At 73.3% G+C, this 229,526-nt stretch carries 202 protein-coding genes, 1 tRNA gene, 6 pseudogenes and 1 riboswitch (2 of these 210 running past the window's edge); of the genes and pseudogenes, 122 read left to right on the top strand and 87 right to left on the bottom strand.

Annotated elements, in window-relative coordinates:
• On the bottom strand, positions 1-120 hold the 5' portion of the coding sequence (locus tag CUT44_RS32985; RefSeq protein ID WP_158239573.1) for a hypothetical protein. It extends 42 nt beyond the left edge of the window; 120 of the gene's 162 nt are visible here — the first part of the coding sequence; the start codon lies at positions 118-120; its stop codon lies beyond the left edge, outside the window.
• A gap of 292 nt (positions 121-412) precedes the next feature.
• Here CUT44_RS32985 and CUT44_RS07360 point away from each other — a divergent pair, with 292 nt between their 5' ends.
• From CUT44_RS07360 to CUT44_RS07345, 5 genes and pseudogenes are all read left to right on the top strand, one after another.
• Positions 413-1,717, top strand: a complete 1,305-nt coding sequence (locus tag CUT44_RS07360) for an NYN domain-containing protein (RefSeq protein ID WP_100201347.1) — start codon at positions 413-415, stop codon at positions 1,715-1,717.
• Positions 1,718-1,945: 228 nt separating this feature from the next.
• Positions 1,946-2,308: pseudogene (locus CUT44_RS34825) on the top strand (ATP-binding cassette domain-containing protein); the annotation flags it as partial.
• Positions 2,309-2,311: 3 nt separating this feature from the next.
• A complete protein-coding gene (locus CUT44_RS34820; RefSeq protein WP_408646722.1) occupies positions 2,312-2,821 on the top strand; it encodes an ATP-binding cassette domain-containing protein in 510 nt (169 codons plus the stop codon).
• Entirely contained in the window at positions 2,818-3,669 is an 852-nt protein-coding gene (locus tag CUT44_RS07350) for an ABC transporter permease (RefSeq protein ID WP_100201346.1), read from the top strand. Before CUT44_RS34820 ends, CUT44_RS07350 begins: the two co-directional genes overlap by 4 nt.
• A 79-nt stretch (positions 3,670-3,748) precedes the next feature.
• On the top strand, positions 3,749-4,486 hold the full coding sequence (locus CUT44_RS07345; RefSeq protein ID WP_100201345.1) for a hypothetical protein: 738 nt from the start codon (positions 3,749-3,751) through the stop codon (positions 4,484-4,486).
• A 15-nt stretch (positions 4,487-4,501) separates the two neighbouring features.
• Here the strand turns inward: CUT44_RS07345 and ybaK are convergent, their stop codons facing one another.
• The 3 genes from ybaK to CUT44_RS07330 all read right to left on the bottom strand — a co-directional run bounded on the left by ybaK (position 4,502) and on the right by CUT44_RS07330 (position 7,565).
• On the bottom strand, positions 4,502-5,002 hold the full coding sequence (gene ybaK, locus CUT44_RS07340; RefSeq protein ID WP_100201344.1) for a Cys-tRNA(Pro) deacylase: 501 nt from the start codon (positions 5,000-5,002) through the stop codon (positions 4,502-4,504).
• 49 nt (positions 5,003-5,051) lie between these two features.
• Positions 5,052-5,807 (bottom strand): LON peptidase substrate-binding domain-containing protein, encoded by a 756-nt coding sequence (locus CUT44_RS07335; RefSeq protein ID WP_100201343.1) that lies wholly within the window; start codon positions 5,805-5,807, stop codon positions 5,052-5,054.
• A 138-nt stretch (positions 5,808-5,945) separates the two neighbouring features.
• Positions 5,946-7,565 carry an oxidoreductase gene (locus CUT44_RS07330; protein ID WP_100201342.1) on the bottom strand — a complete coding sequence of 540 codons (1,620 nt, stop codon included), beginning with the start codon at positions 7,563-7,565 and terminating at the stop codon, positions 5,946-5,948.
• Between the two features lie 158 nt (positions 7,566-7,723).
• Here CUT44_RS07330 and hisD point away from each other — a divergent pair, with 158 nt between their 5' ends.
• From hisD to hisF, 8 genes are all read left to right on the top strand, one after another.
• Positions 7,724-9,061 (top strand): histidinol dehydrogenase, encoded by a 1,338-nt coding sequence (hisD, locus tag CUT44_RS07325; RefSeq protein WP_408646719.1) that lies wholly within the window; start codon positions 7,724-7,726, stop codon positions 9,059-9,061.
• A complete protein-coding gene (locus CUT44_RS07320) occupies positions 9,058-10,173 on the top strand; it encodes a histidinol-phosphate transaminase (RefSeq protein WP_100201341.1) in 1,116 nt (371 codons plus the stop codon). The genes hisD and CUT44_RS07320 overlap by 4 nt, the downstream gene beginning before the upstream one ends.
• On the top strand, positions 10,170-10,760 hold the full coding sequence (hisB, locus tag CUT44_RS07315; RefSeq protein ID WP_100201340.1) for an imidazoleglycerol-phosphate dehydratase HisB: 591 nt from the start codon (positions 10,170-10,172) through the stop codon (positions 10,758-10,760). Before CUT44_RS07320 ends, hisB begins: the two co-directional genes overlap by 4 nt.
• Positions 10,757-10,921 carry a hypothetical protein gene (locus tag CUT44_RS33430; RefSeq protein ID WP_199185640.1) on the top strand — a complete coding sequence of 55 codons (165 nt, stop codon included), beginning with the start codon at positions 10,757-10,759 and terminating at the stop codon, positions 10,919-10,921. The genes hisB and CUT44_RS33430 overlap by 4 nt, the downstream gene beginning before the upstream one ends.
• Positions 10,922-11,021: 100 nt before the next feature.
• Positions 11,022-11,666 carry an imidazole glycerol phosphate synthase subunit HisH gene (gene hisH / locus CUT44_RS07310; RefSeq protein WP_100201339.1) on the top strand — a complete coding sequence of 215 codons (645 nt, stop codon included), beginning with the start codon at positions 11,022-11,024 and terminating at the stop codon, positions 11,664-11,666.
• Positions 11,667-11,779: 113 nt separating this feature from the next.
• Complete coding sequence (gene priA / locus CUT44_RS07305; RefSeq protein WP_100201338.1) at positions 11,780-12,511, top strand: bifunctional 1-(5-phosphoribosyl)-5-((5-phosphoribosylamino)methylideneamino)imidazole-4-carboxamide isomerase/phosphoribosylanthranilate isomerase PriA; 732 nt, start codon at positions 11,780-11,782, stop codon at positions 12,509-12,511.
• Positions 12,508-12,966 (top strand): Rid family hydrolase, encoded by a 459-nt coding sequence (locus tag CUT44_RS07300; RefSeq protein ID WP_100201337.1) that lies wholly within the window; start codon positions 12,508-12,510, stop codon positions 12,964-12,966. The genes priA and CUT44_RS07300 overlap by 4 nt, the downstream gene beginning before the upstream one ends.
• A gap of 1 nt (position 12,967) precedes the next feature.
• Positions 12,968-13,738 carry an imidazole glycerol phosphate synthase subunit HisF gene (gene hisF / locus CUT44_RS07295; protein WP_100201336.1) on the top strand — a complete coding sequence of 257 codons (771 nt, stop codon included), beginning with the start codon at positions 12,968-12,970 and terminating at the stop codon, positions 13,736-13,738.
• A gap of 51 nt (positions 13,739-13,789) precedes the next feature.
• On the opposite strand, the pseudogene CUT44_RS07290 reads toward hisF, so the two are convergent.
• Positions 13,790-14,507 (bottom strand): annotated as a pseudogene (locus CUT44_RS07290) (MBL fold metallo-hydrolase).
• Between the two features lie 72 nt (positions 14,508-14,579).
• Positions 14,580-15,707, bottom strand: a complete 1,128-nt coding sequence (locus tag CUT44_RS07285) for an inositol-3-phosphate synthase (protein ID WP_233221278.1) — start codon at positions 15,705-15,707, stop codon at positions 14,580-14,582.
• Between the two features lie 1,057 nt (positions 15,708-16,764).
• Between CUT44_RS07285 and CUT44_RS07280 the strand changes: the two genes are divergently transcribed.
• The gene (locus CUT44_RS07280) at positions 16,765-17,427 is read left to right on the top strand and encodes a response regulator (RefSeq protein WP_199185639.1); all 663 of its coding nucleotides are present in this window, start codon (positions 16,765-16,767) and stop codon (positions 17,425-17,427) included.
• Positions 17,428-17,505: 78 nt separating this feature from the next.
• Here the strand turns inward: CUT44_RS07280 and CUT44_RS07275 are convergent, their stop codons facing one another.
• Complete coding sequence (locus tag CUT44_RS07275; protein WP_100201334.1) at positions 17,506-18,138, bottom strand: TIGR03085 family metal-binding protein; 633 nt, start codon at positions 18,136-18,138, stop codon at positions 17,506-17,508.
• A gap of 48 nt (positions 18,139-18,186) precedes the next feature.
• A complete protein-coding gene (locus CUT44_RS33425) occupies positions 18,187-19,053 on the bottom strand; it encodes a hypothetical protein (protein WP_199185638.1) in 867 nt (288 codons plus the stop codon).
• A 158-nt stretch (positions 19,054-19,211) separates the two neighbouring features.
• On the opposite strand from CUT44_RS33425, the gene hisI reads away from it, so the two are divergent.
• From hisI to trpA, 8 genes are all read left to right on the top strand, one after another.
• Positions 19,212-19,628 (top strand): phosphoribosyl-AMP cyclohydrolase, encoded by a 417-nt coding sequence (gene hisI, locus CUT44_RS07265; protein ID WP_199185637.1) that lies wholly within the window; start codon positions 19,212-19,214, stop codon positions 19,626-19,628.
• On the top strand, positions 19,625-21,172 hold the full coding sequence (locus CUT44_RS07260) for an anthranilate synthase component I (RefSeq protein ID WP_100201332.1): 1,548 nt from the start codon (positions 19,625-19,627) through the stop codon (positions 21,170-21,172). The genes hisI and CUT44_RS07260 overlap by 4 nt, the downstream gene beginning before the upstream one ends.
• Positions 21,169-21,891, top strand: a complete 723-nt coding sequence (locus CUT44_RS07255; RefSeq protein WP_100201331.1) for a TIGR02234 family membrane protein — start codon at positions 21,169-21,171, stop codon at positions 21,889-21,891. The genes CUT44_RS07260 and CUT44_RS07255 overlap by 4 nt, the downstream gene beginning before the upstream one ends.
• Before the next feature lie 47 nt (positions 21,892-21,938).
• Positions 21,939-22,178 (top strand): HGxxPAAW family protein, encoded by a 240-nt coding sequence (locus tag CUT44_RS07250; protein WP_100201330.1) that lies wholly within the window; start codon positions 21,939-21,941, stop codon positions 22,176-22,178.
• A gap of 364 nt (positions 22,179-22,542) precedes the next feature.
• On the top strand, positions 22,543-23,349 hold the full coding sequence (gene trpC, locus CUT44_RS07245) for an indole-3-glycerol phosphate synthase TrpC (protein WP_100201329.1): 807 nt from the start codon (positions 22,543-22,545) through the stop codon (positions 23,347-23,349).
• 4 nt (positions 23,350-23,353) lie between these two features.
• Positions 23,354-23,560, top strand: coding sequence for a tryptophan biosynthesis modulator TrpM (trpM, locus tag CUT44_RS33875; RefSeq protein ID WP_100201328.1), 207 nt, complete (start codon positions 23,354-23,356; stop codon positions 23,558-23,560).
• Positions 23,561-23,833: 273 nt separating this feature from the next.
• Positions 23,834-25,093 (top strand): tryptophan synthase subunit beta, encoded by a 1,260-nt coding sequence (gene trpB, locus CUT44_RS07235; protein ID WP_100201327.1) that lies wholly within the window; start codon positions 23,834-23,836, stop codon positions 25,091-25,093.
• Positions 25,093-25,911, top strand: a complete 819-nt coding sequence (gene trpA, locus CUT44_RS07230; protein WP_100201326.1) for a tryptophan synthase subunit alpha — start codon at positions 25,093-25,095, stop codon at positions 25,909-25,911. The genes trpB and trpA overlap by 1 nt, the downstream gene beginning before the upstream one ends.
• A gap of 137 nt (positions 25,912-26,048) precedes the next feature.
• On the opposite strand, the gene CUT44_RS07225 is transcribed toward trpA, so the two are convergent.
• The 6 genes from CUT44_RS07225 to CUT44_RS07200 form a co-directional block, all read right to left on the bottom strand.
• Complete coding sequence (locus tag CUT44_RS07225) at positions 26,049-27,521, bottom strand: sodium/solute symporter (protein WP_100201325.1); 1,473 nt, start codon at positions 27,519-27,521, stop codon at positions 26,049-26,051.
• On the bottom strand, positions 27,518-27,922 hold the full coding sequence (locus CUT44_RS07220; RefSeq protein ID WP_199185636.1) for a hypothetical protein: 405 nt from the start codon (positions 27,920-27,922) through the stop codon (positions 27,518-27,520). Before CUT44_RS07220 ends, CUT44_RS07225 begins: the two co-directional genes overlap by 4 nt.
• On the bottom strand, positions 27,919-28,704 hold the full coding sequence (locus CUT44_RS07215; protein ID WP_100201324.1) for a LytR/AlgR family response regulator transcription factor: 786 nt from the start codon (positions 28,702-28,704) through the stop codon (positions 27,919-27,921). Before CUT44_RS07215 ends, CUT44_RS07220 begins: the two co-directional genes overlap by 4 nt.
• Positions 28,701-29,759 (bottom strand): sensor histidine kinase, encoded by a 1,059-nt coding sequence (locus CUT44_RS07210; protein WP_199185635.1) that lies wholly within the window; start codon positions 29,757-29,759, stop codon positions 28,701-28,703. The genes CUT44_RS07215 and CUT44_RS07210 overlap by 4 nt, the downstream gene beginning before the upstream one ends.
• Before the next feature lie 232 nt (positions 29,760-29,991).
• The gene (locus tag CUT44_RS07205) at positions 29,992-31,689 is read right to left on the bottom strand and encodes a solute symporter family protein (protein WP_408646718.1); all 1,698 of its coding nucleotides are present in this window, start codon (positions 31,687-31,689) and stop codon (positions 29,992-29,994) included.
• Positions 31,686-32,069, bottom strand: coding sequence for a DUF485 domain-containing protein (locus CUT44_RS07200; protein WP_408646717.1), 384 nt, complete (start codon positions 32,067-32,069; stop codon positions 31,686-31,688). Before CUT44_RS07200 ends, CUT44_RS07205 begins: the two co-directional genes overlap by 4 nt.
• A gap of 376 nt (positions 32,070-32,445) precedes the next feature.
• Here CUT44_RS07200 and lgt point away from each other — a divergent pair, with 376 nt between their 5' ends.
• The 4 genes from lgt to CUT44_RS07180 all read left to right on the top strand — a co-directional run bounded on the left by lgt (position 32,446) and on the right by CUT44_RS07180 (position 40,775).
• Positions 32,446-33,489: a prolipoprotein diacylglyceryl transferase gene (gene lgt, locus CUT44_RS07195; RefSeq protein WP_100201323.1), complete on the top strand. Its 1,044-nt coding sequence runs from the start codon at positions 32,446-32,448 to the stop codon at positions 33,487-33,489.
• 149 nt (positions 33,490-33,638) lie between these two features.
• Entirely contained in the window at positions 33,639-34,394 is a 756-nt protein-coding gene (locus CUT44_RS07190; RefSeq protein ID WP_100201322.1) for a VIT1/CCC1 transporter family protein, read from the top strand.
• 365 nt (positions 34,395-34,759) lie between these two features.
• A complete protein-coding gene (gene gltB / locus CUT44_RS07185; protein ID WP_100201321.1) occupies positions 34,760-39,319 on the top strand; it encodes a glutamate synthase large subunit in 4,560 nt (1,519 codons plus the stop codon).
• Positions 39,312-40,775: a glutamate synthase subunit beta gene (locus tag CUT44_RS07180; protein ID WP_100201320.1), complete on the top strand. Its 1,464-nt coding sequence runs from the start codon at positions 39,312-39,314 to the stop codon at positions 40,773-40,775. Before gltB ends, CUT44_RS07180 begins: the two co-directional genes overlap by 8 nt.
• 166 nt (positions 40,776-40,941) lie before the next feature.
• Here the strand turns inward: CUT44_RS07180 and CUT44_RS07175 are convergent, their stop codons facing one another.
• The gene (locus CUT44_RS07175; protein WP_100201319.1) at positions 40,942-41,412 is read right to left on the bottom strand and encodes a PPOX class F420-dependent oxidoreductase; all 471 of its coding nucleotides are present in this window, start codon (positions 41,410-41,412) and stop codon (positions 40,942-40,944) included.
• Between the two features lie 201 nt (positions 41,413-41,613).
• Positions 41,614-42,543, bottom strand: a complete 930-nt coding sequence (locus CUT44_RS07170; RefSeq protein ID WP_100201318.1) for a hypothetical protein — start codon at positions 42,541-42,543, stop codon at positions 41,614-41,616.
• Between the two features lie 126 nt (positions 42,544-42,669).
• Between CUT44_RS07170 and CUT44_RS07165 the strand changes: the two genes are divergently transcribed.
• Together CUT44_RS07165 and pepN are read left to right on the top strand one after the other, a co-directional pair.
• Entirely contained in the window at positions 42,670-42,975 is a 306-nt protein-coding gene (locus tag CUT44_RS07165; RefSeq protein WP_100201317.1) for a chorismate mutase, read from the top strand.
• Between the two features lie 86 nt (positions 42,976-43,061).
• Positions 43,062-45,569 (top strand): aminopeptidase N, encoded by a 2,508-nt coding sequence (pepN, locus tag CUT44_RS07160; protein ID WP_100201431.1) that lies wholly within the window; start codon positions 43,062-43,064, stop codon positions 45,567-45,569.
• 48 nt (positions 45,570-45,617) lie between these two features.
• Here pepN and CUT44_RS07155 read toward each other — a convergent pair whose 3' ends face one another.
• From CUT44_RS07155 to CUT44_RS07145, 3 genes are all read right to left on the bottom strand, one after another.
• On the bottom strand, positions 45,618-46,112 hold the full coding sequence (locus tag CUT44_RS07155) for a hypothetical protein (protein WP_146252179.1): 495 nt from the start codon (positions 46,110-46,112) through the stop codon (positions 45,618-45,620).
• Between the two features lie 38 nt (positions 46,113-46,150).
• Positions 46,151-48,364 (bottom strand): DUF6571 family protein, encoded by a 2,214-nt coding sequence (locus tag CUT44_RS07150; RefSeq protein ID WP_100201315.1) that lies wholly within the window; start codon positions 48,362-48,364, stop codon positions 46,151-46,153.
• A gap of 103 nt (positions 48,365-48,467) precedes the next feature.
• Positions 48,468-48,917, bottom strand: coding sequence for a hypothetical protein (locus CUT44_RS07145; RefSeq protein ID WP_100201314.1), 450 nt, complete (start codon positions 48,915-48,917; stop codon positions 48,468-48,470).
• Positions 48,918-49,303: 386 nt separating this feature from the next.
• On the opposite strand from CUT44_RS07145, the gene pyk reads away from it, so the two are divergent.
• Positions 49,304-50,737 (top strand): pyruvate kinase, encoded by a 1,434-nt coding sequence (pyk, locus tag CUT44_RS07140; RefSeq protein WP_100201313.1) that lies wholly within the window; start codon positions 49,304-49,306, stop codon positions 50,735-50,737.
• A gap of 131 nt (positions 50,738-50,868) precedes the next feature.
• On the opposite strand, the pseudogene CUT44_RS07135 reads toward pyk, so the two are convergent.
• Both CUT44_RS07135 and CUT44_RS07130 read right to left on the bottom strand, forming a co-directional pair.
• A pseudogene (locus CUT44_RS07135) lies at positions 50,869-51,652 on the bottom strand (transcriptional regulator).
• A gap of 108 nt (positions 51,653-51,760) precedes the next feature.
• A tRNA-Leu gene (locus CUT44_RS07130) sits at positions 51,761-51,833 on the bottom strand.
• Positions 51,834-51,932: 99 nt separating this feature from the next.
• On the opposite strand from CUT44_RS07130, the gene CUT44_RS07125 reads away from it, so the two are divergent.
• The 6 genes from CUT44_RS07125 to CUT44_RS07100 all read left to right on the top strand — a co-directional run bounded on the left by CUT44_RS07125 (position 51,933) and on the right by CUT44_RS07100 (position 58,627).
• Positions 51,933-52,634, top strand: coding sequence for an ANTAR domain-containing response regulator (locus CUT44_RS07125; RefSeq protein ID WP_100201312.1), 702 nt, complete (start codon positions 51,933-51,935; stop codon positions 52,632-52,634).
• Between the two features lie 584 nt (positions 52,635-53,218).
• Complete coding sequence (locus tag CUT44_RS07120) at positions 53,219-54,379, top strand: branched-chain amino acid ABC transporter substrate-binding protein (protein ID WP_100201311.1); 1,161 nt, start codon at positions 53,219-53,221, stop codon at positions 54,377-54,379.
• A gap of 222 nt (positions 54,380-54,601) precedes the next feature.
• Positions 54,602-55,525, top strand: a complete 924-nt coding sequence (locus CUT44_RS07115; protein ID WP_100201310.1) for a branched-chain amino acid ABC transporter permease — start codon at positions 54,602-54,604, stop codon at positions 55,523-55,525.
• On the top strand, positions 55,522-56,901 hold the full coding sequence (locus tag CUT44_RS07110; protein ID WP_332888256.1) for a branched-chain amino acid ABC transporter permease: 1,380 nt from the start codon (positions 55,522-55,524) through the stop codon (positions 56,899-56,901). The genes CUT44_RS07115 and CUT44_RS07110 overlap by 4 nt, the downstream gene beginning before the upstream one ends.
• A complete protein-coding gene (locus CUT44_RS07105; RefSeq protein ID WP_100201308.1) occupies positions 56,898-57,863 on the top strand; it encodes an ABC transporter ATP-binding protein in 966 nt (321 codons plus the stop codon). The genes CUT44_RS07110 and CUT44_RS07105 overlap by 4 nt, the downstream gene beginning before the upstream one ends.
• Positions 57,860-58,627: an ABC transporter ATP-binding protein gene (locus CUT44_RS07100; protein WP_100201307.1), complete on the top strand. Its 768-nt coding sequence runs from the start codon at positions 57,860-57,862 to the stop codon at positions 58,625-58,627. The genes CUT44_RS07105 and CUT44_RS07100 overlap by 4 nt, the downstream gene beginning before the upstream one ends.
• Before the next feature lie 76 nt (positions 58,628-58,703).
• Here the strand turns inward: CUT44_RS07100 and CUT44_RS07095 are convergent, their stop codons facing one another.
• Both CUT44_RS07095 and CUT44_RS07090 read right to left on the bottom strand, forming a co-directional pair.
• Complete coding sequence (locus CUT44_RS07095; protein ID WP_100201306.1) at positions 58,704-59,177, bottom strand: PaaI family thioesterase; 474 nt, start codon at positions 59,175-59,177, stop codon at positions 58,704-58,706.
• A 49-nt stretch (positions 59,178-59,226) separates the two neighbouring features.
• Positions 59,227-61,548, bottom strand: coding sequence for an FdhF/YdeP family oxidoreductase (locus CUT44_RS07090; RefSeq protein WP_100201305.1), 2,322 nt, complete (start codon positions 61,546-61,548; stop codon positions 59,227-59,229).
• Between the two features lie 174 nt (positions 61,549-61,722).
• Between CUT44_RS07090 and polA the strand changes: the two genes are divergently transcribed.
• Both polA and CUT44_RS07080 read left to right on the top strand, forming a co-directional pair.
• The gene (gene polA / locus CUT44_RS07085) at positions 61,723-64,461 is read left to right on the top strand and encodes a DNA polymerase I (protein WP_100201304.1); all 2,739 of its coding nucleotides are present in this window, start codon (positions 61,723-61,725) and stop codon (positions 64,459-64,461) included.
• A 350-nt stretch (positions 64,462-64,811) separates the two neighbouring features.
• Positions 64,812-66,188: a lytic murein transglycosylase gene (locus tag CUT44_RS07080; RefSeq protein WP_332888255.1), complete on the top strand. Its 1,377-nt coding sequence runs from the start codon at positions 64,812-64,814 to the stop codon at positions 66,186-66,188.
• 24 nt (positions 66,189-66,212) lie between these two features.
• On the opposite strand, the gene hrpB is transcribed toward CUT44_RS07080, so the two are convergent.
• Positions 66,213-68,825, bottom strand: a complete 2,613-nt coding sequence (gene hrpB, locus CUT44_RS07075) for an ATP-dependent helicase HrpB (RefSeq protein WP_100201303.1) — start codon at positions 68,823-68,825, stop codon at positions 66,213-66,215.
• Positions 68,826-68,898: 73 nt separating this feature from the next.
• Positions 68,899-69,723 carry a class I SAM-dependent methyltransferase gene (locus tag CUT44_RS07070; RefSeq protein ID WP_100201302.1) on the bottom strand — a complete coding sequence of 275 codons (825 nt, stop codon included), beginning with the start codon at positions 69,721-69,723 and terminating at the stop codon, positions 68,899-68,901.
• Between the two features lie 423 nt (positions 69,724-70,146).
• Between CUT44_RS07070 and rpsA the strand changes: the two genes are divergently transcribed.
• From rpsA to CUT44_RS07050, 4 genes are all read left to right on the top strand, one after another.
• Positions 70,147-71,673 carry a 30S ribosomal protein S1 gene (gene rpsA / locus CUT44_RS07065; protein ID WP_100201301.1) on the top strand — a complete coding sequence of 509 codons (1,527 nt, stop codon included), beginning with the start codon at positions 70,147-70,149 and terminating at the stop codon, positions 71,671-71,673.
• 299 nt (positions 71,674-71,972) lie between these two features.
• Complete coding sequence (locus CUT44_RS07060; RefSeq protein ID WP_100201300.1) at positions 71,973-72,965, top strand: PAC2 family protein; 993 nt, start codon at positions 71,973-71,975, stop codon at positions 72,963-72,965.
• Between the two features lie 146 nt (positions 72,966-73,111).
• Positions 73,112-73,720, top strand: a complete 609-nt coding sequence (coaE, locus tag CUT44_RS07055) for a dephospho-CoA kinase (RefSeq protein ID WP_100201299.1) — start codon at positions 73,112-73,114, stop codon at positions 73,718-73,720.
• A gap of 216 nt (positions 73,721-73,936) precedes the next feature.
• Entirely contained in the window at positions 73,937-74,308 is a 372-nt protein-coding gene (locus tag CUT44_RS07050) for a tetratricopeptide repeat protein (protein ID WP_100201298.1), read from the top strand.
• A gap of 77 nt (positions 74,309-74,385) precedes the next feature.
• Here CUT44_RS07050 and CUT44_RS07045 read toward each other — a convergent pair whose 3' ends face one another.
• Positions 74,386-75,162 (bottom strand): hypothetical protein, encoded by a 777-nt coding sequence (locus CUT44_RS07045; RefSeq protein WP_100201297.1) that lies wholly within the window; start codon positions 75,160-75,162, stop codon positions 74,386-74,388.
• 160 nt (positions 75,163-75,322) lie between these two features.
• On the opposite strand from CUT44_RS07045, the gene CUT44_RS07040 reads away from it, so the two are divergent.
• Entirely contained in the window at positions 75,323-76,090 is a 768-nt protein-coding gene (locus CUT44_RS07040) for an HNH endonuclease family protein (RefSeq protein WP_408646721.1), read from the top strand.
• A gap of 885 nt (positions 76,091-76,975) precedes the next feature.
• Here CUT44_RS07040 and CUT44_RS07035 read toward each other — a convergent pair.
• A complete protein-coding gene (locus CUT44_RS07035) occupies positions 76,976-77,653 on the bottom strand; it encodes an AIM24 family protein (RefSeq protein WP_100201296.1) in 678 nt (225 codons plus the stop codon).
• 187 nt (positions 77,654-77,840) lie between these two features.
• On the opposite strand from CUT44_RS07035, the gene CUT44_RS07030 reads away from it, so the two are divergent.
• Together CUT44_RS07030 and CUT44_RS07025 are read left to right on the top strand one after the other, a co-directional pair.
• Positions 77,841-78,272 (top strand): type II toxin-antitoxin system PemK/MazF family toxin, encoded by a 432-nt coding sequence (locus CUT44_RS07030; protein ID WP_100201295.1) that lies wholly within the window; start codon positions 77,841-77,843, stop codon positions 78,270-78,272.
• 68 nt (positions 78,273-78,340) lie between these two features.
• The gene (locus tag CUT44_RS07025) at positions 78,341-79,078 is read left to right on the top strand and encodes a PIG-L deacetylase family protein (protein WP_100201294.1); all 738 of its coding nucleotides are present in this window, start codon (positions 78,341-78,343) and stop codon (positions 79,076-79,078) included.
• 160 nt (positions 79,079-79,238) lie between these two features.
• On the opposite strand, the gene CUT44_RS07020 is transcribed toward CUT44_RS07025, so the two are convergent.
• The 3 genes from CUT44_RS07020 to CUT44_RS07010 all read right to left on the bottom strand — a co-directional run bounded on the left by CUT44_RS07020 (position 79,239) and on the right by CUT44_RS07010 (position 82,360).
• A complete protein-coding gene (locus CUT44_RS07020) occupies positions 79,239-80,498 on the bottom strand; it encodes an MFS transporter (RefSeq protein WP_233221291.1) in 1,260 nt (419 codons plus the stop codon).
• 198 nt (positions 80,499-80,696) lie between these two features.
• A complete protein-coding gene (locus CUT44_RS07015; protein WP_100201293.1) occupies positions 80,697-81,296 on the bottom strand; it encodes a methylated-DNA--[protein]-cysteine S-methyltransferase in 600 nt (199 codons plus the stop codon).
• A gap of 65 nt (positions 81,297-81,361) precedes the next feature.
• The gene (locus CUT44_RS07010) at positions 81,362-82,360 is read right to left on the bottom strand and encodes a glycerophosphodiester phosphodiesterase (RefSeq protein ID WP_100201292.1); all 999 of its coding nucleotides are present in this window, start codon (positions 82,358-82,360) and stop codon (positions 81,362-81,364) included.
• Positions 82,361-82,583: 223 nt separating this feature from the next.
• On the opposite strand from CUT44_RS07010, the gene uvrB reads away from it, so the two are divergent.
• From uvrB to CUT44_RS06990, 4 genes are all read left to right on the top strand, one after another.
• Positions 82,584-84,719, top strand: a complete 2,136-nt coding sequence (gene uvrB, locus CUT44_RS07005; protein ID WP_100201291.1) for an excinuclease ABC subunit UvrB — start codon at positions 82,584-82,586, stop codon at positions 84,717-84,719.
• A 132-nt stretch (positions 84,720-84,851) separates the two neighbouring features.
• Positions 84,852-85,430: a TerD family protein gene (locus tag CUT44_RS07000; RefSeq protein ID WP_100201290.1), complete on the top strand. Its 579-nt coding sequence runs from the start codon at positions 84,852-84,854 to the stop codon at positions 85,428-85,430.
• Between the two features lie 191 nt (positions 85,431-85,621).
• Positions 85,622-87,580, top strand: a complete 1,959-nt coding sequence (locus CUT44_RS06995; RefSeq protein ID WP_100201289.1) for a TerD family protein — start codon at positions 85,622-85,624, stop codon at positions 87,578-87,580.
• A gap of 272 nt (positions 87,581-87,852) precedes the next feature.
• Positions 87,853-88,854, top strand: a complete 1,002-nt coding sequence (locus CUT44_RS06990) for a TerC family protein (RefSeq protein ID WP_100201288.1) — start codon at positions 87,853-87,855, stop codon at positions 88,852-88,854.
• A 112-nt stretch (positions 88,855-88,966) separates the two neighbouring features.
• Here the strand turns inward: CUT44_RS06990 and CUT44_RS06985 are convergent, their stop codons facing one another.
• The 3 genes from CUT44_RS06985 to uvrA all read right to left on the bottom strand — a co-directional run bounded on the left by CUT44_RS06985 (position 88,967) and on the right by uvrA (position 95,997).
• Positions 88,967-92,380: a phosphodiester glycosidase family protein gene (locus tag CUT44_RS06985; protein ID WP_100201287.1), complete on the bottom strand. Its 3,414-nt coding sequence runs from the start codon at positions 92,378-92,380 to the stop codon at positions 88,967-88,969.
• A gap of 270 nt (positions 92,381-92,650) precedes the next feature.
• On the bottom strand, positions 92,651-93,076 hold the full coding sequence (locus tag CUT44_RS06980; RefSeq protein ID WP_100201286.1) for a Rieske (2Fe-2S) protein: 426 nt from the start codon (positions 93,074-93,076) through the stop codon (positions 92,651-92,653).
• A 74-nt stretch (positions 93,077-93,150) separates the two neighbouring features.
• Complete coding sequence (gene uvrA / locus CUT44_RS06975; protein WP_100201285.1) at positions 93,151-95,997, bottom strand: excinuclease ABC subunit UvrA; 2,847 nt, start codon at positions 95,995-95,997, stop codon at positions 93,151-93,153.
• A gap of 173 nt (positions 95,998-96,170) precedes the next feature.
• On the opposite strand from uvrA, the gene CUT44_RS06970 reads away from it, so the two are divergent.
• From CUT44_RS06970 to pgi, 12 genes are all read left to right on the top strand, one after another.
• Entirely contained in the window at positions 96,171-96,911 is a 741-nt protein-coding gene (locus CUT44_RS06970) for a maleylpyruvate isomerase family mycothiol-dependent enzyme (protein ID WP_100201284.1), read from the top strand.
• A gap of 66 nt (positions 96,912-96,977) precedes the next feature.
• On the top strand, positions 96,978-97,637 hold the full coding sequence (locus tag CUT44_RS06965; RefSeq protein ID WP_100201283.1) for an MBL fold metallo-hydrolase: 660 nt from the start codon (positions 96,978-96,980) through the stop codon (positions 97,635-97,637).
• 98 nt (positions 97,638-97,735) lie between these two features.
• Positions 97,736-99,823: an excinuclease ABC subunit UvrC gene (gene uvrC / locus CUT44_RS06960; protein ID WP_100201282.1), complete on the top strand. Its 2,088-nt coding sequence runs from the start codon at positions 97,736-97,738 to the stop codon at positions 99,821-99,823.
• Positions 99,824-99,895: 72 nt separating this feature from the next.
• Positions 99,896-100,882 carry an RNase adapter RapZ gene (rapZ, locus tag CUT44_RS06955; RefSeq protein WP_100201281.1) on the top strand — a complete coding sequence of 329 codons (987 nt, stop codon included), beginning with the start codon at positions 99,896-99,898 and terminating at the stop codon, positions 100,880-100,882.
• The gene (locus tag CUT44_RS06950) at positions 100,879-101,898 is read left to right on the top strand and encodes a gluconeogenesis factor YvcK family protein (RefSeq protein ID WP_100201280.1); all 1,020 of its coding nucleotides are present in this window, start codon (positions 100,879-100,881) and stop codon (positions 101,896-101,898) included. The genes rapZ and CUT44_RS06950 overlap by 4 nt, the downstream gene beginning before the upstream one ends.
• Positions 101,889-102,866 carry a DNA-binding protein WhiA gene (gene whiA, locus CUT44_RS06945; RefSeq protein ID WP_100201279.1) on the top strand — a complete coding sequence of 326 codons (978 nt, stop codon included), beginning with the start codon at positions 101,889-101,891 and terminating at the stop codon, positions 102,864-102,866. Before CUT44_RS06950 ends, whiA begins: the two co-directional genes overlap by 10 nt.
• Before the next feature lie 172 nt (positions 102,867-103,038).
• Positions 103,039-104,043 carry a type I glyceraldehyde-3-phosphate dehydrogenase gene (gap, locus tag CUT44_RS06940; RefSeq protein WP_100201278.1) on the top strand — a complete coding sequence of 335 codons (1,005 nt, stop codon included), beginning with the start codon at positions 103,039-103,041 and terminating at the stop codon, positions 104,041-104,043.
• A 114-nt stretch (positions 104,044-104,157) separates the two neighbouring features.
• Positions 104,158-105,360, top strand: a complete 1,203-nt coding sequence (locus tag CUT44_RS33870; protein WP_100201277.1) for a phosphoglycerate kinase — start codon at positions 104,158-104,160, stop codon at positions 105,358-105,360.
• A gap of 6 nt (positions 105,361-105,366) precedes the next feature.
• The gene (gene tpiA, locus CUT44_RS33865) at positions 105,367-106,143 is read left to right on the top strand and encodes a triose-phosphate isomerase (RefSeq protein ID WP_100201276.1); all 777 of its coding nucleotides are present in this window, start codon (positions 105,367-105,369) and stop codon (positions 106,141-106,143) included.
• A 160-nt stretch (positions 106,144-106,303) separates the two neighbouring features.
• Positions 106,304-106,534 (top strand): preprotein translocase subunit SecG, encoded by a 231-nt coding sequence (secG, locus tag CUT44_RS06925; RefSeq protein WP_199185634.1) that lies wholly within the window; start codon positions 106,304-106,306, stop codon positions 106,532-106,534.
• 162 nt (positions 106,535-106,696) lie between these two features.
• Positions 106,697-107,032 (top strand): RNA polymerase-binding protein RbpA, encoded by a 336-nt coding sequence (locus CUT44_RS06920; protein ID WP_100201274.1) that lies wholly within the window; start codon positions 106,697-106,699, stop codon positions 107,030-107,032.
• Between the two features lie 173 nt (positions 107,033-107,205).
• Positions 107,206-108,861, top strand: a complete 1,656-nt coding sequence (pgi, locus tag CUT44_RS06915) for a glucose-6-phosphate isomerase (RefSeq protein ID WP_100201273.1) — start codon at positions 107,206-107,208, stop codon at positions 108,859-108,861.
• A 99-nt stretch (positions 108,862-108,960) separates the two neighbouring features.
• Here the strand turns inward: pgi and pgl are convergent, their stop codons facing one another.
• From pgl to tkt, 5 genes and pseudogenes are all read right to left on the bottom strand, one after another.
• The gene (gene pgl, locus CUT44_RS33860; RefSeq protein ID WP_233221287.1) at positions 108,961-109,743 is read right to left on the bottom strand and encodes a 6-phosphogluconolactonase; all 783 of its coding nucleotides are present in this window, start codon (positions 109,741-109,743) and stop codon (positions 108,961-108,963) included.
• A 164-nt stretch (positions 109,744-109,907) separates the two neighbouring features.
• Positions 109,908-110,805: pseudogene (gene opcA, locus CUT44_RS33855) on the bottom strand (glucose-6-phosphate dehydrogenase assembly protein OpcA); the annotation flags it as partial.
• Complete coding sequence (gene zwf, locus CUT44_RS06905; RefSeq protein ID WP_100201271.1) at positions 110,802-112,328, bottom strand: glucose-6-phosphate dehydrogenase; 1,527 nt, start codon at positions 112,326-112,328, stop codon at positions 110,802-110,804. The gene zwf and the pseudogene opcA, both read right to left, overlap by 4 nt.
• A 5-nt stretch (positions 112,329-112,333) precedes the next feature.
• Positions 112,334-113,452, bottom strand: a complete 1,119-nt coding sequence (tal, locus tag CUT44_RS06900) for a transaldolase (protein WP_100201270.1) — start codon at positions 113,450-113,452, stop codon at positions 112,334-112,336.
• Between the two features lie 57 nt (positions 113,453-113,509).
• Positions 113,510-115,603: a transketolase gene (gene tkt, locus CUT44_RS06895; RefSeq protein WP_100201269.1), complete on the bottom strand. Its 2,094-nt coding sequence runs from the start codon at positions 115,601-115,603 to the stop codon at positions 113,510-113,512.
• 444 nt (positions 115,604-116,047) lie between these two features.
• Here tkt and CUT44_RS06890 point away from each other — a divergent pair, with 444 nt between their 5' ends.
• The 3 genes from CUT44_RS06890 to CUT44_RS06880 all read left to right on the top strand — a co-directional run bounded on the left by CUT44_RS06890 (position 116,048) and on the right by CUT44_RS06880 (position 117,736).
• A complete protein-coding gene (locus tag CUT44_RS06890) occupies positions 116,048-116,989 on the top strand; it encodes a heme o synthase (RefSeq protein WP_100201268.1) in 942 nt (313 codons plus the stop codon).
• Positions 116,990-117,083: 94 nt separating this feature from the next.
• Positions 117,084-117,440 carry a hypothetical protein gene (locus tag CUT44_RS06885; RefSeq protein WP_100201267.1) on the top strand — a complete coding sequence of 119 codons (357 nt, stop codon included), beginning with the start codon at positions 117,084-117,086 and terminating at the stop codon, positions 117,438-117,440.
• Positions 117,441-117,541: 101 nt separating this feature from the next.
• The gene (locus CUT44_RS06880; protein WP_100201266.1) at positions 117,542-117,736 is read left to right on the top strand and encodes a hypothetical protein; all 195 of its coding nucleotides are present in this window, start codon (positions 117,542-117,544) and stop codon (positions 117,734-117,736) included.
• Here the strand turns inward: CUT44_RS06880 and CUT44_RS06875 are convergent.
• The 3 genes from CUT44_RS06875 to CUT44_RS06865 form a co-directional block, all read right to left on the bottom strand.
• The gene (locus CUT44_RS06875; protein WP_100201265.1) at positions 117,688-118,719 is read right to left on the bottom strand and encodes a COX15/CtaA family protein; all 1,032 of its coding nucleotides are present in this window, start codon (positions 118,717-118,719) and stop codon (positions 117,688-117,690) included. The two genes, CUT44_RS06880 and CUT44_RS06875, sit on opposite strands and share 49 nt — an antisense overlap.
• Positions 118,720-118,912: 193 nt before the next feature.
• Positions 118,913-119,716, bottom strand: a complete 804-nt coding sequence (locus CUT44_RS06870; RefSeq protein ID WP_100201264.1) for an ABC transporter permease — start codon at positions 119,714-119,716, stop codon at positions 118,913-118,915.
• A gap of 112 nt (positions 119,717-119,828) precedes the next feature.
• Positions 119,829-120,755 carry an ABC transporter ATP-binding protein gene (locus CUT44_RS06865; protein WP_100201263.1) on the bottom strand — a complete coding sequence of 309 codons (927 nt, stop codon included), beginning with the start codon at positions 120,753-120,755 and terminating at the stop codon, positions 119,829-119,831.
• 253 nt (positions 120,756-121,008) lie between these two features.
• Here CUT44_RS06865 and CUT44_RS06860 point away from each other — a divergent pair, with 253 nt between their 5' ends.
• From CUT44_RS06860 to CUT44_RS06795, 13 genes are all read left to right on the top strand, one after another.
• Positions 121,009-121,800 (top strand): helix-turn-helix transcriptional regulator, encoded by a 792-nt coding sequence (locus CUT44_RS06860; RefSeq protein WP_100201262.1) that lies wholly within the window; start codon positions 121,009-121,011, stop codon positions 121,798-121,800.
• Positions 121,797-123,218: a Fe-S cluster assembly protein SufB gene (sufB, locus tag CUT44_RS06855; protein WP_100201261.1), complete on the top strand. Its 1,422-nt coding sequence runs from the start codon at positions 121,797-121,799 to the stop codon at positions 123,216-123,218. The genes CUT44_RS06860 and sufB overlap by 4 nt, the downstream gene beginning before the upstream one ends.
• A gap of 180 nt (positions 123,219-123,398) precedes the next feature.
• Positions 123,399-124,580: a Fe-S cluster assembly protein SufD gene (sufD, locus tag CUT44_RS06850; protein ID WP_100201260.1), complete on the top strand. Its 1,182-nt coding sequence runs from the start codon at positions 123,399-123,401 to the stop codon at positions 124,578-124,580.
• A complete protein-coding gene (locus CUT44_RS06845) occupies positions 124,577-124,918 on the top strand; it encodes a non-heme iron oxygenase ferredoxin subunit (protein WP_100201259.1) in 342 nt (113 codons plus the stop codon). Before sufD ends, CUT44_RS06845 begins: the two co-directional genes overlap by 4 nt.
• Positions 124,919-124,924: 6 nt before the next feature.
• A complete protein-coding gene (gene sufC, locus CUT44_RS06840) occupies positions 124,925-125,689 on the top strand; it encodes a Fe-S cluster assembly ATPase SufC (RefSeq protein WP_100201258.1) in 765 nt (254 codons plus the stop codon).
• A gap of 97 nt (positions 125,690-125,786) precedes the next feature.
• Positions 125,787-127,043: a cysteine desulfurase gene (locus CUT44_RS06835; RefSeq protein WP_100201257.1), complete on the top strand. Its 1,257-nt coding sequence runs from the start codon at positions 125,787-125,789 to the stop codon at positions 127,041-127,043.
• Positions 127,044-127,102: 59 nt separating this feature from the next.
• A complete protein-coding gene (sufU, locus tag CUT44_RS06830) occupies positions 127,103-127,582 on the top strand; it encodes a Fe-S cluster assembly sulfur transfer protein SufU (protein WP_100201256.1) in 480 nt (159 codons plus the stop codon).
• Entirely contained in the window at positions 127,579-127,914 is a 336-nt protein-coding gene (locus CUT44_RS06825) for a metal-sulfur cluster assembly factor (RefSeq protein ID WP_100201255.1), read from the top strand. Before sufU ends, CUT44_RS06825 begins: the two co-directional genes overlap by 4 nt.
• 144 nt (positions 127,915-128,058) lie before the next feature.
• Positions 128,059-128,379 carry a DMT family transporter gene (locus tag CUT44_RS06820; RefSeq protein WP_100201254.1) on the top strand — a complete coding sequence of 107 codons (321 nt, stop codon included), beginning with the start codon at positions 128,059-128,061 and terminating at the stop codon, positions 128,377-128,379.
• A gap of 88 nt (positions 128,380-128,467) precedes the next feature.
• Entirely contained in the window at positions 128,468-129,082 is a 615-nt protein-coding gene (locus CUT44_RS06815; RefSeq protein ID WP_408646716.1) for an RNA polymerase sigma factor, read from the top strand.
• Positions 129,075-130,085 carry a CU044_5270 family protein gene (locus CUT44_RS06810; protein ID WP_146252178.1) on the top strand — a complete coding sequence of 337 codons (1,011 nt, stop codon included), beginning with the start codon at positions 129,075-129,077 and terminating at the stop codon, positions 130,083-130,085. The genes CUT44_RS06815 and CUT44_RS06810 overlap by 8 nt, the downstream gene beginning before the upstream one ends.
• 130 nt (positions 130,086-130,215) lie before the next feature.
• Positions 130,216-131,250, top strand: coding sequence for a 2,3,4,5-tetrahydropyridine-2,6-dicarboxylate N-succinyltransferase (gene dapD / locus CUT44_RS06805; RefSeq protein WP_100201251.1), 1,035 nt, complete (start codon positions 130,216-130,218; stop codon positions 131,248-131,250).
• Between the two features lie 130 nt (positions 131,251-131,380).
• Positions 131,381-132,217, top strand: coding sequence for an EI24 domain-containing protein (locus tag CUT44_RS06795; protein WP_100201250.1), 837 nt, complete (start codon positions 131,381-131,383; stop codon positions 132,215-132,217).
• Here the strand turns inward: CUT44_RS06795 and dapA are convergent.
• The 3 genes from dapA to CUT44_RS06780 all read right to left on the bottom strand — a co-directional run bounded on the left by dapA (position 132,214) and on the right by CUT44_RS06780 (position 135,749).
• A complete protein-coding gene (dapA, locus tag CUT44_RS06790; protein WP_100201249.1) occupies positions 132,214-133,104 on the bottom strand; it encodes a 4-hydroxy-tetrahydrodipicolinate synthase in 891 nt (296 codons plus the stop codon). The genes CUT44_RS06795 and dapA overlap by 4 nt on opposite strands.
• A gap of 46 nt (positions 133,105-133,150) precedes the next feature.
• On the bottom strand, positions 133,151-133,774 hold the full coding sequence (locus CUT44_RS06785) for a Uma2 family endonuclease (RefSeq protein ID WP_100201248.1): 624 nt from the start codon (positions 133,772-133,774) through the stop codon (positions 133,151-133,153).
• A gap of 136 nt (positions 133,775-133,910) precedes the next feature.
• The gene (locus CUT44_RS06780) at positions 133,911-135,749 is read right to left on the bottom strand and encodes an endonuclease/exonuclease/phosphatase family protein (protein ID WP_100201247.1); all 1,839 of its coding nucleotides are present in this window, start codon (positions 135,747-135,749) and stop codon (positions 133,911-133,913) included.
• A gap of 304 nt (positions 135,750-136,053) precedes the next feature.
• On the opposite strand from CUT44_RS06780, the gene CUT44_RS06775 reads away from it, so the two are divergent.
• Both CUT44_RS06775 and CUT44_RS06770 read left to right on the top strand, forming a co-directional pair.
• A complete protein-coding gene (locus CUT44_RS06775; protein ID WP_100201246.1) occupies positions 136,054-137,487 on the top strand; it encodes a hypothetical protein in 1,434 nt (477 codons plus the stop codon).
• Positions 137,488-137,581: 94 nt separating this feature from the next.
• Positions 137,582-139,081, top strand: a complete 1,500-nt coding sequence (locus CUT44_RS06770; RefSeq protein ID WP_100201245.1) for an alkaline phosphatase PhoX — start codon at positions 137,582-137,584, stop codon at positions 139,079-139,081.
• A 32-nt stretch (positions 139,082-139,113) separates the two neighbouring features.
• On the opposite strand, the gene CUT44_RS06765 is transcribed toward CUT44_RS06770, so the two are convergent.
• From CUT44_RS06765 to CUT44_RS06755, 3 genes are all read right to left on the bottom strand, one after another.
• Positions 139,114-139,305, bottom strand: a complete 192-nt coding sequence (locus CUT44_RS06765; protein WP_100201244.1) for a hypothetical protein — start codon at positions 139,303-139,305, stop codon at positions 139,114-139,116.
• A gap of 204 nt (positions 139,306-139,509) precedes the next feature.
• Positions 139,510-140,670, bottom strand: coding sequence for a TerD family protein (locus CUT44_RS06760; RefSeq protein ID WP_100201243.1), 1,161 nt, complete (start codon positions 140,668-140,670; stop codon positions 139,510-139,512).
• A gap of 121 nt (positions 140,671-140,791) precedes the next feature.
• Entirely contained in the window at positions 140,792-141,607 is an 816-nt protein-coding gene (locus CUT44_RS06755; protein WP_100201242.1) for an NAD-dependent epimerase/dehydratase family protein, read from the bottom strand.
• Positions 141,608-141,866: 259 nt separating this feature from the next.
• On the opposite strand from CUT44_RS06755, the gene CUT44_RS06750 reads away from it, so the two are divergent.
• The 11 genes from CUT44_RS06750 (at position 141,867) to CUT44_RS06700 (ending at position 154,693) form a co-directional block, all read left to right on the top strand.
• Positions 141,867-143,090 (top strand): hypothetical protein, encoded by a 1,224-nt coding sequence (locus tag CUT44_RS06750; RefSeq protein WP_100201241.1) that lies wholly within the window; start codon positions 141,867-141,869, stop codon positions 143,088-143,090.
• A gap of 335 nt (positions 143,091-143,425) precedes the next feature.
• Complete coding sequence (locus CUT44_RS06745) at positions 143,426-144,106, top strand: GntR family transcriptional regulator (protein WP_100201240.1); 681 nt, start codon at positions 143,426-143,428, stop codon at positions 144,104-144,106.
• Complete coding sequence (locus CUT44_RS06740; protein ID WP_100201239.1) at positions 144,103-145,011, top strand: dihydrodipicolinate synthase family protein; 909 nt, start codon at positions 144,103-144,105, stop codon at positions 145,009-145,011. The genes CUT44_RS06745 and CUT44_RS06740 overlap by 4 nt, the downstream gene beginning before the upstream one ends.
• Positions 145,008-146,762, top strand: a complete 1,755-nt coding sequence (gene araD, locus CUT44_RS06735) for an L-arabinonate dehydratase (RefSeq protein ID WP_100201428.1) — start codon at positions 145,008-145,010, stop codon at positions 146,760-146,762. The genes CUT44_RS06740 and araD overlap by 4 nt, the downstream gene beginning before the upstream one ends.
• A 143-nt stretch (positions 146,763-146,905) precedes the next feature.
• Positions 146,906-147,853: a carbohydrate ABC transporter permease gene (locus CUT44_RS06730; protein ID WP_100201238.1), complete on the top strand. Its 948-nt coding sequence runs from the start codon at positions 146,906-146,908 to the stop codon at positions 147,851-147,853.
• Positions 147,850-148,758: a carbohydrate ABC transporter permease gene (locus CUT44_RS06725; protein ID WP_100201237.1), complete on the top strand. Its 909-nt coding sequence runs from the start codon at positions 147,850-147,852 to the stop codon at positions 148,756-148,758. The genes CUT44_RS06730 and CUT44_RS06725 overlap by 4 nt, the downstream gene beginning before the upstream one ends.
• Positions 148,758-150,059 (top strand): Gfo/Idh/MocA family protein, encoded by a 1,302-nt coding sequence (locus CUT44_RS06720; RefSeq protein ID WP_100201236.1) that lies wholly within the window; start codon positions 148,758-148,760, stop codon positions 150,057-150,059. The genes CUT44_RS06725 and CUT44_RS06720 overlap by 1 nt, the downstream gene beginning before the upstream one ends.
• Complete coding sequence (locus tag CUT44_RS06715) at positions 150,056-150,925, top strand: DUF6807 domain-containing protein (protein ID WP_100201235.1); 870 nt, start codon at positions 150,056-150,058, stop codon at positions 150,923-150,925. The genes CUT44_RS06720 and CUT44_RS06715 overlap by 4 nt, the downstream gene beginning before the upstream one ends.
• A gap of 120 nt (positions 150,926-151,045) precedes the next feature.
• The gene (locus CUT44_RS06710) at positions 151,046-152,389 is read left to right on the top strand and encodes an ABC transporter substrate-binding protein (RefSeq protein WP_100201427.1); all 1,344 of its coding nucleotides are present in this window, start codon (positions 151,046-151,048) and stop codon (positions 152,387-152,389) included.
• 178 nt (positions 152,390-152,567) lie between these two features.
• Positions 152,568-153,935 (top strand): pectate lyase family protein, encoded by a 1,368-nt coding sequence (locus CUT44_RS06705; RefSeq protein ID WP_100201234.1) that lies wholly within the window; start codon positions 152,568-152,570, stop codon positions 153,933-153,935.
• A 131-nt stretch (positions 153,936-154,066) separates the two neighbouring features.
• Positions 154,067-154,693, top strand: a complete 627-nt coding sequence (locus CUT44_RS06700; RefSeq protein ID WP_107488047.1) for a carboxymuconolactone decarboxylase family protein — start codon at positions 154,067-154,069, stop codon at positions 154,691-154,693.
• 276 nt (positions 154,694-154,969) lie between these two features.
• Here the strand turns inward: CUT44_RS06700 and CUT44_RS06695 are convergent, their stop codons facing one another.
• Positions 154,970-155,767 carry an IclR family transcriptional regulator gene (locus CUT44_RS06695; RefSeq protein ID WP_100201233.1) on the bottom strand — a complete coding sequence of 266 codons (798 nt, stop codon included), beginning with the start codon at positions 155,765-155,767 and terminating at the stop codon, positions 154,970-154,972.
• A gap of 173 nt (positions 155,768-155,940) precedes the next feature.
• Here CUT44_RS06695 and CUT44_RS06690 point away from each other — a divergent pair, with 173 nt between their 5' ends.
• Both CUT44_RS06690 and CUT44_RS06685 read left to right on the top strand, forming a co-directional pair.
• Complete coding sequence (locus CUT44_RS06690) at positions 155,941-157,500, top strand: aldehyde dehydrogenase (NADP(+)) (protein WP_233221277.1); 1,560 nt, start codon at positions 155,941-155,943, stop codon at positions 157,498-157,500.
• A gap of 116 nt (positions 157,501-157,616) precedes the next feature.
• A complete protein-coding gene (locus CUT44_RS06685; RefSeq protein ID WP_233221276.1) occupies positions 157,617-158,702 on the top strand; it encodes an aminotransferase class V-fold PLP-dependent enzyme in 1,086 nt (361 codons plus the stop codon).
• A 109-nt stretch (positions 158,703-158,811) separates the two neighbouring features.
• On the opposite strand, the gene thpD is transcribed toward CUT44_RS06685, so the two are convergent.
• From thpD to CUT44_RS06655, 6 genes are all read right to left on the bottom strand, one after another.
• Entirely contained in the window at positions 158,812-159,711 is a 900-nt protein-coding gene (thpD, locus tag CUT44_RS06680; RefSeq protein ID WP_100201230.1) for an ectoine hydroxylase, read from the bottom strand.
• Between the two features lie 179 nt (positions 159,712-159,890).
• Complete coding sequence (locus CUT44_RS06675) at positions 159,891-160,295, bottom strand: ectoine synthase (protein ID WP_100201229.1); 405 nt, start codon at positions 160,293-160,295, stop codon at positions 159,891-159,893.
• Between the two features lie 120 nt (positions 160,296-160,415).
• On the bottom strand, positions 160,416-161,684 hold the full coding sequence (gene ectB / locus CUT44_RS06670; RefSeq protein WP_100201228.1) for a diaminobutyrate--2-oxoglutarate transaminase: 1,269 nt from the start codon (positions 161,682-161,684) through the stop codon (positions 160,416-160,418).
• 76 nt (positions 161,685-161,760) lie between these two features.
• Entirely contained in the window at positions 161,761-162,282 is a 522-nt protein-coding gene (gene ectA, locus CUT44_RS06665; RefSeq protein WP_100201227.1) for a diaminobutyrate acetyltransferase, read from the bottom strand.
• Between the two features lie 379 nt (positions 162,283-162,661).
• The gene (locus CUT44_RS06660) at positions 162,662-163,459 is read right to left on the bottom strand and encodes a hypothetical protein (RefSeq protein ID WP_233221275.1); all 798 of its coding nucleotides are present in this window, start codon (positions 163,457-163,459) and stop codon (positions 162,662-162,664) included.
• Positions 163,456-164,028 (bottom strand): SigE family RNA polymerase sigma factor, encoded by a 573-nt coding sequence (locus CUT44_RS06655; protein ID WP_100201226.1) that lies wholly within the window; start codon positions 164,026-164,028, stop codon positions 163,456-163,458. The genes CUT44_RS06660 and CUT44_RS06655 overlap by 4 nt, the downstream gene beginning before the upstream one ends.
• Before the next feature lie 92 nt (positions 164,029-164,120).
• Between CUT44_RS06655 and CUT44_RS06650 the strand changes: the two genes are divergently transcribed.
• Both CUT44_RS06650 and CUT44_RS06645 read left to right on the top strand, forming a co-directional pair.
• On the top strand, positions 164,121-165,221 hold the full coding sequence (locus CUT44_RS06650; protein ID WP_100201225.1) for an amidohydrolase family protein: 1,101 nt from the start codon (positions 164,121-164,123) through the stop codon (positions 165,219-165,221).
• 191 nt (positions 165,222-165,412) lie between these two features.
• Positions 165,413-166,534, top strand: a complete 1,122-nt coding sequence (locus CUT44_RS06645; protein ID WP_233221274.1) for an SCO1860 family LAETG-anchored protein — start codon at positions 165,413-165,415, stop codon at positions 166,532-166,534.
• Positions 166,535-166,676: 142 nt separating this feature from the next.
• Here CUT44_RS06645 and cobC read toward each other — a convergent pair whose 3' ends face one another.
• From cobC to CUT44_RS06560, 17 genes are all read right to left on the bottom strand, one after another.
• On the bottom strand, positions 166,677-167,795 hold the full coding sequence (gene cobC, locus CUT44_RS06640) for an Rv2231c family pyridoxal phosphate-dependent protein CobC (RefSeq protein ID WP_100201224.1): 1,119 nt from the start codon (positions 167,793-167,795) through the stop codon (positions 166,677-166,679).
• Complete coding sequence (locus tag CUT44_RS06635) at positions 167,785-168,699, bottom strand: sirohydrochlorin chelatase (RefSeq protein WP_100201223.1); 915 nt, start codon at positions 168,697-168,699, stop codon at positions 167,785-167,787. The genes cobC and CUT44_RS06635 overlap by 11 nt, the downstream gene beginning before the upstream one ends.
• On the bottom strand, positions 168,696-169,355 hold the full coding sequence (locus tag CUT44_RS06630) for a precorrin-8X methylmutase (RefSeq protein WP_233221273.1): 660 nt from the start codon (positions 169,353-169,355) through the stop codon (positions 168,696-168,698). Before CUT44_RS06630 ends, CUT44_RS06635 begins: the two co-directional genes overlap by 4 nt.
• On the bottom strand, positions 169,352-169,645 hold the full coding sequence (locus CUT44_RS06625; protein WP_100201222.1) for a DUF362 domain-containing protein: 294 nt from the start codon (positions 169,643-169,645) through the stop codon (positions 169,352-169,354). The genes CUT44_RS06630 and CUT44_RS06625 overlap by 4 nt, the downstream gene beginning before the upstream one ends.
• Positions 169,642-171,474 carry a precorrin-3B C(17)-methyltransferase gene (gene cobJ / locus CUT44_RS06620; protein WP_233221272.1) on the bottom strand — a complete coding sequence of 611 codons (1,833 nt, stop codon included), beginning with the start codon at positions 171,472-171,474 and terminating at the stop codon, positions 169,642-169,644. Before cobJ ends, CUT44_RS06625 begins: the two co-directional genes overlap by 4 nt.
• Positions 171,471-172,778, bottom strand: coding sequence for a precorrin-6y C5,15-methyltransferase (decarboxylating) subunit CbiE (gene cbiE, locus CUT44_RS06615; protein WP_408646720.1), 1,308 nt, complete (start codon positions 172,776-172,778; stop codon positions 171,471-171,473). The genes cobJ and cbiE overlap by 4 nt, the downstream gene beginning before the upstream one ends.
• A 5-nt stretch (positions 172,779-172,783) precedes the next feature.
• Positions 172,784-173,938, bottom strand: coding sequence for a cobalt-precorrin-5B (C(1))-methyltransferase (locus tag CUT44_RS06610; RefSeq protein ID WP_233221271.1), 1,155 nt, complete (start codon positions 173,936-173,938; stop codon positions 172,784-172,786).
• A 61-nt stretch (positions 173,939-173,999) separates the two neighbouring features.
• The gene (gene cobM / locus CUT44_RS06605; protein ID WP_100201219.1) at positions 174,000-174,872 is read right to left on the bottom strand and encodes a precorrin-4 C(11)-methyltransferase; all 873 of its coding nucleotides are present in this window, start codon (positions 174,870-174,872) and stop codon (positions 174,000-174,002) included.
• On the bottom strand, positions 174,869-175,654 hold the full coding sequence (gene cobI, locus CUT44_RS06600) for a precorrin-2 C(20)-methyltransferase (RefSeq protein WP_100201218.1): 786 nt from the start codon (positions 175,652-175,654) through the stop codon (positions 174,869-174,871). Before cobI ends, cobM begins: the two co-directional genes overlap by 4 nt.
• Positions 175,651-177,060: a cobyrinate a,c-diamide synthase gene (locus CUT44_RS06595; RefSeq protein WP_100201217.1), complete on the bottom strand. Its 1,410-nt coding sequence runs from the start codon at positions 177,058-177,060 to the stop codon at positions 175,651-175,653. Before CUT44_RS06595 ends, cobI begins: the two co-directional genes overlap by 4 nt.
• A gap of 18 nt (positions 177,061-177,078) precedes the next feature.
• Complete coding sequence (cobO, locus tag CUT44_RS06590) at positions 177,079-177,675, bottom strand: cob(I)yrinic acid a,c-diamide adenosyltransferase (protein ID WP_100201216.1); 597 nt, start codon at positions 177,673-177,675, stop codon at positions 177,079-177,081.
• A complete protein-coding gene (locus CUT44_RS06585) occupies positions 177,675-179,741 on the bottom strand; it encodes a putative cobaltochelatase (RefSeq protein ID WP_100201215.1) in 2,067 nt (688 codons plus the stop codon). Before CUT44_RS06585 ends, cobO begins: the two co-directional genes overlap by 1 nt.
• Before the next feature lie 172 nt (positions 179,742-179,913).
• Positions 179,914-183,798: a cobaltochelatase subunit CobN gene (gene cobN, locus CUT44_RS06580; protein WP_100201214.1), complete on the bottom strand. Its 3,885-nt coding sequence runs from the start codon at positions 183,796-183,798 to the stop codon at positions 179,914-179,916.
• Between the two features lie 83 nt (positions 183,799-183,881).
• Positions 183,882-185,393, bottom strand: a complete 1,512-nt coding sequence (locus CUT44_RS06575; RefSeq protein ID WP_100201213.1) for a cobyric acid synthase — start codon at positions 185,391-185,393, stop codon at positions 183,882-183,884.
• Positions 185,390-186,439: a cobalamin biosynthesis protein gene (locus tag CUT44_RS06570; protein ID WP_100201212.1), complete on the bottom strand. Its 1,050-nt coding sequence runs from the start codon at positions 186,437-186,439 to the stop codon at positions 185,390-185,392. Before CUT44_RS06570 ends, CUT44_RS06575 begins: the two co-directional genes overlap by 4 nt.
• A 137-nt stretch (positions 186,440-186,576) precedes the next feature.
• A riboswitch (cobalamin riboswitch) is annotated at positions 186,577-186,702 on the bottom strand.
• A 224-nt stretch (positions 186,703-186,926) separates the two neighbouring features.
• Positions 186,927-187,142 carry a hypothetical protein gene (locus CUT44_RS06565; RefSeq protein WP_100201211.1) on the bottom strand — a complete coding sequence of 72 codons (216 nt, stop codon included), beginning with the start codon at positions 187,140-187,142 and terminating at the stop codon, positions 186,927-186,929.
• A 251-nt stretch (positions 187,143-187,393) separates the two neighbouring features.
• Positions 187,394-188,623, bottom strand: a complete 1,230-nt coding sequence (locus CUT44_RS06560; RefSeq protein ID WP_100201210.1) for an inorganic phosphate transporter — start codon at positions 188,621-188,623, stop codon at positions 187,394-187,396.
• A gap of 221 nt (positions 188,624-188,844) precedes the next feature.
• Between CUT44_RS06560 and CUT44_RS06555 the strand changes: the two are divergent.
• The 6 genes and pseudogenes from CUT44_RS06555 to CUT44_RS06530 all read left to right on the top strand — a co-directional run.
• Positions 188,845-189,507, top strand: a pseudogene (locus CUT44_RS06555) (class II aldolase/adducin family protein); the annotation flags it as partial.
• Between the two features lie 170 nt (positions 189,508-189,677).
• Positions 189,678-190,811: an alpha/beta hydrolase gene (locus CUT44_RS06550; RefSeq protein ID WP_100201208.1), complete on the top strand. Its 1,134-nt coding sequence runs from the start codon at positions 189,678-189,680 to the stop codon at positions 190,809-190,811.
• Positions 190,812-190,901: 90 nt separating this feature from the next.
• Positions 190,902-192,404, top strand: a complete 1,503-nt coding sequence (locus CUT44_RS06545) for a hypothetical protein (RefSeq protein ID WP_100201422.1) — start codon at positions 190,902-190,904, stop codon at positions 192,402-192,404.
• A 217-nt stretch (positions 192,405-192,621) separates the two neighbouring features.
• On the top strand, positions 192,622-194,220 hold the full coding sequence (locus CUT44_RS06540) for an ABC-F family ATP-binding cassette domain-containing protein (RefSeq protein WP_100201207.1): 1,599 nt from the start codon (positions 192,622-192,624) through the stop codon (positions 194,218-194,220).
• A 354-nt stretch (positions 194,221-194,574) separates the two neighbouring features.
• Complete coding sequence (locus tag CUT44_RS06535; RefSeq protein WP_199185633.1) at positions 194,575-194,799, top strand: helix-turn-helix domain-containing protein; 225 nt, start codon at positions 194,575-194,577, stop codon at positions 194,797-194,799.
• 99 nt (positions 194,800-194,898) lie between these two features.
• Positions 194,899-195,678, top strand: coding sequence for an enoyl-CoA hydratase/isomerase family protein (locus tag CUT44_RS06530; protein WP_100201205.1), 780 nt, complete (start codon positions 194,899-194,901; stop codon positions 195,676-195,678).
• A 16-nt stretch (positions 195,679-195,694) separates the two neighbouring features.
• Here CUT44_RS06530 and CUT44_RS06525 read toward each other — a convergent pair whose 3' ends face one another.
• Positions 195,695-196,561 (bottom strand): nucleopolyhedrovirus P10 family protein, encoded by an 867-nt coding sequence (locus tag CUT44_RS06525; RefSeq protein WP_233221270.1) that lies wholly within the window; start codon positions 196,559-196,561, stop codon positions 195,695-195,697.
• A 279-nt stretch (positions 196,562-196,840) separates the two neighbouring features.
• Here CUT44_RS06525 and CUT44_RS06520 point away from each other — a divergent pair, with 279 nt between their 5' ends.
• The 5 genes from CUT44_RS06520 to amaP are packed head-to-tail and all read left to right on the top strand — an operon-like array spanning position 196,841 to position 199,356.
• A complete protein-coding gene (locus CUT44_RS06520) occupies positions 196,841-197,347 on the top strand; it encodes an Asp23/Gls24 family envelope stress response protein (RefSeq protein ID WP_100201204.1) in 507 nt (168 codons plus the stop codon).
• Positions 197,348-197,395: 48 nt separating this feature from the next.
• A complete protein-coding gene (locus CUT44_RS06515) occupies positions 197,396-197,587 on the top strand; it encodes a hypothetical protein (protein ID WP_100201203.1) in 192 nt (63 codons plus the stop codon).
• A gap of 3 nt (positions 197,588-197,590) precedes the next feature.
• Positions 197,591-198,004, top strand: coding sequence for a hypothetical protein (locus tag CUT44_RS06510; RefSeq protein ID WP_233221269.1), 414 nt, complete (start codon positions 197,591-197,593; stop codon positions 198,002-198,004).
• A gap of 7 nt (positions 198,005-198,011) precedes the next feature.
• Positions 198,012-198,734 carry a DUF6286 domain-containing protein gene (locus CUT44_RS06505; protein WP_199185632.1) on the top strand — a complete coding sequence of 241 codons (723 nt, stop codon included), beginning with the start codon at positions 198,012-198,014 and terminating at the stop codon, positions 198,732-198,734.
• 22 nt (positions 198,735-198,756) lie between these two features.
• Positions 198,757-199,356 carry an alkaline shock response membrane anchor protein AmaP gene (gene amaP, locus CUT44_RS06500; RefSeq protein ID WP_100201420.1) on the top strand — a complete coding sequence of 200 codons (600 nt, stop codon included), beginning with the start codon at positions 198,757-198,759 and terminating at the stop codon, positions 199,354-199,356.
• Between the two features lie 92 nt (positions 199,357-199,448).
• Here the strand turns inward: amaP and CUT44_RS06495 are convergent, their stop codons facing one another.
• The 4 genes from CUT44_RS06495 to CUT44_RS06480 form a co-directional block, all read right to left on the bottom strand.
• Positions 199,449-200,204 carry an SDR family oxidoreductase gene (locus CUT44_RS06495; RefSeq protein ID WP_100201202.1) on the bottom strand — a complete coding sequence of 252 codons (756 nt, stop codon included), beginning with the start codon at positions 200,202-200,204 and terminating at the stop codon, positions 199,449-199,451.
• A 5-nt stretch (positions 200,205-200,209) separates the two neighbouring features.
• Complete coding sequence (locus CUT44_RS06490; RefSeq protein WP_233221285.1) at positions 200,210-201,109, bottom strand: SURF1 family cytochrome oxidase biogenesis protein; 900 nt, start codon at positions 201,107-201,109, stop codon at positions 200,210-200,212.
• A 118-nt stretch (positions 201,110-201,227) separates the two neighbouring features.
• On the bottom strand, positions 201,228-202,271 hold the full coding sequence (locus tag CUT44_RS06485; RefSeq protein WP_100201200.1) for a DEDDh family exonuclease: 1,044 nt from the start codon (positions 202,269-202,271) through the stop codon (positions 201,228-201,230).
• A 154-nt stretch (positions 202,272-202,425) separates the two neighbouring features.
• A complete protein-coding gene (locus CUT44_RS06480) occupies positions 202,426-203,961 on the bottom strand; it encodes a S8 family peptidase (protein ID WP_100201199.1) in 1,536 nt (511 codons plus the stop codon).
• Positions 203,962-204,261: 300 nt separating this feature from the next.
• Here CUT44_RS06480 and moaA point away from each other — a divergent pair, with 300 nt between their 5' ends.
• The gene (gene moaA / locus CUT44_RS06475; protein ID WP_100201198.1) at positions 204,262-205,251 is read left to right on the top strand and encodes a GTP 3',8-cyclase MoaA; all 990 of its coding nucleotides are present in this window, start codon (positions 204,262-204,264) and stop codon (positions 205,249-205,251) included.
• On the opposite strand, the gene CUT44_RS06470 is transcribed toward moaA, so the two are convergent.
• Together CUT44_RS06470 and CUT44_RS06465 are read right to left on the bottom strand one after the other, a co-directional pair.
• The gene (locus tag CUT44_RS06470) at positions 205,234-205,521 is read right to left on the bottom strand and encodes a hypothetical protein (protein WP_100201419.1); all 288 of its coding nucleotides are present in this window, start codon (positions 205,519-205,521) and stop codon (positions 205,234-205,236) included. The two genes, moaA and CUT44_RS06470, sit on opposite strands and share 18 nt — an antisense overlap.
• Before the next feature lie 232 nt (positions 205,522-205,753).
• Entirely contained in the window at positions 205,754-206,191 is a 438-nt protein-coding gene (locus CUT44_RS06465; RefSeq protein ID WP_100201197.1) for a DUF3099 domain-containing protein, read from the bottom strand.
• Positions 206,192-206,425: 234 nt separating this feature from the next.
• On the opposite strand from CUT44_RS06465, the gene CUT44_RS06460 reads away from it, so the two are divergent.
• Positions 206,426-206,704, top strand: a complete 279-nt coding sequence (locus tag CUT44_RS06460) for a GlsB/YeaQ/YmgE family stress response membrane protein (RefSeq protein WP_100201196.1) — start codon at positions 206,426-206,428, stop codon at positions 206,702-206,704.
• 121 nt (positions 206,705-206,825) lie between these two features.
• Here the strand turns inward: CUT44_RS06460 and CUT44_RS06455 are convergent, their stop codons facing one another.
• Both CUT44_RS06455 and CUT44_RS06450 read right to left on the bottom strand, forming a co-directional pair.
• Entirely contained in the window at positions 206,826-208,244 is a 1,419-nt protein-coding gene (locus CUT44_RS06455) for a metallopeptidase TldD-related protein (RefSeq protein WP_100201195.1), read from the bottom strand.
• Positions 208,241-209,761: a TldD/PmbA family protein gene (locus CUT44_RS06450; protein WP_100201194.1), complete on the bottom strand. Its 1,521-nt coding sequence runs from the start codon at positions 209,759-209,761 to the stop codon at positions 208,241-208,243. Before CUT44_RS06450 ends, CUT44_RS06455 begins: the two co-directional genes overlap by 4 nt.
• 163 nt (positions 209,762-209,924) lie before the next feature.
• Between CUT44_RS06450 and CUT44_RS06445 the strand changes: the two genes are divergently transcribed.
• A complete protein-coding gene (locus CUT44_RS06445; RefSeq protein WP_100201193.1) occupies positions 209,925-210,473 on the top strand; it encodes a DUF1648 domain-containing protein in 549 nt (182 codons plus the stop codon).
• A gap of 91 nt (positions 210,474-210,564) precedes the next feature.
• Positions 210,565-210,777 (top strand): hypothetical protein, encoded by a 213-nt coding sequence (locus tag CUT44_RS06440; protein ID WP_100201192.1) that lies wholly within the window; start codon positions 210,565-210,567, stop codon positions 210,775-210,777.
• A 24-nt stretch (positions 210,778-210,801) separates the two neighbouring features.
• Here CUT44_RS06440 and CUT44_RS06435 read toward each other — a convergent pair whose 3' ends face one another.
• Positions 210,802-211,425, bottom strand: coding sequence for a Uma2 family endonuclease (locus CUT44_RS06435; RefSeq protein ID WP_332888254.1), 624 nt, complete (start codon positions 211,423-211,425; stop codon positions 210,802-210,804).
• Between the two features lie 252 nt (positions 211,426-211,677).
• Between CUT44_RS06435 and fabG the strand changes: the two genes are divergently transcribed.
• Together fabG and fabI are read left to right on the top strand one after the other, a co-directional pair.
• Positions 211,678-212,382, top strand: coding sequence for a 3-oxoacyl-[acyl-carrier-protein] reductase (gene fabG, locus CUT44_RS06430; RefSeq protein WP_100201190.1), 705 nt, complete (start codon positions 211,678-211,680; stop codon positions 212,380-212,382).
• 5 nt (positions 212,383-212,387) lie between these two features.
• Positions 212,388-213,167: an enoyl-ACP reductase FabI gene (fabI, locus tag CUT44_RS06425; protein WP_100201189.1), complete on the top strand. Its 780-nt coding sequence runs from the start codon at positions 212,388-212,390 to the stop codon at positions 213,165-213,167.
• Positions 213,168-213,242: 75 nt separating this feature from the next.
• Here the strand turns inward: fabI and CUT44_RS06420 are convergent, their stop codons facing one another.
• A complete protein-coding gene (locus CUT44_RS06420) occupies positions 213,243-213,590 on the bottom strand; it encodes an SH3 domain-containing protein (RefSeq protein ID WP_233221268.1) in 348 nt (115 codons plus the stop codon).
• A gap of 257 nt (positions 213,591-213,847) precedes the next feature.
• Between CUT44_RS06420 and CUT44_RS06415 the strand changes: the two genes are divergently transcribed.
• The 4 genes from CUT44_RS06415 (at position 213,848) to CUT44_RS06400 (ending at position 216,331) form a co-directional block, all read left to right on the top strand.
• Entirely contained in the window at positions 213,848-215,170 is a 1,323-nt protein-coding gene (locus CUT44_RS06415) for a CynX/NimT family MFS transporter (protein WP_233221267.1), read from the top strand.
• 16 nt (positions 215,171-215,186) lie between these two features.
• Positions 215,187-215,303: an SGM_5486 family transporter-associated protein gene (locus CUT44_RS34465; protein ID WP_100201187.1), complete on the top strand. Its 117-nt coding sequence runs from the start codon at positions 215,187-215,189 to the stop codon at positions 215,301-215,303.
• A 173-nt stretch (positions 215,304-215,476) separates the two neighbouring features.
• A complete protein-coding gene (locus tag CUT44_RS06405) occupies positions 215,477-215,689 on the top strand; it encodes a hypothetical protein (RefSeq protein ID WP_100201186.1) in 213 nt (70 codons plus the stop codon).
• A gap of 123 nt (positions 215,690-215,812) precedes the next feature.
• Positions 215,813-216,331 carry a SixA phosphatase family protein gene (locus CUT44_RS06400; RefSeq protein WP_100201185.1) on the top strand — a complete coding sequence of 173 codons (519 nt, stop codon included), beginning with the start codon at positions 215,813-215,815 and terminating at the stop codon, positions 216,329-216,331.
• Between the two features lie 84 nt (positions 216,332-216,415).
• Here CUT44_RS06400 and serB read toward each other — a convergent pair whose 3' ends face one another.
• Positions 216,416-217,648, bottom strand: coding sequence for a phosphoserine phosphatase SerB (gene serB, locus CUT44_RS06395; protein WP_100201184.1), 1,233 nt, complete (start codon positions 217,646-217,648; stop codon positions 216,416-216,418).
• A gap of 340 nt (positions 217,649-217,988) precedes the next feature.
• Between serB and CUT44_RS06390 the strand changes: the two genes are divergently transcribed.
• The 3 genes and pseudogenes from CUT44_RS06390 to CUT44_RS06380 form a co-directional block, all read left to right on the top strand.
• A complete protein-coding gene (locus tag CUT44_RS06390; protein WP_233221266.1) occupies positions 217,989-220,514 on the top strand; it encodes an ABC transporter ATP-binding protein/permease in 2,526 nt (841 codons plus the stop codon).
• A gap of 205 nt (positions 220,515-220,719) precedes the next feature.
• Entirely contained in the window at positions 220,720-222,252 is a 1,533-nt protein-coding gene (locus tag CUT44_RS06385; RefSeq protein WP_100201183.1) for an outer membrane protein assembly factor BamB family protein, read from the top strand.
• 97 nt (positions 222,253-222,349) lie between these two features.
• Positions 222,350-222,646: pseudogene (locus CUT44_RS06380) on the top strand (diguanylate cyclase); the annotation flags it as partial.
• A 48-nt stretch (positions 222,647-222,694) separates the two neighbouring features.
• Here CUT44_RS06380 and CUT44_RS06375 read toward each other — a convergent pair.
• Positions 222,695-223,477, bottom strand: coding sequence for a hypothetical protein (locus tag CUT44_RS06375; RefSeq protein ID WP_100201182.1), 783 nt, complete (start codon positions 223,475-223,477; stop codon positions 222,695-222,697).
• A gap of 114 nt (positions 223,478-223,591) precedes the next feature.
• Between CUT44_RS06375 and CUT44_RS06370 the strand changes: the two genes are divergently transcribed.
• From CUT44_RS06370 to CUT44_RS06355, 4 genes are all read left to right on the top strand, one after another.
• A complete protein-coding gene (locus tag CUT44_RS06370; protein ID WP_100201416.1) occupies positions 223,592-224,383 on the top strand; it encodes an ABC transporter ATP-binding protein in 792 nt (263 codons plus the stop codon).
• Positions 224,384-224,461: 78 nt separating this feature from the next.
• A complete protein-coding gene (locus CUT44_RS06365; RefSeq protein ID WP_158239576.1) occupies positions 224,462-224,821 on the top strand; it encodes an NfeD family protein in 360 nt (119 codons plus the stop codon).
• Positions 224,822-224,918: 97 nt separating this feature from the next.
• The gene (locus tag CUT44_RS06360; protein ID WP_100201180.1) at positions 224,919-225,869 is read left to right on the top strand and encodes an SPFH domain-containing protein; all 951 of its coding nucleotides are present in this window, start codon (positions 224,919-224,921) and stop codon (positions 225,867-225,869) included.
• Between the two features lie 126 nt (positions 225,870-225,995).
• Positions 225,996-226,766, top strand: a complete 771-nt coding sequence (locus CUT44_RS06355) for a sulfite exporter TauE/SafE family protein (protein WP_100201179.1) — start codon at positions 225,996-225,998, stop codon at positions 226,764-226,766.
• Between the two features lie 12 nt (positions 226,767-226,778).
• On the opposite strand, the gene CUT44_RS06350 is transcribed toward CUT44_RS06355, so the two are convergent.
• From CUT44_RS06350 to CUT44_RS06340, 3 genes are all read right to left on the bottom strand, one after another.
• Entirely contained in the window at positions 226,779-227,324 is a 546-nt protein-coding gene (locus tag CUT44_RS06350; protein ID WP_100201178.1) for an HNH endonuclease, read from the bottom strand.
• Between the two features lie 379 nt (positions 227,325-227,703).
• Positions 227,704-228,243, bottom strand: a complete 540-nt coding sequence (locus CUT44_RS06345) for a YbhB/YbcL family Raf kinase inhibitor-like protein (RefSeq protein WP_100201177.1) — start codon at positions 228,241-228,243, stop codon at positions 227,704-227,706.
• 234 nt (positions 228,244-228,477) lie between these two features.
• Positions 228,478-229,260: a sporulation protein gene (locus CUT44_RS06340; protein WP_100201176.1), complete on the bottom strand. Its 783-nt coding sequence runs from the start codon at positions 229,258-229,260 to the stop codon at positions 228,478-228,480.
• A gap of 132 nt (positions 229,261-229,392) precedes the next feature.
• On the opposite strand from CUT44_RS06340, the gene CUT44_RS06335 reads away from it, so the two are divergent.
• Positions 229,393-229,526: the beginning of a DNA-3-methyladenine glycosylase gene (locus tag CUT44_RS06335; protein ID WP_100201415.1), read on the top strand. The gene runs 538 nt beyond the window's last position; the window shows 134 of its 672 coding nt (coding positions 1-134); its start codon is at positions 229,393-229,395; the stop codon falls past the right edge of the window.

Here is a 229,526-nt window from a genome sequence, read left to right as displayed (position 1 = left end):
CCCGGAACCGCCCCGCGGGGACACCGTCTCCCCGGCCGTGTCCGGTGGCCGCTCCCTCGTCTGCTCGGTGCTCCCGTGTCCGCGCCGCCGGTCGCGGTCGTCCTTCCTGCGCTTGCCCATGATCTCCTCCTGTGCGGACCTTTGAACGATGGGCCGCGATCAGCCTCGCACGCACCCGCGGAGTTCGCATTCCGGGCAATTGCCCTGATCGGCCGGTCTTCTTGCCCGGGCGGCCCTCCCGTACGGTGGACATCGGTGTCCCGCCGCGCCGAAGATCGAGTCCGAGCCGCCGAGCCTGTACGGTCGGGCAGACTCCAGACAGATCCGAGACAAGCGCACAAGGCCGGGCGGGAAGCCGCCGGCCGCGGTGGCCGTACCGGTCCGTGCGGGTCGTACCGAGAGTGGGTGGAGCGTGGACCGCTGCGTCGTCCTGGTGGACGCCGGATATCTCCTGGGCGCCGCCGCGAGCCTCCTGGCGGGCGAGCCCGCACGCTCCCGGATCACCGTGGACCACTCCGTGCTCATCCACGGACTGCGCGAGCGCGCCGAGGAGGACACCGGCTGCCGTCTGCTGCGGATCTACTGGTTCGACGGTGCGCCCGACCGGGTGCCCCAGCCCGAGCACCGGCGGCTGCGGGTGATGCCTCGGGTGACCGTACGGCTCGGCGCCCTCACCCGGAGCGAGGGACGGTGGGCGCAGAAGGGCGTGGACGCGGCCATGCACGCCGAGCTGACCGAGCTGGCCCGCAACCGGGCCTGCTCCGACATCGTGCTGGTCACCGGCGACGGCGATCTGCTGCCCGGGCTGATGTCCGCCAAGGAGCACGGTGTCGCCGTGCACCTGTGGGCCGTCCAGGCCGCCGACGGCGACTACAACCAGTCCGAGGACCTGGTCGCCGAGGCCGACGAGCGGCGGGTGCTGGACCGCGACTGGATCACCCGCGCGGTCCGGGCCAAGGACCTCACCGGGATCTGCTCGCCCCGCCCCGACACCCGGCCCGAGATCACCGCGATCCTCTCCGCACCGCTGCCCGACCGCCCCCCTCCCTCCGGCGGGGGGAGCACCGCCGCCCCCGCGGAGGGCGCCCCCGCCGCCGACGGCGGCGGGGCTCCTCGGCCGGACACCGCCGGCGCCGTTGCCGACGGGGGCCCTGCCGATCCCGGCAGCAACGGAGCCCAGGCCCCCGCCGCCGACGGACACGCCGGGGAACCCGGGCCGGTCAGGGGCGTACCCACCCCCAAGGACCTGGCCGGACTCGGCCGCCCCGCCGTGCCGCCCAACCCCTCCGCCTCCCCCGGCGCCACCCTGCGCTGGTCCTCCGACCGGGGCTGGGTCGACCGCGGTACGCCCGGTGAGTCACCCGACGCCGCCGGGCTGCCCACCCTCGCCCAGCTCACCACCGCCGAGCAGCGCTGGGCGGACCGGGAGGAGGACATCACCACGGTCAGCGGCGACCCCTTCGAGGTCGGCCAGGTCTTCGCCCGCCGCTGGATCGCGCGGCTGGCCGTCCCCGCCCATCTGCGGATCCTCTCCGCGGAGTACCCCCGCGTCCCGCACCGCATCGACGGTGAGCTGCTGCGCTACGCCGCCCGCTTCGGTCTGCTGGCGCACAAGGACGACCAGATCGACGAGCACGACCGCTACGCGATCCGGGCGGGCTTCTGGCGCGAGGTGGACGCCCGTACGGTGAACGAACACGCACCCACCGGCGATTGATCCCGGCGGGGACGCGTACCCTCGTAGCTCGTGAGGACGGGCACTCGGCAGGCGGTGGACGGCACGGTGGGTGACACGGCGGGCAGCGTCGTGGGCGCCGCGGCGGACGGCGCGCGGATGCCGGCGGAGGCCGTCGTGCGCGTCCGCGAGCTGGTCAAGACCTACCCCGCCCGGCGCGGGCGCCGCGGCGCCCCGGGCACCCCCGCCGTACGTGCCAGCGACGGTGTCAGCCTCACCGTGCGGCACGGCGAGATCTTCGGCCTGCTCGGCCCGAACGGCGCGGGGAAGTCCACCCTGGTGCGGCAGCTCACCGGACTGCTCCGGCCCGACGCCGGGGGCATCGACGTCCTGGGCCACGACCTGGTCCGCCACCCGAGGCGGGCGGCCCGGCTGCTGGCCTACCTCGGGCAGGAGTCCACCGCGCTGGACGAGCTGACCGTGACGCTGGCGGCCGAGACCACCGGGCGGCTGCGCGGTCTGGCCGCCGCCGCCGCGCGCCGCGAGTGCGACACCGTCCTGGACGAGCTGAACCTGGGACCGCTGGCGGACCGTCCGCTGAGGCGGCTCTCCGGCGGTCAGCGGCGGCTGGCCTGCGTGGCGGCGGCGCTGGTGGGGGAGCGCCCCCTGCTGGTGCTGGACGAACCGACGACCGGTATGGACCCCGTGGCACGGCGCGCGGTGTGGTCAGCGATCGACCGGCGGCGCGCCGAGCACGGCGCCACGGTGGTCCTGGTGACCCACAACGTCATCGAGGCCGAACTCGTCCTGGACCGGGTCGCGGTGCTGGACCGCGGCCGGGTGATCGCCTGCGACACCCCGGCCGGCCTGAAGGCGGTGGTCGGCGAGGACGTGCGGCTGGAACTGGTGTGGCGGGACCGCCCGCCGCTGGAGCTGCCCGAGGTGGCGGCCCTGCACCGGTCCGCCGTGACGGCCGGCCGCCGCTGGACGCTGCGGCTGTCCCAGCAGGACGCCCGGGCGGCGGTCGCCGCCGTCACCGGCGGCCCGGCGTTCGCCGCGCTGGACGACTTCACACTGGCCACCCCGAGCCTGGAGGACGTCTACCTGGCGCTCGGCGGACACACGGAGGGACTGGTGAAGGCGTGAGCACGTCCGCTGCGCGGACCGCGCCGCCCGGCGGGACGGCCGGGGAGGAGCCGGGGGAGGAGTCCCGGGAGGGAGGCGGGCCGGCCGCCGCCCCGCTCGCCGACGGCGCGGGCCTGTGGTCCGGCCTGGTGGCCGTCTACCGGGCGCAGCTCTCCCGGGCGCGGGTGGCCCGTATCCCCCTGCTGTTCGTGGCCACCTTCCAGTCGATCGGGATCATGGTCCTGATGCGGGGCGTCGTGGACGCCGGCCCCGGCGACGAGGCGCGGGCCGTGGTGGCGGGCTCCAGCGTGCTGGTGGTCGCCTTCGTCGCGCTCAACCTGCTGGCCCAGTACTTCGGCCGGCTGCGCGCCTCCGGCGGCCTGGACCACTACGCCACCCTGCCGGTGCCGCCCGCGGCGGTGGTGCTGGGAACGGCGGGCGCGTACGCCTCCTTCACCCTGCCCGGCACGGCGGTCACCGCCGTGACCGGCGCGCTGCTCTACGGTCTCCCGCTGGACGGGCTGTGGCTGCTGGTGGCGGTGGTGCCGCTGGTCGGCGCGGCGCTCGCCGGGCTCGGCGCGGCCCTGGGGCTGCTCGCGCCCCGTCAGGAGATCGCCACGCTCTGCGGGCAACTGGGCATGTCCGCCGCGCTGCTGCTGGGCGTCCTGCCGGCCTCGGGACTGCCGGAACCGGTGCGCGTACTGCGGGACCTGCTGCCCTCCACCTACGGTGTGGAGGCGCTGGCGGCCGTTCTCGGGCCCCGGCCGCACTGGCCCTCCGTGATCGCCGATCTCGGGGTGTGCGCCGCGGTCGGGGCCGTGACCCTGGCCGCCGCCACCTGGGCGTACCGGCGCGCGGCGGTGCGCTGACCCGCGGCCGCGCCGTCCCGGCGGGCCACTCGTACGGCCTGCCCGTCGAACCGGTGACCGAACCTGGCACGATGGCAGGGTGACCGCACCGACGCCTCCTCCCTCCCACCACGGCCCCTCCCGGGACTACGACCCGTGGACGTCCCCGCCGCCCGGCGCCGCGGCATCCGGCGAACCCGGCGACACGGGCGGGTCCGGCCCGGACGGGGAGGCCGCCGGACTCCGCCGGCCCGGTGCGGAGCCCGGCGGTGTCGAGGTCCGGCGGGAGGTGCGCGACGCCGCGCTGGTGGCGGTCGCGGTGGCCGTCACCGGAGTGGCGCTCGGTCTGCTGTGGCTGTGGCTCGCCCCGCGGATCCCGCTGATCTCCGACGGCACGGCCGTCTACCTCCGCGAGTCCGAGGGGGAGGAGACGGTCGGCGCCGACGGCACGTTCGTGCTGCTGGCCCTGGGCGCCGGGGCGCTGACCGGGGCCGCGGTCTTCCTCGCCAGGCGCCGGGGCGGCATCGGCACGGTGATCGGGCTGACGCTCGGCGCGGTGCTCGGCTCGGTGCTGGCCTGGCGGCTGGGCGTCCAGCTCGGACCGGAGCAGGACGTGGTGGCCCGGGCCGGGGAGGTGGGCAGGGGGGAGGTCTTCGACGCCCCGCTGGAGCTGAAGGCCAAGGGCGCCCTGCTGGCCTGGCCGTTCGCCGCGCTGGTGGTGCACCTGGGACTCACGGCCCTGTTCGGGCCCCGCGACCCCGACCCCGAGCCGTTTACCCACCCGGGGTGGGGGCCGCGGCCCTCCTCGCCCGGCGACGGGGCACCCGGCAAGGGATAGCGCCGGCCGGCGGGCCTACCCGCGGGCGACCGGTGCCGTCACCGCGCCGGTGAGCCGGACCAGGTCGGCGGGCGCCAGCTCGATCTCCAGGCCCCGGCGCCCGGCCGAGACGCAGACCGTCCCGTACCGCTCGGCGGAGGTGTCCACGACGGTCGGCAGCGCCCTGCGCTGGCCCAGGGGGGAGATCCCGCCGCGTACGTAGCCGGTGGTGCGCTCGGCGGCGGCCGGGTCCGCCATCGAGGCCCGCTTGCCGCCGACGGCCGAGGCCAGCGCCTTGAGGTCCAGCGAGCCGGAGACGGGGACGACCGCGACGGTCAGCGTGCCGTCGACCTCCGCGACCAGGGTCTTGAAGATCCGCTCCGGACCGATTCCGAGCGCCTCGGCGGCCTCCTCGCCGTAGGAGGGGCTCGCCGGGTCGTGCTCGTAGGAGTGGAGGGTGAAGGCCACCCCCGCCTTCGTGGCGGCCACGGTGGCGGGGGTGCCGCCGGAGCCGGTGCGCTGCTTCTTCCTGGCCAATGTCGTCTCGCTGTGTCTCGGGCCGGCGGGCACCGGTGCGGCCCGGCGCTCAGTTCGGGCTGGTCGGCAGGCGGGTGAGCTCCGCCGCCGGAACCGAGGGGAGCCTACCGATCAGCGCCGTCTCGCGCCGCAGAATTCTCAGCTCCTCCGCCAGCCGCGTGGCGGTGTCCGGGGCCTGCAGGAGCCGCTGCTTGGTCGGGGTGTCCAGCACGGTCGCGGCGGCGACCAGATAGGACACCACCGCCGGCTCGTCCGGCAGCTCCTGGCCGCCGGCCAGGGTCCGCTCCCGGGCACCGGCGAGCTGCTTCTGGTAGGCGCGGAACGCCCGCAGCACCCCGGAGGCGAGCGCGCCCGCGCCCTCCCCGACCTCCTCCGTCAGCTCCTCGACCTCGGCGACCAGATACGGCCCCGAGGCGTCGACGGACCGCAGCCGGAAGCGGGTGGTGCCGGTGGCGAGCACCTCGTAGCCGTCGCCCTTCCCGTCCTCCTCGGGGCGCTCGCGGATCGTCGAGGCGTCGGCGACGCAGCCCACGGAGTGGAAGGCCCGTATCGGATCCGGCCCGAAGCCCGCTGCCGGGCCGGCCCCGGAGAGGGCCGTGGGGTCCGGCATCCCGGTCGCGGTCGGCGCGACCTCCCGGCCGTCCCGGATGGCGACCACCCCGAAGCGGCGCGGCTCGTCCTCCGGAATCCGGAGCAGCTCGCGCATCAGCGCGCGGTAGCGCTGCTCGAACACGTTCAGCGGCAGTACCAGCCCGGGGAACAGCACGGTGTTGAGAGGAAACAGCGGTAGGCGAGTGGTGGTCACAGTCCGCAGCCTAAGGCCCATGGAGACGGGTTCGGTGGTCGGCCGGTCCGGCGGACGTCCCGGCGGGGGCTCCGGCGGAGGCGCGCGGCGGCCGGGCGGCGGGCGGGCGGCTCACCGCCGCCCGCCCGCCGCCCGGCCTCACTGCCGCCGCAGCAGCCTGGTCGCCCCGGCGGCGACCGTGGTGGCCAGCACCCAGCCCAGCAGGATCAGCGCCGTGGCCGTCCACTGGGCGGCGCCGGCGGTCTTCCACTGGCCGGACTGGCCGAGGTCTATCACCGGCAGCAGCAGGTCCAGCACGTACAGGGGAGCGCTCCAGTACGGCGACTCCCCCGGTCTGAGCGGCTCCGGCGGGCGCCGGGCGAAGTACAGCGTCCCCGAGGCCCACACCACCGCCATCCACAGTGCGGCCTGCCCCGGCCGGTAGCCGTACGCCACCGTCCAGTCCTGCAGGTAGCCCCACAGCTTCGCGGCCGGCGGGAGCGTCTCGCGGCGGCGGCGCTGCTTCTCCAGCAGGACGGCGCGCGCGTCGGCGTCCTCCCCGCTGTTGCGCATCACCGTCGCCAGCTGCTCGTACGGCTCCGGCGCGTACTCGGGAGTCGCCGTCGCCAGCCACTGGATGCGCTGGGCGAGGGTGAACCTCCCGCGCGGGATCAGGTTCTGGTAGGTGAACCCGGCCATCCACAGCCCGTCCTCCACCGGCCAGCTCTCCACCCTGTCCACCAGGTTGTCCACCGACGCCCCCGCCAGCACCACCCGGCCGTCGGCGGGCCGCTCGGGGGTGAAGCACAGCTCCGGGGTCTGGACGCGGCGCAGTGACAGCTCCTGATCGTGCGACAGGTGGAAACGGGCCTCGTCCAGCACGAGCGAGTCCCCGAACTTCCCGTCGTCCAGTTTCATCCCGCCGGTGCACTCGAAGGGCTTGACGCGCCGCACCGCGTGGCTGTGCCCGTCCGGCGGCGGCCAGGCGGTGCCGTCGGGCGGGGTGGCGCCGTGGACGACCGGCAGCTCACGCGGGCCGGAGGAGGCGAAGTGCGCGAAGTGCTCCACCCGCATCTGCGGGGCGTACAGCGCGTACTGCCCGCTGCCGCGGCGCAGCACGCTGCCGTACATGAACAGTGAGCCGCCTATCTCCGCCCCCCGCAGGCCCACCTCGCCGGTCGCCAGCACGAGGCTGGCCTGCAGATCCTGCGCGACCTGGATGCCGTCGGCGGAGAACGACCGCATGCGGTGCCCGCTGCCGACCGTCATCTCGTTCAGCAGCAGGTCCGTGCCGATGGACGCGTCGGTGAGCCGCACACCCCCGGGAACGGTGCAGCGCGGCAGGTGGAGATCACCCTCGGTGCTCATCCGGGCGGCCTCCAGCCGGGGTATGTGGCAGTCGACCAGCCGGGCCGTCACCAGCCGGCACTCGTGCAGCAGCACCTCGTCCTCGAAACGGCACTGCTTGAACTCGACGTACGGCTCGACCGTGCCCCCGGACAGGTCCAGCCTCCCGGTGATGTACGCGCCGGTCAGCTGCAGCGAGGCGACCCGGCCGAGCAGCGGCGACGGCCCGTGCAGCAGTAACAGGGCGACGACCCGGGCCCGCACCGTCCGCCGCGGCCCCCACTCGTGGTCGCCGTTGGGATCGTCCAGCTCCGGGGTGCCCGAGCGCAGGTCATGCTCGCTGCCGTTGCGGAAGGCCTGCCACATGCCCCACTCCGCGGTGGTCAACCGCAGTCCGGCGGGCGGATCCCCGCTGTCCAGAGGCTCGCTCACAACCGCTCTCCCCTCGTCTCCCCCCGGCCACCTGCGTCACTGGGTGACTGCTTGGACGCTACCGGTCAGCACTGACAGGATTCCCCCTCCCGGCTCGTCCGTATCACGCACTGATACGGCGGGCCGGGCACCTGATCCGGTCTGAGACACTGGGACACGTGCTTCGATCCGTATCCCTGACCCGACTCGACCTGCGCGGACGCGACCTCGCCGCGGACGGGGTCGACCGGGGGCTGCTGCCCCGAGCCGAACTCGACGTCGAGGCCGCCCTGGAGAAGGTGCGGCCGATCTGCGAGGCCGTGCACCATCGCGGCACGGCGGCGGTGATCGAGTACAACGAGCGCTTCGACGGCGTGCGCCTGGAGCGCGTACGGGTCCCGGCCGAGGCGATCGGGAAGGCCCTGGGAGAGCTGGACCCGGCGGTGCGCGAGGCGCTTCAGGAGTCGATCCGCCGCGCCCGGACCGTCCACCGCGGCCAGCGGCGCACCGACTCCACCGTCCGCGTCGTCCCCGGCGGCACCGTGACCGAGCGGTGGGTGCCGGTCGAGCGGGTGGGTCTGTACGTGCCCGGCGGGCAGGCCGTCTACCCCTCGTCCGTGGTGATGAACGTCGTGCCCGCGCAGGAGGCCGAGGTCGGTTCGCTGGCCGTCGCCTCGCCCCCGCAGAAGGAGTTCGGGGGGCTGCCGCACCCCACGATCCTGGCCGCCTGCGCCCTGCTGGGCGTCGAGGAGGTGTACGCCGCCGGCGGCGCCCAGGCGATCGCCATGTTCGCCTACGGCACCGAGGAGTGCGCTCCCGCACAGCTGGTCACCGGCCCCGGCAACATCTGGGTCGCCGCCGCCAAGCGCCTGCTCAAGGGCCGCATCGGCATCGACTCCGAGGCCGGTCCGACCGAGATCGCGATCCTCGCCGACGACACCGCCGACCCCCGCCACGTCGCCGCCGACCTGATCAGCCAGGCCGAGCACGACACCCTGGCCGCCGCCGTCCTGGTCACCCCCTCCGAGGCGCTGGCCGACGCCGTCGACTCCGAGCTGGCCTCCCAGGTGGCCGCCACCAAGCACGCCGAGCGCATCGCCGAGGCGCTGGCCGGGCGGCAGTCCGGCACCATCCTGGTGGACGACCTGGACCAGGGCCTGGCCGTGGTGGACGCCTACGCCGCCGAGCACCTGGAGATCCAGACCGAGGACGCCGCCGAGGTCGCCGCCCGGGTCCGCAACGCGGGCGCGGTCTTCGTCGGCCCCTGGGCCCCGGTCTCCCTCGGCGACTACTGCGCCGGTTCCAACCACGTGCTGCCCACCGGGGGCTGCGCCTGCCACTCCTCCGGGCTGTCCGTGCAGTCCTTCCTGCGCGGCATCCACGTCGTGGACTACACCCGCGACGCGCTGGCCGACGTGGCCCGCCACGTGGTCGTCCTGGCGGAGGCCGAGGACCTGCCCGCGCACGGGGCGGCCCTGAAGGCCCGGTTCGACTGGAAGGTGCCCCAGGGGAAGTGACCGGCATCGACGACCTGCCCATCCGGGACGAACTGCGCGGCAAGTCCCCCTACGGGGCGCCCCAGCTGGACGTGCCCGTACGGCTGAACACCAACGAGAACCCCCACCCGCTGCCCGAGGCGCTGGTGGCCCGCATCGCCGAGCGCGTCACCGAGGCAGCCCGGCACCTCAACCGCTACCCCGACCGGGACGCGGTGGAGCTCCGCACCGAACTGGCCCGCTATCTCACCCGCACCGCCGGGTACGGGGTGGCGGCGGAGAACGTCTGGGCCGCCAACGGCTCCAACGAGGTCCTCCAGCAGCTCCTCCAGGCCTTCGGCGGCCCGGGCCGCACCGCGCTCGGCTTCGAGCCCTCGTACTCGATGCACGCCCTGATCGCCCGGGGCACCGGCACCGGCTGGCTCTCCGGGCCGCGCGAGGCGGACTTCCGCATCGACGTGGCGGCGGCGCGGGCGGTCATCGCCGAGCGCCGGCCGCACGTGGTCTTCGTCTGCTCGCCCAACAACCCCACCGGCACGGCCGTCGGGGCCGACACCGTGCTGGCCCTGTACGAGGCGGCGCAGGCGGCCCGGCCCTCGCTGGTGGTCGTCGACGAGGCGTACGGCGAGTTCAGCCACCGGCCCTCGCTGCTGCCGCTGCTCGACGGCCGTCCGAACCTGGTGGTCTCGCGCACCATGTCCAAGGCGTTCGGCGCCGCCGGACTGCGGCTGGGCTACCTCGCCGCCGCCCCGGCCGTCGTCGACGCCGTCCAGCTGGTGCGCCTGCCGTACCACCTGTCCGCCGTCACCCAGGCCACCGCCCTGGCCGCCCTGGAACACACCGGCACCCTGCTCGGTTACGTGGAGCAGCTGAAGGCCGAACGGGACCGGCTGGTGACCGAGCTGCGCGCGATGGGCTGCGAGGTCACCGACTCCGACGCCAACTTCGTGCAGTTCGGTCGGTTCGACGGCCCCGGCGGCGCCCACGCCGTCTGGCAGGCCCTGCTGGAGCGGGGCGTCCTGGTCCGGGACAACGGGGTACCGGGCCGGCTGCGGGTCACCGCGGGCACCCCGGCCGAGAACGACGCGTTCCTCGACGCGGTGCGCGCAGTACTGAAGGAGAGCAACCGATGAGCCGTGTGGGACGCGTCGAGCGCACCACCAAGGAAACCTCCGTCCTCGTCGAGATCGGCCTCGACGGCACCGGAAAGGTCGACGTGTCGACCGGGGTCGGCTTCTACGACCACATGCTCGACCAGCTCGGCCGCCACGGGCTGTTCGACCTCACGGTCAAGACCGAGGGCGACCTGCACATCGACAGCCACCACACCATCGAGGACAGCGCGCTGGCCCTGGGCGCCGCCTTCCGGCAGGCCCTCGGCGACAAGCGCGGCATCGTCCGCTTCGCCAACGCCTCGGTACCGCTGGACGAGTCCCTCGCCCAGGTGACCGTGGACCTGTCGGGGCGCCCCTACCTGGTGCACTCCGAGCCGGAGAACATGGCGCCGATGATCGGCTCCTACGACACCACGATGACCCGGCACATCCTGGAGTCGTTCGTGGCCCAGGCCCAGATCGCCCTGCACGTCCACGTCCCCTACGGGCGCAACGCGCACCACATCGTGGAGTGCCAGTTCAAGGCGCTCGCCCGGGCGCTGCGCTACGCGAGCGAGCCCGACCCGCGCCAGAAGGAGATCCCCTCCACCAAGGGCGCGCTGTGAACGGCCTCTCCACCCTGCTGATCTTCGTGGGGCTCTTCCTGCTCGGCGGTGCCGTCTCCTTCTGGAAACAGCAGATGCCCAGGGGGGTCGTCGCCCTGCTCGGCATCGGAGCGGCCCTGTCCCTGCTCGCCGGAGTCCTGCGTCTGGAGGTGTGGTCGTGACACGGAGGCAGAAGCCCCCCACCGGGGTGACCGTTCTGCTGGGCATCGTCGCCGCCGTGGTCCTGGTGGCGGCGGTCGTGAACGTGGCGGGAGCGCGATGATGGCGGAGAGGAACAAACGGGTCGTCGTCTTCGACTACGGCTTCGGCAACATCCGCTCGGCCGAGCGCGCCCTGGCGCGGGCCGGCGCGGAGGTGGAGGTCACCCGCGACTACGACGCCGCGATGAACGCCGACGGGCTGCTCGTCCCCGGTGTCGGCGCGTTCGCGGCCTGCATGGCCGGGCTCCGCCGGGCCCGCGGTGACTGGGTGGTGGATCGCCGGCTGGCCGGCGGACGCCCGGTGCTGGGCATCTGCGTCGGCATGCAGATTCTCTTCGGCCGGGGCATCGAGCACGGGGTGGAGGCCGAGGGCCTGGCCGAGTGGCCCGGCACGGTCGGTCCGCTCAAGGCGGACGTCGTGCCGCACATGGGCTGGAACACCGTCGAGGCCCCCGCGGACTCGGAGCTCTTCGCGGGCCTGCCCGCCGACGCCCGCTACTACTTCGTGCACTCCTACGCCGTGCGCGAGTGGGAGCTGACGGTCACCAACCCGGCCATGCCCGCCCCGAAGGTCACCTGGGCCACCCACGGGGAGCGCTTCGTCGCCGCCGTGGAGAACGGCCCGCTGTGGGCCACCCAGTTCCACCCCGAGAAGTCCGGCGACGCGGGCGCGCGGCTGCTGGCCAACTGGATCGACACCCTCTAGCCTCCGGCAGGCACCGACAGCCCCCCGACAGCGCCCCCGGCAGGAGCCGGCGGCCCCGGCCGCTCACGCGGACCGCTCCAGCAGACCGACCCCAGGACCGAGGACCACCCCTGATGAGTACCCACCGTCTCGAACTCCTCCCCGCCGTCGACGTCCGGGCCGGACAGGCCGTCCGGCTCGTCCACGGCGAGTCCGGCACCGAGACCTCCTACGGAGATCCGCTGGCCGCCGCCCTGGCCTGGCAGCGGGCCGGCGCCGAGTGGCTGCACCTGGTGGACCTCGACGCGGCCTTCGGCACCGGGGACAACCGCGAGCGGATCGCCGAGGTCGTCCGTGCCATGGACCTCAGGGTCGAGCTCTCCGGCGGCATCCGTGACGACGACTCGCTGGCCGCCGCGCTGGCCACCGGCTGCACCCGGGTGAACCTGGGCACCGCCGCCCTGGAGAGCCCCGAGTGGGTCGCCAAGGTGATCGCCGAGCACGGCGAGAAGATCGCCGTCGGGCTGGACGTGCGCGGCACCACCCTGCGCGGCCGCGGCTGGACCAGGGACGGCGGCGACCTCTACGAGACACTGGAGAGGCTCGACGCCGAGGGCTGCGCCCGCTACGTCGTCACCGACATCGCCAAGGACGGCACCCTCCAGGGGCCCAACCTGGAACTGCTGGAGAACGTCTGCGCCGCCACCGACCGCCCGGTCGTCGCCTCCGGCGGCGTCTCCTCCCTCGACGACCTCGGAGCGATCGCCTCCCTGGTACCGCGGGGGGTCGAGGGGGCCATCGTGGGCAAGGCCCTGTACGCCGGGGCGTTCACGCTGGAGGAGGCACTGGAGGTGGTCTCCCGATGACGGGCCCGGCGAGAGAGCCCGCACCGGTGGAGCGCGTCCGCTCCGACAGCCCCTGGGAGGACGAGATCGGCTCCGCGCGGGCCGTCGCGGCCGGTGACCGGGTCCTCGTCGCGGGCACGCGGCCCGTGGCCGGCGGCGTGGTGCACGGCGAGGGCGACCCGTACCTCCAGACGAGGACGGCGTTCAGCAACGCCCTGGCCGCACTGGAGCGGTTCGGGCTGGGCGCCGACTCCGTCGTCCGCACCCGTATGTACATAACCCACGCGCGCGACGTGGAGGACGTGGGCCGCGCCCACCGGGAGATCTTCGGTTCCGTCCGCCCCGTCGCGACGCTCGTGGTGGTCTCCGGCTTCGTCGACTCGCGGGTACTGGTCGAGGTGGAGATCGAGGCGTTCCGGCCGGTGGGTCCGGCGGACCCGGTGAACCCGGCGGACCCGGTGAAGGAGAGTGACTGAGGTGTCCCTGGCCGTACGAGTCATCCCCTGCCTGGACGTGGACGGCGGCCGGGTCGTCAAGGGGGTCAACTTCCAGAACCTGCGCGACGCGGGCGACCCGGTCGAGATGGCGAAGGTGTACGACGCCGAGGGCGCCGACGAGCTGACCTTCCTCGACATCACCGCCTCCTCCGGGGACCGCGAGACCACCTACGACGTGGTGCGCCGCACCGCCGAGCAGGTCTTCATCCCGCTGACGGTGGGCGGCGGCGTGCGCAGCACCGAGGACGTGGACCGGCTGCTGCGGGCCGGCGCGGACAAGGTGGGCGTCAACACCGCCGCCATCGCCCGCCCGGAGCTGATCCGGGAGATCGCCGAGCGCTTCGGCAGCCAGGTGCTGGTGCTGTCGGTCGACGCCCGCCGCTGCCCCGAGGGCACGGTGACGCCCTCCGGCTTCGAGGTCACCACCCACGGCGGCCGGCGCGGTACGGGCATCGACGCGGTGGAGTGGGCGCACCGGGCGGCCGGGCTGGGCGCCGGGGAGATCTTGCTCAACTCCATGGACGCCGACGGCACCAGGGACGGCTACGACATGGCCATGATCGGCGCGGTCCGCGAGCACGTCACCATCCCGGTGATCGCCTCCGGCGGCGCCGGACGGCTGGCCGACTTTCCTCCGGCGGTGTCGGCCGGCGCGGACGCGGTGCTCGCCGCGAGCGTCTTCCACTTCGGCGACCTGCGCATCGGCCAGGTCAAGGACACCCTGCGGGAGGCCGGTCACCCGGTGCGCTGAGGCGGCTCGCCCGGGTGTCCGGGGCTCCGGACGCCCGGAGGAGCACCGGTGTCAGGCCCCCGGAAGACCGGCCGCCGCCCTCCGCAGGGCCGCCCCGGCACCGCGGAGGATCGGATCCCCGTGCCCGAAGCAGGCGGTCTCCGTCTCCAGGGCGGCCAGCCGGCGGAACGACGCCGACAGGCGGGCACGGTCCAGGTTGAACACCCCGGGCATGGTGTCGCCCGCGACGTTGGCGGCGGTGTCCCCGGTGAACAGCACACCACCGCCCGCGGGCAGATGGAGTGCGAGACTGCCGTCGGTGTGGCCGGGAACGGCCACCACCCGGGCGCCGCCGCCGAAGTCCAGCACATCGGTCCGCCAGCTCGCGGTCGACACGGCAGGGCGGGGCCGGGGGCAGCGCGGGCAGGTTCTCGAACAACTCGCGCTCCCAGCCGGGCGCGCCGGCCAGGTCCGGCGGCGGACCGGGCACCTCGCCACGGATCACGGGAGCCTCCAGCCGGTGCGCCAGGACCGTCGCCCCGGTGCTCTCCGCGAGCCAGGCGGCGCCCCCGGTGTGGTCCTCGTGGAAGTGGGTCAGGACCACGCGGTCCAGTTCCTCCGGCGCGTGGCCCAGCTCCCGTACGGCGTCGAGGACGGCCGGCCCGGAACCGGCGGTGCCCGTGTCGACCAGGGTCAGCGAGCCGGGCTCGTGCCACAGGTACGCCTGGCCGACGGTGAAGACCAGCATGTGCAGCCCGGGCAGCACCCGGGTGATCTCGGTGAGCTCCATGCCGGAGAGTCTGTGCGCGGCGCCCCGCGCGCGCCTCGCCGTCCGCCACCGGCGTAACCGGTGCCGCCGGGCTCAGACGGGTACGCGCAGCCCGGCGGCCCACTCGACCAGCGTCGCGTACTGCTCGGCCGGTGCGGGCCCCTCCCCGGCGGAGGGGCCACCGGGGAGGGGATCGCTGAAGAAGAACGCCAGCTGGGGCACCGGCCCCTGGACACCCGCCCGTTCGGCCAGCGCCATGAGCCGGGCCAGATCGAGGACCAGCGGGGCGACCAGGGCGGGTTCGCAGCCCTGCCAGGCCAGCCGCAGGGTCATCTGGGTGCCCAGGAAACCCTCGAAGAGCACCTGGTCCGCCTGATCTGCCCGGTCCGCCTGATCTGCCCGGCCCGCCTGATCTGCCCGGTCCGGCGGGCCGCCGACCGCACCGTCCCCGTCGTCCGGGCGGGTGCCGGACCAGGACCGGACGGACAGCGCCCGCTGGGCGAACATCGGGGCCAGCACCGACCGCAGCAGGGTCTCGCCCGTCCTGGCCGCGCTGCCCGCGTACGGCAGTCCCCGCTCGGCGGCCAGCTCCCGCAGGGCCGGGAGCCGCAGGCCCGCCGACGCGGTGAGGTCCACGTAGGAGCAGTCCGCCCGCAGCGCGGCGCAGGCGTACAGCGAACTGTCCGGCAGGACGTTCTCCCCGGCCGCCAGCGCCCGCCGCAGCGCGGGCAGCGAGAGGTGCGCCGGATACCGCGCCGCGGCCGGGGCGGCGGAGGAGACATCGAGCACGACGACGTGTTCCAGGCTCCACCGGCGCCGGAAGGACACCAGGTCGTCGGTGAGCCCGCGGACCGCCTCCCGCTGGTCGAACGGGCCGCCCTCCCCGGTCACCCCGGGCCGGATCTCCTTCTCGGCGGCCAGCAGCTCCTCGCGCACCAGACGGGGCAGGCCCGGCGGCATGACGCCGTCCCCGGCCAGCCGTTCCGCCCGCTCCGGCAGACCGGTCCGGGCGATGTCGTGCCCGCCGAAGACCAGATCGTCGAAGCGCGGAAGATCCAGGGAGGCGAACTCGCGCCGTGCGGTGACGCACCCCGTGGGACGTACCAGGCCCGCGCTCAGCGCCGCCGCACCCGCGATCGCGGTGGCCGCCACCGCGCCGCGCGCGCCCACCAGCCAGACACCGGTGGCGCCTCGCCCGCCGTACGCCTGCCAGGCCGTCACCGCGACTGCTCCACCCGGTGGGTCCGGAGCCGGCCGGCGTTGCGGTTGCCATGCCGGGCAAAACATTTGCGAAAACACCGCCGAATCGAGTCCGGGTGCTCCGGCTCCCCGCCCGGACGCCGGTGGACGCGGCGATTGACCGGCACGTTCCCGGCCTCGGAGGGACCGTGTCCGCCGGGCATTACGGAGAGCGGGTGGAGAGGGGTGGCAGGCCTGGTGTCCGCCGGCCAATCCATGAGCCCGGCACCTGTCCGTGGAACATGACTCCGGGCGGCAGCGCACACCATGTGTTTTCCCTTCGGGGTGGGAACGGCTCGGAGGGCGGCGCCGCCGGGAGGGTTCCGGAACCCGTCGGTCCAGCGGCCTCCGGGCGTGCCGGACATCTTCAACGTAGGAGGTCCGTTGTCCCGGTTTCGTGGGAGCCAGGTCCCATGAAGTCCCGGGTGGGACGGCCGTACGGTGCGGATCGGCCGCGGAAGCGGCGGACGGCGGACCCTCCGCCGATGCCTTACGGGTAACCATCGTTTCCCGCCACTCCCGGCGAGGTGGCGGACGGCCGTCACGGCTTGCTTCCGCATGTGGACCCGGCGTGACGCCGTAAGGAAATACCTGATCAGCCGTGTCGGCGGGTGGCCGGATCCATGCCTCCGGAAAGTGCTTTGACTGTATTAGTGTTCGAGGATCATCGGGAATTGGGGGGAAATCGCATGGCGACTCCGGAGGGTAACGGGGCCGGGCGGCCCGGACGCGGGGAAGTGGCGCGGGGGAGTGAGTCGCCGGGCCGGAACGCGCGACCCGAATCGTTCAACGAAAAAGCAGTGAGACCGTCATCGATGGCCGGTGAGGTGATGAGATCCGACCGGGGAGGGCTCGAAATCCGTGCCCGGTCACTCCCTCGCAGCGAATACCGGATTTCCGGGAGGGAAGAGAAGTGTGAGGAGCGGCACCGCCCCCGGGGCCGTGCTCCGCGCGGTACGTCCGTGCCCGTCACCGCGGGCGTGCCGGTCCGCCCGCCGCTTTCCCGCGGCGGGCGGACCGTACGGTCCCGGGAGCGGCCGTGACCATCAGGGTCTTCCTCGTCGACGACCATCCGATGTTCCGGGCGGGGGCCCGCCACGCAGTCGAGGGCGCGGCCGACATGGACGTCGTGGGGGAGGCGGCCACCGGGGAGGAGGCGATCCGCGCCCTGCGCGGGGGAGAGGTGACCGCGGACGTCGTCCTGATGGATCTCGGCCTGCCCGACCGCTCGGGAGCCGAGGTCACCCGGCTGCTCACCTCCGCCCCGCAGGGTGGGGGACCGGCGCCCCGGGTGCTGATGCTGTCGGCGCTGGAGGAGGACGACGCGGTGATATCGGCGCTCCGTGCCGGGGCGCGCGGCTATGTGGTCAAGGACGCGCCCCGCGAGGAGCTGCTGAGGGCGGTGCGCACGGTCGCCGGCGGCGGGGCGGTGTTCAGCCCGTTCGTCGCGGACCGGCTGGGCGACTACTTCGCCGCGGTCCACGACATGCCCGGCCGGGTGGCCTTCCCCCAGCTCACCAACCGTGAGCGGCAGGTTCTCGACCTGCTCGCCCGGGGCTACGGCAACCGGCGGATCGCCCGGGAACTGGTCCTGTCGGACAAGACCGTCCGCAACCACATCTCCCACATCTTCGCCAAGCTCCAGGTGACCGACCGGATGGCCGCCGCCGCCCGGGCCCGCGAGGCGGGGCTGGGCGGCTGAACCCCGGCGGGCGCGAGTGGCCCCGAGGCGGGCGGCGGGGGGAGGCGTGGAACGTACCGCCCTCCCGGGCGGCCGTGCTCACATGTCCGTTCTCGCCTCGCGGGCGCGCGCGACGGCCGCCTCGTCGCCGGCCGTCTCCACCCGTGCCGAGTCCTGGCGTCCGGAGACGAAGAGGAGCAGCTCACCGGGCTCGCCCGTGACGGTCACGACCGGGGTGCCCTTGCGGGCCACCACCACCTGGCCGTTGGGCCGCCGCAGGACCAGGCCGACCGGGGACCGGCGCCCGTAGAGCCGGGCGGTGGTCTCCAGCTGCTTCCACAGGGCGTCGGCGAAGACCGGATCGATCTCGCGCGGCGTCCAGTCCGGCTGGGCACGGCGGACGTCCTCGCCGTGGATGAAGAACTCGACGGTGTTGGCCGCCTCGTCGACCTGCTTGAGGTTGAAGGGCGACACCCGCGGCGGACCGGTGCGGATGAGCTGGATCAGCTCCTCGTAGGGCTTGGCCGCGAACTCCTCCAGCACCCGTTCCCTCCGGGGCCGGAGGGCTTTGAGGACCAGCGCGCCGGCCGCGTCCGGGCGCCGCTCGCGCACCACGGCGTGGGCGGCCAGCTCACGAGTCCGCCACCCCTCGCACAGGGTGGGCGCCTCGGGGCCCGCGCTCTCCAACAGATCGGCAAGCAGAAGGCGTTCGCGCCTGGCGTGGGTCGACATACGGCCAGCCTACGGCCGGGCGCCGACCCACGCCAGGCGCCGCACCGGTCACTTGGGCAGCGGCGCGGTCAGCTTCGGGCCGTCCAGCTTGTTGCTGAGCGTCAGCGAGCAGGAGATCTGGTCCTCCCCGCGGATCTGGTAGGTGGCCAGCGCCGGGTAGATCGCGTAGTAGTAGTAGGTCCTGCCGTCCGGCGGCATCTTCCGCAGCCGCTTCTCGGCGTCCGCCTTGCACAGCTCCAGGACCTTCGCCTGCAGCTGCGTCTCACTGGCGAAGGTGCCGGAGAGGGTCTCGTTGGCGATCACCTCGCCGTTGTGCGGCTTGTCGCAGGACCGCTTCTCGACCTCCGTGACCCCGCTGCTCAGCGACGGGTGGTCGAAACAGGTGCCCGGTTCGAGCACGACGTACGGGACCAGGTCGCTGGGCCTGGTGTTCGGCGAGAAGCTCGGCGAGGGTATCTCCACGTCGAGGCTCGGCAGGGCAGTCGGGTCGCTGCCGGGGTCCGCCGAGGGGTCGGCGGTGTCGGCCGAGGCGCTGGGCGAGCCCGACGGCTTCGCCTCGTTGCCCTTCCCGTCGTCCCCGCTGGTGGACACCAGGACGCCCCCGACGATCAGACCGGCCACGACCACCGCGGCGATGATGATCGCGGCGACCTTCCCCCCGTTGCCCCCGCCGCCTCCGCCCGGCGGGGGTGGGAAGGGGCCGCCCGGACCACCGGGGCCGCCGGGGCCGTAGCCGCCGGGCTGACCGGGGCCGCCCGGCGGACCGGGATAGCCGTAACCGTCGGGCGGGCCCGGGTAGCCGTAGCCGCCCGCCGGCGGGCCGGGCTGTTCGGGCGGACCGAAGCCCTGAGGCGGACCGAAACCGCCACCTGGGCCGGGATTGTGCGCGCTGTTGGGCGGCGGTGGATAGCTCATGGCCGACAGAATGCCGTACGCTGCCGGGCCGCGAGGCCCCGGGTGCGTCACAACACTGACACAGCCCGGCAACCGCGGGCACGGCCCCGGCGCCCGGAACGTCCGGGCCGGTCACCGGGCTGTCGCGGGGCACCGCGCGGGGGCGGCACAATGGCTCCATGTCCCGATCCATGCCCCGATCCCCGCTCGACCCGGCCGTGGCCGCCCGCCTCAGGCGCAACCCGGACGGTCTGGTCCCCGCCGTCGCCCAGCAGTACGACACCGGAGAGGTGCTGATGCTGGGCTGGATGGACGACGAGGCGCTGCACCGCACCCTCACCACCGGCCGCTGCACGTACTGGAGCCGCAGCCGGGGCGAGTACTGGGTCAAGGGAGACACCTCGGGACACGTGCAGCATGTGAAGTCCGTGTCCCTGGACTGCGACGGGGACACCGTACTGGTCCGGGTCGACCAGGTGGGGGCCGCCTGCCACACCGGTGACCGGACCTGCTTCGACGCCGGTGAACTGCCGCTGCGGGGCCCGGTGGACCGCGGCCGGGAACAGGACCGGGAACAGGAGAGCCGCCCCGTATGACCATCCCCGGCACCGACTCCGGTACCGCGCCCGGCGCCACTCCGGACCTCGAGACCTTCCGCACCCTGGCCAAGGACCGCCGTGTCATCCCCGTCGTCCGGCGCCTGCTGGCGGACGGGGACACTCCCGTCGGGCTCTACCGCAAGCTCGCCGCCGGCCGTCCCGGCACCTTCCTGCTGGAGTCCGCGGAGAACGGGCGCACCTGGTCGCGCTACTCCTTCGTGGGGGTGCGGACCTCGGCGGCCCTCACCGTCCGCGACGGGCAGGCCCACTGGCTGGGCACCCCGCCGGTCGGCGTCCCCACCGGCGGCGACCCCCTGGCGGCGCTGCGCGCCACCGTCGAGGCCCTGCACACCCCGCGGGACCTGCACCGCGGTACCGAGCTGCCGCCCTTCACCGGCGGCCTGGTCGGCTATCTCGGCTACGACGTCGTGCGGCGCCTGGAGCGCGTCGGCGACAGCACCCGTGACGATCTGGGGCTGCCCGAGCTGACCATGATGCTCACCTCCGACCTGGCGGTCCTCGACCACCGCGACGGGACGGTGCTGCTGATCGCCAACGCCATCAACCACAACGACCTGGACACCGGAGTGGACGAGGCGCACGCCGACGCGGTGCGGCGGCTGGACGCCATGGCCGCCGACCTGGAGCGGCCCGTGCCCGGCGGCGCCGCCCCGCTGCCGCCCGCCGAGCTGCCCGGGTACACGGCGCGCTGGGGCGGCGCGGCCTACCGGACGGCCGTCGAGGACATCAAGGAGCGCATCCGCGCGGGCGAGGCGTTCCAGGTGGTGCCCTCCCAGCGGTTCGAGGCGCCCTGCCCGGCCGACGCGCTCGACGTCTACCGGGTCCTGCGCGCCACCAACCCCAGCCCGTACATGTACCTGCTGCGCTTCGACGGCTTCGACGTCGTCGGCTCCAGCCCCGAGGCCCTGGTCAAGGTCGAGGACGGGCGCGCCATGATGCACCCCATCGCCGGGACCCGCCCGCGCGGCGCCACCCCGGTCGAGGACGCCGCGCTCGCCGAGGAACTGCTGGCCGACCCCAAGGAGCGCGCCGAGCACCTGATGCTCGTCGACCTGGGCCGCAACGACCTGGGCCGGGTCTGCGAGCCCGGCAGCGTCGAGGTGGTCGACTTCATGTCCGTCGAGCGCTACAGCCATGTCATGCACATCGTCTCCACGGTGACCGGGCGGCTGGCGAAGGACCGCACCGCCTTCGACGCGCTCACCGCCTGCTTCCCGGCCGGTACGCTCTCGGGCGCGCCCAAGCCGCGTGCCCTGCAGATCATCGAGGAGCTGGAGCCGACCCGGCGCGGCCTGTACGGCGGCTGCGTCGGCTACCTCGACTTCGCGGGCGACGCCGACACCGCCATCGCCATCCGCACCGCCCTGCTGCGCGACGGTACGGCCTACGTCCAGGCGGGCGCCGGAGTGGTCGCCGACTCCGACCCGGCGGCGGAGGACACCGAGTGCCGCAACAAGGCGGCGGCGGTGCTCAGGGCGGTGCACACCGCCGGACGGCTCGGCGGTAGCGTGGGGGAGTGACTTCCCGGCCCTCTTCCCGCGGCTCCCGCGGCTCCCGCTCCTCCGGCGAGCCCGCCGCGGACGCCGCGCCCGCCGCCCGCCGGGCGCTCGCCGCCGCGACGGCCTGCGGAGCGCTCGGCGCCGCCGCGGTCCTGGTGGCCTCGGGACGGGTCTGGGCCGAGGGCACCGCCACCCTTGCCCAGGGCGAGATCCCCGTGCGGGTCACCGGCGGCGAGGTGACCGCGCTGCCCAGTGCCCTGGCCCTGGTCGGGCTGGCCGCGCTGGTCGCCGTCTTCGCCGTCCGGCGCACCGGCCGGACGGTCGTCGCCGCCCTGCTGGCCCTGTGCGGCGCGGGCACCGCCACCGCCGCGCTCGTCCCCGCCGTCTCCGCCGGCGGCCGCGAGGCCCTGGAGGCGGAGGCGGCCGAGGCCACCGGGCTGGCCCGGGGGACGGTCGAGGCCGTGTCCTTCGGCGGGTGGCCCTTCGCCGCGGCCTTCGGCGGGCTCCTGCTGCTGGCGGCCGGGGTGCTGGCGCTGCGCCACGGCCGCTCCTGGCCCGCGATGTCCGGCCGTCACGAGCGGACGGCGGGCGCGTCCCCGGCAGCCGGAGGGACTGCCCGGCCGGGCGGGAGGGCCGCGGCCGGCCGGCCCGGCCCCGGCCCGGAGCGGCCCGAGGAGCTGTGGAAGGCCCTGGACAGGGGAGAGGACCCCACCGCCGGGGACGGCGCCGACCGCCCCTGACACAATGGCCGGTGAGCCACCCGGACAGTACCTGTGAGGAGCACTCAATGGCGGGCAACAACCACGGACACACTCCTGCCGCCTGGACCGGCGTCACCATCGCGTTCATCGGCTTCTGCGTCGCCTCGGCCTTCACCGTGCTGGCCGAGCCGGTCGGTTTCTGGATCGGGGTCGCCCTCACTCTCCTCGGGGCCGTCGCCGGACTGGTGCTGCGCTCGATGGGGATGGGCCAGCCGGAGCCGGAGCAGGGCCGGCAGACCGAGCCGAAGGACCGGGTGGACGCGTAGGCGCCGGCCGCCGGGAGGCGGTATCCCGGCGGCCGGGTGCGGCCCGGTGCGGCCAGGGCGCGGTGCGGACGGCGCACCGCGCCCTGGCCGCACCGGGCCGCCGCACTTCTTGCCGGGTCTCACCGGGTCTCGCCGGATTCCTCCCGGCCCGTCCCCGGCGATGCCCACGCCGCTCCCGGCGGTCGCGGAAGGCCGGCCCGGCACGGCCCGGTACTGCCCGGTATGTGGGACCGCGGCCGCCCGGATGCGGGGCCCGGGCCCGGAGCCGGATACCATCGCAGTGCGTGACAGCGGGACCGAACGTGCCCAGACCAGCCCCGCGCCCGGCGCGGGGACCGAGCCAGCCAGGAAGGGGGCCGCTCGCGTGAGCGTGCTCGACGAGATCATCGACGGGGTCCGCGCCGACCTCGCCGAGCGGCAGGCGCGCGTCGGCCTTGACGAGCTCAAGGAGCGTGCGGCCGGTGCGCCGCGGGTGCGCGACGGTCTGGCCGCCCTGCGGGGCGAGGGCGTCAAGGTGATCTGCGAGGTCAAGCGGTCCAGCCCGTCCAAGGGAGCGCTGGCGGCCATCGCCGACCCGGCCGGGCTCGCCGCCGACTACGAGGCGGGCGGCGCGGCGGTCATCTCGGTGCTGACCGAGCAGCGGCGGTTCGGCGGGTCGCTGGCCGACCTGGAGGCCGTACGCGCCCGGGTGGAGGTGCCCGTCCTGCGCAAGGACTTCGTCGTCACCTCCTACCAGCTGTGGGAGGCGCGGGCGTACGGGGCGGACCTCGTCCTGCTGATCGTCGCCGCGCTCGAGCAGGAGGCGCTGGTGTCGCTGGTGGAGCGGGCCGAGTCGATCGGGCTGACCCCGCTGGTGGAGGTGCACGACGAGGACGAGGTCGAGCGGGCCGTGGCCGCCGGGGCGAAGGTCATCGGCGTCAACGCCCGCAACCTGAAGACCCTGGAGGTGGACCGGGGCACCTTCACCCGGGTGGCCCCCGAGATCCCCGAGGGCATCGTCAGGATCGCCGAGTCGGGGGTGCGGGGCCCGCACGATCTGATCGCGTACGCCAACGAGGGCGCGGACGCGGTGCTGGTGGGGGAGTCCCTGGTCACCGGCAAGGACCCGAAGGCCGCCGTCGCCGACCTGGTCGCGGCCGGCGCCCACCCCGCCCTGCGGCACGGGAACTGAGACGGTGGCGGGCGCGACGGCCCTGTGCGTACGGCTGGCCCGCGGCTGCCGTCCGCGTGGCTGCCGCGCGCCCGCCCGCCGGGTGCTGGGCCGGCGGGTGCGGTACCACATCGGCTGCGAGCCGGGGCAGATCAACGGAAAGCGATGGCGCCGCGGCGGCGGCGCGCGCGGCCGGAGCCCGGTGCGACACCGGGCGGGAGCCGCCCGGTAGCCACCGGGCCTCCCGTGCCGGGATCCCCCGGCGAAGGCGGGTGACGGAAGCCCCCGGGCCCGCCGGGGCCGGGGAGGAGCACCGGGTGCCGCCGCGCGGGCCCGTCCCGCCCCGCGCCGGGCACCGCCGCCCGCCCGGGCGGTCCGTGACGCTGCGCGCCGGGCACCGCCGTCCTGTCCCGTCCGGCCGCACCGCGGCGCGGCGGCGTACCGTTCCCACCCGACCACATCGCCGGGGCCCAGGGCCTCGGCGTCCCCGCAAGGAGCATGTCGGATGTCCACCGACTTCTTCATCCCCGACCCCGAGGGCCGGGTGCCGACCGCCGAGGGGTACTTCGGCGCGTTCGGCGGCAAGTTCATCCCGGAGGCCCTGGTGGCCGCCGTCGACGAGGTGGCGGCCGAGTACGAGAAGGCCAAGGCCGACCCGGCGTTCGCCGCCGAGCTGGAGGACCTGCTCGTCCACTACACCGGTCGGCCCAGCCCGCTGACCGAGGTGCGGCGCTTCGCCGAGCACGCGGGCGGCGCCCGGGTCTTCCTCAAGCGCGAGGACCTCAACCACACCGGCTCGCACAAGATCAACAACGTACTGGGGCAGGCACTGCTGACCCGGCGCATGGGCAAGACGCGGGTCATCGCCGAGACCGGCGCGGGCCAGCACGGCGTCGCCACGGCCACCGCCTGCGCCCTGTTCGGCCTGGAGTGCACCGTCTACATGGGTGAGATCGACACCCAGCGCCAGGCGCTGAACGTCGCCCGGATGCGGATGCTGGGCGCCGAGGTGATCCCGGTGACCTCCGGCAGCCGGACCCTGAAGGACGCCATCAACGAGGCGTTCCGCGACTGGGTCGCCAACGTCGACCACACCCACTACCTCTTCGGCACCGTCGCCGGACCCCACCCCTTCCCGGCGCTGGTGCGCGACTTCCACCGGGTCATCGGCGTCGAGGCCAGGCGGCAGATCCTGCAGCGCGCCGAGCGGCTGCCGGACGCGGTGCTCGCCTGCGTCGGCGGCGGTTCCAACGCGATCGGCCTGTTCCACGCCTTCATCCCCGACACCGGTGTCCGGCTGGTGGGCCTGGAGGCGGCCGGGCACGGCGTGGACTCCGGCGAGCACGCGGCGACGCTGACCGCCGGGGAACCGGGCATCCTGCACGGTTCGCGCTCCTACGTCCTCCAGGACGACGAGGGGCAGATCACCGAGCCGTACTCCATCTCGGCCGGTCTGGACTACCCCGGCATCGGTCCCGAGCACTCCTACCTCAAGGACACCGGGCGCGGCGAGTACCGTCCGGTCACCGACGACGAGGCGATGCGGGCCCTGCGCCTGCTGTCGGAGACCGAGGGCATCATCCCGGCCATCGAGAGCGCGCACGCCCTCGCCGGCGCCCTGGACCTGGGCCGCGAGCTGGGCCCGGACGCGCTGCTGCTGGTCAACCTCTCCGGGCGCGGCGACAAGGACATGGACACCGCCGCCCGCTACTTCGGGCTGTACGACGGCCCCGGCGCCGCCGGGGCCGGGCAGGGGGGCGAGTGATGACCGGACAGGCCGAACTGCTCGGGCGCGTCCTGGCCCGGGCGAAGGACGAGGACCGGGCCGCGCTGGTGGGCTACCTGCCCGCCGGATTCCCCACCGTGGACGGCTCCATCGCGGCCTGCACCGCCCTGCTGGCGGGCGGCTGCGACATCGTCGAGGTGGGGCTGCCGCACAGCGACCCGGTGCTGGACGGGCCGGTCATCCAGACCGCCGACGACATCGCCCTGCGCGGCGGGGTGCGGATCGCCGACGTCATGCGGACCGTGCGCGAGACGCACGCCGCCACCGGCGCGCCGGTGCTGTGCATGACCTACTGGAACCCGGTGGACCGCTACGGCCCCGAGCGCTTCGCCGCCGAACTGGCCGCGGCGGGCGGCGCGGGCTGCATCCTGCCGGACCTGCCGGTGGAGGAGTCCGAGGCCTGGCGCAAGGCGGCCGAGCAGCACTCGCTGGCGACCGTCTTCGTGGTGGCGCCCAGCAGCCGTGACGAGCGGCTGGCGAAGATCACCGCGGCGGGCAGCGGCTTCGTCTACGCGGCCTCCCTGATGGGCGTCACCGGCACCCGCGCGTCGGTGGGCCGCGAGGCGGAGGAACTGGTCCGCCGCACCCGTGCCACCACCGACCTGCCGGTCTGCGTGGGCCTGGGCGTCTCCAACGCGGACCAGGCCGCCGAGGTGGCCTCCTTCGCGGACGGTGTGATCGTCGGCTCGGCGTTCGTCAAGCGGCTGCTGGACCACTCCGGTGACCCGGCCGGGGGGCTGGCGGCGGTCCGCGAACTCGCCGGCGAGCTGGCCGAGGGCGTACGGCGCCGGGGCTGAGCGCCGGGGTCGGGGCCGGGTGGCGGGAGCGGGCCTTCCGGCACCCGGCCGCCGGCGGACGCGGGGTGTCGCGGGCGCGCCGCACACCCCGCGTCCTCGCGTGAGTCCGGCGGCCGCCGCGCGGCCGCCGCCCCGGCTCAGGGGGCGTGCAGCCGCAGGACGGCCCGCTCGGACCAGTCGGCCGGGGTGCCGCGCAGCGACACGACGATCATGGTGAGGAAGGCCAGCGGCACCGTCCAGGCGGCCGGCTGGGCCAGCAGCACGGTCAGCCAGGGGAACGGCGGCCGGGTGGTGGCGGACAGCACCGCCGCCCCCGTGGCGGTGACCACTCCCACGGCCAGTCCGCTCGCCGCGCCCGCGACCGTCAGCCGGGTCCACCAGATGCCCAGCACCAGCAGCGGGCAGAACGTGGACGCCGCCACCGCGAACGCCCAGCCGACCACGACGTTGATGTCCAGGTGCGCGGCGGGCAGCGACAGCAGCACCGCCACCAGGGCCCCCGCCGCCACCGCCTGCCGCAGCTTGGCCAGCCCGCCGCCGAACAGGTCGTGGGAGAGTCCGCCGGCCAGGGCCAGCAGCAGCCCCGAGGAGGTGGACAGGAACGCCGCGAAGGCGCCGGCGGCCACCAGGGCGGTCAGCACGCTGCCCAGCGCGCCCGGCACGGCGGTCCCGGGCAGGACGACGGAGACGGTGTCGGTGGCGTTGCTGTGCACCAGGTGCGGGGTCAGGACCCGGCCCAGCAGTCCGTAGACCGCCGGGAACAGGTAGAACACGCTCAGCAGCCCGATCACGATGACGGCCACCCGGCGGGCGGTGCGGGCCGTGGGACTGCTGTGGAAGCGCATGATCACATGGGGCAGCCCGATCGCGCCCAGCGTGGTGGCCAGCAGCACCGACCAGGTGGACAGCAGCGGCAGCCCCGCCCCCTCCAGATCGATCAGCGGGCGGCTCCAGTCCCCGGAGGTGACGTCCCCCACCCGCACCGGGCGCAGCGCCTCCGCCCGGGTCTGCGCGCCGACGTGCACCACCAGGTAGATCGCCGGTACGGCGATGAACAGCAGCTTGACGAGGTAGTGGAACGCCTGGACGTAGGTGGCCGACCGCATGCCGCCCACCGCGATCGAGGCGCTCACCACCAGCCCGGCCAGGACCACGCCCACCCAGTAGGGAGTGCCGCTGACCAGGTGGAGGACCACCCCGGCGCCCTTGAACTGCGGCACCAGGTAGAGCCACATGATCACCAGGACGATCAGCCCGCACAGCCTGCGGATCGTGGGCGAACCCAGCCGGTACTCCGCGAAGTCCGGTACGGTGAACGCTCCCGAGCGCCGCATGGGCCCGGCCACCAGCGCGACCACGGCGACATATCCGGCGGTGAACCCGACGGCGTACCACATCGCCCCGATGCCGTCCTTGAGCATCAGCCCGGCCAGCCCGAGCACCGAGGCCGCCGAGACGTACTCGCCGGCGATCGCCATGGCGTTCCAGCCGGGGGCGATCCGGCGGGAGGCCACCAGGAAGTCCGGGCTGGTGCGGGCCGCGTGGACCCCGTACAGACCGATGGCCAGACTGGCGACCAGTACCAGGCCGATCGCCGTCACGCCCGTCATCCGCCGCCCCCCGGGGAGGGGCCGTCCCGCTTGCCGCCGGCCCGGTCCTCCACCCGCTCGGTCCGGCGCACATGGTCCATGGCGAGCAGCAGCAGCACCGGGTAGGTGGCCACGGCCAGCACCAGCCAGGACAGCGGGAACCCCCACAGCGTCATCCGGTCCAGCACGGGCAGGGCCGCGATCGCCCCGCTCGTCCCGAACAGCACCGCGCCCAGCAGTGCCAGCGTGCGCAGGGCCACCCGGCGCTGCGCCGCGAACACCGCGCGGGCGGCCTCGGCGTCGGCGGGCGCGGGCAGCGGCAGCAGTTGCGGGTGGCGGCGATGGCCGCGGGCCAGGGCGATCCGGGTCTGCGGGCTGGTGATCTTGGCGCGGCGGGAGCCGCTCAGCTGGCCGCCCTTCACCGGGCCGCCCTGCCCAGCTGGCCGCTGCGCGCCGCCTCCAGCAACTGCTCCTTCAGTCCCCGGGCATGGCGGCGGCTGACCGGCACATCGCCCGCCGGAGTGCACGCCACCAGCCCCGACGAGCTGGTGACCCGCAGGTCGTGGACCCAGTCGATGGCCACCAGATAGCCGCGGTGCACCCGTACGAAGCCCGCGGGGGCCCAGATCTCCTCCAGATAGGACAGCGACAGCCGCAGCAGATGGGTGCCCTGGGCGGTGTGCAGCCGGATGTAGTCGCCGTGCGCCTCCACGAACTGCACGTCGTCGCGGCGCACGAACACGGTCCGGCGGCCGTGGTCGATCTGGACGACCGCCAGCTCGTCCCGGGGCCCGTCCTCCTCGCCCCCGCCCGCACCGGCCCGGCGCAGGGCGCCGATCCGGGCGACCGAGTCGGCCAGCCGCTCGGGCCGGACGGGCTTGAGCAGATAGTCCACCGCCCCGATGCCGAACGCCTCGATGGCGTGGGACTCCGAGGCGGTGATGAAGACGATGGAGGGCGGCGCCGAGAGCTGGCTGATCACCCGGGCCACGTCCATCCCGTTCAGACCGGGCATGGAGATGTCCAGGAAGACGGCGTCGAAGGCGTTCGCCCCCAGCAGCTGCACCGCCCGGGCACCGCTCTCGGCCGCGTACACGTCGCCGATCTCGGGGATGTCCGTGAGGAGGTCGGCGAGCTCCTCACGGGTGGACGCCTCGTCCTCGACGACGAGGACCTGGAGGGTCCGCAGTGAGCTGCCCGTCATTCCGTAACCACCCCTCGCATGAAACGCGGCACCCGGATCGTCACCTTGGTGCCGTTGCCGGGCGCGGTCTCGATGACGAGGCCGTACTCCGGTCCGTACACGGTGCGCAACCGCCGGTCCACGTTGGCCAGACCGACGCCCTTGGCGGGGGGACCGACGCCGGCGAGGATCGCCCGGGCGAGTCCCGGCTCCATGCCCGTCCCGTCGTCCTCGATCTCGATGACGCACAGCGGGCCCTCGCCGAACCCCGAGACGCTGATGTGCCCGGGTTCGGCCTTCTTCTCCAGTCCGTGACGCACGGCATTTTCCACTATGGGCTGGACCACCAGGAAGGGGATGGCCACGGGAAGAATTTCCGGCGCCATCCGCACGGTGATCTCCATGCGGTCGTCGAAGCGGGCGCGCTGGAGCTCCAGATACGTCTGGGTGGCCTGGAGCTCGGCGGCGACCGTGACGTAGTCGCCCGCCGTGGAGAAGCTGTAGCGCAGGTAGTCCGCGAAGTCGGTGAGCAGCTGGCGGGCGCGGCCGGGGTCGGTGCGGATGTGCGCGGCGATGACGGCCAGCGAGTTGTGCACGAAGTGCGGCGAGATCTGGGCGCGCAGGGTCCGCAGGTCGGCGGCGGCGATCCGGGCGCGGGCGCTGCGCAGCTCGGTGTGGTCCAGCGACTGCGACACCAGCTCGGCGACCTCGGCCAGCTCGCGCTCGTCCAGTGCCCGGTCACCGGGGGCGACGCCGACGACCAGGCAGCCGGTCAGCTCGTCCGCCACCAGCAGCGGGGCGGCGCACAGCGGGGGCTTGCGGAAGGCGGCGCCGTGCTCGTAGACCTGGGCGAGCACCGCGTCCAGGTCGGTGTCCGCGGGCAGCGCGCCGTGCCGGGCGACGGGTCCGTCGAGGTCGGCGAGGACGACGGCGTCGGCCGCCAGCAGCCGGCGGATGCGGCGGGCGGCCGAGGCGGCCCGGCCGCCGTGCAGCCCGTCCTGGAGATCCGCGCCGATCAGCCGCACCTCGCGCAGCACGCCGACGGCGGCGCGCGGATCGGTTCCGGCCGGACTCACCCGGCCTGTCCGTCCGCGGCGCCGGATACCGCTCCACGAACTTCTGGCCACGGGGTGACCGTAACGCACAAAAGCGCCAGGGGAGCCCTTCGGGCTCCGAACCCGAAGAACTCCCCCGGAACCCGGTGACGGGACCGGCGCCGGGCGTGGGGGGTCGCGCCGGAGAGAAGAACCCGCCACCGGGAGCCCGGTGGCCCGCCGGGCCCCTCTCAGAGGCCCGGCGGAACCGGTGTCAGTGCTGTGCGGCGCCCTCAGCACCGGCCCCGGTCAGGGCCCGCACCTGGAGTTCGGAGAAGCGCCGCGGGTTGCTCTCACCCGAGGACAGCGTGCCGACGACCGCGCACAGCAGGCCGAGCGGGATGGACACCAGACCCGGGTTCGACAGCGGGAACCAGGAGATGTCGATGCCCGGGATGAGGGCCTTCTCGGTGCCCGAGAACACCGGCGAGAAGATCACCAGGCCGACCGCGCTGCCCAGACCGCCGTAGATGCCGGCGAGCGCGCCCCGGGTGTTGAAGCGCTTCCAGAACAGGCTGAGGAGCAGGGTCGGCAGGTTGGCCGAGGCGGCGATGGCGAACGCCAGGCCGACCAGGAAGGCCACGTTGAGCTGCTGGGCGAAGATCGCCAGGAGGATCGACGCGGCACCGATGCCGAAGGCCGACATCCGGGCGACCTTGATCTCCTCGTGCTCCGACGCCTGCCCCTTGCGCAGCACGCTGTTGTAGAAGTCGTGCGCCAGGGACGAGGAGGAGGCGATGACCAGGCCGGCCACCGTGGAGAGGATCGCCGCGAAGGCGACGGCCGCGATGATGGCCAGCATCACCGAGCCGAAGAAGTCGCCGCCGAAGTGCTCGCCGACCTCCCGGGCCAGCTGCGGCGCCGCGGTGTTGCCCGCCGCGTCCTGGGCGACGATGGCCTCCCTGCCCACCAGGGCCGCCGCGCCGAAGCCCAGGATCAGGGTCATCAGGTAGAAGGAGCCGATCAGGCCGATGCCCCAGTTGACGGACTTACGGGCCGCCCTGGAGTCCGGGACGGTGTAGAAACGGATCAGGATGTGCGGCAGACCCGCGGTGCCCAGCACCAGGGCCAGGCCCAGGCTGATCAGGTCCAGCTTGTTCCACAGCGTCTGCAGGGCGTCGTCCGGAACTTCCACACCGAACCGCAGACCCGGCTCCAGGAAGGACTGCCCGGCGCCGCTGGCGTTCGCGGCGTCGCTCATCAGTTCGCCGAAGTTGAAGCCGTAGATGGCCATGACCAGCGTGGCGAGCAGGATCGTGCCGCCCATCAGCATGGCGGCCTTGATGATCTGCACCCAGGTGGTGCCCTTCATACCGCCGAAGGTGACGTAGAGGGTCATCAGGATGCCGACGATGACGATGCCTGCGATCTTGGCGGTGTCCGCGTCCATGCCCAGGTACGTCTCGCCCGGCCGGATGCCCAGCAGGAGCGCGACGACCGCGCCGGCGCCGACCATCTGGGCCAGCAGGTAGAAGATCGACACGGTGATCGTGGACACCGCGGCGGCGGTCCGCACCGGACGCTGCTGCATCCGGTAGGAGAGCACGTCGGCCATGGTGAACCGGCCGGAGTTGCGCAGCAGCTCCGCGACGAGCAGCAGCGCCACCAGCCAGGCGACCAGGAAGCCGATGGAGTACAGGAAGCCGTCGTAGCCGAACAGCGAGATCATGCCCGCGATGCCGAGGAACGACGCGGCGGACATGTAGTCACTGCCGATGGCGAAGCCGTTCTGCATACCGCTGAACTCGCGACCACCGGAGTGGAAGTCGGCCGCCGACTTGGTCCGGCGCCCGGCCCACACCGTGACGCCGAGCGTCACGGCGATCATCACCATGAACACCAGGATGGTCAGGGTGCGGCTGCTGGAGCTGACCTCTTCCGCGGCCAGCAGGGTCTGCGACATTCCGGTCATGCCCGGTCTCCCCTCAGGCCGTTGCCGACACCGGCACCGGACAGCTCATCGCGCAGGGCGTCGGCCTGCGGGTCCAGCTTCCGTCCGGCGAAGCGTGCGTACAGGATCGCGATGCCGAAGGTGCTGATGAACTGGAGGATTCCGAAGACAAGGGCCACGTTGACATCGCCGAACAGCACCGTGCCCATGAAATCGCGGGCATAGGCCGACATCAGCACGTAGAGCAGGTACCAGGCCAGGAAGGCGATGCTCACGGGGAGCACGAAGGACACAAAGGTCCGCCTGAGGTTGTCGAAGCGGGGATCACTGTGCATGGCAACCATGCGGTCCTCCGCGTCCCCGGCGGGGTCCAGGGTGGGTTGTGGACGTTCTGCGGACACTGCCGCCTCCTTCATCGACACGACGCGATACGACACGACGTACGGGAGCGGAAAAGGAATGCGGGGAACGTAAGCGGCGTCACATCGGCGGTGAAGACGCTGGTCAGGGTGTGCGGCGAATGCCGGATGCGTGCGCCGAGCGGTAGTTCGCCGTGCGCCGAGCGGTCGCGATTCGCGCCGAACGGTCGGTTCCCCGGGGCGGGGAAGGCCGCGCGCGCAGGCGAACGGGTGGGGTTTCGCCGGTTTCGGGCGAGGTGCGGCGGTCCGCGGGGCGGGATACGGGCAGGAATCGGGCGCGGCCGGCGGCGCGCGTTACGGACCCGTTGCCGGGCGGGTTGCCGCCCGGCGAGCCCGGCACGGTAGCGTTCGTGGGGTCATGGACACCCTTGCCTTCATCCCCAGCCCGTCGTCCGGCGAGATCGTGCTCGGGCCGATCCCGCTGCGGGGCTACGCGTTCTGCATCATCGCCGGCGTCTTCGCCGCGGTCTGGCTCGGCGGGAGGCGCTGGGTCGCCCGCGGCGGGCAGCCCGGGACGGTCGCCGACATCGCCGTGTGGGCGGTGCCCTTCGGTCTGGTGGGCGGCCGTCTCTACCACGTCGTCACCGATTACCAGCTCTACTTCGGCGAGGGACGGAACTGGGTCGACGCCCTCAAGATCTGGGAGGGCGGCCTCGGTATCTGGGGGGCGATCGCGCTCGGCGCGGTGGGTGCCTGGATCGCCTGCCGCCTGCGGGGCATCCCGCTGCCCGCCTACGCGGACGCCATCGCGCCCGGTATCGCCCTCGCCCAGGCGATCGGCCGCTGGGGCAACTGGTTCAACCAGGAGCTGTACGGGCGCCCCACCGACCTGCCGTGGGCCGTACGGATCGACAACGGCGTCGACGCCGGCACCTTCCACCCCACCTTCCTGTACGAGTCGCTGTGGTGCCTGCTCGTCGCCGCCCTGGTGATCTGGGCGGACCGCCGCTTCCGCCTGGGTCACGGCCGGGCCTTCGCCCTGTACGTCGCGGGGTACACGGTGGGGCGCTTCTGGATCGAGTACCTGCGGATCGACGAGGCCCACGAGTTCCTCGGCCTGCGGCTGAACAACTGGACCTCGATCGCCGTCTTCCTGGCCGCGGTGCTGTACCTGGTGGTCTCGGCCAGGCGCCGCCCGGGCCGCGAGGACGTGGTGGAGCCGGTGCCGGACAAGCCCACCGGCGACGACGGGAAGACCGAGGGGAAGACCGGTGACGGCAGCACCGACGCCGCGGACGACACCGACGCCGCCGAGGACACCGACGCCGGCGGCACCGATGCGGCCGGTGACACCGGCACCGGCGGATCCGGGAAGGGCCGGAGCCGGGAGGGGGCCGGAGGCTCCGGGTCCTCCGGGACGGCCGGCGGCGGAGACGGGAAGTCGGCTCCCGCCCGGAAGTGAGCCGGGGGCGCCAACAGCGTCCCCGCGGTGAAAGCGCAGGTCGGAGTGGTTAGTTTGGCCTTCCTTGCTGGCTTGCGCGCACCTTCCGGCGTACGGTCGTAACTCCGGACCGGGATCCCGGGCAGACCCCGGGGAGGAGGAGCGACGCGATGTCGTACACGGCCGGGGACGGAACCGGGATCACACTCCGTCCGGGAGCGCCGAACTCCGCGCACCGCGACAACCACACCCACCGCGACGTCAGCGGGGGCTGGCTGCGTCCCGCCGTCTTCGGCGCGATGGACGGCCTGGTGTCCAACCTCGCCCTCATGACGGGGGTCGCGGGCGGCACGGTGGACCGGCAGGTGGTCGTCCTCAGCGGACTGGCCGGACTCGCCGCCGGCGCGTTCTCCATGGCCGCCGGCGAGTACACCTCGGTGGCCTCCCAGCGCGAACTGGTCCTGGCCGAACTGGAGGTCGAACGGCGCGAACTGCGCCGCCACCCCGAGAGCGAGCGTCAGGAACTGGCCGACCTGTACCGGGGCAGGGGCCTGCCGCCGGAGTTGGCGGAGCAGGTCGCCGAGCACTTCTCCAGGGACCCCGAGCAGGCCCTGGAGATCCACGCCCGCGAGGAACTCGGTGTGGACCCCGGGGAGCTGCCGTCACCGGCGGTCGCCGCCGGCTCCTCCTTCGCCTCCTTCGCGGTGGGCGCCCTGCTGCCCGTCCTGCCCTACCTGCTGGGCGCCGCCGTGCTGTGGCCCGCCGTGGCGGTGTCGCTGCTGGGGCTGTTCCTGTGCGGTGCGGTCGTGTCGAAGGTCACCTCCCGGCCCTGGTGGTACAGCGGGCTGCGGCAGCTGGCGCTGGGCGGCGCGGCGGCGGCCGTGACCTACGGACTGGGTACCCTGTTCGGGGTGGCCCTGGGGTGAGGGCCCGGGGCGGCAGCCCCGAACGGCGGAGCCGCGGCCGGACGTGAGCAGTCCGGCGCCGGCTCCGGCAGTTTCCGTGTTACCCCGTGGTTTCAACCGTGTCACCGCAGGGGAAGACAACGGAGCGCTTCTGGCAGTGTCGCCGGCGCCACCCCGAATCCCCGCGGCGGTCTCCCACCGTCCGTCCGATTCGACCACCACCGCGGCGTCCGCATGATGGAACGACCGTCCACGGACCGGAAGAACTGTCCATCATGTAACCTGCACGAAAAATGTTCCGCAGAGGGCCAGCGTCGTCCCTCGGCACATGTCCCCCCAGACTCCGTCTGGAGGCACACGAAGCCACGATGACGACGGGAGAGCCGATGCGCGCTGTGCCCCTCACGGCCTACCCTGCCAAGCAGGGAATGTACGACCCGCGCGACGAGCACGACGCCTGCGGCGTCGGTTTCGTGGCCACCCTCACCGGTGAGGCGAGCCACCACCTGGTCGACCAGGCGCTGACCGTCCTGCGCAACCTGGAGCACCGGGGCGCCACCGGCTCCGAACCGGACTCCGGCGACGGCGCGGGCATCCTCGTCCAGATCCCGGACGCCTTCTTCCGCGCCACGGCGGGCTTCGGCCTCCCGGACGCGGGCTCCTACGCCGCGGGCACCGCCTTCCTGCCGACCGAAGAACCGGCGGCGGCCGAGGCCACCGCGCGCATCGAGGCGATCGCCGCCGAGGAGGGCCTGACGGTCCTGGGCTGGCGCGAGGTCCCCGTCGCCCCCCAACTGCTGGGCGCGACCTCCCGCTCCACCATGCCCGCCTTCCGGCAGCTCTTCGTGGCCGACGGCGTCAACACCGGGCTCGCCCTGGACCGCAAGGCGTTCGTGCTGCGCAAGCGCGCCGAGCGCGAGGCCGGGGTCTACTTCCCCTCGCTGTCCGCCCGGACCATCGTCTACAAGGGCATGCTGACCACCGGGCAGCTGGAGCCGTTCTTCCCGGACCTGTCCGACCGCCGCTTCGCCAGCGCCGTCGCGCTGGTGCACTCCCGGTTCTCCACCAACACCTTCCCCTCCTGGCCGCTGGCCCACCCCTACCGCTTCGTCGCCCACAACGGCGAGATCAACACCGTCAAGGGCAACCGCAACTGGATGCGCGCCCGGGAGTCCCAGCTCTTCTCCGACCTGTTCGGAAAGAAGGAGCTGGAGCGGATCTTCCCGGTCTGCACCCCGGACGCCTCCGACTCGGCCTCCTTCGACGAGGTGCTGGAGCTGCTCCACCTCGGCGGCCGCACACTGCCGCACGCGGTGCTGATGATGGTCCCCGAGGCGTGGGAGAACCACGAGTCCATGGACCCGGCCCGGCGCGCCTTCTACCGGTACCACGCCACGATGATGGAGCCCTGGGACGGCCCGGCCTGCGTCACCTTCACCGACGGCGTCCAGGTCGGCGCGGTCCTGGACCGCAACGGCCTGCGCCCGGGACGCTACTGGGTCACCGACGACGGCCTGGTCGTCCTCTCCTCCGAGGTCGGCGTCCTGGACATCCCCCAGGAGAAGGTGGTCCGCAAGGGCCGCCTCCAGCCCGGTCGCATGTTCCTGGTGGACACCGCCGAGCACCGCATCATCGAGGACGACGAGATCAAGCAGGCCCTCGCCGCCGAGCACCCCTACCAGGAGTGGCTCGAGGCCGGGACCATCGAGCTGGAGGACCTCCCCGAGCGCGAACACGTCGTCCACACCCACGCCTCGGTCACCCGCCGCCAGCAGACCTTCGGCTACACCGAGGAGGAACTGCGCGTCCTGCTCGCCCCGATGGCCCGCACCGGCGCCGAGCCGATCGGCTCGATGGGCACCGACTCGCCCATCGCCGCCATCTCCGAGCGGCCCCGGCTGATCTTCGACTACTTCACCCAGCTCTTCGCCCAGGTCACCAACCCGCCGCTGGACGCCATCCGGGAGGAACTGGTCACCTCCCTGCGGTCCTCCCTCGGACCGCAGGGCAACCTGCTGGAGCCCACCGCGGCCTCCTGCCGCAGCGTCACCCTGCCCTTCCCGGTGATCGACAACGACGAGCTGGCCAAGCTCGTCCACATCAACGCCGACGGCGACATGCCCGGTATGAAGGCCGTCACCCTCTCCGGCCTCTACCGCGTCGGAGGCGGCGCCGAGGCACTGGCCGCCCGGCTCGCCGAGATCTGCGCCGAGGCCGAGAGCGCCATCGACGACGGCGCCCGGCTGATCGTCCTGTCCGATCGCCACTCGGACGCCGAGCACGCCCCCATCCCGTCGCTGCTGCTCACCTCCGCGGTGCACCACCACCTCATCCGCACCAAGCAGCGCACCCAGGCGGGCCTGCTGATCGAGGCCGGCGACGTCCGCGAGGTCCACCACGTCGCCCTGCTCATCGGCTACGGCGCCGCGGCCGTCAACCCGTACCTGGCCATGGAGACCGTCGAGGACCTGGTCCGGGCCGGCACCTTCCTGCCCGGCGACATGGCGCCCGAGACCGCCATCCGCAACCTGATCAGGGCACTGGGCAAGGGCGTGCTGAAGGTGATGTCCAAGATGGGCATCTCCACCGTCGCCTCCTACCGCGGCGCGCAGGTCTTCGAGGCCGTCGGCCTGGACGAGGAGTTCGTCGACACCTACTTCCACGGCACCGCCACCAAGATCGGCGGCGCGGGCCTGGACGTCGTCGCCAGGGAGGTCGCCGCCCGCCACGCCACGGCCTACCCGGCCTCCGGCATCGCCCCGGCCCACCGGAACCTGGACATCGGCGGCGAGTACCAGTGGCGCCGCGAGGGCGAACCGCACCTGTTCGACCCGGACACGGTCTTCCGCCTCCAGCACTCCACCCGCACCCGCCGCTACGACATCTTCAAGCAGTACACCCGGCGCGTGGACGAGCAGTCCGAACGCCTGATGACGCTGCGCGGCCTGTTCGGGTTCGCCTCCGGCCGGCCCTCGGTCCCCGTCGAGGAGGTCGAGCCCGTCTCGGAGATCGTCAAGCGCTTCTCCACCGGCGCCATGTCCTACGGCTCCATCTCCCAGGAGGCGCACGAGACCCTCGCCATCGCCATGAACCGGCTGGGCGCCAAGTCCAACACCGGCGAGGGCGGCGAGGACCCCGAGCGGCTGTACGACCCCGCCCGCCGCTCGTCGATCAAGCAGGTCGCCTCCGGCCGCTTCGGCGTCACCAGCGAGTACCTGGTCAACGCCGACGACATCCAGATCAAGATGGCCCAGGGCGCCAAGCCCGGCGAGGGCGGCCAGCTCCCCGGCCCCAAGGTCTACCCCTGGGTGGCCAGGACCCGCCACTCCACCCCCGGCGTCGGGCTCATCTCCCCGCCGCCGCACCACGACATCTACTCCATCGAGGACCTCGCCCAGCTCATCCACGACCTGAAGAACGCCAACCCGGGCGCCCGCATCCACGTGAAGCTGGTCTCCGAGGTCGGCGTCGGCACGGTCGCGGCGGGCGTGTCCAAGGCCCACGCCGACGTGGTCCTCATCTCCGGCCACGACGGCGGCACCGGTGCCTCCCCGCTCACCTCCCTCAAGCACGCCGGCGGCCCCTGGGAGCTCGGCCTGGCCGAGACCCAGCAGACCCTGCTGCTCAACGGCCTGCGCGACCGCATCGTCGTCCAGACCGACGGCCAGCTCAAGACCGGCCGCGACGTGGTCATCGCCGCGCTGCTGGGCGCCGAGGAGTACGGCTTCGCCACCGCCCCGCTGGTCGTCTCCGGCTGCGTGATGATGCGCGTGTGCCACCTGGACACCTGCCCGGTCGGCATCGCCACCCAGAACCCGGTGCTGCGCGAGCGCTTCACCGGCAAGGCCGAACACGTGGTCAACTTCTTCGAGTTCATCGCCGAGGAGGTCCGCGAGCTCCTGGCCGAACTGGGCTTCCGCACCCTGGACGAGGCCATCGGCCACGCCGAGGTCCTCGACGTCAGCCGCGCGGTGGACCACTGGAAGGCCCAGGGCCTGGACCTGGCCCCGCTGCTGCACGTCCCCGACCTGCCCGCGGGCGCCGCCCGCCACCAGGTGACGGAGCAGGACCACGGTCTGGCCAAGGCACTCGACAACGAGCTCGTCAGGCTCGCCGCCGACGCCCTGTCCGCCGACACCGCCGAGGCCGCCCAGCCGGTGCGCGCCCAGGTGGCCGTCCGCAACATCAACCGGACGGTGGGCACCATGCTGGGCCACGAGGTGACGAAGAAGTTCGGCGGCGCCGGCCTGCCGGACGACACCATCGACATCACCTTCACCGGCTCCGCCGGACAGTCCTTCGGCGCCTTCCTGCCGCGCGGCGTGACCCTCCGGCTGGAGGGCGACGCCAACGACTACGTCGGCAAGGGCCTCTCCGGCGGGCGGATCGTCGTCCGGCCCGACCGCGGGGCCACCCACCTGGCCGAGTACTCCACCATCGCCGGGAACACCCTCGCCTACGGCGCCACCGGCGGCGAACTGTTCCTGCGCGGCGTCGTCGGCGAGCGCTTCTGCGTCCGCAACTCCGGCGCCCTGGTCGTCGCCGAGGGCGTGGGAGACCACGGCTGCGAGTACATGACCGGCGGCACCGCCGTCGTCCTGGGACCGACCGGCCGCAACTTCGGCGCCGGCATGTCCGGCGGCACCGCGTACGTCGTCGACCTCGACCCCGACAACGTCAACCGGGACGTCGCGGGTGCCGTCGAACCCCTGGACGAGACCGACCGGCGGTGGCTGCACGACGTGGTGCGCCGCCACCACGAGGAGACCGGCTCCACCGTCGCCGAGGCACTGCTCGCCGACTGGGACAGCGCCGCCGACCGCTTCGCCAAGCTCATCCCCACCACGTACAAGGCAGTGCTCGTCGCCAAGGACGCCGCCGAGCGAGCCGGACTGCCCGAGTCCGAGATCCACGAGAAGATGATGGAGGCGGCGATCAATGGCTGACCCCAAGGGCTTCCTGAACACCGACCGCGAGGTCGCCCGGACCCGCCCCGTGGAAGAGCGCGTCAAGGACTGGAACGAGGTCTACGTCCCCGGTTCCCTGCTGCCGATCATCAGCAAGCAGGCCGGCCGGTGCATGGACTGCGGCATCCCGTTCTGCCACAACGGCTGTCCGCTGGGCAACCTCATCCCCGAGTGGAACGACTACGCCTGGCGCGGCGACTGGCAGGCCGCCATCGAGCGGCTGCACGCCACCAACAACTTCCCGGAGTTCACCGGACGGCTGTGCCCCGCGCCCTGCGAGTCCGCCTGTGTGCTGGGCATCAGCCAGCCGGCGGTGACCATCAAGAACGTCGAGGTCACCATCATCGACAAGGCATGGGAGGCCGGCGGCGTCACCCCGCAGCCGCCCGAGCGGCTGTCGGGCAAGACGGTGGCCGTCATCGGCTCCGGCCCCGCCGGCCTGGCCGCCGCCCAGCAGCTCACCCGCGCCGGGCACACCGTCGCCGTCTACGAGCGGGCCGACCGCATCGGCGGGCTGCTGCGCTACGGCATCCCCGAGTTCAAGATGGAGAAGCGGCACATCAACCGCCGCATCGAGCAGATGCGCGCGGAGGGCACCAAGTTCCGCACCGGTGTCGAGATCGGCCGGGACATGCCCGCCACCGCGCTGCGCAAGCGCTACGACGCCGTCGTCATCGCCGCCGGCTCCACCACCGCCCGCGACCTGCCCGTCCCCGGCCGCGAGCTGAACGGCATCCACCAGGCGATGGAGTACCTGCCGCTGGCCAACAAGGTCCAGGAGGGCGACTACGTCGCCCCGCCGATCACGGCCGAGGGCAAGCACGTCGTCGTCATCGGCGGCGGTGACACCGGCGCCGACTGCGTCGGCACCGCCCACCGGCAGGGCGCGGCCTCCGTCACGCAGCTGGAGATCATGCCCCGGCCGGGCGACGACCGGGACCCGGTGGCCCAGCCCTGGCCGACCTTCCCGATGCTCTACAAGGTCTCCTCCGCGCACGAGGAGGGCGGCGAGCGGGTGTACTCGGTCTCCACCACCCACTTCGAGGGCGACGAGGACGGCAACGTCCAGGCCCTGCACCTGGTCGAGGTCGAGTTCAGGGACGGGAAGTTCGCCCCGAAGCCGGGCACCGAGAAGCGGATCCCCGCCCAGCTCGTCACCCTGGCCATGGGCTTCACCGGCATCGACCGGACCAACGGCCTGGTCGAGCAGTTCGGCCTGGAACTGGACGCGCGCGGCAACGTCGCCCGCGACGGGAACTACGCCACCAACGTCGACGGCGTGTTCGTCGCCGGCGACGCCGGCCGCGGCCAGTCCCTGATCGTGTGGGCCATCGCCGAGGGCCGCTCCGCGGCCCGCGCCGTGGACGACTACCTGACCGGCACCAGTTCCCTCCCGGCCCCCGTCCGGCCCACCGACCGCGCGCTGACGGCCTGACCGCTCCGCGGTCCGACCGGCGGCCCGCCCCCAGCCGCCCGCGGGGCGCCGCGGAACCTACCCGCAGCGCCCCGCGGCGCGCCCGCACCCCGCGGCGCCGGCCCCTCCCCGACCGAGGGCCGGCGCCGCGGTACGCCCGCCGCCCCGGGGCCCGACGTCCCGCGGTTCAGCCGTCCTCGGCCAGCCGGGCCGGGAAACCGCCGGTGGCCACCGGCCCCCAGCGCACCGGGGTGATCCGCAGCAGCGACTTCCCCTGCCGCACCATCGCCTCCCGGTACTCGTCCCAGTCCGGGTGCTCACCCGAGATCGACCGGAAGTACTCCACCAGCGGCTCCACCGCCTCCGGCAGGTCCAGCACCTCCGCGGTGCCGTCCACCTGCACCCACGGACCGTTGAAGTCGTCCGACAGCACGATCACGCTGACGGCCGGGTCACGGCGCGCGTTGCGGGTCTTGGCCCGCTCGGGATACGTCGACACCACGATCCGCCCCCCGCCGTCCACCCCGCACGCCACCGGCGACCCCTGCGGGGAGCCGTCGGCGCGGCGGGTGAGCAGGACCGCCCGGTGCCGGGGGCGCAGGAATTCCAGCAGTTCCTCAAGTCCGACCCGGTTGTTGGTCGCGATGGAAGGGCTCATGCCACCGAGCCTAGTGCTGTGACCGGGGGATCCGCCGGAAAGTCCGCACCGCCCGGCCGGGGTCTCCCCACCGGACGGCACGGGACACGGCACGGGACACGTCACGGGGGCGGAGGAACGCCCCCGCACGCCCGGGCGCACCCGCCACCCGCACCGGAAGAGAGACGAGAGGCCCCACCCGGCCCGACCGCCCCGCACACCTCAGGTGTCGCACTCCAGCACACTGCGGCACAGCCCGCACCGAGCCCGCAGCCGCCCCCGCACCGGCACCCGGATCCGCTGGTGGCACGTCGGGCAGGGGAACGACACCCGCGGCGGGGAACACGCCTCGAAGACGTAACCGCCCGCGTCGGCCGCACCGGCCGGGAAGGGCGTGCGCTCCGGATGCGCCCGCGCGTACCGCCGGTCCAGCGCGTACCGCTGCCGCCCCGCCCACCCCCCGGCCACCAGCGGCGGCCGCAGCGCGTCCCGGCGGGCGGTCTCCCGTCCCCGCGCATACGCCCGGTACGCCTGCGGACTGGTGAACCACACCGCCGGATCCTCGCCGAACAGCTCCGCCCGCTTGGCCAGCACGTACCCGAACTCCTCCGGCGTCAGATACCCCAGCTTCTGCGAGGTCAGCTCGTCCTGCCGGAACGCGTCCAGCAGCAGCCAGCCCACCCCCAGGTACGCCGCCGCCGTGTCGGTGAGGATCTCGTTCTCCCGCTCCCCGGGGAAGGACAGCCCCAGCCGGTGCAGGAAGACGTGCGTCACTTCGTGCGCCAGCGCCGCCCCGATGTCCCGGCGGTGGCCCCGGAACCGCGAGTTCAGCTCCACGAAGTACTCCGGGCCCGCCGCCAGCTCCACGTTCGCCGCGTGCGCCATGTCCCGGAAACCCACCACCAGCCGCGCGTCCGGCAGCCGCAGGCACCCCACCAGCACCCGCGCCACCCGCTGCGCGCCGGTGTACAGCTCGTCGGCGTCGGCGAAGGCCACCTCGCCCGCGGCGACACTGGTGGAGAAGGTGCGCACCGTGTCGCACGACAGCCGCCGGTACAGCGCGGTGATCGACGCCCGCACCACCGGCAGGTGCGGAAAACCGTGCTCGACGGGATCCCACCCGTGACCGGGACCACCACCGCGTACCGCCATGCGCCCGCCCACTTCCTCCCGGGAATCCCGTGGGTGCCGCCACCGCCTCCTGCCACTGTACGGCGGGGGACGGCGCCCACGGGGGGCGGCGGACCGGGTGGCCGGGACGGCATAGAGTCGGTGGCCATGAACAACAGCGAGATCGATCCCGCGGTCCAGACCGAGCTCACCCGGCTGCGCGAGAGCATCGACAACATCGACGCGGCCGTGGTCCACATGCTCGCCGAGCGCTTCAAGTGCACCCAGCAGGTCGGCCGCCTCAAGGCCGAGCACGACCTGCCCCCCGCCGATCCCGCCCGCGAGGCACGCCAGATCGCCCGGCTGCGCACCCTCGCCGAGAGCGCCAGACTCGACCCGGGCTTCGCCGAGAAACTCCTCAACTTCATCATCGCCGAGGTGATCCGCCACCACGAGACGATCGCCCGCTCCTGAACCACGGGCCCCCGGGCCCCGGGGGCGGGCACGCCGGGGAACACCCCCGGTGCGCGTCCACGGAGGTGTACGGCAGCATGAACGCCATGCCCGCACTCACCCGCGACGAAGCCCGCAGCCGAGCCCGGTTCCTCGACGTCCGGCAGTACACGATCGACCTCGACCTCACCCGTGGCGAGGAGGTCTTCGGCTCCACCACCACCGTCCGCTTCACCACTCGCGAAGCCGGCGACACCTTCGTCGAGCTGCGGCCCCGCACCCTCCACCGGGCCGTCCTCGACGGACACGACCTCGACACCGCCGCCCTCGCCGACGGCCGTCTGCCGCTGACCGGACTGGCCGCGGGCGAACACGAACTGCGCGTCGAGGCCGACATGCCCTACTCCCGCACCGGCGAGGGCATGCACCGCTTCACCGACCCCGCCGACGGCCGCACCTACCTCTACACCATGTGCTGCGAGACCGAAGCCTCCCTCGTCTTCGCCGCCTTCGACCAGCCCGACCTCAAGGCCGTCCTCGCCGTCACCGTTACCGCGCCCGAGGAGTGGACCGTCCTCGGCAACGGCATCGCCCGGCGCGTCGAGGACGAACCCGGCCGCTGGGAGTGCGCCCCCACCCCGCCGCTGAGCACCTACCTCATGGCGCTGGCCGCCGGCCCCTGGCACTCGGTGCGCACCCGGCACGCCGACCTCCCCTTCGGCCTGCACGTACGGCAGTCCCTCGCCGCCCACCTCGACGCGGACGCCGCCGAACTGCTCGACATCACCCGCCGCTGCTTCGACCGCTACCACGAGATCTTCGACGAGCCCTACCCCTTCGACTCCTACGACCAGGTGTTCGCCCCCGAGTTCAACTCCGGAGCCATGGAGAACCCCGGACTGGTCGTCCTCCGCGACGAGTTCGTCTACCGCTCCGCCGTCACCGACACCGAACGCCAGACCCGCGGCATGGTCATCGCCCACGAGATGGCCCACATGTGGTTCGGCGACCTGGTCACCCTGCGCTGGTGGGACGACATCTGGCTCAACGAGTCCTTCGCCGAGTACATGGGCTACCAGGTCCTCGCCGAGGCCACCCGCTTCACCGACACCTGGACCGACTTCGCGGCCAACCGCAAGTCCTGGGGCTACGACAGCGACCAGCGCCCCTCCACCCACCCCGTCGCCCCCGCGGCCGAGGCCGTGCCCGACACCGCCGCCGCCCGGCTCAACTTCGACGGCATCTCCTACGCCAAGGGCGCCTCGGCCCTGCGCCAACTGGTCGCCTGGCTCGGCGAGAAGGCCTTCCTCGCCGGCATCAACGACCACTTCGCCCGCCACCGCTTCGGCAACGCCACCCTGGAGGACTTCCTCGACTCCCTCGCCCGCGCCTCCGGCCGCGCCGTCCACACCTGGGCCGGACACTGGCTGCGCACCACCGGCGTCGACACCCTCACCCCGCGCGTCACCGACACGGCGGACGGCCCGCGCCTGGAGATCACCCACTCCGGCGGCCGCCCCCACCGCATCGCCGTCGGCCTGTACGACCGGGCCGGCACAGCGGGCGCCGGGGAGGGCCTGGTGCTGCGCGAGCGCCTGGAGACCGAGCTGGCCGCCGACGAGGAGCACCACGTCCTGCCCCTGCCCGGCTTCCGCCCCGACCTGATCCTGGTCAACGACCGCGATCTGACCTACGCCAAGATCCGCCTGGACGACGGCTCCCGGGAGACCGCGCGGAGCGCCCTGTCCGGCCTGCCCGACCCGCTGGCGCGCGCCACCGTCTGGAACGCCGTCCGCGACATGGTCCGCGACGGCGAACTGCCGCCCGCCGAGTACCTGGAAACCGCCCGCAGCCAGCTGCCGGGGGAGACCGACACCGCCGTCGTCGGCGGGGTCCTGCGCTTCGCCCGCCAGACGGTCGCCGACCGCCTCCTGCCGCCGGAGATGCGCACCGCCGCGCTGGAGACCCTCACCGGTATCGCCTGCACCCTCCTGGAGAACACCCCGGACGACGGACTGCGGCTGACCGCCGTACGCACCCTCGTCGACAGCGCCACCGACCCCGGCGAGGCACGCCGGTGGTGGACCGAGGGCACCCTCCCCGGCGGCATCCCCCTCGACCACGAGCTGCGCTGGCGGCTGCTGCACCGCCTCGCCGTCCTCGACGCCGCCGACCCCGGCGACATCGACGCCGCCCTCGCCGCCGACCCCGGCGCCACTGGCACCGAGAGCGCCGCCCGCTGCCGCGCCGCCCTGCCGGACCCCGAGGCCAAGGCCGCCGCCTGGCAGGCCCTGCTCGACCCGGCCGACACCCTCTCCAACTACCTGTTCGCCGCCACCCTCCAGGGCTTCTGGCACCCCGAACAGCGCGAGATCCTGAGCGACTACGTTCCCCGCTACTTCGAGCAGGCCCCCACCCTCACCGCCCGCCGAGGCCCCGCCATCGCCGACTCCCTGGTCCGGTACGGCTTCCCCCGCCCCTTCACCGACCCCGGCACCCTGGCGGCGGGGGAGCGCTGCCTGGACCACCCCGACCTGCTCCCCGCCCTGCGCCGCCCCCTGGCCGACGAACTCGACGACCTGGCCCGCTACCTGCGCGTGCGCGGGGCGCACTGACGCGCCGGGTGCCGGGCCCCGTGGGCGGGGCCCGGCACCCCGGGCCACTCATCTCTCGTCGGCGCACGGATCGTTCTTCAGGAACTCCTCGCGGTACGCGGTGATGAGTTTCTCCATGGCCTTTTCGTCAGCAGAGTTTTCATCCGCCTTGGCCGCGAGAAACAGGTCTCGGTCCCCCCCCTGCTCAGTACATCGAACAGTGGCCACCGCGCCATTATCCGAGTAAACGTAGGATTTGTCTTCGGATTCGTGCTCCGGCTTCACATAGGCATGCCTGACAGCGAAGCGCCGTGTGGACCAGCCAGGCTCCCAACTGTCCCGGGAGATCCGGAAGACATCCTCGCCGTCTACCGATATATCGCAGGACCAGATGATGAGACTGTTCTCTTCTTCCTGGTGGATCCGCTTTCCCGGTGGCATGAAGGGCTCGGTCAGGTCGGTGTCGATATTCACGCCGCACAGGGACTCCGGTATGGAGTACTCCCTTTTCTCCTCCTCTCCTTCTGTGCAGCCGGTCAGCGCCAGGAGCAGAACGGTCGCCAACGAGGCGAGTGTATTTCTCGACCTGGAGTGCCCCGCCCTCATGACGCGTCTCCGGAGGCTTCCCACATCGACCCCTCACCGTAACTGTTGCCCGCCTGGGTGCTTGCCGTCTCTCTGATGTCCAAGGCAGTATCGGAATTGATGTCGGAGCGATTGAGAAGCGCACGTCTGACGATTTCTTCGGTCGCATCGACGGTGGCTTGCCGTGCCCTGCTGTAGTCGCGGCTGCCCTCTTCCTCTCCTGCGGTCACGACATCCTTCTCGACGCTCTTCACCACACTTTCGGTGATGTCTTCGGCTACCCAGTTGATCACCTCACCCACTACCGGGACCCGTGGCGGAATGGCCGAGGTGCCCAGTTCGACGACACGATTGGCCCACTTGCCCTTGTCAGCCGCAGCCTCGTTGAAGTCTTTGGCTGATGCCGCGTGATAGTCGAGGACGGCATCCGCCCGAGCCTCGCTCATGATGCCGGCAATCAGAGCGCCGGGGGCGACGGAATTGCTGACTCTCTGCTCCAGAGAAACCGTTGACTGGCTCTCTCCATTGACGACCTCATCCACCAACAGGCTCGTATAAGCCTGCTGCGCGGTGGTGATGGAAGCGTATGCGTCCGGGTCCTGGCCCACTTCGGCGAGGAATCGCTGAACCTGGCCGGAATCGGCGAAGACTGCGGCCTCGCCGGGGACCGGGAAACGCCCCGAGGACACGTCACCCCCGTACATCACCCGCTGGAAGTCCCCCATGTAATCGGCGGTGATGTTGCCGAGGCTGTCTCGCAGGGCGTGGAGGGGCCCTGTCTTCAGGTCCTCCGCCTCCCCGTTCTCGTTGTGGCGGATCAACTCGGGATGGTCGCCGAAGTACGACACCAGACGCTCGGTGAGTTCCGCGCCCTTCCGCGTGTGCTCGACCGGGGCAGTCGACTGACTGTCATACGCGCGCCCGGTGGTCGCGGCCTCCAGCGCGTGGCCGAGGGCGTTGGGCCCGTGGTTGAAGGCGTCCTCCGCGCCGTCCGTGCCGGGCGGTGCCAGGGTGTCCGGCGGCCACTCGAAGTCTTCCTTGGTGAACTCGTCCAGGTACTTGTAGTCCAGCCTCGCATCCTTGTCGACGGTGCCGTTCTCCCGGTACACCGTCGGCTCGCCCGTGAAGAACCTCTCCGACGCCTCCGGACTGTGTCCCAATGCCTCCAGCACGCTCGTCAGCGGGGCGTAGCCCGCACCGTTCTTCCCGGAGGGGTTGAAGCCGTAGTCGGGGTCACCCATGCCGGTCGGCTTGGTCGACATGAACCGCATGGGTTCCTCGTGGTGGAGCTGGGTGATGTGCTCAGCGATCGGGGTGAGGAAGTCCGCGTCGTAGTTGCCGTGGCGGAGCATTCCGCCGAGGAGCTGGTAACCGTAGTACTCTCGGCCGAACGCCCCCTGCTCCAACTCGATCTGCCGGGTGCCGAGTTCGCGGAACTTCTCACCCCAACTGGCCGGGAGACGGCTCTTGTTGTCCGGGTCGGTGGCCGTGGCCAGCGCGACACCCATGTTGCGCTGGAAATCCTTCGCCAGCGCCAGCCGCTCCTTGTCGTCTCCCAGGGTGCCGTCGAGCGACATCCGGCCGTAGAACCTCAGCGCCTGCTCCGGTCCGCCCAGCCCCTTGTAGAACGTGGTGGAGAACTCAGGGTCCTTCGAGTTGAACGACATCAGGGTGTTGAACTCGGCGTACTGCTGCTTGTTCATACCGGGGCCGAGGGCCGCCAGCTCAAGAGCCCGCTCGGCCTGAGCGTCGTCCAGCGAGGAGTACTTCGCATGGCCGAAGTTGTGGGTGTCGCCACCGTGGCTTTTCTTCAGTGCCCGGGCTGCCGAGTCGTCGATCTCCTCCGCCCGTGCGATCAGCTTGTTGATCCGGTCTTCCAGACCTTTCCGAGCTTCCCGCTGCTGTTCGGTGGGGTCGCCGTTGTCCGGTGCGTGCTCAATGACGCACCACACGGTACCGTCGCCCTTGTCCTGTACCCGGATGCCCTGCTTTCCGCCGTCCGTCACCGCGGTCTTCAGTTCGGACTGGACGGCCTTCAGGTCGGTGTGCGCGTCCTTGAGGACGTTCTTGATGCTCTTCGCCTGAGCGGCCGCGTCGTCGAACTCCTTGACGGTCTTCTTGACGAAAGGCTTGGTGACCCCGGCGTTCTCACCTCTCCACTCGGTCTTCTCAGACTTGGCCAGCATGCCGGAGCGGGCGTCCTCCGCCAGCTTCTCCAGCTTGGCGACCATCGACCCCCAGTCCGCGGCCGCCGAGGCCAGTTCCGACAGGGAGACGCCGTACAGATCGCTGTAGGTCAGTTTGGGTATGGCGCTGCTCCTGGCCCTCCGCCCGTCACTTGTAGAATTTCTCGATCTCGGACACCGCCATGGCCGCGCCGTTGCGGTGCCTCATCTGGGCCTCGATCCTTTTGTCCTCCTTGGTGTAGGAGTTCGCGCTGTAGTCGAGGTGGTTGGAGATGTGCGCACAGGACTGCAGCAGCGTCTTGAGCTGTGACTCCCACATACCGACAGTGGTGCCGAGTTCCCCGCCCAGGGTGAAGTTGTTCGTCCGGAGCACGGAGGCCGCGGTACCGCTGGACTCGCGTGCGGTGTCACCGTCCTTCCGCAGCCGGCCGAACAGTTCGAACGCCTCGTGCCCGATCGCTCCCAACTCGTCCTGGACGACCGTCAGATCCGATGTCCCGCCGCCCCCGCCGGGGTCGGCGTTGTTCAACCGCATCCGGTTGCTGTCCTGGGCCGAGGCCTTGGCCACGAGGGCGGCCCACTCCTCGTCGAACGACATGAACCCTCCCGTGCCGCCGGAGTCCGTCACCGGCAGTAGCCCGAAGTTAACAGTTCGGCGGCGGCATACACGCATCGGTTCCAGGGCGCGGACTCTCCTCTCCTTAACACCGCGAACAAGCCGGACAAGGGCAAATATGCATACGGTGGGGCGCCCCGACTGTGTCTGCTGCCCGTCAGTGCCGGGGAGAGTGCCTCCGGGGTGCCGGGCCGGTCTCGTCGTTCCCCCGGAATACGCCTCCGGCATGTTTCTCCGGCAAGGCGAAGCGCTCATTCGAGCGGCCTGCCGCCCACTTTGCGATTTGTTGACGCTCCAGCGGACAACGGCTGTTGAACAGTGGGTATCCCATAACTCGTTACCCGCAGGTAAGTCATAGGGTCGGCCTTATGCGCCGCGCGAAAATCGTCTGCACACTCGGACCGGCCACCGACTCGTACGAGCAGATCAAGACGCTCGTGGAAGCCGGCATGGACGTGGCCCGGCTCAACCTCAGCCACGGCAGCCATACCGAGCACGAGGAGCGCTACCGCCGGGTGCGCAGGGCGTCCGAGGCCACCGGCCGCAGCGTCGGCATCCTCGCCGATCTCCAGGGGCCGAAGATCCGGCTCGGCCGGTTCCGCGAGGGCCCCGTACTCCTCGAACGCGGCGACGAGTTCACCATCACCACCGAGAACGTCGAGGGCGACCGCGAGCAGTGCGGCACCACCTACGAGGGCCTGGCCGAGGACATCGGGCCCGGGGAGGCCATCCTCGTCGACGACGGCCGGGTCGCGCTGCGGGTCACCGCCGTGGACGGCCCCCGCGTCCGCACCCTGGTCACCGAGGGCGGCATGGTCTCCGACCACAAGGGCCTCAACCTCCCCGGCGTCGCCGTCTCCGTGCCCGCCCTGTCCGACAAGGACATCGAGGACCTGCGCTGGGCCCTGCGCACGGGCGTGGACGTCATAGCCCTCTCCTTCGTCCGCAGCGGACGCGACGTAGCCGACGTCCACCGGGTGATGAAGGAGGAGGGGCGGCACCTCCCCGTCATAGCCAAGATCGAGAAGCCCCAGGCGGTGGAGAACCTCGACGAGATCGTCGCCGCGTTCGACGGATTGATGGTCGCCCGCGGCGACCTCGGCGTCGAAATGCCCCTGCAGACCGTCCCGCTGGTGCAGAAGCGCGCCGTCAAGCTCGCGCGGCGCAACGCCAAACCGGTCATCGTCGCCACCCAGATGCTCGACTCGATGATCGACTCCTCCCGTCCCACCCGCGCCGAGGCGTCCGACGTGGCCAACGCCGTCATGGACGGCACCGACGCCGTGATGCTCTCCGGCGAGACCAGCGTCGGCAAGTACCCGATCGAGACGGTCAAGACCATGGGCCGGATCGTCGCCGCCGCCGAGGAGGACATGCTCGCCAAGGGCCTGCCCCCGCTGAGCCAGAGCCACAAGCCCCGCACCCAGGGCGGCGCGGTGGCCCGCGCGGCGGCCGAGCTGGGCGACTTCCTCGGCGCCAAGTTCCTCGTCGCCTTCACCCAGTCCGGCGACACCGTACGGCGGCTGTCCCGCTACCGCTCACCGGTCCCCGTCCTCGCCTTCACCCCCGACCCGGCCACCCGCGCCCAGCTCAACCTCACCTGGGGAGTGGAGACCTTCCTCGGTCCCATGGTCGAGAGCACCGACGAGATGGTGGAGCAGGTGGACGAACTGCTGCTGCGGATCGGCCGCTGTCAGGAGGGGGACAAGGTGATCATCACCGCGGGCTCGCCGCCCGGGACACCCGGCACCTCCAACATGGTGCGCGTCCACCACATCGGCGAGGCGCACACCCTCCGCTGACCCCGCCGAACCGCCCGCCCGGCCCGGGCAGGGCCTCCTGGACCGGAGCCCGGTCACCGTCTCGCGCCACCGGTGACCGGGCTCCCCGCCGCCGCCCGCCACCCGCCGGCGACCACGGCTGTGCGGCGGGCTCAGTGCTTCGGCCCGATGTGCTCGTCCATCAGCGCCACGGACGCCCGCCGGGCGACGGAGACGTTGTACGCCCCGGCGGGGCGGCGCACCGCCTTCCACTCCACTCCGACGCGGTCCAGGGTCTCGCAGTAGAGCCGGACGATGTCCCCGGAGGTGTTGGTGAAGAAGTACCTCGGGTATTCGTAGCGTTTCCGCTCGCCCGCCACCAGGCGCGTGGTCCAGTTGGTGATCCGGCAGCCGTCGGAGTGGACGAGTCCCCGGAGCAGTTCCCAGGAGTGCCGGTTGACGACCTTTCGCTGCCAGGGGGCGAGGGCGATGCGCCGCTCGTGCTTCCGGCCCGGACCGTGCTGGGGGAACAGGCAGAGCCAGTGGTGGCCGTAGGAGATGACCATGACGCACCCCTCGGCCTGCACGCGGCAGGAACTTCGGTCCGGGAGGACGGCCGTGATCGCCTCCGCGCACTCGGTGATCAGCCCGGGCCAGGTGTTCGCGCAGGCGATCCGCAGATAGTGGCCGCCGCGCCGCGGATGTGAGCTGACACAGCCGTCGCCGAGGTAGAGGCCGAGCAAGATACGCGTAGGCAGGGCCGTTCGGCGGCAGGGACGGCTCGGGCGCACAACGGAAGCAGTCGGCCTCACGGGAAACGCGGGGGAGGGGCTCAAGCCGGGTCTGCCAGGAGCGAATGGCGAAACGGGATATTCCGGTCTGCTTGCTGACGGAGTTGAGACTGCGGCCCTGCTCGACGAGTGCAAGTGCACGCCTGCGAGTGCGGAGGTCGTACATGCTCGCGATTCTGAGAGCGTGACCGTCGCTGTGTGGCGAATCTTGGGGCTGGTCACCTCAAAGAGTGAAGATCCCCAACCAAGGCATTTCTTGGAAATGAAGGCAATGTGCCCCGGGTGGGATTCGAACCCACGCTGTCGGTGGTTTGAGCACCGTGTCTCTTCCGCTGGACTACCGGGGCTTCCTTCGAAATGAAGGCTAGCGGATGACCGCAGTATCTCAAACATACAGGAGCTAGGTAGGCTCATGTGGTCCACCTGGCCGGAACACGAGGAGCCCAGTGAGCACCGCGGACACCCCCGAGCCCGTCACCACCCCCGAGCCCGTCACCACCCCCGCCCCCGCCGACGGCGGTGACGCCGTCGAGCGGGCGCATGTGCCGCCGCAGACGACACGTGTCGTCATCGCCGAGGACGAGGCGCTGATCCGTCTGGATCTCAAGGAGATGCTGGAGGAGGAGGGCTACAGCGTCGTAGGGGAGGCCGGGGACGGTCAGACGGCCGTGGAACTGGCCCGGGAGCACCGGCCGGACCTGGTGATCCTGGACGTGAAGATGCCCGTGCTCGACGGCATCTCGGCCGCCGAGCAGATCGCCGGGGAGTCCATCGCCCCGGTGCTGATGCTGACCGCCTTCTCGCAGCGCGAGCTGGTGGAGCGGGCCCGGGACGCCGGGGCGATGGCGTATCTGGTGAAGCCGTTCAGCAAGAGCGACGTCGTGCCGGCGATCGAGATGGCGGTGTCGCGGTTCAACGAGCTGCGGGTGCTGGCGGAGGAGGTCGCGGACCTCTCGCAGCGGCTGGAGACGCGGAAGCTGGTGGACCGGGCCAAGGGGCTGCTGCAGACGCAGTACGGGCTGTCCGAGCCGGCCGCCTTCCGGTGGATCCAGAAGACCTCGATGGACCGCCGGATGTCCATGCGGCAGGTGGCGGAGGCCGTCATCGAGGACGCGGAGGAGAAGAAGCGGGAGAAGAGCGGGCAGTAGCGGCGGGCGCTGTTCTCCCGGGTTCTCCTGGGTTCTCCCGGCGTTTTCCGGGGAGGACTCCCCGGATTTCCGGTGTTTTCCGGACGCGCCGCGGTGTTCCGTCGCGCGGTGTGCCGGGTGCTCCGTGCGGTGCCCGTCCGGCAGGGGGCGGGCCGCGGGGCGGAGGTGCCGGATGCCCGGCCCGCGGGGCGTTGCCTTGGCGGAGCGCAAAGGCGCGGCCGGGGCGGTGCGACGGTGCCGTGCCGGTGGTGAGCTGTGGGTGCGGGGGTGGGCGGACCGGGTGGGCCGGTGTGCGGTTCGTGTGCGGCGGCAAGCGCGGCGGGCCGGTGGCGGGGAGGTGCCGGGCGCCGGGGGTGCGGGCGGGTCCGGCTTCTGCCGGACTCCCCGTTTCCGTCCGCTCTTCGGTAAGGACTGTTCTGTTTCCGGCGCATGGCAGAGGTCACAGGGAGATCACATCTGTCGCTCTGCCCTATCTGGTCAGCTTCTCGGGCAATAGATTCCGGGCCACGCCGCATGTATGTGCGGACTGCGACGCCGGAGGGTTCGGCGGTCGTCGTGATCTGAGCTGGCTCAGGGGGTACCACGTGCTCAACAAGACCATCGTCAAGCTGGCCATTCCGATGGCCGTCGGCGCGCTTGCGCTCACGGGATGCGGAGGGGACAGCGGCAGCGGCGGCGACGTCTACAAGATCGCTTTCCAGGGCCCGCTCTCCGGCGACAACGTCCAGCTCGGCCAGAACATGGAGAACGGCATCAAGCTCGCCATCGACCAGGCGAACGCCTCGGACGAGCTGGACTTCGAGATCGAGTACCTGCCGGTGGACGACCAGGGCCTGCCGGACAAGGCGACGACCGCCGCGCAGAAGGCGATCGACGACACCGACGTGGTCGCGGTGATCGGTCCGGCGTTCTCCGGCCCGGCGGACACCGCCGCCGAGGTGTACGGGGCGGTCGGGCTGGCGGCGGTGTCGTCGTCGGCGACGCGCCCGGACCTGACGACCAAGGGCTACGAGACGTTCCTGCGGGCGGTGCCGAACGACAGCGCCCAGGGCGCCGGCATGGCGAAGTTCCTGGCCGGCAAGGTCGGCGCCAAGAAGGTCGTGGTGGTCGACGACAAGACCGACTACGGCATCGGGCTGGCGGACGTCGCCGAGAAGGACCTGAAGGCCGCCGGTGTCAGCGTGGTGCGCCAGAGCGTCCCGCAGAAGACCCCGGACTACAGCGCCGCGGCGAAGAACGTTCTCAAGAACAGCCCGGACGCCCTGGTCTACGCGGGTTACTACCAGGACGCGGGTCCGTTCGCGACGAAGCTCAAGGAGGCGGGTTTCGACGGGGTCGCGATGTCGGGCGACGGCACCAACGACGCGCAGTTCATCGAGCTGGCCGGCGATGCCTCGGACGGCTGGTACCTGACCTGCCCGTGCACGGACGCCACCAAGGAGGACGCGACGAAGAAGTTCGCCGCGGACTACGAGAAGGAGTTCAAGCAGGCTCCGGGCACGTACTCGGCCGAGTCGTACGACGTCGCCAACATGATCGTCGAGGAGATCGAGAAGCTCCACGCGGAGGGCGGCGTCGAGCGCGAGGCGCTGATGGAGGCCCTGCGCGGGGTGAAGTACAAGGGACTGACGAAGGAGTTCTCCTTCGACGACAAGGGCGAGTTCACCAACCAGACCATCTACATGTACCAGGTCAAGGGTGACGCCATCGAGTACCAGGGCAACATCGACGAGCTGGCGGGCTGAGGTCCCGGCCGGCGCTTGTGTCCGGGCGGCGCGGCGGGGTCCGGGGGACCGGTCCCGCCGCGCCGCCCGGTGTGACACCCCGGCGGGCGTTCCTCCCCCTCCTGCTGCCCCTGCCCTGGTCCCCGGGGTCCGGGCGCCGCGTCCGCCGCCTTCCTCCCGACGCCGCCTGTCCGGTGCCGAACGCACGGCACGGCGGCACATTCCCACAAGGAAGACAGTTCGATGTCCCTCAGTGAGTTCTGGGACTTTCTCGTCCTAGGGGTGGTGCTCGGCAGTCTCTACGCCGTCATCGCCATCGGTTACACGCTGGTCTACGGCGTGCTGCAGCTTCTGAACTTCGCGCACAGCGAGGTCTTCATGTTCGGTGGTTACGGGGGCCTGCTGGCCCTGACCGCCCTGATACCGGAGACGACTCCCACCGGGCTGGGCTCCGTCGGCTATGTCGCGGTCGGCATGCTGGCGGGGGCCGCGCTGGGCGGCGCGGTCGCGTTCGGGCTGGAGAGAGTGGCCTACCGGCCGCTGCGCAGACACCACGCGCCCCGGCTGGTGTTCCTGATCACCGCGATCGGTGCCTCGTTCTTCCTGTACAACCTGGCGGGCAAGCTGTTCGGCCGCAATCCGCTGCCGATGCCGTCGATGTACGAGAACAGGCGGGTGGTGTCGGTCTTCGGCGCGGAGCTGACCATCACACAGCTGCTGATCCTGGGGTCGGCGGTGGCGATGATGCTCGGTCTGGACTACGTGGTGAACCGCACGAAGATGGGTTCGGGCATCCGCGCGGTGGCGCAGGACCCGGAGGTCGCGTCGCTGATGGGTGTGGACATCGACAAGGTGGTGTCCCGGACGTTCGTGCTCGGCGGTCTGCTGGGCGGCGCGGCCGGCTTCCTGTTCGGCGCGAACAGCCAGGTCTGGTACACGATGGGCTTCCTGCCGGGTATCACGGCCTTCGCCGCGGCGGTGCTGGGCGGTATCGGCAATGTGCGCGGCGCGATGCTCGGCGGTCTGCTGCTGGGCGTGGTGGAGACCATGACGGTGGGTCTGTGGGGCGACGACTGGCGTTATGTCGGGGCCTTCGTGGTGCTGGTGCTGGTGCTGATGGTCCGTCCGACCGGCATTCTCGGTGAGCGTCTGGGGAGGACGGCATGAGCATGAAGACCTCGACCTCGGCGCGGCCCCCGGAGTCCGCGCCGTCGGCGGCCGCCCGGCTGCGGCGGACGCGCTGGTACCAGGAGCCGCGCTGGCGGCGGCTGGGCGCGCTGCTGGCGGTCGCGGTGACCCTCACCCTGGTGACCGGTGAGGAGGGCACCACCCGGGACCTGTTCTTCGCGCTGCGCGAGGACTTCACCGGGCCCGCGCTGTGGATCTGGGTGGCGGTCGCGGTGGCCGTGTGGGCGGCGCGCGAGTTCCTCGCCGAGCAGACGAGCGGCGCGGTGCGGTGGACCAGGCGGACGGCGTCGGGCCCGCTCGGCGAGGCGCGGCGCCGCTGGGAGACGGACCGCCGGGTGCGTGCGGGGGTGCTGACGGCGCTGCTGGCGCTGGTGGTGTTCGGGCCGCTGGGGGTGGAGCGGTACTGGCAGCAGGTGCTGGTGGACCAGATCGCCATCTTCGTGCTGCTGGCGATCGGCCTGAACGTGGTGATCGGCTGGGCGGGGCTGCTGGACCTGGGCTTCATCGCGTTCTTCGCCATCGGCGCGTACAGCGCGGCGTACTGGACGGGCTCGCTGCCGGTCCAGCCGCCGGTGGCGCTGAACAACTTCCTGGTGCTGCCGATCGCGGTGGTGACCTGTCTGGTGGCGGGGGTGATCCTGGGCGCGCCGACGCTGCGGCTGCGCGGTGACTACCTGGCGATCGTGACGCTCGGTTTCCACGAGATCGTCTATCTGCTGGCGAAGAACGCCGAGGGCGTCACGGAGGGCGCGCGCGGTGTCAAGGTCGAGCGGTTCAGCGTCGACCTGGGTTTCTTCTCCTACGAGTGGAAGCTGGACCCGATGCCGTACTACTGGCTGCTGATCGGGTTCACGGTGCTGGCCATCTTCCTGTTCCTGCGGCTGGAGCACTCCAAGGTGGGCAGGGCCTGGACCGCGGTCCGCGAGGACGAGGTGGCCGCGGCGGCGACGGGCGTGAACACGGTGCGGTACAAGCTGATGGCGTTCGCCATCGGCGCGTCGACCTCCGGTGTGGCGGGTGTGGCGTACGCGAGCAAGGCGGGCTACTTCAACCCGGAGAACTTCGCGATCCTGCTGTCGATCCTGGTGCTGGCGTATGTCATCTTCGGCGGCATGGGCTCGATCCCGGGCGTGCTGTTCGGCGCCGCGTTCCTGGTGTGGCTGCCGGAGGCACTGCGGGACTGGGTGGATCCCAAGGACCGCTACATGTACCTGGGCGCCCTGCTCGTCATCATGATGATCTACCGGCCGCAGGGCGTGTGGCCCTCCCGCCGCCGCAAGCGTGAGCTTTCGATGGCGGAGGCGGGGATCGGCGGAGCGGACGCGACCGGCCCGGCGGAAGGCAGGCGGCAGTGAGCACCGAGGTGAGGAAGACGGACCGGGGGCCGGCGGGAGCGGCCGCGGACGCCGACGGCACCGTGCTGGAGGCGTCGGGTGTGACGCTGCGGTTCGGCGGTCTGACCAGCCTGGACGACATCGGGCTGCGGATGCGGCGCGGTGAGGTGCTGGCGGTCATCGGGCCCAACGGCGCGGGCAAGACCTCGCTGTTCAACTCGCTGACCGGTGCGTACGTACCGCAGGAGGGAAGGATCGTCTTCCGGCCGCGGGCCGGCGGGGAGCACTCCCTGCTGGGGCGCAAACCGCATGTGGTGAGCCGGCTGGGTCTGGCGCGCACCTTCCAGAACATCCGGCTGTTCGGCGCGCTGACGGCGCTGGAGAACGTCAAGATCGCGGCGGAGACGCGGCTGACGGCCGGTCCGGTGTCGGTGATGCTGGGGCTGCCGAACGCGCGGCGGGCGGAACGTGCCAGTGACCGCAGGGCGCACGAGGTGCTGTCGTTCGTCGGGCTGCTCGACCGGATCAACGAGCTGGCCGGGTCGCTGAGCTACGGCGACCAGCGGCGGCTGGAGATCGCGCGGGCGCTGGCGACCGACCCGGAGGTGCTGCTGCTGGACGAGCCGGCGGCGGGCACCAACCCGACGGAGAAGCTGGAGCTGGAGGAGCTGATCCGGCGGATCAACACCGAGCTGGGCGTGAGCGTGCTGCTGATCGAGCACGACATGCGGCTGGTGATGTCGGTGGCGGACCGGGTGATGGTGCTCAACTTCGGCAGGAGGATCGCCGAGGGGTCCCCGTCCGAGGTCCAGCGGGACCCGGCGGTGATCGAGGCGTATCTGGGCGCGGCGGCCGAGGACGAGAAGGCCGCGGTCGCGGAGGTGGTGGCGGAGGCGGAGGCCGGTCACGGCACCGGCGCCGACGACGGCACCGGGACCGGTGGGTCCGGGGAGCGGGCACGGGACGGCGAGGAGCGCGAATGAGCGGCGGCACGCAGCTGAAGAAGGAGACCGGGCGCGGCGAGCCGACCTCTCCGGTGGTGCTCGAGCTCCGCGACCTGCATGTGTTCTACGGCGCCATCGAGGCGCTCAAGGGCGTCAATCTGACGGTCCGCCGCGGTGAGGTGGTCGCGCTGCTCGGTGCCAACGGCGCGGGGAAGTCGACCACCCTGCGGACGGCCTCCGGGATGATCACCCCGCGTGAGGGGCAGGTGCTGCTGCACGGGGAGCGGGTCGACGGCATCAAGTCGCACGACCTGGTCCGGTTCGGCATCGGCCACGTCCCCGAGGGACGCCGGGTCTTCCCGCGGATGACGGTGCGGGAGAACCTCCAGATGGGGGCTTACCGGTTCAAGACCGCCGACAAGGAGGTCATGGACCGGGTGTTCACGCTCTTCCCGAGGCTGGGGGAGCGCAGGAGCCAGCTCGGCGGGACGCTCTCCGGCGGTGAGCAGCAGATGCTGGCGATCGGCCGCGCGCTGATGGGCAAGCCGGAGATCCTGCTGCTGGACGAGCCGTCGATGGGTCTGGCGCCGCTGATCGTGCGGCAGATCTTCGACATCCTGCGGGAGATCAACGAGCAGGGCACCACGGTGCTGCTGGTGGAGCAGAACGCCGCGCAGGCGCTCCGGATGGCGGACCGCGGCTATGTGCTGGAGACGGGTTCGGTGGTGATGGAGGGCGAGGCCGCCGGGCTGCTCTCCGATCCCCGGGTGCGGGCGGCGTATCTGGGCGAGGGCGCCGCGTAGCGGCTCCGGCGGTACGGCGGGCGGCACCACCACCGCCCGCCGTACCGCCGTGCGGGCCGGTGGTCCGGTGCCGTCGTCAGCGGTACGCGTCGGCCGGGGCGTCGCGCAGCAGACAGGTGAGCCGGGCGGAGCACACCCGCCGGCCCTGCTCGTCGGTGACGGCGATGTCGTAGGTGGCGGTGGTCCGGCCGCGGTGCAGCGGTACGGCGGTGCCGGTGACGGTGCCGGAGCGCAGTGAGCGGTGGTGGGTGCAGCTGAGGTCCACCCCGACGGCGAGCCTGCCGGGGCCGCCGTGGAGCATGGCGCCGACCGAGCCGAGAGTCTCGGCCAGGACGGCGGAGGCGCCGCCGTGCAGCAGTCCGTAGGGCTGGGTGTTGCCCTCCACGGGGAGGGTGCCGACGACCTTCTCGGGGGAGGCCTCGGTGATCGTCAGGCCCATGCGCTCGCCCAGGTGCCCGGCGGAGAACAGGGCGGGCAGGTCGATGCCGAGTCCGGCCCACCGGTCGAGGATCTCCCGCGGGAAGACGCTGCTGGTCCGCTGCTCGTCCATGGCCGGCTCCGATCGTCGTACGCGGTGCTGGGCGTGTGCTGCACCCGTGCTACACCGTCTTATCAGAGGCCGGCCCGCCGGCGGCCGGGCGGGGGTCCGCGCACGGGGTGAGGCGGATCACCACGGATTTGCTGGCGGGGGTGTTGCTGACGTCGGCGGTGGCGTCGAGGGGGACCAGGACGTTGGTCTCGGGGAAGTAGGCGGCGGCGCAGCCGGGTGCGGTGGGGTAGTGGACGACGCGGAAACCGGGCGCGGTGCGCTCCACGCCGTCGTCCCACTCGCCGGTGAGGTCGGCGTACGACCCGTCGGGCAGGCCGAGGGCGTCGGCGTCGGCGGGGTGGACGAGCACCACGCGGCGGCCTCCGGTGATGCCGCGGTAACGGTCGTCGAGGCCGTAGACCGTGGTGTTGTACTGGTCGTGGGAGCGCAGTGTCTGCAGCAGCAGCCGTCCGGGTGGCAGGCGCGGGTACTGAAGGGGCGCGGCGGTGAAGTTGGCCTTCCCGGTGGCGGTGGGGAAGCGGCGTTCGTCGCGCGGGGCGTGGGGCAGCGTGAAGCCGCCGGGCCGGGCGACGCGGGCGTTGAAGTCCTCGAAGCCGGGGACGACACGGGCGATGCGGTCGCGGATCGCGGCGTAGTCGGCCTCGAACTCCTCCCAGGGCACCGAGTGGTCCGGGCCCAGTACGCGGCGGGCCAGCCGGCAGACCAGGGCGGGCTCGGACAGCAGGTGCCCGCCCGCGGGGGCCAGCCGGCCGCGGGAGGCGTGGACCATGCCCATGGAGTCCTCGACGGTGACGAACTGCTCGCCGGTGGCCTGGACGTCCCGCTCGGTGCGGCCGAGGACGGGCAGGATCAGGGCGCGGGCGCCGGTGACGCAGTGCGAGCGGTTGAGCTTGGTGGACACGTGCACGGTCAGCCGGGCCCGCCGCATCGCTGCCTCGGTCACCGAGGTGTCGGGGGAGGCGGCGACGAAGTTGCCGCCCAGGGCGAAGAACACCTTCGCCCGCCCGTCGCGCAGGGCGCGGACGGCGTTCACCGCGTCCAGGCCGTGCTCGCGCGGCATGGGGACGCCGAACTCCCCCTCCATGGCGTCCAGCAGGGCCGGTGCGGGTTTCTCGACGATGCCCATGGTGCGGTCGCCCTGGACGTTGCTGTGGCCGCGCACCGGGCAGACCCCGGCGCCGGGGCGGCCGACGGCCCCCCGCAGCAGCAGCAGGTTGACGACCTCCCGGATGGTGGGCACGGCGTGCTTGTGCTGGGTCAGGCCCATGGCCCAGCACACCACGGTGCGCTCCGAGGCCAGCACCAGCTCGGCGGCGCGGTCGATGTCGGCCGCCGCCAGGCCGGTGGCACGCAGCACCTCCGCCGGATCGGTGGCGCGGGCGGCCGCGGCGAACTCCTCGTAGCCGTGGGTGTGCTCGCGGACGAACGCCTCGTCGACCCCGCCGTCGGCCTCGATGACCCGGCGGCACAGCTCGCGGAAGAGCGCCTGGTCGCCGCCGAGCCGGATCTGCAGGAACAGGTCGGTGAGCGCCGTGCCGCGGCCGGCCAGGCCGCGCAGGGTCTGCGGGTTGTCGAACCGCTCCAGACCGGCCTCGGGCAGCGGGTTGACGGCGATGATCCGCGCCCCACCCCGTTTGGCCTTCTCCAGCGCGGAGAGCATCCGCGGGTGGTTGGTGCCCGGGTTCTGCCCGGCGACGATGATCAGGTCGGCGCGGTGCAGGTCCTCCAGCAGCACGCTGCCCTTGCCGACGCCGAGGGTCTCGGTCAGGGCCGCGCCGGAGGACTCGTGGCACAGGTTGGAGCAGTCGGGCAGGTTGTTGGTGCCGAAGCAGCGGGCGAAGAGCTGGTAGAGGAAGGCGGCCTCGTTGCTGGTGCGGCCGGAGGTGTAGAAGAGGGCCTCGTCGGGGGAGTCGAGGGCGTCCAGTTCCCCGGCGACGATGTCGAGGGCCCGCTCCCAGCCGACCGGCTCGTAGTGGTCGGCGCCCTCGGCCAGGTACATCGGGTGGGTCAGCCGCCCCTGCCGGCCCAGCCAGTAGCCGGAGCGGCGGGCGAGGTCGGCCACCGGGTGCTCCGCGAAGAAGGCGGGGGTGACGCGCTGGAGGGTGGCCTCCTCGGCGACGGCCTTGGCGCCGTTCTCGCAGAACTCGGCCCGGTGCCGCCGCTCCGGCTCCGGCCAGGCGCAGCCGGGGCAGTCGAAGCCGCCGTCCTGGTTGACGCCGAGCAGGGTCAGCGCGGTGCGCCGCGTGCCCATCTGCCGCTGTGCCGTGCGCAGGGAGTGGGCGACGGCGGGCAGCCCGGCGGCGGAGCGGCGCGGTGCGCCGACCCGGGGGGCGTCCTGGACGGGATCGGTCTCGGGCGGCTTGCGCTTCATGGCCGCCGATCCTGCCACGGGCCGGTGGGGAACGGCACCCGCCCGTGCCTGTCCGCGTGCCGCTCGTGCCTGTCCGCGCGCCGCGCGGCGGATCCCGTCTCCCACCGGTGTGCGGCGGCGCCGTGCGGGTGGTCCGGGGACGGGATTGTCGGTGCTCCATGGCAGGATCGGGGCGTGGCAGACAAAGCATCGACAGCGACCGCGGCACCGACGGCACCGGCAGCGTCACCGGGGAGGCGCCTGCTCCTGCTGGACGGGCACTCCCTCGCCTACCGGGCGTTCTACGCGCTGCCCGAGGAGAACTTCTCCACCACCACGGGACAGCCGACGAACGCCGTCTACGGATTCGCCTCGATGCTGGCGAACACCCTGCGGGACGAGGCACCCACCCACCTGGCGGTCGCCTTCGACGTGTCGCGCACGACCTGGCGCACCGGGGAGTTCGCCGACTACAAGGCGAACCGCGCCAAGACCCCGGACGGTTTCAAGGGGCAGGTCGAGCTGATCGGCCAGCTGCTGGACGCGATGAAGGTGCCGCGGTTCGCGGTGGAGGGCTACGAGGCGGACGACATCATCGCCACCCTGGCCACCCGGGCGGCGGACGAGGGCTTCCAGGTGTCGATCGTCACCGGCGACCGGGATTCCTTCCAGCTCGTCGCCGACGCGGTCACGGTGCTGTACCCCACCCGCGGGGTGTCGGAGCTGACGCGCTTCACCCCTTCGATGGTCGAGGAGAAGTACGGTCTGACGCCGCGGCAGTACCCGGACTTCGCCGCGCTGCGCGGTGACCCGTCGGACAACCTGCCCGGTATCCCCGGTGTGGGGGAGAAGACGGCCGCGAAGTGGATCCGGCAGTTCGGCTCCCTGGCGGAGCTGCTGGAGCGCGCCGACGAGGTCAAGGGCAAGGTCGGGGAGAAGCTGCGCGAGCACCTGGACTCCGTCCGCCTCAACCGGCGGCTGACGGAGCTGGTGTGCGACGTGCCGCTGCCGTCCGCCCCGGCGGATCTGGCGCGGACGCCGTACGACCGCGACGAGCTGGCGACGGTGCTGGATTCCCTGGAGTTCCGCAACACCAACTTCCGCGACCGGCTGTACGCGGTGGACCCGGGGGCGGCCCAGGAGGAGACGGCCCCGGCGGACGGGGTCGAGGTCGACGGGGCGGTGCTGGGCGCCGGCGAGCTGGCGCCCTGGCTGGCGGAGCACGCCGCGCCCGGCGCCGGGCCGCTGGGGATGGCCGCCGTCGACACCTGGGAGCTCGGTGCGGGCGGTGTCACCGAGATCGCCCTGGCCACCGCCGGGGGCCCGGCGGTGTGGTTCGACCCCGCCGGGCTGGACGAGGCCGACGAGAAGGCGTTCGCCGACTGGCTCGCCGACGGCAAGCGGCCGAAGGTCCTGCACGACGCCAAGGCGGCGATGCGGGTCTTCGCGGAGCAGGGCTGGCGGATCGCCGGGGTGGAGACGGACACCGCGCTCGCCGCCTATCTGGTGCAGCCGGGTCGCCGTTCCTTCGCGCTGGACGCGCTGTCGGTGGAGTTCCTGGGCCGGGAGCCGGCCCGGGCCGTCGAGAGCGACGGGCAGCTGGCCTTCGGCATGGACGAGCAGGCCGAGGCGGACGCCCTGATGGGCCGGGCCCGCACCATCCTCGACCTGGGCGGTGCGCTGGCCGGACGGCTGGACCAGGTGGGCGCGGCCGAGCTGCTCAAGGACGTGGAGTTGCCGGTCTCCGAGCTGCTGGCGCGTATGGAGCGGGCCGGGATCGCCGCGGACCGGTCCTGGCTGGAGGACATGGAGCAGCAGTTCGCCGCGGCCGTCCAGCAGGCGGTGCGGGAGGCGCACGCCTCGGTGGGCCGCGAGTTCAACCTCGGTTCGCCCAAGCAGCTGCAGGAGGTGCTCTTCGGCGAGCTGGGCCTGCCGAAGACGAAGCGGACCAAGACGGGGTACACCACGGACGCGGACGCGCTGGCGTGGCTGGCGGGGCAGACCGAGCACGAACTGCCGGTGATCATGCTGCGCCACCGCGAGCAGTCCAGACTGCGCACCACCGTCGAGGGGCTGATCAAGACGATCGCCGCCGACGGCCGTATCCACACCACCTTCAACCAGACGGTCGCCGCGACCGGGCGGCTGTCGTCGACCGACCCGAACCTGCAGAACATCCCGGTGCGCACCGACGAGGGCCGGGCCATCCGCCGGGGCTTCGTGGTCGGCGAGGGCTACGAGGCGCTGCTGACGGCCGACTACAGCCAGATCGAGCTGCGGGTGATGGCCCATCTCTCGGAGGACGAGGGCCTGATCGAGGCGTTCACCTCCGGTGAGGACCTCCACACCACGGCGGCCTCCCAGGTCTTCGGGGTGCCCAAGGACCGGGTGGACCCGGAGATGCGCCGCAAGATCAAGGCCATGTCGTACGGACTCGCCTACGGGCTGTCGGCGTTCGGCCTCTCGCAGCAGCTGGGCATCACGGCCGAGGAGGCGCGCCGGCTGATGGACGCCTACTTCGAGCGCTTCGGCGGGGTCAGCGACTATCTGTACCGGGTGGTGGAGGAGGCGCGGGCCACCGGCTACACCTCCACCATCCTCGGCCGCCGCCGCTATCTGCCCGACCTCAACAGCGACAACCGGCAGCGCCGCGAGATGGCCGAGCGGATGGCGCTCAACGCCCCGATCCAGGGCACCGCCGCGGACATCGTGAAGATCGCGATGCTGAAGGTGGACCGGGCGCTGGCCGGAGCGGAACTGCGCTCGCGGATGCTGCTCCAGGTGCACGACGAGATCGTGCTGGAGGTCGCCCCGGGCGAGCGGGAGCGGGTGGAGGAACTGGTGCGGCGCGAGATGGCCGGGGCGGTCCGGCTGCGGGCGCCGCTGGACGTGTCCGTCGGTTCCGGGGGGAACTGGGAGGAGGCCGCTCACTGAGCGGTTCCGGACCGGGGCCGGCCGCGGAGGACCCTCTGTCCGTCTGTCCGCCCGGTCGCGGTGGGCGGTGGTGAACATCCGGTGGAACGGCGGTGCCCATTGGGGCACGGTGGCGGGATGTGGTGGATCGGGTGCCGAACTTGCCGTAACGTCACGAGCGTTGCCGCACCCGGGGAAGCACGGGGACCCGTGGTGAGGCGGAGCGGCCGGCGGGCGGGGCGCACGGCGAGGAAGCACGGGCGCACGGCAAGCAGGACGTGCCGTTGGCGTGGTGACACGGGACAACGGAACAGCAGCGTGGAGGGGTCTGTCAGATGTCGGCTCGTCTCGGGGGCAGGGTCCGGAGGGGCGTGACCAGCACCGCGGTCGCGGCGGCGGCGATGGCCGCGCTCACCGCTTCGCAGGGGCCCGGTCTGGAGTTGGTCCAGCCCGGCGGCAGGGACAACACCTCCTCCCCGGAGCTGCCCGATCTGCCCGCCGACGGCGACTCCCCGTACCACACGGAGCTTCCGCCGCTGGTCAAGCCGGACAGGCCCGGTGCCTCCAACATCCTGCCGGGGGACCCCGGCGCCGCCGAGGCGGGCATACCCGCCACCGTCCTGGCCGCCTACAAGCAGGCGGAGCGGACGATGAACGTCGAGCGGCCCGGCTGCAACCTGCCCTGGCAACTCCTCGCCGCGATAGGCAAGGTGGAGTCCGGTCAGGCCCGCGGCGGTGCGGTGGACTCCCGGGGCACCACCCTCAGGCCGATCCTGGGTCCCGCCCTCAACGGTGTGGGCTTCGCGCACATCTCCGACACCGACAACGGCGCGCACGACGGCGACACCCGGTACGACCGGGCTGTCGGACCGATGCAGTTCATCCCGTCCACCTGGAAGAGCTGGGGCGCGGACGGCAACGGCGACGGCCGCGAGGACCCCAACAACATCTACGACGCCGCGCTCGCCGCGGGGCGCTACCTGTGTGCCAACGACCGGGACCTGTCCCGGCCGGGCGATCTGGAACAGGCCGTTCTCAGCTACAACCGCTCCCGGGAGTACCTGCGCACGGTGCTGTCCTGGCTGGAGTACTACCGCAAGGGCGTCCACGAGGTGCCCGACGGCGAGGGTGTGCTGCCCGTGACCCCCGGCGCGGGCAACGAGCGCCGGCCCGCCCGGCCGTCCTCCGAGCCGGTCACCGACTCCACCTCCCGCCCGCAGGCCGATCCGGGCGGCCCGGAGCGTGGCGGGGACGAGGACGGCAAGGGCAGGGAGAAGGACAAGGGCACCACCGCGCCCAAGCCAGGAGTCACGGAAGAGGGCAGCGTCGAGCCCGTCAAGCCCAGCAACCCCGTCAAGCCGACCGATCCCGGTACCACTGACCCGGGTGAGCCGACCGATCCCGGTACCACTGACCCGGGTGAGCCGACCGACCCCGGTGAGCCGCCCGTCTGCCCGGTGGAGCCGGAGCCCACGCCCACCGAGCCCGGCGAGCCCTCCGGAACCCCCACTCCCACTCCCACTCCCACTCCCACTCCCACCCCCACCGGGACCGCCGATGAAGGCGAGGACGGCGAGGACGGCGAGGAGGAGTCCGGCGATCCCGAGGAGCCGGAGGAGGACCCCTGCGGCGAAGAGGACGAGGAGGACGGCGAGGACGAGGAGGACGGCGAGGAGGACAGCGACGGCGAGCCGGCCTCCACGCCCACCCCGTCCATCAGCCTGTCCACCTCCGGACGCCCGGACTGACGCACTGACGGGCCACCCCGCGCGTCAGCGGGCCCGGCCCGTTCCGCCGCGTGCCGCGGCCGTCGTACGCCGGGTCGGTTGCGCCGTCGCCGGGTCCTCGGGCCAGGGGTGCCTGGGGTAGCGGCCGCGCAGTTCGGCCCGCACCGAGCGGTAGCCGTCGCGCCAGAACGATGCCAGGTCCGCCGTCACCGCGGCGGGCCGCCCGGCGGGCGACAGGAGGTGCACCAGCAGCGGTACCCGCCCCCCGGCCAGCCGCGGCGCCTCACGCCAGCCGAACAGTTCCTGCAGCTTGACCGCCAGGACCGGCCGCTCACCGCCGTAGTCCACCCGGATCCGTGACCCGGAGGGCACCTCGACCCGTTCCGGTGCCAGTTCCTCCAGCCGGGCGGCCTCACCGGTGGCCCACGGCAGCAGGGCGGTCAGCAGCCGCCCGGCGTCCGCCCGTGCCAGATCGTCCCGGCGCCGGGCGGCTCCCAGCACCGGGCCCAGCCACTCCTCCGCCCGCGCCAGCAGTGCCGCGTCCGACACTTCGGGCCAGGGCTCACCCAGCTCCCGGTGGAGGAAGGCCAGCCGCTGTCGCAGCGAGAGGGCCTCGCGGGTCCAGCGCAGCAGCCCCGGTCCCTCGCTCCGGAGCCCGTCCAGCAGCGCCGTCCGCACCAGCGCGGGGTCCGGCCGCTCCAGTGGTGCGGCGGCCAGTTCGACCGCGCCCAGCCGTGCCACCCGCCGGGCGGTGACATCCCCGGCGCCGCGCCGCGGCGCCGACCACCCGACCTCCTCGTCCTCGGAGTACAGCGCCCCGGCGGCCCGCCGCGCGGTGTCCTCGTCGATCACCGCGGCCAGCCGTATCCGGGCGGAGGCCGAGCCCACCGGCCGGTCCGCGGCGGCGACCGCCAGCCAGGGAACGTCACGCAGCCCGGAGTCGGGGGCGGTCTCCGCCCGGGTCCCGGAGACCATCAGATACGTCCGTTCGCCGCGGGAGCGTGCCACCCGCTCGGGGTAGGCCAGCGCCACCACCAGCCCCGCGGCCGTGTCGTCCGGTGTCCCCGCCGCTGCCGCGGCGTCCGCCGGTCCGGCCCCGTCCGGTCCGGGCAGGGCCGCCACCAGCCGGCGTGTCTCCCGGCGCCAGCGGGCGGTGTACCCGTCCCCGCCGCGGCGCGCGGCGCGCCAGACGGCCGCGACCTCCGTGCCGTACTCCCGGGGCGGTTCCTCGCTCAGCAGCGCCACCACCTCCGCCGCGCGGCGCGCCCCCACCAGGGACGCGCCGTCCAGCAGGGCGCGGGCCAGCCGGGGGTGCAGACCCGTCGCGGCCATCCGCCTGCCGCGCCCGGTGGCCCGTCCGTCACCGTCCACGGCGCCGATCGCGCGCAGCACCTCGCGGGCCGCGGCCATCGCCCCGGCCGGCGGCGGGTCCGGCAGGGCCAGACCGCGCGCGTCCGGATCGCCCCAGCACGCCGCGCGGAGGGCGAACGGGGTGAGGTCCGCGACCGCGATCTCGGGGGAGGGGAAACGCGGCAGCCGCCCGTGCCCGGCCTCGGTCCAGCAGCGGTACACCACGCCCGGCGCCTCGCGCCCGGCCCGGCCCGCGCGCTGTTCGGCCGAGGCCCGCGAGACCCGCACCGTCGTCAGCGCGCCGAGGCCGCGGGCGTGGTCGGTGCGCGGCTCACGGGCCAGCCCGGAGTCCACCACCACCCGCACTCCCGGCACCGTCAGGCTGGACTCCGCGACCGCGGTGGCCAGCACCACCCGGCGCCGTCCGGCGGAGCCGGCCAGCACCGCGTCCTGGACGGCGGCCGGAGCCCGGCCGTGCACCTGGAGCACCTCGGCGTCCGTACCGGCTCCTCCCGCGCCGCCGGCTCCCAGCAGCGCGGCCACCCGCGCGATCTCCCCGACGCCGGGCAGGAAGCACAGCACATCGCCGTCCTCCTCCCGCAGCGCCCGCCGCACGGTGTCCGCGACATGGGCGAGCAGGGCCGGGTCCACCCGGGTGCCGTGCGCGGGGCGCACCGGGCGTGCTCCGGTGGGCGGCGCCCACACCGTCCGCACCGGGTGTGCCACACCGGGGGCCGCCACCACCGGCGCGTCCAGCAGCCGGGCCCAGGCCTCGGTGTCGGTGGTGGCCGAGGCGGCGACCAGGCGCAGCTCCGGCCGCAGCGCGGCCCGTACGTCCAGCAGGAAGGCGGCGGCGGTGTCCGCGTCCAGGTGCCGTTCGTGGCACTCGTCCAGCATCACCGTGTCCACCCCCGGCAGCTCCGGGTCGCGCTGGAGCCGCTGGAGCAGCACTCCGGTGGTGACCACCTCCACCACGCACCCGGGTCCCACCACTCGCTCCCCGCGCACGGTGAGGCCGACCCGTTCGCCCACCCGCTCGCCCAGCAGCCAGGCCATCCGGCGTGCCGCGGCCCGCACCGCGATACGGCGCGGCTCGGCCACCACCACGCGCCGGACGTCTTTGGCGCTCCGGGCGCTCCCGGTGCCGGGGGAGACCAGTCCGGCCAGGGCGAGCGGCACCAGCGTGGTCTTGCCCGTGCCCGGCGGCGCGGACAGCACGGCCGCCCCGCGCGTGGTCAGCGCGTCCGCCAGGGCGGGCAGGACGGAGCGCACGGGCAGCCGGTCGAGGGCGTCGGTCCGCAGGGGCATGTCGCCATTCTGTCCCGTCGTCCCGCCCCGTCGTCCCGCCCCGCCGGCGCGGCGCCCCCGGGCTCCGCGGGGCTCAGCCGCGCTCGCAGACGAAGACCGCCGTGCCCGGGATCAGCCGCCCGCGCAGCGGTGACCAGCCGCCCCACTCCTGCCGGTTCTCCGCGGGCCACTCCGGCTCCACCAGGTCCACCAGCCGGAAGCCGGCGGCGACCAGGTCGCGCACCCGGTCGCCGAGGGTGCGGTGGTGCTCGACGTAGACCGCCCGCCCGCGTTCGTCCTGCTCCACGTAGGGGGTGCGGTCGAAGTAGGAGGAGGTGGCCGTCAGTCCCTCCGGCCCGGGCTCGTCGGGGAAGGCCCAGCGGATCGGGTGGGTCACCGAGAACACCCACCGGGCGCCCGGCCGCAGGACGCGGTGCACCTCGCGCAGCACCCGTACCGGGTCGGCGACGAAGGGCAGCGCGCCGTAGGAGGAGCACGCCAGGTCGAAGGAGCCGGGGGCGAACGGGAGTGCCCCCACGTCCGCCTGGACCAGAGGGAAGGCCGGCCCGGCACCCGGGCCGGCGGGCAGCGCGTGCCGCAGCTGCCGGTGGGAGATGTCCAGCGCCACCGGCCGTGCGCCCCGCGCCGCCAGCCAGCGCGAGCACTGGGCGGCCCCGGCGCCGATCTCCAGCACGGACCGCCCGGCCAGCTCCGCCACCGGGCCCAGCAGCCCGGCCCGCTCCTCGTCCAGCCCCTCCGGGCCCCACACGAAGCGGCCGCCGCCGGTGCCGCCGAGGAAGGTGCCGTGCTCGCGCTGGTAGTCGTCGGCGTTCCGGTCCCACCAGCTCCGGCTCGCCCTGCTGCTCTCCGTTCCGTCCGCGTGGCGGCGCGCGGGCCGGGGCTCGTCATCCTGGTTCATGCGGCGTCCGTGCCGGCGTCCGTGCTGGGGTTCATGGCTGGTCCGTGCCGTCCGTCGTCGTGGCCTGTGCGGTGGGATGCGCCGCCCGGGGACCGGCGGAACCGGTGCGGAACCGGGGGGACCGGCCGTGGGACGCGGCGACATGTGCCGGGTATGGGAAGGTAAGTCCAAGGTGTACTCGTTCGCGCATTGACCATGCCCGGCTGCCCCCGTATGCTACAAGTTGCGCTGCGAGCCTGCGCGCCTCGGACGGAGCAGGTCGCGCTCGTTCTGTTGCATGTCCCCTCGGTTGTCGAGGCGCTGGTGATTTCCTCGGAGATCTGTACAGGTGCCTCTCAGGCTGTCCGGCTTCGGCAGTGCGATAAGGGCTCACGGCGTGGCAGTACCTACGATTTCAATGTCCGTACCGGAGCCCTTTTCCACATGACGAGCAGCACCGAGACCACCGTGACCACCCCGCAGGTTGCGGTTAACGACATCGGTTCCGAGGAAGCCTTCCTCGCCGCGATCGACGAGACGATCAAGTACTTCAACGACGGCGACATCGTCGACGGCGTCATCGTGAAGGTCGACCGGGACGAGGTCCTGCTCGACATCGGTTACAAGACCGAAGGTGTCATCCCTTCCCGAGAGCTGTCGATCAAGCACGACGTCGATCCGAACGAGGTCGTCGCCGTCGGCGACGAGATCGAGGCCCTGGTCCTCCAGAAGGAGGACAAGGAGGGCCGCCTGATTCTCTCGAAGAAGCGCGCCCAGTACGAACGTGCCTGGGGCACCATCGAGAAAATCAAGGAAGAGGACGGCATCGTCACCGGTACCGTCATCGAGGTCGTCAAGGGCGGCCTGATCCTCGACATCGGCCTCCGCGGCTTCCTTCCGGCCTCCCTGGTGGAGATGCGCCGGGTCCGCGACCTCCAGCCGTACGTCGGCAAGGAGCTCGAGGCGAAGATCATCGAGCTGGACAAGAACCGCAACAACGTGGTTCTCTCCCGCCGCGCCTGGCTGGAGCAGACCCAGTCCGAGGTCCGCCAGACCTTCCTCACCACCCTGCAGAAGGGCCAGGTGCGGTCCGGCGTCGTCTCCTCGATCGTCAACTTCGGCGCCTTCGTGGACCTGGGCGGTGTGGACGGTCTGGTCCACGTCTCCGAGCTGTCCTGGAAGCACATCGACCACCCGTCCGAGGTGGTCGAGGTCGGCCAGGAGGTCACGGTCGAGGTCCTGGACGTCGACATGGACCGCGAGCGGGTCTCCCTGTCGCTGAAGGCGACGCAGGAGGACCCGTGGCAGCAGTTCGCCCGGACTCACCAGATCGGCCAGGTCGTCCCCGGCAAGGTCACCAAGCTGGTGCCGTTCGGTGCGTTCGTCCGGGTCGACGAGGGCATCGAGGGCCTGGTCCACATCTCCGAGCTGGCCGAGCGCCACGTGGAGATTCCCGAGCAGGTCGTCCAGGTCAACGACGAGATCTTCGTCAAGGTCATCGACATCGACCTGGAGCGTCGCCGGATCAGCCTCTCGCTGAAGCAGGCCAACGAGTCCTTCGGGCCCGACCCGATGGCGGTCGAGTTCGACCCGACCCTGTACGGCATGGCCGCGTCCTACGACGACCAGGGCAACTACATCTACCCCGAGGGCTTCGACCCGGAGGCCAACGACTGGCTGCCGGGCTACGAGAAGCAGCGCGAGGAGTGGGAGCGCCAGTACGCCGAGGCGCAGCAGCGCTTCGAGCAGCACCAGGCGCAGGTGCTCAAGTCCCGTGAGGCCGACGCGCAGGCGGAGGCCGAGGGGACCAGCGGCGCTGCCGGCGGCGGTACCGGCGGCGGCCAGCAGGGCGGCGGCGGTGGCGGCGGCGGTGGCTCGTACTCCTCGGAGTCGGGCGACAACTCCGGTGCCCTCGCCTCGGACGAGGCCCTGGCAGCCCTCCGCGAGAAGCTCGCGGGCGGCCAGAGCTGACCCGAGGGTCGGCAGACACGGCGCGGCGCCTGACCGAGTGGTACCGGACGGACACCGGACGCTCGGACGAACACCGGACAAGCAGGGCCCCCTCCCCGGCCGGGGAGGGGGCCCTGCGGTGTGTTCCGGAGCCGGACGTGGCACCATCGTGATCATCCGGCGGCGGTTCCCGGCCGTCCGGCTCCGGGCAGGTGGCGCACCTCCCCGCGGACACCCGGGGCCCCGGGGCACCCGAGTGCGGGAATGCGCCTTCGGTGTCCGGTGTTACCGGCAGACAGGAGCGACACGGAGGGGCGTCAGTGCTGGATCCGCAGGAGCTGTACGAGTGGGATTCCGAGGGACTGAAGGAGAGCGAGGCGGCCGGCGGAGGGCCGGGCAGTGCCGGGCTCGTCATGCTCTACCACTTCGAGGGCTTCATCGACGCCGGGGAGACCGGCGGCCAGGTCACCGAGCGGCTGCTGGACGACCGGCCATATGAGACCGTCGCCCGTTTCGACGTGGACCGGCTCGTCGACTACCGCGCCCGTCGCCCGGTGATGACCTTCCGGCGTGACCACTGGGCGTCCTACGAGAGGCCCCGGCTGGAACTGAACCTGTTGCGGGATGCCACCGGCACTCCCTTCCTGCTGCTCACGGGCCCCGAACCGGATGTGGAGTGGGAGCGGTTCACCGCTGCGGTGCGCCAGATCACCGAGCGGCTCGGCGTACGGCTCGCGGTGACCTTTCACGGAATCCCCATGGGCGTCCCCCACACCCGGCCCGTCGGCCTCACGCCGCACGGCAACCGCACCGATCTGACACCCGCCCGTCCCAGCCCCTTCGACGAGGCCCAGGTGCCGGGCAGCGCGGCAGCGCTGCTGGAGCTGCGGCTGGCCGAGGCGGGCCACGACGTGCTGGGTTTCGCCGCGCACGTTCCGCACTACCTGGCCCGCTCCGCCTACCCCGACGCCGCCCTGGCCGTCGTCGAGTCGATCACCGCGGCCACCGGCCTGGTCCTGCCCGAGGTCACCCACGCGCTGCGCACCGAAGCACACCGGGTGCGTGACGAGATCGAGCGGCAACTGGCGGCGGGGGACGAGGAGCTGGTCGCGGTCGTGAGAGGACTGGAGCAGCAGTACGACGCCATAGTCGGAGCCGAGACCCGCGGCAACCTGGTGGCCGAGCCCATGGAGCTGCCGTCCGCCGAGGAGCTCGGCGAGGTCTTCGAACGCTTCCTCGCCGAGCACGAGGGCGGTGGAGACGGCGAGGGCGGTGCCGGCCCGGCCGGCGGCGGAGACGTCCCCGGCGCCTGACCGCTCCGCGCCGGCCCGCCGACCTGCTCCGATAGGCTGGACGGCGGTCGCGGCCGGGAGGGACCCGACTCGCGGCGCGAGGTCCTGCCGCAGGGCGCGGGGGAGCTGACCGGAACCGAGCGGGTCGAGCGGGTGGAGGCGTGAGCATGCTCTCGGTGGGGCTGACAGGCGGGATCGGCACGGGCAAGAGCGAGGTGTCCCGGCTGCTCGGCGAGCACGGAGCGGTGATCATCGACGCCGACCGGATCGCCCGTGAGGTCGTGGCGCCCGGCACCGAGGGGCTCGCCGCCGTGGTGGCCGAGTTCGGGGAGGAGTTCCTCACCGCGGAGGGCACCCTGGACCGCCCCCGGCTGGGCTCCGTCGTCTTCGGCGACCCGGAGCGGCTGAAGGCCCTCAACGCGATCGTCCATCCCCTGGTCGGGGCCCGCTCCGCCGAGCTCCAGCGGGCGGCCGAGGACACCGAGGACGCGGTCGTCGTCCACGACGTGCCGCTGCTGGTCGAGAACGACCTGATGCCCCACTACGACGTGGTGGTGGTCGTCGACGCCTCGCCCGGCACCCAGCTCGACCGCCTGGTGCGGCTGCGCGGTATGACCGAGGCGGACGCCCGCAGCCGGATGGCGGCCCAGACCACACGCGAGCGGCGGCTGGCGGCCGCGGACATCGTCATCGACAACGACGGCTCGCCGGAGGAGCTACGGGAACGGGTCGCGGAGGTGTGGCGGCGGCTGAGCGGGCGGGCCCGGGCGGCTTGACCGCTCCCCGGCCCGGGAAGACTCACCCGGACAGGGGAATACGGCCGCGTGGCGGAACGTTCCCGTAGCGGTACACCACGGTGTCCGCGGCGTCCGGGATTCCCGCGGCGCCCCGGAACCACAACCCGTACCCCAGGACCGGTGATCCCGCGGATGTGGCACGCCCGGACGTGCCACGCCAGGTACGCGGCCGATCCCGGGCGAGGAGGCGCCGACGTGCCCGAGACCACGCCAGAGACCCATGTCATCCAGTACCGTGCCGCCGAGCAGCTGCTGGCCGCCCGTGACCCCAGGGGTGCGCTGAAGCTCCTGGAGTCGGTGGTCAGCGCCTTCCCGGAGAAGACCTCCGTCCGGCTGCTGCGTGCCCGGGCCTTCTTCCTCAGCGCCCAGCTGCGCGCCGCCGAGGAGGAGTTCCAGCTCGTCCTGGAGCGTGAGCCGGACAACTCCTTCGCCCACTTCGCCCTCGGCCGCACCCTGCAGCGCACGGGCCGGGAGGACGAGGCACTGCGGCACTTCCGGCTGGCGGCGGCGCTGGACCCGCGGCCGGACTTCTGGGAGGCCGCCCGGTTCGGCGACCGCGCGGCCTGAACCGCCTTCCGCCGCCGGGCACCGACCGGGTGCCGCATCCGCCGTGATGGTCCCCGTCCGGCGGGTGCGGCACCCGGTCAGTGCCCCGCCCTCCAGGGCGCGGGCAGTCCCAGGGAGCCGGTCATGAAGAACGCCCCCTCCGCCCACTGGCCGGGCGCGGGGGAGTGCGGCAGCTGGGTGTCGGCGGCGGCGACGTCCACCTCGATCCCGCCGACGGTCCGCACCCTGATCCGGTGGAACACCCCGCCGGTGAGCTCGCTCTCGGCGCGCTCGGCGGCCACCACCTCGCCCGCGAACAGCGCATGAGGGCTCGGTGCCCACTCCGGACCGGCGTCGTCCGGGCGGAACAGCCCGGCGGGGATGAGGAAGTCCGGCGCGAACCTCGGCTCACGGTCGCCCTGCGCCGCGTCGTACGCCGCCTCGTCCGGGTGCAGCGCGATCCGCTCGGCGAGCGCGCCAAGCCGCAGCGTCCCCTCGGTGGGCGCACCGCCGGGGGCGCAGCCCAGGGCGCGCAGCTCCGCGCGGTCGGTCAGCTCCACCGGCAGCGGACACAGCATCTCGCCGCCCGGGCCGTCCAGGAGCTCCACATGTGCCGTGCCGTCCGGGGCCAGGGCGATCCCGCGCACCGGTACCGGCGCTCCCCGGGGCACCAGGGCGGGCAGGGCATACGTCAGCGCACCCTCCTCGTCGATCTCCAGTTCCACGCGCGCTCCGCCCGTGCCCGTCCACACCACCCTGGTCAGGCCCGGGCCGACGGGCTCGGCATGTCCCAGCCCGTGCAGCCGCCGCAGCAGGCCGGCGTACTCCTCCCGGTCGTGGACCTCAAGCCCGATGGTGCCGAAGTGGCTGGTCAAGGCAGAACACCCCCGTCGACGAAAAGCACTGTGACGGGCACAACCGTCCTTTGTCCCCGGTCGGAGGGCAACCGGGTTTTCCGGGTTCCCGAGGCGGCAGTATTGGCATGGGCAGGGCACCGACGCCCCGCCGTACCGCCGACCCCTGGACCGCCACGTGATATCCCGACACCTCCGCCGCGGAACCGTTCCGACCGCCGCCCTCGTACTGACCGCCGCCCTCGCTCTGACCGGCTGCGAGAACCCCGGAGGGGAGGACTCCTCCGCCGATCCGTCCACCTCCGCCGGGGACGGCCGGGCGGTCAGCCCGCTGGAGAACGAGGAGGGCACCGGGCCGGGCCTCGCGCCCCTCGGATCCGGGGCCGAGCGGGAGGAGGCGCGGAGGATCATCGGGGAGCTGGTGACCAAGGGGCGCGGGCCGAGGACCGGCTACGACCGGGACGAGTTCGGGTACGCCTGGAAGGACTCCGTGGACGGGGTACCGCTGGCGCGCAACGGCTGCGACACCCGCAACGACCTGCTGAAACGAGACGGCCGGGAGCTGCGCTTCCGATCCGGCTCCGACTGCGTGGTGGTCTCCATGACGCTGGCCGACCCGTACACCGGGAAGACGATCGAGTGGCGCAAGCAGGACGCCGCCGAGGTGCAGGTCGACCATGTCGTGCCGCTGTCGTACGCCTGGCAGCTGGGTGCCTCCCGCTGGCCGGAGGACCGGCGCGAGCGGTTCGCCAACGACCCGCTGAACCTGCTGCCCGTGGACGGGGCGGCCAACAGCCGCAAGAGCGACTCCGGACCGGCCGCCTGGCTGCCGCCGGACAGGCAGGTCCGCTGTGCCTACGCGGTGCGCTTCGCGCAGGTCGCGCTCGAGTACGGACTGCCGGTGACGGCGGCGGACCGGACGGCGATGCTGCGGCAGTGCGAGGACTGAGCGGCCTCGCCCCGGGCCCGGGAGGAGCGGCGGCCGCTGGTCCGCCGGTTCCGGTCCGTCATCCGTCAGGGAGCCCCGGGCGGCGGTACCGGGTAACCGCACAGCCTGCGGCAGACCACGGACCGGGCGGCACCGGTACCGCGGGCGGTCACCGGCCGCGGACGGTCGCCGGGCCGCCTCTCGCGCACCGGCCGGCACCGTACCCGGCTCGGCCGTCGCCGCAGTGACTCGTTGAGACAGCACAGCCGGGGGGAGGGGGACGACGGGAAGGGGGAGCGGGGGGTTGGCAGCACCCTCACACCGTATCGGCCCCGCCCCGTCCCCGGCAGGCCCTTGTGGGCACCCGTGCGCCCGGCGGAGCCCGCCGGAGGGCGGGCGGCGTGGCGATCGGGGAGAAGACCGCCACGCCGCCGTGTCACCGGCTGCCGGACGGGGTCGGGGAACGGGCAGGAACCGGTCCCGGAAACCCGCCGGGCCGCCGGAGTCCTCACCGGCACGGCCCGGGACGGCGGGTGCCGCGCGGTCGCGGCTTCGGTGACGCCGGTTCGGAAAGGAGTGGACCGACCATTGCTGTCCCTTCCTCGGGACCGTGGGAATCGTCCGGGTGTGCCGGGCCTGCGGTATGTGAATCCGTGACGATCGGCGACGATCGGTATGGAGTATGGGCCCGGGGCGGGTGAGCGTCAATGCGTTCTTCCGGAATTCTTCCGGTAGCCAGAATGCGAGACGGGCTGGGAGGAAGCGCCCCGGAAAGTGGTTACCGGACGTCAATAGCGGGTTTCCGGCCGGGTGTTGGAAATTTCTCCGAAGAACATCCGGAAGGCTTCCGGTAAGAGGTGGGGGTATCGCCATGACGAGTGCGGACCGCTCCCGGCGGCCGGACGGTCAGCCCGCGGCCTGGGCCGCCGATCGCGCCTCGCTCGGGCGGACGATCACGAATCCCTGGCCGTCCAGCCTGAGCTGCACCGCCTCGCCGGAACCACCGCGGATCATCGAACCGAAGCTCTGCGAACGGTGCAGGGAGGTCTGGAGTTGCGCGCTCCAGCCGACGACCGCGTCGGTGTCGACGAAGACCGGCTGCTGCGGGTCGACGGGGATGACGATGGGGCTGCCCTCGCAGATCACGCCCAGTTTGCCCTGTCCGGTGAAGACGCTGTTGAACAGGCCGCCGCCGACCATGCCCGCGCCCTTGACGACCTTTATCTCGTAACCGAGGCTCGCGTCGAAGCACAGGACGTTGCGCCCGTTGACGGTGAGGCTGTCACCGGGGTCGAAGTCGATGATGAAACAGTTGGCGGCCTCGTGGGCGAACCACGCCTCCCCCTGGCCGCGGACGGCCATCAGGGCCAGCCCCTCCCCGGTGACCGACCGCTTGATGAAGTTCCCCACTCCCTGGCCCTTCTTCTCGAAGGCCAGATTGCCGCGGAAGGCGATCATGGCCCCCTGCCGGGCGTAGCACTCGCCGTTCACCACGTACCGGATCGACTTGGGGTTCTGCAGGGCCATACCGGGGGAGGTGGCGGGCCGGACCGTGTTCTCGGAGGCGAAGATGTCGCTGCGCATGGCAGGTATGCTCCCCGCTGTTCCGCCGCCCGCCAAGGCACCGCGCGCGGTGGGAGACGGAGAAAGGTCCCGGCCGGCTGGGCGGCGGGCCCCGCCGGCTTCCGTTCCGCGCGTCCGGCCCGGCCGAGCGGGCTGCTCATGGCGGTGCGGACCGCATGGCCGCGGGGCCTGCCGCTAGCGTGGCCCCATGACGACACAACCCCGGGCGACGGGCCCCGCCACGACCGCCGAGGTGCGCGCCGACGAGGTGGGAGCGGTGCGGACGGCCTACGCGCCCGACCCGGACGGCGATCCGGATCCCGGTGAGATCGTGTGGACCTGGGTCCCCTACGAGGAGCTGGACGGGCGGGGCAAGGACCGTCCCGTCCTGGTCGTGGCGCGGGAGCCGGCCGGCACCCTGCTGGCCGTACAGCTCTCCAGCAGACCCCGGGACGGGCGGCAGGCCTGGGTGCCGCTCGGTTCCGGCCCCTGGGACCGTTCCGGGCGGGAGTCGTGGGTGGACCTGGACCGGGTGCTGCGGATCCACCCGGAGGGGATGCGGCGCGAGGCGTGCGCGCTGGACCGGGCCAGGTTCAACCGGGTCGTGCACAGCCTCCAGCTGCGGTACGGCTGGCACTGAGCGCACCGCCGCACCGCCGCACCGCCGCACCAAGCCGATCACACCGCGTACCGCCGAGGAGGCCAACGATGGACGGACAGCTCAGCCCCATGCCCGAGGACTGGCAGCGCGCCCTGGCGATCGTCGCCCACCCGGACGATCTGGAGTACGGAGCGGCCGCCGCCATCGCCCGGTGGACCACCGCCGGGCGGGAGATCGCCTATCTGCTGGTGACCCGTGGCGAGGCCGGGATCGACACCATGGACCCGGCCGAGGCGGCACGGGTGCGGGAGGCCGAGCAGCGGGCGAGCGCGGCCGTGGTGGGGGTGGAGGCGGTGGAGTTCCTGGACCACCGGGACGGGGTGATCGAGGAGGGTGTCGCGCTCCGCCGGGACCTGGCCGCCGCGATCCGCCGCCACCGGCCCGAGCTGGTGATCACCCTCAACCAGCACGAGACCTGGGGGCCGGGCTTCTGGAACACCCCCGATCACCGGGCCGTCGGACGTGCCGTGCTGGACGCGGCCGGGGACGCGGGCAACCGCTGGATCTTCACGGACCTGGCCGACGAGGGGCTGACACCCTGGGACGGGGTGCGCTGGGTGGCGGTCGCCGGCTCGCCGGAGCCGACGCACGCCGTGGAGGTGGGGGAGGAAGACGTGGAGCGGGCCGTCGCCTCGCTCGCCGAGCACCGGGCGTACCTCACGGCGCTCAGCGACGAGGAGCCCGCCGAGTACGCCCGCGGGTTCATCACCGGGATGCTGGAGACGTCCGCCGGGCGCACCGGCGGGCGGCGGGCCGTGACCTTCCAGGTGTACCCGAGGGGGTGACGGGCCGGCCGCCGCCGTGTCCCTCACGGGGAACGGGGCGGACGGCCGTCCAGGCCGCGGCGGGTGCCCCTCGGGGAGCCGCGAGGACCGGTGGACGGCCGGAGACGTTCACGGAGCGGGAACGGGGGTGGCCGGCTTCGGCGCCGTCACCGGTCCGCCGTCACCGGCCGGCCGCCGTCGGACGGCGGTACCGGGTGAACAGTACGAGTGCGGCGACCGGCAGCAGGACGGCGGCGGCCAGTGCGTTGAGCCAGCCGTAGCCCGCCCGGGCCATGACCAGGCCGGCGAGCGCGCCGCCCACCCCCGCCGCGGCGTTCATGGCCAGGTCGGAGAGCCCCTGGACGGCCGCGCGGGCGGCCTGCGGCACCGAGTCGGTGAGCAGGGCGGAACCGCCGACCAGCCCGGCGGACCAGCCCAGGCCCAGGAGGAACAGGCCCACCGCGCTGCGGGTGTGGTCGCCGTCCGCCGTGCCGGCCACCAGGGCCGCGCACGCCAGCAGCGCGACGGCGGCCGAGATGACCGGAATCCGGCCCAGCCGGTCGCAGAGCCTGCCCATCAGCGGTGAGAAGGCGTACATGCCCGCGATATGGCCGCTGATCACCAGACCGATCAGCTCGATGCCCGCACCGTGGTGGTCCAGGTCGACCGGGGTCATCACCATGATCGAGACCATGGTGGTGTGCGCGCCCGCGATCGTGACCAGAGCCAGCCGGGCGGGTGCCGAGGTGGTGACGGCGGACAGACCGGCGCGCAGCGACCGGCTCCGCACCGGTTCCGGGGTGCCCGGACCGGCGGCGGCCAGGACCCGGGAGGTGAGCAGGGGATCCGGCCGCAGCATGACGAACACCAGCGCGGCGGCCAGCAGGAAGACTCCCGCTCCCCACAGGAAGGGGCCCGCGGCCTGCGGGACGCCCAGCCCCGCCACGCTGCGCCCGGCCGGGGCGGCTATGTTCGGGCCGAGGACCGCGCCGATGGTGGTGGCCCACACCACCATGGCGATGGCCCGGCCGCGGTGGTCGGGCTCGGCGAGGTCGGCGGCGGCGAAGCGGGCCTGGAGGTTGGCGCAGGAGCCCGCGCCGAAGGCGGCCATGCCCGCCAGCAGCAGCGGAAAACTGCCGAGCACGGCGGCGAGGACCACCACCCCGCCGCCCGCCGCGCCGACCAGGTAGGCCAGCGTCAGCCCCGCGCGGCGGCCGCGTGCGGCCATCAGGGCGGCCAGCGGCAGGGACAGCACGGCCGTGCCGAGGACCGACGAGGTCATGGCCAGCCCGGCCAGCCCCTCCGAACCGCTGACCTCCTCGGCCAGCACGGCGGCCAGGGCGATGCCGGTGGCCACGCCCAGACCGCCCAGGACCTGACTCGCGGCGAGCACGGCGGAGGTACGGCGGCGCAGCGCGGCCAGCTCGCCCCCGGACGGCACCGGGGCGCCCTTGGCGGTGCCCTCGGCAGCGCCCTCGTACGCGGCGGGGGAGGCGGTGGGAACGCCTCCGGCGCCGTCAGCAGCGTCGGTGGTTTGGGGGATGTCGGTCACGGTGGGCAGTCTGCCAGGGGAGGGGCGGGAGGTGACAGCGGTTTCCGCCCCCGGGCGGAGAGGCCCGGGGGCGTCCGGGAGAGGCGCTCAGAACAGCGGTGCGGGAAGGACGCCCTCCAGAGCCAGCAGCGCACGCTTGGTCTCCAGCCCGCCGCCGAAGCCGCCGATCCCGCCGCCGCTCTCCACCACGCGGTGACACGGCACCACCACCGGCAGCGGGTTCGAGCCCATGGCCACCCCCACCGCGCGCGCCGCGCCCGGTTCGCCGACCCGGCAGGCCAGCGTCCGGTAGCCGACGGTGCCGCCGTACGGCACGGAGGAGGCCAGCTCCCGCAGCACCCGCTCGTTGAAGCCGGACGTCAGCGACCAGTCCAGGGGGACGGAGAACTCCCGGAGCCCGCCGTCGAAGTACGCGTCCAGTTCCCGGACCGCCCCGGCCAGCACCGCGCCGCCCCGGCCGGCACCGGCGCCGGCGCGCACCGGTTCGGCGCCCAGCCGCGCGGCGAGCCGTGCCAGGGCACGGCCCGCCGTCCGCCCGTCGGCGTGGAAGACGACGGTCACCAGCCCCCGGCCGGTGGCCGCGAGCAGCAGTGGGCCGACCGGGGTGCCGTGCAGGGTCCAGACCGGAGGGCCGTTCCCCGTCGCCGTCCCGGTCGTGGCACGGGCCTCCGCCGCCTTCTCGGTCATGGCACGAGCCTACGGGCCGGCACCGACAGCGCTCCTGCCGTTCCCGCCGTCCGGAGGCTCCGCGCTCAGCCGCCCAGGAGACCGCGGACGAGGTCCCGGAGGCCGGCCAGAGTGGTGTCCACGGCGCTGTCGGGGGAGGCGTCCGCGCCCGGGGCCGCGGTGGCGTCCCGGACGACGTCCGGCTTGTTGGAGATGATCCCGTCCACGCCCGCGGCGGCGACCCGCCGGGCCGTCTCCGCGTCGTTCACCGTCCAGGTGAAGACCTCCAGCGGCTTGCCGTGCGGCCCCTTCAGCGCGTGGACCCGCCGCACGTACTCCGCGGACAGGGTGGTGTGGGGCGGATTGATCTGGTCGGCGAACCGCGCGTAGTCCGGCAGGTCGGCGGCGGCCGGAGTGCCCAGGAAGCCGGTCCTCACGGCCGGGGCCTGTTCGTGGACGGCGCGCACCGAGCCGGCGCCGAAGCTCTGGATGATCAGCCGGTTCCGCACGTGCCGCCGGTCCAGCCAGCCCTCCTCCCGGAGCTGCCGCAGGACGTCCGCCTCGATGCCGGGGTACAGCTCGGGCTTCTTGATCTCCAGCAGCAGGCGCTGGCCGTTGTCCTCCACCCGCCGCAGGAACTGCCGCAGGGTGGGCACCGGCTCGCCCGCGTACTGCGGGGCGAACCAGCTCCCGGCGTCCAGCCGGGCGATCTCGGCGGCGGTGAAGTCCGCGACCTTCCAGGGAGCACGGTCCGGGAAGACCTCCTCGACGTCGGTGGTCCGGGCCAGCCCGTCGTCGTGCAGTACCACCAGTTCGCCGTCCCTGGTGCGCTGTACGTCGTTCTCCACCCACTCGACACCCAGCTCGCGGGCGGCGTCGACGGCGGCGAGGGTGTTCTCGGGGGCGTACGCGGAGGCGCCGCGGTGCGCGACCGGCACGGGGGCCGTCCGGCCGGCGGCGGTTACGGCGCCCGCGGTGTCCACCGCGGGGGACACCCGGACGGGGACGGCATGGGCGGGGACGGCGGTGAGGGCGAGCAGGCACAGACCGGCGAGCGGGGCGAGGGCGGCGGGGCGTACGGGCACGGGGGCTCCTCAGCGGCTTCGGTGTTTCCGGGTTCTTCCGGCCTCCGGTGTCTTCCGGCGCCGTCCGGCGGCCTCGGTGCGCCGGCTCCAGGAACATTCCGGCATCGGGGAACGGATACGTGGGCGGGAGGCGTACAGAACCTGAACGCCGTACGGAAGTCCCCGTCGGCGCCGGCCGTCCGACCCGGTCCCGGATGTCAGTACGGAGCCGTACGGTGGTCACATGCGGCCCGTGACCCATATCGAACGCAAGACGGCACCCTTCGAGGTCGTCAGCCCCTACCGCCCCAGCGGCGACCAGCCGGCGGCCATCGACGAGCTGGCCAAGCGCGTCGGGGCGGGCGAGAAGGACGTCGTCCTGCTCGGCGCGACCGGCACCGGCAAGTCGGCGACGACCGCGTGGATGATCGAGCGGCTCCAGCGGCCGACCCTGGTAATGGCGCCGAACAAGACGCTCGCCGCCCAGCTCGCCAACGAGTTCCGTGAGCTGCTGCCGAACAACGCCGTCGAGTACTTCGTGTCGTACTACGACTACTACCAGCCCGAGGCATACGTCCCGCAGACCGACACCTACATCGAGAAGGACTCCTCCATCAACGAGGAGGTCGAGCGGCTGCGGCACAGTGCGACCAACTCGCTGCTCACCCGGCGCGACGTCGTGGTGGTCGCCTCCGTCTCCTGTATCTACGGCCTGGGCACCCCGCAGGAGTACGTGGACCGGATGGTGCCGCTGAAGGTCGGCCAGGAGATCGACCGGGACGCGCTGCTGCGCCGCTTCGTCGACATCCAGTACACCCGCAACGACCTGGCGTTCACCCGGGGCACCTTCCGGGTGCGCGGCGACACGATCGAGATCTTTCCGGTCTACGAGGAGCTGGCCGTCCGCATCGAGATGTTCGGCGACGAGGTCGAGGCCCTCTCCACGCTCCACCCGATCACCGGCGAGGTCGTCTCCGAGGACGAGGCGCTGTACGTCTTCCCCGCCTCCCACTACGTGGCGGGCCCCGAGCGCATGGAGCGGGCCATCGCCGGGATCGAGGCCGAGCTGGCCGAGAGCCTGGCGCGGATGGAGAAGCAGGGCAAGCTGCTGGAGGCCCAGCGGCTGCGCATGCGGACCACCTACGACATCGAGATGATGCGGCAGATCGGCACCTGCTCCGGCATCGAGAACTACTCGCTGCACATCGACGGCCGCGAGAAGGGCTCCCCTCCGCACACCCTGCTCGACTACTTCCCCGACGACTTCCTGCTGGTCATCGACGAGTCACATGTCACCGTCCCGCAGATCGGCGCCATGTACGAGGGTGACGCCTCCCGCAAGCGCACCCTGGTCGACCACGGCTTCCGGCTGCCGTCCGCGATGGACAACCGGCCGCTGAAGTGGGAGGAGTTCCTGGGGCGCATCGGGCAGACGGTCTATCTGTCGGCCACCCCCGGACCGTACGAGCTGTCCCGCTCCGACGGAGTGGTGGAGCAGATCATCCGCCCCACCGGGCTGGTCGACCCGGAGGTCGTCGTCAAGCCCACCGAGGGGCAGATCGACGATCTGGTGCACGAGATCCGCACCCGCGCCGAGAAGGACGAGCGCGTCCTGGTCACCACGCTGACCAAGAAGATGGCCGAGGACCTGACCGGGTACTTCGAGGAGCTGGACATCCGGGTCCGCTACCTGCACAGCGACGTGGACACCCTGCGCCGGATCGAGCTGCTGCGCGAGCTGCGGTCCGGCGAGTACGACGTCCTGGTCGGCATCAACCTGCTGCGCGAGGGACTGGACCTGCCCGAGGTCTCCCTGGTGGCCATCCTCGACGCGGACAAGGAGGGCTTCCTGCGCTCGGGGACCTCCCTGATCCAGACCATCGGCCGCGCGGCGCGCAACGTCTCCGGCCAGGTGCACATGTACGCCGACAGGGTGACCCCGTCGATGGCGAAGGCCATCGACGAGACCAACCGGCGCCGGGCCAGGCAGATCGCCTACAACGAGGCGCACGGCATCGACCCCCAGCCCCTGCGCAAGAAAATCAACGACATCGTGGCGACGATCGCGCGCGAGGAGATCGACACCCACGAGCTGCTGGACAGCGGCTACCGCCAGCCGGGCGCGGGCCGGGAGCGCAGGGCGCCGGTGCCGGCGCTGGGCCGCGAGGCGAGAGGGGACGGCGAGGGCCCGGGCGGCGGGGGAGCCAAGCGGCCCACCGACCGGCCGGCCACCGAACTGGCCGCGCTGATCGAGGAGATGACCGGGCGGATGCGGGCCGCGGCGGCCGAGCTGAAGTTCGAGGTGGCCGCCCGGCTGCGGGACGAGGTGGGTGAACTGAAGAAGGAACTGCGGCAGATGAAGGAGGCGGGCCTGCGCTGACGGGAAGTGTTGCAAGAGCGACACAAACCCGGAACACCCTGCCCGGCCCGTCAGCCGCAGTGCATAGGGTTCGTGGCAGCCGTCGGTGACGGCGGTTGGTCACACTGGCTGCAACGCAAAAGGGGAACGCACGTGACGGTCAACTTGTCCAAGGGACAGGCGATCAGCCTGCAGAAGTCCGACGGGGGCACCCTGACCGCGGTGCGGATGGGACTCGGTTGGCAGGCGGCTCCCCGCCGGGGGCTGTTCGGCAGGCGCACCCAGGAGATCGACCTCGACGCCTCGGCCGTGCTCTTCGCCGGCCAGGAGCCGAAGGACGTGGTGTTCTTCCGGCACCTGGTGAGCGATGACGGCTCGGTGCGGCACACCGGCGACAACCTGGTCGGCGGTGTCGGGCAGGGCGGCGACGACGAGGCGATCCTGGTGGATCTCCAGCGGGTGCCGGTCCACATCGACCAGATCGTCTTCACCGTGAACTCCTTCACCGGGCAGACCTTCGCCGAGGTGCAGAACGCCTTCTGCCGGCTGGTGGACGAGACCAACGGCCAGGAGCTGGCGCGCTACACCCTGACCGGCGGGGGCCAGTACACCGCGCAGATCATGGCCAAGGTGCACCGCCAGGGCGCCGGCTGGCAGATGACCGCCATCGGCGCCGAGGCCAACGGCCGCACCTTCCAGGACCTGATGCCGTCGATGCTGCCGCACCTGTAGGCGGTACGGTCGGCGGCCCGGGGCGGGCCGCGTACCGCACCGGGCCCGGCGGCGCCGTCCGCCGGGCCCGTCGCCGCGCCGCGCGGGGCGGGGCCGGGGGGAGCCCCGAGCAGCCGCGGCGATGCGGGCAGGGCGGGGCGAGGCGGCGCGCCACGGAGCGACAGCGGAACAACCAGGAGGGGGAGACGGCGATGACGGCCGAGCTGGTCCGCGGGCAGAACCACCCACTGTCCGAGACCCGGCTGGAGATCCGGGTGTCCGCCGGGAAACCGGTCGTGGCCGGGGTGACACTCAACGACGCGGACGGACGGCTGCGCGAGCCGGACTGGATCGCCCACCCCGGCTCCCCCCGCCTGCCCGGCCTGGAGGTCTCCCGGCAGGCCGCGGCCGACCACCGCCTCGCGGTGGACCTCGGCGCGCTCCCGGAGGCCGTACACCGGGTCAACGTGCTGCTCGCCCTGCCCACCGGGATCGGCGGACCGCTGTCCTTCGGCTCGCTGGCCGCGCCCTTCGTCGCCGTCACCGCCCTGGACGGCACCCGGCTCGCCGGTTACACCGTCACCGGCCTCGACGCCGAGTCCGCCGTCGTCGCGGTGGAGCTCTACCGAAGACAGGACGCCTGGAAGGTCCGCGCGGTCGGCCAGGGATACGCGGGCGGGCTCGCCGCCATGCTGGCGGACCAGGGGCTGCCCCGGGCCCGCGAACTGGCCGCCGCCGTCAACGAGGCCGTCGTCTCGGGCCTGGCCCGCTCCGTGGCACCGGCTCCGGCAGCGGCTTCGGGTCCGGAGCCGTCCCGCGGCGGCGGGGACCGGGCGGGCCGCACCGTCCCGGTCGGCGGCCCGGGCACGGCACCGGCCACGCGGCCCGGCCCCGGCGGGACACCCGCCCCGCGGTCCGCGGGCACGGGCACGGGCCCGGTGAACTACCGCCACCCCGGCCGTACGGCGGCCGCGCCACCCTCCGCCGGGACCGGGACGGGACCGGCGGTCCCCGCACGGCCCCGGCCGGAGCAGCCCGCACGGCCCGTCGCCGGCGACGCCGCGGGCTGGAGCATGGAGGAGCGCCTCTACAACCAGGTCTGGGGCATGTTCGAGGACCTGGCCCGCACCACCGCGGCCTACCGCAGCGCGGTCGACTTCGCCGACTCCCGCATGGAGCAGGAAATCGACAAGGTGCTGTCCGACCCGCGCTCCCGGATGGGCACGGCCGCCGACGAGGCCCGCGCGCGGGCGCAGGCCCGGCGCGACGAGCTCACCGGCCTGGCCCGGGACGCCCTGGACCGTGACCTGGCCCAGCTCACGGCCGAGTCCGAGGTCGTCGAGCCCGCCCTGCCGCCCGCCTTCGCCCGCTGGGACAGCCCCGGCTGGCACGCCTACCAGGTGCCGATGGAGACCCCGATGGCGCTGCGCCTGGGCGACCTCGGCCTCCCCGAGCACGGTGACCTGCGCGTTCCCCTGCTGGTGCGGCTGCCGCTGGAGCGCGGGCTGTGGATCGACGCCGGGCGCACCCACTCGGCCGCGTCCCTCACGGTCGACCCCCATGAGATGCGCCGGCTGGCGGGCGAACTGGCCACCGCCCTCGCGGGCCGGCTGCTGGCCGTCCACCCGGTCGGCGACTTCACCGTCCAGGTGCTCGACCCGGCGGGCGCCGCCGCGGCCACCCTGGAGCCGCTGGTGGGCTCCGGCGCGCTGCGCGAACCGCCCGCCACGGGGTCCGGAGGCGTCGCCTCGGTGCTCGCGCGGCTGACCCGGCGCGTCGATCTGGTGCAGCTGGCGATACGCACCCGGGCCGCCGACTCCCTCCCGCCGGACGTGGACACCGCCGGGCAGCTGCTGATCGTCCACGACTTCCCGCACGGCTTCGACGACCGTGCCGTCACCCAGCTCCGCTATCTGGCGGACGAGGGCCCTCCGGTCGGGGTCCATCTGATGATGGTCGCCGACCGGGAGGACGCCCGGGGCTACGGTCCGGTGCTCGATCCGCTGTGGCGCTCGCTGCTGCGGATCACCCCGGTGCCCGACGACCACCTCGCCGATCCCTGGGTGGGCCACACCTGGACGTACGAGCCGCTCCTGGTCCCGCCGGGCAGCCCGGTCCTGTCCCGGGCGCTGGGGAAGCTGGCCGAGGCGCGGCTGCGGTACGGCCGCTGACGTGCCGTGCCGTGCAGGTGGCCGGGTGACGGTCGAACGGCGGCCGGACGTGGTCGGCACGGGAAGCCCGCGGAGGCCGAGGGGCCGGAATCGGGACTTTACCTTCCCTTGGTGTTCCTCTACCCTTGCGTGAGCGGAGGGGAGTACTCCCACCAATGCGGCGTTCCGTCAGTACGGACCGGGTGTAACCGGTCCCGGGGCGCCGGCCCGCAGGCCGACAGGCCCGGGTGGAAGAGACCTCCGGCCAGCCGAAGCCGGAGGATTATTGCCGCATGGATGTCTCCACGACCACCTGGGTGCTGACCATCATCGGTCTGAGCGCCCTGATCGCCGTCGACTTCTTCATCGGGCGCAAACCGCACGAGGTCTCCCTCAAGGAGGCCGGTACCTGGACGATCGTCTGGATTGTGCTGGCCATCCTGTTCTGCGTCGGGCTCTACGCCGCCGGGGGCGGTGAACCGGCCGGTGAGTTCGCCGCCGGCTACATCACCGAGAAGTCCCTCAGCGTCGACAACCTCTTCGTCTTCGTGCTCATCATGGCGAAGTTCGCGGTGCCCACGATCTACCAGCAGCGGGTGCTGATGATCGGCGTGATCCTCGCCCTGGTGATGCGCGCGATCTTCATCGCGGTCGGCGCCGCGCTGATCTCCGCCTTCTCCTGGGTGTTCTTCATCTTCGGCGGCTTCCTGATCTGGACCGCCTGGAAGCTGGTCCGTGAGGCCCGCGCCGAGGCCGCCGGGCACGAGGAGGAGGCGTACGAGGAGAACCCCCTGCTGAAGGCGGTCGAGCGGCGCTTTCCCTCCACCTCGCAGTACCACGGCACCAAGCTGTTCGTCGTCGAGAACGGCAAACGGCTGATCACGCCGATGCTGATCGTCATGCTGGCCATCGGCAGCACCGACCTGCTGTTCGCCCTGGACTCCATCCCCGCGATCTTCGGTCTGACTCAGGACCCGTACATCGTCTTCACCGCCAACGCCTTCGCCCTGATGGGACTGCGCCAGCTCTACTTCCTCATCGGCGGGCTGCTGAAGAAGCTGGTCCACCTCTCCTACGGGCTGTCGATCATCCTGGGCTTCATCGGTGTCAAGCTCGTGCTGCACGCCCTCCACGAGCAGGGCGTCCACGTTCCGGAGATCTCCATCCCGGTCTCGCTGGGCGTGATCTGCGGTGTTCTGGTCATCACGACGATCACGAGCCTTCGGGCCTCCCGCAAGCTGGAGTGGGAGAAGCAGCAGTCCGGCGGGGAGTCCTCCACCGCCCCCCGCGACTGACCGCACGGACACCGCACGGGAGGCGGCGGGGCACCCGGCCCCGCCGCCTCCTCGCCGTCTCCCCGCCGTCTCTGCCGTACCGGCTCCACCGGGCCTGCCGTGCGCCGCCGTGTCACCGTCCGCCGGGCACCACCGTGATCCGCTTCTCCCGCCGCTCGCCGCTCACGGCCACCGCCAGGGTCACCGTGCCCTCCCGCCGCCCCGTCAGGGTGCCCGCCGCCGGATCCAGCAGCGCGGTGCAGTCCTCGCGCTCCGCCGCTGGGACGGGCGCGACGCACAGCCCGGGCGAGCCGGACCAGTCGGCGCTGACCGGCCAGTCCACCGGCACCGTCCGGTCCTCCTGGGCCACCGAGGCCGAGACCCGCCCGGGTGCGCCGCCCGTCGGCACCGTCTCGGGGGCGTCCAGCGAGAGGCCGTCCACATGGGGGTGGGTCTGGACCGAGATCCAGTCCGCCTCCGCACCCCGGATGTCCCGGTCCACCCCCACCAGCGACCAGCCGGTGAAGCCGCCCTCGCCCGGTGGCGCGGCCGGTGCCTTGCCCGCGTTGCCGTTGACCAGGTACGGCACACCGTCCACCCGTGAGGCGTGGAAGACCCCGGCGTGCGCCCCGATGAACGCGGCGCCCTTGCCGGTGCGGCGGCGGAAGTCGGCCAGCCAGTCCTCCAGCAGGTCCGCCTCCAGCCGGTCGGTGAGCCGGCTCGCCCGCTGCGGGGTCGGATCGCGCGGCGGCACATGTGCCAGGACGACGACCGAGCCGGTCGCCGCGTCGCGGGCCGCGTCGTCCAGCGCCTCCCGCAGCCGCCGCAACTGCTCCCAGCCGCCGCCGCGCAGGGTCAGGGAGGAGGTGTCCAGGGTGACCAGGCGGGTGCCCCGGTGGTCGAGGACGCGGTGGGTGTCGCCGAACTCGGCGCGGAAGCCGTCGACGGAGCCGCCCATCACCTCGTGGTTGCCGGGCACGTAGTACCAGGGGGTCCCGGCGCCGAGCTCCTCCTGGAGCGTCCGCCGGGCGAGGGCGAGATCCGCCGGGGAGCCCTCGTCCACCCAGTCGCCGTTCACCACCACGAAGTCGGGCCGGGCCGCCCTGACCTCCCGCAGGGTGCGGCGGGCCCGGCGCACCAGTTCCCCCTCCGGGTCGCGGGCGACGAACTGGGCGTCGGAGACCACCGCGAACCGCCAGTCGCGTCCGGCGGTCTCGGCGGCCGTCGAGACCAGCGGGTCCCGGTGGGGAGCGGTGGCGGGCAGCTCGGCGTCCGGCGGGACATGGGCGGTCAGCCCGTCCAGCACCACCTCGCCGCGGTACCGCGCCCCGGGCCGGGTCTCGGCCAGGTAGAACCGTTCCACGGTGAGCGGATACGCGGTGCCCTCGGGCACCTCGAAGGTGACGCGCCGCCAGCCGGTCCAGGTGAGGTACGGGCCGCGCAGCACCTGGGGAGTGCCGGCGGCGTCCGCGAGCCGGAGCGAGGGCCAGGCGCCGCCCCCGTCGCCCCGCAGCCAGAGCGTGAAGCTCTGCGGCTGGCCCGGCACGGGGACGGGCGCGGGGGGAGCGGCGTAGGCGGCGCGGGTGGCGGTGGAACCGGTGAAGTCGTACGCCAGCCGCAGCCCGGTGCCGTCCCGCCCCGGGTCGGGGGCCAGTGAGCCGGAGGCCCGGGCGGCGCTGAAGGACCACTGCCCGGCATCGGCGAAGTCCGCGACCGTCTCCCGGCGCAGGCCGACGGTGACGGCCAGTACCGCCGTCCGGCCCGCCACACTCGCCCTGACCAGCCCGGCGACGGAGCCGGCGGCGGGGAGGGCGGTGACGGTGAAGGTGCCGCGCGCCGGGTCGGGGGTGACGCGGAACAGGGACTCGTCGTACGCCAGCCGGGCGTCGGACGGTTCGACCGGGGCGCTGTGGCCCTCGGCGTCGAAACCCACGAGGCCGAAGGAGCCCTCGCCACCCGGCGCGGCGATCCCCACCCGCTCCCGGGTCGGGGCGATCCTCGCCGGTTCGCCCAGCACGGTCAGCCCGATCGAGCCGCGGGCCGCCCCGTTGCGCGCGACGGCCTCGGTGCGGCCGGGCGCGCGGGCGCGGAAGACGCCGTCGCCGTCCACCTCGCCGACGTGCGGGTCGGTGCTCCGCCACCGGGCGGTGCCGTCCGCCGGGCCGTGGGTCTCGTCGTGTCCGGTGGCGGTCAGCCGGCGGGTCAGACCGGACAGGACCCGGTCCGGGTGCCCGCCGGGCACGTTGTCCGCCGAGGGAGCGGCGGCCGGATCCGCGGCCGTCTCCACCCGGAAGCCCGTCGGCTGCCCGCTGCCGCCGGGAACGGTGACGGCCAGCGCGTTGGCCACACCGCGCTGCCGCCCGTCGGAGGGGCTGTTCTCCAGCCGCGGGGTGTCCGAGCCGGGAGCGCGGGCGAGCAGCGTCGAGGAGCCGCCGCCGTCGAGGTTGAGCGCGTTGTACGCGCCGAGCCCGGCCATCAGCACGGCCAGTTCGGTGAGGGTGGCGCCCCCGGAGGCGGCCTGGCGGCCGTCCACGGTCAGCACGTGCATGGTGGAGCCGTCCCGGGAGAAGCCGACGGCGGTGCGGGGCGCGGCGGCGTTGTTGGGTCTGCCCTCCCAGTTCTGCGGCTCGCCGTCCTTCACCAGCACCCCCCGGCCGCCCACCGCGGTGCGCGGCACCGCCGAACCGTCGTCGGTGCGCAGCCCGTACTCCCAGCTCACCGGGTCCCCCGGAGAGAGGGCGGCCAGCGCCTTCGCGCCCGTCTCCCGGCCGAGCAGCACGGTGGTGCCCGCCGGGACCGCGCCCCGGCCGGGCGCGGCGGACACGGCGGTGACCCGGCCGTCGGTGACGGTGACCTCGGTGGTGCCGTCGGCGTCCGCCACGGCCAGGGCCCGGTCGGCCGTGCCCCAGCGCGCGTCGTAGACGCCGATCCCGCCGGTGGGGACGGCGGCGGCGTTGAGGGCGGCCAGCGGCTCGGGCCCGCCGGGCAGGGTGAGAGTGCCCTCGAAGTGCAGACCGAGGACGCGGCCCGCGCCGTCCGGGCCGAAGCCGACCGCCTCCCCGGTGCCGGACGCCGGGGAGTGGACGAGCTCGCCACCGTCGACGCCGGGACCCAGCGGTGCGCCGGTGCCCAGATCGAAGAAGTCGGCGTTGAAGGCGGCGACGGTACGCCTGCCGGGGCCGGGGTCGTGCGCGGCGGCCAGCTCCGAGACGGTCGCGTGGCCGGCCACCCGGCCGGAGACCCGGCCGGAGGAGAGACGTTCCACCGCGGCGCCGCCACCGAGGTCGACGCTGAGTGCGTCGGCGCGCAGCCACCCGCCCGGTTCCAGCCGCTCGAACGAGGTCAGGGTGGTGCCGGGCGCGACGGGCCGGGTGGTGCGGGACAGCTCAATGCCGTCGTCCGCGGTGTCCGGGCCGCCGGTGTGAGGGCCGGCCGGGTCGGCCGCCGGGAGGGTGGGCGCCCGGCTGCCCGGAACCGCGAAGGCCTGCTGTACCGGTACCGGTACCGGTCCGAGTACGGCGAGGACCGCCAGGACCGCGAGGAGCACCGCGGTTCTCGCGCGGAACCTTCCGGCCCGTCTGCCTTCCCCTTCATCCTGGGCCGCTTGTGACACGGGACCACCCACAGACGCCGTCGGGAATGCGCTCTGCCGCGCACTCGGCGCCCCAGGCTTCCAAGGCGGTCCGGACCGCGCCGGAGGGCGTGCCCGGGAGGGGGGAGAACAACCCGGAGGAGACCGCGCGGTTGCCCCGTCCGGCCGTGGGACCGGCCGGCACTCAGCCGGTGACCGGCCGGTGCGGCCTCAGCCCGTCGGGCCTCAGGCCGCGGGGCCCGCGACGAGCCGGCCGCCGTCGGTCCGGACCGGCACCTCCGGCAGCGGAGAGCCGGCCGGGCCCGCCAGCACCTCGCCGGTGGTGGTGTCGAAGCGGCTGCCGTGGCAGGCGCAGTCGGCCGACAGTCCCTCCGCGGAGGTCAGCACACAGCCCGCGTGGGTGCACACCGCGCCGAACGCCCTGAACTCGCCCTCGGCGGGCTGCGAGACGACCAGCCGCTTCTCGCGGTAGAGCCGGGAGCCGCCGACCGGTACGGCGTCGGCCGCCCCCAGGTCCACGGGGGCGGTCGGGGTCGCGGGCGGCTTCTGATCACCCGAACAGGCGGTCAGACCGGTCATACCGAGGCCGGCGGCTCCGGTCAGTGCCGCGCCGCACAGCACGGTGCGGCGGGCGGGGCGCCGAGTGTTCATGCTCGTTCCCTGCTCTGCGGGTCTCCCCGCCTCTTCCGGCCCCTCCTGCCTCCGGGGGTGTGCCTCCGGGCCGTTCACGGCTTCAGCGGCAGAAGGCTCTGGAGGAACTTGCCGGTGTGGCTCTCGGGAGCCGCCGCGACCTCCTCCGGGGTGCCCTCGGCGACGACCAGGCCGCCGCCGCTGCCACCCTCCGGGCCCATGTCGACTATCCAGTCGGCCGTCTTGATCACATCGAGGTTGTGCTCGATGACGATGACGGTGTTGCCCTTGTCCACCAGCCCGGACAGCACCCCGATCAGCTTGCGGATGTCCTCGAAGTGCAGGCCGGTGGTGGGTTCGTCCAGCACGTAGACCGTGCGCCCGGTGGAGCGCCGCTGCAGTTCCGAGGCGAGCTTCACCCGCTGTGCCTCGCCACCGGAGAGGGTGGGCGCGGACTGGCCGAGCCGGACGTAACCGAGCCCGACGTCGTTGAGGGTGCGCAGATGGCGGGCGATGGCCGGGACCGCCTCGAAGAACTCCAGCGCCTCCTCGATCGGCATGTCCAGCACCTCGGCGATGGACCTGCCCTTGTAGTGCACCTCCAGGGTCTCCCGGTTGTAGCGCGCGCCGTGGCAGACCTCGCACGGCACGTACACGTCCGGCAGGAAGTTCATCTCGATCTTGATGGTGCCGTCGCCGGAGCAGTTCTCGCAGCGGCCGCCCTTGACGTTGAAGGAGAACCGCCCCGGCAGGTAACCGCGCACCTTCGCCTCGGTGGTCTCCGCGAACAGCTTGCGCACATGGTCGAAGACACCCGTGTAGGTGGCCGGGTTGGAGCGGGGGGTGCGGCCGATGGGGGACTGGTCGACATGGACGACCTTGTCCACCAGGTCGTCGCCCTCGACCCGCACATGCCGGCCCGGTACCGCCCTGGCGCCGTTCAGCTCGCGTGCCAGATGGGTGTAGAGGATGTCGTTGACCAGGGTGGACTTGCCCGAGCCGGAGACACCCGTGACGGCGGTGAGCACCCCCAGCGGGAAGGACACGTCGACGTTCCGCAGGTTGTTCTCCCGCGCTCCGCGCACGGTCAGCACCCGCTTGCGGTCCACCGGGCGCCGCTTCGCGGGGGTGGGGATCGCCTTCCGCCCCGCCAGGTACTGCCCGGTCAGCGAGGCGTCGTTGGCGAGCAGCTCCTTCAGTGGACCGCTGTGCACCACCTTGCCGCCGTGCTCGCCCGCGCCCGGGCCGATGTCCACCACCCAGTCGGAGGTGCGGATGGTGTCCTCGTCGTGCTCCACGACGATCAGGGTGTTGCCCAGGTCGCGCAGCCGCACCAGGGTCTCGATCAGCCGGTGGTTGTCGCGCTGGTGCAGCCCGATGGACGGCTCGTCCAGCACGTAGAGCACGCCCACCAGGCCGGAGCCGATCTGGGTCGCCAGCCGGATGCGCTGCGCCTCGCCGCCCGAGAGCGTCCCGGCGGCGCGGTTGAGGGAGAGGTAGTCCAGACCGACGTCCACCAGGAACCGCAGCCGCTCGTTGACCTCCTTGAGGACCCGCTCGGCGATGGTCTTCTCCCGGTCGGTCAGCTCCATGACGCGCAGGAAGTCGGCGCACTCGCTGATCGACATCGCGGAGATCTCCGCGATCGACCTCCCCTGCACCGTCACGGCCAGGACCACCGGCTTCAGCCGCGTGCCCTCGCAGGCCGGACAGGGCACCTCGCGCATGTAGCCCTCGAACCGCTCCCGGCTGGAGTCCGTCTCCGCCTCCGAGTGCCGCCGCCGCACATAGGGCACCGCGCCCTCGAAGGCCGTGGTGTACGAGCGCTCCCGCCCGTAGCGGTTGCGGTAGCGGACCGCGATCTGGGTCCGGTGGCCGTTCAGCAGGGCCTTCCTCGCCCGGGCCGGCAGCCCGCCGAAGGGGATGTCGGTACGGAAACCGAGCGCGTCGGCCAGCGCCGAGACCAGCCGTCCGAAGTACTCCTTGGTGTGCCCGTGCGACCAGGGGTGGATCGCGCCCTCGTCCAGTGACTTGTCCGGGTCGGGGACGATCAGCTCCGGGTCGACCTCCATCCGGGTGCCGATGCCGGTGCACTCCGGACAGGCGCCGAAGGGCGAGTTGAAGGAGAACGAACGGGGCTCCAGCTCCTCGAACGACAGGTCGTTGTACGGGCAGTACAGGTGCTCGGAGTACATCCGCTCGCGCTGCGGGTCGTCCTCGGGCAGGTCGACGAAGTCGAGGATCACCATGCCGCCCGACAGTCCGAGGGCGGTCTCCACGGAGTCGGTCAGCCGCCGCTTGGCGCTCTCCTTCACCGTCAGGCGGTCGACGACCACCTCGATCGTGTGCTTCTCCTGCTTCTTCAGCTTCGGCGGGTCGGACAGCTGGACCGTGGCCCCGTCCACCCGGGCCCGGCTGTACCCCTTGGCCTGCAGCTCGGCGAAGAGGTCGGCGAACTCGCCCTTGCGCTCGCGCACCAGCGGGGAGAGCACCTGGAAACGGCTGCCCTCCCCGAGGGAGAGCACCTTGTCGACGACGGCCTGCGGGGACTGCCGGGCGATCGGGCGGCCGCACTCGGGGCAGTGCGGCTTGCCGATGCGGGCGAACAGCAGCCTGAGGTAGTCGTAGACCTCGGTGATGGTGCCGACCGTCGAGCGGGGGTTGCGCGAGGTGGACTTCTGGTCGATGGAGACCGCCGGGGACAGGCCCTCGATGAAATCCACGTCCGGCTTGTCCATCTGCCCCAGGAACTGCCGGGCGTAGGAGGACAGCGACTCCACGTAGCGGCGCTGGCCCTCGGCGAAGATGGTGTCGAAGGCGAGCGAGGACTTGCCCGATCCGGACAACCCGGTGAAGACGATGAGGGAGTCACGGGGGAGGTCGAGCGAGACGTTCTTCAGGTTGTGCTCGCGAGCCCCACGGACGATGAGACGGTCGGCCACGCCGGTGTGCACCTTTCGTGCGGGAGGAGGGGACGGAGCCCCCGCCCAGGGTAGAGGGAGCGCCGCCGCGGTGTCGCATCGCTTGCGCACCGCGAGCTTATAGCACGCGCTTTCGATTTACGGCCATCTCCCGCCACCTTCACCCGGAGGAGTGACGGAGCTAGCTTTGGATCATGACGTCACCAGCCGCCGGCCCCGCCGGCCCCGCCGACTCGACCGTCCCCGCGGCGGACCTCGCCGCCCTGCGCGAGTCCACCGAACGTCTCCTGGCCGCCGTGGCGGGGCTGGACGACGCATCCGTCGCCGAGCCCTCGCTGCTGCCCGGCTGGACCCGCGGCCATGTCCTGGCGCACCTGGCCCGCAACGCCGACGCCCTGGCCGGGGTGCTCGCCGGGCGCCCGATGTACCCCAGCGCCGAGGCGCGCGAGGCCGACATCGAGCGGGACGCACCCCGCCCCCTCGCGGCGCAGCTGGCGGACCTGCGGGACGCCGACGCGCGTCTCGGGCGGGCGATGGACTCCCTCGCCGGTGAGCGGTGGGGGGCCACCGTGGCGCTGCGCAACGGCGTCACCGACCTGGCCTCCTCGCTTCCCTTCCGCCGGCGGATCGAGGTCGAACTGCACCATGTCGACCTCGGTATCGGCTACACCCTGCACGATCTGCCCGCCGACTTCACCGAGCGCGAACTGGAGAACATGGTCCGGCGCTTCGCGGGGCACCCCGGTGTGGCGCCCCTGGAGCTGCGGACCGGGGACGGCCGGGTCCGGCGCACCGGACGCGCGGCCGCGGCCGGGACGGAGCCGGTCGTCGTCACGGGACCGCCCACCGAGCTGATGGGCTGGCTCACCGGACGCACCACGGGTGGCGGACTCACCGTCTCCGGCGGTGTCCTGCCCGCCCTGCCGCCGCTCTGAGAGACTGACCGCGGGACCGGTCACCGACCGCGTGCCACCCCGTCCCGGAAGGAGTTCCGCAGCCTCATGCCGTACACAGGAAAGGTCGTGGCCGGCGGCCCGGCGGACGTCCACGAGCTGACCGACCTGATGATCTCCAAGGCCGCGGTCGGCCCCCTGGAGAACAACGCCTACCTGCTGCGCTGCCGCGCCACCGGCGAGCAGCTCCTGATCGACGCCGCCGACGAGCCCGACACCCTGCTGAACCTCGTCGGCGGGGACGGCCTCGCCGCCGGCGTCGTCACCACCCACCGGCACGGCGACCACTGGCAGGCGCTCGACGCCGTCGTCCGGGCCACCGGCGCCCGCACCCACGCCGGGCGCCACGACGCCGAGGGCATCCCCGTCCCCACCGACGTGCTCCTGGACGACGGCGACACCGTCACCGTCGGCCGGGTCGCCCTCACCGCCCGGCACCTGCGCGGCCACACCCCCGGCTCCGTCGCCCTGGTGTACGACGACCCGCACGGCCATCCGCACGTGTTCACCGGCGACTGCCTGTTCCCGGGCGGCGTCGGGAACACCCGCGGCGACGCCGAGGCCTTCGCCGCCCTGCTGCACGACGTGGAGACCAAACTCTTCGGCGAGCTCCCCGACGAGACCTGGGTCTACCCCGGCCACGGCGCCGACACCACCCTGGGCGCCGAGCGGCCGCACCTGCCCGAGTGGCGCGAACGGGGCTGGTGACGGCGGCGGTACGGCTCCGCCGCGGGGCGGCGCGGGGATCCCGCCCGTCCCGCTGCGCCCCGCCGCCCGCCGTCGTACGCCGCCAGTAGGGTGGCAGCATGGCAGACCCCTCCAGCTACCGTCCCAGGCCGGGCGAGATCCCCGACTCACCGGGGGTCTACCGGTTCCGCGACGAGCACGGCCGGGTGATCTACGTCGGGAAGGCGAAGAGCCTGCGCCAGCGGCTCGCCAACTACTTCCAGGACCTGGCGGGCCTCCACCCGCGCACCCGCACGATGGTCACCACGGCCGCCTCCGTGGAGTGGACGGTGGTCTCCACCGAGGTGGAGGCACTCCAGCTGGAGTACTCCTGGATCAAGGAGTACGACCCCCGGTTCAACGTCAAGTACCGCGACGACAAGAGCTACCCCTCCCTCGCGGTGACGCTGAACGAGGAGTTCCCGCGCGTGCAGGTGATGCGCGGCCCGAAGAAGAAGGGCGTGCGCTACTTCGGCCCGTACGCGCACGCCTGGGCGATCCGCGAGACCGTGGACCTGCTGCTGCGGGTCTTCCCGGTGCGGACCTGCTCCGCCGGGGTCTTCAAGCGTTCCGCCCAGATCGGCCGCCCCTGCCTGCTCGGCTACATCGGCAAGTGCGCCGCCCCCTGCGTCGGCCGGATCTCGGCCGAGGACCACCGGCTGCTCGCCGAGGAGTTCTGCGAGTTCATGGCCGGGCGCACCGGGACCCATCTGCGCCGCCTGGAGCGGGAGATGCGGGAGGCGGCCGAGGAGACGGAGTACGAGCGGGCGGCCCGGCTGCGCGACGACATCGAGGCGCTGCGGCGCGCGATGGAGAAGAGCGCCGTCGTCCTCGCCGACGCCACCGACGCCGATCTGATCGCGGTCGCCGAGGACGAACTGGAGGCCGCCGTGCAGATCTTCCACGTCCGCGGCGGCCGGGTGCGCGGCCAGCGCGGCTGGGTCACCGACAAGGTGGAGGAGGTCACCGCCGCCGGACTCGTCGAGCACGCCCTCCAGCAGCTCTACGGCGAGGAGCGGGGCGACGCCGTGCCCAGGGAGGTCCTGGTCCCCGCCCTGCCGGAGCCGGTGGAGCCGGTCGCGCAGTGGCTGGCGGACCGGCGCGGCTCCACCGTGGACCTGCGCGTCCCGCGGCGCGGCGACAAACGGGCCCTGCTGGAGACGGTGCAGCGCAACGCGCAGCAGGCCCTCGTCCTGCACAAGACCAAACGAGCCTCCGACCTGACCACCCGCTCCCGCGCCCTGGAGGAGATCGCCGGGGCGCTGGGGCTGGACTCGGCGCCGCTGCGCATCGAGTGCTTCGACGTCTCCCATCTCCAGGGTGAGGACGTGGTCGCCTCGATGGTGGTCTTCGAGGACGGCCTGGCCCGCAAGAGCGAGTACCGCCGCTTCCAGATCAGGGGCTTCGCCGGCCAGGACGACGTGCGCGCGATGCACGAGGTGGTCTTCCGGCGCTTCCGCCGCTATCTCCAGGAGCGGCAGCGCACCGGGGAGTGGGGCACCGGCGCCTCGGAGGCCCCCGGTGGCCGGGACGAGGCCGGCCCCGCCCCGGCCGAGCGGGCCGCGCCCGGTGCGGACGTGACCGGTGCGGAGGTGAGCGGTCCGGAGGTGACCGGACAGCAGGAGACCGGGCCCGGTACGGGACGGCCGCCCAGGTTCGCCTATCCGCCGCAGCTGGTCGTGGTGGACGGCGGGCAGCCGCAGGTGGCCGCCGCCCGCCGGGCCCTGGACGAGCTCGGGATCGACGACGTCGCCGTGTGCGGGCTGGCCAAGCGCCTGGAGGAGGTGTGGCTGCCCGGCGAGAGCGACCCGGTGGTCCTGCCCCGCACCAGCGAGGGGCTCTACCTGCTCCAGCGGGTCCGCGACGAGGCGCACCGCTTCGCCATCCGGTACCAGCGCGGCAAGCGGTCGCGGGCGCTGCGGGCGGGCCCCCTCGACGCCGTCCCCGGCCTGGGGGAGTCCCGCAGACAGGCGCTGATCAAGCACTTCGGCTCGGTGAAACGGCTGCGCGCCGCCACCGTCGAGCAGATCCGCGAGGTGCCGGGCGTCGGGCAGAAGACCGCCGAGGCCGTCGCCGCGGCCCTGGCGCAGGCGCCCTCGCCCGCCCCGGCGGTGAACACCGCCACGGGTGAGATCCTGGAGGGCGCCGAGCACGCCGAGAACGGGTAGGCGCGCACGTACGAGTACGAACGACAGCACCGGCCGCCCCGTCGGCGCGCCGGCCGGCGGGGGGAGACACCGATGAGCGAGCACACGGAACACGGAGCGCAGGTGGCCACGGACAAGAGCAAGGCGGCGGACACCGGGGGCGCCGAGGGCGCGGCCGACGCCGAGAACCCCATGAGCGCCGAGAACGCCAAGAGCGCCGCCATCCCCGAACTGGTGATCATCTCCGGCATGTCCGGGGCGGGCCGCAGCACCGCCGCCAAGTGCCTGGAGGACCTCGGCTGGTTCGTGGTGGACAACCTGCCGCCCGCCCTGATCCCGACCATGGTCGACCTGGGCGCCCGCTCGCAGGGCAACGTCGCGAAGATCGCCGCCGTGGTCGACGTCCGGGGGCGGCGCTTCTTCGACAACCTGCGCGAGTCCCTGGCCGACCTCGACGCCAGGAACGTCACCCGGCGGGTCGTCTTCCTGGAGGCCTCCGACGACGCACTGGTGCGCCGCTTCGAGTCGGTGCGCCGCCCCCACCCGCTCCAGGGCGACGGGCGGATCGTCGACGGCATCGCCGCCGAGCGCGACCTGCTGCGGGAACTGCGCGGCGACGCCGACCTGGTCATCGACACCTCCGGTCTCAACGTCCACGAACTGCGCGCCAAGCTCGACGCCCAGTTCGCGGGCGAGGAGGAGCCCGAACTGCGGGCGACGGTGATGTCCTTCGGCTACAAGTACGGCCTCCCCGTCGACGCCGACCTCGTGGTCGACTGCCGCTTCCTGCCCAACCCGCACTGGGTGCCCGGGCTGCGGCCGTACACCGGTCTCAACGAGGAGGTCGCGCGGTACGTCTTCGACCAGCCCGGCGCCAAGGAGTTCCTGGACCGCTACGCGGAACTGCTCCAGCTCATCACCACCGGCTACCGCCGCGAGGGCAAGCGCTACGTGACCGTCGCGGTGGGCTGCACCGGCGGCAAGCACCGCAGCGTCGCGATGTCCGAGAAACTGGCCCGCCGGCTGGCCGCCGAGGGCGTGGAGACGGTCGTCGTCCACCGGGACATGGGACGCGAGTGAACATCCGCACCCGGAGACTGAAACGCCTGGTCACCGCGCGCACGAGCCGGGGCGGGACACCGAAGGTGGTGGCGCTGGGCGGCGGCCGGGGGCTGTCCGCCTCGCTCGCCGCGCTGCGCCGCATCACCCGGGACCTGACCGCCGTGGTCACCGTCGCCGACGACGGGGGCTCCAGCGGGCGGCTCCGCGACGAGCTGGGCGTCCTGCCGCCCGGGGACCTCCGCAAGGCCCTGGCCGCGCTGTGCGGCGACGACGAGTGGGGCCAGACCTGGGCCCGGGTGATCCAGCACCGTTTCGTCAGCCGGGGCGAACTGCACGAGCACGCCGTGGGGAACCTGCTCATCGTCGCCCTGTGGGAGCAGCTCGGCGACCACGTGGCGGCGCTGGACCTGGTGGGGAGGCTGCTGGGCGCGCACGGCCGGGTGCTGCCGATGTCCGCCGTACCGCTGGAGCTGCGGGCCCTGGTGCGCGGCCACGATCCGGCCCTGCCCGACGAGGTCACCACCGTCCGCGGCCAGGCCACCGTCGCCCTCACCCCCGGCGAGGTGCAGCAGGTGCACCTGGTGCCGCACGACCCGCCGGCCGTCCCGGAGGCCGTCGAGGCGGTTCTCGACGCGGACTGGGTGGTGCTCGGCCCCGGCTCCTGGTTCTCCTCGGTGATTCCGCACCTGCTGGTGCCCGAGCTGCTCCAGGCGCTCACCGAGACCAGGGCGCGCCGGGTGCTGTCGCTCAACCTGGTGCCGCAGCCGGGCGAGACCGAGGGCTTCTCCCCGCAGCGTCATTTGGAGGTTTTGGCCCGACACGCCCCTAAACTCGCCTTCGACGTGGTGCTGGCCGACCGGGCCGCGGTGCCCGACGAGGAGGGCCTCCGTGCCGCCGCCCGGCGGCTCGGCGGCTCGGTCGAGCTGGCGCCGGTGGCCTGTGCGGACAGTGTGCCCCGGCATGATCCGGAGCTTCTGGCGGCCGCGTACGACCGGATTTTTCGAATGCATGGAAGGATCGGCCCATGGCGATGACGGCAGCGGTGAAGGACGAGATCTCCCGGCTCCCCGTCACCAGGACCTGCTGCCGGAAGGCGGAGGTCTCGTCGATCCTGCGGTTCGCGGGCGGCCTGCACCTGGTGAGCGGCCGGATCGTGATCGAGGCGGAGCTGGACACCGGCATCGCCGCCCGCAGACTCCGCAAGGACATCCTGGAGATCTTCGGACACGCCTCCGACCTGGTGGTGATGGCGCCGGGCGGGCTGCGCAGGGGCAGCCGCTTCGTCGTACGGGTGGTGGCGGGCGGTGACCAGCTCGCCCGGCAGACCGGGCTGGTCGACGGCCGCGGCCGCCCGGTGCGGGGGCTGCCGCCGCAGGTGGTCTCCGGCGCCACCTGCGACGCCGAGGCGGCCTGGCGCGGGGCCTTCCTCGCCCACGGCTCGCTCACCGAGCCCGGCCGCTCCTCCTCCCTGGAGATCACCTGCCCCGGTCCCGAGGCCGCCCTCGCGCTGGTCGGTGCCGCCCGGCGGCTCCAGATCGCCGCCAAGTCCCGTGAGGTGCGGGGCGTGGACCGGGTCGTCGTCCGTGACGGCGACGCCATCGGCGCGCTGCTCACCCGGCTGGGCGCCCACGAGTCGGTGCTGGCCTGGGAGGAGCGGCGGATGCGCCGCGAGGTGCGGGCCACGGCCAACCGGCTGGCCAACTTCGACGACGCCAACCTGCGCCGCTCGGCCCGCGCCGCGGTGGCCGCGGGGGCCCGGGTGCAGCGCGCGCTGGAGATCCTCGGCGACGACGTCCCCGAGCACCTGGCCGCCGCCGGACGGCTGCGGATGGAGCACAAGCAGGCATCCCTGGAGGAGCTGGGCGCGCTCGCCGACCCGCCGCTGACCAAGGACGCGGTCGCGGGCCGTATCCGCCGGCTGCTGGCCATGGCCGACAAGCGCGCCGCCGATCTGGGGATCCCCGGCACCGAGTCCACCCTGACCGAGGAGATGGTCGGCTGATCCGCCGGTCCGGCGCGTCCCGGGCCGGCCGCGGCCCGAGGCCCGCAGCGCGCCCGGCGGTGGCCGATGTCACCCCGGGACGCCCGGCGCGGTAGGGTCGGCAGTGGTCGGGGACATCCCAAACAGCATTCGCCGGTGTCCGCACCGGCGTACCTAACGAGGAGATCGGTTCGTGACGATCCGCGTAGGCATCAACGGCTTTGGCCGCATCGGTCGCAACTACTTCCGCGCGCTTCTGGACCAGGGCGCGGACGTCGAGATCGTCGGTGTCAACGACCTGACCGACAACGCGACCCTGGCACACCTGCTGAAGTACGACAGCATCCTGGGCCGCCTGACACAGGACATCAGCCACACCGCCGACACCATCACGGTGGGCGGCAAGACCTTCAAGACGATGGCCGAGCGCGACCCGGCCGCCCTGCCCTGGGGCGAGCTCGGCGCCGACATCGTGATCGAGTCCACCGGCATCTTCACCAAGCGCGAGGACGCCGCCAAGCACCTGGCGGCGGGCGCGAAGAAGGTCCTGATCTCGGCCCCGGCCAAGAACGAGGACCTCACCGTCGTCATGGGCGTCAACCACGAGTCCTACGACCCGGAGAAGCACCACGTCGTCTCCAACGCCTCCTGCACCACCAACTGCGTGGCGCCGATGGCCAAGGTGATGGACGAGAGCTTCGGCATCGTCAAGGGCATGATGACGACCATCCACGCGTACACCAACGACCAGCGCATCCTGGACTTCCCGCACAAGGACCTGCGCCGCGCCCGCGCCGCCGCCGAGAACATCATCCCGACCTCCACCGGCGCCGCCAAGGCCACCGCCCTGGTCCTGCCGCAGCTCAAGGGCAAGCTGGACGGCATCGCCATGCGCGTCCCGGTCCCGACCGGCTCGGTCACCGACCTCGTGCTGGAGCTCGACCGCGAGGTCACCAAGGACGAGGTGAACAACGCCTTCCAGAAGGCCGCCGAGGGGCAGCTCAAGGGGATCCTGGACTACACCGAGGACCCGATCGTCTCCTCGGACATCGTCAGCTGGCCCGCCTCCTGCACCTTCGACTCCTCCCTGACGATGGCCCAGGGCAAGCAGGTCAAGATCGTCGGCTGGTACGACAACGAGTGGGGCTACTCCCAGCGCCTCGTGGACCTGACCGTCTACGTCGGCGAGCGGCTCTGACCGCGCTGCTGCTCCACCGCAGCGCCGAGATGTGACACAGCGGGGCTCGCAGGGCGCGACGAGGCGCCCGGCGGGCCCCGTCTCGCGGAAAACCACCACTGACGGAGCCGTACATTGAAGACGATCGACGATCTGGACGTGTCGGGCAGGCGGGTCTTCGTCCGCGCCGACCTGAACGTACCGCTCGACGGCGGGACGATCACCGACGACGGCCGTATCCGCGCCGCCCTCCCGACGATCACCAGGCTGGCCGAGGCCGGTGCGAAGGTGATCGTCGCCTCCCACCTGGGCCGCCCCAAGGGCGCCCCGGACCCGAAGTTCTCCCTCGCCCCCGTCGCCGGGCGGCTCGGTGAACTCCTCGGCAAGGACGTGGCGTTCGCCTCCGACACCGTCGGCGAGTCCGCCGCCGCCACCGTCGCCGCCCTCGCCGGCGGGCAGGTCGCGGTCCTGGAGAACCTGCGCTTCAACGCGGGCGAGACCAGCAAGGACGAGGCCGAGCGCGGCGCCTTCGCGGACCGCCTCGCCGCTCTCGCCGACCTCTACGTCGGTGACGGCTTCGGCGCCGTGCACCGCCGCCACGCCTCGGTCTACGACCTCCCGGCGCGGCTGCCGCACGCCGCCGGCGACCTCATCGCCACCGAGGTCGGTGTCCTGCGCCGGCTCACCGACGACGTCAGCCGCCCGTACGCGGTGGTCCTGGGCGGTGCCAAGGTCTCCGACAAGCTCGGTGTCATCGAGCACCTGCTGGAGCGCGCCGACCGCATCCTCATCGGCGGCGGCATGGCGTACACCTTCCTGAAGGCGCAGGGCCACGAGGTCGGTTCCTCGCTGCTCCAGGAGGACCAGGTCCCGGCCGTCCAGGGCTATCTCAAGCGCGCCGAGGAGCGCGGGGTGGAGTTCGTCCTGCCGGTGGACGTGGTCGCCGCCGCCTCCTTCCCGGACCTGGGCGCCAAGACCGCCACCGACCCCGTCACCGTCGCCGCGGACGCCATCCCGGCCGAGCTGATGGGTCTGGACATCGGCCCGCGCAGCCGCGAGCTGTACGCGGCCCGCCTCGCCGACGCCGCCACCGTCTTCTGGAACGGCCCGATGGGCGTCTTCGAGCACCCGGACTACGCCGACGGCACCCGTACCGTCGCCCGGGCGCTGATCGACAGCTCCGCCTTCACCGTCGTCGGCGGCGGCGACTCCGCCGCGGCCGTCCGCATCCTGGGCTTCGACGAGAACGCCTTCGGGCACATCTCGACCGGCGGCGGCGCCAGCCTCGAGTACCTCGAGGGCAAGACACTTCCCGGCCTCGCCGCACTGGAGGACTGACACACGATGGCCACCCGCACCCCGCTGATGGCGGGCAACTGGAAGATGAACCTCAACCACCTCGAGGCCATCGCCCATGTCCAGAAGCTCGCCTTCGCCCTGAACGACAAGGACCACGAGGCCGTCGAGGTCGCGGTCCTGCCGCCCTTCACCGATCTGCGCTCGGTGCAGACCCTGGTCGAGGGCGACAAGCTGAAGATCCGCTACGGCGCCCAGGACATCTCGGCGCACGTCTCCGGCGCGTACACCGGGGAGGTCTCCGGCGCGATGCTCGCCAAGCTGCACTGCGCCTACGTGGTCGTCGGCCACTCCGAGCGCCGCCAGTACCACAACGAGACCGACGGGCTGTGCAACGCCAAGGTCAAGGCCGCCTACCTCAACGACCTGACCCCGATCCTGTGCGTCGGCGAGGGCCTGGAGGTCCGCAGGGCCGGTGACCAGGTCGCCCACACCCTCGCCCAGGTCGACGGCGCGCTGAAGGACGTCCCCGCCGAGCACGCCGCGAGCATCGTGATCGCCTACGAGCCGGTGTGGGCCATCGGCACCGGCGAGGTCGCCACCCCCGAGGACGCCCAGGAGGTGTGCGGCGCGATCCGCGGCCGGCTGGCCGAGCTGTACGACCGGGAGCTGGCCGAGAAGGTCCGCATCCAGTACGGCGGTTCGGTGAAGGGCGGGAACGTCGCGGCGATCATGGCGCAGCCGGACGTGGACGGGGCGCTGGTCGGCGGCGCCTCGCTGGACGTGGACGAGTTCGTGCGGATCGTCCGGTTCCGCGACCAGTGACGGGACGGACGGCCCGCCGTCGGCCGGTGACGGCGGGCCGTCCACGTCGTACCCTGTCGGGGCCGGGAGCGTACGCGCGTACCCCTCCCGGCCCCGTACCCTGCAAGTCCCGAGAGTTTTCCGCAGACATCCGTCCGAGAGAGTTGGTCCAGCCGTGATCATGGGGTTCTCCATCGCCCTCGTCGTCTTCAGCCTGCTGCTGCTGCTGCTCGTGCTGATGCAAAAGGGGAAGGGCGGCGGCCTCTCCGACATGTTCGGCGGCGGCATGCAGGCGTCCATCGGCGGCTCCTCGGTCGCCGAGCGCAACCTCGTCCGCCTCACGGTGGTGGTCGGCCTCCTCTGGTTCGCCGTCGTCGTGGCGCTCGGCATCCTGATGAAGCTCGACGCCTGACACCACACGGCTGTCCCGGCCTATCATGAGGCTCACGCCCGACGGCCCGGAGGGCGGTAACTCCGGTCTGCGGGCGCGTGTTGGGCCCCACATACACCGGGGCACCCGCCGCGGAACCGTCCGCCGGCGCTCCGCGGCACCATGAGGCAGGGAGTTACGACCGTGGCAAGTGGCAACGCGATCCGGGGAAGCCGGGTCGGGGCGGGGCCGATGGGAGAGGCCGAGCGGGGCGAGTCCGCGCCGCGCCTGCGGATTCCCTTCTGGTGCTCCAACGGGCACGAGACCCGCCCCAGCTTCGCCAGCGACGCACAGGTCCCGGACACCTGGGACTGTCCGCGCTGTGGCTTTCCGGCAGGCAAGGACCGGGACAATCCGCCGGCCCCACCGCGCACCGAGCCGTACAAGACGCATCTCGCGTATGTGCGCGAGCGGCGCAGCGACGCCGACGGCGAGGCGATCCTCGCCGAGGCGCTGGCCAAGCTGCGCGGGGAGATCTGAAGGCTCCGCCCGCGCGGGGGCGGACACCAGCGGCGGCCCGGCCGTACGTCCCGGTGAGGACGTACGGCCGGGCCGCCGCTGCGTGGGACGGCCGTTCGACTAGGTTGACCAGGTTGGGAACCGGCCGGTCCGTCGCACGGGGACCGCGAGAGAGAAGTGGACTGAATTCGCAGATGAACGCTGAAGGCCGCGGCAGGCTCGATCACATGCCGCAGTGGCAGGCGCTGGCCAGGCACCGCGAGGAGCTGGGGGAGGTGCGCCTGCGCGACCTGTTCGCCGACGATCCGGGCCGTGCCGAGCGGTACGGCGTCCGGGTGGGCGACCTGTACCTGGACTACTCGAAGAACCTCGTCACGGACGAGACGCTGCGGCTGCTGGGCGAGCTGGCCGGGGCCACCGGTGTCGCGGAACTGCGGGACGCGATGTTCCGGGGCGAGCGGATCAACACCACCGAGAACCGGGCCGTGCTGCACACCGCCCTGCGGGCCCCGCGGGAGGCGGTGATCGAGGTCGACGGCGAGGATGTCGTCCCCGCCGTGCACGCCGTGCTTGACCGGATGGCCGTCTTCGCCCAGGCGGTGCGCTCCGGCCGGTGGGTCGGCCACACCGGACGGCGCGTCAGGAACGTCGTCAACATCGGCATCGGCGGCTCCGACCTGGGACCCGCGATGGCGTTCGAGGCGTTGCGCGCCTACACCGACCGGGAGCTGGAGGTCCGCTTCGTCTCCAACGTGGACGGCGCGGACCTGCACGAGGCGCTCCAGGGACTGGACCCGGCCGAGACGCTGTTCGTCGTCGCCTCCAAGACCTTCACCACCATCGAGACCATCACCAACGCCACTTCGGCGAAGAACTGGCTGCTGGCCGGCCTGGGCGCGGGGAAGGAGGCGGTGGCCAAGCACTTCGTGGCGCTCTCGACGAACGCGGAGGCGGTCGGGGAGTTCGGCATCGACACCTCGAACATGTTCGAGTTCTGGGACTGGGTCGGCGGCCGCTACTCCTACGACTCGGCCATCGGCCTGTCGCTGATGATCGCCATCGGCCCGGACCGCTTCCGCGAGATGCTGGACGGCTTCCGCACCGTCGATACGCACTTCCGCACCGCACCGCCCGGGGAGAACGCCCCGTTGCTGCTGGGTCTGCTGGGCATCTGGTACGGCGCCTTCTTCGACGCCCAGTCGCACGCGGTGCTGCCCTACAGCCACTACCTGTCGAAGTTCCCCGCCTACCTCCAGCAGCTCGACATGGAGTCCAACGGCAAGTCGGTGGACCGGCAGGGCCGGCCGGTGAGCTGGCAGACCGGACCGGTGGTCTGGGGCACCCCCGGCACCAACGGCCAGCACGCGTACTTCCAGCTGCTGCACCAGGGCACCCGGCTGGTCCCCGCGGACCTCATCGGCTTCGCCCGGCCGGTGCCCGGCCTGTCGCCGGAACTCGCGGCCCAGCACGATCTGCTGATGGCCAATCTCTTCGCCCAGGGCCAGGCGCTGGCCTTCGGCAAGGCGCAGGAGGAGGTGCGGGCCGAGGGCGTGCCCGAGGAGCAGGTCCCGCACCGCACCTTCCGGGGCAACCGCCCCACGACGACGATCCTGGCCGACGAACTGACCCCCTCGGTACTGGGCCAGCTGGTCGCGCTGTACGAGCACAAGGTGTTCGTCCAGGGCGCGGTCTGGGACATCGACTCCTTCGACCAGTGGGGCGTGGAGCTGGGCAAGGTCCTGGCCAAGCGTGTCGAGCCCGCGCTGACCGGGGGCGCCGAGCCGGCGGGACTGGACGCCTCCACGGCGGCCCTGGTGGCCCGCTACCGCGCCCTGCGCGGCCGCGGCTGATCACGTCCCGGCCCCACGCCGTTCCCCCGGTACGCCGTTGGCCCCGCCTCCGTACGGAGGCGGGGCCAACGGGCCTCGTCCGGGCGGCCCTCCGGCCGGTCAGCTCCGGGCCGAGGCCGGCAGGCGGGACGCGGCGGCCTCGTCGAGGATCCACAGGGTGCGCTCGCGGCCCCGGGCGCCCGTGGCGGGCGCCCGGAAGGGGTCCTCGGCGGTCAGCGCGCCGGCCGCCGCCTCCGCCTTGTCCTCGCCGGCCGCCAGCAGCCACACCTGGCGGGCCGCCCGGAGGGCCGGGAGGGTGAGGGAGACCCGTACCGGCGGCGGCTTCGGGGAGTCCGTGACGCCGACGACCGTCCGCCCCTCCTCCCGCACCGCCGGATGCTCCGGGAAGAGGGAGGCCACATGGGTGTCCGGGCCCAGCCCCAGCAGCAGCACGTCGAAGGACGGCACCGCCGGCGCGTCCCGGCCGCCGCCCGCCGCGGCGGCGAGTTCCGCCGCGTACGCCTCCGCCGCTGCCGCCGCGTCGTCGCCGTGGGGGCCGCCGGAGGCGGGCATCGGATGGACCCGCGCCGGGTCCAGCGGGAGTCCGTCCAGAAGCGCCAGGCGGGCCTGGGTGTGGTTGCGGTCCGGGTCGCCGTCGGGCAGGAACCGCTCGTCGCCCCACCACAGGTCCACCCGTGACCAGTCGACGGCGCTCCGGCCAGGGGCCTGGGCCAGGGCCGCCAGCAGACCGATGCCGTTGCGGCCGCCGGTCAGCACCAGGGAAGCGGTGCCGCGGGCGCTCTGCGCCTCCGCGACCGCGGTGAGCAGCCCCGCCGCCGTCGCCCGGAGCAGCGTCTCCGGGTCGGGATGGACGGTGAGCCGCGGAGGAGGAGCCCCGGGCACGTCCACCGGGCCACCGTCCGGGACCTTCGAGGCCGGTTCCCCCGGGGCGCCCGGGTTCTCCGGGCCTGCCTCCGTCCGGCCCACCGTGTCCGTCCCGTCCGTCCCGTCCGTCCCGTCCGTCCCGTCCGCTGCGGGCCGGCCGCGCAGCCGGTCGAGGCCGAAGCAGATCGCCTGCGCGTAGGTCTCGTCCGGGTCCAGGCGCCGCAGCTCCTCCGCGATCAGCTCGGCCGTGCCGCGCCGGTGGAGGGCCACGTTCCGGTCGGGCTGGCCGGGCACGACGAGCCTGGCCAGTGAGCCGTCGCCGCGCTCCAGGCAGATGTCGCCCTCGCCGGTGGCCAGCCGTACGGCCGTGATGCCCGGCCCCTCGGAGACCCTGCGCTCGACGGGGACGTCCAGCCGCCGGGCGAGCCAGAGTGCCAGCAGCTCGGTGCTGGGGTTGTACTCCTCGCCCTCGACGACCGCGCCGTCGATCCGGACCGGCTTCTGGTCCAGGGCGGCGGCCAGCACACTGCGCCACAGGGTGACGCGGGTCCAGGCCAGATCGGTGTCGCCGGGCGCGTAGCTGCGGGCCCGCAGCGCCAGCGCGCCCACCGGGTCCTCGTTCTCGGCCGCGTCGGTGATGCGCCGCTGCGCGAGTACGCCGAGAGGGTCCTTCGAGGGATGCTCTGGTCCGTCGGCGGGCCACCAGACGACGGCGGGCGCGTCCGGCAGCAGCAGGGGCAGGACGACGCTGTGGGCGTGGGAGGCCAGCTCCCCGTGCAGCCGCAGCAGCACCGTCTCGCCGGTGCCGGTGCCGCCGCCGACCCGTACCTCGGCGTCGAGCCGGGCCGTGGCCCGGTCCCGGGGGGAACGACCCGGACGCCGGACGACGACGAGGATCCGCGAGGGGTGCTCGCGGGAGGCCTCGCTGGCCGCCTTCAGCGCGTCGTAGTGGCTGCCCTCGTCCGTCACGATGACGAGCGTGAGCACCATGCCGACGGCCGGGCTGCCCATCGCCCGCCGAGCCTTCACCAGAGCCGCGTTGATCTGGCCGGACGTGGTGTCCGTGAGGTCGATGTTCATGGGCGCCGCCAGCTCCGTCCGTCGCGTGCGAGCATCTCGTCGGCCGCCTGCGGACCCCAGGTCCCGGCGGTGTACGGTTCGGGCCTGCCGTGCGCCTCCCAGAACTCCTCGACCGGGTCCAGGATCTCCCAGGACCGCTCGACCTCCTGGTGCCGCGGGAAGAGGTTGGCGTCGCCCAGCAGCACGTCCAGGATGAGCCGTTCGTACGCCTCGGGGCTGGATTCGGTGAAGGACTCGCCGTAGGCGAAGTCCATCGTCACGTCCCGGATCTCCATGGAGGTGCCGGGCACCTTGGAACCGAACCGGATGGTGATGCCCTCGTCCGGCTGCACCCGGATGACCAGCGCGTTCTGCCCCAGCTCCCGGGTGTCGGTGGCGTCGAAGGGGGAGTAGGGGGCGCGCTGGAAGACCACCGCGATCTCGGTGACGCGGCGGCCCAGCCGCTTGCCCGTGCGCAGGTAGAAGGGGACTCCCGCCCAGCGGCGGTTGTCGATCTCCAGCTTGACGGCCGCGTAGGTGTCGGTGCGGGAGTCCGGGTCGATGCCCTCCTCCTCCAGGTAGCCGGGCACCTTCCGGCCGCCCTGCCAGCCCGCGGCGTACTGGCCGCGCACGGTGTGGCGGCCCAGGTCCTTCGGCAGCCGTACCGCGTTGAGCACCTTGAGCTTCTCGGTGACCAGCGCCTTGGCGTCGAAGGAGGAGGGCTCCTCCATGGCGGTCAGGGCCAGCAGCTGGAGCAGGTGGTTCTGGATCACGTCGCGGGCCGCGCCGATGCCGTCGTAGTACCCCGCGCGCCCACCGATGCCGATGTCCTCGGCCATCGTGATCTGCACGTGGTCCACGTAGGAGCGGTTCCACAGCGGCTCGAACATCGTGTTGGCGAAGCGCAGCGCCAGGATGTTCTGGACGGTCTCCTTGCCCAGGTAGTGGTCGATCCGGAAGACGTCGGACTGCCGGAAGACCTGGTGGACGACCCGGTTGAGCTCCTGGGCGCTGGCCAGGTCGTGCCCGAAGGGCTTCTCGATGACCGCACGGCGCCAGGAGCCGTCAGGCGCGTCGGACAGCTCGTGCTTCTTGAGCTGCTGCAGGACGGTGGGGAAGAACTTGGGCGGTACCGAGAGGTAGAAGGCGAAGTTGCCGCCGGTGCCGCGTGAGGAGTCCAGGTCCTGGATGGTCGACTTCAGTCTGGCGAACGCCTCGTCGTCGTCGAAGACCCCGGGCACGAAGCGCATGCCCGCGCCGAGCTGCCGCCAGACCTCCTCCCGGAAGGGAGTGCGGGCGTACTGCTTGACCGAGTCGTGCACCACCTGGCAGAAGTCCTGGTCCTCCCAGTCGCGGCGGGCGAAGCCGACGAGGGAGAAGCCCGGGGGCAGCAGCCCCCGGTTGGCGAGGTCGTAGACGGCGGGCATCAGCTTCTTACGTGACAGATCGCCGGTGACGCCGAAAATGACCAGGCCCGACGGCCCCGCGATACGCGGGAGCCGCCGGTCCTGTGCGTCACGCAGCGGGTTGGCCGCGCTGCTCACCTGCGTTACGCCTCCTTCGGGGCGAGACGCTTCAGCTCCGCCTCGGTGGAGGCCAGCAGATCGTTCCAGGCCTGCTCGAACTTCTCGACGCCCTCGGTCTCCAGCAGCTCGACGACCTCGTCGTAGCCGATGCCGAGCCCGGCGAGCGCGTCGAGGTCGGCACGGGCCTGCTCGTAGGTGCCGCGCACCGTGTCGCCGGTGATCTCGCCGTGGTCGCCGACGGCGGCCAGGGTGGCCTCCGGCATGGTGTTCACGGTGCCGGGGGCGACCAGCTCGGTGACGTAGAGGGTGTCGGGGTAGGCCGGGTCCTTCACACCGGTGGACGCCCACAGGGGACGCTGCCGGTTGGCGCCGGCGGACTCCAGGGCCGTCCAGCGGTCGGAGGCGACGACCTCCTCGTAGGCCTGGTAGGCCAGCCTGGCGTTGGCCAGCGCCGCCCTGCCCTTGAGCGCCAGGGCTTCCTCGGTGCCCAGGGCGGTCAGCCGCTTGTCGACCTCGGTGTCCACCCGGGAGACGAAGAACGACGCCACGGAGTGGATCTCCGACAGGTCCAGCCCCTTCTCCCGGGCCTGCTCCAGACCCGTCAGGTAGGCGTCCATGACCATCCGGTAGCGCTCCAGGGAGAAGATCAGCGTGACGTTGACGCTGATGCCCGAGGCGATGGTCTCCGTGATGGCAGGCAGCCCGGCCTGCGTGGCGGGGATCTTGATGAAGGTGTTGGGGCGGTCCACCAGCCAGGCGAGCTGCCTGGCCTCGGCCGCCGTCGGCCGGGTGGCGTGCGCCAGCCGCGGGTCCACCTCGATGGAGACCCGGCCGTCCAGACCGCCGGTGGCGTCGAAGACCGGGCGCAGCACGTCGGCGGCGTCCCGGACGTCGGCGGTGGTGATCATCCGGATGGCCTCCTCCACCGTCACCCCGCGGGACGCCAGGTCGGCCAGCTGCCGGTCGTAGCCGTGGCCCTCGGAGATCGCCTTCTGGAAGATCGACGGGTTGGTGGTGACACCCACGACGTGCTGCTCGTTCAGCAGTTCGGCGAGGTTGCCCGAGGTGATGCGCTGACGGGACAGGTCGTCCAGCCAGATCGCGACACCTTCGTCGCTCAGGCGCTTGAGTGCGTCTGTCATGAGGGATGCATCTCCTGATTCTTCTGCTTTCGACGGCCTGTTGGGCACCTGTTGGCGTCAGCGCGCGGTGGCGGCCAGGGATTCCCGGGCCGCTTCGGCCACGGCCTCGTGGGTCAGACCGAACTCGCGGTACAGCACCTTGTAGTCGGCCGAGGCGCCGAAGTGCTCCAGGGAGACGACGCGACCGGTGTCGCCGACGTACCGGTACCAGGTCAGGCCGACCCCGGCCTCGACCGCCACCCGTGCCCGCACCGACGGCGGCAGCACGCTGTCGCGCCACTGCTGGTCCTGCTCCTCGAACCACTCCAGGCACGGCATCGACACCACCCTGGTGGGCACGCCCTCGGCCTGCAGGGTCTCGCGCGCGGCGACGGCGAGCTGGACCTCCGAGCCGGTGGCGATGAGCACGACCCGCGGCTCGGCGGCCCGCCCGGCGGAGTCCGCCGCCTCGAACAGCACGTATCCGCCGCGGGCGGCGTCCTCGTTCGCCTCGTAGGTCGGCACGTTCTGCCGGGTCAGGGCGATGCCGTGCGGGGCGGGGCGCTCGCTGTGGCGGCGCGTGATCTCGCGCCAGGCGATGGCGGTCTCGTTGGCGTCGGCCGGGCGGACGATGTTCAGACCCGGGATGGCGCGCAGCGCCGCCAGGTGCTCGACCGGCTGGTGGGTCGGACCGTCCTCGCCCAGGCCGATGGAGTCGTGGGTCCACACGTAGGTGACCGGCAGCCCCATCAGCGCCGCCAGCCGCACCGCCGGACGCATGTAGTCGGAGAACACCAGGAAGGTGCCGCCGTAGATCCGGGTGTTCCCGTGCAGCGCGATGCCGTTCATGGTCGATCCCATGGCGTGCTCGCGGATGCCGAAGTGGATCGTGCGGCCGTACGGGTCCGCCTCCGGCAGCGGGTTGTCCGCGGGGAGGAAGGAGGAGGTGGCGTCGATGGTGGTGTTGTTCGAGCCCGCGAGGTCGGCGGAGCCGCCCCACAGCTCGGGCAGCACCCCGCCCAGCGCCTTGAGCACCGCGCCCGAGGCCTTGCGGGTCGCCACGTCCTTGCCCGTCTCGAAGGAGGGGAGCGCCTTCTCCCAGCCCTCCGGCAGCTTCCCGGCGCTGATGCGGTCGAACTCCGCGGCGCGCCCGGGGTTGTTCTCGCGCCACTCGGCGAACCGCTTGTCCCACTCGGCACGCGCCGCGCGGCCCCGGTCGACCACCTCACGGGCGTGCGCGAGGACCTCGTCGGTCACCTCGAAGTGCTTGTCGGGGTCGAAGCCCAGCACCCGCTTGGTGGCGGCGACCTCCTCGGCGCCCAGCGCGGAGCCGTGCGCGGCCTCGGTGTTCTGCGCGTTCGGCGCGGGCCAGGCGATGATCGTGCGGGCCGCGATCAGCGAGGGCCGCCCGGTCTCCTCCTGGGCGGCCCGCAGCGCCGCGTACAGCTCCCGTACGTCGAAGTCGCCGCTGGGCGCCTGCTCGACCCGCTGGACGTGCCAGCCGTAGGCCTCGTACCGCTTCAGCACGTCCTCGCTGAGCGCGGTGGCGGTGTCGCCCTCGATGGAGATGTGGTTGTCGTCGTACAGGGCGACGATGTTGCCCAGCTTCTGGTGGCCGGCCAGCGAGGACGCCTCGGCGGAGACGCCCTCCTCCAGGTCTCCGTCGGAGACGATCGCCCAGATGGTGTGGTCGAAGGGGGAGGCGCCCGCGGCGGCCTCCGGGTCGAACAGACCGCGCTCGTAGCGGGCGGCCATCGCCATGCCCACCGCGTTGGCGATGCCCTGGCCGAGTGGCCCGGTGGTGGTCTCCACACCGGCCGTGTGGCCGTGCTCCGGGTGACCCGGGGTCTTGCTGCCCCAGGTGCGGAAAGCCTTCAGATCCTCCAGCTCCAGTCCGTAGCCGGACAGGTAGAGCTGGGTGTAGAGGGTCAGGCTGGTGTGGCCGGGGGAGAGGACGAAACGGTCCCGGCCCGTCCACTGCGGGTCCGACGGGTCGTGCCGCATCAGCTTCTGGAAGAGAAGGTATGCGGCGGGGGCCAGGCTCATGGCGGTACCGGGGTGGCCGTTGCCGACTTTCTGCACGGCGTCCATGGCCAGGACCCGGGCGGTGTCGACAGCCCGCTGATCCAGTTCGGTCCACTCGAGGTCTGTGGTGGTCGGCTTGGTGCTCACCCTGCGTCAGGGCTCCTCTCCACATGTCGAAGGCCGGTGTCTGACAGGTCACACCGGGCGCTGTCGAGCGTACCCCCGCCGGTGTTCCCCCATTTCGGCTGCTCATCCTTTGAGCGGCGGCATTGCCAAATCGGCCGAAACCGGGTCGGTGGCAGGTGCTTCGCCGAGCATGTGTCGGACACGGAGCGCACATGAGCGCGTCCCGCGCCCGGCCGCCGCCGTGCCGTCACCCCGCCCGCCGTCCTCCCCGCCCGCGGCGGTCCCCGCGCGGCGCGCCCGTGGGGCGCGCCAACACGGAGCACCCCCGGGGCGAGCGGCGTATGGCCAGCGTCTAGAGTGGCGTGGTACGTGCGAGCGGTGACGGAAGCCCTGCGTGCTCCGGTTCCCGACTCGCTGGTTCCCACGCGGCGCGAGCCGCGCATGTCGTTGTGATCAGGGGTGTCCGTGACGGCCGTCGAATCCCGTCCAGCGGGTGTGCTGGCTCCGAGTTCAACGCACCGGCCGCTCGGGGCCCGTATCAAGGGCTTCGTGGCGCTGACCAAGCCGCGGATCATCGAGCTCCTGCTGATCACCACCATCCCTGTGATGTTCCTCGCCGCGCAGGGCGTGCCCGACCTGGGGCTGGTACTGGCCACCTGTGTCGGCGGCTACCTGTCGGCGGGCGGCGCCAACGCGCTGAACATGTACCTGGACCGCGACATCGACGCGCTGATGCACCGCACCGAGCGACGCCCGCTGGTCACCGGGATCGTCGCGCCCGGTGAGGCGCTGGCCTTCGGCATCGGTCTGGCGGTGGTCTCCACCGTCTGGTTCGTCCTGCTGGTCAACTGGCTTTCGGCCGCCCTGGCGCTGGGCGCCCTGCTGTTCTACGTCGTCGTCTACACGATGCTCCTCAAGCGGCGCACCTCCCAGAACATCGTCTGGGGCGGCATCGCGGGCTGCATGCCGGTCCTCATCGGCTGGTCCTCGGTGACGAACGAGGTGAGCTGGGCCGCCGCCGTCCTCTTCCTGGTCATCTTCTTCTGGACACCGCCCCACTACTGGCCGCTGTCGATGAAGGTCAAGGACGACTACGAGCGCGTCGGGGTCCCGATGCTCCCGGTCGTCGCCGGCAACAAGGCCGTGGCCCGGCAGATCGTCCTCTACAGCTGGCTGATGGTCGCCGTCTCGCTGGCCCTGTGGCCGCTGGGTTACGTGGGCTGGTTCTACCCGCTGGTCGCACTCGCCGCGGGAGCCTGGTGGCTGAAGGAGGCCCACGCCCTCCAGGCCCGCGCCAAGGCCGGGGTCACCGGGGCGAAGCTCAGGGAGATGCGGCTGTTCCACTGGTCGATCACCTATGTGTCGGTGCTGTTCGTCGCGGTGGCGGTGGATCCCTTCCTGCGGTGAGCACGCGCGGCCTGCGCCACCCGCGGCCGCGCGTGGTGCAGGCCACCCGGAGCGGCGGTCGCCGACCGTTCTACCCGCCGGTAGCATTCTGTGCATGGACAGCACACAGCAGGCGGAGGAGAGCGGGCCCGACGCCCGGACCCGGCGCCGGGTGACCAGGCTCGCCAAGGAGATCGGCCGGTTCGCCGCGGAGCACGGCGGCAGCACCGACGCCCATCTCGAGTACCTCGGGCAGCGGGGCGTGCGGATCGTCCTGGTCGCCGCCGACGGCGAGTGGGGCGATCTGGTGGCTCCCACCCGGGAGATCGCCGAGCAGGCCGCCGAGCGGGCCGGGGCCACCCTCCACGAGACCCTCGACGGCGAGCTCGCCGCCCGTATCCGCACCGGCCCCTACGAGTGGGAGCGCATGGCGGGGATCCAGCTCGGCGGGCCGGGCGGCGGGAACCGCTGACGCGGCGGGCGGCACCCGTACCCGCCGTCGGCCGCCGGTCCGGTCATGGAACCCTCGTCCGACCAGTACGGCCGCGGGATCCGCCATCTGGAGGCGGGCCCGTGCCGGAGCCGTACGTGGTGGCGGCGCGGCTGTTCGCCCGGGAGACGGAGCGGCTGCTGTCCACCCGGACGAGGGAGGGCGACTGCACCCGGCGGGACGCCCGCAGGGCAGCCGCGATGGTCGGCGGCGGAACCGCCCGCCGCCTCTACCGGCTGGGACCGGTCACCGGTTCGGCCGGCGCGGCGGGGGACTGATCCGGCGCCGAACCCGGGACGGAGTCCGGAACGGGGACCGCGGCAACGGGCGGCAGCCCGCGCTCGCGCAGTGCCAGCACCACCCGCAGTACGGCGATCCACACCAGTGTCGAGCCCAGCAGGTGGAGCGCGACCAGTACCTCGGGCAGCTCGGTGAGGTACTGGACGTAGCCGATCGCACCCTGCGCCAGCAGCACCACCAGCAGTTCCCGGGTCCGGGCGAGGGGGCCCGGCGGCGAGCCCGCCGCCCGCAGCACCGCCCACAGCGCCACCGCCAGCGCCACCACCGTCCAGGCGAGCAGGGCGTGCACCCGGGTCACGGACTCCCAGTCCACGCCCATCCGCGGCACGTCGCTGCTGTCACCCGCGTGCGGTCCGGCGCCGGTCACCACCGTCCCGACGGCGATGAGCGCCGCGGTGACGGCGGTCAGCGCCGCCGCGAGCCGCCCCGCCCGCGGCCCCGCCAGCGGGCGCGGCTCCTCGTCCCCCTCGCGGGCACGCAGCCAGGTCAGGGTGGAGAGGGTGAGCAGCACGGTGGCGAGCAGGAAGTGCGTGGCGACGGTGTACGGGTTCAGCTCCATCAGCACGGTCACCCCGCCCATCAGGGCGTTGGCGAGGACCAGCCAGAACTGCGACCAGGCCAGCCGGGTCAGCGGCCGGCGGCGCGGCTCGGCCGAGCGCGCCGCGACGATCGCCCAGCCGACGGCGGCGCTCAGCACGTACGTCAGCAGGCGGTTGCCGAACTCGATGGCGCCGTGCAGGCCCATCTCGGGGGTGGCGATCAGACTGTCCCCGCTGCACTTGGGCCAGGTCTCGCACCCCAGTCCCGAGCCGGTCAGCCGCACCACCCCGCCGGTCACCACGATGACCACGCTCATCACGAGCGCGGTCAGGGCCGCCAGCTCCACGGTGCGCTGGGCGGGGGTCCAGCGCCGGGCGACGTACGCGACGGGGTTTCGCGCGAATTCGAGCAGATTGGGCACGGAGCCATGGTAGGCGCGCGCTTGTGCGGACTTTCACGAGGGGGCACGGAGCACTCCGCGCGCCGGTGCCGCCGCCGGCCGGGGTCCGCCCGGCGGCGAGGCGTCCCGCCGCCGGGTCCTGCCCGGGCACACGGGGCCGGAGGCCGGGGGAGCGCGGGGGCGGCGAGCGGGATGGCCCCCGGCCGGCGCGGCCCTACTCCCAGCGGAAGAAGCGCGCCGCGGCCGCCAGCCCCAGCACCGCCCAGCAGCCCAGCACCGCCAGCTGCGCCCACGGCGGCCCGGCGCCGTCCCGCAGCACCTCCCGCAGGCCCTCGGAGAGCGCGGAGATCGGCAGCCACTCCAGCACTCCGCGCACCGGCGCGGGGAACCGGTCCAGCGGTACGACCACCCCGCCGCCGATCAGCAGCAGGACGAAGACGAGGTTGGCCGCCGCCAGCGTCGCCTCCGCCCGGAGCGTCCCGGCCATCAGCAGCCCGAGACCGGAGAAGGCGGCCGTACCGGCGACCAGCAGCAGCGCCACGGCGAGCGGACCGCCCCGCGGCGACCAGCCCAGCGCCAGGGCGACCGAGGTGAGCAACGCCGCCTGGAGCACCTCGACGACCAGCACCGCACAGGTCTTGGCGGTCATCAGCCCCCACCGGGGCAGCGGTGAGGCGGCCAGCCGCTTGAGCACCCCGTAGCGCCGCTCGAAGCCGGTGGAGATGGCCTGGCCGGTGAAGGCGGTGGAGAGCACCGCCAGCGCCAGCACCCCCGGGGCCAGGAAGTCCACCCGCCCGCCGCCGTCCCCGCCGTCCGCCGTGTCCGCCAGATCGACGATGTCCACGGCGCTGAACAGCACCAGCAGCAGTGTCGGAATGACGATCGTCAGCAGCAGCTGCTCACCGTGGCGCAGCAGCAGCCGGGTCTCCAGCACGGCCTGCGCGGCGATCATCCGGGGCAGCGGCGCGGCGCCCGGCCGGGGGGTGTACGTACCCGCCCCTGTGGTCCGAGTGCTCATGGGCGCGGCTCCCTGTCCGTCGGTTCCGGGCCGTGTTCTCCCGCGGGGCGGCCCGCCCCCTCGTCCCGCCGGGGGCGTACCCCGTGCCCCCGGCCGGGGCGTGCGTGCCGTGTCATGACCGCAGTCCCCTCCCCGTCAGCTCCAGGAAGACGTCCTCCAGGGTGCGCCGCTCCACCGCGATGCCGTCCGGCAGCACCCCGTTCTGCGCGCACCAGGAGGTCACCGTGGCCAGCAGCTGGGGGTCCACGGTGCCGGTCAGCCGGTACACGCCCGGGGCCGGTTCGGCGGCCGCGGTGCCGGCGGGCAGCGCCTTGAGAAGTGAGCCCAGGTCGAGCCCGGGACGGCCGGTGAAGCGCAGGGTGTTCTCGGCGCCGCCGCGGCACAGCCGCTCGGGGGTGCCCCGGGCGATCACCCGGCCGCCGTCGATGATCGCCACCTCGTCGGCCAGCGTCTCGGCCTCGTCCATGAAGTGGGTGCTCAGCACCACCGTCACCCCGTCGGCGCGCAGTTCGCGCACCAGCTCCCAGGCGGCCCGGCGGGCCTGCGGGTCCAGCCCGGCGGTCGGTTCGTCCAGGAAGACCAGTTCGGGGCGGCCGACGACGGCCATGGCCAGCGCCAGCCGCTGCTGCTGGCCGCCCGACAGCCGCCGGTACGGGGTGCGTCCGCAGCCGTCCAGGCCCAGCCGTTCCAGCAGTGCGCCGACGTCCAGCGGACGGGCGTGCAGCGCGGCCATGTGACGCAGCATCTCCGCGGCGCGGACGGTGGGGTAGACCCCGCCGCTCTGGAGCATCACGCCGATCCGGGGCCGCAGCGCGGCGGCGTCGGCGACCGGGTCCAGGCCCAGTACGCGGACGGTGCCCGCGTCCGGGCGCCGGTAGCCCTCACAGGTCTCGATCGTGGTGGTCTTGCCGGCTCCGTTGGGGCCGAGCACCGCGGTCACGGTGCCGCGTCCGACGGTGAGGTCCAGCCCGTCCACCGCGGCCCGGTTCCCGTACCGCTTCACCAGCCCTGCGACCTCGACGGCCGCCGTGTCTCGCATACGGGCGAGTCTAGGGAGCCCGGCGGGCCCGCACGGTCACCGGGGCGGATCGCGGCGGGCCGCCGGGACCGCCGGCGAGTCCCCCTGCCGGGTAAGGCATGCCTTACGTGACGCATGCCATTCCGGCCGGTCCGGGCGCGGGTTGCCCGGCTCCTCCGAATTACGCAACAATGGCGTTGTGAAAAAGCGCATCCGCCGGGGCGGCAGCCCGTGCCCCCGGCGGACCGGCAGGAGTGAGGAGGCGCGAACAGGCATGGCGGTCCACCGCACCGGCGACACCCGCGCCTCCGGCCCCTCCGTGCCGGAGGAGCAGCACGGCACCCGCAACAGGGTCGCGCGCTCCGTCCTCGACCACGGCCCGTCCACCGCGGCCGAACTGGCCGAACGCCTGGAGCTGACCCAGGCGGCGGTCCGCCGCCACCTGGACGCCCTCGTCGCCGAGGGCGTCGTGGAGCCCCGCGAGAAGCGGGTCTACGGCTCGCGCGGCAGGGGCCGTCCCGCCCGGGCCTTCGCGCTCACCGACCATGGCCGCAACCTCTTCGACCAGGCGTACGACCAGCTCGCGGTCGACGCCCTGCGCTGGATAGCGCGGGCGGCCGGCGACGGCGAGCGGGGCCGGGCCGCGGTGGCGGCCTTCGCCCGCGCGCGGATCACCGCCCAGACCGAGCGCTACCGCGCGGAGCTGGAGAAAGCGGCCCCCGAGGACCGGGCCGGGGTACTGGCCCGGGCCCTGTCCAGGGACGGGTACGCTGCCACCGCGCGCAGTGCGCCCGCCCCCGCCGGCAAAGCTCCCGCAGGGGAGCAGCTCTGCCAGCACCACTGCCCGGTGGCCCACGCGGCCGAGCAGTTCCCGCAGCTGTGCGAGGCGGAGACCGAGGTCTTCTCCCGCCTGCTCGGCACCCATGTGCAGCGTCTGGCCACCATCGCCCACGGCGACGGGGTGTGCACGACGTTCATCCCCGGGACGGCCCCCGGAGCGGAAACCGGGACATCCCCCAAGACCACCACAGCATCTGCAAGCACAGCCGGGAGGAACCCCGCATGACTCTCCCCACGGAGACTGCCCACCCTGAGCTGGAGGGACTGGGCAAGTACGAGTACGGCTGGGCCGACCCGGACGCCGCCGGCGCCTCGGCCAAGCGCGGCCTCTCCGAGGAGGTCGTCCGCGACATCTCGGCGAAGAAGTCCGAGCCGGAGTGGATGCTGAAGCTCCGCCTCAAGGGCCTGCGGCTCTTCCAGAAGAAGCCCATGCCGAACTGGGGCTCGGACCTGAGCGGCATCGACTTCGACAACATCAAGTACTTCGTGCGGTCCACCGAGAAGCAGGCCCAGTCCTGGGAGGACCTGCCGGAGGACATCAAGAACACCTACGACAGGCTGGGCATCCCCGAGGCGGAGAAGCAGCGGCTGGTCGCCGGTGTCGCGGCCCAGTACGAGTCCGAGGTGGTCTACCACCAGATCCGTGAGGACCTGGAGAGCCAGGGCGTCCTCTTCCTGGACACCGACACCGCGCTCAAGGAGCACCCGGAACTGTTCCAGGAGTACTTCGGCACCGTCATCCCGGCCGGCGACAACAAGTTCGCCGCGCTGAACACGGCGGTGTGGTCCGGCGGGTCGTTCATCTACGTGCCCAAGGGCGTCCACGTGGACATCCCGCTCCAGGCCTACTTCCGGATCAACACCGAGAACATGGGTCAGTTCGAGCGGACGCTGATCATCGTCGACGAGGACGCCTACGTCCACTACGTCGAGGGCTGCACCGCGCCGATCTACCAGTCGGACTCGCTGCACTCCGCGGTCGTGGAGATCATCGTCAAGAAGGGCGCCCGCTGCCGCTACACGACCATCCAGAACTGGTCGAACAACGTGTACAACCTGGTCACCAAGCGCGCCGTGGCCTACGAGGGCGCGACGATGGAGTGGGTCGACGGCAACATCGGCTCCAAGGTGACCATGAAGTACCCGGCCGTCTACCTGATGGGCGAGCACGCCAGGGGCGAGACCCTCTCGATCGCCTTCGCGGGCGAGGGCCAGCACCAGGACGCCGGCGCCAAGATGGTGCACATGGCGCCCAACACCTCCTCCAACATCGTCTCCAAGTCGGTGGCGCGGGGCGGCGGCCGCACCTCGTACCGCGGTCTGATCGAGATCGGCGAGGGCGCCGCGGGCTCCAAGTCCAACGTGCTGTGCGACGCGCTGCTGGTGGACACCGTCTCGCGCTCCGACACCTACCCCTACGTCGACGTCCGCGAGGACGACGTGACGATGGGCCACGAGGCGACGGTCTCCAAGGTGAGCGACGACCAGCTGTTCTACCTGATGCAGCGCGGGCTGTCCGAGGACGAGGCGATGGCGATGATCGTGCGCGGCTTCGTCGAGCCGATCGCCAAGGAGCTCCCCATGGAGTACGCGCTGGAGCTGAACCGGCTGATCGAGCTGCAGATGGAGGGCGCGGTCGGCTGACCCGACGGTCAGCCCCGGCCGGCCGGTCAGTCCCGACGGCCGGCCGGCACCCCGTTCGGCGGGTTTCCCGGCCGGGACAGGCCGGGAAACCCCAGGCCCACCCCGTGTGACCGTGAGCGAGCCGGCGGACCGGAGTCCCCGCGGCAAGCGAACACGAAAATTAGGAGCAACACGACAGCCATGGCTGAGGCTCAGAACATCCCGGTGGGATCCACCACCGCCGGATCGATCGCGGTGGCCGCCGAGTCCACCGTCGCGACGCGGATGAGCGCGCCGCCGTCCTTCGAGGTGGCCGACTTCCCGGTCCCGCACGGCCGCGAGGAGGAGTGGCGGTTCACTCCCCTGGAGCGGCTGAAGGGCCTGCACGACGGCACCGCCACGGCGGACGGCGGTGTCAAGGCCGAGGTCTCGGCGCCCGAGGGCGTCACCGTGGAGACCGTCGGCCGGGGCGACGCCCGGCTGGGCCGGGCGGGCCGGCCGGTCGACCGGGTCGCGGCGCAGGCGTACAGCGCCTTCGAGAAGGCGACGGTCGTCACCGTCCCCAAGGAGACCGTGCTCGCCGAGCCGATCCGGGTCGGCATCCAGGGCCAGGGCGGGGTCTCCTTCGGACACACCGTCTTCGAGCTGAAGCCCTTCGCCGAGGCAGTCGTCGTCATCGACCACACCGGTGACGGCGTGCGCGCCGCCAACGTCGAGTACGTCCTGGGCGACGGCGCGAAGCTGACGGTCGTCTCCGTCCAGGACTGGGACGACACGGCCGTGCACTGCTCCCAGCACAACGCGCTGGTCGGCCGGGACGCCACCTTCAAGTCGGTGGTCGTCACCTTCGGCGGTGACCTCGTACGGCTCCACCCGCGGGTGAACTACGCGGGCCCGGGCGGCGAGGCCGAGCTGTACGGCCTGTACTTCACCGACAACGGCCAGCACCAGGAGCACCGGCTCCTCGTCGACCACGAGACGCCGAACTGCCGGAGCAACGTCGTCTACAAGGGCGCCCTGCAGGGCGCGGACGCGCACGCGGTGTGGATCGGCGACGTGGTGATCCGGGCCTCGGCCACCGGTACCGACACCTACGAGCTCAACCGCAACCTCGTCCTCACCGACGGCGCGCGGGTGGACTCGGTCCCCAACCTGGAGATCGAGACCGGTGAGATCGTCGGCGCCGGCCACGCCTCGGCCACCGGCCGCTTCGAGGACGAGCAGCTGTTCTACCTGATGGCGCGCGGCATCCCGGAGCAGGAGGCCCGCCGGCTGGTGGTGCGGGGCTTCTTCGCCGAGCTGGTCCAGCAGATCGGCCTGCCGGACCTCCAGGAGCGCCTCCTCGCCAGGATCGACGAGGAGCTCGAGGAGTCGGTCGTATGAGCACCGCGGAGGGCTTCGTCCACGTCGCCAAGCTCGGTGAGCTGGAGGAGGACACCCCCAGGCGGGTGGAGATCGACGGCACGCCGGTCTCGGTCATCCGCACCGAGGGAGAGGTCTTCGCGGTCAACGACATCTGCTCGCACGCGAACGTCTCCCTGTCCGAGGGCGAGGTGGTGGACTGCCACATCGAGTGCTGGCTGCACGGCTCCAGCTTCGACCTGCGCACCGGCAAGCCCGACGGCCCGCCCGCCACGCGTCCCGTCCCCGTATACCCCGTCAAGATCGAAGGAGACGGCCCCGACGCGGCCGTGCTCGTCTCCGTCACCCAGGAGTCCTGAAGCCCCATGGCAACCCTTGAGATCCACGACCTGCACGTCTCCGTCGAAGCGGAGAACGGCCCCACGGAGATCCTGCGCGGCGTCGACCTGACCCTGAAGCAGGGCGAGACGCACGCGATCATGGGCCCCAACGGCTCCGGCAAGTCCACCCTCGCCTACTCGCTGGCGGGTCATCCCAAGTACACGATCACCGGTGGCACCGTGACCCTGGACGGCGAGGACGTCCTGGAGATGAGCGTGGACGAGCGGGCCCGGGCCGGCCTCTTCCTCGCCATGCAGTACCCGGTCGAGGTCCCGGGCGTGTCCGTCTCCAACTTCCTGCGCACCGCCGCCACCGCCATCCGCGGCGAGGCCCCCAAGCTGCGCACCTGGGTGAAGGAGGTCAAGGGCGCCATGGAGCGCCTGAACATCGACCCCGCCTTCGCCGAGCGGAACGTCAACGAGGGCTTCTCCGGCGGTGAGAAGAAGCGCCACGAGATCCTCCAGCTGGAGCTGCTCCGGCCGAAGATCGCCATCCTCGACGAGACCGACTCCGGCCTGGACGTGGACGCGCTGCGCGTGGTCTCCGAGGGCGTCAACCGCGTCCGGGAGACCGGCGAGGTCGGCACCCTGCTGATCACCCACTACACCCGTATCCTGCGCTACATCAAGCCCGACCACGTCCATGTCTTCGCCGCGGGCCGGATCGCCGAGTCGGGTGGCCCGGAGCTGGCGGACAAGCTGGAGGAGGAGGGCTACGAGGCCTATGTGAAGGGTGGCCAGGCCGCGTGAGCGGCGCGCGCCGGGCCGCCTGCGCGGCGGTCCCGCGGACCACCGACGTTCCCCGGCCGGGCCGGGCGGGCGACGACGCGAACGGAGACACACGAGCGTGACACAGCTGCCGGGCCTTCTCGACACCGAGGCGATCCGCAAGGACTTCCCGCTGCTGGACCGCACGGTCCACGACGGGAAGAAGGTCGTGTACCTGGACAACGCGGCGACCTCCCAGAAGCCGAACCAGGTCCTCGACGCGCTGAACGACTACTACGTGCGGCACAACGCCAACGTCCACCGCGGCGTGCACGTGCTCGCCGAGGAGGCCACGGCGCTGTACGAGGGCGCGCGCGACAAGGTCGCCGCCTTCGTCAACGCACCGAGCCGCGACGAGGTGATCTTCACCAAGAACGCCTCGGAGTCGCTCAACCTCGTGGCGAACATGCTCGGCTGGGCCGACGAACCGTACCGGGTCGACGACCAGACCGAGATCGTCATCACGGAGATGGAGCACCACTCCAACATCGTGCCGTGGCAGCTGCTCGCGCAGCGCACGGGCGCGAAGCTGAAGTGGTTCGGCCTGACCGACGACGGCCGTCTCGACCTGTCCGGCATCGAGCAGATCATCACCGAGCGGACCAAGGTCGTCTCGTTCGTGCTGGTCTCCAACATCCTGGGCACGGTCAACCCGGTCGAGACGATCGTCCGCCGCGCCCAGGAGGTCGGCGCCCTGGTGGTGATCGACGCCTCCCAGGCCGCCCCGCACATGGCGCTGGACGTCCAGGCGCTCCAGGCCGACTTCGTGGCCTTCACCGGCCACAAGATGTGCGGCCCCACCGGCATCGGCGTGCTGTGGGGACGCCAGGAGCTGCTGGAGGACCTGCCGCCGTTCCTCGGCGGCGGCGAGATGATCGAGACCGTCTCGATGAGCTCCTCCACCTACGCTCCCGCGCCCCACAAGTTCGAGGCCGGCACTCCGCCCATCGCCCAGGCCGTCGGGCTGGGCGCGGCCGTGGACTACCTGTCGTCCATCGGCATGGACCGCATCGCCGCGCACGAGCACGCCATCACCGAGTACGCGGTCTCGCGGCTGCGCGAGGTGCCCGACCTGCGGATCATCGGCCCGGCCACGGCCGAGGACCGGGGCGCCGCGATCTCCTTCACACTCGGTGACATCCACCCCCACGACGTGGGCCAGGTACTCGACGAGCAGGGCATCGCGGTCCGGGTCGGCCACCACTGCGCGCGCCCCGTCTGCCTGCGGTACGGAATTCCCGCGACCACCCGAGCGTCGTTCTATCTGTACTCCACCCCCGCCGAGGTCGACGCCCTGGTGGAAGGGCTGGAGTACGTGAGGAACTTCTTCGGGTGAGGTTCCGGCCCGGCTCACGTCGGGCGACCGACCGACGACGCAGCGGCTGAAGGTGACTCGTGAGGCTTGACTCCATGTACCAGGACGTGATCCTGGACCACTACAAGCACCCGCACGGACGGGGGCTCCGCGACGGTGACGCCGAGGTGCACCACGTGAACCCGACGTGCGGCGACGAGGTGACCCTGCGGGTGCGACTGGACGGCTCCACCGTCGCGGACGTCAGCTACGAGGGGCAGGGCTGTTCCATCAGCCAGGCCAGCGCCTCGGTGCTGAACGACCTGCTGGTCGGCAAGGAGCTCGACGAGGCGCGCAGGATCCAGGAGACCTTCCTGGAGCTGATGCAGTCCAAGGGCCGGATCGAGCCGGACGAGGCCATGGAGGAGATCCTGGAGGACGCGGTGGCGTTCGCGGGGGTCTCCAAGTACCCGGCGCGCGTCAAGTGTGCTCTGCTGAGCTGGATGGCATGGAAGGACGCCACCGCCCAGGCGCTGGGCGGCGGCGCGGTAGAGGAGAAGGCCGAGGAGGCCACCGCATGAGCGAGACCCCGACCACGACGAAACCGGCGAGCGAGGAGGAGGTCCGCGAGGCGCTGTACGACGTCGTGGACCCCGAACTGGGCATCGACGTCGTCAACCTGGGCCTGATCTACGGCATCCACGTCGACGACGACAACAGCGTGACCCTGGACATGACCCTCACGTCCGCGGCCTGTCCGCTGACCGACGTGATCGAGGACCAGGCCCGGTCGGCGACCGAGGGCCTGGTCAAGGAGCTGCGGATCAACTGGGTCTGGATGCCCCCGTGGGGCCCGGACAAGATCACCGACGAGGGGCGCGAGCAGCTCCGCGCCCTGGGCTTCAACGTCTGAGGCCCGGACACCGGCCGGACACCGGCCGCTGGACGGCAGACACTCCGGCACCGCCCGGCGGCCGGGACCACGGGGTCCCGGCCGCCGGGCGTTCCGCGTGTGCGGGCTGCCGCCGCGCGGCGGCAGCCGCGTAGCCTCCCGCGCATGGCGTATCTGACACTGGCCTGCGCGATCCTGGCCGAGGTGCTCGCGACCACCTCGATGAAGTACAGCGACGGTTTCACCCGGCTGTGGCCCAGCCTGGGGACCGCCGCCGGATATCTCCTGGCGTTCGTGCTGCTCGCACAGGCGCTCAGGACGATGTCGGTGGGCACCGCCTACGCGATCTGGTCGGGCGCCGGCACCGCCCTCGTCGCCGTGATCGGCATGGTCTTCGTCGGCGAGGCGGTCAGCGCCGCCCGGATCACCGGCATCCTCCTGGTCATCGCCGGGGTGGTGGTCCTCAGCCTGGGCGGTGGGCACTGAGCCGCCGCACCCTCCCGTGAACCCTCCCACCCCCGTCGGGGAACAGCAGGCGGACACACCACCACCCACGGGAGAGACAGGGAGCCACGTGAGCGACCCACCAGCCATGGACCCGAGGACGGACGCCGCCGTCATCGAGGACTCCGGACGGCGCCCCGAGACGTTCGCGCTCCTCTACGACCGGCACGCCGCCGACATCCACCGCTATGTGGCGCGGCGCCTCGGCGCGGGCGTGGCCGACGACGTGACGGCGGAGACGTTCCTCATCGCCTTCCGGCACCGCGCGCGCTACGACCCGGAGCGGGGCAGTGCCCGGCCCTGGCTGTACGGGATCGCGGCCAACCTCATCGGCAGGCACCGCCGCCACGAGGTCCGGGCGCTGCGCGCCCTCGCCCGGACCGGGGCCGACCCGGTGGCGGACTCCTGGACGGACTGGGTGGACGGCGCCGACAGCCGCGTGACGGCCCAGGCCGCGTCGGGACCGCTGGCCGACGCGCTCGCCGGGCTGTCCGCCGGTGACCGGCACGTACTGCTCCTGGTGGCCTGGGCCGACCTGACCTACCAGGAGGTGGCCGACGCGCTCGGCATCCCCGTCGGCACGGTCCGCTCCCGGCTCAACCGCGCCCGCCGCAAGGTGCGCACCGCACTCGGCGGCGATCCCACTCTGGCCGGCGACATCGTGGAGGTGCCCAGTCATGGATGAGATGACTCCGTTGCGCGAGTTCCGCGCCGACGCCCCGGCTCCCGACCGCGGACGCCTGGCCCCCGGGCGGCGGCGGCTGCTCGACGAGGCGGTCCGCGGAGGCCGTGTCCGGGACAGGTGGGCCGGCTGGTGGCCCGCCGTCGCAGCCGGGGCGGCCGTCGTGGCCACCGCGGTGGTGTCCGTCGGCATCCTGCCGGTCGGCGGTGGCAGTGGCGGTGGCGGCGGCGCAGAGGCACCGCCCGCCGCCTCCCTCCGGCCGCATCCGGACCTGAGGGACGCGGCCGCGGTGCTGGAACGGGCCGCCGCCGCCGTCGAGCGGCTGCCCGATCCCGTGCCCCTCGACGACCACTGGGTCTACGTCAAGAGCCTGCACGAGGACAGGGGTGAGGGTACGGACCCGTCTCATGAGGAGAGGTGGGTCCGCTACGCCGGCACCGGCACCGGCCCCGGGGACCCCGGGAAGGGCAAGGAGGCGTACCCCCGCCCGCGGGAGCGGTTCGACTTCCTGGCCTCCCTGCCCGATGACCCGCGGAAGGTACTGGAGAGGGCCCGCGGCTTCCACGCCTCCACCGGAGACGAGGCCGAGTACCCCTGGTACGAGCCGGCCAGGCCGGGGAGCGCGTACGACTACCAGGCACTCGCCGCACTCGTCAGGACGTATCCGGCGGCGCACGGGGGGCTCGCCGCGGTCTACCGGACGCTGGCGTCGGTCGAGGGGGTGAAGGTGGTGGACCACCTGGTCGAGGACGCGGCCGGCCGGGACGTCGTCGCCGTGTACTTCGACGGAGCCGGGAAGCGCCCGGAAGGGTTCCCGAGGACCAGGGACGAGCTGCTCATCGATCCGGAGACCTACACCTATGCCGGGTCGCGGTCGGTGGTGCTGGCGGACTACTCCGGCGAGCTCCCGGACGGCACCGTGCACGAGCTGAGGAAGGGCGAGTTCTTCCGGAGCGTCGCCGTCGTGCGCACCGCCCTGGTCGGCGCGAGGGACGAACGCCCCTGAGCCGGGACGGCGCGCCGGAGCGGTCCGCACACCCCGTGCGGACCGCTCCGGCGGCACGGGCGGCACGCGTACGCGTCCGGCACGCGGGACCGGTTCGCCTCGGCGGAGCGTGTCCGGATAGCGTTTGGCCATGACCGATGCACCCGCCCCCGCTAACCGCAGCACCGGCGCCGTCGCCGCCGGACTCGCCACCGTGACCCCCGACGGGACCGTTCTCGACACCTGGTTCCCCGCCCCCGAGCTGACCGGCGCGGACGGCGCCGACAGCCCGGACGGCTCTGCCGCCGCGGGGGCCGGCCCGGCCGGGACCGAGCGGCTGGACGCCGTACGCGCCGCCGAGTTGCTGGGCGACGCCGCGCCGCAGGCGCTGGGCCCGGACCCGCTCCGCGGTGTCGAGGTCGTCGCAGTCCGCACGGTGATCTCCTCGCTGGAGGACAAGCCGCTGGACGCGCACGACGTCTACCTGCGGCTGCACCTGCTCAGCCACCGCCTGGTGGAGCCGCACGGTCAGAACCTCGACGGGATTTTCGGTCTGCTCGCCAACGTGGCCTGGACCAGCCTCGGCCCCGTCCCCGTGGACCGCGTCGAGGAGGCCCGGCTCGCCGCCCGCGCCGCCGGGAAGCAGCTCAACGTCACCAGCGTCGACAAGTTCCCCCGGATGACCGACTACGTCATCCCCAAGGGCGTGCGCATCGGCGACGCCGACCGGGTGCGGCTGGGCGCCCACCTGGCCTCCGGCACGACCGTGATGCACGAGGGCTTCGTCAACTTCAACGCCGGGACGCTGGGCACCTCCATGGTCGAGGGCCGGATCAGCGCGGGCGTCGTCGTCGGCGACGGCTCCGACATCGGCGGCGGCGCCTCGATCATGGGCACCCTCTCCGGCGGCGGCAAGCAGACCATCTCCATCGGCAGGCGCTGCCTGCTCGGCGCCGAGGCGGGCCTGGGCATCTCGCTCGGCGACGACTGCATCGTGGAGGCCGGCCTGTACCTGACGGCCGGCACCCGCGTCACCCTGCCCGACGGCCAGGTCGTCAAGGCGCTGGAGCTGTCCGGCGCCAACAACCTCCTGTTCCGCCGCAACTCCACCACCGGGACGGTCGAGGCCCTCCAGCGCTCCGGTTCCTGGGGCGGCCTCAACGAGGCGCTGCACAGCCACAACTGACCCGCCGCCGCCCGGAGCCGCCCGCCGCCGCCCGGAGCCGCCCGCCGCCGTCCGGTGCCCGCCACCGGGCGGCCGGGTACCGCGGACCCGCCGCCCGCCCCGGGCGGCGGGCCCGTTACCCTGTGCGGCCATGGGTGATCTCGCGACCGGAATGCGCTACCTGGGGCAGGGCCAGAAGTGGGTCCTGCGCAACGGACGGTGGTTCGGCTTCGGCCTGCTGCCCGCCCTCGTCACCCTGGTGCTGTACGCGGCGGCCCTGGCCGCCCTCGCCCTCTGGGCCGGCGACCTGGTGGTGTGGGCCACACCGTTCGCCGACGACTGGGACTCGCCCTGGCCCGGGCTGCTGCGCGGCGCGCTCACCGCGCTGCTGTTCGCCGGGGGCCTGCTGCTGGCGGTGCTCACCTTCACCGCCGTCACCCTGCTGGTCGGTGACCCCTTCTACGAGTCGCTCTCGGAGAAGGTCGAGGAGTCCGTCGGAGGTGTCGCCGAGGGCCCCGACATCCCGCTGCTGCGGAGTCTGTGGATCTCGCTGCGCGACAGTCTCTACGTCCTGACGCGCGCACTGGTCCTCGCGGTGCCGCTGTTCGCGCTGGGCTTCGTGCCGGTGCTCGGCCAGACCGTCGTGCCGGTGCTCGGCCTCGCCGTCTCGGGTTTCTTCCTCACCCTGGAACTCACCTCGGTTGCCATGCAGCGCCGCGCCATCCCCGTCCGGGAGCGGCTGCGGATGCTGCGCGGCCGCAAGGCCCTCGCCCTGGGTTTCGGCGGGCCGCTGGTGCTGTCCTTCCTGGTGCCGCTGGCCGCGGTGTTCCTGATGCCGGGAGCGGTCGCGGGCGCCGCCCTGCTGGTGCGGGACCTGGCGGACGGCGACAGCCCGACGGACGGCGGCGACGACGGCGGTGCGGGCGGCCACGGCGGTGCGAGCGGGGCCGGAGGCGGCGGCCCCCGCCCCGAGGGGCACCCGGGCTAACCCAGGGACTGCCTGAGGGCGTCGGCCAGCCGCGCGGTCAGCGCCTCGTCCGCCGGAAGCAGCGGCGGACGAGGCGGCCCGCCCGGCAGCCCGGCCGCCGCGAACAGCGCCTTGACGGCGACCGCGCCGGGCGTCTGCGACATCATCGCGTCGATCAGCGGGACCAGCGCCAGGTGGCGCCGGGCGGCGCCGTCGTGGTCGCCGGCGTCGAAGGCGTCCAGCACGCCGCGCACCGCGGGACCGGCCACGTTGGCGACCGTGCTGACGCAGCCGTGGGCGCCGATCGCGCGCAGCGGCAGGTTCAGCTCGTCGCAGCCGGAGTAGTACAGCAGCCCGGTGGAGCCCAGCACCGTCGCCGTCTTCAGCAGGTCCTGCGCGCAGTCCTTGACGGCCCGGACGCGGGGGTGCTCCGCCAGCCGCCGCAGGGTGTCGGCGCTCAGCGCGGTGTCCTCGCCGGTGCGGGCGGGGACGTCGTAGAGCATCACCGGCAGGTCGGTGGCGTCGGCGACGGTGGCCAGATGCCGGGCGACGGCCTCCTGGCCGGGGCGGGAGTAGTACGGCGTGACGACCAGCAGCCCGTGGGCGCCGGCCCGCGCCGCGGCCCGGGCCAGCTCCACCGAGTGCCGGGTGTCGCTCGTGCCGACGCCCGTCACCACCCGGGCCCGGTCGCCGACGGCCTCGGCCACGGCTCGCACCAGCGCGGTCTTCTCCGCGTCGGAGGTGGTCGGGGACTCGCCGGTGGTGCCGCTGAGCACCAGGGCGTCGCAGCCGCCCCGGTCCACCAGGTGGGCGGCGAGCCGCCGGGCGGCGGGCAGGTCCAGCTCACCCTCGGGAGTGAACGGGGTGATCATGGCCGCGGCGATCCGGCCGAAGGGGGAGTCGGGCATGGGGCGAGTCTCGCCCACGCCGCCGCGGACGGTCCAACGGATTCCGTCAGCGGTCGCCGTCGGCGGAGCCCCGTTCCCGGGGGAAATCCCGTGTGGGCAGGACAAGGTCGGCGGGCGTGCCGGTCAGGTCCACCACTTCGCCGAAACCGACGATGAGGTGACTGTTGTACTCGCTCCCCTTGGGCCGGGTGAACAGATGGCACTGTGCGGTGTACGGGTCGACGATCAGGTAGGCGGGAACACCGGCGGCGGCGTACGCCTCACACTTCTTGCCGTAGTCGTTGCCGCGTGTGCCGTCCGAGACCACCTCGGCGACGAACTCCACGTCCTGGTACCGCCAGCGGCGCCGCCCGTTCTCCTGGACCATCTCGGCCGTGTCGCAGAGCTTTGCGACATCGGGGGCGAAACCGTTGCTGTGCCCGGGGAAGTCGATGCGTACATCCGACTTCACCTTCACCTTCATGCCAAACCGGTCCTCCAGGGCGCGGACGATCCTGCGGATGATCTCCCAGTGCGTGTCGCGCTGCGGCGTCATGTGGACGGTCCCCTCGACGATCTCGGCCTTGTAGCCCTCGGGGACGGGCATCCGCTCCAGCAGCTCGAACAGTTCGTCCAGGCTGGGCTCGCTGCTGTCGGTCATCTCGATCCTGTCGGTGAGCTCGACGGTCATCGGTGTGCCGCTCCTCCCCGCCGCGCCGGGCGGCGCAGCCGCACGGTCCAACGATACGAGTGTCGGACCGGTCACGCCCGGTCGCGAACGTGCCGGCCGTGCGCCCCGCCGGGGGCGCACGGCCGGCACGGGCCGCTCAGGGGCGGAAGCGGATCACCTGGGGGTCGTGGTCGCTGGCCTGGTCGGCGAACTCCGCGTTGACGTGGACGATGTCGTAGTCGAAGCGGCGGATCCCGGGGGAGACCAGGGTCTGGTCCAGCACCTGGGAGTTGCCGTCGAAGACATAGGTGTAGCGCTCGCCCGCGGGCAGCGAGAACACCGCGCTGCGCAGCACCCCGCCCGCCGTCAGCTTCCGGGTGGTGGCGGAGAACTCGAAGTCGTTGATGTCGCCCAGGACCACGACGTCCGCCTTCCGCTCCACCGCCAGCACCTGCCGCACGAAGTCGTTGACCACCTCCGCCTGCCGGTGCCGCTGGACCTCGGAGGAGCGGTTCGGCGGCTGGACGGCCGCGTGCAGGGACTGGTCGCCGCCCTTGGAGGCGAAGTGGTTGGCGACCACGATCACCGTCCGGCCGCGGAAGCGGAACTCGCCCGCCAGCGGCTTGCGGCTGTCCTCCCAGGCCGCGTCGGCGGGCGCGATCCGGGCGGGGGAGTGGGTCAGCGCCGCCTTCCCGCGCACCCGCTTCACCCCGGCCGCCGTGGTCGCGTCCGCGCCGGGCCGGTCCGTGAAGGAGACCCGCCCCGGGTTGAAGAGGAGGACGTTGCGGATGTTGCCGCCGGGCTGGCCGCCGTCGGCGTCGTCGGCCGGGTCGACGGAGCGCCAGTCGTAGCGCGGGCCGCCCGCCGCCACGATGGCCTCGGTGAAGCGCCTCAGCGTCTCACCGGCGCTCACCACTGCGTCGTTCTCGGGCCCGTTGTCGTCCTGGATCTCCTCCAGGGCGAGGATGTCGGGGGAGGCGAGGTTCTCCACCACGCCCCGGGCCAGCCGGTCGAACTTCTCCTGGCCGTTGCCCGGGTGGAGGTTCTCCACGTTGTAGGTGGCCACGGCCAGCTCGCCGTGGTGCTGTCGGCGGGTGCGCTCCCGCGCCAGGCCGTCGTCGGCCACGGTGCCCAGCTCGCGGGCGGCCAGGTGGTAGCCGCCGTACTGGTCGTAGTCCAGTGGGCCGGTGGTGGCGCCGGTGAGCACGTCGCCGGTGTCGGCGGTGGGGAAGGGCGCCTCGGCCAGGGGGGTCAGCGACTCGACCTTCAGACGGCCGTGGTTGGGCCGGTCGTAGCCGCCGTAGACGGTGCCGCCGCGCGGGGTGGGGTGCTGCCGCGGCTCGACGGTCACCCACAGCTCGGCGTGCTCGGTGCTGGGGCCGGTGATCCGGGCGTCGCGGATCCGGACGTCCATGCCCTCCAGCGACTCGTAGCGGTCCAGCGCGTAGGCGCCGGGCCGCAGTTCGAGTCCCTCGATGCTCCCGCCCGCGGCCGGGTCGCCCTGGGGGGCGTACCGCTCGGGGAGGGCGGCGGAGTCCAGGACCACGGGGGCGGGCAGGGGGTTGCCGGAGGAGACGACGGTCACCTGGGGGCGGGATATCTGGGTGACGGTCTGGTTGCCGGAGGAGTTCCCGCCCGGGCGGTACTCGCCCACGGTGCCGGAGACCTTCACCAGGTCGCCGACGGCGACCCGCGGTGCGGAGTTGGTGAAGACGAACAGCCCCTCGCTGGTGGCGGGGTCGGCGTCGGGGGCGGTGTCCTGGATCCAGAAGCCGCGCGAGCCGTAGGTGCGGACTCCGGTGACCACCCCGGACACCTCCGAAACCTGTTCGCCGGCCAGGGGGGAGAGGCGGGTGGTGCCCTGGATGTCGTGGACGCGGACCGGGCCGCCACTCCCGTCGCCGCCGGCGGACGCCGCGGAGGCGGGTACGGCCAGCAGCGTCGAGGTGAGCGCGGCGACGGTGAGTGCGGCGGTACGGGCCGTGGATCTGCTCAAGGGTCCCTCCGGGGACGGGCGGTGGCGGGTGGTACGAGGGTGGTGCGCGGGTGCCGGCGGCGCGGGGACGGAAGCGGACCGGGGCGGTGGCGGGGGAGCGGCAACCGTGCCGTCCGGGCCGCTCGTACCGCCCCTGTTCGCACTGCGCGGTTTCTACGCGCGTAACGTGCCGTCCCCGTCCGTCCGTTGTCAAGCGTCCGGGTGGCCGCGGAGGGAAGATCCGGTGAACCGGGCGGCCGGGCGCGGGAGCCGGTCTACGCTGGAACGGCGTTCTGACCGTATGCCCCGCCGAGGAGCTTCCCCTATGACCGGTGACGACCGTCCCGCCGCGCCCCCCGTACGGCTTCCCGCGGAGGCCGGGCTGGCGCGGGACGCGCTGGCCTCGCCGCTGCTGTCCCGGGCCGCCGGGCTGGCCCGCTGGGCGGGCGGCAGTACGGAGGCCGTCCGGGCCGGTGCCGGGGGCGGGCCGCCCGCCGGGCTTCCGGCGGAGGCCGCCGCCCCCTTCGGCCCCGACGGGGCGGACGACGGGGAGGGCCCGCCGCGGGCGGCACGGGCCTGGGAGCTGGCCGTCGGCACCGGCCTGCTGGAACTCCGCGCGGACGGCGGGGACGGCGGGGCCCGTACGGCCGTCCCCGGGGCGAGGTACGCCCTGCTCACCGGGGGAAGCCCGGCCGAGGTGCTGGAGATCTGGTACGAGGGGCTGGAGACGGTGCTCGCCGCCCGGCAGCCGGACCGGGGCGGCGACGGCCTCCTCGACACCGCCCTGGACACCCTCTACCGGATGGCCGCCCGCGACTCCGGCGGCTTTGCCGGGGAGGCCGGGCCGATGGTGCCGCTGCCGGTGCTCGCCGCCTCGGCGGTTGCCCCCGACGGCATGGAGCACCCCACCGACGCCGTCCTGGAGAGCGTCTCGGCGGCGATGGTCGCACTGGACGAGGGATTCCGGACGCTGGCGCCGACCGGGGCCGTCGTCCACCGGCCGCTGGACGGGGCCCTGTTCGGGGAGGACGGCGCTGTGTCCGGCGGCCCCGCGGAGGAGCCCGGCGGTCCCGCCGGGGAGGAGGTCGCCCGCTACGGCATGGTGCGGCTCACCCCGCTCGGCCTGTACGGCGTACGGCGGCGGCTGCTGGCGGCGGGCGTGCCGGCCCCGGTCGTGGGCGACCTCGCCGGGCACACCGCCGGTGATCTGCTGGCCGCCCTGCCCGGGCACGGTGAGGAGGCCGCCCGCGGGGAGATCGAGCACTGGTTCGCCCGGCGCGCCCCGCTGGAGGCCGCCCGGGAACTCCTCGCCGCGGCCCGGGGCGACGACCGGGACGCGCCGCGCCGCCGGCTCGCCTGCCAGCAGGCGCTCTCCCTGGCCGGCGCGGAGGCCGAGCCCGCCCTGCGGGAGGTCCTGGACGACGGCCAGCTGGGCGGGCTGGCCCGGGTCTGGCTCTCCGAGCGGGGCCTCGCCGATGTCCCGGCGCCGTCCGAGGAGATGATCTTCTGGCTCACCGTGGACACCCTGGCCGCCCAGCTGGCCACGGCGGACGACGCCGCCGGGGCGGGCGGCTCGGACGAGCTGCGCGATCTGGTGCGCGGCCTGGTCGACGGGCACAGCGGCTTCTTCGACAAGGCGTGGCGCGTCGACCATCCGGCGACCGGTGAGGTGCTGGAGGCGATGAGCCGGGTGCACCCCGACCGGCAGGCGGCGAAGGACGCGCGCAGGGCGGCGTACAGGGCGCGGTCGCGCGGCTGAGGCGGCCGGTTGGCGCCGAGTTCAGCCGGAGTTCGCCCGGGGACGGGATCGTGGTCGGCGTTCGTCCGGAATCGCGGAGCCGACGGGAGGGACGATGCCCACCAGCGCGACCAGTGGCACGACCGGCAGCGGGGAACTCACCAGAAGGACCGTCGTCGCAGGCGCCGGGATCGCCCTGACGGGCAGCGCGGGCGTCCTGGCCGCCGCGCCGTCCGCGCCCGGCGCACCGGGGCGGGCCGCCGAGCGCGGCGGGGACAGTGGGGCCGGCGGAGGCAAGGCGCGCGGGCGCGGCGGGACGCCGGGCTACGGCCCGCTGCTGCCCGATCCCGCCGGGCTGCTCGCGCTGCCCGCGGGGTTCTCGTACCGTGTCCTCACCCACTGCGGGGTCACCCGGCTGGAGAGCGGCGAGCCCACCCCCGCGGGGCATGACGGCACCGCCGCCTTCGACGGCCCCCGGGGAAGGGTGCTGCTCGTCAACAACCACGAGCTGAAGGGTCCCCGGAGCGACTGGGAGCACCCCGTGCCGCTCGCCGAGGGTCTGGTCTACGACCCGGCCGCCGCGGGCGGCTGCACGGTGGTGGAGGTCTCCCCGCACGGCGGGAAACTCGCCGAGTGGGTCGGCATCGCGGGCACCTCCACCAACTGCGCGGGCGGAGCGACCCCCTGGGGCACCTGGCTGACCTGCGAGGAGAACTCCGACCGGGCCGGTGAGAACGGCATGACCCGCGACCACGGCTACGTCTTCGAGGTCGATCCCCTCGACCGGCGGGCCAACCGCGATCCGCGACCGGTCAGGGCGCTGGGCCGCTTCGACCACGAGGCCGTGGCGGTCGATCCGCGCAGCGGCCACCTGTACCTGACGGAGGACGACTCCGAGCCCAACGGCCTGCTGTACCGCTGGACGCCGCCGAAGGGCTTCCGGCACGGGCGCGGCCGGCTGCGCACGCTCGCCGCCGACGCCGGCAGGCTCCAGGCGTTCCGCTGCTTCGACTCCGGCGGCCGGTTCGTCGACGACCTCTCCCGCGCGGTACGGCCCGGCACCGTCTACGGCGTGGACTGGGTGGACGTCCCCGACCGCGACGCGCGCGAGGTGCCGGTGCGGAAGCAGTTCACCGGCAGCCGGGTCACCCGGGCCCGCAAGCTGGAGGGCATGTGGTGGGCCGACGGCGGCGCGTACGTGGTCGCCTCCTACGCCCGCGCGGACGACGGGAGTCCGGGGGAGCCGCACGACGGCCAGGTGTGGTTCTACCAGCCCCGCCGCCGCACCCTCACCCTGAAGCTGCGCTTCGGTGCCAACCGGGACCCGCTGGCGCCCGGCGGCGCGGACGGCCCGGACAACATCACGGTCTCGCCGTACGGCGGGGTGATCCTCGCCGAGGACGGCGAAGGGCTCCAGCACCTGCTGGGCGCCGACGACAGTGGCCGTACGTACCCGATCGCGCGCAACGAACTGAACATCGGGACGGCCGGGGAACCGGAGTACGCCGAGTTCGCGGGGGTGTGCTTCGCGCGGGACGGCCGGACGCTGTACGCCTGCGTGCAGGAGCCGGGGATCATGTTCGCGATCACCGGTCCCTGGGAGCGCCGCAGATAGGGCTCAGGGACCGGCCGGCGCCCGGCCGGGGCTCAGGCCGCGGTGCTCACCCCGGCCTGTCCGGCCGCCCGCCACAGGGCCCACAACCGGTCCAGCTCGGCCAGCTCGGTCCGCGTCCACGGCCGGTCGCCATGGGCGCGTACGAAGGCGCGCAGCGCCTCGTTCGCCTGGGCGGACGTCTGGGGCCGGGACTGCGGGGATCCGTGCTCGGGAGTGGTGGACATGCTTCCAGCGTAGGCGCTGGATATGACATCGGCAGGCCCCATTGTTTTCCCTCTGTTCTTATCGCTCAAACCCCAATCACCTGGAAAATCCCGTCAAGCGGCACTGACCTGCGAATACTCATGTCACTTCGGGACGGAGAAGGCACCGCTCCGCCGGGCCGGTGCGACGGATGTCACTCCGACGGGCCTGCACGCGGAGGCGCCCTACAGCGCCGCGCCACCCGGTTTGACCATGCCCCGGACCGTGCGGGAGTCCACGTAGTCGCCCAGTGCCGTCATCTCCCACTCGCCCGAGTACTGGCGGACCAGTTTGCACATCAGCACGCCCGTGCGCGGCTCGGAACCGGTCAGGTCGAACCGGACCAGTTCCTCTCCGGTGACGGCGTCCAGCAGCCGGCAGTACGCCTTGGCCACCTCGGTGAACTTCTGGCCGGAGAAGGAGTTGACGGTGAAGACCAGACCCGTCACCTGGGGTGGCAGACCGCCCAGGTGGACGGTGATGCTCTCGTCGTCCCCCGCGCCCTCGCCGGTGAGGTTGTCACCGGAGTGCTGGACGGTGCCGTTCAGGATGGCGAGCCTGCCGAAGTAGCAGTTGTCGATCTTCTTGCGGTCGGGGCCGTAGGCGATGACGGAGGCGTCCAGGTCCACGTCCCTGCCGCGGAAGGCGGGCTCCCAGCCCAGCCCCATCCGCACCGAGCCGAGCAGCGGTTTGCCGCCCTTGACCAGGGAGACCGTCTGATGCTTGCGCAGATCGACCCGGCCCTTGTCCAGGTTGATCTTCCCGCCGGATGCGGGCGCGGGTGTGGGGGCCGGGGCGGCGGGTGCGGCGGCGGCCGGGGGCGCGGCAGGCGCCGCCGGTGCGGCCGGCGCGGTGGTGGGCTCCTCCACCGTCACGCCGAAGTCCGTGGCGATGCCGGCCAGGCCGTCGGCGTACCCCTGGCCGACCGCGCGCACCTTCCACGCCCCGCCGCGGCGGTAGACCTCGACGACCACCAGCGCCGTCTCCGCGCCCAGCCGGGGCGGGGTGAAGGTGGCCACCACCGTGCCGCTCGCGGCGTCCCGGACGGTGGCGGTGGGCTCGGTGCCGGCGAAGGTCGCGCCGGGGGTGTCGAGGCTGGCGGTCACCACCACCTTCTCGATGTCGGCGGGCACCGCTGCGGCGTCCACGGTGATCGTGTCCCGGCCGTCCGCGGCGCTGTGCGTCACCCCCGGTGCCGACGGCTGGTTGTAGAAGACGAAGTCGTCGTCGGAGCGCACCCTGCCGTCGGCGGTGAGCAGCAGACCGGACACGTCGAGCCGGACCGGTGCGGTGACGTCCACCGCCACCCGGGCCGCGGACAGGGGAAGGTTCGAGCCGGGAGTCATCGCAGTCATGGTCCGCATAACGGACAGCGGTGCCGTGCGGTTCCGGCGGTCCGGCCGGGTGTCCGCCGCCGCACACCGCGGGAAGCCGGGGAAGGCGTTCCCCGGGGCCCGCCGGGGCGGTTCACAGGCCGTCCGGCCAGTCGGGCGGCTCGGTGCAGAAGGTGCCGCCCAGGCAGGCGTGCCCGGGGTCGTCCGGGTCCGGTTCGCCCTGCTCGGCGACCAGCCGCCCGGCGTACCGCTCGGAGTCGTCGCGCGGCTCGTACCCCAGCGCGCGGGCCGGGGCCAGGTCCCACCACAGCCGGGTGTTGGCCGAGGAGCCGTAGACGACGGTGTGCCCGACCTCCGGAGCGGTGAGGGCGGCGTGCAGCAGCCGGGCGCAGTCGGCGGGGCTCAGCCAGGTGGACAGCATGCGCACGGTGGTCGGCTCCGGGAAGCAGGAGCCGATCCGGACGGAGACGGTCTCGATCCCGGCGCGGTCCCAGTAGAGCTGGGCGAGGTCCTCGCCGAAGCACTTCGACAGGCCGTAGAAGGTGTCCGGCCGGTGCGGGCCGCCGGTGCCCAGCAGTGGCTCCCCGGGGCGGGGCGGGGCGGCGAAGCCCACCGCGTGGTTGGAGGAGGCGAACACGACGCGGCGCACGCCCGCCGCGCGGGCCGCCTCGTACAGGTGGTGGGTGCCCTCGATGTTCGCGCGCAGGATCTCACCGAAGGGGGCCTCCCCGGAGATGCCCGCCAGGTGGACGATCGCGTCGGCGCCCCGCACCGCCTCCCGCAGTGCGGCGGTGTCGGAGAGGTCGGCGGTGACGGCGTCCGGCTCGCCCTCGACGGGGCGGGCGTCGAACAGCCGCAGCGCGTAGCCGTACGGCGGAAGCAGCTCGCGCATCCGGGTGCCGATGCCGCCGGCGGCGCCGGTGAGCAGAACGGTGCGGGGGACGGGCATCGACGTCTCCGTTCATGAATGATGTTCACATATGGGATCACGCTAAGGAGTCCGCCCGAACGCCGTCAAGAGGTGTCACGCCCCGGCCGCCGGTCCGGGGCGGGAGCCGGGCGTGCCCGGCCGCGGTTCACACCGATATACGGCGGCCGGCGGGATGAACGACTGTCGGGGCGGGTGCCGCTGTTCTACCCTTCGCCCGTTCCCCGATCACTTCCGCCGTCCGCCCTACTTCCCCGCCCCGTCGACCGAGGAGCTGCCGATGCGTGCCTCCGCCTTCCTCTACCCCTGGGACGTCGTCGGAGACCCCGACGCCGCCCGCCGGATCGCCGACCTGGGAGTCCGGCAGGTCACCCTCGCCTCCGCCTACCACTCCACCCGGGCGCTCACCCCGCGCCATCCGCGCCACCGGATCGTCACCGCCGAGCACTCCGCCGTGTACTACCCGGCGGATCCGGCCCGCTGGGCCGGCCGCGCCCTGCGTCCGTACCCGCAGCGCTGGACGGAGGGCGCGGACCCGTTCGGCGCGGCGGCCGAGGCGCTGGCCGGCGCCGGACTCGAGGTGCACTCCTGGGTGATCCTGGCCCACAACACCCGGCTGGGCGCCGAACACCCCGGCATCCGGGTGCGCAACGCCCACGGCGACTCCTACCCCTGGGCGCCCTGCATCGCCCGGGAGGAGGTGCGCGCCTACGCCGTCTCGCTCGCCGCGGAGGCCGCCGTACGGCCCGGCGCGCGCGGCACCGAGCTGGAGTCCTGCGGCTGGTACGGACTGCCCCATCTGAGCGCCCACGACAAGACCGGCGGAATACGGCTCGGCGGCGCCGGCCAGTATCTGATGTCGCTGTGCTTCTGTCCGGTCTGCGAGGCGGGCTACGCCTCGCTCGGAGCGGACCCCGGGCGGCTGCGGTCGGCCGTCACCGGTGCGCTGGAGCCGCTGTGGACCGGGGCGTACGCCGAGACCGCGCGGGGGCGCGAAGAGGAGTGGGCCGAGGTGGAGGAACTGCTGGGCGCCGAACTCGCCGCGGTGGCCGCCGCCTGGCGGAACCGGATAGCGAGCGCTTTCCGGAGCGAGGTGGTCGAAGCGGTGCGCGCCGCCGCCCGGGAACGCGGCGAGAAGGGCTTCCGGGTACTGCTGCACGCCGACCCGGCCCCGCATCGCTGCGGCGCCAACGCGGGGACGGATCCCACCGGGGTGCTCGGCGGCGGCCCCGGCGCGGCCGACGGGGTGGTGCTGGCGTGCACCGGGGACGCGGCCGAACGTGCCGACGTGCTCACGCCGTTCGGGCCGCACCGCGCCCCCGGAACCGTACTGGCGGCCAACTTCACGGTAGTGGCGGGGATGGGCGGACGTCCGGAGGCGCTGGCCGAGGAGGCCGCGCACGCCCGGGAGCTGGGCGCCGGGGAACTGCGGCTCTACCACGCCGGGCTGGCCTCGGAGGCCGACCTGGCGGCGGTGCGCGGCGCGCTGTCCCGCCTCGCCTGAACCGCCGCCGACGGGCCGCCGCCGGTGCGGGCCGTGCGGCGGGTGCGGCGCCGGATGACCGCCCAGGCCTTGCCGATGCGCACAGTAAGCGCTTTCAATCCGGGCCCCCGGACTTCTGTCGGAACCGTTGACGGAGTCCGGGGGCCGACCTACGTTGCTTCCCACCACGAGTCGTACGTCATACGTCATATACGAGGCGCGATACAGCCCTGTGCGGAACTGTACGGACCCGTTCCGCCTCATATGGGGCCTGTGACGCACCTGACGTCCCCTGTGGCATTGGTGCCGGGTGCCGGCCAGTGCCAGCCGCCGGAACCGAGCCGGGAGCCGACCGTATGAGAGCGCCGCTGACCGGTGTCGTGCCGGTGCCCTTCCCCTCCAGGACGCAGTACGTGCTGGAACAGCTGACCCACGCCGTCCTCACCGGCCGACTCCCACCCGGGCAGCCCCTGGTGGAGGCCGAGCTCGCCGCGCGGTTCGGGGTGTCCAAGACCCCGGTCCGCGAGGCCCTGAAGACCCTCGCGGGCCGCGGACTGGTCGTGATGAGCGAGTACAAGGGCGCCACCGTGCGCACCGTGGACACCGCGATGGCCCGCTCCGTCTACGACGTGCGGCTGCTGCTGGAACCGGAGGCCCTGCGCCGTACCGTCACCGCGGGGGCCGGTCTGGCCGACGCCGGGGAGGCACTGGAGCGGGCGGACGCCGCCGCCGACCGGGCCGCCCGGTCGCTGGCCAACCGGGACTTCCACCGCGCCCTGTACCTGCCCTGCGGAAACCCGCTGCTGACCCGGATGCTCGACGACCTGCGCGACCAGGCGGCGCTGGTGTCCACCGTCGCCTGGGAGGCGGTGCCCTCCTGGGAGCGGGAGGCCGCCGAGCACCGGCGCATCCTCGCCCGTGCCCTGGACGGGGACGCGGACGGCGCTGCCCGGCTGCTGCACGAGCACATCGAGGGGTTCGTCCGCCGGGCGTTCCCCGCCGAGGAGAACGAGAAAGGCCAGGTGGGTCGGGCATGACGGACTTCTGCCGTCGGCGAGCCGCCCTCGCCGGCGTGGTGGCCATCACCGTCACCCCGTTCGACGGACGGGGCCGGCTGGACGAGGACGCCCACCGGACCCTGGTGCGCCGCCTGCTGGACGCCGGGATCGGTGCCCTCACCCCCAACGGCAACACCGGCGAGTTCCACTCCCTCACTCCCGGCGAGCGCCGCCTGGCGGTGGAACTGACCGTGGCGGAGGCCGCGGGGCAGGCCGAGGTGATCGTCGGCGTCGGCCACGACCCGGCCACGGCGGCCGAGAGCGCCCGGCGGGCGAGGGACGCCGGGGCGGAGATGGTGATGGTCCACCAGCCCGCCAACCCGTACGTCTCCCAGGAGGGCTGGGTGGACTACCACCGGGCCGTGGCCGAGGCGGTGCCCGACCTGGGCGTCGTGCCGTACCTGCGGACTCCCTTCGTCGGGGGCGCCGCGCTGGCCCGGCTCGGTGCGGAGTGCCCCAACGTCATCGGGGTCAAGTACGCCGTCCCGGACGCGGCCCGCTTCGCCGCCTTCGCCCGCGACGCGGGAGTGGACCGCTTCGTGTGGGTGGCCGGACTCGCCGAGCTGTACGCCCCCGCCTACTTCGCCTGCGGCGCCACCGGCTTCACCTCCGGCCTGGCCAACGTCGCCCCCCGGACCTCGCTGGAGATGCTCCGGGCGCTGCGCGCCGGGGACTTCCGGGCCGCGATGGAGGTCTGGGAGCGGGTCCGCGCCTTCGAGGACCTGCGCGCCGAGAAGCAGTCGGCCAACAACGTCTCCGTCGTCAAGGAGGCCCTGGCGCACCTCGGCCTGTGCCGCCGCGACGTCCGCCCGCCCGGCAGCACGCTGCCGGGGGAACTGCGCGCCGAGGTCGCCGCGATCGTCGAGGGGTGGGAGCGGACATGACGGACCGCCGGGAAACCCGCGGACCCCGGCCCCGCCGCGGGCCCGAGGAGCTCCGCAGCCACCGGTGGTACGGAACCGGCGGGCTGCGCTCCTTCAGCCACCGCGCCCGTACCCGTCAGCTCGGCTACCTCCCGGAGGAGCACCTGGGCAAGCCGGTGATCGCGATCCTCAACACCTGGTCCGACATCAACCCCTGCCACCAGCACCTGCGCGAGCGCGCCGAGGCGGTCAAACGCGGGGTGTGGCAGGCCGGCGGCTTCCCGCTGGAGTTCCCCGTCGCGACACTGTCGGAGACCTTCCAGAAGCCCACTCCCATGCTCTACCGCAACCTGCTGTCCCTGGAGACCGAGGAACTGCTGCGCTCCTACCCGGTGGACGGCGCGGTGCTGATGGGCGGCTGCGACAAGACCACCCCCGCCCTGCTGATGGGCGCGGCCAGCGCCGACCTGCCCGCCGTCCTCGTCCCCGCCGGGCCCATGCTGCGCGGCCACTGGCGCGGCGAGACCCTCGGTTCGGGCACCGACATGTGGAAGTACTGGGACGACTACCGCGCCGGGCTCATCGGCGACTGCGAGCTCGCCGAACTGGAGTGCGGCCTGGCCCGCTCGCCCGGCCACTGCATGACCATGGGCACCGCCTCCACCATGACCGGCGCCGCCGAGGCACTGGGGGTCACCATGCCCGGCGCCGCCGCCATCCCCGCCGTCGACTCCGGGCACTCCCGGATGGCCGCCGCGGCCGGGCGGCGGATCGTGGAGCTGGTGTGGGAGGGCCGCAGTCTCTCCACCGTCCTGACCCGCGAGGCGTACGAGGACGCGGTGACGACCGTGTGCGCGCTGGGCGGCTCCACCAACGCCGTCATCCACCTCATCGCCATGGCCGGACGCTCCGGGATCGGCCTCACCCTGGACGACTTCGACCGGATCGCCCGCACCACACCGGTGCTGGCCGATCTGCGGCCCGGCGGGAAGTACCTGATGGAGGACTTCCACCAGGCGGGCGGCATGCCCGGCTTCCTCTCCCGGCTGCGCGACCGCCTCCACCTGGACCGCCCCACCGTCGCCCACGACACGCTGCGCGAGCAGCTCGCCGGCGCACTCGTCCACGACGACGACGTCATCCGCACCGCGGACGACCCGCTGTCCGCCGAGGGCGGCATCGCCGTCCTGCGCGGCAACCTCGCCCCGGACGGCGCCGTCATCAAGCACCTCGCCGCCGAGCCGCACCTGCTGCGGCACACCGGTCCCGCGGTCGTCTTCGAGGACTACCGCGCCCTGCAGGCCGGCATCGACGACCCCGCGCTCGGCATCACCGCCGACAGTGTGCTGGTGCTGCGCGGCTCCGGCCCGCTGGGCGGTCCGGGGATGCCCGAGTACGGAATGCTGCCCATCCCCGGCCACCTGCTCAGACAGGGGGTGCGCGACATGGTCCGGCTCTCCGACGCCCGGATGAGCGGCACCAGTTACGGCGCCTGCGTCCTGCACATCGCGCCCGAGTCGTGGGTGGGCGGGCCGCTGGCCCTGGTGGAGAGCGGGGACCTGATCACCCTCGACGTCCCCGCCCGCACCCTGCGCCTGGAGGTCGACGACGCCGAACTGGAGCGCCGCCGCGCCGCCTGGCAGCCCCCGCCGGCCCGCTACGGACGCGGTTACGGGGCCCTGTACGAGGAGCACATCACCCAGGCCGACACCGGCTGCGACTTCGCCTTCCTCGCCCGGCCCGGCGAGGTGCCGGAACCCCACGCGGGCTGAGCCCGCGGCCGGGCGCCGTCCCCGGACGACCGCTCCCGCGGACTCTCCGGTCGCCGCCCCACCGTCCGAAACACCGGCCGGGGGCCGGCCGACATACCGAACAACGTTCGACGGTCATTCGACGACAGAACGGAGCACCGGCAATGGCCCTCACCGCCGTGCCGAAGAAGCGCGCCCCGGCAGGGAAGCCCGAGGCACCGGAAAGGCCGGGCGGACCGGGCAGGCGCGGCCTGCCGTATCTGCTGATCGCGCCCGCCGTGCTGCTGATGCTGGGCTTCATCGCCTACCCGATGCTCAGCGTCCTCTACTACAGCCTCCAGCACTACAACGTCACCAAGCCCTGGCGGAACGGCTTCGCCGGCGCGGACAACTTCCGGAAGATCCTCTTCGAGGACCCGCTGTTCTGGCAGACCCTCGTCTTCAGCGCCAAGTGGGTCCTCGTGGAGGTCGGCCTCCAACTGGTCTTCGGCCTGGCGCTGGCGCTGATCGTCAACCAGACGTTCGTCGGCCGCGGCATCGCCCGGGCCCTGGTCTTCTCGCCCTGGGCGGTCTCCGGGGTGCTCACCACCACCATCTGGATCCTGCTGTACAACCCCTCCACCGGGCTGAGCCGCTATCTGGCCGACGCCGGCGTCGGCGAGTACGGCACCTCGGTCCTCTCCGACACCGGCACCGTCTTCTGGGCCGCCGTCCTGGCCGAACTCTGGCGCGGCGTCCCGTTCTTCGCGATCCTCATCCTCGCCGACCTGCAGTCAGTCCCCAAGGACCTCTACGAGGCCGCCTCGGTGGACGGCGCGAGCCGCTTCCGGCGGTTCCGGCACATCACCCTGCCGCATCTGAAGGACGCGATCATCCTCTCCACACTGCTGCGCGCGGTGTGGGAGTTCAACAACGTCGACCTGCTCTACACCCTCACCGGCGGCGGGCCGGCGGGCGTGACCACCACGCTTCCGCTCTACGTCGCCAACACCGGGATCGACGGCCACGACTTCGGCTACGCCTCCGCGCTGACCACGGTGGCCTTCGTGATCCTCCTGTTCTGCTCGATCCTCTACCTGCGCCTGAGCAAGTTCGGAGGCGACGACAAGTGACCGCCGCACTCGCCCGGCAGGGCACCCGCGTCCCCGTCCCGGCCGACGGCGAGACCCCGCCCGCGGCCCGGCGGAGAACCCGGCGCCGCAGACCGGACGACGGACCGCCGCGCTGGCAGACCCTCCTCCCGCTGGGGCTCTACCTGCTGTTCACACTGATCCCCTTCTACTGGATGCTGCTGTTCGCCCTCCGCCCGGCGGGCTCCACCGCCCTGGTGCCCTGGCCGGTGACCGGCGAGCACTTCGAGAAGGTCTGGAACGACCGGAGCTTCGGCACCTACTTCCTCAACAGCACCCAGGTGGGCATCGCCTCGATGGTGATGACCATGGCGGTGGCGCTGGCCGGCGGTTACGCCCTGGCCCGTTTCCGGTTCCGGCTGAAGAGCGCCTTCATGCTGGCGCTGCTGTGCTCGCAGTTCATCCCGGGCGCGCTGATGCTCGTCCCGCTGTTCGAGACCTTCCGCAACCTTCAGCTCATCAACTCCATGTGGAGCGTGATCATCGCGGAGACGGTCTTCCAGCTCCCGCTGTCGATGATCCTCATCGGCGGCTTCATCAGGAACGTGCCCGAGTCGCTGGAGGAGGCCGCCTGGGTGGACGGCTGCTCCCGGCTGCGGGCCTTCGGGGCCATCGTGCTGCCGATGCTGCGGCCGGGGCTGATCGCGGTGGGCTCCTTCGCCTTCGTGCACAGCTGGAACCACTTCCTGTTCGCCCTGATGTTCCTCTCCTCGCAGGACAAGCAGACCATTCCGGTCGGCCTCAACACCCTCATCGGCTCCGACAGCGTGGACCTCGGCGCGCTCGCCGCGGGCGGGGTGGTCGCCGCCGTACCCGTGGTGATCATCTTCGCCTTCATCCAGAAGTGGCTGATCACCGGCTTCAGCGCGGGGGCGGTGAAGGGCTGATGAATGCCGCCTCCGCCGCCGCCTCCGCCGCCGGAGTGCCGCTGCCCGTCGTGCTGGCCGGAGCCCGCGGCCACGGCCGCCGGCACCTGGACAACATCCGCCGGCTCGCCGGGGAGGGCCTGGTCCGCCTGGCCGGGATCTGCGAGCCGGTCCCGCTCACCGGGCGGGAGCTGGACGGCCTCGGTCCCGTCGAGCAGTCCACCGACCTCGCCGGTCTGCTGGAGCGCACCGGCGCGCGCGTCGCCGTCGTCTGCACCCCGATCCACACCCATGTCGACCTGGCGCTGACCGCCGCCGAGCGGGGCGTCCACCTGCTGTTGGAGAAGCCGCCCGCCCCCTCGTACGCCGAGTTCGAGCGGCTGACCGAAGGGCTGGCGACGGCCGGGGTGGCCTGCCAGATCGGCTTCCAGTCCCTGGGCTCCCAGGCCGTCACCGCCGTCCGCGAACTGGTCGCCGACGGCGCGATCGGCCGGGTACGGGGCATCGGCGCCGCCGGCGCCTGGGCCCGCGACCTGGCCTACTGGCACCGGGCCGGCTGGGCCGGACGGCGCAGACTGGACGGCCGGGACGTGGTGGACGGTGTCCTCACCAATCCCCTCGCCCACGCCGTGGCCACCGCGCTGCGCATCGACGGCGGCGACCGCGCGGAGGACGTGGCAGGCGTCGAGCTGGAGCTGTACCGGGCCAACCCCATCGAGGCCGACGACACCTCCTGCGCCCGTCTCCGCACCGTGCACGGCGACGGCACCACGGGCGAGATCACCGCGGCCGTGACGCTGTGCGCGCGGCGGCCCGGCGAGCCGTACGTCGTCGTGCACGGCACCGAGGGCCGCGTCACCCTCTGGTACAAGGCGGACCGTGTCCGGCTGGAACGGCACGGCCACGCCCCCGAGACCACCGAGTACGCCCGCACCGACCTGCTGCGCAACCTCCTCGCCCACCTCGCCGACGGTACGGAGCTGCTGGTGCCGCCCGGGCGCACCGGCGCCTTCATGCGGCTGGTGGAGGCCGTCCGCACCGCCCCCGAGCCGCGTCCGCTGCCGCCGGAGGCCTGGTACACCGAACCCGGCCCGGACGGCGGCGGCTCCGCACGGCGGATCGTCGACGGCATCGACGAGCTGGTCGCCGCGGGGGCCGAGCGGCTGGGCCTCTACTCGGAGACGGCCCCGGAACTGGCCCGCTCCGGCGGCCCGTACGTGCCCTGGGCGGTGCCCGCGGCACCGGCGACCCTCGCGGCTCCCGGAGGAGAGACCGCAGAGACCGCAGAGACCGGAGAGACCGGAGAGGAGGCCGGGGCATGAGCGAGCCCCGCACCGTCCCCGCCGGAGCGGACGAGACCGTGGAACTGCACTGCCGCGGACGTGCCGTGGCCTGCTACGGGCACCGTCCGGACCTGCCCGGCCGGGAGTCCCCACGCCCCTGTCTGCACCCCGTGCGCACCCTGGGCGGCACGGTCGTCACCGAGCTGCGGCCCGCCGATCACGTCCACCACCTCGGGGTGAGCATCGCCGTCCCCGACGTCTCCGGCGTCAACTTCTGGGGCGGGCGCACCTTCGTCCGCGGCCGGGGCCCCACCGAACTGGACAACCACGGGCGGCAGCGCCATCTGCGGTGGCTGCGGCGCGGTACGGACGGCTTCGCCGAGGAGCTGGCCTGGGAACGCGGCGGGCGGCGGCTGCTGACCGAGCGCCGCACGGTCGCCGTCCGGGAGCTGGACGGGCGCTGCTGGGCGTTGGACCTCACCTGTGAACTCACCAACGTCCGCGGTGAGGAGCTGTCGGCGGGCAGCCCGGCCACCAACGGCCGCCCCGGTGCCGGCTACGGCGGCTTCTTCTGGCGCCCGCCGGCCGGCTCCCGCCCGCCCGAGGTGTTCACGGACCGTGCCGCGGGCGAGGCGGCGGTGCACGGGAGGCCGGCGCCCTGGCTGGCGATGACGGGCGAGGGCTGGACGCTGGTCTTCGCCGGGGCCACCGACGACACCCGCCGCGATCCGTGGTTCGTACGCGCGGCCGAGTACCCGGGGGTGGGCTCGGCGCTGGCCTGGGGGAACAGGCTGCCGTTGCCGCCCGGCCGGCCGGTTGTACGGCGGGTGGTCACCGCGGTCGCCGACGGGCGGCTGGACCGTACCGCCGCGGCCGGTGTCGCCGCCCGGCTCCGCGTCACCTGACCGCGTCACTGACCGCACCACCGGCCCGCCGAGCGGTCCACAGCGTGCACCCCCACCATCCTCACCGTCCATGCGGAAACGCACCCGGAGCCCCCGGGCAACCCGAGAAAAGAGTTGATGATGAACAGACACACCAGCCGCGGAACCCGTGCCCGGTCACTGCCGGCCCTGGGCATCGCCGCGGCCCTCGCCCTCACCGCCACCGCCTGCGGGGACTCCGGCACCGGGACGGGCGGCGAGGGGGACGGCAAGGGAAAGATCGTCTTCTGGGACAACAACGGCGGTGTGCGCACCGAGGTCTGGAAGAAGATCATCGCCGAGTTCGAGAAGAGGAATCCGGACATCGACGTCGAGTACGTCGGCATACCGATCGCCGATGTGCAGTCCAAGTACGACACCGCCATCCAGGGCGGCGGCGACAGCCTGCCGGATGTCGGCATGGTCGGCACCGCGTATCTGGCCGGCATGGTCGCCCAGGGTGCGCTGGACCCGGTCACCGACCGGATCGAGGACAGCCCGCTGAGGGGCAAGCTGGTCAGGGGCATGGTCGACAGCGTCCGGGCGGCCGGGGGCGAGGAGGAACTGTTCACCGTCCCGACCTCCGCCAACCAGGGCGTGCTGTGGTACCGCACCGGCCTGTTCGAGCAGGCCGGCCTGGCACCCCCCACCAGCTGGGGCAACTTCTACAAGGCGGCCGAGGAGTTGACCGACAGGGAGGAGAACCGCTTCGGCTTCACCATCCGCGGCGGCGCCGGCTCCGTCGCCCAGGCGCTGGAGATGATGTACGCCCAGTCCGGCATCGACAGCTTCTGGAAGGGCGGCAGAAGCACCGTCGACGACCCGGCCAACGTCACGGCCCTGGAGAAGTACGTCGCCCTCTACGGCAGGGCCACGCCCGAGGCCGACCTGAACAACGACTTCACCAAGATGGTCGCCACCTTCACCGGCGGCGAGGTCGGCATGCTCCAGCACAACCTGGGTTCCTACACCGACCTTGTGAAGGCGTTCGGTGAGGAGGGGATCGGCGGGCTGCCGATGCCGCCCGCCACCGAGGGCGGACCGCGCACCCTGGTCTCCAACCCGGTCGACGGCCTCGGGCTGTTCAGATCCAGCGAAAACAAGGCCGCGGCCTGGGAGTTCGTCGAGTTCGCCGCCTCGGCCGAGATGAACAGCCTCTGGAACGAGTCGGCCGGCTCGATCCCGGCCCACACCGACGCAGCGGACGACGAGTGGCTCACGGCGGCCGGGCCGACCAGGACGGCCATGGAGTCGCTGGACGACCCGGACACCAGGATCGTCCAGCTGCCCTACTACCTGCCGGACTGGAACAGCATCAGCAAGGCCGACACCGAACCCGCCTTCCAGAAGCTGCTGCTGGGTGAGATGAGCGCCGAGGAGTTCGCCGGCGACCTGGCGGAGCGCCTCGACGAGGCGCAGGCCGAGTGGAACGAGCAGAAGGGCTAGCGGTCCCGGTACCGCGCACCGCGCCCGGGGGCGCGCGGTGGGTCGCCTCCGGCCCACCCCGCCGCGCCCACCCGTGTGCCTCCTCCCACCGGCCCCCCACCGCCGGCATCCCCACCGCCGGCATCCCCACGGCCGGCATCCCCACCGATCGGTCACCGAAGGAGTCGCAGTGCAGAGAATGAAATGTCATGCCCGCGTCGTACTGGTGGCAGGGTGCGCCTCGCTCGCCCTGACGGCCCTCACCGCACCCGCCCAGGCCGCACCCGCCCAGGCCGCACCCGCCCAGGCCGCCCCCGGCCATGGCGGAGACCCGGCCCGCGCCGTTCTCTCCGAGAGTGACGGCTGGGCCTCGGCCGAGGGCGGCACCACCGGCGGCGCGGCGGCCGACACCGGTCGTGTCTTCACCGTCACCGACCGCGCCGGACTGACAGCCGCCCTGAACGGCGGCGACGACACCCCGAAGATCATCAGAATCAAGGGCACCATCCACGGCAACGCCGGCGACCGGGGCGACCCGCTCGGCTGCGAGGACTACCGGCGGGACGGCTACACCCTGGAGAAGTACCTCCGGGCGTACGACCCGGCCGTCTGGGGCGACGCCGAGCCGTCGGGCCCGCTGGAGGACGCCCGCGCCGCCTCGGCCGCCGAGCAGGGAAAGCGTGTCAAACTCACCGTCGGCTCCAACACCACCCTGATCGGAGTGGGCGAGGACGCCACCGTCCTCGGCCTCAGCCTTCAGATCCGGGGCGCGGAGAACGTCATCGTCCGCAACATCACCTTCGAGGACACCTACGACTGTTTCCCGCGGTGGGACCCCGCCGACGGCGACGGCGGCGCCTGGAACTCCGAGTACGACAACGTGGTCGTCCATGGCTCCCGCCATGTCTGGCTGGACCACAACACCTTCACCGACGGCCGCCGCCCCGACAGCGCCCAGCCACGTTACTTCGGGCAGCTCTTCCAGCAGCACGACGGCCTGCTCGACATCGTCCGCGGCGCCGACCTGGTGACGGTGAGCTGGAACGTCTTCGCCGACCACGACAAGACGATCCTGCTGGGCAACAGCGACGGTGCCGCCGCCGACGACCGCGGCAGGCTGCGCACCACCTTCCACCACAACCTCTTCGAGGATGTCAACGAGCGTGCCCCGCGGGTGCGCTTCGGCAAGGTGGACGTCTACAACAACCACTTCCGGCAGAACGAGGACACCCGGTACGGCTACACCTGGGGCATCGGCAAGGAGGCCGCGCTCGTCGCCGAGCACAACGCCTTCACCCTCCACGAGGACCTGACCCCGGCCCGCATCATCCACCAGTGGACCCCCGGCACCTCCATGACCGAGCGGAACAACTGGGTCAACGGCCGGTACGTGGATCTGCTGGCCGCCCACAACGCCGCCAACCCCGACCGGCTCCTCGGTGACGACGCGGGCTGGACACCGGGGCTGCGCATCCGCGTTCACCACCCGCTCGCGGTACCGCACCTGGTCGACCGGTACGCCGGCGCGGGGAAGCCGGGGTTGAGGAACGGAAAGGACCGCGGCTGAGCACCGGCCGCCACGGTGCCCCGGCCGGTCGGACGGCCCCTTGGGGGACCCCGGCCGGAGGATGTCACAGAACGCGGGCCGCGGTGCGTCCCTGAGGTGGAAGGAACCACCGTGCTCCAAGGAGGCAGATCATGGCCCGCATCTCCCTCGCTCCGCCCCGCACGCTCGCTCTGCGCATCGGCGAGTGGTACTCGCACCGCCGGTACGGCAAGGTCCTCGACCCGGGGAAGGCCCTCGCGCACAATCCGAGGGTGCTGATGGACTACGTCCGCCTGGAGCGGGGGGTCGGGCGATGGAGGACGCTCGACCCGGCTCTGAGGCATCTCGCCGTGATGGCGTCCGCGGCCCGCATCGGTTGCTCGTGGTGCCTGGACTTCGGCCACTGGGAGGCCCGGGAACTCCGGCTGCCGCTGGAGAGGATCCGGTACGTGCCCGTCTGGCGCGGGCACCGGGACCTCTTCACCGAGCTGGAGATCCAGGTCATGGAGTACGCCGAGGCGGTGACGGAGACCGAGCCCGCGGTCACCGACGAGATGGTCCGCGCGCTGGTCGGCCGGCTGGGAGAGAAGGCGTTCGTGGAACTGACGGCGATCGTCGCGGTGGAGAACCTGCGCTCGCGGGTCAACAGCGCCTTCGGGCTGACCGGCCAGGGCTTCTCGGACCGCTGTGAGGTGCCCCCGCTGCCGCCCGGCCGGACGCCGCAGGCGTCCCGGCCCTCGGACCGGCCGGAACCCGGCGCGGCGGAGCCACTCCCGTAGGCGGCGGAGGCGGCCGTGCGGCTCCTGGCCTTGGCCGCCTCCGCCGCCGTCCGGTCCGCGATTCCACCGTGGTGGTGGGACGGCCCCCGCGCCGGGGGCGGTACGGGCCGTGTGCGCGGTGGCGTGTGCGGCGACGGCGGTGGACACGACGGCGGTGGACACGGTGGCGGTGGTGGCTGTCATGACGCCACGCTCCCACCGCGCACCACCGCCCGGCGTCCCGCCCGGTGGGGAACTGTCTCCCCCGCACGGGGGAGACAGTTCCCCGGGCGGTTCCTACAGCCGCCGGGTGGCCAGGGTCAGCCGGTCCCGGGCGTGGAACAGGGCTTCCTTGATCGTCTGCTCGTGTGCGGGGGTCAGCCGCGCCACCGGCACCGAGCAGCTGATGGCGTCCCTCGCGGGAGTGCGGTAGGGGATGGCGATGCCGAAGCAGCGCAGCCCCAGGGTGTTCTCCTCGCGGTCCACGGCGTAGCCCTGCTCGCGGATCTGGTGCAGCTCCTCGATGAGCCGCTCGCGGTCGGTGAGGGTGTGCTCGGTGAGGGGCGCCAGGGTCTCGGGGAGCAGTGCGCGGACCTGGTCGTCGTCGTACGTCGCCAGCAGCGCCTTGCCCAGTGAGGTGGAGTGTGCGGGCAGCCGCCGTCCCACCCGGGTGAAGGGGCGCAGGTAGTGCTGGGACTGGCGGGTGGCGAGATAGACGACGTTGGTGCCGTCCAGCCGGGCGAGGTGGATGGTCTCGGCGGTGTCGTCGGAGAGCCGGTCCAGGGTGGGCCGGGCGGCGGCCACCACCTCGTCCCCGTCGATGTAGGAGGTGCCGACCAGCAGGGCGCGCACCCCGATGCCGTAGCGGGTGCCGGTGGCGTCCGTCTCGATCCAGCCCAGGTCCACCAGGGTGCGCAGCAGCATGTAGAGACTGGACTTGGGATAGCCGACGGCCTCCTGTACGGCGGCCAGGGTGTGCATGCCGGGCTGCCCGGCGAAGAACTCGAGGAGTTCCACCGTCCGCACCGCCGACTTGACCTGCCCGCCGCCCGCCTCCGGTTTCCGGACGGGGGAGTCCTCGCGCACTGACGGCATCGACCTTGACCCTTTCGCTCGACCGGCCATAGAGTCCCGGACAGGTATTCATGCCTCGGGACAGCGTTCAGCATATCGAACATGGTTCACGGGAGAACAGCCCGCGGTGCCCGGTGGCCGGGCGCGGTGCCTCCCGCAGTGTCCGTCGGCCGGTCGGCAGGAGGAGTTCAGCGGTGGCAGTACCAGTGTGGAGCGTCGACCCCAGGACCGGGAAGCAGCGCGACCAGGTCGCGGTCGAGGCCGCGACGGCCGATGTCGACGCGGCCGTGCGCGCCGCCCACGCCGCGCGTGCGGCGCTGGCCGACCGCACCGCCCGGATCGCCCTGCTGCGCGCGGCCGCGGAGGAGCTGGAGGCCGCCCGGGAGGAGATCGTGGCGACCGCGGACGCCGAGACCGCCCTCGGCCCGGTCCGGCTGAACGGCGAACTGGGCCGTACCACCTACCAGCTGTGCGCCTTCGCGGACGAGGTCTCCGACGGCGGATACCTGGATGTGATCATCGATCATGCCGACGCGTCGCTGACTCCGCCGCGGCCCGATCTGCGCCGCTACCGCATCCCGCTGGGCGTGGTGGCCGTCTACGCCGCGTCCAACTTCCCCCTGGCCTTCTCCGTGCCCGGCGGCGACACCGCCAGCGCGCTCGCGGCCGGCTGCCCGGTCGTGGTCAAGGCGCACCCGGACCACCCGGCCACCTCCGAGCTGTGCGCCGCCGCGCTGCGCCGGGCCGCTGCCCGCACCGGACTGCCCGAGGACGTCGTCCGCCTGGTGCACGGCTTCGACGCGGGGGTGGAGCTGGTGAGGCACCCGCTGGTCGCGGCGGCCGGGTTCACCGGTTCCATCCGCGGCGGACGGGCCCTGTTCGACGCCGCCGCGGCCCGCCCGGTACCCATCCCCTTCCACGGCGAGCTGGGCAGCCTCAACCCGGTCGTCGTCACCGAGGCGGCGGCCGCGGAGCGCGCCGAGGGCATCGGCGGCGGGCTGGCCGGCTCGATGACGATGGGCTGCGGGCAGTTCTGCACCAAGCCCGGCCTGGTTCTCGCCCCCGCGGGGGAGTCCGGCGACCGGCTGCTGGCGGTGCTGGCCGAGACTCTGGGCGAGGCGGCTCCGGGCCCGCTGCTGGACGCCCGGATGCGTGAGGCGTTCCTGGCCGGGGTGAGGGCCCGGACCGAGCTGGCGGACGTCGCCGCCCCGGTCCTGGCGGCCGAGGGAGAGGGGCAGGCGGTGGGAGCGGGCTTCCTCACCGTCCCGGCCGCCCGGCTCGCCGCCGGCGGTGCGCACGAGCTGCTGCTGGAGGAGTGCTTCGGGCCGGTCACCGTCGTCGCCCGCTACCGCGACACCGACGAGGCCGTCGCCGTCCTCGCGAAGCTGCCCGGCAATCTCACCGCCACCCTCCACCTCGGCGAGCGGGAGGCCGAGGGCGCCGGGGAGACCGGGGACGGCGGGGGGAGCGGGGACGGCACCGCCGCCCGGCTGCTCGCCGAGCTGACCGGGCTGGCCGGACGTGTTCTGGTCAACGGCTGGCCCACCGGGGTGGCCGTCGCCCCCGCCCAGCACCACGGCGGCCCCTACCCGGCCACCACCTCCACCTCCACCTCGGTCGGTGCCACGGCGATCGAGCGCTGGCTGCGCCCGGTCGCCTACCAGGACACCCCGCAGGCGCTGCTGCCGCCGGAACTGCACGACGACAACCCGCTGGGTCTGCCGCGCCGGGTGGACGGACGGCGCGAGAGCTGACCGGCCCCGCCGGGTGCCGCCCGTCCCGGGCACCGCTTGTGCCCGGGACGGCACCGGAGGAAGGCCGTGGCCTGCTGGTATAAGAGACTCTTTGGGCATTTCCAAGAAGATCGGGAATGGACAGCAGGGAGGTGGGGCGGGACAGTGGCGGCATGGAGACCTCGCTGCTGGACGGTGAGTTCGCACCGCGGACCACCTATCTGAACACCGCCTCGCACGGCCTGCTGCCCGCCCGCGCCGCCGACGCCCTGCGCGCGGCGGTCCAGGAGACGGTGGACGGCCGCGCCGACATGGTGCGCTGGTTCGAGCTGATCGAACGGGCGCGGGCCCGCTTCGCCCGGATCGCCGGTGTGGCGCCCGGGAGGGTGGCGCTCGGCTCGGCCGTCGCCCCCCAGGTGGCCCTGGTCGCGGGCGCGCTGCCGCCCGGCGCCGAGGTGCTGGTCGCGGACGGCGACTTCAGCTCCCTGGTCAACCCTTTCGCGGTGCGCGCCGACCTCAAGCTGCGCATCGCGCCCCTGACGGAGCTGCCGGACGCCGTCCGCCCCGGCACCGCCCTGGTCGCGGTCAGCGCCGCGCAGTCGGCGGACGGCCGGATCGCCGATCTCGCGGCCCTGGCCTCGGCGGCCCGGGAGCACGGGGCGCGCACCCTCGTCGACACCACCCAGGCCACCGGCTGGCTGCCGCTGGACCACGGGGACTTCGACTACACGGTGTGCGGCGCCTACAAGTGGCTGCTGACCCCGCGCGGCGTCTCCTTCCTCACCGTGCCCGAGGACGGGGGCGGCCTGGTGCCCGTCCAGGCCGGGTGGATCGCGGGGGAGAAGCCCTGGGACAGCTGCTACGGGCCGGTGGAGGAGCTCGCCGCATCCGCCCGCCGCTTCGACACCGGCCCGCCCTTCCTGCCGTATCTCGCCGCCGAGCGCTCCCTGTCCCTGATCGAGGAGCTCGGCCCGGAGGCGATCGGTGCCCACGACCGGGCGCTGGCCGGCCGCTTCCGCGCGGGCCTCGAGGAGTTGGGCCACCGGCCGGTGCCCGGCGACTCGGCGATTGTCGCGGTGCCCGGCCTGGACGGTGCCGCGGAGGCGCTGGAGGAGGCGGACGTGGCGGTGTCGGTGCGGGCGGGCAACCTGCGTGCCGCGTTCCACCTGTACAACACGGAGGCGGACGTGGACCGGCTGCTGGAGGTGCTGGGCCGGGGCTGAACACGTCGGTGCCGGCCGGCGGCGGGCGGGGGCGGCGTGTTCGGCCCCCGCTCCTTTGCCGGTACGGCCCCGCGGCCGGGCGGGGACGGCCCGGCCGCGGGGCGACGGCTCAGCGCACCGGGGTGAAGTCCCGCGCGCCGATGAACTCCGGACGGTGCACGGGCGCCGCGAACGGCTCCACCGCGGTGTTCTCCACGCTGTTGAAGACGATGAAGACATTGCTCCGCGGGTACGGGGTGATGTTGTCCCCGGAACCGTGCATGCAGTTGCAGTCGAACCAGGTCGCCGAACCGGGCTTGCCGGTGAACAGCCGGATGCCGTACTCGCTCGCGAGCTGTGTCAGCGCCTCGTCCGAGGGCGTGCCGGCGTCCTGCATCTGCAGCGACTTCTTGTAGTTGTCCTTCGGCGTGGCCCCCGCGCAGCCGAGGAACGTCTTGTGCGACCCCGGCATGATCATCAGGCCGCCATTGGTGGTGTAGTTCTCGGTCAGGGCGATCGAGACGGACACCGTCCGCATGTTGGGCAGACCGTCCTCGGCGTGCCAGGTCTCGAAGTCGGAGTGCCAGTAGAACCCGGAAGCGCCGAAGCCCGGCTTGACGTTGATCCGGCTCTGGTGGACGTACACGTCCGAGCCCAGGATCTGGCGCGCGCGGCCCACCACGCGCGGGTCCCGCACCAGGTCGGCGAAGACCTGGCTGATCTTGTGGACCTCGAAGACGGACCGGATCTCCTGCGACTTCGGCTCGACGATCGAGCGCTCGTCCGCACGGATCAGCGGATCCGAGATCAGCCGCTCCAGCTCTCCGGCGTAGATCCCCACCTCGTCGGGGGTGATGAGCTGGTCGATGGCCAGAAAACCGTCCCGCTCGTAAGCCTGGAGGTCGGAGGCCTCGATCGGCCCCGGCGCACCGGGCTCGGACCACACCACCGGGTCCTTGCGCGGAGTGATCACCTCGGTGGCTCCCCGCGTCGGGTACAGATCGGTGGTGCGCTCGGGTGCGGTGGTCATGGTGCTGCCTTCCTCTCCTCTCGTACGGTCCTGTGCACTACTGCGTTCGGCTGTCGGATTCCTCCCTCCAGCCTTCTTCTCGGCTCCCGGGCGGCCCGGCCGCGTCCTCGGCCGTGGCCCCCGGCTGGGTGCCGGCTCATCCGGTGCGGGCCTACCTCCGGGGAAGGTGTCTCCCCAGGTCAGTCCTCGTCCGGTTCGGTGAGCAGCGGGTAGACGCCGTTCTCGTCGTGGTCCTCGCGGCCGGTGACCGGCGGGTTGAAGACGCAGACGACACGGAAGTCGGTCTTGGGACGAAGTGTGTGCTTCTCGTGCCCGTCCAGCAAGTACATCGTCCCGGGGGAGATCCAGTGCTTCTCACCGGTCTCGTCGTTGGTGAGCTCGGCCTCACCCTCCACGCAGAGGACGGCCTCCACATGGTTGGCGTACCACATCGAGGTCTCCGTACCCGCGTAGAGCACGGTCTCGTGCAGTGAGAACCCCACCCGCTCCTTCGCCAGGATCAGGCGCTTGCTGCGCCAGGTGCCGGAGGCCGACCTGACGTCGCGGTCGGTGTCCTCGATTTCCTGCAGGGATCGGACGATCACGGTGTTTCCGGTGCCTCTCTGTCGGGTGGCCCGCCCCGGGGAACCGGGAGCGGGCCATTCGGGTGGTGCGTGCGGCCGCCGGGCGGTCTCCCGGGGAACGGGACACCGCGCGGCGCCGTGCTACGCGGTCTCGCGGACCGCGCGGGCCAGGATGCTCAGGCCCTCGTCCAGCTCCTCGGGGGAGACGGTCAGTGCCGGGAGCAGCTTGACCACCTCGCTCTCCGGGCCGGAGGTCTCGATCAGCAGGCCGAGCTCGAAGGCGCGGGAGGCGATGGCGCTCGCCCGGGCATGGTCGTTGAGCTCCATGCCCCACACCAGGCCGCGGCCGCGGACGTCGGCCACCTCGGTGGGGTGCTCGGCGGCGATGGCGCGCAGGGCGGCCTCGACCTGCTCGCCCCGGGCCAGGGTCTGCTTCTCCATCTGGCCGTCGGTCCAGTAGGCGTTCAGCGCCGCGGCGGCGGTGACGAAGGCCGGGTTGTTGCCGCGGAAGGTGCCGTTGTGCTCACCCGGCTCCCACACGTCCAGCTCGGGCCGGAACAGGGTCAGCGCCATGGGCAGGCCGTAGCCGCTGATGGACTTGGAGACCGTGATGATGTCCGGGACGATGCCCGCCTCCTCGAAGGAGAAGAAGGCACCGGTGCGGCCACAGCCCATCTGGATGTCGTCGACGATCAGCAGCATGTCCTGGCGCTTGCACAGCTCGGCCAGGGCGCGCAGCCACTCGACGCGGGCGACGTTGATGCCGCCCTCGCCCTGGACGGTCTCCACGATCACCGCGGCCGGCCGGTTCAGGCCGGAGCCGGAGTCCTGCAGCAGGCGCTCGAACCACAGGAAGTCCTCGACCTGGCCGTCGAGGTAGTTGTCGAACGGCATCGGGGTGCCGTGGACCAGGGGGATTCCGGCGCCGGCGCGCTTGAAGGCGTTGCCGGTGACGGCCAGCGCGCCCAGCGACATGCCGTGGAAGGCGTTGGTGAAGGACACGATCGACTCGCGGCCCTTGACCTTGCGGGCGAGCTTCAGGGCGGCCTCGACGGCGTTGGTGCCGGTGGGGCCGGGGAACATCACCTTGTGGTCCAGCTCGCGCGGCCGCAGGACGGTCTTCTGGAAGGTCTCCAGGAAGGCGCGCTTGGCGGTGGTGGACATGTCCAGACCGTGGGTGACGCCGTCGCGCTCGAGGTAGTCGATCAGGGCGCGTTTGAGGATCGGGTTGTTGTGGCCGTAGTTCAGGGACCCCGCCCCGGCGAAGAAGTCGAGGTAGGTGTGGCCGTCCTCGTCGTACATGCGGCTGCCCTGCGCCCGGTCGAAGACGGTGGGCCAGCCACGGCAGTAGCTGCGCACCTCCGATTCCAGGGTCTGGAAGATGCTCAGGTCGGGCTGGGTGATGGTCACAGCGAATCTCCTGGGAGATGGTTAGCGGGAGGAGCGTGGGTGGGGGGTGTGCCGCCGGGCGGACCGTGTGCGGCGGTCAGCGGCCGGCGGCGGCCGTTGCCGCCGAGGGAAGGGGACCGATCCGGTACAGCACCTCGGGCTCGTGTCCGTCCTCGGGGAACAGCACGTCGTCGAAGAGCACCTCGCGGCGCACCGGGGCGCCGTGGCGCCGGGCGTAGGAGGTGAACAGCCGGTTGGAGGCGGTGTTGTCAGGGGTGATGGTGGTCTCGATCCCGGTGATGCCGAGCTCCCCGGCGACCCGGGCGGTCAGCCCGTCCAGCATTGCCGCGGCGAGGCCGCGTCCGCGCTGCCCCTGGTCGACGGCGACCTGCCAGACGACCAGGATCCGCGGGCGCTGCGGGCGGATGTAGCCGGTGATGAACCCGACCGGCTCGCCGGCGCCGTCGCGTGCCACCACGGAGGTGGCCGCGAAGTCGCGGCACCACAGGAGGTAGCTGTAGGAGGAATTGAGATCGAGTGTCCGGGAGTCGCGGGCGAGCCGCCAGATCGCGGCTCCGTCCTCCACCCGGGGTACGTCGAGTCGCAGTCCCTCCGGCATTTCGATGGTTCTTTCGGGGGCACTTGCACGGTCTGCTTGTGCGGCGGTCATGCAAATCAAATTTACCCAGTGGGAGGTCAAATCACATCGCTGGGAGGGGTTACGCCGGGAAGTTCTTTGTGGTAACACGCGCGAGCGCGCACGCGCGTAAAGGGCTGGTGTTACGTACCCTTTGTCCGGTATTTTTCGGGCAAAGTGAAGGTGATGTGGAGTCCGTCACAGATCCATAACAAGCTCGAAGCCTGTCCGAAATACGAGGTTCGCCGATATCGAATCTTTGTGTTTAGGACACTCGGGGCGGGGTATGTAGGATATGGGTTTCTATTATTTTCGACCCCTGAAAATTCGCTCCGATTTCACGGTTCGAATCATATCCGTGTCACTCCGTGACGCTGCCGCCGACGTTTTCCCGGCCCTCCCGGCGGAATCCGCCGCGGGCCGCCACCGGCCCCAGCGGCCCCTTCCCGGAGATCGTGTAGCCGTCCCGCCCCATGTCCCGCCGGCCCTCGGAGTGGTGGTACTGACCGGCGAACCGGTACTCGCCCGGCGGCACCTCGCGGCCCTCCCGCAGCTCCCAGCGGTACACCAGCGCCCCGCCCTCCTCCCGGGCGGCCACCCGGAAGTCGTCGGCCGGCAGGGAACACCACTGGCCCGTGTGCCACACCTCCCCGGCCGGTACCACGCGCAGCTCCACGGTCAGCGAGGTCAGCGGTCCGGCGCTGCGCAGGACGATGTCGTTCTGCGACCAGTGCGCGTTGCTGCCGTGGCCCAGTACGCCGCGGGCGCTCAGCCCGCCGTCCCGCCGTCCCGCCGACTCCGTGATGCCGGCGGGGCCGGCGGAGGAAGCACCACCCGCGTCCGGTGCCGCCCCGGCCGGGACCCGGGCCGTCCACGGGGCTCCGCCGGGCCCGGCCGCCCAGCCGGCCGCCAGGGCCCCGGCGGCGAGCGCGGCCACCAGACCGACGGCGGCCCCGGCCACCCGGAGCGGACCACCGGGCGGCCGGGCCCGGGCGTCCGGGCCCAGGAGGGAGCCGGCCTCCGTCCGCTCGCCGTGCCCGGCGGTGTCCGCGGCACGCCCGGCCACCCGGGACCACATCCGGTCCCGGTCCGGCCGGTGTTCCGCGGCGGCCGCCTTCAGACGCGCGGTGACCCGCTCCGGGCGGCCGCGGCCGGTCACCAACTGCTCCGTTCCGCCGGCCCGGCGCGCAGCACCCGCACCGTCCGGTACGCGTTCTGGTACGCGGCCTCGGGACCGGGGCGGGACGGGGCCAGCATGCGCTCCAGTTCGGCGATGCCGCGCGAGGTCTGGCTCTTCACGGTGCCGACCGAGACGCCCAGCGCGCGGGCGGTCTCCTTCTCCGACAGGTCGAAGGCGTGACGCAGCACGACGCAGGCCCGCTTCCGCAGCGGAAGCCGGGCGAGTGCCTGGCGCACGTCCAGCACCGCGGGTACGTCCGGGTCGTTGATCCGGTCCGGCCGGTGCGACCAGAACAGGGCGACCCGGCGGTGCTCGCGCTGCTGACTGCGGGCCCGGGTACGGGCCATGGCGGCGACCACGCCGCGGGCGTAGGCGACGGGCTCCCCGTCGGCACAGGCCCGGTCCCAGCGGCGCCACACCGCGACCAGTGCGTCGGCCGCGAGGTCGTCGGCTCCCTCGGCGTCTCCCAGCAGGAGATACGCGAAGCGGGACAGATCGGAGTAGTGGTGGTCGAAGAAGGCGTGGAACTCTTCGGTGGGGGCGTCCACGCGGCCTCCTCAGGCTCGATGGATCCAGCGCTGTCGTACCACGACCCCCTGTGGCTGGGTGAGCGTAACAGGCGGCTCGTACAGTGCGGCATATGAGCGAACGCGGAAATCTGCACATCAGGGGGCGGGTACCGACCGGGCCGGATCCGGACGCGGACATCCGGGACGAGCTGTGGGTCGTGGACGGCCGGATCACCTTCGAAAGGCCCCGGGGACCGCTGGAGACCACCACCGTCGAGGGCTGGGTGCTGCCCGGTCTGGTGGACGCCCACTGCCACGTCGGACTCGACGCCCACGGCGCCGTCGACGAGGCCACCAGCGAGAAGCAGGCGCTCACCGACCGCGACGCCGGAGCGCTGCTCATCCGGGACGCCGGTTCGCCCGCCGACACCCGCTGGATCGACGACCGCGAGGACCTGCCGCGCATCATCCGCGCGGGCCGTCACATCGCCCGCACCCGGCGCTACATCCGCAACTACGCGCACGAGATCGAGCCCGGCGACCTGGTGGCCTACGTGCGGCGCGAGGCCCGGCGCGGCGACGGCTGGGTCAAGCTCGTCGGCGACTGGATAGACCGGGAGCGGGGCGACCTGGCCCCCTGCTGGCCCCGGGCCGAGGTGGCGGCCGCCATCGCCGCCGCCCACGAGGAGGGGGCGCGGGTCACCGCCCACTGCTTCGCCGAGGACTCGCTGCGCGATCTGGTGGAGGCCGGGATCGACTGCGTCGAGCACGCCACCGGGCTGACCGGGGAGACGATCCCGCTCTTCGCCGAGCGCGGTGTGGCCATCGTCCCCACCCTGGTCAACATCGCGACCTTCCCCCGGCTCGCGGCCGGGGGCGAGGCGAAGTTCCCGCGCTGGGCCGACCATCTGCGGCGGCTCCACGAACGCCGCTACGACACCGTGCGTGCGGCGTACGACGCGGGCATCCCGGTCTTCGCGGGCACCGACGCGGGCGGTTCCCTGGCCCACGGACTGGTGGCCGGGGAGGTCGCCGAACTGGTGGCGGCCGGTATCCCGGCGCCGGCCGCCGTGTCGGCGGCCACCTGGGCGGCCCGCGCCTGGCTGGGGAGGCCCGGGCTGGAGGAGGGCGCTCCGGCCGACCTGGTGGTGTACGGGGAGGACCCGCGGGCCGACGTACGGGTGCTGGCAGCACCGCGCCGGGTGGTGCTCCGGGGGCGTGTGGTGCGTTAGGCGGCCACGGCACACGAGGGTTACTGCGAGATCTAAACGTGACGTTCGTTACTCGTAAGAGTGAAATAGCTGCTTGTTACTGGACCGTCGCTGTCCGCTACCCCAAGTATGGCGGAGTCTCAGGTCACCGGCGCGAGTGATGTCCCCATTGGCGTGCCGGTGACGCCATGTCATGTGTGGGGGTTTCATCTGTGAACAAGACCATGTACGGCCTGCTCGCGGCTGCCACGCTGGTGGGGGTGAGTGCGGTTCCCGCGCACGCCACCGGTGAGCAGGGCACCGCCACGGCGGCCGTGCTGCGGGCCGACCTGGACGTCTCTCTGCTCGGCGGCGGCGCCACGGTGCCGCTGAAGGCCGAACTCAACGCGGTCCAGGCGCCCGGGAACACCAGCGAGCGCCTGTTGAAGGCCCAGGTGGACGGCGTGAACGGAGGCAAGCCGTTCGCCATGCTGACCGCCGATGTCGCCACCTCGAAGGCGACGGCGGACGAGAAGAAGGCCGCGGGGCGTGCCGAGTTGGCCAACGCCAGGGTCCACCTGCCCGGGCTGACCAAGAAGAAGCCGCTGCTCCACGCCGAGGCCGAGGTGATCACCGCCAAGGCGGTGTGCGAGGCCGGAGCCGAGCCGTCCGCGAAGGCCGGGATCCCGGGCACCGTCAAGGTGCTCGGCAAGAAGGTCCGGCTCCAGGCGGAAGGCACGACCACGGTCGAGGTGAAGGACATCGGCAAGGTCGAGCTGCGGCTGGCCGAGACCCGGACCACGTCCGGCACGGCCGCGGCCACCGCACTCGCGCTGGACGTGGTGGTGACCCCGAAGAACAAGCTGGCCGGTGTGGCCGAGTACCGGGGCAAGGTGACCCTGGTCGAGGCCGCCTGCACCACGCCCGGTGGCGGCGGTGACAACGGCGGTCAGACCGGCGGGTCCACCGGCACCACCGGCGGCGGTGACAGCAGCGGCACCACGGGCGGCGGGACCGGCTCCGACGGTGGTTCCACCGGCGGCGGCGAGACCGGCGGCTCGGAGGGCACCACCAGCGGCACCACCGGTGGCGAGACCGCCGGTGCCACCGGTTCCGCCGGTTCCGAGGGCGGCTCCGAGGGTTCCTCCGCCGGTTCCGCCGGGTCCGAGAGCGGTGGCGAGGGCAACAAGCCGGAGCCGCAGACCGGTTCGGAGCAGGACAAGGACAAGCTCGACGGCAACCTCGCCGAGACCGGCGGCAGCTCCGCCACCCCGTACCTCGCGGGTGGCGCCCTGCTGCTCGTCGCGGCCGGCGGCGCGCTCGTCCTGGCGCGGCGCCGCCGCGGTGGGGCGTGACGGACGGGGCGTGACGGACGAGGAGTCCGGCACGGCACCGGCCGCCGCGCGGGCCTCGCTCCGGATGAGCGGACGAGGGCGGCGCGGCGGTGACGGGAAGCGGGAGTGAGAGGGCGGCGGCCGGAGCCATCGGCCGCCGCCCTCAGCTCACCCCGAGCCCGTCCAGCGCCCGCACCAGGCGGTCGGTCGTCTCCCGGTCCCGTACGGCCAGCCGCAGCCACCGCCGGTCCAGCCCGGGGAAGGTGTCCCCGCGGCGCACCGCGACGCCCACCCCGCGCAGCCGCTCCCGCAGCACCGCCGCCCCGGGGTGCCGGACGAGCACGAACGGTGCCCGGGGATCCGGGGTCGCGGCGTCCAGCTCGCCGAACTCCGCGAGGCGGCCGGTCAGATACGCCCGGTCCCGGGCGGTGCGCCGCGCCGCGTCCTCGGCCTCGGCCAGTGCGGCCGGAGCGCAGCACGCCTCGGCCGCGGCGAGCGCGGGGGAGGAGACCGGCCACAGCGGCTGGTGCCGGGCAAGCCGGGCGACGGTCTCCGGATGGGAGAGCACATAGCCGATCCGCAGTCCGGCCAGCCCCCAGGTCTTGGTCAGGCTGCGCAGCACCACCACCGGGCCCGGCAGCTCCATGACGAGGGGGGCCAGTGACTCGCGCTCGCCCGGCACCGCGTCGATGAACGCCTCGTCCACCACCAGGATCCGGCCCGGCCGGGCCAGTGCCGCCAGCGCGGACGCCGGGTGCAGCACGGAGGTGGGGTTCGTCGGATTGCCGACGACCACCACGGGTGCCCCGGACGGCACGAGGGCGGGATCGAGCCGGAAGCCGTCCCGTCCGTCCAGCAGGACGCGCTCCACAGTGTGGCCCGCGTCCCGCAGGGCCGCCTCCGGCTCGGTGAACTGCGGATGCACCACGACCGGGCGGCCCGTACCCGCTCCGCCCGCGGGCAGTGCCCGGGCCAGCAGGACGAACGCCTCGGCGGCACCCGCCGTCAGCAGCACGCACTCCTCCGGCAGCCCGTGCCGGGCCGCCACCGAGCGCCGGGCCGACCGTCCGTCCGGATAGGCGGCCAGCCCCGCCAGGGAGGCGGCGATCCGCTCGCGCAGCCAGCCGGGAGGCGTACCGGCGCGGACGTTGACCGCGAGATCGAGCAGTTCCGCCCCGGCGTCCCGGACCTCCGCGTCGCCGTGGTGGCGCAGGTCGTGCGGATCGGACGGGCCGGCCGGGCGGTGCGGGGCGCGCGGTGCGCTCACCGGTTCAGTGGGCATGGGCGTGCCCGCCGTGGTGATGGTGGTGCCCGTCGTCGTCCGGGTGGTGGTGCGGCTGCTGCGGCAGGCCGACCTTGTCCTCGAAACCGGGCAGGGCGACACGGTGGACGCAGGAGTCGCAGTTCATCCGCAGATCGCCCGCCAGCGCCTCCGTGTACCGCTCCCACACCAGCTCCGCCAGCTCCCCGACGGGGCCGATGACCTCGGCGCAGCGCACCTCGGTCTCCGGATGCGCCGCCGCCCAGCCCGCGGCCTGCATCCGCACCCGGTCCGGCAGGACGCCGGTGAACAGGAAGTACGGCAGCACCACGATCCGGCGGGCGCCCAGCCGGCGGCAGCGCTCCAGGCCGGCGGGGACGTCGGGCGCGGCGAGCGAGACGAACGCGGTCTCCACACCCGCGTAGCCGCGGCCCTCCCACAGCAGCCGGGCCGCCTTGTGCACCTCGGCGTTGGCGTCCGGGTCGGTGGAGCCGCGGCCCACCAGCAGCACGGTCGTGTCGGCCCGGTCCTGCGGGGAGCGGCCCGGGCCGCCACCCAGCGCCTCGTCCACCCGGCGCTCCAGCACGTCCAGCAGCGCCGGGTGCGGGCCCAACGGGCGGCCGTACGCGAAGGAGGTCCCCGGATGGCGGAGCTTCTCGCGGGCCAGGGCCGCCGGGATGTCGCCCTTGGCGTGCCCCGCCGAGACCAGCATCAGCGGGACGGCGGCGAAGTTCCGCACCCCCCGGCCGACCAGTTCGGCGACGGCGTCCGCCAGCGGCGGCGGGGACAGCTCGATGAACCCTCCCGCGACGGGACGGTCGGGTCGCCGCTCGCCGAGGTCGCGCACCAGGGTGCGGAACGCCTCGGCGCCGGAGTCGTCGCGGGTGCCGTGGCCGACGAGGAGCAGGGCGGGCGGGGTGGTCACAGGCTCTCCTTGGTGGTGCCGGGACGGGAACGGGTGGGGGCGGGCGCCGTGTACAGCAGCGCGTTGAGGGCGGCGGCGGCGACCGCGCTGCCGCCCTTCTCCGAGACGTTGCTGACGGCCGGCAGCCCGCCGGCGCGCAGTGCCGCCTTGCTCTCGGCCGCACCGACGAAGCCGACGGGCAGTCCGATGACCAGGGCGGGCGCCGCGGCCAGGTCGAGCAGTTCGAACAGGGCGGTGGGCGCGCAGCCGATCACCCACACCGCGCCCGGTCCGACCTCCTCGTAGGCCAGCCGCACCGCGTGCGCCGAACGGGTCAGACCGGGGCTGCCCGAGGCGTCGGCGAGACGGCACACCGTCTTCCGGCGGGTGATACCGGCGGCGACCATCTCCACGTCGACCACCACCGGCGCACCGGCGTGCAGGGCGGCGTGCGCTCCGCGCAGCGCTGCCTCGTCGGTGACCAGGTCCTCGGCGTACGCCAGGTCGGCGCTGGAGTGGACCACCCGTTCCACCACGGCCCGGGTCAGCGGGGGCAGGTGCGAGGTGTCCAGCCGGGAGCGCAGGACGCGGTACGACTCCTCCTCGATGGGATGGACGGCGCGGGGCGCCGGAGGGGCCGGACGGGCGGGGGGTGTCAGGGGCTGCGGGGATGTCACGGTGCCTCCTCGGGGGTCTCCGCGCGGTTCTCCGTGCGGTGCTCCTGACCGCTCTCTCCCGGGGCGGCTCCTGGGGCGCCTCCCGGGTCGGCGGTCTCCTCGATCGCGTCGACCGGGCACACCTCGACGCACTCCAGGCAGCCGGTGCACAGCTCCGCCCGCACCAGCAGCGTGCCGCCGAGCGGACGTATCGCGTGGACCGGGCAGGTCAGCAGGCAGGCTCCGCAGCCCGCACAGCGCGCGGTGACGGCCACGGGCGCCACCGGGGCGGTACGCGTCGCGCGTGTCACGGTGCCTCCTGCCAGCGGTAGCCGCGGGGGGTGACCATGCGCCCCGCGACGGTGCGGGTGGCGGTGTTGCCGACGGTCACCACGGTCATCATGTCGACCGCGGCCGGGTCGAGTTCCCCGAGCGTGGTGACGGTGACGCGCTCACCGGGCCGGGAGGCGTTGCGCACCACACCGACCGGTGTGTGCGGGGCGCGGTGCTCCGCCAGCAGGGCCAGGGCCCGGGGGAGCTGCCAGTCGCGGCCCCGGCTGCGCGGGTTGTAGAACGTCACCACCAGGTCGGACCCGGCCGCCGCCCGCACCCGGCGCTCGATCACCTCCCAGGGCGTGTGCAGGTCCGACAGGCTGATCGAGACGTGGTCGTGGCCCAGCGGCGCGCCCAGCAGCGCGGCGGCGGCCAGCGCGGCGGTGACGCCGGGGACCCCCACCACCTCGATGCCGTCCGGGGCCTCGGCCAGCGCGGGGGAGGCCATCGCGTACACCCCCGCGTCGCCGCTGCCGACCAGTGCCACGGCGTGGCCCGCGCGGGCCTCGGCGACGGCGGTGCGGGCGCGCTCCTCCTCCGCGCCGAGGCCGGAGGCCAGCACCCGGGTGCCCGGGCGCAGCAGGTCGCGGATCTGGTCCAGGTACTGGTCGAGGCCGACGACCACCGAGGCGCGGCGCAGTTCGTCGCGGGCGCGCGGGGTGAGCAGATCGCGGGCGCCCGGGCCGAGGCCGACGAGTGCCAGCCGGCCGCGCGGCCGCCGCCGCGCCACGGCGCAGGTCGCCATCGCCGCGCGCCCCTGGACTTCCGACTTCCGTTTGGGGACGACCAGTTCGGCGCCCGTGCCGCAGGCCAGCAGCGCGGCGGCCTCGGCCACGCTCGGGGTGCCCACGGCGGCCAGCGGGGCGTCGGACGGATGGGGGACGGGCACGGCCGCCAGCGCGGCGGCGGGGTAGGTCCGCACCGGTACGCCCAGGCGCCGGGCCGCCTCGGCGATACCGGGCTCGTCCGCCTTGGCGTCCACGGTGGCCAGTTCGGCGACGCTGCGGGGGGAGAGCCCGGCCTCGGCCAGCGACCGCCGCACCAGCTCGGTGATCTCGTCGGCGGAGGCGCCCCGGCTGGCCCCGACCCCGACGGCGAGGGTGGCCGGCCGCAGCACGGCGGTGCGGCCGGCGCGTTCCTCCGGCGCCGTCGGCACTTCCGGCACCGGGGCGCGGTCGGTGACCAGCAGGGTGTGGCCGCCGCCACCGGCACCTACGTCACTCTCGGTGGCGTTGTCGGTGGTCTCGGTTACGTTGGGTGGCAGTGCCGGGAGAGGGAGGGCGACATGCCGCACCAGACGTACGGGCTCACCGTCGAGGATCGCCCGCGACACCGCGGCGACATCGCCCTCGACGGGCAGGCCCAGGGTGTCCAGCCCGGGGATCCCGGCGGCGTCCGTGGCGGTGGTGACGACGGGGCGGCAGCCGGGCAGGGCCTCGGCCACCGCGTGCGCCAGCTCGTTCGCGCCGCCCGCGTGACCGCCCAGCAGGGCCACCGCGTACTGCTGCGCCTCGTCCACGCACACCACGCCCGGGTCGCTCTCCTTGCCGGTGAGCAGTGGGGCGAGGAGCCGTACGGTCGCGCCGGTGGCCAGGAAGCAGACGAGCCGGTCGCACTCGGTGAAGGCCCGGGCGACCGCCTCCCGGGCGGTGCCGGGGGGCTGTGCGGCGCCGTCGGTGCCGCCGGTGCCGCCGTCCGTGTCGTAGACTCGGGTCTCGTCCGGCCAGGCGGCGGCCAGCCGGTCGCGGGCGCGCCGCCCCGCGGCGGTGACGGAGACGAGACCGATCGGGCCTTTCGGGGCGTTCACGCGGGTGCTCCTTCGGTGGTGGGGCGGGTGCCCCACAGGACGAAGACGGGGTTGCCGGCGGCGAGCCGGGTCACCTCGCCGGGCAGCGGGGACAGCCGGGAGGACTGCAGCAGCACACCGTCGGCGACCAGTCCGGCGGCGCCGAGGGCGGCCCGTACGGCGGGCACCCGGTCCAGCGCGGCGAGCGTGACGACGACGGTCCGGCGGGCGCGGCGGGCGCTCAGGGAGACGATCGACTCCAGCTCCCGGCCCCCGCCGCCGACGAACACGGCATCGGGATCGGGCAGGTCCGCCAGCGCGGCGGGCGCGGCGCCGTGCACGGTCTGGACGTCCACACCGTGGGCGGCGGCGTTGGCCCGGCAGCGTCCGGCGCCGTCCGCGGCGCGCTCCACCGCGATCGCCGCCGCGCCCAGCCGTGCGCACTCCACCGCCACGGAGCCGGAGCCCGCGCCGATGTCCCACACCAGGTCGCCGGGGCCCGGGCCGAGCCGGGCCAGGGCCAGGGCCCGCACCTCGTACTTGGTGATCATCGAGTCCCGGTGCGCGAAGGCGTCCTCGGGCAGCGCCCAGCCGGCCGGCGGCCGCGGCGGCCCGGCGAGCGAGCGGGCCGCGGGGGCCAGGAGGCGGTCCTCGTCCAGACACAGCACCACGTTCACCGTCTCCGGCCAGGTCCGGGCGGCGGCCTCGGCGGGGGAGAGGCGTTCGACGCGCTCGCCGGCCGTGCCCAGCGCGCTCGCCACCACCAGGGTGCGCCGCAGCCCGGTGCCGGCCAGGGCGGCGCCCAGCTCGGCGGGCCCCGCACCGGGGCCGGTGAGCACGGCGGTCTTGGGACGGGCACGGCAGACGTTGACGGCGGTACGCGGATCGCGACCGTGTGCGCTGACCACGGCCGCGTCGTCCCACGGCAGCCCGGCGCGGGCGAAGGCCGCGGCGACGGAGGGCACGGCGGGCCGCACGTCCAGGGCGCGCGGACCGAACCGCTCGGCGAGCGCCCGGACGATCCCGAAGAACCCGGGGTCGCCCGAGGCGAGCACCACCACCCGCCCGCCTCGTCCGCCCGGCCCGCCGTCCCCGGCGCGGGCCGCGGTGAGCCGCTCGCCGATCGCGTCCAGGGCGGGGGCCAGCGGGCCCAGCACCACACGCCGTACCTCCGGCGGGATCCCGGCGGCCTCCAGATGGCGGCGGGCGCCCACGGCCAGGGACACCTCCCGCCAGTCCGGGCCGCCGGGCGGCGGACCGGCGGCCGTCACCGCCCCGGCGGTGCCGGTGCCGGTGCCGGTGCCGGTGCCCACGACGGTGATCACGGCGGTCATGGCAGCAGCCCCCCGCCGTCGCTCCCGCCTCCGGAGTGCCGGGCGATCACCGCTCGGCCCGTGAAGTCCACCAGGGCCGCCTCCGCCGTGATTCGCCGGTCCGTGAAGCGCTCCAGCACCTCCACGACACGGCGGCACAGCTCCTCTCCCGCGGAGGGCAGCAGGCCGGCGGCGTCCCACAGCTCGTAGGCGTGGCGGGCGGTGTTCGCCACCGCGACCTCCTCCGCCACCGGCTCCGGCCCGCCCACCGCGCGGGTGACGTCCGCCAGGACGGCGGTGTCCACCTTCGACCTCGTGTAGTGCGTCATCAGCACCCCGGAGGCCAGCTTGGTCAGCTTGCCCACCATGCCGACGAACACCACCCGGCCCATGCCGTGCTCCACGGCCCGCCGCAGCGCGGCGCCCGTGAAGTCCCCGACCTCGACGAAGCACACCTCGGGGAGCCCGGGCAGCAGCTCCATGGCGCCCTTCTCGGTGCGGCCGCCGGTGCACAGCACGACGGCCGGGACGTTCTGCGCGGCGGCCACCGACACCGCCTGCTCGACGCTGGCGCGCCAGGAGGCCGTCGAGAACGGCCGGACGATCCCGGTCGTGCCCAGGATGGAGATACCGCCGAGGATGCCGAGCCGGGCGTTGGTGGTCTTCCGGGCGCGCTTCTCGCCGTCCGGCACGCTGATGGTGACGTCCACCCCCCGTACCGCGACGTCGACGACCTCGCCCACCGCCTGGCTGATCATGGCCCGGGGGACGGGGTTGATGGCCGGGCCGCCCACCTCCAGACCGAGCCCCGGCCGGGTGACGACACCGACGCCGATCCCGCCGTGCAGCTCGATGCCGGGCTCGTCCCGCCAGCTCACCGTGGCGGTCAGCAGCGAGCCGTGGGTGACGTCCGGGTCGTCGCCGGCGTCCTTGACCACCACCGCCTCGGTGCGGCCCGGCCGCAGCCGGGCCGAGCGCTCCACCGCGAACGTCACCCGCCGCCCCGACGGCAGCGCGACCTCCACCCAGGGCTGGGGCTCTCCGGTGACCAGGTGCAGCGCGGCGGCCCGGGCCGCCGCCGAGGCGCAGGTGCCGGTCGTCCACCCGGTGCGCAGCGCCCTCGGCCGCTGCTTGGCGGTACGCGGCAGATCCGGCTCCCGCAGCTCGGGCACCTGTCCGGGTTCCTGTCCGGGCCCCCGCTCCGGTCCTGGTCCGGCCGCCGGACGTGGTTCCTCACTCACGGCGCGGCTCCGCCTCCCGGGCCGCCCGCAGCGCCCGGCGGGCGGCCGGGTCGGCGCGGCGGTGGCCGTGGAAGTGTCCCGGATGGTAGAGGTGCGAACGCGTACCGGAGGCGGCCAGCGCGGGCCCGACCAGGAACAGCGTGTGCTTCCACAGCCGGTGTTCCTTGACGGTCTCCTCCAGCGTGCCGACCGTGCAGCGCACCACCAGCTCCTCCGGCCAGGTCGCCTGGTGGGCGATCACCACCGGGGTGTCGGCGGGGTAGCCGCCCTCCAGCAGTTCCACCGCCAGCTGCCCCGAGCGCGCCGCCGACAGGAAGACCGCCATGGTCGTGCCGTGCCGGGCGAACTCCCGCACCTCCTCGCCGGGCGGCATCGGCGTCTTGCCGCCGCCGAGCCGGGTGAGGATCACCGACTGGGCGACCTCCGGAATCGTCAGCTCCCGTCCCACGACTGCCGCCACCGCCGAGAACGACGACACCCCGGGGATGATCTCCACCTCCACGCCCAGCTCCGTACAGCGGTCCACCTGCTCCTGGGTGCCGCCCCACAGCGCCGGATCGCCGGAGTGGATCCGTGCCACCCGCAGCCCCTCGCGGGCGGCACGCGCGTAGACGGCGGTGACCTCCTCCAGGGACATCGACGCCGAGTCCAGGATCTCCGCGTCCGCCCGGGCGTGCTCGAGCACCTCCTCGCGCACCAGGCTGGCCGCCCAGATCACGACGTCGGCCTCGGCGATGGCGCGGGCGGCGCGGAAGGTGAGCAGGTCGGCGGCCCCGGGCCCGGCTCCCACGATGGTGACCCTGCCGCCGCGGGGCGCGCCGGACGTGCCGGTGCCGGACTGCTCGGTGGGCGGTGTGCCGGTCACAGTTTGCCTCCTCGGCTCTCGCGGCGGGCGGGGGCGATGAGGGTGGACAGATAGGGCAGTCCGGTGCTTCCGGGGGCCGGTTCCGCCGCCAGCTCGGCCGCGGGGCGGATCGACTCCTGGGGCAGCCCCAGCGACGAACCCCACACCGCGCCCTCGGTGCGGCCCGTCTCCCGCAGCGCGGCGGCGACCTCGCCGGCCAGCCGCCCGAACTTGTACGCCACCACCGTGCCCGGCCCCTTCAGGGCCTCCTTCAGCACCGCCGTGCCCGCCGTCACCGGTACCAGTGTCAGCGGCTCCGTCCCCTCGGTGAGCACCGCACCGCTGCGCGCGGCCAGGTCCTGCATCGCGGTGATGCCCGGCACGGTCTCCACGGCGGTCCCGGGCACCAGGGCGTCCACGGTCTGGGCGAGATAGGTGAAGGTGGAGTAGACGTTCGGGTCGCCGATCGTGGCGAAGGCCACCGTGCCGTGGGCGCGCAGCAGCTCCGCGACGCGCTCGCCCGCCACATCCCACGCAGCCTCCCGGCGGGCCCGGTCCTCGCGCTCGTTGAGCGCGAAGACCACCCGTACGACCTTCGCCGGCGCCACGTAGTGCAGCACGGTGGCCTCGGCCCGGCCCGTGCCGGCGCCCGCCAGGACCGGCACGACCACCACGGCAGCCGCGCGCAGCGCGTTCACCCCCTTGACGGTCACCAGCTCCGGATCGCCGGGACCCACCCCGACCCCGACCAGCCGCGGTTCGCGCGCGCCACGGTCACTGTCCGTGCTGCCCGTACCGGTCATGCGGCATCCCTCCCGACACACCTGTTGACGAAGCGCCGGGCGACGGACGGCTCGGCGGCCCAGTGCACATGCAGATACGAGGCATGCACACCGCCCTTCACAAAACCCTCGACACGCCGTTCGGGGCGGTTCGCGGCCCGGGAGCCTCTCCAGGTCAGCCCCCACGCGGGCGCCGTACCGGGCTCCGCCCCGGCCGGTGGTTCCACCGCGGTGCGGTGGAACTCGTGGCCGCGCACCCGGGTACCGGCGGCGGCCAGCGCGCTGTCGCCCACGGCGACCGCCTCCCGGTAGCCGAGGGTGAGCCGCCCGGTCATCCGGGCGGTGACGTCCAGCACCCCGCACATCGGTGCCCCGTCCAGCTCCCTGGCCAGGTACAGCAGCCCGGCGCACTCGGCGGCAACCGGCGCCCCCGAGGCGGCCAGCCGCGCGACGGCCGCGCGCAGCGGCTCGTTCGCCGACAGTTCCGGCGCGTACACCTCCGGGAAACCGCCGCCGACGACCAGCCCGGCGGTCCCCGGCGGCAGCGCGGTGTCCCGCAGCGGGTCGAAGACGGCGACCTCCGCACCCGCCGCCCGCAGCAGTTCGGTGTGCTCGGCGTAGGAGAAGGTGAACGCGGGCCCGCCCGCCACCGCCACCACCGGCCGTACAAGCGGCGCGGACTCGGCGGCCGGGGGCGCCCACGGCTCGTCCGGCAGCGGCGGCGCGCTGTGCGCCACGGCGAGCAGCGCCGTCAGGTCGCAGCCCGACCGCACCTGCTCCGCCAGTGCGGCCACCGCTCCGGCCGCCTCCGCCCGCCGTTCGGCCACCGGCACCAGACCCAGGTGCCGGGAAGGGGTGCGCACCTGTTTCGCACGGCGCAGCGCGCCCAGTACCGGCACTCCCGAGGCTTCCAGCGCTTCGCGCAGCAGCTCCTCGTGGCGGTCGGAGGCCACCTTGTTGAGGATCACCCCCGCAAGGCGCACCCGCGGGTCCCAGGACGCGAAGCCGTGCACCAGCGCCGCCACCGAGCGCGACTGCGCGGAGGCGTCCACCACCAGCACCACCGGCGCCCGCAGCACCTTCGCCACCTGCGCCGTCGAGCCGAGCTCACCCTCTCCCGCCGCGCCGTCGTACAGCCCCATCACACCCTCGACCACGGCCAGGTCCGCCCCGGCGGCCCCGTGCAGGAACAGCGGCGCGACGCGCTCCGGCCCGCACAGGTACGCGTCGAGGTTGCGGCCGGGACGGCCGGTGGCCAGCGCGTGGTAGCCCGGGTCGATGTAGTCCGGGCCCACCTTGTGCGGGGAGACGGCGAGACCGGCCGCGGTGAAGGCGGCCATCAGCCCGGTGGCGACGGTGGTCTTGCCGCTGCCCGAGGAGGGCGCGGCGACGACCAGCCGGGGGACGGCGGTACCGGCCGTACTCATACGGTGCTCACCACCCGGTCACCACTCGATGCCCCGCTGGCCCTTCTGGCCCGCGTCCATGGGGTGCTTGACCTTGGTCATCTCCGTGACCAGGTCGGCGGCCCCGACCAGCTCCTCCGGCGCGTTCCGCCCCGTGATCACCACGTGCTGGGTGCCGGGCCGCTCCCGCAGCACGGAGACGACCTCGCCGGTGTCCACCCAGCCCCAGTGCATCGGATAGGTGAACTCGTCCAGCACGTACAGCCGGTACGTCCCGGCCGCCAGATCCCGCTTGACCTGCTCCCAGCCCTCGCGCGCCGCCTCCTCGGAGGACTCGATGTCGCGCTGCACCCAGGACCAGCCCTCACCCATCTTGTGCCAGGTGACGGCACCGCCCTCGCCGCTGTCGCCCAGCACGCGCAGCGCCCGCTCCTCGCCGACCCGCCACTTGGCGGACTTCACGAACTGGAACACCCCGATCGGCCAGCCCTGGTTCCAGGCGCGCAGCGCCAGCCCGAAGGCGGCCGTCGACTTGCCCTTGCCGGGCCCGGTGTGCACCGCCAGCAGCGGGCGGTTGCGGCGCTGGCGCGTGGTGAGCCCGTCGTCGGGCACGGCGTTCGGCTGTCCCTTGGGCACTACGCGGCCCTCCCTCGGCTCCGGTTGGGATTCTGTGCGGAACGGACGAGCCCGGCGACGGCGTCGGCGCGCAGCTCCTCCAGCGTCACCGCCGGGCCGTCCAGTTCGGCGGCGAGCGCGCCCGCCAGCCCGAGCCGCACCGGCCCGGACTCGCAGTCCACCACCACCGACGCGGTGCCGTCGACGGCCAGCAGCCGCGCCGCCTGCCGGGCCCGTGCGACGGGCTCGGGGCCGCCGGTCGCCCGCCCGTCGGTGACGGCGACCAGCAGCGCACGCCGCGCGGGATCGCGCAGCCGCTCGATCCGCAGCACCTCGCGGGCCTTCAGCAACCCGGCGGCCAGCGGAGTGCGGCCGCCGGTGGGCAGCGACTCCAGACGGGCGGCGGCGGCGTCCACCGAGGAGGTCGGGGGCAGGGCGACCGCGGCGTCCGCACCGCGGAAGGTGACCAGGCCGACCTTGTCACGGCGCTGGTAGGCGTCCAGCAGCAGGGACAGCACCGCGCCCTTGACGGCGCTCATCCGCTGCCGGGCGGCCATCGAGCCGGAGGCGTCCACGACGAACAGCACGAGGTTGCTCTCCTTGCCCTCCGTGTGGGCCTCCCGGAGATCGTCCCGGCGGAGCACCAGCCCCGGCCCGGAGCGTCCCCGAGCCCGCTGGTGCGGGGCGGCGGCCCGGACGGTCGCGGCCAGGTGCAGTCTGCCCAGCGTGCCGCGCGGGCGCCGGGCGCCGGTGGTGCGGCCCTGCGAGGTACGGGCCCGCGAGCGCCGTCCGGCCGCGCCCTCGCCCACCCCGGGCACGCTCAGGGACCTGGCCCGGAACGGCTCGCCCGCCCGGGCGGGGGCCTGCTCCCCGGCACCCCCGCCCCGGCCACCGGTCTCCTCGTCGCCCCGGGACTGCCCGGGCACGGACGGCTCCGAGTGCTCCGGGGGCGCTGAGGGGTCCGGAGGCGCTGGGGGACCGTCCTGCGGCGGCTGCCCGCCACCGCCGTCCCCACCGCCGTCCCCGGGACCACCGGGGCCGCCGTCCGGTCCGTCCGGATCCGGCTCCTCGTTCCCGCCGCCGTGCTGCCGCAGCGTCTCGTCGAGCTTCTCCTCGTCCAGACCGGGCGCGTCGAAGGGATTGCGGCGCCGGCGGTGCGGCAGGGCCAGCAGCGCGGCCTGCCGCACGTCCTCGGCCGCCACCTCGGTGCGCCCCGCCCAGGCCGCCAGCGCGGTGGCGGTGCGCGCCATCACGATGTCGGCCCGCATGCCGTCCACCTCGAACGCGGCGCAGGTCGCGGCGATCTGCCGCAGCGCCGCGTCGCCCAGCCGTACCTCCGGCAGCAGGGCGCGTGCCGCCGCGATCCGCTCCCGCAGCGCCGCCTCCTCACCGGCCCAGCGGGCGGTGAAGCCGGCCGGGCCCGCCTCGTACGCCAACCGCCGCCGCACCACCTCCATCCGCTCCCCGGTCTCCCGGGAGGCGGTGACCTCCACGGTCAGTCCGAAGCGGTCCAGCAACTGCGGGCGCAGCTCGCCCTCCTCGGGGTTCATCGTCCCCACCAGCAGGAAGCGGGCGGCGTGCCGCACCGAGACGCCCTCGCGCTCGACGTGGGAGGCACCCATCGCGGCGGCGTCGAGCAGCGAGTCGACGAGGAAGTCCTGCAGCAGGTTGACCTCGTCGACGTAGAGGACACCCCGGTGGGCCCGCGCCAGCAGGCCCGGCTCGAACGCCTTGACCCCCTCGGAGAGGGCACGCTCGATGTCGAGCGCCCCGACCAGCCTGTCCTCCGAGGTGCCGACCGGCAGCTCCACCAGGCGCGCCGCCCGCGCGGTGCCCCGGCCCGTCTCGTGCGGGCCGTCCGGGCACCGCGGGTCCGGCCGGTGCGGGTCACAGGAGAAGCGGCACTCGGGCACCACCTCGATGCGGGGAAGCAGCGCGGCGAGGGCCCGCACCATCGTGGACTTCGCGGTTCCCTTCTCGCCGCGCACCAGCACGCCGCCGACCGCGGGACTCACCGCGTTGAGCAGGAGGGCGAGCCGTAGATCGGCCATTCCGACCACGGCGCTGAAGGGGTAGGGGACGTTCATGCTGTCTTCCCTCCGTCGGGTGAACGAGGGGCGGAGTGCCGGACGTTCGGCACGGGACCGCGCGCAGTGGCAGGGCTCGGGCCCGCGCCTGCGGGGACGGTCCGCTGTGCCACGGCCGTCCGGTGGAACCGCTCCTGTGCTCCCCGTGCCCGCGGGGCCGAGGCGGGGGCGCTCACTCCTCCCCCTCCAGGTCGCCCTCGAGTTCGAGGTAGATCTCCCGGAGCCGGTCCAGGGTCTCCCGGTCCGGCTCCGCCCACAGCCCGCGGTCGGCGGCCTCCAGCAGCCGCTCGGTGACGCCGCGCAGCGCCCACGGGTTGGAGCGCTTCATGAACTCCTGGTTGGTCCCGTCGAAGACGTACTCGGCGGCGAGCTTCTCGTACATCCAGTCGTCCACGACCCCGGCCGTCGCGTCGTAGCCGAAGAGGTAGTCCACGGTGGCGGCCATCTCGAAGGCGCCCTTGTAGCCGTGCCTCCTCATGGCGCTCATCCAGCGCGGATTGACCACCCGGGCCCGGAAGACGCGGTGGGTCTCCTCGCCCAGCGTCCGCGTCCTCACCTGGTCGGGGACGGCCGAGTCGCCGATGTACGCCTCGGGTGAGCCGCCGGTCAGCTGCCGCACCATGGCGACCATGCCGCCGTGGTACTGGAAGTAGTCGTCGGCGTCGGCGATGTCGTGCTCGCGGGTGTCGACGTTCTTCGCCGCCACCTGGATGCGGCGGAACGCCGTCTCCATGTCGCCGCGCGCCGGGCGGCCGTCCAGGCCGCGCCCGTACGCGTAGCCGCCCCAGACCGCGTACACCTCGGCCAGGTCGGCGTCCGAGCGCCAGTTGCGGGCGTCGATCAGCGGCAGCAGCCCGGCTCCGTACGCGCCCGGCTTGGAGCCGAAGATCCGTGCGGTGGCCCGGCGCCGGTCGCCGTGCGCGGCGGTGTCCTCGTCGGCGTGGGCGCGCACGTAGTTGGACCCGGCGGGCTCGTCGAGTTCGGCCACCGTCCGTACCGCGTCGTCCACCAGACCCACCACGTGCGGGAAGGCGTCCCGGAAGAAGCCGGAGATGCGGACGGTGACATCGATGCGCGGCCGGCCCAGCTCCTCCAGGGGCACGACCTCGAAGCCCGTCACCCGGCGCGAGGCGTCGTCCCACACCGGGCGGCAGCCCAGCAGCGCCAGGATCTCCGCGATGTCGTCGCCCTGGGTGCGCATGCAGGAGGTGCCCCACACCGTCAGGCCCACCGACCGCGGGTACGCGCCGTGGTCGGCCAGATGGCGGGCCAGCAGGGAGTCCGCCAGCGCGGCGCCGACCTCCCAGGAGAGCCGGGACGGGATCGCCTTGGGGTCCACGGAGTAGAAGTTGCGGCCGGTCGGCAGGACGTTGACCAGACCGCGGGTCGGGGACCCGGAGGGACCGGCCGGTACGTAACCGCCGTCCAGCGCGTGCAGCACGTTGCCGATCTCGTCCGCCGTACGCGCCAGCCGGGGCACGACCTCGTCCGCCGCGAACTCCAGGGCCCGCACCGCCCCCGGCACCCGCTCGCCCAGCACCTCGGCGGTCACCTCGCCGATCGCCTCCCGCGCCCAGCCGCGCGCCTCCATGCCCGCCACCAGCCGCCGCGCCAGGTGCTCCAGCAGGTCGACCGCGTCGGAGGCGGTGCGGGAGGGCCCGTCCGCGAGCGCCGTCAGGGCCTTCGGCACCTCGATACGGGCGCCCGGCTCGGCCAGCAGCCCGGCCTCCGTCAGACCCACGTGCTCGGCCAGCACCGCCCGCAGCCCCGGCAGCGCGCCGCCGACACCGCCCCACATCTGCGCCGAGCGCAGCACGGCCAGCACCAGGTTGACGCGCGGCTCGCCCACCGGCCCGCCGCCGAGGACGTGCAGTCCGTCGCGGATCTGCACGTCCTTGATCTCGCAGAGCCAGCCGTCGATGTGCATGACGAACTCGTCGAACTCGTCCTCGTCCGGCTGCTCCTCGACGTGCAGGTCGCGGTGGAGCTCGGCGGCCCGCACCAGGGTCCAGATCTGGCCGCGCACCGCCGGGGCCTTGGCCGGATCCAGGTCGGACACCAGCGCGTACTCGTCCAGGAGCTGTTCCAGCTTCGCCAGGTCGCCGTAGGAGTCGGCCCGCGCCATCGGCGGCACCAGGTGGTCGACGACGGTGGCGTGGCCGCGGCGCTTGGCCTGGGTGCCCTCGCCGGGGTCGTTGACGATGAACGGGTAGACCAGCGGAAGATCGCCGAGCACCGCGTCCGGCGCGCACCCGGCCGACAGGCCGAGCCCCTTGCCCGGCAGCCACTCCATCGTGCCGTGCTTGCCCATGTGGACCACGGCGTCGGCGCCGAAGCCCCCCTCCGGCTCGGCGGCGGCCAGCCAGCGGTAGGCCGCCAGGTAGTGGTGGGAGGGCGGCATGTCGGGGTCGTGGTAGATCGCGATCGGATTCTCGCCGAAACCGCGCGGCGGCTGGATCATCACCACCACGTTGCCGAACCGCAGCGAGGCCAGCACGATCTCGGCGTTCTCGCCCTCCCCGGTCACGTACAGCGAACCGGGCGGCTCGCCCCAGTGCTCGCACACGGCCGCACGCAGCTCGGGGTCGAGCGCGGCGAACCAGCGCCGGTAGTCCGCCAGCGGCACTCGGGCCGGGGCGGCGGCGAGCTGCTCCTCCGTCAGCCACTCCACGTCGTGGCCGCCGGCGGCGATCAGCCGGTGAATCAGCTCGTCGCCCGTCTCGGGGAGTTCACCGGTCTCGTAGCCGGCGGCCTTCAGGGCCCGCAGCAGCTCCACCGCCGAGGCGGGGGTGTCCAGGCCGACCGCGTTGCCCACCCGGGAGTGCTTGGTCGGGTAGGCGGTGAAGACCAGGGCGAGGCGCTTGCCGGCGTTGGGCTTGTGCCGCAGGGCGGCGTGCCGGGCCGCGATCCCGGCCACCCGCCGGGCCCGCTCGGGATCGGCGACGTAGACGGGCACCCCGTCGGGGCCCTCCTCCTTGAAGGAGAACGGCACGGTGACCAGCCGCCCGTCGAACTCCGGGATCGCCACCTGCATCGCCGCGTCCATCGGTGACAGGGCGGCGTCCGACGCCTCCCAGGCGGCGCGCGAGCCGGTCAGGCACAGGCCCTGGAGCACGGGGACGTCCAGGGCGGCCAGGGCACCGACGTCCCATGCCTCCTCGTCGCCGCCGGCGCTCGCGTCGGCCGCCCGGGCGCCGCCCGCCGCCAGCACGGTGGTGATCAGCACGTCGGCGCGGCCCAGCAGCTCGTACAAGCCCGGCCCGGAGCTCTGCTCCGCCGTGCGGGCTTCGTCTCGGCTCGGCTGCGGGCGGGTGCCGGTCGCTCGTTCCTCGCTCCCGTCCCCCACCCTCCGCCTCGCCTCGGCTACGCCCCGCTCCTCCGCCGTGCGGGCTTCGTCTCGGCTCGGCTGCGGGCGGGTGCCGGTCGCTCGTTCCTCGCTCCCGTCCCCCACCCTCCGCCTCGCCTCGGCTACGCCCCGCAGTGAACCGCAGTACACCGGCAGTGCGTTGGCGCCGTGCTCCTCGATCGCGTCGCACAGCACGTCGACGAAGGCGGTGTTCCCCGACAGCTCGTGCGCCCGGTAGAACAGCACGCCCACGGTCGGCCGGGACGGGTCGGAGCTCCGGTCGCCGTGCACCCCCCATTCGGGCATCGGACGCGGCGCGGCGAAGCCGTGGCCGGTCAGCAGCACGGTGTCGGACAGGAAGCGGGCCAGCTCCGCGAGGTTCTCCGGGCCGCCCGCGACCAGGTACCTCAGTGCCTCGGCGACCACCCCCGCCGGGACGGTGGACAGGGCCATCAGCTCGGCGTCCGGCACCGACTCGCCGCCCAGCAGCACCGTCGGGATCCCGGAGGCACGCAGCGCCTCCAGTCCGTCCTCCCAGGCGCGCCGGCCGCCCAGCAGGCGTACGACGGCGAGGTCCGTGCCCTGGAGCAGGCCGGGCAAGTCCTCCACGGCGTCGACGCGCGCCGGGTTGGCGATGCGGTACGGGGCGCCACAGGCGCGGGCCGCCAGCAGGTCGGTGTCGGCGGTGGACAGCAGCAGTACCGTGCTCATCGAGCTCCCATCGGTCCGTACGTCCCTCGGATCGGTCGTGTCGTTCATGCCGGGGCCGCCGCTCGTGCCGCCGGATCCACCGTTCACGGTGCACCCGGCGGCACGAACGGCAGGCCGGCCGGTGCGCCGTTCTCGATCAGCCGCAGCAGCGCGCCGGTGTCGGCGTGCTCCTCGACCAGATCGCCCAGCCGGTCGAGCTGCTCCTCGCGCAGCGCGGCGAAGGAGGTGCCGGGCGCGGGCACGAACGCCCGGCCCGCGTCGGCGGCCACCCGCCGCAGGAAGGCGCGCCGGAAGCCGTCGCTCTCCAGCGACCCGTGCCAGTGCGTGCCCCACACCGCGCCCGTCCGGCAGCCGTCCAGGAACGGCTCGTCCCCGCCGGCCACCTCGGCCACGCCGTGGTGGATCTCGTAGCCCGTCACGGGCTCGCCCAGCGCCTCGCCGGCCGGCCGGGCCAGGGTCTTCTCCGCCGCGAAGCGCACCCGCACCGGCAGCAGCCCCAGACCCGCCACCGTCCCGGCGCGGGACTCCACCTCGTCCTCGATCCGCTCGCCCAGCATCTGGAAGCCGCCGCAGATCCCCAGCACCGGGCGCCCCTCGGCGGCCCGGCGGACCAGGGCGTCGGCCAGCCCGCGCTCGCGCAGCCAGGCCAGCGCCTTCACGGTGCCGCGGGTGCCGGGCACCACGGCCAGGTCGGCGTCGGCCAGTTCCTCGGGCCGGTCGGTGAACCGCACCGCCACACCCGGCTCCGCCGCCAGCGCGTCCACGTCCGTGAAGTTCGACATCAGCGGCACCGGCACCACCGCCACCCGCAGCACGTCGCGCCCGTGCGGCGGCGCGACGGCCGACTCGCGCACGGTGCCGCGCAGCGAGACGCGCAGCCCGTCCTCCTCGTCGATGCCGAGCCCGTGCGCGTACGGCAGGACCCCCAGTACCGGCCGCCCGGTCAGTCCCCGCAGCATCTCCAGGCCGGGCTCCAGCAGCGTCACGTCGCCGCGGAACTTGTTGACGACGTAGCCCGCCACCAGCGCCTGGTCCTCGGGGGACAGCAGGGCGGTGGTGCCGAAGAAGGAGGCGAAGACACCGCCGCGGTCGATGTCGCCGACCACCACGACCGGCAGTCGCGCGGCCCGGGCCAGGCCCATGTTGACGATGTCGCCGTGCCGCAGGTTGATCTCGGCCGGGCTGCCGGCGCCCTCGCATATCACCGCGTCATGGGCGCGCCGCAGTTCGGCCAGGCAGTCGGTGACCGTGCCCAGCAGCCGCTCCCGCCGCCCGGCGTGCCAGCCGCGCGCGTCCAGCTCGCCCACCGGCCTGCCCAGCAGCACGACCTGGCTGGTGCGGTCGCCACCGGGCTTGAGCAGCACCGGGTTCATCAGCGCGGTGGGCTCCACCCGGGCGGCGGCGGCCTGCATGGCCTGGGCGCGGCCGATCTCGGCGCCGTCGCGGGTGACGAAGGAGTTCAGCGACATGTTCTGCGCCTTGAACGGCGCCACCTTCACCCCCTTGCGGGCCAGCCAGCGGCAGACGCCCGCCGTGACGACGCTCTTGCCCGCGTCCGAGGTGGTTCCCGCGACCAGCAGTCCGCCGCCCGTCACCGGACTCCCCTTCCGTGCCGGCCGTCGAACCACTTCTCCCGCACCGTCCCGGCGGCGGCGCACACCACCAGCGCCAGCGCGCTCACGCGGCGCGACAGCCGTACCGCCCGCTCGATGTCCGCGGTCCGCACCGGACGGCCGCCGGCGTTCAGCACCGGGCGGTGCTCGACGCGGCCGCCGTACGACAGCGTCCCACCCAGCCGTACACCCAGCGCCCCCGCGAAGGCCGCCTCGACCACCCCGGCGTTGGGGCTGGGGTGGCGGTGGGCGTCGGTGTGCCAGGCGCGGAGCGCGCCGCGCGGGCCGGGACCGGCGAGGGCCGCCAGCAGCGCGGTCAGCCGGGCACCGGGCCACCCCGCCGCGTCGTCCAGCCGGGCCGAGGCCCAACCGAAGCGGCGGTGGCGCGGTGAGCGGTGGCCGACCATCGCGTCCAGGGTGTTGACGGCCCGGAACCCCGCCAGCCCCGGCACCCCGCAGGCCGCGCCCCACACCAGGGCGCCGACCACGGCGTCCGAGGTGTTCTCGGCGACGGACTCCACCACCGCCCGGGCGATGCCGTCCGCGTCCAGGTCCCGCGGGTCGCGTCCGCACAGGTGGGGCAGCCGGGCGCGGGCCGTGCCGAGGTCATCCGCCCGGAGGGCGGCGGCGATCGTCCGGGCCTCGCGTGCCAGCGACGTGCCGCCCACCACCGACCAGGTCGCGGCGGCGGCCAGGGCGGTACGGGCGGCGGGGGAGCGGCGCACGGCCCTCTCCAGCGCCGCGGCGGCGGCCACGGCGCCCCCCGCGCACACGCCGGTGTAGAGCGCGCCCGCGCCGCGGTGGTCGCGCCAGAGCAGTCGCTCGGCGGCCGAGGCGGCGCGCCCGAAGGCGGCCACGGGATGGCCCCGGCGCGGGTCACCGGCGATCAGGTCGAACAGGTACCCGGCCGACAGGCCGAGCGCCGCTGCGGGGACCCGGGCCGCGACGGCGGCCGTACCGGTGGAGCCGGTGGGAAGGGTGCCGGTGGGAAGGGTGCCGGTGCGACGGGTGGTGTGGTCGGCGCGCATCGCGTCAGCCGGCCGTCACACCTCGTACGGTGCCGGTGGTGCGGAGCGGGGGCGGCAACGGGGAAGGCAGGGTGCCCGGCATGGCGGTATGTCCTCACTCAGGGTCCGCGCCCTGGCTCGACGTGACCGGCGGTGAGAGTCTCCTGGCTCCCGGATCGGCGCTGCCCCCGGTCTTCCAGCCCGATGTGCGGGCCGTGACGCCGAGTGGGGGAGCGCTCCCCGGTGACAGTGGCGGGACCGCGCCGGATTCGCACCGGCTTCCTCTCCTGCCGCCGTTTGGCAACGGGCAGTCCACCACGGCCGACCGGACGCGTCAACTCGGCGATGACCTGCGACGGCGCGCTGTGCGCAAGCGCACAGCGGTTGCGCGCCCTCGAACGCCGGAAGGCGCCGGGCGGACAGTGCCCGGCGCCGAAAGGCGCCACCTCTCCCGCCGGCCGGTCCCGCCGGCCGGTCCCGGTCCCGTCGGCCGACGGGAGAGGTGGATTCAGGAGGCGATGATGTAGATGCCGTACGCCACGGCGGCCGCGCACAGGGCGTAGCTGGCCCAGGCGCCGGTGCGGGCGAGGAGGGCGGTGCCGCCCTCCGCCCGCTGGTTGGCGCGGTTGCCGACGATGCCGAGGGTGAAGACGGCCACCAGGCCGATCGTCATCACGAGGCTGACCACGAAGACCTGGCCGAGTGCGGCCCAGTGGATGTCCATCAGTCTCCTAGCGAGGGGATCACCGGCTTCAGCCGGTGGGGGAATCGCTTCCCTGATATCTGATAACTTTTCGTTCGTCCCGAAAGGGATCGGTTCGGGCTGGACCGCGACCTTCGGGTTGGAAGCCCCCCTCCTTCAGGCGGGGGAGCGGAGTCACGAGTGGGGTTTCCTTCTCTGCGGGGCCCTGTTCATGAGGTCTATGAGGGGCTCATGAACAGGGCCCGCGGGGGCTGAGAGGGGCTGCGGGACGCTCAGGAGGCGGGAGCGGAGGCCTTCTCCGCGTGCTCCGTCCGCTCGGTCTCCTCGGCGCCCACCGGGGGCGGGGAGACGGCCTGCGCGGCCGTGGTGAGCACGTCCGGCTCTCCGGCGGTGTCCGTCTCGACGTCGTTGACGTTGGTGTGGTTCACCGGCTCCCGGCGCGAGGCGATCCAGATCGCCACGCAGGCCGCCACGGTGAGAACCATGACGGCGGTGACGCCCCAGTCGCCGCGGGTCGTCAGGAACGCGGCGCCCGCGGCCACCAGGCCGGCGGCCGGGAGGGTCAGCCCCCAGGCGGCGAACATGCGGCCCGCGGTGCTCCACCGCACCACGCCGCCCTTGCGGCCCAGGCCGGAGCCCATGATGGAGCCGGAGCAGACCTGGGTGGTGGAGAGCGCGAAGCCCAGGTGGGAGGAGGCCAGGATGGTGACGGCGGAACTGGTCTGGGCGGAGAAGCCCTGGGCCGGCCGGATGTCGGTGAGGCCCTTGCCCATGGTGCGGATGATCCGCCAGCCGCCCAGGTAGGTGCCCAGCGCGATGGCGATGCCCGCGGAGGCGATGACCCACAGCGGCGGGTCGGCGTCGGCGCCCAGCACCCCGCCGGAGATCAGGGCGAGGGTGATGACGCCCATCGTCTTCTGCGCGTCGTTGGTGCCGTGGGCGAGGGAGACCAGGGCGGCCGAGGCGATCTGCCCGCCGCGGTAGCCCTTGGCGACGTCCTTCTCCTCGGTGCCGCGGCTGATCCGGTAGGTCAGCCTGGTGGCGAGCATCGCCGCGATGCCGGCGACCAGCGGGGCGACGACGGCCGGGAGCAGGACCTTCGAGAAGACCGCGCCCATGGAGACGGCGCCGATGCCGACGGAGGCGATGGTCGCGCCGATCAGACCGCCCATGAGGGCGTGCGAGGAACTGGAGGGGAGACCGGCCAGCCAGGTCAGCAGGTTCCAGATGATCGCTCCGACCAGCCCCGCGAGCACCACCGCGGGATCCACGCCGGCGTCCTCGTTGATGAGCCCTTTGGAGATGGTGGCCGCGACCTCGACGGATATGAAGGCGCCGACGAGGTTGAGGACCGCCGACATCGCCACCGCCGTCTTGGGCTTGAGTGCCCCGGTGGAAATGGTGGTGGCCATGGCGTTGGCCGTGTCGTGGAAGCCGTTGGTGAAGTCGAACACCAAGGCTGTGACGATCACGATCCCGATGAGAAGCGTGATGTTTTCCATTCACCCAGGCAATCAGTCGAAGGGGAGGCGGATACGCGGTGAACGTAGGGTTTCAGGGTGAACGCTAGGTGAACTGAGGACGGCATCGGAGTATCTCCCGGGAGCTGTGTACGCAGGGTGGTGCGCGGTTGTGCGCGGAGTGCGCTCCCCGGCCCTCGCCGTCCGGTTCGCGCCCTCCGAATGCGCCGCGGCGCTACAGTGCTCCGCCGGAGGTGGCACGCATGCGGCGGAGCACTCGGGACCGGCCCCCGGAGTGGGCCCGGGCCTGGCGTGAACTGGTGGCCACGGCCCGCCGTACGGTGACGGACGGGCTGGTCGTGGGCACCTCCGGAAACGTCTCGGTACGGGTCGGTGACACCGTGCTGGTCACTCCCAGCGGCGTCCCCTACGACGAGCTCGGGCCGGACGACCTGTGCGCCGTCGGTCTGGACGGGCGGCAGGTGGCCGGCCGGACGGTCCCCACCAGCGAGCTGCCGATGCATCTGGCGGTCTACCGGGCCACCGGCGCGGCGGCGATCGTACACACCCACGCCGTGCACGCCACCGCCGTCTCCACCCTCGTCGACGAACTTCCGGCGGTCCACTACATGGCCGCGGCTCTGGGCGGCCCGGTACGGGTCGCCCCGTACGCCACCTACGGCAGCGAGGAACTGGCCGCCCACGCCCTGGCGGCGCTGCGCGACCGCAGCGGCTGTCTGCTGCGCAACCACGGCACGCTCGTGTACGGCGGCAGCCTCGGCCGGGCGTACGACGACACCGCCCAGCTGGAGTGGATGTGCCGCGTCTGGCTCGCCGCCGCCGCCGTGCCCGGCCGTACGCCCGCGCTGCTGCCGTCCGGGGAGCTGGACCGGGTCGCGGAGAAGCTGCGCGGCTACGGGCAGCGGGCCCGGGCGGCGGAGGCCACCACCGCGGAGGCCATCACGGAGACCGCGGCGGAGACCATCACGGAGACCGCGGCGGAGGAGGCGGCGGAGGACCCCGGAGTACCCGGCCCGCCCACTCGCCGGACCCGGCCCACTGGCCCCGGTGGCGTGACACCGTCATCCTGGACGTGATGAGCCTGCGCAGAACGGCGGCCGTGGCCGCCACCACGATGCTGGGTGCCGGCGCGGCCGCGGTCGTGGCCGGGCGGTACGCGGCCGACGTCGCCCTGAAGCCGCCCGGCGGCCGTGCGCGGCCCGCCGGTTTCGAGGGACCGCCGCTGACGGTCCACGCCACCGCCGCGGGACAGATCACCCTGACCCGCTCGCTCGCCTCCCGGTGGCCCGGCACCTACGCACTCACCGGTCCCGGCCGGCACGCGGTCGTCGGTGCCGTGCTGGACGTGCCCTCCGCCCCGGACACCGTCGTACGGCGTCTGGAGCGGGTCGACCGCGGCCTGCTCGCCCCCGGCGACCGGGTACGGCTGTCCCCGCAGCTGCACTTCGGCGACCCGCGCGGCGCCCTCGGTCTGGAGTACACGGACGTGACCCTGCCCGGCGAGCTCGGCGCGCTGCCGGCCTGGTACCTGCCGGCCCTCCGCGACGTGTGGGTGGTCGCCGTGCACGGGCTGGGCACCACCCGCGAGCACGCCATGAACCTGCTGCCGTTCCTGCACGCCATGGACCTCCCGGTGCTCGTCCCCGCCTACCGCGGCGATCCCGGGGCGCCCCGGCTGTCCGACGGGACCGGGCACCTGGGCGGCGCCGAGTGGCGGGATCTGGACTCGGCGGTCCGCCACGCCCTGGACCACGGCGCCCGCAGCGTCGTGCTGTACGGCTGGTCCACGGGAGCCACCATGGCGCTGCGCACCGCCGAGTACTCCCCGCTGCGGGACCGGATCGGAGGGCTGGTGCTGGACTCGCCCGTGCTCGACTGGCGGGCGACCCTGCGGGCCCTGGCCGGCAGCCGCCGGGTCCCCCGTCCGCTACTGCCGCTGGCGGTACGGGCCGCCCAGGGCCGCGCCCGTGCGCGTCCGGAGTCCTCCGGCGAGCTGCCCCGTCCGGCGGACCCGGGAGTTCCCACTCTGCTCCTGCACGGTCCCGACGACGACATCGCCCCCTGGGGCCTCTCCCGGGAGATGGCCGAACGGTGTCCCGGTCTGGTGTCGCTCCACGCCGTCCGGCAGGCTCCGCACGCGGCCATGTGGAACGCCGGTCCGGAGGGCTACGAGGAAGCGCTGCGCCGCTTCCTGACACCGCTGCTGTAGCCCTTCGCACCCCCGCGGGCGCGGGGTGCTCATATGAGGCCGTTACACGGGCGTTTGGGCTTTCGGGCCGTCATCAACAACACTGCTCCCGTGACGTCCCGTATCCCGCGAGACACCCGGCTGCGCCTTGTCCCCCGTCAGCCTCTCGCCGCCGCGCACCGATCAGAGGGTGCGCGCCGCCGGCGGAGCGCACCCCGGCCCCCGGCGGGGGTGCCTCCCCGCGACCAGCTGGCCCGGCAGGCGCGGGCCTGCCTCGGTGACGCCGTACGCCTGGCCCGCTGGGCGGAGCGCACCGGGCTGTCGCCGGTGACGGCGGCCGAGCGGGCCGCCGCGGACCTGCGGATACCGGTGGAGCAGGTGTCCGTCCAGTGGGACCGCGCCCGGCTGGCGGGCCTCATCGAACTGCACGGCGACACCGCCCTGCCCGGCTGGCGGCTGCGGGCCTGGGACCGGGACGACTCCGCCGTGCTGCGCGGCTGGGTGGCCCTCTTCGACGCCTGGTCGCTCGCCCACCCGGCGCCCGCCGACGTCGGTCCGGCGGCGGTCGGCGAGGTCGTGGTGGCCGCTCCGCAGTTCCTGTCCGTGATGCATCTGTCCTCGGGACCGGTGACCGTGCCGGCCCTGCTGGACCTGCTGCGGCAGCGGATCGCGGAACTCCGCGCGGAGCGCGGAAGGGACTTCGCGGAGCGCGGAAGGGACTTCGCGGAGCGCGGAAGGGACTTCGCGGAGCGCGGAAGGGACTTCGCGGAGCGCGGTGACGCATCCCCGGACACCGCCGCCGCCGCCGACACCGCCGCCGCCGACACCGCCGCCGACACCGCCGCCGTGGACGCCGATCTGGACCTGCCCGCGCTGCTCGACTGGGCGCTCGACGGTCTCGCCTCGGTCGGCGCCCTCACCCGCTGCGCGGCGGACGCCGAGGGGCGCCCCGGGCAGGCGGTGCTCACCCCGCTGGGCAACTGGGCGGTGTGGGTGAAGCTGGAGCAGATCTGCGTGGCCGCCCAGAGCCCCGCCGGGAACATAGAGCACCCGGCCGAGGACATGCTGCGCGGCTGCGCCCGGCTCTCGCCGGGGGAGGCCCGTGCCGAGTACCGGGCCTGGCTCGCCGCCCGTACCACCGGCCCGGCCGTCGCCGAACTGCTGGACGCCGCCCGCGGGGAGGACGCCCTCATACGCGGGCTGGCCTTCGACGCGCTCCGGGTCGTCGGCGCTCCCGCCGAACCCGCCGTCCGGGCGGCGTCCGCCGAGCCCACCCTGCGCCCCTACGCCCTGCTCTGGCTCGCCGAGCACGAGGGTGCCGATCCCGGGGAGCCGGGGAGCGGGGCCCCGGGGGTGCTGACCCGTGAGGAGGCCACCTGGCTGTGGGTGGACACCGCCGCGGCCGTCGCCGACCACGGTGAGGGACACCTGCTGGTGGAACATCTGGGCTCCGCCGTGCAGGGCAGCGTCCCCGCGCTGCTGGAGGAGGTCAGGGCCACCGGCCACCCGCGTACGGTCCAGGTGCTGGTCGCGCTCGCCGCCGCCCATCCCGACCCCGCGCTTGCCAAGGCGGTGCGCCGCGCGGCGTTCCAGGTCCACACCGGCGAGAGGTGACGGCACCCGCGGTCCTCTCCCGGCCGGCCGACGGTGCCGGGAGCCGGCGCCCGTGCGGTGTGTCACGGCCCGGGCCGTGCCCGGCGCGGAAACCGGGTTGCGTGCCGCCGTTAGACTGGCGGCATGGCGATCCTCCTCGTGCACTAGCGGCGTACGCCCGTCCCGAGAAGTCCCTGACCATGACGTACGCGCGTCCACCCTGCCCTGGAGAGTTTCCGTGATCACCGCCACCGGAGTAGAGCTGCGCGCCGGCGCCCGGGTCCTCATCGAGTCCGCCTCCTTCCGTGTCGCCCGGGGAGACCGCATCGGCCTGGTCGGCCGCAACGGAGCAGGCAAGACGACCCTCACCCGCTGTCTGGCCGGTGAGGGCGCCCCCGCCGGCGGGACCATCACCCGCACCGGCGAGGTCGGCTACCTGCCCCAGGACCCCCGAACCGGTGATCTCGACGCGCTCGCCCGGGACCGCATCCTCTCCGCCCGCGGTCTGGACACCGTGCTGCGCGGGATGCGGGAGAACGAGGACCGGATGGCCAACGGCCGCGGTGCCACCCGCGAGAAGGCGATGAAGAAGTACGAGCGGCTGGAGACGGAGTTCCTCACCAGGGGCGGCTACGCCGCCGAGGCCGAGGCCGCCACCATCGCCGCCAGCCTCGGGCTGCCCGACCGGGTGCTCGGCCAGCCCCTGCACACCCTCTCCGGCGGTCAGCGGCGCAGGGTGGAGCTGGCCCGCATCCTCTTCTCGGACGCCGACACCCTCCTGCTGGACGAGCCGACCAACCACCTCGACGCCGACTCGATCGCCTGGCTGCGCGACTTCCTCAAGACCTACCGCGGCGGCTTCGTGGTCATCTCCCACGACGTCGACCTCGTGGAGACGGTCGTCAACAAGGTCTTCTACCTCGACGCCAACCGCTCCCACATCGACATCTACAACATGGGCTGGAAGCAGTACCTGACCCAGCGCGAGGCGGACGAGAAGCGGCGCAGGCGCGAGCGGGCCAACGCGGAGAAGAAGGCCGCCGCGCTCAACGCCCAGGCCGACAAGATGCGCGCCAAGGCCACCAAGACGGTGGCCGCGCAGAACATGGCCCGCCGTGCCGAGCGACTGCTGGCCGGGCTGGAGGGGGAGCGGCAGGCCGACAAGGTCGCCAGGCTGCGCTTCCCCGACCCCGCCCCCTGCGGCAAGACCCCGCTGATGGCGGAGGAACTGTCCAAGTCCTACGGCTCGCTGGAGATCTTCACCGATCTCTCGCTCGCCATCGACAAGGGCTCCCGGGTGGTCATCCTCGGCCTCAACGGCGCGGGCAAGACGACCCTGCTGCGGCTGCTGGCCGGAGTGGAGAAGCCCGACACCGGCCGGGTCGTCCCCGGGCACGGGCTGAAGCTGGGCTACTACGCGCAGGAGCACGAGACGCTCGACCCGGACCGCACGGTCCTGGAGAACATGCGTTCCGCCGCCCCCGACCTGGATCTGGTCGAGGTCCGCAAGACGCTGGGATCGTTCCTGTTCTCCGGCGACGACGTGGACAAGCCCGCGCGGGTGCTCTCCGGCGGCGAGAAGACCCGGCTGGCGCTGGCCACGCTGGTGGTCTCCTCGGCCAACGTGCTGCTCCTGGACGAGCCGACCAACAACCTCGACCCCGCCAGCCGTGAGGAGATCCTGGGCGCCCTGCGCACCTTCACGGGCGCGGTGGTGCTGGTCACGCACGACGAGGGCGCGGTGGACGCGCTCCAGCCGGAGCGGATCATCCTGCTGCCGGACGGGGTGGAGGACCTGTGGGGCGAGGAGTACGCGGACCTCGTCGCGCTGGCCTGAGTACGCGGCGGCCGTGTTGATCATATCTTTCTGGATCATTCGGCCGACGCGTGATCCATCATCTGTGTGAGACCGGCTCGTATCGCGGCGCGGTCGGACGTCGAGAGCGCGCACGGTGTGGCATGGGCCTCACGCGACACCGGTTTACCCCCTCCGCACCGGACTGACCTGCGCCTTTCCGTATCCGCCCGGCTGTGTGCCCGGCGTCGGCGCACCGGAATCAGGCACTCCGGTGCTTCTCGTCCCTTGCCCGGCGGCCAAGGTCGTCGTACGGACCTTGTCGAATGGGTGGCCAGAAGACCGGCAAGGGGTGATCATGAGAGTCCAGAGCGCACTTCCCATGAGGAGGCACGGGTGGCCGAGACTCTGAAGAAGGGCAGCCGGGTGACCGGCGCCGCGCGCGAGAAGCTCGCGGCTGACCTCAAGAAGAAGTACGACTCCGGTGCGAGCATCCGGGCACTGGCCGAGGAGACCGGCCGTTCCTACGGATTCGTGCATCGGATGCTCAGTGAGTCCGGCGTGACCCTGCGTGGTCGCGGCGGTGCCACACGGGGCAAGAAGACCGCGACGACGTCCTGAGACCCAGGGTGTCCGCAAGGGGCGCCACCCGGTCGGCCATCCGACCGGCTGGGTGGTTACTCTTCAGTCACTTGACTGTGGAAGCCCCGGGAGACCTGCATGACCCTGCTCGACAAGGACGGCGTACGGCTCGCCGTCGACGGCGCCGTGGCCACGGTCACGCTCGACCGCCCGGCCAAACGCAACGCCCAGACCTTCGCCATGTGGCGTGCCCTGGCCGAGGCCGGGCGGCTGCTGCCCGGTGATGTACGGGTCGCCGTGCTGCGCGCCGAGGGGCCGTCCTTCTCCGCCGGTCTGGACCGGCAGGCGCTCACCCCGGAGGGCTTCGAGGGCGAGCCGTCCTTCGTCGACCTGGCCCGCGGTTCCGACGCCGAGCTCGACGCGGCCATCGCCGGCTACCAGGAGGCCTTCACCTGGTGGCGGCGGAACGACCTGGTGAGCATCGCGGCCGTCCAGGGGCATGCCGTCGGCGCCGGCTTCCAGCTCGCGCTCGCCTGCGATCTGCGGGTGTGCGCCGACGACGCCCGGTTCGCCATGCGCGAGACCTCTCTCGGCCTGGTGCCCGACCTCACCGGCACCCATCCGCTCGTCGCCCTCGTCGGCTACGCCCGCGCGCTGGAGATCTGCGCCACGGGCCGCTTCGTGCAGGCCGAGGAGGCGGAGCGGACCGGTCTGGCCAATCTCGTGGTGCCCCGCGCCGAGCTCGACGGTGCCACCGCGGACCTGGCGGCGGCGCTGCTCGCGGCACCGCGCGACGCGGTGATCGAGACCAAGGCACTGCTGCGCGGCGCGGCCGGGCGCACCTACGAGGAGCAGCGCGCGGCCGAACGCGCGGCTCAGGCGCGCAGGCTGCGCGAGCTGGCCGGTCTCGGCGACTGACCCCGGCCGCCTTTCGTCACCGCTCGTTCGGCGGGTCCGCCGGGGGCTCCGTCACCTCCGTCACCTCCGTCACCTCCGTCACCTCCGTCACCTCCGTCACCACGACCGCGACCGTCGCCGGGCCGGGCGCGCCGCCCGCCGCCCGCGTCACCGCGTCGCGGACCTCGCGCACCACGTCGAGGACGCGGTGGTCCCCGGCGACCGCCAGCTGGATCTGCACATGGCGGCCGGCGGGGCCACTGGTGCCGCCGGGGTCCGTCTCCGTGATCCGCACAGGCCGTGCCGCACCTACCGGCACGGGCGCGAGACGCGCCACCCCCGGGACGGCCAGCGCGGCGGCGCGTACCGCGGCCTCCGGGCCCCCCGTCGCTTCCGCGGTGGCCGCCGTCTCCCTCTCCGCCGCCTCCGCTCCGGTGGTGTCCCCGTCGCCGGGGGAATCGTCGCCGGGATCCGCCTCGGACGGGTCCTCCGGCGCGGCAGTGTCGTCCGGCTCCTCCAGCAGCCCGGTGACCCGCAGGTCGACCGCTGCCACCGCCAGCCCCAGCAGACTGTCCGCGGCCTCGGCCAGTGCCGTACGAAGCCGCTCGGCGGCCACCGGCAGCGGCTCGTCCGGACCGGCCGCGAAGTCCGCCTCGATCCGCACCGGGCCGGGCGGCAGTGCGCTGGGGGGCGCGGGCACGGCCGGTGAGGCCGTGTCCGCGCCGGCCGGGGCGAGCCGCAGCCTGCCGGGCCGCACCCCCGGCAGTCCGTCCACCGCCCGCCGCAGCACGCCGGCCGCGGCCCGTTCCGTGAGCCAGGCGCCGTCCGCCGCCTCGCCCAGGGGAAGCAGCCGGCCGAGACCGAGCTGTCGGCGTACGGCCTGGGTCAACCGGTCCGCGACCATGGGTCCGCGCTCCTCTCCCGCAGTCCGCCGGTACCCGCCGTGTGCCTCCGGCGGTTCCCCGGTGTCCTTTGGTGTTCTCCGATGTGTCTGCGTGTCTGTTCCGTCGTCTTCCCCGGGACCTCCTCCGCACCGTCCCGGGCGCCAGCTTTCCGTATCGGAGCCGTTGCGGCTGCATGCTTCCTCCGATTGGCGGTACCCGTAGGGGGCTTTGAAATCAAAGCATGCCTAACGTGGCTAAAGGCATGAAAATATCCCTTCACGCAGGTAAGGATGAGGACGATGACGGAGACCACACAGCAGAACCGCACGGGTCCCTCCGGTGCCACCAAGGAGTCCACCGAGCTGAGCAAGGGCAGGCAGCTCGGTGAGGGGCGTGGCGCGAGCGACCCGGGCGCCCGGGGGAAGACCACGATCGCCGACGGCGTGGTGGAGAAGATCGCCGGTATGGCGGCCCGGGACGTCGACGGCGTCCACGCCATGGGAAGCGGGGCGGCCCGTACCTTCGGCGCGGTGCGCGACCGGGTCCCCGGCGGCGGCAAGACCGTCACCCGAGGGGTGAAGGTCGAGGTCGGCGAGGTGCAGACGGCGGTGGACCTGGACATCGTCGTCGAGTACGGGGTGTCGATCACCGAGGTGGCCCGCGATGTGCGGGAGAGCGTGATCAACGCGATCGAGCGGATGACCGGGCTGGAGGTCGTCGAGGTCAACATCGCGGTCGGTGACGTCAAGCTGCCCGACGAGGAGGACGAGGAGGAGCAGTCGTCCGACAGGCCGCGACTGCAGTAGGACGACGGGCCGCAGGGGCTCGGCGAAGCATGAGGGAAGGAGCGCACGATGAGCATGGCCGTGGTTGGTCTGGCCGCCGGCATGGCGCTGGGCTTCGCCGGGTACTTCGGCGGTTTCTGGGCCTTTCTGCTGGTGGCGGTGCTGGGAGCCGTCGGCCTGGCCGTCGGCCGGTTCCTCGACGGCGACCTGGATCCGGGGCAGTTCCTCGGTTCCGGCGACCGCGGCGAACGGCGGCGGTGACCGGTGGCACAGGAGTTCCGTACGGCCGGGGTCTCCCTGGTGCCGGCCGCAGAGCGGGGAGCGACGAGAATCGCCGACCGGGCCGTCGCCAGGATCGCCGCGCGGGCCGCCCGCGAGGCGCTGGAGGCGGAGCCGGAAGTGACTGGAGTGCCTTACGGCCCGGAGTCGGACCCGCGGACGACGATCGACGTCCACCGGCCCCCCGACCGCGACGGGCTGAACGGTGAGGCCCGGGTGCGGGTCGCCGTCGAACTCCCCTATCCCTGTGACATCGGGGCGCGGTGCGGTGCGGTGCGGCGCCGGGTCGTCTCTCGGGTGCGGGAACTGGCCGGTATGACGGTCCGGCAGGTGACCGTCGAGGTGACACGGCTGCACTCGGCGCCGCTCGACGCCGGGGACACCGGAAGGGTGCGGTGAGGGAGCGATGAGCCATGACGCCGCCCGGCAGCCGCCGACCCCGGGGAAGGCCGCCGGCGCCACCCCGGAGGACGGCGAGGAGCGGCCCGCCCCCGACACCTCCGCCGACACCTCGGCCACGGCTTCCCCTCCGGACGGCCCGGGAGGCGGCGCGGAGGGGAACGGGGGAGGACGGGCCACCGGACGTCTCTGGTCCGCGCGCCGGGTGCCCGCCGCGGTCCTGGCCCTGATCCTGGCCGTCGTGGCGGCCGTACTGCTGTACGAGGCCGTCGCCGCGAGCATCGACAAGTCCGCCGCCCCGTGGCGGCGCGAGGTCACCGATGAGCTGGCCACCCGGCCGCTGGACGACCTCTGGGTGATCGCCGGTGCGGTGCTCACCGCCCTGCTGGGGCTGTGGCTGCTCGTCCTGGCGCTCACCCCCGGACTGCGCGGACTGCTGCCGATGCGCGGCAGCGGCGGCGGCAGCGGCGGGATCCGGGTGCGCGCCTGGCTGGAGCGGTCCGCCGCCGAACTGGTGCTCCGTGACCGGCTGCTGGAGGTTCCGGGGGTGCGGTCGGCCCGGGTGCGCGTCGGACGGCACCGGATCAGCACACGGGTGCGGGCGCACTTCCGGCCGCTGGAGGAGGTACGGGGGGACGTGGACCGGACTCTGGAGGACGGTGTCCGGCTGCTCGGACTCGCCCGGCGGCCGAGGCTGTCGACCCGGGTACGCCGTCCGAAGAAGGAATAGCGGAGAGGGTGAGGTGGGCCGGATGCTCAAGGCGGTGAACCGGGTCCTGCTGGGACTGGCCGGACTGGCGCTGCTGGTACTGGGTCTGGCCGCGCTGGCGGGTGGCCTCGACCTGTGGCGGCGCTGGGAACTCGACCCGCCCTCGGGATGGCCCTGGAACGGACCGGACGAGGTGCTGCTCGGCCGCGGGAGCCCGGCCTGGTGGCAGGACGCCGGCTGGTGGCGCTGGCTGGTGGTGATCGGTGTGCCGGCCCTCCTGCTGCTGCTTGCCCTGTGGTGGCTGGCGGTCCAGCTCCGGCGGCAGCGGGCGGACGCGGTACTGGTCGACAGCGGCGACGGCTACGGGGCCCTGCTCCGGGCGAGGACCCTGGAGGACGCGGTCGCAGCCGAGGCCGGGACCATGCCGGGAGTGGAACGGGCCAAAGTGGCCCTGAGCCGCCGCCGCACCGGGACGCGCGCCCGGGTCGCGGTGGCGCTGGCCGCGCACGCGGGGCCCGCCGGGACCTTGGCGGGCCTGCGGGACGAGGCACTGGAACACGCCCGCACCTCGGCGGGGCTGGACAAGCTCTCGGCGGACGTCCGGATGCGTTCGGCGCGGCATCGCGCCGAACGGGTGAGCTGACGGCGTGCCCCGGCCTCCCCACCGGCCCGGTGGGGAGGCCGGGGCACGCCGGGACCGGGTGACCGTCCGGCCCCGGCGGACGCCGTGGCGGGTCAGAAGCCGTGCCGGGCGCCGCCGTCCACCGGGAGCAGCACGCCGGTGAGATAGGAGGCGGCGGGGGACAGGAGGAAGGCCGCCGCCCGGCCGAACTCCTCCGGGCTGCCGTAGCGGCGCAGTGGGACGGCGGCCGAGCCGCGCTCCCGGGCGGCCTCGGCGTCCCCGGTGAGCGCGTCCAGCTCACGCACCCGGTCGGTGTCGATGCGCCCCGGCAGCAGCCCGACGACCCGGATGCCGCGCGGCCCCACCTCGTTCGCGAGCGACTTGGCGAAGCCCGCCAGCCCGGGCCGCAGTCCGTTGGAGACCGTCAGACCGGCGATCGGCTCGTGCACCGAGCCGGACAGCACGAAGCCGATCACCCCGCCCTCGCCCAGCCGCCCGGCGGCGGTGCGGGCCAGCCGCACCGCACCGAGGAAGACCGTCTCGAACGACGACCGCCACTGGTCGTCGGTGACCGTCTCGAAGGAGCCGGCGGGCGGCCCGCCGACACTGATCAGCACCCCGTCGAGCCGGCCGTGCCGCTCGTACGCCGCCGTCACCAGCCGGTCGGCGGCGGACGGGTCGGCGTTGTCCGCCGCGATGCCGGTGGCGTCCCCGCCCAACCGGGCGGCGGCCCCGGCCGCCGACTCCCCGGTGCGGCCGGTGACGATCACCTTCGCGCCGTCGACGGCGAGTTCCCGTGCGGCGGCGAAGCCCAGGCCGCGAGTGGCGCCGGTGACGAGATACACCCTGTCCTGCAGTCCGAGATCCATGGTGCTCAGTCTGCCCGCCGGTCCGCCGTCCCGGGAGCCGCGGGGACGGGACGGGCGGAGGGGGGAACGGGATGTCCGGCAGTCCGGGCGCCTTCGGCATCCTCCCGGGAGCCGCCGCCGGGGCCGTCACCGGGGCCGCCGCCGGCCCCGTTCCCGGCCCGCTCCGCCTCCGCCGCGCGGTCCCGGCGCTCGCGGCGGACCAGGACCGCCCAGCCCACCGGGACCGCCGCCGCGAACAGCCACCACTGGAAGGCGTACGCCAGATGCGCGCCGATGCCGTTGTGGTCCGGCTCGGGGAGGAGCTCGGGCTGCTCGCCCGGGGGTTCCGGCGAGGTCTCGGCCAGGGCGAGGTAACCGCCCAGGACCGGCCGGTCCAGTTCCCGGGCCAGCCGCCCGCTGTCGATCAGCATCACCTGGCGGGGCGGCAGCCCCTCCTTCTCCTTGACCCCCTCGCCCGTCCTCTCGTCCGGCATCAGCCGCCCGGTCACGGTGACCTCACCGGCGGGGGCCGGCGGTACGTCGGGGAACCTCGTCAGGTCCTCGCCCGTCGGGATCCAGCCGCGGTTGACCAGCACGGCGGTGCCGTCCGCGCGGACCAGCGGGGTGAGCACGTGGTATCCGATCCGCTTGCCGGTACCGGTCCGCTGCCGTACGACCACCTCGCCGCGGGTGTCGTAGGTGCCGGTCGCGGTCACCGGGCGGTACCGGTCGCCGTCGGCCGGGCCGCGGCCCGGGGCGGTCAGTCCGTCCACGGGCACCGGGTCGGCGGCCAGGCTGGCGGCGATCAGCTCGTTGCGCGCCACCCGCTCCTCGTGCCGGTTCCACTGCCAGAAGCCCAGCCGGACCATCGCCGGGATCAGCAGGAGCGCGACAAGGGTGAGGATCACCCACTGCCGGGAGAGCAGGAAGCGGTACGGGGAGGACTCCGGCGGTTCCGGGAGCGCCGGTGATCCCGGTGATCCCGGCGGTCCCGGTGGGTCTGAGGACACTGACGACACGGCTTCGACGGTACCCCGCCGGGCGTCACTCCCGGGGGGCGGGGGGCTCGGCGGCCGGGGCCACATCCCGCAGGAGCTGGGTGAAGGCGGCCTCGTCGATCACCGGGGTGCCGTGGGCACGCGCCTTGACGATCTTGGAGGTGCCCGAGTCGGGGTCGTTGGTGACCAGCAGGCTGGTGAGCCGGGACACACTGGTCGCGATGTGGAGGCCGGCCTCGACGGCGCGGTCCTCCAGCAGCTCCCGGTCGGTGGAGGTGTCGCCGGAGATCGCCACCCGCATGCCCTGGACCAGCGGCCCGCCCGGCTCGTACCGTCCGGGATTGGGATAGGGGCAGGCCGGCCGTCTGCGCGAGGGGCGCCAGCTCCCCGCGTAGGACCGCGGGCGTCCGCCGTGGGCGTCCGGGGCGGTGACGCTGTCGGTCCACTCGGTCAGCGGCTGGCAGGCCAGCAGGGGCAGCCGTATGCCGTCGGCGGCGGCCAGCCGCAGACTCGGCCGGAACGCCTCTGCCAGTACCCGGGCGTCGTCCAGCGCGTGGTGTGCCCGGTGCTGGACGACGCCGTAGTGCGCGGCGAGGGTCTCCAGCCGGTGGTTGGCCAGGGGCAGGCCCAGCTCCTTGGACAGGGCGATGGTGCACAGCCGCTGCCGTACGGGGGGCGTCAGCCGGGCCCGGGCGTACTCACGGGCGATCATCGACCAGTCGAAGACGGCGTTGTGCGCGACCAGCACCCGGTCCCGCAGCCGCTCGGCGAACTCCTCGGCGACCTCCGCGAAGACGGGGGCGTCGGCCAGCATCTCGCTCGTCAGGCCGTGTATCCAGACCGGTCCCGGATCCCGCTGGGGATTGACCGGGGTGTACCAGTGGTCGATCACGTCCCCCCGGGCGTCCAGCCGGTAGACGGCGGCGGAGACGATGCGGTCGTCCCGGGCGAGCCCCGTGGTCTCCACGTCCACCACCGCGTAGCTCTCGGGGTATTCGACGGGCCAGGCCGGGGTGCTGGGTCGCGCCGCGTGCCGCGCGGTGGGTCGCGCCGTGGGCCGCAGGCGGGGGGCCGACTGGTCTTCGAGCATGGTCCCAGAGGATACGGGGCTCAACTGACACCTCCGCATCACCGCTGGTCGCACCGGACACCGGAGTACTGACGGGCCGTCGGCCACCGCCGGGCCCGGCCACCGGGACCCCGGCGGCCGGGGTCCCGGCGGCGCGGACCGTCCGGTGCGGTGGTTACTCCACGGCGTCCAGGGCGTCGACGATGCCGTGGCCGTAGAAGCCGTTGACGTGCCTGCCGCCCTCACAGGTGGAGTCCTCGGTCCCGTTGCCGTCCGGGTCGTAGAACTCCGGGCAGCCGGGGTTGTCCGCCTGCGCCTTCAGCATCCACTGGAGGGCGGCCGGGCTCGCCCAGGGGTGCTCGCTCTTGAGCAGCGCCGCCACGCCCGCGACGTGCGGGCTGGCCATCGAGGTGCCCTGCAGGAACGCGTAGGACTCGTTCGGCATGGTCGACAGGATCCGGCCGTTCCCCGAGGGGGTGTCCGGGATCTGGAACCGGTCGCCGCCGGGCGCCGCCACGTCGGCGACCTTGTAGCCGTAGCTGGAGTAGTACGACTTCAGGTCCTGCACGCCCGTCGCGGTGACCGTCACCACGCCCGGCAGCTGGGTGGGCAGGTCCAGGCACTCGGACGGGTCGACGGTGCGCGGGACCGGCTTGGTGTCGTTGGGGCTGGAGTCGTCGACGATCTCGTCGGCGGAGAGGTCGTCGTTGGAGTTGCCCGCCGAGGCGACGTGCAGGGTCCCCTTGCGCTCCGCGTAGCGGGCGGCCCGGTTCACGGCCTCCACGACCGCGCCCTGGTCCGGGTCGTCCTTGCAGTTGTAGAGGTAGGGGTCGACGTAGTAACTGTTGTTGGTGATCTCCACGCCCTTGTCGGCCGCGAAGACGAAGGCGCAGATCACCGCCTCCGGGTAGAAGAGGCTGGTGTCGGGTTCGCTCACCTTGATGGAGGAGACCTTCACGCCCGGCGCGACCCCCGCCACGCCGACGCCGTTGCGGGCGGCGGCTATGGTGCCCGCGACATGCGTGCCGTGGTAGTCGTCCGCGGTGTACGGCCGCCAGGCGCCCTCGCTGGTGTCGGCGACGCCGCCGACGCAGTTCGCGGACTGGCCCGCCGAGAAGTTCGGGGCCAGGTCCGGGTGGGTGTCGTCGACCCCGGTGTCGATGACCGCGACGGTGACCTTGCCGCTGCCCGGGTTGACCTTGCTCGCCTCGTCCGCGCGTATGGAGCGCAGACCCCACAGGTCGGCCTCCAGCGGCTCGGCGTCGGGGACGTCGGCCGTTTCGGCGGCGCTCGTCCCGGCCTCCTGCGACACGTACTGGGGAACGCCCACCTCGGTCGTCGCCGCGGACCGCAGCGGTGCGGTGCGGGTGGCGCCGGCGGACCGCACGCCGCGCACCTCGCGCATCTCCTCGGCGAAGTCCGGGTTCGCGGAGTGGGCGACGATCACGCCGATCTTCCGGTGCGTGACGACGACCGTGCCGCCCGCCCCGGCCACCGCCCTCTCGACCCGCTTGATCGTGCCGGGGTGGGAGGAGGTGTTGACCACGTACGACAACTGCTCGCCGTCCGCGGCCGCCGGTGCCGCGGCCGCGGGCGCCGCTTCCTGCGCCAGTGCCGTACCGGCGCCCGGCAGCAGGGCCAGGGAAGCGGCCACGGCCAGTCCGGTCGGCACCGCGACGGCGCGGCGTCGGCGGGAGGGTCTCGATGCCATGGGTTCTCCATGTCTGTGGGAACGTGGAACCCGCAACCTCGCGTCCGCATAACGGACTTGAATGTGCGGATGTACGACGATGGAAGTTAACGCCCTTACCGGCGAGGCGGCAATGGGCCGGACCCGCCGGACGGCGGGCTCCGCCCGGCGCCGGAGGGCTTCCCGGTGAGGCCGGTTCCGACGCGCCAGGGTCCCGCCCGTCCGGGCTCTCCGGACGGCGCGGATGCCCGCTGCCCACCGGACGACAGCGGCGTCGCGTACGCTGCCTGGAGATGTCCAACCGTGGGAAGGGCTGTCGGCATGCTGCTGGACACCTACGGCCGGGTGGCCACCGATCTGCGTGTGTCGCTCACCGACCGGTGCAATCTGCGGTGCACCTACTGCATGCCCGAGGAAGGGCTCCAGTGGCTCGCCAAACCCGATCTGCTCACGGATGACGAGATCGTCCGCCTCGTGACGATAGCCGTGACCCGGCTCGGGGTGCGGGAGGTGCGTTTCACCGGCGGTGAGCCACTGCTGCGCCCGGGGCTGGTGGGCATCGTCGGGCGCTGCGCCGCCCTCGACCCGCGGCCGAAGCTGTCGCTGACCACCAACGGCATCGGACTGGAGCGCACCGCCGGGGCGCTGCGCGAGGCCGGGCTGGACCGGGTCAACGTCTCCCTCGACACCATCGACCCCGAGGTGTTCGAGCGGATGACCCGCCGCAAGCGCCACGCCGACGTGCTGCGCGGTCTGGCGGCCGCCCGCGCGGCGGGACTCACCCCCGTCAAGGTGAACGCCGTGCTGATGCCCGGCGTCAACGACACCGAGGCGCCCGAGCTGCTCTCCTGGGCCGTCGAGCACGACTACGAGCTGCGGTTCATCGAGCAGATGCCGCTCGACGCCCAGCACGGCTGGCGGCGCCGGGACATGGTCACCGCGGGCGATATCCTGGCCTCGCTGCGCACCCGGTTCACCCTCACCCCCGAGGGGGAGGACAGCCGGGGATCCGCACCCGCCGAGCGCTGGCTCGTCGACGGCGGTCCGCACCGCGTCGGTGTGATCGCCTCCGTCACCCGGCCCTTCTGCCGCGCCTGCGACCGCACCCGGCTGACCGCCGACGGCCAGGTCCGCACCTGCCTGTTCGCGCGGGAGGAGTCGGATCTGCGCGGGGCGCTGCGCGCGGGCGCGGAGGACGAGGAGATCGCCGGGCTGTGGAGGACGGCGATGTGGGGGAAGAAGGCGGGCTCCGGGCTGGACGACCCCGCCTTCCTCCAGCCCGACCGCCCGATGTCAGCGATCGGCGGCTGAGCCGCCCCGGCCCCCGCCGTCCCCCCGGCCCTCCCAGACGTCCAGGGCCACCACGTCCTTGAGGAAGTCGCGCGCCCCCAGGAACCGCGACAGGTGCTCACGGTGCTCCTCGCAGGCCAGCCAGGTCTTGCGGCGCTCCGGGGTGTGCAGCTTCGGGTTGTTCCAGGCCAGCACCCACACGGCGGGCTCCCGGCATCCCTTGGCGGAGCAGACCGCCGTGTCGCCGGGACTGTCGTGGCTGCCGGAGTTCTCGGACGCGGGGGCGCTCATGGGATCGGTCACAGGTCTCATGAGAACACGGTCACGGAAGGTGACGGACCCGGAGGCGACCCGGCCGCGAAAAAACGACGCCGGGCAGCCACGGGGGGAGCCGCCCGGCGTCGGTCTGTCGCTCCGACGGGGGATGCGGAGCGTGTACGCAGTATGGCACGTGCACCCATCCTCCCGGCACCGGAACAGCGCGATTGATGAGAGTTTCCCATGTCCGGTGTCCCGGAGCAGTTCATTCCCGCCGCTCGGGCCCCGGCCGGCTCGGCTCCTGCCGGTGCGTCGTCTCCCGCGCCGTGCCGCCGGCCTCCCGCCCGTAAGGCTGCTCCCCGGCGGACCGCGGCTCCGGGGGCTCGGTGTACTCGGTGTGCTCGGTGTGCCCCAGGGCCGTCCGCGGCGGTGCGGGGAGCAGCGAGGCCGGGGCGGGGGGCGCGTTCTCCCGTCCCGCGTTGGCGACCACCACCGCCACGTAGGGCAGGAGCGCCCCGAGCACCAGGGCCAGCACGGCGAGCGGACGCTGCACGTTCCACAGCAGCACGGTCAGCAGGACCGCCGCGGTCCGCACCAGCATCGCCGCCACATAGCGCCGCTGACGGCCGCGTACGTCCTCGTCAAGACCCTGTCGCGCTCCGGTGATCCGGAAGACCTGTGGCCCGTGCTGCCTGTGCCTCACGACTCCACCACACTCCACCACCTGCTCGTACGGCCGGTAACCGGGGATGTCCGCGCCGGGTTCCCGGCTTTTTCCACACTACGCCCCGGCTGCGCCGCATACGAGGCCGGGGAGAGGGCATCCGAACCGCCAGGGACGACTCCCATCCGGACGGTCCCCCGACCGCCCGGTACGGGTGTCGTCCGGCACAAGCCGAACGCACAGGGCGCATCGTGCGTCGCACGAGGAGGCGACATGAGCTGGTTGTGGGCGATCATCGTGGGTCTGGTACTGGGTGTGCTGGCCCGCGCCATCCTGCCGGGCAAGCAGGACATCCCTCTGTGGCTGACGGCCATCTTCGGAATCCTCGGCGCTCTCCTGGGCAACGCCGTGGCGGGCTGGGTCGGTGTGGGCAACACCGCGGGCATCGACTGGATCCGGCACCTGCTCCAGCTCGCCGGAGCCGTACTGATCGTGGCACTGGGCACTCCCCTGTACGCCAAGCTCAGGGGAGGCAGCAGGCGTACCGCCTGACAGGACCCGACCGCGGCCCCGCGGGGCCGCTCCGCACAGCCGGACGGGGGTCGGCGCGCACACCGCGCGCGCCGGCCCCCGTCCCGTGCGCGGCCGTCGCCCGGGCGGAAGTCCGTACCGCTCACACCCCCCGGCTGACGGAGCTCATGTTGAAGTCGGGCACGCGCAGCGGGGGCATCGCGGCCCGGGTGAACCAGTCCGACCACTCACGCGGCAGCGTGCGTTCGCTGCGCCCCGCCTCGGCGGCCCGGCCCAGCAGGTCGACCGGCGACTCGTTGAACCGGAAGTTGTTCACCGCGCCCGTGACCTCGCCCTTCTCCACCAGGTAGACACCGTCCCGGGTCAGCCCGGTCAGCAGCAGGGTCGCCGGATCGACCTCGCGGATGTACCACAGACAGGTCAGCAGCAGGGCGGGACCGTCGTGTCCGGCGCCGGCCACCATCTCCTCCAGTGAGGCGGTGCCGCCGGCGTCCAGGAGCAGGTTGTCGATCCCGGGTGCCACCGGCAGACCCGTCAGCCCCGCCGAGTGCCGGGTGGTCAGCAGCCGCCGCAGCTCGCCGTCGCGGATCCAGTCGGTGGCCGCCAGCGGCAGGCCGTTGTCGAAGACCGACGCGTCGTCGCCGGAGGAGTGCGCGATGACGAACGGCGCCGCCTCCAGGCCGGGCGCGCCCGGGTCGCTGCGCAGCGTCAGCGGCAGCTCCGACAGCCGCTCCCCGACCCGGGTGCCGCCCCCGGGCCTGCTGAACACCGTCCGGCCCTCGGCGGCGTCGCGCCCGGCGGACGACCACAGCTGGTAGATCAGCAGGTCCGCCACGGCACTGGGCGGCAGCAGCGTCTCGTACCGCCCGGCCGGCAGCTCCACCTGCCGGCCGGCCCATCCCAGCCGCCGCGCCAGCTCGGCGTCCAGCGCCTGCGGATCGACGTCCGCGAAGTCGCGGGTCGCCCGTCCCGCCCATGCCGAGCGGCCACGGTCCGGGGACTTGGCGTTGATCTCCAGCGTGCCGGTGGGCTGGTCGTGCCGGAGCCGCAGACCGGTGGACGTCCCCAGATAGGTGGAGACCATCCGGTGGTGGGCGAAGCCGTACAGCTCGCGGCCCTCGGCCCGGGCCCGGGCGAAGGACTCACCCAGCGCCGGGGCGAAGGACGCGAAGACCGCCGAGGAGGTCTCGGCCGGTGCCTCGGTGAAACCGGTGGAGGCCGGCCCGCCGGTCACCAGCGGCTGGGCGTCCTCCGCCGGGCCCGCGGACCGCGCTGCCTCCTCCGCGGCCCGCACCAGCGGCTCGATGTCCGCGTCGGTGACGGCCGCGCGGGAGACCACCCCCGAGGCCGTGCCCTCGGCCCCGTCGACGGTCGCGATGACGGTAAGAGTACGGCCCCGGGTGACACCGTTGGTGGTCAGCGCGTTGCCCGCCCACCGCAGGTTGGCGGCGGACTCCTCGTCGGCGATGACCACACAGCCGTCCGCCCGGGACAGCTCCAGCGCGCGCTCGACGACCTCGTGCGGGGCGGGGGACGCCGAAGGTACCGAGAGTGCAGTCATCGACCGGCCTCCTGGGCGGTGTTGAGGATGTTGACGCCGCGGAAGAGCGCGGAGGGGCAGCCGTGCGAGACGGCGGCGACCTGGCCCGGCTGGGCCTTGCCGCAGTTGAAGGCGCCGCCGAGCACGTAGGTGCCCGGCCCGCCGACGGCCTCCAGCGAGCCCCAGAAGTCGGTGGTGGTCGCCTGATAGGCCACGTCGCGCAGCTGCCCGGCGAGCCGCCCGTTCTCGATCCGGAAGAAGCGCTGTCCGGTGAACTGGAAGTTGTGGCGCTGCATGTCGATCGACCACGAGCGGTCACCGACCACGTAGATCCCCCGCTCCACCCGGGAGATCAGCTCCTCGGTGTCCGGCCCGTCCGGGTCGGCCCGGAGCGAGACGTTCGCCATCCGCTGCACGGGGACGTGGCCGGGGGAGTCGGCGAAGGCGCAGCCGTTGGAGCGCCCCAGACCGGTCAGCCTCGCGATCCGCCGGTCGAGCTGGTAGCCGACCAGGACGCCGTCCCGCACCAGGTCCCAGGACTGGGCCGCCACGCCCTCGTCGTCGTAGCCGATCGTGGCCAGTCCGTGCTCGGCGGTGCGGTCGCCGGTGACGTTCATGACCGGCGAGCCGTAGCTCAGCGTGCCCAGCTTGTCGAAGGTGGCGAAGGAGGTGCCCGCGTACGCCGCCTCGTATCCCAGCGCCCGGTCCAGCTCGGTGGCGTGGCCGACGGACTCGTGAATGGTCAGCCAGAGGTTGGAGGGGTCGATCACCAGGTCGTACGTGCCGGGTTCGACGCCGGGCGCGCGCATCTTGCCGGCCAGCAGCTCCGGGATCCGGTCCAGTTCCCCGTCCCAGTCCCAGCCGGTGCCGGTCAGGTACTCCCAGCCGCGCCCCACCGGCGGGGCCAGGGTGCGCATCGAGTCGAACTCGCCGGAGTCGGCGACCGAGACGGCCGTCACCTCCGGGTGGAGCCGTACCCGCTGCTGGGTGGTGACGGTGCCGGCGGTGTCCGCGTAGAACTTGTTCTCCTGCACGGTCAGGAGTGAGGCGTCCGTGTGCGAGACCCCCTCCGCGGCCAGCAGCCGCTCGCTCCACTGCGCCAGTAGCCCCGTCTTCTCCGTGTCCGGCACGTCGAACGGGTTGATCTCGTAGGACGAGACCCAGGTCCGCTCGCCGTGCACCGGCTCCTCGGCCAGCTCCACCCGCTCGTCGGAGCCCGCGGCCTCGATCACCCGCGCCGACAGCTCCGCCATCGCCACGGCCTGCTCCGCCACCCGGGCGGCGGCGTCCGCCGTCATGTCCACGCCCGAGGCGAATCCCCAGGCCCCGCCGTGCACCACCCGCACCGCGTAACCGTTGTCGGTGATGTCCGAGGACCCGGCCGGCCGGGCGTCCCGCAGCCGCCAGGAGGCGCTGCGGATCCTTTCGAGGCGGAAGTCGGCGTGCTCGGCCCCCAGCGACCGGGCCCGCGCGAGCGCCGCGTCGGCGAGCCCGCGCAGCGGCAGCGCGAGGAAGGACTCATCGATCTCGTGCACCACGGACGCTCCTCCTTGTCGACGCATGATCGAAGTCAACCATGCCGGATTGGCCGGACGCGGCGGGTTTCGCGGGCTCCGGACCGTGCCCGTACGGGCCTACCCTGTCAGGACGGCACGGCACGCGGGAACCGGGTGCGGCGGGCTGGGGCAGAAGGGGGCGGGAATGGACGACACGGACCGGCCGGGCTTCCCCTGGCCGTGGCTGCTGCCCTCCCTGGCCGTTCTGCTGGGGCTGACGGCCTGGGGGATCGGGGTCTATCCGGAGCTGCCGGAGCGGGTGCCGCAGCATGTGGGCCCCGACGGCGTCGACGCCTGGACGGACAAGTCCGTCGGCGCGGTCTTCCTCCCCGTCTTCCTCTACGCCGGGGTCACCGTGGTGATGACGGCCGTCTGTGCGGCGGCGCCGCGCATCCGCCCTGCCGATGAGCTCGACCCGGGGGAGCGGACCTCGGGGCTGGTCAACCGGCCCGCCACCCGGGTCTCGGCGCTGCGGACCGGCCGGGCGGTACTGCTGACGAACGCGCTGATCGGACTGCTCATCGCCCTGAGCTGCACGGTGATGTGGCGTACCGAACCGGCCTCGCACGTTCCCGGCTGGTTTCCCGTCGTGCTCCTGGCAGTGGGGTCGGCAAGCGTGGTGCCGGTGCTGGTGGCGGCGGTACGGGACCGGCGGGACCGGCGGGGCCGCCGGGGACACCCCCGCCGCGGCTGATCCGGCGGGGTGTCCGCACGGGCATCGGGGGTACCCGCCGCCGCCCCGGCTTCCGTGACAGGGAAGCCCACCACGCGGGAGGTGCGCGGACATGAGCGACTACTCCGGTCCCTACGGCGTCGACCACGATCCGTCCGAGATGGCGGACACCGAGGCGAGGGACAGGGCGAAGGGCGGCGAAGAGAAGAAGGACCGGCTCCCCACCGGTACGACGGGCACCGAGCGGGAAGACCGCCCGGCGGAGCCGGAACACGGCCGGTCCGGTGCGGAGAGCGAGCAGGGGAGCGGGGGGCCCGGGGAGTAGGCGCGGCCGGCCGGCGGGCGGAGGTCAGTCCTCCGCGCCGTCCGGCTCCCCGCCTTCCTCGGCGGAGGTCTTGAACTCCGAGGTGTCCAGGTCGCAGCCGAAGGGCTCGGGAATGCGCAGCGGCTCCCCGAACGGCGTGGTCAGCCGTGCGTTGTAACCCCGCTCGGACGGCCGCCAGAACACCGTGGCGGCCTGCTCGCGCATGTCGAGCAGCAGGTACACCGGCACACCGCAGCGGCCGTACACCGAGACCTTGTCGTTCCAGTCCACCTCGCGCGTGGAGTCGGACGTCAGCTCGGCGACGAAGGACAGTGCGTCACCGTCGATGTATCGCTTCCGGGTCCGGAAGGCTGCCATGTCGGCGACAAACACATCCGGCCCGTAGGCACGCTCGACCCCTGGAAAAGCGAACAGGAAAGGTGCGTGGTCGACTGTGTGGCCGGGGGGCAGATGCGGTCCCAACTGAGTCCGTAGGGACTGCATGACCGGCAGGTAGTAGCCCTTCGACCACGGCGACATGACGATGTTCCCCCCGACGATCTCCGCCCGGTAACCGTCGGGCACCTCCATGCTCAGCAGCGTGCGGCACAGCTTCCGGAAGCGGGCTGTGCCGAAGGGAACGTCTATGGCCGTCGGTCGTTCGAGCATCACTGTCATGATGCGCCTCCTCGCGCTCTCGCACCATACGCGACTCAGCGTAGCGGGTCGGAGGCGCCCGGTAATAACCCGATTCCCGTACAGCCGACCGTCGTACGAACTCCCCGGGCGCCCTCCCCGTGCGGCTCTCTGTAGAAACCCCACAGTGTCCCGGCAAAGCCCCTGTCGGCCCCCGGTTCTCCGAAGAGGCGGACCTGGCGATAGCTTCTCCAGGAGTACCGCTACCAACGGAAGGGTGTTCCCTTGAGCCGCTCGGTTCTCGTCATCGGAGGCAACCGCGGCATCGGCCTGGCCATTGCCCGCGCCTTCGCCGACGCAGGCGACAAGGTCGCCGTCACCTACCGGTCCGGTGAGCCCCCGGAGGGCTTCTGCGCCGTCAGGTGCGACATCACCGACGCCGAGCAGGTGGAGCAGGCCTACAAGGAGATCGAGGAGCGGCAGGGTCCGGTCGAGGTGCTGGTCGCCAACGCCGGTATCACCCGCGACCAGTTGCTGCTGCGGATGTCCGAGGAGGACTTCACCTCCGTGCTGGAGACCAACCTCACCGGCACCTTCCGGGTCGTGAAGCGGGCGAGCAGGGGCATGCTCCGCGCCCGCTCCGGACGCATCGTGCTGATTTCCTCCGTCGTCGGCCTGCTGGGCTCGGCCGGACAGGCGAACTACGCCGCCTCCAAGGCGGGGCTGGTCGGCTTCGCCCGCTCGATCGCCCGGGAACTGGGTTCCCGCAGCATCACCTGCAACGTGGTCGCGCCGGGGTTCGTGGACACCGACATGACGCGTGCGCTCTCCGAGGAGCAGCGCGGGAAGATCGTCGGACAGGTACCGCTGGGCCGTTACGCCCGGCCCGAGGAGGTCGCCTCCACGGTGCGCTTCCTGGCCTCGGAGGAGGCCGCTTACATCACCGGAGCCGTCATTCCCGTGGACGGCGGATTGGGCATGGGGCACTGAACGTCATGAGTGGACTTCTCGCCGGAAAGCGCGTTCTCGTCACCGGGGTGCTCACCGAGTCCTCGATCGCCTTCCACGTCGCCAGGCTCGCCCAGGAGGAAGGCGCGGAGGTCGTCCTCACCGGCTTCGGGCGGCTGACCCTGGTGCAGCGGATCGCCAGGCGGCTGCCGAAGGAGGCGCCGGTGATCGAACTGGACGTGCAGAACAAGGAGCACCTGGACACCCTGGCCGACCGAGTCACCGAGCACCTCGGCGAGGGCGTCGGGCTGGACGGTGTCGTGCACTCCATCGGTTTCGCGCCGCAGGACGCGCTCGGCGGCAACTTCCTCAACACCGGCTGGGAGTCGGTCGCCACGGCGGTGGAGGTCTCGGCGTACTCGCTGAAGTCCCTGACCATGGCCCTGCTCCCGCTGCTCGAGAAGCGCGGCGGCTCGGTCGTCGGCATGGACTTCGACGCGCAGGTGGCCTGGCCCAAGTACGACTGGATGGGGGTGGCCAAGGCGGCGCTGGAGTCCACCTCCCGCTACCTCGCCCGTGACCTGGGGCCCAGGAACATCCGCTGCAACCTGGTGTCGGCCGGCCCCATCAAGTCCATGGCCGCCAAGTCCATCCCGGGCTTCGAGGAACTGGCGGACGTGTGGAACACCCGTGCCCCGATCGGCTGGGACCTCGCCGATCCCGAGCCCGCGGCGCGCGGTGTGGTCGCACTGCTCTCGGACTGGTTCCCCAGGACGACGGGCGAGATCGTGCACGTGGACGGCGGCGTCCACATGATGGGGGCCTGACGGCGGTGTACCACCCGGCGCCCGGCGTGCAGCACGCCGGGCGCCGGGGCGTCCCGCGGACCGGCGGGGGCCGCCTCAGACCTGGTTGCAGTACGGCACGCTGCCGGTGTTGGCGACATAGCGGGCCGCCACCCAGGCCTGGCGGTCGCGCAGCAGGTACCAGACGGGGTTGCCGTCGATGTTCTGGGCGCGCACCTTGCACTTCAGGCCGACCTGGGCCCGGTAGGCCAGGCCGCCCAGGATGTGGGAGTCGGTGCTGGGGTACTGACGCTCGTAGACGCCGCTGGGCGCGGTGACGGTCCCGTACGGCAGGGCGGGGTGTGCCTGGGCGGTGCCGGTCAGGACCGTACCGCCGAGCAGCGCGGCGGTCAGCAGTGCGCCGGCGGTCCTGGCCGCCGTCCTCCGGGTTTTCGTGCCGAACATGCGGGCCTCCTCCACTTGGGGATGAAAAGGGGCAAGAGGGCCATCCCGTCCGCCGGGCCGGAGCAAACCGCATCTCCGTCTTCCGGGTCTCCGTCTTCACGCGTTCGGGGCAGCGCGCGGGGGGCGTGTCGGCACGGTGGGGGAGTGGGGAGCGGAGACGGGATGTGGGCGCCTGGCTCAGACGCGCCGGGTGTCCGCGAAGCGGCGTCGCGACGCCCCGGCCGGCCCCGGACCGTCCGGTGAATATGCTGCCTGCCATGGCCGACGATCCCGTGAGCAGCGACCACCGGCCGGACGGAAGCCGTCCGCCGGGGGCCGGCGGCCGTCCTTCCCGGGAAGCCGGTACGGCAGCCGCGCTTCCCGTGTCCGCCGCGCTCTCCCGGCGGACACGGGGGCTGCTGGCCGTCGGCCTCGTCCTGGCGGCGCTCAATCTCCGTCCCGCCATCGGCGGGCTCGGCCCTCTGCTGGCGGAGGTCCGCGACGGCCTGGGGATGAGCGGCACCGTCGCCGGACTGCTCACCTCCGCGCCCGCGCTGTGCTTCGCCGTGTTCGGTGGTGCCGCGCCCCGGCTGGCCCGCCGCTGGGGGCCGGCCGCCGTGCTGGCCGGCGCGCTGGCCGCCGTCACCACCGGTCTGGCGCTGCGCCCGCTGGCGGGCGGCACGGCGGCGTTCCTGGCCGCCAGCGTGCTGGCGCTGGCGGGCATAGCGACCGGCAACGTCCTGATGCCCGTGGTCGTCAAGCGCTGGTTCCCGGACCGGGTGGGCCCGATGACCGGCCTGTACTCCATGGCACTCTCGCTGGGCACCGCGGCCGCCGCCGCGTTCACCGTCCCGCTGACCGGCGCGCTGGGCGGCGGCTGGCGCCTGGGACTGGGGATGTGGGCGCTGCTCGGGGCGCTGGCCCTGCTGGTCTGGCTGCCGGTCGCCCGTACCTGCCGCACGCGCGCCGGGTCCGCGGACCGGGCCGGCGGCGGTACCGGTGCGGTCGGCGGGACGCCTCCGGTGCGCGTCACCCGCTCGCCCACCGCCTGGGCACTGGGTGTCTTCTTCGGCCTCCAGGCCACCGCCGCCTACGTCACCATGGGCTGGCTTCCGCAGATCCTCCGGGATGCCGGGGTCCCCGCCGCCACCGCCGGCCTGCTGCTCGCGGTCGCCATGGGCCTGGGTATCCCGCTGGCCTTCGTCCTGCCGCGGATCGCCGCTCGGCTCGGCCACCAGGGGCCCCTGGCGGCCGTCCTGGCCGTCTGCGGGCTCGGCGGGTACGCCGGGCTGTGGCTCGCCCCGGCGGCCGGTGCCTGGGCCTGGGCACTGCTGCTGGGGGTCTCCAACTGCGCCTTCCCGCTCGTCCTCACCATGATCGGCATGCGGGCGCGGACCGGTGCCGGGGTGGCCGCGCTCTCCGCCTTCGCGCAGGGCACCGGCTACCTGATCGCCATCCCCGGGCCGCTGCTGGTCGGTGTCCTCCACCAGCACACCGGGGGCTGGCACGCCCCCCTGCTCCTGCTGGCGGCCCTGATGGCCGCCCAGCTCGCGGTGGGCACGGTGGCGGGCCGGGACCGCTGTGTCGAGGACGGACACTGAGTGGGACACTGGACGCATGCCAGTGCTCGAACCCGATCCGCCCGACGGCCGGAAGAAACTGCTCGTCGTCCTCGGCGCGATGCTCGGCATCACCGTCGTCATCGCCCTCGCCGCCACCGTCATCGCCCCGTAGGCCCGGCCGGCCGGCCGGACGGGCACCGGGTGGTGGGGCTGTCCCCACCACCCCCTAGGGGGTCAGGCTCAGGGGGCAATGGGTGGATCACCGGATGGGATCGCCGCCTCGGAGCCCGTAGCGTCGTGGACAAGGCAGACGAGGCCACGCGACACACGACGGAGGCGAGCCCGATGACCGCCCACGCACCCCCCGGCCGGCCCTCCCGGCGCACCGCGGGCCGCAGTGCGGCCACCCGGCTGCCGTGGTGGGCCGTGGCGCTTCCCGCGCTGGCCTTCGTCGTACTGCTGTCGCTGACCGCCGGCGGCGGCGATGCCGAGGCGGCCGAGCCCTCCGCACACCTCCTCCGGTTGCTGGAGCACTTCTGGCGGCTCCTGACGGGCTGATCCGCGGTCCGCGCGACACACCGGTGACCGCACCGGCGGCGGCCCGGCGGGCACGCGGCCGGCCGGCCGCGCAGGCGCCCAACTCCCCGCGCCACACGCCGCCATTCGTGCGAAGCTGGACACATGAGCGTCGAAGTGCCCCGCAGGATCGTCATCCTCCGACACGCCAAAGCAGACTGGCCCCAGGTGGCCGACCACGACAGGCCGCTCGCGGAGCGGGGCCGCAAGGACGCCCCGGTCGCCGGCCGCTGGCTCGCCGCGAGCGGCATCCTTCCCGATCTCACCCTCTGCTCCACCGCAGTCCGTACCCGCGAGACCTGGAAGCTGTTCGCCCACGAACTGCCCAGCCGCCCGAAGACGGTCTACGAGGAGCGGCTCTACGAGGCTACGCTCGGTGAACTGATCGCGGTGGTCAACGAGACCCCGGACGAGATCCGGGACCTGCTGCTCATCGGCCACAACCCCGGGACGCACGCACTGGCCGACGCCCTCGCGGGTGAGGCCGAGGAGGACGCCCGGACCAGGCTGGACCGCGTCGGCTTCCCCACCTCCGCCATCGCGGTGATCTCCTTCACCGGCCCCTGGAAGTCCGTCGAGCACGGTGTCGGCCGCCTTGAGGCGCACTGGTCGCCGCGCGACTGACGGACGGCACGGGCGGGCACGCGTCCGCGCACCCCGGCCCGTCCGGGGCGGGGTGCGTCCCGTCCCGGACGGGCCGGGACGTTCTCACGCCTGGGCGGCGTCGGCCGCCTCGACCTCCTCGCGGGTGATGCCCAGCAGATAGAGCACGGTGTCCAGGAACGGCACGTTCACCGCCGTGTGCGCGGCCTCCTGCACCACCGGCTTGGCGTTGAACGCCACTCCGAGCCCCGCGGTGTTGAGCATGTCCAGATCGTTGGCGCCGTCGCCGATCGCCACGGTCTGGGACAGCGGGACTCCGGCCTCGGCCGCGAAACGGCGCAGCAGCCGTGCCTTGCCCGCCCGGTCCACGACCTCGCCGACGACCCGGCCGGTCAGTTTCCCGTCCACGATCTCCAGGGTGTTGGCCGAGGCGAAGTCCAGTCCCAGCCGCTCCCGCAGGTCGTCGGTGACCTGGGTGAATCCGCCCGAGACCACCCCCACCTGGTAGCCCAGCCGCTTGAGGGTGCGGATGAGGGTGCGGGCGCCCGGAGTGAGCCGGACCTCGGTGCGCACTTTGTCGACGACCGACTCGTCCAGCCCCTCCAGCAGCGCCACCCGGGCGTGCAGTGACTGCTCGAAGTCCAGCTCGCCGCGCATCGCGGCGGCCGTGACCTCCGCGACCTTCGCCCCGCAGCCCGCGTGCGCCGCGAACAGCTCGATCACCTCGTCCTGGATGAGCGTGGAGTCCACGTCCATCACGACCAGGCGCTGCGCCCGCCGGTGCAGCCCGGAGGCGACGACGGCGACATCCACCCCCAGCGCCGCCGACTCGGTGGCCAGCGCGGTGCGCAGCGGCCCGGTCGCCGCACCCGAGACGGCGAACTCCACGGCCGTGACCGGGTACTTCGCCAGCCGGAAGATGCGGTCGATGTTGCCGCCGACCCCGGTTATCCGGGCGGTGATGGAGGCCGTCGCCTCGGCGGTCAGCGGATTGCCCAGGACGGTGACATGGGAGCGGCCGGTGCCGCGCGGCCGGTTGTCGCCCCGGCCGGAGATGATCTCCGCCTGGAGCTTCACCGACTCCGCCCAGGTGTGCACCCGGGCCCGCAGCTCTCCCTCCGCGCCGCCCCCGCCCGGCGTGGTGACCAGGGCGCACAGGGTTATCCGGCCCCGGGTGACGACCTGCTCGATGTCGACGACATCGAGGGAGTAGGCGGACAGGACCTCGAAGAGGCCGGCGGTGATGCCGGGCCGGTCCCTGCCGAAGATCTTCACCAGGAGGGTGGGGGTGTCCTCGGCGGCGGAGGGAACAGCCGGCGGAGTCTGCGAAGCGCTCATGATGATCCCTACGGTATCGAGCACCGGTGCGGTTCCGTACGCGCCGTCCGTACCCCGGACACCCGGTCGGCGGCCGACGCGGAGACGGCCGGGGGATCCGCCCCGCCCGCCGCGGTGCGCGCTGTCCATCAGGGGTGTCCACCGTCCCGGGTACCCCCTGGTCCGCGGATTCCTCCGGTGCCTCCCGCCACCGGCCCCCGGGAGGGGCGCGGACCGTAGCGGTTCCGCAACCATCCACCGGGGTGGCTGTCTGCGGGGACGTGTGGCCTGGAATAGTGCCTCCACGATCATTCGCCATCCCCGCCTCCTCGTAGGAGGGGGTAGCTCGGGGGACAACTTTGTGGGGCATGGAGTGTCGGAACTCGTAGTGCAACTGAACGGAAGGACCTGGACGCTCGACCCGTCCCGGTCCTACACCCTGGGGCGGGACCCGCAGGGGGATCTGGTGGTCGACGACGCCAGGGTCTCCTGGCGGCACGCCACGCTGAGCTGGAGCGGGACGGCCTGGACCGTCGAGGACCAGGGCAGCACCAACGGTACGTACGCGCGGGGCGGCCGGGTGCGGCGGCTGGAGGTCGGCGCGGGCTCGGTCGTGCACCTGGGCAACGCGGCTGACGGCCCCCTTCTGGAGTTCTCCGCCGCGGCCGCCGGGGTACCCGCGGCCGGAGCCCCGGCCGCGGTGGCCGCACCGCAGGCACCCGCCCGGCAGCCGCAGCAGTACGGCGGCGGCCCCGGCCCCGGCCCGGGACAGCCACCGGCCGCCCCGGCCCCGCAGCAGCAGGTGCCGCCGCAGCACACGCCGCGGCCCGACCAGGAGGGCATGTCCCCGCAGAGCGGCGCGCCCCTGCACGGCGACCACCGCAGTCCGACCACGTTCCACCAGTTCGCGCTGGGCCGGGTCATGCGGATCGGCCGCGCGCTGGAGAACGAGCTGGTCGTCTCCGACCTGCAGGTCTCCCGGCACCACGCGGAGTTCCGGTCCACCCCCGACGGCCGTTTCGAGATCCGCGACCTCGGCAGCCACAACGGCACCTACGTCAACGGCCAGCCGCTGCCCAAGTCGGGCTCGGCGGTCATCGGACCCGACGACGTCGTCGGTGTCGGCCACTCGGCCTTCCGGGTGGTCGGCGACCGGCTGGAGGAGTTCGTCGACACCGGCGAGGTCTCCTTCTCGGCCCGGCACCTGACCGTCAAGGTCGACGGCGGCAAGGTGATCCTGAACAACGTCAGCTTCGGCGTCCCCGAGAAGTCCCTGGTCGCCGTGATCGGCCCGTCCGGCTCCGGCAAGTCCACCCTGCTGCGTGCCCTCACCGGCTACCGCCCGGCCGACATCGGCGAGGTCCTCTACGACAACCGGAACCTCTACAAGCAGTTCGCCGAGCTGCGCCAGCGCATCGGCCTGGTCCCGCAGGACGACATCCTCCACAAGGAACTGACCGTCCGCACCGCCCTGCGCTACGCCGCCAAGCTGCGCTTCCCCGGCGACGTCGCCGGGGCCGAGCGCAACGCACGGGTGGAGGAGGTACTGGCCGAGCTCAAGCTGGACATCCACGCCGCCAAGAAGATCACCTCCCTCTCCGGCGGCCAGCGCAAGCGCGTCTCGGTCGCCCTGGAGCTGCTCACCAAGCCGTCGCTGATCTTCCTGGACGAGCCGACCTCCGGCCTGGACCCGGGCATGGACCGGGATGTGATGCAGTTGCTCCGCGGTCTGGCCGACGACGGCCGCACCGTCCTGGTGGTCACCCACTCGGTGGCCGAGCTGGCGCTGTGCGACCGGCTCCTGGTGATGGCGCCGGGCGGTGGCGTGGCTTACTTCGGCCCGCCGGACGAGGCGCTCAACTTCTTCGGCTACGAAAGCTGGGCGGACGTCTTCTCCGCGTTCGAGAACTACCGCGACTACGACTGGATCGGCCGCTGGCAGGGCTCGCAGCACTACCGGCGCTATGCCGCGGACATCGACGCCCCGGCCCCCCAGGCGTACCAGTACGCCCAGTACGCCGGGCCGGCCGCCCGGCCCCCCAAACCGCAGAGCTGGGGCTCCCAGCTGTGGACCCTGACCCGGCGCTACACCTCGGTGATCGCCTCCGACAAGGGTTTCCTGGCGCTCATGGTCATCCTGCCGGTGATCCTGGGCACGGTCAGCACGGTGATCCCCACCGAGTACGGCATCACCCGCAATCCCAACGGCTTCAACCAGCACGCGGGCACGATCCTGCTGATCCTCGCGGTCGGCATGTGTCTGGCCGGCGCGGCCAACTCCGTACGCGAGCTGGTCAAGGAACGGGTCATCTACGAACGGGAACGGGCCACCGGACTGTCCCGGTCGGCGTACCTGATGTCCAAGGTGATCGTCCTCGGGGTGATCACGGCCTTCCAGGGCGTGATCATATCCGTGATCGGCTTCTCGACGCGGGAGCTGCCCGACGAGGGGCTGATCCTGCCCGCGAACGTCGAGCTGTGCGTGGGGATCATCGCCTTCGGCCTCACCTCCATGATGATCGGCCTGGTGATCTCCTCCCTGGTGAAGACCTCCGAGATGACCATGCCCCTGCTGGTGGGCTTCGCGATCGTCCAGCTCGTCTTCACCGGTGTGCTCTTCCAGGTCTTCGACTCGCCCGGCATCGAGCAGCTCGCCTGGCTGATGCCCTCCCGCTGGGCGGTCGGCGTGCTCGGCGCGACCGTGGACCTGTCCCGCACCATGGCCCCCTGGGACCGGGAGAACCCCACCAACCTCGACCCGCTGTGGGAGCACAGCACGGGCGTATGGGTGATGGACCTGCTGATACTGCTCGCCATGGGCGTGGCCTGCGGTTTCGCGGTGGCCCGGCTGCTGCGCCGCCACGAGCCGGAGGTCATGCGCGGGTAACCGCGCCCGGCACGGCTCCCGTGACCACGCCTGTGTCCCGCCGGACCCGTCCGGCGGGACACAGGCGTCCCGGACGTCCCGGAACTCCGGGGAAGGCAGCACGCCGCGGACCCTGCCGGGACCGGGCAGTGATCTCTTCCGCTCCCCGCCGTAGCCTCTCCCGGCGGCCCGTCCGGCCGCACCGGTACCACGAGGGGAGACGGACATGACCGGAACCACTGAGCGCGGCGGGGCGGCCCGTCCGCCGGCCCGGCGACCGGAGGCGTGGCACATCAGCGGTCCGGTGGCGGTCCTGCTCTCCATGCCTCTGGGCGCCTCCGTCACCAGCCTGCTCCTCGGCGGACTGGTGACCCTCCTGAACCTGGGTGGACGCGGCTCCTTCTGGTGGGCCTTCGGCGGCTTCCTCGGTACGGTCTTCACCTTCGTCCTGGTCATCATGGCCAGGCAGGCCGGTCTCGGCCGGGTCTGGACCGGCCTGCTCACCGGCGGAGCCCTGGCGGCCGCGCTGGGGACGGCCGCCCAGGGCGACTCCGCCGCACGGGTCTGGGCCGCCGCCCCCGACCGTCCCGCCGACGCCGCGGCCGTGGGCAGCTGGCAGGACGGGAAGGTCGTGGTCCGCGCCCGGCCGGACGCGGTCACCGGCTACCGCGTCACCGACGGCACCGTCGTATGGGAGTGGACACCGCCCGGCCGGGACACGGTGTGCGCCATGAGCCGGAACACCTCCGGCGGCACCGGAGTACTCGGCCACGCACCCGGGGACGCCCCCTGCGCCACCGCGGCGGCCCTCGACCTGACCACCGGCGAGATCCGCTGGTCCGCCCGTGTCACCGCACCGGGCGGCGCGGGCGGTGCGGTGGCCGACCTCGTGGCGGTCTCCGGCGGGGTCGCCGTTCTTCCCGAGCGCGGCGGCTGGCGGGCGGTGGGCCTCGCCGACGGCCGGGAACGCTGGCGGGCCGCGACGGAACCGGGCTGCGTCCCGCTCCTGGCGGGCACCGGTCACCGGGACGAGGGCACCGTGGCCGCCGTCGCCGACTGCGGCCCGGAAGAGCCTCCGGTGCTGCGCCTCCTCGCCGCGGCCGACGGAAGCGCGGGCGTACGGGCGGAACTGCCCGCGGCCGGCCGGCCGCGGCACACCGCGGTGCTCGCCACCGACCCGCTCACCGTCTGGGTGCACGAGAAAGGCGTCCGCGGCACCCGGGCCGTCGTCCGGTACGACGACACCGGCCGCCCGGCCGTCACCGTGCCCGTCAACATGCCGGGCCACGAGATCCGGGTCATGCCGGGCGAGGGCGGCACCGTGCGGACCGTCTTCGCCGCCCGGCCCGTCCGCACGGCCCTGGTCACCGGCGACACCCTGATCGCCTCGGGCGCCCGGCCCGACGACCGGCGCTGGGTGGAGAAGGGCAACAAGAACGGGGGCTACCGGATCCACGAGGGCCGGCTGGTCGCCTACTCCCTGACCGACGGCCGCCACCTGTGGACCAGGGAGCTCGACCGCAGGGTGGAGGGGGTGGCGGTGGACGGCGACGACATCTGGGTCCTCAGCGGTGACCGGCTGGCCCGCGTCGGCCCCGCGGCCGGCACCCTGGCCACCGACCTGTACCTGCACCACCTGGCCCCCCTGCGGGTGGCGGATCTGTGGGTCGCCGGCGACCGCTACACGGTGGTCACCGAGGACGGCACCGGCAGCCGGGCCCCGGTGGGCGTCCTGGCACCGGTCGACCCGCCGTGGTGAGCGGGGTGAGCGGCCCCCGGGTCCTACGACCACCGCCGGATCCCGCCACGGCAGCGGACCGGTCACCCCCGCCCGCCCGCGCCGGTACCGTGGCCGCATGCTCCCCGGAACCGGGCCGACGGCCGTCAGCGCCGCCCTGCTCGCGATGAACCGCCGCCTGGAGGTCCGCGACGTCCTGCAGACGAACACCTTCCTCCGCCCGTGAGCTCCCGGACGCCGGGGACGCCGCGCTCGGCGTCCCCGACGACCACGGAGGCTTCACACGGTTCGTCGTGGCCGGGGCGGCGACGAGCAGTGGAAGGCGATCGGGCCACTGCCCCGCCAGCACGGCGTTCCCGCCGCCACGCTGCGCGACGCCACCCCGCAGCGGCTCGCCGACGTCCGCCGCGCCCCGTCCGGTTCCGCACCCGGGGCCGGCTCGGCGCCGTCTCCGCTCGGCCTCTCAGCGCCGCTCCCGCTCCTCCACGTAGGCGTTGTACGCCGCCACCTTCGCCCGCCGCGCGGTGCGCTCCACCGGCCGCAGCGCCTCCGCCCGTACCGCCATCGCCCCGGCGCTCACCGCACCGCCGTGCTCCGGCCCGTACGCGATGTCCACCAGCGCCCCCACCCGCTGCGCCAGCTCCAGCACCCGCACCGCACGCGGCGGATAGCCCGGTGCCAGCAGCCGGCGCCCGGCCTCCGCCCGTGCCCGGTACGCCCGGAGCGCCGCCTCTGCCACCGGTCCCGACCCGGCCACGTCCAGCCGGGTCAGTGCCTCGGTCGCCTCCCGCAGCGCCTCCGCCAGCTCCCGCTCGGCCTCCCCGAGCGAGGGCACGTCCGCCGGCGGCGCGTCGCGCACCGCCAGGCAGCGCCACACCACCTCGGTGTGCACATCACCCTCCGGGCCGGCCTCGGCGACCTCCGGCACCAGCCCCAGCGCCGCCCCCACCGCGACCACCGCCTCCCCGGCGTCCAGCGCCGCGGCGTTGAACTCCGCGGGGCCGCTCAGCCCCAGCGGATGCCCCGGCGCGGGCAGCGCGAGCCGCAGTCCCGACACGCCCAGCGCGCGCAGCCGGCCGAGCGCGAGGGTCAGACCGACCTCCCCGGACTCACCGGGCAGGTCCGCCACCCGGTGCACCGCGTCGTCGCCCACGACGCGCGACACGGCGTCGTCCGGCGCCACCACTCCGGCGAACAGGGCATTTCCCCAGGCGGTCAGCCGCCCGGAACGAGGTTCTTCGAGCATGCCCCCAGCCTAAGGACAGCGACGGGGGAGGGGTGGCGTAGGTTTTCCCTGGGGACTGTGCCCACAGGCACAGACACAGGCCACAGCCGCGACTGCATTGGGAGACGCCACGCCATGAGCGATGTACTGGAGCTGGTGGACGTATCGGTGGTCCGCGAGGGCCGGGCTCTGGTGGAGGACGTCTCCTGGTCGGTCAAGGAGGGCGAACGCTGGGTGATCCTCGGCCCCAACGGCGCGGGCAAGACCACTCTGCTCAACCTCGCCTCCAGTTACCTCTTCCCGACCTCCGGCACCGCCACCGTCCTCGGCGAACGGCTCGGCCGGGTCGACGTCTTCGAACTGCGCCCGCGCATCGGCATGTCCGGCCACGCGCTCGCCGAGAAGCTACCACCGGGCCAGACCGTCCTCCAGACCGTCCTCACCGCCGCCTACGGCATGACCGCCGGCTGGCGGGAGCAGTACGACCAGATCGACCGGGACCGGGCGCTGGCCTTCCTCGACCGGCTCGGGATGAACGACTACCTGGACCGGAAGTTCGGCACCCTCTCCGAGGGCGAGCGCAAGCGCACCCAGATCGCCCGAGCCATGATGACCGACCCCGAACTGCTCCTCCTGGACGAGCCCGCCGCCGGACTGGACCTCGGCGGCCGCGAGGACCTGGTCCGCCGGCTGGGACGGCTCGCCCGCGACCCGTACGCACCCTCGATGATCATGGTGACCCACCATGTCGAGGAGATCGCCCCCGGCTTCACCCATGTCCTGATGATCCGCCAGGGGAAGGTGCTGACAGCCGGGCCCGTCGAGACCGAACTGACGTCCGCCAACCTCTCGCGCTGCTTCGGTCTGCCGCTGGTCGTGGAGCGCGTCGGCGACCGCTGGACGGCTCAGGGTCTCCCGCTCGGCTGACCGCGGCCCTACCATGACGGTGTGGACGCATGGGTGTGGTGGCTGATCGCCGCCGTAGGACTCGGAATCCCGCTCGTCATGACCGCCATGCCCGAGTTCGGCATGTTCGCGGTGGGCGCCATCGCCGGGGCCGTCGTGGCCGGCCTGGGGGGAGGGCTGGTCGCCCAGGTGGTGGTCTTCGTGCTGGTCTCGACCGCGCTGGTCCTCGTCGTACGTCCCCTTGCCCGGCGGGCCCAGCGTCCCGATCTGAGAACCGGGGTCGACGCCCTGACGGGCCGCCAGGCCGTCGTCCTGGAGCGGGTGGACGGCACGGGGGGCCGCATCAAGCTCGCGGGCGAGGTCTGGTCCGCGCGAGCCCTCGACTCGAGCCTGTCCTTCGACCCCGGGGCGCAGGTGGACGTGGTGGAGATCGACGGGGCCACCGCCGTCGTGATGTGATGTCGGGTGACCGCACGGTCACGCCGACGGCCCGCGTCAACGCCCGCGCCGGTCACCGCAGTCAGCGCGAAATCCTAGGAACGCAGGGGGAGAGACGATGGACGCCATCATCATCGTGCTGATCATCCTGGTGGTGCTGGTCTTCATCGCACTCATCAAGACGATCCAGGTCATTCCACAGGCCAGCGCCGCGATCGTCGAGCGCTTCGGCCGCTACACCCGGACACTGAACGCCGGCCTCAACATCGTGGTCCCGTTCATCGACACCATCCGCAACCGGGTCGATCTCCGCGAACAGGTCGTCCCCTTCCCGCCGCAGCCGGTGATCACCCAGGACAACCTGGTGGTGAACATCGACACGGTCATCTACTACCAGGTCACCGACGCCCGGGCCGCCACGTACGAGGTCGCCAGTTACATCCAGGCCATCGAGCAGCTCACCGTCACCACCCTGCGCAACATCATCGGCGGCATGGACCTGGAGCGCACCCTGACCTCCCGCGAGGAGATCAACGCCGCGCTGCGCGGCGTCCTGGACGAGGCCACCGGCAAGTGGGGCATCCGCGTCAACCGCGTCGAACTCAAGGCGATCGAGCCGCCCACCTCCATCCAGGACTCGATGGAGAAGCAGATGCGCGCCGACCGCGACAAGCGCGCCGCGATCCTCCAGGCCGAGGGTGTGCGGCAGTCGCAGATCCTCACCGCCGAGGGCGAGAAGCAGTCCGCCATCCTGCGCGCCGAGGGTGAGGCCAAGGCCGCCGCGCTGCGCGCCGAGGGCGAGGCACAGGCCATCCGCACCGTCTTCGAGTCCATCCACGCCGGCGACCCGGACCAGAAGCTGCTGTCCTACCAGTACCTCCAGATGCTGCCGAAGATCGCCGAGGGTGACGCCAACAAGCTGTGGATCGTGCCCAGCGAGATCGGCGACGCGCTCAAGGGACTCGGCGGCGCACTGGGCAACTTCGGTCCCGGCCCCTCCGGCGGCTCCTCCTCCGGGGACAGCCGCACCGATCTGGCCAAGCGCCGCGAGCAGCCGCCGATCGAGTAGCGTCCGGTCCGGCGTACCGCCGTGGCCTCCCCGCACCACCCGCACCACCCCACCCCGGTCCACCGGGCCCACGCCCCTCAGGCATGATCGGTCGTCCACGGACCGGTCGACTGAGGGGCGTCGTACGTGAGCATCTGGGAGGCGCTGGCCGTCTGCGCCGCGGGTGTCGGCGCGGGCACCATCAACACGATCGTCGGCTCCGGGACCCTCCTCACCTTCCCGGTGCTGCTCGCGGTCGGACTGCCGCCCGTCACGGCGAACGTCTCCAACGCGCTGGGCCTGGTGCCCGGGTCCGTCAGCGGCGCCATCGGCTACCGCCGCGAACTGCGCGGACAGCGCGACCGGGTGCTGCGGCTGAGCGGCGCGGCCTTCGTCGGGGCACTGGCCGGAGCGGCCCTGCTGGTCACCCTGCCGTCCGAGGCGTTCGACATGATCGTCCCGGTGCTCATCGCGCTGGCCCTGGTCCTCGTCGTGGCCCAGCCGCGCCTGGCCGGAGCGATCCGCCGCCGCCGCGCTCGCGGCGGCGGCACCGCCACCCACCGCCACGGCGGCCCCGTCCTCCTCGGCGGCATCACCCTGTCCAGCGCGTACGGCGGCTACTTCGGCGCGGCCCAGGGCGTCATCTACCTCGCCCTGATGGGCCTGCTCATCCCCGACGACCTCCAGCGCCTCAACGCGGTCAAGAACATCCTCGGTGCCGTCGTCAACGGCACCGCCGCGCTGTTCTTCCTCTTCGTCGCGGACTTCGACTGGACCGCCGTCCTGCTCATCGCCGTGGGCTCGGCGGTCGGCGGCCAGCTCGGCGCCCGGCTCGGGCGCAGACTGCCGCCGACCGCCCTCCGCGCGGTCATCGTCACCGTCGGCGTGGCGGCGATCCTCCAGCTCCTGCTGGGCTGACCGCCGGATCGCTCAGGCGGACGCGGGCACCGGGACGGCCGCGGAGCCGGCCGCCGGACCGGGCACCGCCAGCCACTCCGGCAGCGCCGTACCGTCCCGCAGCCCCAGCGCGAGGACCAGCGCGTCCGCCGGAGTCGGTTCGAACGGCCGGGTGAGCAGCCGCATCCCCGCCTGCGCGGGCGTCCGGTCCGCCTTGCGGTGGTTGTCCTGCGCGCACGCCGCCACGGTGTTCAGCCAGGTGTCGCCGCCGCCGTGCGAACGCGGCACGATGTGGTCCACCGTGGTCGCCCGCCGGCCGCAGTAGGCGCACCGGTGCCGGTCCCGCACCAGCACACCGCGCCGCGACCACGGCGCGCGTTGTCGGAACGGCACCCGTACGTATCTGCGGAGCCTGACCACCTGCGGCACCGGAATGTCGAGGTGCGCCGCCCGAAGCCGCAGCCCGGGGTGGGACTGTTCGACGACGGCCTTGTCCCGCATCACCAGCACCACGGCACGCCGCAGCGACACCGTCGACAGCGGCTCGAAGCTCGCGTTGAGCACCAGCGCCTCGCGCATCTCACCCACCTCCGGACCCGTCCCCGCCCCCGTGGCGAGGTGGGACCAACTGTGCCGTTGCCCCGCGCGGTGAACAACGCAATTTCACGGCGCCGTACGGAAGATGCCGGCGGACGGGCGTCCAGGTGACGGTGGTGTGCCGGCGGGAGAAGGCCGGAGGGAGGCAGCGGGGAGCACCGGGCCCGAAAGGCACGGAGCGACGGGCAGGCGGCGGAGGGGCGAGAGGCAGCCGGCGCGGTCGTCCGGCCCCCGCCGGACTCCGGCAGGCGGCGGGCGCACATGCGCCCCGCCACCCCCGCTGCTGCGGTGCCGACTGCCGGCCACCACTGTGCGATCCGGGGAGGACGGGGCGCAAAGCCTTTTCCGGGGCCCGGCCGGATCAGTCCCGCGCGGGCACCTCGTACTCACCGATCAGCTGTGCCCGTGCCAGGGTGTGGAAGCGCAGGTTGAAGCCGACCACGGCGGGGGACGCGTCCGCGTCCACCCCCAGCCGCTCGGTGTCCACGGCGTAGACCGTGAACACATAGCGGTGCGGACCGTCCCCGGGCGGCGGTGCGGCCCCGCCGAAGTCCCTGGTGCCGTAGTCGTTGCGCACGTGCACCGCGCCCGCGGGAAGCCCTCTCATCTCACCGGTGCCGGCGCCCGCGGGCAGTTCCGTCACGGTCGCCGGGATGTCGAAGACCGACCAGTGCCAGAAGCCACTGCCGGTCGGCGCGTCCGGATCGAAGCAGGTGACGGCGAAGCTCTTCGTCTCCTCCGGGAAACCCTCCCAGCGCAGGTGCGGCGAGGTGTTGCCCTCGGCGTGCACCTGGTCGGTCTTCAGCCGGGCACCCTCGGACACGTCGTCACTGACGACCGTGAACGACGGCACCGAAGGATGGAAGTCGTGGGGGAGCGGGCGCCGCTTCTGCTCGGTCACGTCGGAAACCTCCTCGGTAGCGCGACATCGCTGCGGCGGCCAGCCTAACGAGCCGCGCGCCGCGAAAGCCGGAGGCGCAGCCGCCGGACGCCGGCGCGGGGAACGGCCGGGCGGTACGGGTCGGCGGCGCGGTAGGAGGGCACCGTGTGGACAGCGGACGCGGGGTGCGGCCCGTTCCCGGGCCGCACCCCGCGTAAGATCCCCGTCCGTCCCAGGAGCTCCGGGACGGAAGCCTCAGAACCAGTTGCGCCTGCTGCCGACCTCGGCCAGCCACTGGTTGAGGTAGGCGACCCAGTCGTTCTGCTGGAAGTTCGCCAGGTCCACGACGAAGGACCGGTACGTGTCACTGCCGTCGCTGAACAGGCCGGGCTTCTTGTCCATCTCCAGAACGACGTCCATCTCGCGCTCGTCCGCGACGAAGCTCAGTTCGACCTGGCTCAGTCCGCGGTACTGCTGCGGTGCCAGGAACTCGATCTCCTGGTAGAAGGGCAGCTTCTGCCGCGTGCCGCGGATGTGGCCCTGCTCCATGTCCGCGTTCTTGAAGCGGAAGCCCAGCGCCCCGAACGCGTCGAGGATCGCCTGCTGGGCGGGGAGCGGGTGGACGCTCACCGGGTCGAGGTCACCGGAGTCCACGGCCTTGGCGATCGCCAGCTCCGTCTTCACTCCGATGTTCATCCCCGTCAGGTGCTGTCCCATGAACGTGGTGATCGGGGTCTCCCACGGCACCTCCAGCCCGAACGGCACCGTGTGCACCGAGCCCGGCTGGAGCTCGAAGGCACCACCGAGCTGCTGCCGGTGGAACTCGACGTTCTTGTTGTACTCCTCCTCGCCGCTCTCGACCTCGACCTTCGCCTGGAGACCGACGGAAAGCCCCTGGATCTCCTGCGCGACCGAGCCGCCCTGGATCCGGACCTCCCCCTGGACGACGCCGCCCGGCACCACGTTCGGCTCGGTCAGCACCGTCTCCACCGACGCGCCGCCGATGCCCACGCTCGCGAACAGCTTCTTGAAGCCCATGTTCTTCCTCCCCCAGGCCCTGGCCTGTGTGTCCACTGGCTCTACATACGCCGGCAGCCTGCCCTACGGTTCCACGGTGCCGGACCCACTGCCGACAGCCGTCACCCGATGGCTGCAGTACGCTCGACCGGCGTGATTGCCGACCACGACCGTAAGCCCCTGCCCCGCGCCTTCTTCCACCGCCCCGTCCTGGAGGTCGCCCCGGACCTGCTCGGCCGGATCCTGGTCCGTACGACCGAGGACGATCCGGTCGAACTCCGCCTGAC

The sequence above is a fragment of the Streptomyces carminius genome (genome assembly GCF_002794255.1).
Taxonomy (GTDB): Bacteria; Actinomycetota; Actinomycetes; order Streptomycetales; family Streptomycetaceae; genus Streptomyces; species Streptomyces carminius.
Note: the sequence above shows the minus strand (reverse complement) of the source record. Positions and strands in the feature narration are given on the sequence as shown.

Bases quoted from the DNA above. Each gene is read 5' to 3' on its own strand.
- hisB (WP_100201340.1), top strand. From the start codon at position 10,170: ATGAGCCGTGTGGGACGCGTCGAGCGCACCACCAAGGAAACCTCCGTC.
- hisH (WP_100201339.1), top strand. From the start codon at position 11,022: ATGGCGGAGAGGAACAAACGGGTCGTCGTCTTCGACTACGGCTTCGGC.
- priA (WP_100201338.1), top strand. From the start codon at position 11,780: ATGAGTACCCACCGTCTCGAACTCCTCCCCGCCGTCGACGTCCGGGCC.
- CUT44_RS07300 (WP_100201337.1), top strand. From the start codon at position 12,508: ATGACGGGCCCGGCGAGAGAGCCCGCACCGGTGGAGCGCGTCCGCTCC.
- CUT44_RS07275 (WP_100201334.1), bottom strand. From the start codon at position 18,138: ATGTCGACCCACGCCAGGCGCGAACGCCTTCTGCTTGCCGATCTGTTG.
- CUT44_RS33425 (WP_199185638.1), bottom strand. From the start codon at position 19,053: ATGAGCTATCCACCGCCGCCCAACAGCGCGCACAATCCCGGCCCAGGT.
- hisI (WP_199185637.1), top strand. From the start codon at position 19,212: ATGTCCCGATCCATGCCCCGATCCCCGCTCGACCCGGCCGTGGCCGCC.
- CUT44_RS07260 (WP_100201332.1), top strand. From the start codon at position 19,625: ATGACCATCCCCGGCACCGACTCCGGTACCGCGCCCGGCGCCACTCCG.
- CUT44_RS07250 (WP_100201330.1), top strand. From the start codon at position 21,939: ATGGCGGGCAACAACCACGGACACACTCCTGCCGCCTGGACCGGCGTC.
- trpB (WP_100201327.1), top strand. From the start codon at position 23,834: ATGTCCACCGACTTCTTCATCCCCGACCCCGAGGGCCGGGTGCCGACC.
- trpA (WP_100201326.1), top strand. From the start codon at position 25,093: ATGACCGGACAGGCCGAACTGCTCGGGCGCGTCCTGGCCCGGGCGAAG.
- CUT44_RS07225 (WP_100201325.1), bottom strand. From the start codon at position 27,521: ATGACGGGCGTGACGGCGATCGGCCTGGTACTGGTCGCCAGTCTGGCC.
- CUT44_RS07215 (WP_100201324.1), bottom strand. From the start codon at position 28,704: ATGACGGGCAGCTCACTGCGGACCCTCCAGGTCCTCGTCGTCGAGGAC.
- CUT44_RS07205 (WP_408646718.1), bottom strand. From the start codon at position 31,689: ATGACCGGAATGTCGCAGACCCTGCTGGCCGCGGAAGAGGTCAGCTCC.
- lgt (WP_100201323.1), top strand. From the start codon at position 32,446: ATGGACACCCTTGCCTTCATCCCCAGCCCGTCGTCCGGCGAGATCGTG.
- CUT44_RS07190 (WP_100201322.1), top strand. From the start codon at position 33,639: ATGTCGTACACGGCCGGGGACGGAACCGGGATCACACTCCGTCCGGGA.
- gltB (WP_100201321.1), top strand. From the start codon at position 34,760: ATGCGCGCTGTGCCCCTCACGGCCTACCCTGCCAAGCAGGGAATGTAC.
- CUT44_RS07180 (WP_100201320.1), top strand. From the start codon at position 39,312: ATGGCTGACCCCAAGGGCTTCCTGAACACCGACCGCGAGGTCGCCCGG.
- CUT44_RS07175 (WP_100201319.1), bottom strand. From the start codon at position 41,412: ATGAGCCCTTCCATCGCGACCAACAACCGGGTCGGACTTGAGGAACTG.
- CUT44_RS07170 (WP_100201318.1), bottom strand. From the start codon at position 42,543: ATGGCGGTACGCGGTGGTGGTCCCGGTCACGGGTGGGATCCCGTCGAG.
- CUT44_RS07165 (WP_100201317.1), top strand. From the start codon at position 42,670: ATGAACAACAGCGAGATCGATCCCGCGGTCCAGACCGAGCTCACCCGG.
- pepN (WP_100201431.1), top strand. From the start codon at position 43,062: ATGCCCGCACTCACCCGCGACGAAGCCCGCAGCCGAGCCCGGTTCCTC.
- CUT44_RS07150 (WP_100201315.1), bottom strand. From the start codon at position 48,364: ATGGTCGCCAAGCTGGAGAAGCTGGCGGAGGACGCCCGCTCCGGCATG.
- CUT44_RS07145 (WP_100201314.1), bottom strand. From the start codon at position 48,917: ATGTCGTTCGACGAGGAGTGGGCCGCCCTCGTGGCCAAGGCCTCGGCC.
- pyk (WP_100201313.1), top strand. From the start codon at position 49,304: ATGCGCCGCGCGAAAATCGTCTGCACACTCGGACCGGCCACCGACTCG.
- CUT44_RS07115 (WP_100201310.1), top strand. From the start codon at position 54,602: ATGTCCCTCAGTGAGTTCTGGGACTTTCTCGTCCTAGGGGTGGTGCTC.
- CUT44_RS07110 (WP_332888256.1), top strand. From the start codon at position 55,522: ATGAGCATGAAGACCTCGACCTCGGCGCGGCCCCCGGAGTCCGCGCCG.
- CUT44_RS07100 (WP_100201307.1), top strand. From the start codon at position 57,860: ATGAGCGGCGGCACGCAGCTGAAGAAGGAGACCGGGCGCGGCGAGCCG.
- CUT44_RS07095 (WP_100201306.1), bottom strand. From the start codon at position 59,177: ATGGACGAGCAGCGGACCAGCAGCGTCTTCCCGCGGGAGATCCTCGAC.
- CUT44_RS07090 (WP_100201305.1), bottom strand. From the start codon at position 61,548: ATGAAGCGCAAGCCGCCCGAGACCGATCCCGTCCAGGACGCCCCCCGG.
- hrpB (WP_100201303.1), bottom strand. From the start codon at position 68,825: ATGCCCCTGCGGACCGACGCCCTCGACCGGCTGCCCGTGCGCTCCGTC.
- CUT44_RS07070 (WP_100201302.1), bottom strand. From the start codon at position 69,723: ATGAACCAGGATGACGAGCCCCGGCCCGCGCGCCGCCACGCGGACGGA.
- rpsA (WP_100201301.1), top strand. From the start codon at position 70,147: ATGACGAGCAGCACCGAGACCACCGTGACCACCCCGCAGGTTGCGGTT.
- coaE (WP_100201299.1), top strand. From the start codon at position 73,112: ATGCTCTCGGTGGGGCTGACAGGCGGGATCGGCACGGGCAAGAGCGAG.
- CUT44_RS07035 (WP_100201296.1), bottom strand. From the start codon at position 77,653: ATGCGCAGCGACATCTTCGCCTCCGAGAACACGGTCCGGCCCGCCACC.
- CUT44_RS07030 (WP_100201295.1), top strand. From the start codon at position 77,841: ATGACGACACAACCCCGGGCGACGGGCCCCGCCACGACCGCCGAGGTG.
- CUT44_RS07025 (WP_100201294.1), top strand. From the start codon at position 78,341: ATGGACGGACAGCTCAGCCCCATGCCCGAGGACTGGCAGCGCGCCCTG.
- CUT44_RS07015 (WP_100201293.1), bottom strand. From the start codon at position 81,296: ATGACCGAGAAGGCGGCGGAGGCCCGTGCCACGACCGGGACGGCGACG.
- uvrB (WP_100201291.1), top strand. From the start codon at position 82,584: ATGCGGCCCGTGACCCATATCGAACGCAAGACGGCACCCTTCGAGGTC.
- CUT44_RS06995 (WP_100201289.1), top strand. From the start codon at position 85,622: ATGACGGCCGAGCTGGTCCGCGGGCAGAACCACCCACTGTCCGAGACC.
- CUT44_RS06990 (WP_100201288.1), top strand. From the start codon at position 87,853: ATGGATGTCTCCACGACCACCTGGGTGCTGACCATCATCGGTCTGAGC.
- CUT44_RS06980 (WP_100201286.1), bottom strand. From the start codon at position 93,076: ATGAACACTCGGCGCCCCGCCCGCCGCACCGTGCTGTGCGGCGCGGCA.
- CUT44_RS06970 (WP_100201284.1), top strand. From the start codon at position 96,171: ATGACGTCACCAGCCGCCGGCCCCGCCGGCCCCGCCGACTCGACCGTC.
- CUT44_RS06965 (WP_100201283.1), top strand. From the start codon at position 96,978: ATGCCGTACACAGGAAAGGTCGTGGCCGGCGGCCCGGCGGACGTCCAC.
- uvrC (WP_100201282.1), top strand. From the start codon at position 97,736: ATGGCAGACCCCTCCAGCTACCGTCCCAGGCCGGGCGAGATCCCCGAC.
- rapZ (WP_100201281.1), top strand. From the start codon at position 99,896: ATGAGCGAGCACACGGAACACGGAGCGCAGGTGGCCACGGACAAGAGC.
- whiA (WP_100201279.1), top strand. From the start codon at position 101,889: ATGGCGATGACGGCAGCGGTGAAGGACGAGATCTCCCGGCTCCCCGTC.
- tpiA (WP_100201276.1), top strand. From the start codon at position 105,367: ATGGCCACCCGCACCCCGCTGATGGCGGGCAACTGGAAGATGAACCTC.
- secG (WP_199185634.1), top strand. From the start codon at position 106,304: ATGGGGTTCTCCATCGCCCTCGTCGTCTTCAGCCTGCTGCTGCTGCTG.
- pgi (WP_100201273.1), top strand. From the start codon at position 107,206: ATGAACGCTGAAGGCCGCGGCAGGCTCGATCACATGCCGCAGTGGCAG.
- tal (WP_100201270.1), bottom strand. From the start codon at position 113,452: ATGACAGACGCACTCAAGCGCCTGAGCGACGAAGGTGTCGCGATCTGG.
- CUT44_RS06885 (WP_100201267.1), top strand. From the start codon at position 117,084: ATGGACAGCACACAGCAGGCGGAGGAGAGCGGGCCCGACGCCCGGACC.
- CUT44_RS06870 (WP_100201264.1), bottom strand. From the start codon at position 119,716: ATGAGCACTCGGACCACAGGGGCGGGTACGTACACCCCCCGGCCGGGC.
- CUT44_RS06865 (WP_100201263.1), bottom strand. From the start codon at position 120,755: ATGCGAGACACGGCGGCCGTCGAGGTCGCAGGGCTGGTGAAGCGGTAC.
- CUT44_RS06860 (WP_100201262.1), top strand. From the start codon at position 121,009: ATGGCGGTCCACCGCACCGGCGACACCCGCGCCTCCGGCCCCTCCGTG.
- sufB (WP_100201261.1), top strand. From the start codon at position 121,797: ATGACTCTCCCCACGGAGACTGCCCACCCTGAGCTGGAGGGACTGGGC.
- sufD (WP_100201260.1), top strand. From the start codon at position 123,399: ATGGCTGAGGCTCAGAACATCCCGGTGGGATCCACCACCGCCGGATCG.
- CUT44_RS06845 (WP_100201259.1), top strand. From the start codon at position 124,577: ATGAGCACCGCGGAGGGCTTCGTCCACGTCGCCAAGCTCGGTGAGCTG.
- sufC (WP_100201258.1), top strand. From the start codon at position 124,925: ATGGCAACCCTTGAGATCCACGACCTGCACGTCTCCGTCGAAGCGGAG.
- CUT44_RS06825 (WP_100201255.1), top strand. From the start codon at position 127,579: ATGAGCGAGACCCCGACCACGACGAAACCGGCGAGCGAGGAGGAGGTC.
- CUT44_RS06820 (WP_100201254.1), top strand. From the start codon at position 128,059: ATGGCGTATCTGACACTGGCCTGCGCGATCCTGGCCGAGGTGCTCGCG.
- CUT44_RS06810 (WP_146252178.1), top strand. From the start codon at position 129,075: ATGGATGAGATGACTCCGTTGCGCGAGTTCCGCGCCGACGCCCCGGCT.
- dapD (WP_100201251.1), top strand. From the start codon at position 130,216: ATGACCGATGCACCCGCCCCCGCTAACCGCAGCACCGGCGCCGTCGCC.
- CUT44_RS06795 (WP_100201250.1), top strand. From the start codon at position 131,381: ATGGGTGATCTCGCGACCGGAATGCGCTACCTGGGGCAGGGCCAGAAG.
- dapA (WP_100201249.1), bottom strand. From the start codon at position 133,104: ATGCCCGACTCCCCCTTCGGCCGGATCGCCGCGGCCATGATCACCCCG.
- CUT44_RS06785 (WP_100201248.1), bottom strand. From the start codon at position 133,774: ATGACCGTCGAGCTCACCGACAGGATCGAGATGACCGACAGCAGCGAG.
- CUT44_RS06775 (WP_100201246.1), top strand. From the start codon at position 136,054: ATGACCGGTGACGACCGTCCCGCCGCGCCCCCCGTACGGCTTCCCGCG.
- CUT44_RS06770 (WP_100201245.1), top strand. From the start codon at position 137,582: ATGCCCACCAGCGCGACCAGTGGCACGACCGGCAGCGGGGAACTCACC.
- CUT44_RS06765 (WP_100201244.1), bottom strand. From the start codon at position 139,305: ATGTCCACCACTCCCGAGCACGGATCCCCGCAGTCCCGGCCCCAGACG.
- CUT44_RS06760 (WP_100201243.1), bottom strand. From the start codon at position 140,670: ATGACTCCCGGCTCGAACCTTCCCCTGTCCGCGGCCCGGGTGGCGGTG.
- CUT44_RS06755 (WP_100201242.1), bottom strand. From the start codon at position 141,607: ATGCCCGTCCCCCGCACCGTTCTGCTCACCGGCGCCGCCGGCGGCATC.
- CUT44_RS06750 (WP_100201241.1), top strand. From the start codon at position 141,867: ATGCGTGCCTCCGCCTTCCTCTACCCCTGGGACGTCGTCGGAGACCCC.
- CUT44_RS06745 (WP_100201240.1), top strand. From the start codon at position 143,426: ATGAGAGCGCCGCTGACCGGTGTCGTGCCGGTGCCCTTCCCCTCCAGG.
- CUT44_RS06740 (WP_100201239.1), top strand. From the start codon at position 144,103: ATGACGGACTTCTGCCGTCGGCGAGCCGCCCTCGCCGGCGTGGTGGCC.
- araD (WP_100201428.1), top strand. From the start codon at position 145,008: ATGACGGACCGCCGGGAAACCCGCGGACCCCGGCCCCGCCGCGGGCCC.
- CUT44_RS06730 (WP_100201238.1), top strand. From the start codon at position 146,906: ATGGCCCTCACCGCCGTGCCGAAGAAGCGCGCCCCGGCAGGGAAGCCC.
- CUT44_RS06720 (WP_100201236.1), top strand. From the start codon at position 148,758: ATGAATGCCGCCTCCGCCGCCGCCTCCGCCGCCGGAGTGCCGCTGCCC.
- CUT44_RS06715 (WP_100201235.1), top strand. From the start codon at position 150,056: ATGAGCGAGCCCCGCACCGTCCCCGCCGGAGCGGACGAGACCGTGGAA.
- CUT44_RS06710 (WP_100201427.1), top strand. From the start codon at position 151,046: ATGAACAGACACACCAGCCGCGGAACCCGTGCCCGGTCACTGCCGGCC.
- CUT44_RS06705 (WP_100201234.1), top strand. From the start codon at position 152,568: ATGAAATGTCATGCCCGCGTCGTACTGGTGGCAGGGTGCGCCTCGCTC.
- CUT44_RS06700 (WP_107488047.1), top strand. From the start codon at position 154,067: ATGGCCCGCATCTCCCTCGCTCCGCCCCGCACGCTCGCTCTGCGCATC.
- CUT44_RS06695 (WP_100201233.1), bottom strand. From the start codon at position 155,767: ATGCCGTCAGTGCGCGAGGACTCCCCCGTCCGGAAACCGGAGGCGGGC.
- CUT44_RS06685 (WP_233221276.1), top strand. From the start codon at position 157,617: ATGGACAGCAGGGAGGTGGGGCGGGACAGTGGCGGCATGGAGACCTCG.
- thpD (WP_100201230.1), bottom strand. From the start codon at position 159,711: ATGACCACCGCACCCGAGCGCACCACCGATCTGTACCCGACGCGGGGA.
- ectA (WP_100201227.1), bottom strand. From the start codon at position 162,282: ATGCCGGAGGGACTGCGACTCGACGTACCCCGGGTGGAGGACGGAGCC.
- CUT44_RS06650 (WP_100201225.1), top strand. From the start codon at position 164,121: ATGAGCGAACGCGGAAATCTGCACATCAGGGGGCGGGTACCGACCGGG.
- cobC (WP_100201224.1), bottom strand. From the start codon at position 167,795: ATGCCCACTGAACCGGTGAGCGCACCGCGCGCCCCGCACCGCCCGGCC.
- cobI (WP_100201218.1), bottom strand. From the start codon at position 175,654: ATGACCGGTACGGGCAGCACGGACAGTGACCGTGGCGCGCGCGAACCG.
- CUT44_RS06595 (WP_100201217.1), bottom strand. From the start codon at position 177,060: ATGAGTACGGCCGGTACCGCCGTCCCCCGGCTGGTCGTCGCCGCGCCC.
- CUT44_RS06585 (WP_100201215.1), bottom strand. From the start codon at position 179,741: ATGAACGTCCCCTACCCCTTCAGCGCCGTGGTCGGAATGGCCGATCTA.
- cobN (WP_100201214.1), bottom strand. From the start codon at position 183,798: ATGAGCACGGTACTGCTGCTGTCCACCGCCGACACCGACCTGCTGGCG.
- CUT44_RS06570 (WP_100201212.1), bottom strand. From the start codon at position 186,439: ATGCGCGCCGACCACACCACCCGTCGCACCGGCACCCTTCCCACCGGC.
- CUT44_RS06565 (WP_100201211.1), bottom strand. From the start codon at position 187,142: ATGGACATCCACTGGGCCGCACTCGGCCAGGTCTTCGTGGTCAGCCTC.
- CUT44_RS06560 (WP_100201210.1), bottom strand. From the start codon at position 188,623: ATGGAAAACATCACGCTTCTCATCGGGATCGTGATCGTCACAGCCTTG.
- CUT44_RS06550 (WP_100201208.1), top strand. From the start codon at position 189,678: ATGAGCCTGCGCAGAACGGCGGCCGTGGCCGCCACCACGATGCTGGGT.
- CUT44_RS06530 (WP_100201205.1), top strand. From the start codon at position 194,899: ATGACCCTGCTCGACAAGGACGGCGTACGGCTCGCCGTCGACGGCGCC.
- CUT44_RS06525 (WP_233221270.1), bottom strand. From the start codon at position 196,561: ATGGTCGCGGACCGGTTGACCCAGGCCGTACGCCGACAGCTCGGTCTC.
- CUT44_RS06520 (WP_100201204.1), top strand. From the start codon at position 196,841: ATGACGGAGACCACACAGCAGAACCGCACGGGTCCCTCCGGTGCCACC.
- CUT44_RS06515 (WP_100201203.1), top strand. From the start codon at position 197,396: ATGAGCATGGCCGTGGTTGGTCTGGCCGCCGGCATGGCGCTGGGCTTC.
- CUT44_RS06505 (WP_199185632.1), top strand. From the start codon at position 198,012: ATGAGCCATGACGCCGCCCGGCAGCCGCCGACCCCGGGGAAGGCCGCC.
- amaP (WP_100201420.1), top strand. From the start codon at position 198,757: ATGCTCAAGGCGGTGAACCGGGTCCTGCTGGGACTGGCCGGACTGGCG.
- CUT44_RS06495 (WP_100201202.1), bottom strand. From the start codon at position 200,204: ATGGATCTCGGACTGCAGGACAGGGTGTATCTCGTCACCGGCGCCACT.
- CUT44_RS06485 (WP_100201200.1), bottom strand. From the start codon at position 202,271: ATGCTCGAAGACCAGTCGGCCCCCCGCCTGCGGCCCACGGCGCGACCC.
- CUT44_RS06480 (WP_100201199.1), bottom strand. From the start codon at position 203,961: ATGGCATCGAGACCCTCCCGCCGACGCCGCGCCGTCGCGGTGCCGACC.
- moaA (WP_100201198.1), top strand. From the start codon at position 204,262: ATGCTGCTGGACACCTACGGCCGGGTGGCCACCGATCTGCGTGTGTCG.
- CUT44_RS06470 (WP_100201419.1), bottom strand. From the start codon at position 205,521: ATGAGCGCCCCCGCGTCCGAGAACTCCGGCAGCCACGACAGTCCCGGC.
- CUT44_RS06460 (WP_100201196.1), top strand. From the start codon at position 206,426: ATGAGCTGGTTGTGGGCGATCATCGTGGGTCTGGTACTGGGTGTGCTG.
- CUT44_RS06455 (WP_100201195.1), bottom strand. From the start codon at position 208,244: ATGACTGCACTCTCGGTACCTTCGGCGTCCCCCGCCCCGCACGAGGTC.
- CUT44_RS06445 (WP_100201193.1), top strand. From the start codon at position 209,925: ATGGACGACACGGACCGGCCGGGCTTCCCCTGGCCGTGGCTGCTGCCC.
- CUT44_RS06440 (WP_100201192.1), top strand. From the start codon at position 210,565: ATGAGCGACTACTCCGGTCCCTACGGCGTCGACCACGATCCGTCCGAG.
- CUT44_RS06435 (WP_332888254.1), bottom strand. From the start codon at position 211,425: ATGCTCGAACGACCGACGGCCATAGACGTTCCCTTCGGCACAGCCCGC.
- fabI (WP_100201189.1), top strand. From the start codon at position 212,388: ATGAGTGGACTTCTCGCCGGAAAGCGCGTTCTCGTCACCGGGGTGCTC.
- CUT44_RS06420 (WP_233221268.1), bottom strand. From the start codon at position 213,590: ATGTTCGGCACGAAAACCCGGAGGACGGCGGCCAGGACCGCCGGCGCA.
- CUT44_RS06415 (WP_233221267.1), top strand. From the start codon at position 213,848: ATGGCCGACGATCCCGTGAGCAGCGACCACCGGCCGGACGGAAGCCGT.
- CUT44_RS34465 (WP_100201187.1), top strand. From the start codon at position 215,187: ATGCCAGTGCTCGAACCCGATCCGCCCGACGGCCGGAAGAAACTGCTC.
- CUT44_RS06405 (WP_100201186.1), top strand. From the start codon at position 215,477: ATGACCGCCCACGCACCCCCCGGCCGGCCCTCCCGGCGCACCGCGGGC.
- CUT44_RS06400 (WP_100201185.1), top strand. From the start codon at position 215,813: ATGAGCGTCGAAGTGCCCCGCAGGATCGTCATCCTCCGACACGCCAAA.
- serB (WP_100201184.1), bottom strand. From the start codon at position 217,648: ATGAGCGCTTCGCAGACTCCGCCGGCTGTTCCCTCCGCCGCCGAGGAC.
- CUT44_RS06385 (WP_100201183.1), top strand. From the start codon at position 220,720: ATGACCGGAACCACTGAGCGCGGCGGGGCGGCCCGTCCGCCGGCCCGG.
- CUT44_RS06375 (WP_100201182.1), bottom strand. From the start codon at position 223,477: ATGCTCGAAGAACCTCGTTCCGGGCGGCTGACCGCCTGGGGAAATGCC.
- CUT44_RS06370 (WP_100201416.1), top strand. From the start codon at position 223,592: ATGAGCGATGTACTGGAGCTGGTGGACGTATCGGTGGTCCGCGAGGGC.
- CUT44_RS06365 (WP_158239576.1), top strand. From the start codon at position 224,462: ATGACCGCCATGCCCGAGTTCGGCATGTTCGCGGTGGGCGCCATCGCC.
- CUT44_RS06360 (WP_100201180.1), top strand. From the start codon at position 224,919: ATGGACGCCATCATCATCGTGCTGATCATCCTGGTGGTGCTGGTCTTC.
- CUT44_RS06350 (WP_100201178.1), bottom strand. From the start codon at position 227,324: ATGCGCGAGGCGCTGGTGCTCAACGCGAGCTTCGAGCCGCTGTCGACG.
- CUT44_RS06340 (WP_100201176.1), bottom strand. From the start codon at position 229,260: ATGGGCTTCAAGAAGCTGTTCGCGAGCGTGGGCATCGGCGGCGCGTCG.